General features: G+C 69.0%; 205 protein-coding genes (1 of these 205 only partly in view). 104 read left to right on the top strand and 101 right to left on the bottom strand.

The annotated features are described in order from the left end of the window. The 5 genes from FHR37_RS20810 to FHR37_RS20790 form a co-directional block, all read left to right on the top strand. Positions 1–569, top strand: partial view of a TOMM precursor leader peptide-binding protein gene (locus FHR37_RS20810; protein ID WP_092888235.1) — the 3' portion only. 553 nt of this gene lie to the left of the window's left edge; the window shows 569 of its 1,122 coding nt (coding positions 554–1,122); the start codon falls outside the window, past its left edge; its stop codon occupies positions 567–569. Further along, a complete protein-coding gene (locus tag FHR37_RS20805) occupies positions 566–1,894 on the top strand; it encodes a YcaO-like family protein (protein ID WP_092888237.1) in 1,329 nt (442 codons plus the stop codon). Before FHR37_RS20810 ends, FHR37_RS20805 begins: the two co-directional genes overlap by 4 nt. 25 nt (positions 1,895–1,919) lie before the next feature. Further along, positions 1,920–2,741, top strand: a complete 822-nt coding sequence (locus tag FHR37_RS20800) for a SagB/ThcOx family dehydrogenase (protein ID WP_092888240.1) — start codon at positions 1,920–1,922, stop codon at positions 2,739–2,741. Further along, the gene (locus FHR37_RS20795) at positions 2,738–2,992 is read left to right on the top strand and encodes a hypothetical protein (RefSeq protein ID WP_139239159.1); all 255 of its coding nucleotides are present in this window, start codon (positions 2,738–2,740) and stop codon (positions 2,990–2,992) included. Before FHR37_RS20800 ends, FHR37_RS20795 begins: the two co-directional genes overlap by 4 nt. Positions 2,993–3,055: 63 nt before the next feature. After that, entirely contained in the window at positions 3,056–3,610 is a 555-nt protein-coding gene (locus FHR37_RS20790; RefSeq protein ID WP_202818342.1) for a phosphotransferase, read from the top strand. Positions 3,611–3,712: 102 nt separating this feature from the next. On the opposite strand, the gene FHR37_RS20785 is transcribed toward FHR37_RS20790, so the two are convergent. From FHR37_RS20785 to FHR37_RS20755, 7 genes are all read right to left on the bottom strand, one after another. Continuing rightward, entirely contained in the window at positions 3,713–4,153 is a 441-nt protein-coding gene (locus FHR37_RS20785) for a type II toxin-antitoxin system VapC family toxin (RefSeq protein ID WP_092888246.1), read from the bottom strand. Further along, on the bottom strand, positions 4,150–4,320 hold the full coding sequence (locus FHR37_RS20780) for a hypothetical protein (protein ID WP_175542776.1): 171 nt from the start codon (positions 4,318–4,320) through the stop codon (positions 4,150–4,152). The genes FHR37_RS20785 and FHR37_RS20780 overlap by 4 nt, the downstream gene beginning before the upstream one ends. Before the next feature lie 398 nt (positions 4,321–4,718). Then, positions 4,719–5,285, bottom strand: a complete 567-nt coding sequence (locus tag FHR37_RS20775) for a hypothetical protein (protein WP_139239160.1) — start codon at positions 5,283–5,285, stop codon at positions 4,719–4,721. Between the two features lie 217 nt (positions 5,286–5,502). Then, positions 5,503–5,997 carry a hypothetical protein gene (locus FHR37_RS20770; protein WP_175542777.1) on the bottom strand — a complete coding sequence of 165 codons (495 nt, stop codon included), beginning with the start codon at positions 5,995–5,997 and terminating at the stop codon, positions 5,503–5,505. A 160-nt stretch (positions 5,998–6,157) separates the two neighbouring features. Then, on the bottom strand, positions 6,158–7,327 hold the full coding sequence (locus FHR37_RS20765; protein WP_139239162.1) for a neutral zinc metallopeptidase: 1,170 nt from the start codon (positions 7,325–7,327) through the stop codon (positions 6,158–6,160). Between the two features lie 280 nt (positions 7,328–7,607). Next, the gene (locus FHR37_RS20760) at positions 7,608–8,618 is read right to left on the bottom strand and encodes a lysylphosphatidylglycerol synthase transmembrane domain-containing protein (RefSeq protein ID WP_092888262.1); all 1,011 of its coding nucleotides are present in this window, start codon (positions 8,616–8,618) and stop codon (positions 7,608–7,610) included. Further along, positions 8,615–9,505: a hypothetical protein gene (locus tag FHR37_RS20755; RefSeq protein WP_202818343.1), complete on the bottom strand. Its 891-nt coding sequence runs from the start codon at positions 9,503–9,505 to the stop codon at positions 8,615–8,617. Before FHR37_RS20755 ends, FHR37_RS20760 begins: the two co-directional genes overlap by 4 nt. Positions 9,506–9,670: 165 nt before the next feature. Between FHR37_RS20755 and FHR37_RS20750 the strand changes: the two genes are divergently transcribed. The 4 genes from FHR37_RS20750 (at position 9,671) to FHR37_RS20735 (ending at position 14,154) form a co-directional block, all read left to right on the top strand. Beyond that, positions 9,671–10,447: a CDP-alcohol phosphatidyltransferase family protein gene (locus FHR37_RS20750; RefSeq protein ID WP_092888265.1), complete on the top strand. Its 777-nt coding sequence runs from the start codon at positions 9,671–9,673 to the stop codon at positions 10,445–10,447. Continuing rightward, the gene (locus FHR37_RS20745) at positions 10,420–12,138 is read left to right on the top strand and encodes an alkaline phosphatase family protein (protein ID WP_202818344.1); all 1,719 of its coding nucleotides are present in this window, start codon (positions 10,420–10,422) and stop codon (positions 12,136–12,138) included. The genes FHR37_RS20750 and FHR37_RS20745 overlap by 28 nt, the downstream gene beginning before the upstream one ends. Positions 12,139–12,225: 87 nt before the next feature. Next, positions 12,226–13,095: a phytanoyl-CoA dioxygenase family protein gene (locus tag FHR37_RS20740; RefSeq protein WP_092888268.1), complete on the top strand. Its 870-nt coding sequence runs from the start codon at positions 12,226–12,228 to the stop codon at positions 13,093–13,095. Between the two features lie 60 nt (positions 13,096–13,155). Continuing rightward, on the top strand, positions 13,156–14,154 hold the full coding sequence (locus FHR37_RS20735) for a hypothetical protein (RefSeq protein ID WP_092888271.1): 999 nt from the start codon (positions 13,156–13,158) through the stop codon (positions 14,152–14,154). 18 nt (positions 14,155–14,172) lie between these two features. On the opposite strand, the gene FHR37_RS20730 is transcribed toward FHR37_RS20735, so the two are convergent. Further along, a complete protein-coding gene (locus FHR37_RS20730; protein ID WP_092888274.1) occupies positions 14,173–14,736 on the bottom strand; it encodes a hypothetical protein in 564 nt (187 codons plus the stop codon). Positions 14,737–14,973: 237 nt separating this feature from the next. Between FHR37_RS20730 and FHR37_RS20725 the strand changes: the two genes are divergently transcribed. Beyond that, positions 14,974–16,728, top strand: a complete 1,755-nt coding sequence (locus tag FHR37_RS20725; protein ID WP_202818345.1) for a glycoside hydrolase family 3 protein — start codon at positions 14,974–14,976, stop codon at positions 16,726–16,728. Positions 16,729–16,794: 66 nt separating this feature from the next. After that, entirely contained in the window at positions 16,795–22,299 is a 5,505-nt protein-coding gene (locus tag FHR37_RS20720; RefSeq protein ID WP_092888277.1) for an AAA domain-containing protein, read from the top strand. A gap of 63 nt (positions 22,300–22,362) precedes the next feature. Here the strand turns inward: FHR37_RS20720 and FHR37_RS20715 are convergent, their stop codons facing one another. From FHR37_RS20715 to FHR37_RS20690, 6 genes are read right to left on the bottom strand one after another with little or no spacing between them, the layout of a single operon-like run. Beyond that, positions 22,363–23,049, bottom strand: coding sequence for a GntR family transcriptional regulator (locus FHR37_RS20715; RefSeq protein ID WP_175542778.1), 687 nt, complete (start codon positions 23,047–23,049; stop codon positions 22,363–22,365). 35 nt (positions 23,050–23,084) lie between these two features. Further along, positions 23,085–24,062 (bottom strand): Gfo/Idh/MocA family protein, encoded by a 978-nt coding sequence (locus FHR37_RS20710; RefSeq protein ID WP_092888282.1) that lies wholly within the window; start codon positions 24,060–24,062, stop codon positions 23,085–23,087. Then, positions 24,059–24,955, bottom strand: a complete 897-nt coding sequence (locus tag FHR37_RS20705) for a Gfo/Idh/MocA family protein (RefSeq protein WP_092888284.1) — start codon at positions 24,953–24,955, stop codon at positions 24,059–24,061. The genes FHR37_RS20710 and FHR37_RS20705 overlap by 4 nt, the downstream gene beginning before the upstream one ends. A 24-nt stretch (positions 24,956–24,979) precedes the next feature. Further along, positions 24,980–25,876 (bottom strand): carbohydrate ABC transporter permease, encoded by an 897-nt coding sequence (locus tag FHR37_RS20700; RefSeq protein ID WP_092888287.1) that lies wholly within the window; start codon positions 25,874–25,876, stop codon positions 24,980–24,982. Then, positions 25,863–26,789, bottom strand: coding sequence for a carbohydrate ABC transporter permease (locus tag FHR37_RS20695; protein ID WP_092888291.1), 927 nt, complete (start codon positions 26,787–26,789; stop codon positions 25,863–25,865). Before FHR37_RS20695 ends, FHR37_RS20700 begins: the two co-directional genes overlap by 14 nt. Beyond that, entirely contained in the window at positions 26,782–28,077 is a 1,296-nt protein-coding gene (locus tag FHR37_RS20690; RefSeq protein WP_092888294.1) for an ABC transporter substrate-binding protein, read from the bottom strand. Before FHR37_RS20690 ends, FHR37_RS20695 begins: the two co-directional genes overlap by 8 nt. 357 nt (positions 28,078–28,434) lie before the next feature. Between FHR37_RS20690 and FHR37_RS20685 the strand changes: the two genes are divergently transcribed. Beyond that, positions 28,435–29,421: a nucleoside hydrolase gene (locus FHR37_RS20685; RefSeq protein WP_092888297.1), complete on the top strand. Its 987-nt coding sequence runs from the start codon at positions 28,435–28,437 to the stop codon at positions 29,419–29,421. Positions 29,422–29,429: 8 nt separating this feature from the next. Here the strand turns inward: FHR37_RS20685 and FHR37_RS20680 are convergent, their stop codons facing one another. Further along, the gene (locus FHR37_RS20680; protein ID WP_092888300.1) at positions 29,430–30,107 is read right to left on the bottom strand and encodes a TetR/AcrR family transcriptional regulator; all 678 of its coding nucleotides are present in this window, start codon (positions 30,105–30,107) and stop codon (positions 29,430–29,432) included. A 93-nt stretch (positions 30,108–30,200) separates the two neighbouring features. Here FHR37_RS20680 and FHR37_RS20675 point away from each other — a divergent pair, with 93 nt between their 5' ends. The 4 genes from FHR37_RS20675 (at position 30,201) to FHR37_RS20660 (ending at position 34,423) form a co-directional block, all read left to right on the top strand. Next, complete coding sequence (locus FHR37_RS20675; protein WP_092888303.1) at positions 30,201–31,589, top strand: MFS transporter; 1,389 nt, start codon at positions 30,201–30,203, stop codon at positions 31,587–31,589. A 267-nt stretch (positions 31,590–31,856) separates the two neighbouring features. After that, positions 31,857–32,867, top strand: a complete 1,011-nt coding sequence (locus tag FHR37_RS20670) for an ATP-binding cassette domain-containing protein (protein ID WP_202818346.1) — start codon at positions 31,857–31,859, stop codon at positions 32,865–32,867. Beyond that, entirely contained in the window at positions 32,864–33,673 is an 810-nt protein-coding gene (locus FHR37_RS20665; protein WP_092888309.1) for an ABC transporter permease, read from the top strand. The genes FHR37_RS20670 and FHR37_RS20665 overlap by 4 nt, the downstream gene beginning before the upstream one ends. Positions 33,674–33,811: 138 nt before the next feature. Continuing rightward, positions 33,812–34,423, top strand: a complete 612-nt coding sequence (locus tag FHR37_RS20660; RefSeq protein WP_092888528.1) for a GOLPH3/VPS74 family protein — start codon at positions 33,812–33,814, stop codon at positions 34,421–34,423. Positions 34,424–34,490: 67 nt separating this feature from the next. On the opposite strand, the gene FHR37_RS20655 is transcribed toward FHR37_RS20660, so the two are convergent. From FHR37_RS20655 to FHR37_RS20645, 3 genes are all read right to left on the bottom strand, one after another. Further along, positions 34,491–34,874 carry a PPOX class F420-dependent oxidoreductase gene (locus FHR37_RS20655; protein ID WP_092888312.1) on the bottom strand — a complete coding sequence of 128 codons (384 nt, stop codon included), beginning with the start codon at positions 34,872–34,874 and terminating at the stop codon, positions 34,491–34,493. 320 nt (positions 34,875–35,194) lie between these two features. Beyond that, positions 35,195–35,818, bottom strand: coding sequence for an NAD-dependent epimerase/dehydratase family protein (locus FHR37_RS20650; RefSeq protein WP_237769058.1), 624 nt, complete (start codon positions 35,816–35,818; stop codon positions 35,195–35,197). Beyond that, the gene (locus tag FHR37_RS20645) at positions 35,815–36,408 is read right to left on the bottom strand and encodes a dihydrofolate reductase family protein (RefSeq protein WP_092888315.1); all 594 of its coding nucleotides are present in this window, start codon (positions 36,406–36,408) and stop codon (positions 35,815–35,817) included. Before FHR37_RS20645 ends, FHR37_RS20650 begins: the two co-directional genes overlap by 4 nt. A 91-nt stretch (positions 36,409–36,499) precedes the next feature. Between FHR37_RS20645 and FHR37_RS20640 the strand changes: the two genes are divergently transcribed. The 4 genes from FHR37_RS20640 to FHR37_RS20625 all read left to right on the top strand — a co-directional run bounded on the left by FHR37_RS20640 (position 36,500) and on the right by FHR37_RS20625 (position 40,837). Further along, entirely contained in the window at positions 36,500–36,952 is a 453-nt protein-coding gene (locus FHR37_RS20640) for a winged helix-turn-helix transcriptional regulator (protein ID WP_092888318.1), read from the top strand. Positions 36,953–37,080: 128 nt separating this feature from the next. Next, entirely contained in the window at positions 37,081–37,824 is a 744-nt protein-coding gene (locus FHR37_RS20635) for a helix-hairpin-helix domain-containing protein (RefSeq protein ID WP_092888321.1), read from the top strand. 145 nt (positions 37,825–37,969) lie between these two features. Beyond that, entirely contained in the window at positions 37,970–40,090 is a 2,121-nt protein-coding gene (locus FHR37_RS20630) for an ABC transporter substrate-binding protein (protein ID WP_092888324.1), read from the top strand. Positions 40,091–40,192: 102 nt separating this feature from the next. After that, on the top strand, positions 40,193–40,837 hold the full coding sequence (locus FHR37_RS20625) for a trimeric intracellular cation channel family protein (protein ID WP_092888327.1): 645 nt from the start codon (positions 40,193–40,195) through the stop codon (positions 40,835–40,837). A gap of 7 nt (positions 40,838–40,844) precedes the next feature. Here FHR37_RS20625 and FHR37_RS20620 read toward each other — a convergent pair whose 3' ends face one another. Beyond that, positions 40,845–41,414: an NADPH-dependent FMN reductase gene (locus tag FHR37_RS20620; protein ID WP_202818347.1), complete on the bottom strand. Its 570-nt coding sequence runs from the start codon at positions 41,412–41,414 to the stop codon at positions 40,845–40,847. A gap of 37 nt (positions 41,415–41,451) precedes the next feature. Then, complete coding sequence (locus FHR37_RS20615; protein WP_092888333.1) at positions 41,452–42,717, bottom strand: amidohydrolase; 1,266 nt, start codon at positions 42,715–42,717, stop codon at positions 41,452–41,454. A 109-nt stretch (positions 42,718–42,826) separates the two neighbouring features. Here FHR37_RS20615 and FHR37_RS20610 point away from each other — a divergent pair, with 109 nt between their 5' ends. The 3 genes from FHR37_RS20610 to FHR37_RS20600 all read left to right on the top strand — a co-directional run bounded on the left by FHR37_RS20610 (position 42,827) and on the right by FHR37_RS20600 (position 47,314). Then, positions 42,827–43,831, top strand: a complete 1,005-nt coding sequence (locus tag FHR37_RS20610) for an MASE1 domain-containing protein (protein WP_092888531.1) — start codon at positions 42,827–42,829, stop codon at positions 43,829–43,831. Positions 43,832–44,190: 359 nt separating this feature from the next. Then, positions 44,191–44,715 (top strand): DUF429 domain-containing protein, encoded by a 525-nt coding sequence (locus FHR37_RS32620; RefSeq protein ID WP_202818348.1) that lies wholly within the window; start codon positions 44,191–44,193, stop codon positions 44,713–44,715. Between the two features lie 145 nt (positions 44,716–44,860). Further along, positions 44,861–47,314 carry a protein kinase domain-containing protein gene (locus FHR37_RS20600; protein WP_175542779.1) on the top strand — a complete coding sequence of 818 codons (2,454 nt, stop codon included), beginning with the start codon at positions 44,861–44,863 and terminating at the stop codon, positions 47,312–47,314. Between the two features lie 18 nt (positions 47,315–47,332). On the opposite strand, the gene FHR37_RS20595 is transcribed toward FHR37_RS20600, so the two are convergent. The 4 genes from FHR37_RS20595 to FHR37_RS20580 all read right to left on the bottom strand — a co-directional run bounded on the left by FHR37_RS20595 (position 47,333) and on the right by FHR37_RS20580 (position 51,058). Continuing rightward, positions 47,333–48,454 carry a hypothetical protein gene (locus tag FHR37_RS20595; RefSeq protein ID WP_139239163.1) on the bottom strand — a complete coding sequence of 374 codons (1,122 nt, stop codon included), beginning with the start codon at positions 48,452–48,454 and terminating at the stop codon, positions 47,333–47,335. A gap of 74 nt (positions 48,455–48,528) precedes the next feature. Next, positions 48,529–49,398, bottom strand: a complete 870-nt coding sequence (locus FHR37_RS20590; RefSeq protein WP_175542780.1) for a sugar phosphate isomerase/epimerase family protein — start codon at positions 49,396–49,398, stop codon at positions 48,529–48,531. Between the two features lie 88 nt (positions 49,399–49,486). After that, positions 49,487–50,488, bottom strand: coding sequence for a phosphotransferase family protein (locus FHR37_RS20585; protein WP_092888345.1), 1,002 nt, complete (start codon positions 50,486–50,488; stop codon positions 49,487–49,489). Positions 50,489–50,542: 54 nt separating this feature from the next. Continuing rightward, complete coding sequence (locus tag FHR37_RS20580) at positions 50,543–51,058, bottom strand: nitroreductase family protein (RefSeq protein WP_092888348.1); 516 nt, start codon at positions 51,056–51,058, stop codon at positions 50,543–50,545. Positions 51,059–51,400: 342 nt separating this feature from the next. Between FHR37_RS20580 and FHR37_RS20575 the strand changes: the two genes are divergently transcribed. Continuing rightward, positions 51,401–53,563 carry an ABC transporter substrate-binding protein gene (locus FHR37_RS20575; protein ID WP_092888351.1) on the top strand — a complete coding sequence of 721 codons (2,163 nt, stop codon included), beginning with the start codon at positions 51,401–51,403 and terminating at the stop codon, positions 53,561–53,563. Between the two features lie 54 nt (positions 53,564–53,617). On the opposite strand, the gene FHR37_RS20570 is transcribed toward FHR37_RS20575, so the two are convergent. After that, positions 53,618–54,325 (bottom strand): GntR family transcriptional regulator, encoded by a 708-nt coding sequence (locus FHR37_RS20570; RefSeq protein ID WP_092888354.1) that lies wholly within the window; start codon positions 54,323–54,325, stop codon positions 53,618–53,620. A 287-nt stretch (positions 54,326–54,612) separates the two neighbouring features. Between FHR37_RS20570 and FHR37_RS20565 the strand changes: the two genes are divergently transcribed. From FHR37_RS20565 to FHR37_RS20530, 8 genes are all read left to right on the top strand, one after another. Further along, positions 54,613–56,337 (top strand): GH39 family glycosyl hydrolase, encoded by a 1,725-nt coding sequence (locus tag FHR37_RS20565; RefSeq protein ID WP_092888357.1) that lies wholly within the window; start codon positions 54,613–54,615, stop codon positions 56,335–56,337. A 25-nt stretch (positions 56,338–56,362) separates the two neighbouring features. Beyond that, complete coding sequence (locus FHR37_RS20560) at positions 56,363–57,283, top strand: carbohydrate ABC transporter permease (protein ID WP_092888360.1); 921 nt, start codon at positions 56,363–56,365, stop codon at positions 57,281–57,283. Further along, on the top strand, positions 57,280–58,188 hold the full coding sequence (locus FHR37_RS20555) for a carbohydrate ABC transporter permease (RefSeq protein WP_092888363.1): 909 nt from the start codon (positions 57,280–57,282) through the stop codon (positions 58,186–58,188). Before FHR37_RS20560 ends, FHR37_RS20555 begins: the two co-directional genes overlap by 4 nt. Before the next feature lie 43 nt (positions 58,189–58,231). Then, positions 58,232–59,677, top strand: a complete 1,446-nt coding sequence (locus tag FHR37_RS20550) for an ABC transporter substrate-binding protein (protein ID WP_092888367.1) — start codon at positions 58,232–58,234, stop codon at positions 59,675–59,677. 35 nt (positions 59,678–59,712) lie between these two features. Beyond that, positions 59,713–60,180, top strand: coding sequence for an SRPBCC family protein (locus FHR37_RS20545; RefSeq protein WP_092888370.1), 468 nt, complete (start codon positions 59,713–59,715; stop codon positions 60,178–60,180). Positions 60,181–60,201: 21 nt separating this feature from the next. Next, on the top strand, positions 60,202–60,996 hold the full coding sequence (locus FHR37_RS20540; RefSeq protein WP_092888373.1) for a metalloregulator ArsR/SmtB family transcription factor: 795 nt from the start codon (positions 60,202–60,204) through the stop codon (positions 60,994–60,996). Between the two features lie 204 nt (positions 60,997–61,200). Next, a complete protein-coding gene (locus tag FHR37_RS20535) occupies positions 61,201–63,798 on the top strand; it encodes a hypothetical protein (protein WP_092888376.1) in 2,598 nt (865 codons plus the stop codon). Positions 63,799–63,803: 5 nt separating this feature from the next. Beyond that, positions 63,804–64,877 carry a TolB-like translocation protein gene (locus tag FHR37_RS20530; protein ID WP_139239164.1) on the top strand — a complete coding sequence of 358 codons (1,074 nt, stop codon included), beginning with the start codon at positions 63,804–63,806 and terminating at the stop codon, positions 64,875–64,877. Here the strand turns inward: FHR37_RS20530 and FHR37_RS20525 are convergent. Next, positions 64,852–65,628, bottom strand: coding sequence for an IclR family transcriptional regulator (locus tag FHR37_RS20525; protein WP_092888382.1), 777 nt, complete (start codon positions 65,626–65,628; stop codon positions 64,852–64,854). The genes FHR37_RS20530 and FHR37_RS20525 overlap by 26 nt on opposite strands. Before the next feature lie 196 nt (positions 65,629–65,824). On the opposite strand from FHR37_RS20525, the gene FHR37_RS20520 reads away from it, so the two are divergent. Genes FHR37_RS20520 through FHR37_RS20500 form a run of 5 tightly spaced genes read left to right on the top strand, consistent with a single transcriptional unit; the run spans position 65,825 to position 72,029 of the window. Next, positions 65,825–67,792 carry an ABC transporter substrate-binding protein gene (locus tag FHR37_RS20520; protein ID WP_092888385.1) on the top strand — a complete coding sequence of 656 codons (1,968 nt, stop codon included), beginning with the start codon at positions 65,825–65,827 and terminating at the stop codon, positions 67,790–67,792. After that, positions 67,792–68,784 carry an ABC transporter permease gene (locus FHR37_RS20515; RefSeq protein ID WP_092888388.1) on the top strand — a complete coding sequence of 331 codons (993 nt, stop codon included), beginning with the start codon at positions 67,792–67,794 and terminating at the stop codon, positions 68,782–68,784. Before FHR37_RS20520 ends, FHR37_RS20515 begins: the two co-directional genes overlap by 1 nt. An 11-nt stretch (positions 68,785–68,795) precedes the next feature. Next, a complete protein-coding gene (locus tag FHR37_RS20510; protein ID WP_092888391.1) occupies positions 68,796–69,926 on the top strand; it encodes an ABC transporter permease in 1,131 nt (376 codons plus the stop codon). A gap of 10 nt (positions 69,927–69,936) precedes the next feature. Further along, complete coding sequence (locus FHR37_RS20505; protein WP_092888394.1) at positions 69,937–70,977, top strand: ABC transporter ATP-binding protein; 1,041 nt, start codon at positions 69,937–69,939, stop codon at positions 70,975–70,977. Further along, positions 70,974–72,029: an ABC transporter ATP-binding protein gene (locus FHR37_RS20500; RefSeq protein WP_092888397.1), complete on the top strand. Its 1,056-nt coding sequence runs from the start codon at positions 70,974–70,976 to the stop codon at positions 72,027–72,029. The genes FHR37_RS20505 and FHR37_RS20500 overlap by 4 nt, the downstream gene beginning before the upstream one ends. Positions 72,030–72,051: 22 nt before the next feature. Here the strand turns inward: FHR37_RS20500 and FHR37_RS20495 are convergent, their stop codons facing one another. Genes FHR37_RS20495 through FHR37_RS20485 form a run of 3 tightly spaced genes read right to left on the bottom strand, consistent with a single transcriptional unit; the run spans position 72,052 to position 74,700 of the window. Continuing rightward, complete coding sequence (locus FHR37_RS20495; RefSeq protein WP_092888400.1) at positions 72,052–72,513, bottom strand: Rieske (2Fe-2S) protein; 462 nt, start codon at positions 72,511–72,513, stop codon at positions 72,052–72,054. A 27-nt stretch (positions 72,514–72,540) separates the two neighbouring features. Then, positions 72,541–73,614: an amidohydrolase family protein gene (locus FHR37_RS20490; RefSeq protein ID WP_092888403.1), complete on the bottom strand. Its 1,074-nt coding sequence runs from the start codon at positions 73,612–73,614 to the stop codon at positions 72,541–72,543. A 30-nt stretch (positions 73,615–73,644) separates the two neighbouring features. Beyond that, complete coding sequence (locus tag FHR37_RS20485) at positions 73,645–74,700, bottom strand: amidohydrolase family protein (RefSeq protein ID WP_092888406.1); 1,056 nt, start codon at positions 74,698–74,700, stop codon at positions 73,645–73,647. A 224-nt stretch (positions 74,701–74,924) separates the two neighbouring features. On the opposite strand from FHR37_RS20485, the gene FHR37_RS20480 reads away from it, so the two are divergent. Continuing rightward, entirely contained in the window at positions 74,925–76,613 is a 1,689-nt protein-coding gene (locus FHR37_RS20480) for a penicillin-binding transpeptidase domain-containing protein (RefSeq protein ID WP_237769059.1), read from the top strand. A 26-nt stretch (positions 76,614–76,639) separates the two neighbouring features. On the opposite strand, the gene FHR37_RS20475 is transcribed toward FHR37_RS20480, so the two are convergent. Both FHR37_RS20475 and FHR37_RS20470 read right to left on the bottom strand, forming a co-directional pair. Further along, on the bottom strand, positions 76,640–77,470 hold the full coding sequence (locus tag FHR37_RS20475) for an alpha/beta fold hydrolase (RefSeq protein ID WP_092888412.1): 831 nt from the start codon (positions 77,468–77,470) through the stop codon (positions 76,640–76,642). A gap of 51 nt (positions 77,471–77,521) precedes the next feature. After that, complete coding sequence (locus tag FHR37_RS20470; RefSeq protein ID WP_092888415.1) at positions 77,522–79,135, bottom strand: FAD-dependent oxidoreductase; 1,614 nt, start codon at positions 79,133–79,135, stop codon at positions 77,522–77,524. Positions 79,136–79,332: 197 nt separating this feature from the next. Between FHR37_RS20470 and FHR37_RS20465 the strand changes: the two genes are divergently transcribed. Genes FHR37_RS20465 through vanX form a run of 3 tightly spaced genes read left to right on the top strand, consistent with a single transcriptional unit; the run spans position 79,333 to position 82,012 of the window. Then, complete coding sequence (locus FHR37_RS20465; protein WP_092888418.1) at positions 79,333–80,370, top strand: D-isomer specific 2-hydroxyacid dehydrogenase family protein; 1,038 nt, start codon at positions 79,333–79,335, stop codon at positions 80,368–80,370. After that, a complete protein-coding gene (gene vanA, locus FHR37_RS20460; protein WP_092888421.1) occupies positions 80,367–81,407 on the top strand; it encodes a D-alanine--(R)-lactate ligase in 1,041 nt (346 codons plus the stop codon). The genes FHR37_RS20465 and vanA overlap by 4 nt, the downstream gene beginning before the upstream one ends. Beyond that, positions 81,404–82,012: a D-Ala-D-Ala dipeptidase VanX gene (gene vanX / locus FHR37_RS20455; RefSeq protein WP_092888425.1), complete on the top strand. Its 609-nt coding sequence runs from the start codon at positions 81,404–81,406 to the stop codon at positions 82,010–82,012. Before vanA ends, vanX begins: the two co-directional genes overlap by 4 nt. A 31-nt stretch (positions 82,013–82,043) precedes the next feature. On the opposite strand, the gene FHR37_RS20450 is transcribed toward vanX, so the two are convergent. Together FHR37_RS20450 and FHR37_RS20445 are read right to left on the bottom strand one after the other, a co-directional pair. Next, the gene (locus tag FHR37_RS20450; protein WP_092888428.1) at positions 82,044–83,843 is read right to left on the bottom strand and encodes an ABC transporter ATP-binding protein; all 1,800 of its coding nucleotides are present in this window, start codon (positions 83,841–83,843) and stop codon (positions 82,044–82,046) included. Beyond that, complete coding sequence (locus FHR37_RS20445) at positions 83,843–85,750, bottom strand: ATP-binding cassette domain-containing protein (RefSeq protein ID WP_092888431.1); 1,908 nt, start codon at positions 85,748–85,750, stop codon at positions 83,843–83,845. Before FHR37_RS20445 ends, FHR37_RS20450 begins: the two co-directional genes overlap by 1 nt. 223 nt (positions 85,751–85,973) lie before the next feature. On the opposite strand from FHR37_RS20445, the gene FHR37_RS20440 reads away from it, so the two are divergent. The 4 genes from FHR37_RS20440 (at position 85,974) to FHR37_RS20425 (ending at position 89,209) form a co-directional block, all read left to right on the top strand. After that, on the top strand, positions 85,974–86,813 hold the full coding sequence (locus FHR37_RS20440; protein ID WP_092888434.1) for a helix-turn-helix domain-containing protein: 840 nt from the start codon (positions 85,974–85,976) through the stop codon (positions 86,811–86,813). A gap of 7 nt (positions 86,814–86,820) precedes the next feature. Then, positions 86,821–87,222 carry a VOC family protein gene (locus tag FHR37_RS20435; protein ID WP_092888437.1) on the top strand — a complete coding sequence of 134 codons (402 nt, stop codon included), beginning with the start codon at positions 86,821–86,823 and terminating at the stop codon, positions 87,220–87,222. A gap of 103 nt (positions 87,223–87,325) precedes the next feature. Continuing rightward, on the top strand, positions 87,326–88,702 hold the full coding sequence (locus FHR37_RS20430; protein ID WP_092888440.1) for a cytochrome P450: 1,377 nt from the start codon (positions 87,326–87,328) through the stop codon (positions 88,700–88,702). A 54-nt stretch (positions 88,703–88,756) separates the two neighbouring features. Beyond that, positions 88,757–89,209 carry a hypothetical protein gene (locus FHR37_RS20425; protein ID WP_092888443.1) on the top strand — a complete coding sequence of 151 codons (453 nt, stop codon included), beginning with the start codon at positions 88,757–88,759 and terminating at the stop codon, positions 89,207–89,209. A gap of 30 nt (positions 89,210–89,239) precedes the next feature. On the opposite strand, the gene FHR37_RS20420 is transcribed toward FHR37_RS20425, so the two are convergent. After that, on the bottom strand, positions 89,240–90,358 hold the full coding sequence (locus FHR37_RS20420; protein ID WP_139239165.1) for a nucleotidyltransferase domain-containing protein: 1,119 nt from the start codon (positions 90,356–90,358) through the stop codon (positions 89,240–89,242). A 141-nt stretch (positions 90,359–90,499) separates the two neighbouring features. Here FHR37_RS20420 and FHR37_RS20415 point away from each other — a divergent pair, with 141 nt between their 5' ends. The 3 genes from FHR37_RS20415 to FHR37_RS20405 are packed head-to-tail and all read left to right on the top strand — an operon-like array spanning position 90,500 to position 92,344. Further along, positions 90,500–91,000, top strand: coding sequence for a DUF2975 domain-containing protein (locus tag FHR37_RS20415; protein WP_092888449.1), 501 nt, complete (start codon positions 90,500–90,502; stop codon positions 90,998–91,000). Further along, positions 91,000–91,218 carry a helix-turn-helix domain-containing protein gene (locus tag FHR37_RS20410; protein ID WP_092888452.1) on the top strand — a complete coding sequence of 73 codons (219 nt, stop codon included), beginning with the start codon at positions 91,000–91,002 and terminating at the stop codon, positions 91,216–91,218. The genes FHR37_RS20415 and FHR37_RS20410 overlap by 1 nt, the downstream gene beginning before the upstream one ends. Before the next feature lies 1 nt (position 91,219). Beyond that, on the top strand, positions 91,220–92,344 hold the full coding sequence (locus FHR37_RS20405; protein WP_202818349.1) for an FAD-dependent oxidoreductase: 1,125 nt from the start codon (positions 91,220–91,222) through the stop codon (positions 92,342–92,344). Here the strand turns inward: FHR37_RS20405 and FHR37_RS20400 are convergent, their stop codons facing one another. Then, complete coding sequence (locus FHR37_RS20400) at positions 92,345–93,460, bottom strand: hypothetical protein (RefSeq protein ID WP_092888455.1); 1,116 nt, start codon at positions 93,458–93,460, stop codon at positions 92,345–92,347. A gap of 328 nt (positions 93,461–93,788) precedes the next feature. On the opposite strand from FHR37_RS20400, the gene FHR37_RS20395 reads away from it, so the two are divergent. The 3 genes from FHR37_RS20395 to FHR37_RS20385 all read left to right on the top strand — a co-directional run bounded on the left by FHR37_RS20395 (position 93,789) and on the right by FHR37_RS20385 (position 97,878). Then, positions 93,789–95,195: a serine hydrolase domain-containing protein gene (locus FHR37_RS20395; RefSeq protein ID WP_237769060.1), complete on the top strand. Its 1,407-nt coding sequence runs from the start codon at positions 93,789–93,791 to the stop codon at positions 95,193–95,195. Between the two features lie 98 nt (positions 95,196–95,293). Beyond that, a complete protein-coding gene (locus FHR37_RS20390; protein ID WP_092888458.1) occupies positions 95,294–96,610 on the top strand; it encodes a S1C family serine protease in 1,317 nt (438 codons plus the stop codon). Between the two features lie 197 nt (positions 96,611–96,807). Continuing rightward, positions 96,808–97,878, top strand: a complete 1,071-nt coding sequence (locus FHR37_RS20385; protein WP_092888461.1) for a sodium:calcium antiporter — start codon at positions 96,808–96,810, stop codon at positions 97,876–97,878. On the opposite strand, the gene FHR37_RS20380 is transcribed toward FHR37_RS20385, so the two are convergent. Then, entirely contained in the window at positions 97,879–98,664 is a 786-nt protein-coding gene (locus FHR37_RS20380) for a GNAT family N-acetyltransferase (protein WP_092888464.1), read from the bottom strand. 12 nt (positions 98,665–98,676) lie between these two features. After that, on the bottom strand, positions 98,677–99,606 hold the full coding sequence (locus tag FHR37_RS20375) for a phosphotransferase family protein (protein ID WP_237769062.1): 930 nt from the start codon (positions 99,604–99,606) through the stop codon (positions 98,677–98,679). Between the two features lie 149 nt (positions 99,607–99,755). Here FHR37_RS20375 and FHR37_RS20370 point away from each other — a divergent pair, with 149 nt between their 5' ends. The 4 genes from FHR37_RS20370 to helR all read left to right on the top strand — a co-directional run bounded on the left by FHR37_RS20370 (position 99,756) and on the right by helR (position 106,797). Next, positions 99,756–100,625, top strand: coding sequence for a phosphotransferase (locus FHR37_RS20370; protein WP_202884547.1), 870 nt, complete (start codon positions 99,756–99,758; stop codon positions 100,623–100,625). 219 nt (positions 100,626–100,844) lie between these two features. After that, complete coding sequence (locus FHR37_RS20365; protein WP_139239166.1) at positions 100,845–102,641, top strand: ABC transporter ATP-binding protein; 1,797 nt, start codon at positions 100,845–100,847, stop codon at positions 102,639–102,641. After that, positions 102,638–104,410 carry an ABC transporter ATP-binding protein gene (locus FHR37_RS20360; protein WP_092888476.1) on the top strand — a complete coding sequence of 591 codons (1,773 nt, stop codon included), beginning with the start codon at positions 102,638–102,640 and terminating at the stop codon, positions 104,408–104,410. The genes FHR37_RS20365 and FHR37_RS20360 overlap by 4 nt, the downstream gene beginning before the upstream one ends. Before the next feature lie 239 nt (positions 104,411–104,649). Then, the gene (gene helR, locus FHR37_RS20355) at positions 104,650–106,797 is read left to right on the top strand and encodes an RNA polymerase recycling motor ATPase HelR (protein ID WP_092888479.1); all 2,148 of its coding nucleotides are present in this window, start codon (positions 104,650–104,652) and stop codon (positions 106,795–106,797) included. On the opposite strand, the gene FHR37_RS20350 is transcribed toward helR, so the two are convergent. From FHR37_RS20350 to FHR37_RS20335, 4 genes are all read right to left on the bottom strand, one after another. Beyond that, positions 106,792–107,640 (bottom strand): phosphotransferase family protein, encoded by an 849-nt coding sequence (locus tag FHR37_RS20350; RefSeq protein ID WP_175542781.1) that lies wholly within the window; start codon positions 107,638–107,640, stop codon positions 106,792–106,794. The two genes, helR and FHR37_RS20350, sit on opposite strands and share 6 nt — an antisense overlap. 183 nt (positions 107,641–107,823) lie before the next feature. Beyond that, positions 107,824–108,093, bottom strand: a complete 270-nt coding sequence (locus FHR37_RS20345; RefSeq protein WP_092888540.1) for an ECF-type sigma factor — start codon at positions 108,091–108,093, stop codon at positions 107,824–107,826. 5 nt (positions 108,094–108,098) lie between these two features. Beyond that, positions 108,099–108,239: a hypothetical protein gene (locus FHR37_RS20340; protein ID WP_202818350.1), complete on the bottom strand. Its 141-nt coding sequence runs from the start codon at positions 108,237–108,239 to the stop codon at positions 108,099–108,101. Between the two features lie 227 nt (positions 108,240–108,466). Beyond that, positions 108,467–109,639, bottom strand: a complete 1,173-nt coding sequence (locus FHR37_RS20335; RefSeq protein WP_092888488.1) for a S41 family peptidase — start codon at positions 109,637–109,639, stop codon at positions 108,467–108,469. Positions 109,640–109,689: 50 nt separating this feature from the next. On the opposite strand from FHR37_RS20335, the gene FHR37_RS20330 reads away from it, so the two are divergent. The 4 genes from FHR37_RS20330 to FHR37_RS20315 all read left to right on the top strand — a co-directional run bounded on the left by FHR37_RS20330 (position 109,690) and on the right by FHR37_RS20315 (position 112,518). Next, complete coding sequence (locus tag FHR37_RS20330; RefSeq protein ID WP_139239167.1) at positions 109,690–109,956, top strand: hypothetical protein; 267 nt, start codon at positions 109,690–109,692, stop codon at positions 109,954–109,956. 19 nt (positions 109,957–109,975) lie between these two features. Continuing rightward, complete coding sequence (locus FHR37_RS20325) at positions 109,976–110,344, top strand: hypothetical protein (RefSeq protein WP_092888492.1); 369 nt, start codon at positions 109,976–109,978, stop codon at positions 110,342–110,344. A 903-nt stretch (positions 110,345–111,247) separates the two neighbouring features. Then, positions 111,248–111,544 carry a hypothetical protein gene (locus FHR37_RS20320; RefSeq protein ID WP_092888495.1) on the top strand — a complete coding sequence of 99 codons (297 nt, stop codon included), beginning with the start codon at positions 111,248–111,250 and terminating at the stop codon, positions 111,542–111,544. Between the two features lie 296 nt (positions 111,545–111,840). After that, on the top strand, positions 111,841–112,518 hold the full coding sequence (locus tag FHR37_RS20315) for a hypothetical protein (RefSeq protein WP_092888498.1): 678 nt from the start codon (positions 111,841–111,843) through the stop codon (positions 112,516–112,518). Between the two features lie 57 nt (positions 112,519–112,575). Here the strand turns inward: FHR37_RS20315 and FHR37_RS33495 are convergent, their stop codons facing one another. Together FHR37_RS33495 and FHR37_RS20305 are read right to left on the bottom strand one after the other, a co-directional pair. Continuing rightward, positions 112,576–112,647, bottom strand: coding sequence for a CPCC family cysteine-rich protein (locus tag FHR37_RS33495; RefSeq protein ID WP_378079818.1), 72 nt, complete (start codon positions 112,645–112,647; stop codon positions 112,576–112,578). 110 nt (positions 112,648–112,757) lie between these two features. After that, entirely contained in the window at positions 112,758–113,090 is a 333-nt protein-coding gene (locus FHR37_RS20305; RefSeq protein WP_139239169.1) for a hypothetical protein, read from the bottom strand. Positions 113,091–113,171: 81 nt separating this feature from the next. On the opposite strand from FHR37_RS20305, the gene FHR37_RS20300 reads away from it, so the two are divergent. Then, positions 113,172–113,453: a hypothetical protein gene (locus FHR37_RS20300; protein ID WP_092888504.1), complete on the top strand. Its 282-nt coding sequence runs from the start codon at positions 113,172–113,174 to the stop codon at positions 113,451–113,453. Between the two features lie 49 nt (positions 113,454–113,502). Here FHR37_RS20300 and FHR37_RS20295 read toward each other — a convergent pair whose 3' ends face one another. After that, the gene (locus tag FHR37_RS20295; protein ID WP_202884546.1) at positions 113,503–114,048 is read right to left on the bottom strand and encodes a leucine-rich repeat domain-containing protein; all 546 of its coding nucleotides are present in this window, start codon (positions 114,046–114,048) and stop codon (positions 113,503–113,505) included. Between the two features lie 149 nt (positions 114,049–114,197). On the opposite strand from FHR37_RS20295, the gene FHR37_RS20290 reads away from it, so the two are divergent. Then, positions 114,198–115,043: a hypothetical protein gene (locus FHR37_RS20290; protein ID WP_139239066.1), complete on the top strand. Its 846-nt coding sequence runs from the start codon at positions 114,198–114,200 to the stop codon at positions 115,041–115,043. An 11-nt stretch (positions 115,044–115,054) separates the two neighbouring features. On the opposite strand, the gene FHR37_RS20285 is transcribed toward FHR37_RS20290, so the two are convergent. From FHR37_RS20285 to FHR37_RS20275, 3 genes are all read right to left on the bottom strand, one after another. After that, positions 115,055–115,744 carry a hypothetical protein gene (locus tag FHR37_RS20285; RefSeq protein WP_092885469.1) on the bottom strand — a complete coding sequence of 230 codons (690 nt, stop codon included), beginning with the start codon at positions 115,742–115,744 and terminating at the stop codon, positions 115,055–115,057. Between the two features lie 72 nt (positions 115,745–115,816). Next, positions 115,817–116,698, bottom strand: coding sequence for a DMT family transporter (locus FHR37_RS20280; protein ID WP_139239065.1), 882 nt, complete (start codon positions 116,696–116,698; stop codon positions 115,817–115,819). 69 nt (positions 116,699–116,767) lie between these two features. Next, a complete protein-coding gene (locus tag FHR37_RS20275; RefSeq protein WP_092885465.1) occupies positions 116,768–117,316 on the bottom strand; it encodes an LOG family protein in 549 nt (182 codons plus the stop codon). Positions 117,317–117,379: 63 nt separating this feature from the next. Here FHR37_RS20275 and FHR37_RS20270 point away from each other — a divergent pair, with 63 nt between their 5' ends. After that, entirely contained in the window at positions 117,380–117,910 is a 531-nt protein-coding gene (locus FHR37_RS20270; protein WP_175542635.1) for a GNAT family N-acetyltransferase, read from the top strand. An 18-nt stretch (positions 117,911–117,928) separates the two neighbouring features. On the opposite strand, the gene FHR37_RS20265 is transcribed toward FHR37_RS20270, so the two are convergent. Then, a complete protein-coding gene (locus FHR37_RS20265; protein ID WP_092885461.1) occupies positions 117,929–119,425 on the bottom strand; it encodes an MFS transporter in 1,497 nt (498 codons plus the stop codon). Between the two features lie 102 nt (positions 119,426–119,527). On the opposite strand from FHR37_RS20265, the gene FHR37_RS20260 reads away from it, so the two are divergent. From FHR37_RS20260 to FHR37_RS20245, 4 genes are all read left to right on the top strand, one after another. Next, positions 119,528–120,403 carry a helix-turn-helix transcriptional regulator gene (locus FHR37_RS20260; RefSeq protein ID WP_092885521.1) on the top strand — a complete coding sequence of 292 codons (876 nt, stop codon included), beginning with the start codon at positions 119,528–119,530 and terminating at the stop codon, positions 120,401–120,403. A 98-nt stretch (positions 120,404–120,501) separates the two neighbouring features. Further along, positions 120,502–121,308, top strand: coding sequence for a class I SAM-dependent methyltransferase (locus FHR37_RS20255; protein ID WP_092885459.1), 807 nt, complete (start codon positions 120,502–120,504; stop codon positions 121,306–121,308). 41 nt (positions 121,309–121,349) lie between these two features. Further along, a complete protein-coding gene (locus FHR37_RS20250) occupies positions 121,350–121,586 on the top strand; it encodes a DUF6290 family protein (protein ID WP_139239064.1) in 237 nt (78 codons plus the stop codon). Positions 121,587–121,702: 116 nt separating this feature from the next. Continuing rightward, positions 121,703–123,556, top strand: a complete 1,854-nt coding sequence (locus tag FHR37_RS20245) for an HNH endonuclease signature motif containing protein (RefSeq protein ID WP_139239063.1) — start codon at positions 121,703–121,705, stop codon at positions 123,554–123,556. 1 nt (position 123,557) lies between these two features. Here FHR37_RS20245 and FHR37_RS20240 read toward each other — a convergent pair whose 3' ends face one another. From FHR37_RS20240 to FHR37_RS20230, 3 genes are read right to left on the bottom strand one after another with little or no spacing between them, the layout of a single operon-like run. Beyond that, a complete protein-coding gene (locus FHR37_RS20240) occupies positions 123,558–124,070 on the bottom strand; it encodes a DinB family protein (protein ID WP_092885455.1) in 513 nt (170 codons plus the stop codon). A 10-nt stretch (positions 124,071–124,080) separates the two neighbouring features. Next, positions 124,081–125,067: a homoserine kinase gene (locus tag FHR37_RS20235; RefSeq protein WP_092885453.1), complete on the bottom strand. Its 987-nt coding sequence runs from the start codon at positions 125,065–125,067 to the stop codon at positions 124,081–124,083. Continuing rightward, positions 125,000–125,482 (bottom strand): MmcQ/YjbR family DNA-binding protein, encoded by a 483-nt coding sequence (locus tag FHR37_RS20230; protein WP_092885451.1) that lies wholly within the window; start codon positions 125,480–125,482, stop codon positions 125,000–125,002. The genes FHR37_RS20235 and FHR37_RS20230 overlap by 68 nt, the downstream gene beginning before the upstream one ends. A gap of 163 nt (positions 125,483–125,645) precedes the next feature. Between FHR37_RS20230 and FHR37_RS20225 the strand changes: the two genes are divergently transcribed. Both FHR37_RS20225 and FHR37_RS20220 read left to right on the top strand, forming a co-directional pair. Continuing rightward, positions 125,646–126,485 (top strand): phytanoyl-CoA dioxygenase family protein, encoded by an 840-nt coding sequence (locus FHR37_RS20225; RefSeq protein WP_092885449.1) that lies wholly within the window; start codon positions 125,646–125,648, stop codon positions 126,483–126,485. 48 nt (positions 126,486–126,533) lie between these two features. After that, a complete protein-coding gene (locus FHR37_RS20220) occupies positions 126,534–127,394 on the top strand; it encodes a phytanoyl-CoA dioxygenase family protein (RefSeq protein ID WP_092885447.1) in 861 nt (286 codons plus the stop codon). Positions 127,395–127,407: 13 nt separating this feature from the next. Here the strand turns inward: FHR37_RS20220 and FHR37_RS20215 are convergent, their stop codons facing one another. From FHR37_RS20215 to FHR37_RS20195, 5 genes are read right to left on the bottom strand one after another with little or no spacing between them, the layout of a single operon-like run. Further along, positions 127,408–128,583, bottom strand: a complete 1,176-nt coding sequence (locus FHR37_RS20215; protein ID WP_092885445.1) for a mandelate racemase/muconate lactonizing enzyme family protein — start codon at positions 128,581–128,583, stop codon at positions 127,408–127,410. Beyond that, the gene (locus FHR37_RS20210; protein ID WP_092885443.1) at positions 128,580–129,317 is read right to left on the bottom strand and encodes a PIG-L deacetylase family protein; all 738 of its coding nucleotides are present in this window, start codon (positions 129,315–129,317) and stop codon (positions 128,580–128,582) included. The genes FHR37_RS20215 and FHR37_RS20210 overlap by 4 nt, the downstream gene beginning before the upstream one ends. After that, entirely contained in the window at positions 129,314–130,129 is an 816-nt protein-coding gene (locus FHR37_RS20205; protein WP_092885441.1) for an SDR family NAD(P)-dependent oxidoreductase, read from the bottom strand. The genes FHR37_RS20210 and FHR37_RS20205 overlap by 4 nt, the downstream gene beginning before the upstream one ends. Beyond that, positions 130,122–131,030 carry a dihydrodipicolinate synthase family protein gene (locus FHR37_RS20200; RefSeq protein ID WP_092885439.1) on the bottom strand — a complete coding sequence of 303 codons (909 nt, stop codon included), beginning with the start codon at positions 131,028–131,030 and terminating at the stop codon, positions 130,122–130,124. The genes FHR37_RS20205 and FHR37_RS20200 overlap by 8 nt, the downstream gene beginning before the upstream one ends. Next, on the bottom strand, positions 131,027–131,923 hold the full coding sequence (locus FHR37_RS20195; protein WP_175542634.1) for an amidohydrolase family protein: 897 nt from the start codon (positions 131,921–131,923) through the stop codon (positions 131,027–131,029). The genes FHR37_RS20200 and FHR37_RS20195 overlap by 4 nt, the downstream gene beginning before the upstream one ends. Before the next feature lie 531 nt (positions 131,924–132,454). Between FHR37_RS20195 and FHR37_RS20190 the strand changes: the two genes are divergently transcribed. Genes FHR37_RS20190 through FHR37_RS20170 form a run of 5 tightly spaced genes read left to right on the top strand, consistent with a single transcriptional unit; the run spans position 132,455 to position 138,359 of the window. Beyond that, positions 132,455–133,519 (top strand): ABC transporter permease, encoded by a 1,065-nt coding sequence (locus FHR37_RS20190; protein ID WP_092885436.1) that lies wholly within the window; start codon positions 132,455–132,457, stop codon positions 133,517–133,519. Continuing rightward, complete coding sequence (locus FHR37_RS20185) at positions 133,516–134,367, top strand: ABC transporter permease (protein ID WP_092885435.1); 852 nt, start codon at positions 133,516–133,518, stop codon at positions 134,365–134,367. Before FHR37_RS20190 ends, FHR37_RS20185 begins: the two co-directional genes overlap by 4 nt. 16 nt (positions 134,368–134,383) lie before the next feature. Continuing rightward, entirely contained in the window at positions 134,384–135,421 is a 1,038-nt protein-coding gene (locus FHR37_RS20180; RefSeq protein ID WP_092885433.1) for an ABC transporter ATP-binding protein, read from the top strand. Further along, positions 135,418–136,407, top strand: coding sequence for an ABC transporter ATP-binding protein (locus tag FHR37_RS20175; RefSeq protein ID WP_175542633.1), 990 nt, complete (start codon positions 135,418–135,420; stop codon positions 136,405–136,407). The genes FHR37_RS20180 and FHR37_RS20175 overlap by 4 nt, the downstream gene beginning before the upstream one ends. Before the next feature lie 8 nt (positions 136,408–136,415). Then, positions 136,416–138,359, top strand: a complete 1,944-nt coding sequence (locus FHR37_RS20170; RefSeq protein WP_092885429.1) for an ABC transporter substrate-binding protein — start codon at positions 136,416–136,418, stop codon at positions 138,357–138,359. Here the strand turns inward: FHR37_RS20170 and FHR37_RS20165 are convergent. The 3 genes from FHR37_RS20165 to FHR37_RS20155 all read right to left on the bottom strand — a co-directional run bounded on the left by FHR37_RS20165 (position 138,356) and on the right by FHR37_RS20155 (position 142,073). Then, positions 138,356–139,810, bottom strand: a complete 1,455-nt coding sequence (locus tag FHR37_RS20165; RefSeq protein ID WP_330831760.1) for an arylsulfotransferase family protein — start codon at positions 139,808–139,810, stop codon at positions 138,356–138,358. The genes FHR37_RS20170 and FHR37_RS20165 overlap by 4 nt on opposite strands. Before the next feature lie 416 nt (positions 139,811–140,226). Next, the gene (locus tag FHR37_RS20160) at positions 140,227–141,123 is read right to left on the bottom strand and encodes a serine hydrolase (protein WP_092885425.1); all 897 of its coding nucleotides are present in this window, start codon (positions 141,121–141,123) and stop codon (positions 140,227–140,229) included. Continuing rightward, positions 141,120–142,073: a LysR family transcriptional regulator gene (locus tag FHR37_RS20155; protein WP_175542632.1), complete on the bottom strand. Its 954-nt coding sequence runs from the start codon at positions 142,071–142,073 to the stop codon at positions 141,120–141,122. The genes FHR37_RS20160 and FHR37_RS20155 overlap by 4 nt, the downstream gene beginning before the upstream one ends. Positions 142,074–142,167: 94 nt before the next feature. On the opposite strand from FHR37_RS20155, the gene FHR37_RS20150 reads away from it, so the two are divergent. The 3 genes from FHR37_RS20150 to FHR37_RS20140 all read left to right on the top strand — a co-directional run bounded on the left by FHR37_RS20150 (position 142,168) and on the right by FHR37_RS20140 (position 145,490). Then, positions 142,168–143,880, top strand: coding sequence for a penicillin-binding transpeptidase domain-containing protein (locus FHR37_RS20150; RefSeq protein ID WP_175542631.1), 1,713 nt, complete (start codon positions 142,168–142,170; stop codon positions 143,878–143,880). 146 nt (positions 143,881–144,026) lie between these two features. Further along, positions 144,027–144,704 carry a VC0807 family protein gene (locus tag FHR37_RS20145; protein ID WP_175542630.1) on the top strand — a complete coding sequence of 226 codons (678 nt, stop codon included), beginning with the start codon at positions 144,027–144,029 and terminating at the stop codon, positions 144,702–144,704. A gap of 36 nt (positions 144,705–144,740) precedes the next feature. Next, the gene (locus FHR37_RS20140) at positions 144,741–145,490 is read left to right on the top strand and encodes a class I SAM-dependent methyltransferase (RefSeq protein ID WP_092885419.1); all 750 of its coding nucleotides are present in this window, start codon (positions 144,741–144,743) and stop codon (positions 145,488–145,490) included. A 51-nt stretch (positions 145,491–145,541) separates the two neighbouring features. Here FHR37_RS20140 and FHR37_RS20135 read toward each other — a convergent pair whose 3' ends face one another. From FHR37_RS20135 to FHR37_RS20125, 3 genes are all read right to left on the bottom strand, one after another. Next, positions 145,542–145,877 carry a hypothetical protein gene (locus tag FHR37_RS20135; protein ID WP_092885417.1) on the bottom strand — a complete coding sequence of 112 codons (336 nt, stop codon included), beginning with the start codon at positions 145,875–145,877 and terminating at the stop codon, positions 145,542–145,544. After that, positions 145,870–146,433 carry a GNAT family N-acetyltransferase gene (locus tag FHR37_RS20130; RefSeq protein WP_202818207.1) on the bottom strand — a complete coding sequence of 188 codons (564 nt, stop codon included), beginning with the start codon at positions 146,431–146,433 and terminating at the stop codon, positions 145,870–145,872. The genes FHR37_RS20135 and FHR37_RS20130 overlap by 8 nt, the downstream gene beginning before the upstream one ends. Before the next feature lie 67 nt (positions 146,434–146,500). Then, positions 146,501–147,619: an MGDG synthase family glycosyltransferase gene (locus tag FHR37_RS20125; RefSeq protein WP_092885413.1), complete on the bottom strand. Its 1,119-nt coding sequence runs from the start codon at positions 147,617–147,619 to the stop codon at positions 146,501–146,503. Positions 147,620–147,824: 205 nt separating this feature from the next. Between FHR37_RS20125 and FHR37_RS20120 the strand changes: the two genes are divergently transcribed. Continuing rightward, the gene (locus FHR37_RS20120; RefSeq protein ID WP_237768936.1) at positions 147,825–148,571 is read left to right on the top strand and encodes a polysaccharide deacetylase family protein; all 747 of its coding nucleotides are present in this window, start codon (positions 147,825–147,827) and stop codon (positions 148,569–148,571) included. Here the strand turns inward: FHR37_RS20120 and FHR37_RS20115 are convergent. From FHR37_RS20115 to FHR37_RS20070, 10 genes are all read right to left on the bottom strand, one after another. Then, complete coding sequence (locus FHR37_RS20115; RefSeq protein ID WP_202818206.1) at positions 148,568–149,563, bottom strand: acyltransferase domain-containing protein; 996 nt, start codon at positions 149,561–149,563, stop codon at positions 148,568–148,570. The two genes, FHR37_RS20120 and FHR37_RS20115, sit on opposite strands and share 4 nt — an antisense overlap. Before the next feature lie 55 nt (positions 149,564–149,618). Continuing rightward, positions 149,619–150,935: a VOC family protein gene (locus FHR37_RS20110; RefSeq protein WP_092885411.1), complete on the bottom strand. Its 1,317-nt coding sequence runs from the start codon at positions 150,933–150,935 to the stop codon at positions 149,619–149,621. Between the two features lie 31 nt (positions 150,936–150,966). Next, complete coding sequence (locus tag FHR37_RS20105; RefSeq protein WP_092885409.1) at positions 150,967–151,467, bottom strand: GNAT family N-acetyltransferase; 501 nt, start codon at positions 151,465–151,467, stop codon at positions 150,967–150,969. Between the two features lie 90 nt (positions 151,468–151,557). Further along, positions 151,558–154,062 (bottom strand): DUF4091 domain-containing protein, encoded by a 2,505-nt coding sequence (locus tag FHR37_RS20100; RefSeq protein WP_092885407.1) that lies wholly within the window; start codon positions 154,060–154,062, stop codon positions 151,558–151,560. A 198-nt stretch (positions 154,063–154,260) separates the two neighbouring features. Then, a complete protein-coding gene (locus FHR37_RS20095) occupies positions 154,261–157,008 on the bottom strand; it encodes a bifunctional YncE family protein/alkaline phosphatase family protein (protein WP_092885405.1) in 2,748 nt (915 codons plus the stop codon). 4 nt (positions 157,009–157,012) lie between these two features. Beyond that, positions 157,013–158,380: an ABC transporter permease gene (locus FHR37_RS20090; protein WP_092885403.1), complete on the bottom strand. Its 1,368-nt coding sequence runs from the start codon at positions 158,378–158,380 to the stop codon at positions 157,013–157,015. Then, complete coding sequence (locus FHR37_RS20085; RefSeq protein ID WP_092885401.1) at positions 158,377–159,393, bottom strand: ABC transporter ATP-binding protein; 1,017 nt, start codon at positions 159,391–159,393, stop codon at positions 158,377–158,379. The genes FHR37_RS20090 and FHR37_RS20085 overlap by 4 nt, the downstream gene beginning before the upstream one ends. A gap of 222 nt (positions 159,394–159,615) precedes the next feature. Continuing rightward, positions 159,616–162,366 (bottom strand): bifunctional YncE family protein/alkaline phosphatase family protein, encoded by a 2,751-nt coding sequence (locus FHR37_RS20080; protein WP_092885399.1) that lies wholly within the window; start codon positions 162,364–162,366, stop codon positions 159,616–159,618. A 4-nt stretch (positions 162,367–162,370) separates the two neighbouring features. After that, the gene (locus FHR37_RS20075; protein WP_092885397.1) at positions 162,371–163,729 is read right to left on the bottom strand and encodes an ABC transporter permease; all 1,359 of its coding nucleotides are present in this window, start codon (positions 163,727–163,729) and stop codon (positions 162,371–162,373) included. After that, the gene (locus FHR37_RS20070; protein WP_092885395.1) at positions 163,726–164,679 is read right to left on the bottom strand and encodes an ABC transporter ATP-binding protein; all 954 of its coding nucleotides are present in this window, start codon (positions 164,677–164,679) and stop codon (positions 163,726–163,728) included. Before FHR37_RS20070 ends, FHR37_RS20075 begins: the two co-directional genes overlap by 4 nt. 293 nt (positions 164,680–164,972) lie before the next feature. Between FHR37_RS20070 and FHR37_RS30995 the strand changes: the two genes are divergently transcribed. Further along, positions 164,973–165,191 carry a hypothetical protein gene (locus tag FHR37_RS30995; protein ID WP_202818204.1) on the top strand — a complete coding sequence of 73 codons (219 nt, stop codon included), beginning with the start codon at positions 164,973–164,975 and terminating at the stop codon, positions 165,189–165,191. Positions 165,192–165,200: 9 nt separating this feature from the next. Beyond that, complete coding sequence (locus FHR37_RS20065) at positions 165,201–166,157, top strand: glycoside hydrolase family 76 protein (protein ID WP_202818203.1); 957 nt, start codon at positions 165,201–165,203, stop codon at positions 166,155–166,157. Here FHR37_RS20065 and FHR37_RS20060 read toward each other — a convergent pair. Beyond that, a complete protein-coding gene (locus tag FHR37_RS20060) occupies positions 166,139–167,380 on the bottom strand; it encodes an MFS transporter (protein ID WP_237768935.1) in 1,242 nt (413 codons plus the stop codon). The two genes, FHR37_RS20065 and FHR37_RS20060, sit on opposite strands and share 19 nt — an antisense overlap. 182 nt (positions 167,381–167,562) lie before the next feature. On the opposite strand from FHR37_RS20060, the gene FHR37_RS20055 reads away from it, so the two are divergent. From FHR37_RS20055 to FHR37_RS20045, 3 genes are read left to right on the top strand one after another with little or no spacing between them, the layout of a single operon-like run. Next, positions 167,563–167,907: a cupin domain-containing protein gene (locus FHR37_RS20055; protein WP_092885393.1), complete on the top strand. Its 345-nt coding sequence runs from the start codon at positions 167,563–167,565 to the stop codon at positions 167,905–167,907. A 24-nt stretch (positions 167,908–167,931) separates the two neighbouring features. After that, positions 167,932–169,374 (top strand): DJ-1/PfpI family protein, encoded by a 1,443-nt coding sequence (locus FHR37_RS20050; protein ID WP_092885391.1) that lies wholly within the window; start codon positions 167,932–167,934, stop codon positions 169,372–169,374. Further along, entirely contained in the window at positions 169,329–169,901 is a 573-nt protein-coding gene (locus FHR37_RS20045) for a dihydrofolate reductase family protein (protein WP_092885389.1), read from the top strand. Before FHR37_RS20050 ends, FHR37_RS20045 begins: the two co-directional genes overlap by 46 nt. A 68-nt stretch (positions 169,902–169,969) precedes the next feature. On the opposite strand, the gene FHR37_RS20040 is transcribed toward FHR37_RS20045, so the two are convergent. Beyond that, complete coding sequence (locus tag FHR37_RS20040) at positions 169,970–170,938, bottom strand: GlxA family transcriptional regulator (protein ID WP_092885387.1); 969 nt, start codon at positions 170,936–170,938, stop codon at positions 169,970–169,972. A 29-nt stretch (positions 170,939–170,967) separates the two neighbouring features. After that, positions 170,968–172,044, bottom strand: coding sequence for a phospho-N-acetylmuramoyl-pentapeptide-transferase (mraY, locus tag FHR37_RS20035; RefSeq protein WP_092885385.1), 1,077 nt, complete (start codon positions 172,042–172,044; stop codon positions 170,968–170,970). Positions 172,045–172,287: 243 nt separating this feature from the next. On the opposite strand from mraY, the gene FHR37_RS20030 reads away from it, so the two are divergent. From FHR37_RS20030 to FHR37_RS19995, 8 genes are all read left to right on the top strand, one after another. Then, complete coding sequence (locus tag FHR37_RS20030) at positions 172,288–175,005, top strand: beta-N-acetylglucosaminidase domain-containing protein (RefSeq protein ID WP_237768934.1); 2,718 nt, start codon at positions 172,288–172,290, stop codon at positions 175,003–175,005. Between the two features lie 39 nt (positions 175,006–175,044). Next, a complete protein-coding gene (locus FHR37_RS20025; protein ID WP_092885383.1) occupies positions 175,045–175,629 on the top strand; it encodes a TetR/AcrR family transcriptional regulator in 585 nt (194 codons plus the stop codon). A 90-nt stretch (positions 175,630–175,719) separates the two neighbouring features. Next, a complete protein-coding gene (locus FHR37_RS20020; RefSeq protein ID WP_092885381.1) occupies positions 175,720–176,496 on the top strand; it encodes an SDR family NAD(P)-dependent oxidoreductase in 777 nt (258 codons plus the stop codon). A 35-nt stretch (positions 176,497–176,531) separates the two neighbouring features. Further along, positions 176,532–177,695, top strand: coding sequence for an MFS transporter (locus FHR37_RS20015; protein ID WP_092885379.1), 1,164 nt, complete (start codon positions 176,532–176,534; stop codon positions 177,693–177,695). A 61-nt stretch (positions 177,696–177,756) separates the two neighbouring features. After that, complete coding sequence (locus FHR37_RS20010) at positions 177,757–178,218, top strand: hypothetical protein (RefSeq protein WP_092885377.1); 462 nt, start codon at positions 177,757–177,759, stop codon at positions 178,216–178,218. Further along, positions 178,215–179,111, top strand: coding sequence for an aminoglycoside phosphotransferase family protein (locus FHR37_RS20005; protein WP_092885375.1), 897 nt, complete (start codon positions 178,215–178,217; stop codon positions 179,109–179,111). The genes FHR37_RS20010 and FHR37_RS20005 overlap by 4 nt, the downstream gene beginning before the upstream one ends. 213 nt (positions 179,112–179,324) lie before the next feature. Next, positions 179,325–180,092 (top strand): phytanoyl-CoA dioxygenase family protein, encoded by a 768-nt coding sequence (locus FHR37_RS20000; protein ID WP_092885373.1) that lies wholly within the window; start codon positions 179,325–179,327, stop codon positions 180,090–180,092. After that, on the top strand, positions 180,077–181,036 hold the full coding sequence (locus FHR37_RS19995) for an NAD-dependent epimerase/dehydratase family protein (protein WP_202884542.1): 960 nt from the start codon (positions 180,077–180,079) through the stop codon (positions 181,034–181,036). The genes FHR37_RS20000 and FHR37_RS19995 overlap by 16 nt, the downstream gene beginning before the upstream one ends. 58 nt (positions 181,037–181,094) lie before the next feature. Here FHR37_RS19995 and FHR37_RS19990 read toward each other — a convergent pair whose 3' ends face one another. The 9 genes from FHR37_RS19990 to FHR37_RS19950 all read right to left on the bottom strand — a co-directional run bounded on the left by FHR37_RS19990 (position 181,095) and on the right by FHR37_RS19950 (position 194,581). Then, positions 181,095–183,986, bottom strand: a complete 2,892-nt coding sequence (locus FHR37_RS19990) for an eCIS core domain-containing protein (RefSeq protein ID WP_179771012.1) — start codon at positions 183,984–183,986, stop codon at positions 181,095–181,097. Between the two features lie 123 nt (positions 183,987–184,109). Then, positions 184,110–184,952, bottom strand: a complete 843-nt coding sequence (locus FHR37_RS19985; protein ID WP_092885367.1) for an NlpC/P60 family protein — start codon at positions 184,950–184,952, stop codon at positions 184,110–184,112. Between the two features lie 293 nt (positions 184,953–185,245). After that, positions 185,246–186,292, bottom strand: coding sequence for a LacI family DNA-binding transcriptional regulator (locus tag FHR37_RS19980; RefSeq protein ID WP_092885365.1), 1,047 nt, complete (start codon positions 186,290–186,292; stop codon positions 185,246–185,248). Positions 186,293–186,337: 45 nt separating this feature from the next. After that, the gene (locus tag FHR37_RS19975) at positions 186,338–187,834 is read right to left on the bottom strand and encodes an ABC transporter substrate-binding protein (RefSeq protein ID WP_092885363.1); all 1,497 of its coding nucleotides are present in this window, start codon (positions 187,832–187,834) and stop codon (positions 186,338–186,340) included. Positions 187,835–187,892: 58 nt separating this feature from the next. Continuing rightward, complete coding sequence (locus FHR37_RS19970; protein WP_237768933.1) at positions 187,893–189,389, bottom strand: sulfatase family protein; 1,497 nt, start codon at positions 189,387–189,389, stop codon at positions 187,893–187,895. Further along, the gene (locus tag FHR37_RS19965) at positions 189,386–191,281 is read right to left on the bottom strand and encodes a glycoside hydrolase family 2 protein (protein ID WP_092885361.1); all 1,896 of its coding nucleotides are present in this window, start codon (positions 191,279–191,281) and stop codon (positions 189,386–189,388) included. The genes FHR37_RS19970 and FHR37_RS19965 overlap by 4 nt, the downstream gene beginning before the upstream one ends. A gap of 62 nt (positions 191,282–191,343) precedes the next feature. Beyond that, entirely contained in the window at positions 191,344–192,780 is a 1,437-nt protein-coding gene (locus FHR37_RS19960; protein ID WP_092885359.1) for a sulfatase-like hydrolase/transferase, read from the bottom strand. Next, a complete protein-coding gene (locus tag FHR37_RS19955) occupies positions 192,777–193,619 on the bottom strand; it encodes a carbohydrate ABC transporter permease (protein WP_092885357.1) in 843 nt (280 codons plus the stop codon). Before FHR37_RS19955 ends, FHR37_RS19960 begins: the two co-directional genes overlap by 4 nt. Continuing rightward, positions 193,616–194,581, bottom strand: a complete 966-nt coding sequence (locus tag FHR37_RS19950; protein WP_237768932.1) for a carbohydrate ABC transporter permease — start codon at positions 194,579–194,581, stop codon at positions 193,616–193,618. Before FHR37_RS19950 ends, FHR37_RS19955 begins: the two co-directional genes overlap by 4 nt. A 126-nt stretch (positions 194,582–194,707) precedes the next feature. Here FHR37_RS19950 and FHR37_RS19945 point away from each other — a divergent pair, with 126 nt between their 5' ends. The 3 genes from FHR37_RS19945 to FHR37_RS19935 all read left to right on the top strand — a co-directional run bounded on the left by FHR37_RS19945 (position 194,708) and on the right by FHR37_RS19935 (position 197,965). Then, positions 194,708–195,754, top strand: a complete 1,047-nt coding sequence (locus FHR37_RS19945) for a glycoside hydrolase family 43 protein (protein ID WP_092885355.1) — start codon at positions 194,708–194,710, stop codon at positions 195,752–195,754. Positions 195,755–195,781: 27 nt separating this feature from the next. Further along, positions 195,782–196,897, top strand: coding sequence for a zinc-binding dehydrogenase (locus FHR37_RS19940; RefSeq protein ID WP_092885353.1), 1,116 nt, complete (start codon positions 195,782–195,784; stop codon positions 196,895–196,897). Between the two features lie 126 nt (positions 196,898–197,023). Beyond that, entirely contained in the window at positions 197,024–197,965 is a 942-nt protein-coding gene (locus FHR37_RS19935; RefSeq protein WP_092885503.1) for an AEC family transporter, read from the top strand. 22 nt (positions 197,966–197,987) lie between these two features. On the opposite strand, the gene FHR37_RS19930 is transcribed toward FHR37_RS19935, so the two are convergent. The 6 genes from FHR37_RS19930 to FHR37_RS19905 all read right to left on the bottom strand — a co-directional run bounded on the left by FHR37_RS19930 (position 197,988) and on the right by FHR37_RS19905 (position 203,872). Beyond that, positions 197,988–198,869 (bottom strand): sulfotransferase family protein, encoded by an 882-nt coding sequence (locus FHR37_RS19930; RefSeq protein ID WP_175542626.1) that lies wholly within the window; start codon positions 198,867–198,869, stop codon positions 197,988–197,990. Positions 198,870–198,895: 26 nt separating this feature from the next. Beyond that, positions 198,896–199,567, bottom strand: a complete 672-nt coding sequence (locus tag FHR37_RS19925; RefSeq protein WP_175542625.1) for a hypothetical protein — start codon at positions 199,565–199,567, stop codon at positions 198,896–198,898. Positions 199,568–199,768: 201 nt separating this feature from the next. Then, positions 199,769–200,818, bottom strand: a complete 1,050-nt coding sequence (locus FHR37_RS19920; RefSeq protein WP_092885350.1) for a hemolysin family protein — start codon at positions 200,816–200,818, stop codon at positions 199,769–199,771. 11 nt (positions 200,819–200,829) lie between these two features. Further along, positions 200,830–202,218: a hemolysin family protein gene (locus FHR37_RS19915; RefSeq protein WP_092885348.1), complete on the bottom strand. Its 1,389-nt coding sequence runs from the start codon at positions 202,216–202,218 to the stop codon at positions 200,830–200,832. 137 nt (positions 202,219–202,355) lie between these two features. Further along, positions 202,356–203,318 carry a GNAT family N-acetyltransferase gene (locus FHR37_RS19910; RefSeq protein WP_237768931.1) on the bottom strand — a complete coding sequence of 321 codons (963 nt, stop codon included), beginning with the start codon at positions 203,316–203,318 and terminating at the stop codon, positions 202,356–202,358. Further along, positions 203,315–203,872: a TetR/AcrR family transcriptional regulator gene (locus tag FHR37_RS19905; RefSeq protein WP_092885346.1), complete on the bottom strand. Its 558-nt coding sequence runs from the start codon at positions 203,870–203,872 to the stop codon at positions 203,315–203,317. The genes FHR37_RS19910 and FHR37_RS19905 overlap by 4 nt, the downstream gene beginning before the upstream one ends. A 110-nt stretch (positions 203,873–203,982) precedes the next feature. Between FHR37_RS19905 and FHR37_RS19900 the strand changes: the two genes are divergently transcribed. Together FHR37_RS19900 and FHR37_RS19895 are read left to right on the top strand one after the other, a co-directional pair. Next, a complete protein-coding gene (locus FHR37_RS19900; RefSeq protein ID WP_092885344.1) occupies positions 203,983–204,891 on the top strand; it encodes an SDR family oxidoreductase in 909 nt (302 codons plus the stop codon). Between the two features lie 49 nt (positions 204,892–204,940). Further along, entirely contained in the window at positions 204,941–206,542 is a 1,602-nt protein-coding gene (locus tag FHR37_RS19895) for an N-acyl-D-amino-acid deacylase family protein (RefSeq protein ID WP_092885342.1), read from the top strand. Between the two features lie 23 nt (positions 206,543–206,565). On the opposite strand, the gene FHR37_RS19890 is transcribed toward FHR37_RS19895, so the two are convergent. Then, the gene (locus tag FHR37_RS19890; protein WP_092885340.1) at positions 206,566–207,201 is read right to left on the bottom strand and encodes an HhH-GDP family DNA glycosylase; all 636 of its coding nucleotides are present in this window, start codon (positions 207,199–207,201) and stop codon (positions 206,566–206,568) included. 85 nt (positions 207,202–207,286) lie between these two features. Between FHR37_RS19890 and FHR37_RS19885 the strand changes: the two genes are divergently transcribed. Both FHR37_RS19885 and FHR37_RS19880 read left to right on the top strand, forming a co-directional pair. After that, positions 207,287–208,426 (top strand): mandelate racemase/muconate lactonizing enzyme family protein, encoded by a 1,140-nt coding sequence (locus FHR37_RS19885; protein ID WP_092885338.1) that lies wholly within the window; start codon positions 207,287–207,289, stop codon positions 208,424–208,426. A gap of 140 nt (positions 208,427–208,566) precedes the next feature. Beyond that, positions 208,567–209,769 carry a mandelate racemase/muconate lactonizing enzyme family protein gene (locus tag FHR37_RS19880; RefSeq protein ID WP_092885336.1) on the top strand — a complete coding sequence of 401 codons (1,203 nt, stop codon included), beginning with the start codon at positions 208,567–208,569 and terminating at the stop codon, positions 209,767–209,769. Positions 209,770–209,795: 26 nt separating this feature from the next. Here the strand turns inward: FHR37_RS19880 and FHR37_RS19875 are convergent, their stop codons facing one another. Continuing rightward, positions 209,796–211,043, bottom strand: coding sequence for an enolase C-terminal domain-like protein (locus FHR37_RS19875; RefSeq protein WP_092885499.1), 1,248 nt, complete (start codon positions 211,041–211,043; stop codon positions 209,796–209,798). 132 nt (positions 211,044–211,175) lie between these two features. Here FHR37_RS19875 and FHR37_RS19870 point away from each other — a divergent pair, with 132 nt between their 5' ends. After that, a complete protein-coding gene (locus tag FHR37_RS19870; protein WP_139239062.1) occupies positions 211,176–212,225 on the top strand; it encodes a phosphotransferase family protein in 1,050 nt (349 codons plus the stop codon). 36 nt (positions 212,226–212,261) lie between these two features. Here the strand turns inward: FHR37_RS19870 and FHR37_RS19865 are convergent, their stop codons facing one another. Together FHR37_RS19865 and FHR37_RS19860 are read right to left on the bottom strand one after the other, a co-directional pair. Beyond that, positions 212,262–212,774, bottom strand: a complete 513-nt coding sequence (locus FHR37_RS19865; protein ID WP_092885332.1) for a GNAT family N-acetyltransferase — start codon at positions 212,772–212,774, stop codon at positions 212,262–212,264. Between the two features lie 10 nt (positions 212,775–212,784). Continuing rightward, positions 212,785–213,561: a DinB family protein gene (locus FHR37_RS19860; protein ID WP_092885330.1), complete on the bottom strand. Its 777-nt coding sequence runs from the start codon at positions 213,559–213,561 to the stop codon at positions 212,785–212,787. Positions 213,562–213,751: 190 nt separating this feature from the next. On the opposite strand from FHR37_RS19860, the gene FHR37_RS19855 reads away from it, so the two are divergent. Next, entirely contained in the window at positions 213,752–215,620 is a 1,869-nt protein-coding gene (locus FHR37_RS19855; protein WP_237768930.1) for an HNH endonuclease signature motif containing protein, read from the top strand. A gap of 22 nt (positions 215,621–215,642) precedes the next feature. Here FHR37_RS19855 and FHR37_RS19850 read toward each other — a convergent pair whose 3' ends face one another. Together FHR37_RS19850 and FHR37_RS19845 are read right to left on the bottom strand one after the other, a co-directional pair. Next, complete coding sequence (locus FHR37_RS19850) at positions 215,643–217,370, bottom strand: ABC transporter ATP-binding protein (protein WP_092885328.1); 1,728 nt, start codon at positions 217,368–217,370, stop codon at positions 215,643–215,645. After that, positions 217,371–220,010 (bottom strand): DEAD/DEAH box helicase, encoded by a 2,640-nt coding sequence (locus FHR37_RS19845; protein ID WP_139239061.1) that lies wholly within the window; start codon positions 220,008–220,010, stop codon positions 217,371–217,373. A gap of 434 nt (positions 220,011–220,444) precedes the next feature. On the opposite strand from FHR37_RS19845, the gene FHR37_RS19840 reads away from it, so the two are divergent. Further along, positions 220,445–221,773 carry a DUF2252 domain-containing protein gene (locus tag FHR37_RS19840; RefSeq protein WP_092885324.1) on the top strand — a complete coding sequence of 443 codons (1,329 nt, stop codon included), beginning with the start codon at positions 220,445–220,447 and terminating at the stop codon, positions 221,771–221,773. 30 nt (positions 221,774–221,803) lie between these two features. Here the strand turns inward: FHR37_RS19840 and FHR37_RS19835 are convergent, their stop codons facing one another. Together FHR37_RS19835 and FHR37_RS19830 are read right to left on the bottom strand one after the other, a co-directional pair. After that, entirely contained in the window at positions 221,804–224,128 is a 2,325-nt protein-coding gene (locus FHR37_RS19835; RefSeq protein WP_139239060.1) for a hypothetical protein, read from the bottom strand. A 150-nt stretch (positions 224,129–224,278) separates the two neighbouring features. Then, a complete protein-coding gene (locus FHR37_RS19830) occupies positions 224,279–224,680 on the bottom strand; it encodes a PPOX class F420-dependent oxidoreductase (protein ID WP_092885320.1) in 402 nt (133 codons plus the stop codon). Between the two features lie 201 nt (positions 224,681–224,881). Here FHR37_RS19830 and FHR37_RS19825 point away from each other — a divergent pair, with 201 nt between their 5' ends. Then, a complete protein-coding gene (locus tag FHR37_RS19825; protein ID WP_139239059.1) occupies positions 224,882–225,124 on the top strand; it encodes a DUF6458 family protein in 243 nt (80 codons plus the stop codon). A gap of 121 nt (positions 225,125–225,245) precedes the next feature. After that, positions 225,246–226,121, top strand: coding sequence for a phosphotransferase (locus FHR37_RS19820; RefSeq protein WP_139239058.1), 876 nt, complete (start codon positions 225,246–225,248; stop codon positions 226,119–226,121). A gap of 59 nt (positions 226,122–226,180) precedes the next feature. Here the strand turns inward: FHR37_RS19820 and FHR37_RS19815 are convergent, their stop codons facing one another. Beyond that, entirely contained in the window at positions 226,181–226,657 is a 477-nt protein-coding gene (locus FHR37_RS19815) for an AAA family ATPase (RefSeq protein WP_092885314.1), read from the bottom strand. A gap of 55 nt (positions 226,658–226,712) precedes the next feature. Between FHR37_RS19815 and FHR37_RS19810 the strand changes: the two genes are divergently transcribed. Next, a complete protein-coding gene (locus FHR37_RS19810; RefSeq protein WP_092885312.1) occupies positions 226,713–227,198 on the top strand; it encodes a 2'-5' RNA ligase family protein in 486 nt (161 codons plus the stop codon). A gap of 45 nt (positions 227,199–227,243) precedes the next feature. On the opposite strand, the gene FHR37_RS19805 is transcribed toward FHR37_RS19810, so the two are convergent. Then, positions 227,244–228,230 carry a carbon-nitrogen hydrolase family protein gene (locus FHR37_RS19805; RefSeq protein ID WP_092885310.1) on the bottom strand — a complete coding sequence of 329 codons (987 nt, stop codon included), beginning with the start codon at positions 228,228–228,230 and terminating at the stop codon, positions 227,244–227,246. A 122-nt stretch (positions 228,231–228,352) separates the two neighbouring features. Between FHR37_RS19805 and FHR37_RS33225 the strand changes: the two genes are divergently transcribed. Beyond that, positions 228,353–230,323 carry a heparinase II/III domain-containing protein gene (locus tag FHR37_RS33225; RefSeq protein ID WP_139239057.1) on the top strand — a complete coding sequence of 657 codons (1,971 nt, stop codon included), beginning with the start codon at positions 228,353–228,355 and terminating at the stop codon, positions 230,321–230,323. A gap of 41 nt (positions 230,324–230,364) precedes the next feature. Here the strand turns inward: FHR37_RS33225 and FHR37_RS19795 are convergent, their stop codons facing one another. After that, positions 230,365–230,655 (bottom strand): DUF1330 domain-containing protein, encoded by a 291-nt coding sequence (locus tag FHR37_RS19795; protein ID WP_092885306.1) that lies wholly within the window; start codon positions 230,653–230,655, stop codon positions 230,365–230,367. Positions 230,656–230,686: the final 31 nt, after the last annotated feature.

Here is a 230,686-nt window from a genome sequence, read left to right as displayed (position 1 = left end):
GGCCGGGTCCCGGAAAGGCCCTGCCCGCCGACTGGTTCGAGGGTGCCGCGGTCGTCGTCCAGTGCGCCGAGACCCGGACCGGTGAGCTCACGAGCATGCTGAACGACACCGCGATCTCGACCGGGACCCCGTTCCTTCAGGCGACCATCGGGGCCGACCACGCCACGGTCGGCCCGTTCGTGGTCCAGGGCCTGTCCGCCTGTCACGAGTGCTTCCGGCTGAGGCTCGCGAGCAACAGGTCCCTGCTCGACGACGCCGTGGGCACTCCGGTCGACCTGGGCCGGGAAGCCACCGGGACACGTTCGTCGGGCGTAGCGATCCCGGCCTTCTTCTCGGACCTGGTGGGCGCAACCGCGGCCGGTGAGGTGGTACGGCAGTTGAGCGGCGTACTCCGGCCCACGACGCTCGGCGGGTTCGTGAGCTTGAATCCGCACCAGGCCACCACTGTCCGCCACGAGGTGCTGAAGGTGCCTCGTTGCCCGGTGTGCGGGCCACGCAGGTACCGCCCACAGATGAAGATCTGGGATCTCGACCCGGCAGGTAGCGAAGCCGCGGACGGGCACAGATGACCGAAACGCCGCTCACCGAACCGTTCTCCGTCGCCGGCCTGCGTCCCGTTGGCTGGTCACAGCCACGAGACGCGATCGCCAAGGCACTGCGACTGGTGGACTCCGACAGCGGGGTCATCCGCACGTTGTTCGAGAGCCCGATGAACCCCGACACTCCCCAGGTCTTCGGCTACGGCAGCATCCTCGCCGACACCACCGCGTTCGGCGTGGAGGACTTCGGGACCCTCAACGGCTCGACGTCCACCTCGAGACAGCAGGCCGCAGCCGGCGCACTCGGCGAGGCCGTCGAACGATACGCGGCGCGGTTCGTGCCCTACGGCGACCTGGTGTGGGCCTCCCCAGCCGAGCTCGGTGAGAACGCGATCGACCCGGTCGACCTCGTGCTGTACGACGAGGAGCAGTACGCCCGCCCGGACTTCCCGTTCCGCGAGCCAGCGCGCGCCGACATTCTGCCGTGGGTGGAGGGACACTCCCTCACCCGGAACCGCACCGTTCTCGTTCCGGCCGAGGCTGTCTTCATGCACACCGTCCACGCGGGCTCGCGGGGATTCGTCCAGCAGACGACCAACGGGCTGGCATGTGGCAACACCAGGGAGGAGGCGGTCCTGTCCGGACTGTACGAGGTGGTCGAGCGAGACGCCTCGATGCTGACCTGGTTGCGTCGCTCGGAAAACCCCACGCTCGACCTCGGGACAGCGAAGGACCCCGGCCTGCTGGCCGCGCAGCGCCTGTTCGAGACCGCGCGCATGCGGGTGCGCCTGGTCGACATCACCACCACCGGGATTCCGGCGGTGCTCGCCATGACCTGGCTCCGAGGCCGGAACAACGGTGTGCCCGTGGTGTCCTCCGCTGCCAACCTCTCCCTGCAACGCGCCGCTCGCAGCGCGCTGGAGGAGCTGGCACAGTGCGTGCCGTGGGTCATCTCGATGCTCGACCGTCCTGGCGGCCGGCCGCGCAAGCCGCTGGACGCGCTGACAAGCACCGAGGACCACGTGCTGTGGATCGTGGAGCCGGAACGACGTCACCTGGCCGACTTCCTGCTGCGTTCGACGCAGACCGTCATGCTGGGCGACGAACCATTCTCCGCTGCCGACGTGCTGGGCGAGATCAGGGAATGTGTCTCCCGCCTGGCGGCTGAGGAACTCGAGGTCGTCGTCGTCGACGTGACCACGCCGGACGTCGCCGAAGTGGGTCTGTCGGTGGTGCGAACACTCGTTCTGGGATCGATCCCACTCTATTTCGGCAGTGGCCTGTGGCGGGCGGGCCCGCGCGCCCGGGCGGCGCTGGGCGCCGGCATCAACCACTGTCCGCACCCCTTCCCGTGAACCACGACCACCGAAGGAGCCGGCCATGATCGACCTGGAGTGGTCCACCGACGGCGGCCTGGACCACCACTTCGACTCACTCGCCGAGCTGTACCACGAGAACAGCAAGACGCGCCGCCGGCCGGGTGCGAGCGGCCCAACGGCCGAGGCGATCCAGGCGATGTCGCACGGGTTCAAGGTCTACGCGAACTCACCGTCGACACCGCTGCCGCCGCCCGCGCTCTTGCCGCCAGGTTCGGACTCCCTCGGGCACGCACTGCGCACGCGCCGGTCGGTTCGCCGCTACGAGCAGGGACCGCTGCCGATCCGGGTACTCGGCGACGTGTTGTTCTCCGCGTACGGAATGCGCGACCCGGAGCTGCCTTTCAGGACGGTGCCGTCGGCCGGTGGCCTCTACCCGCTCGAGCTCTACCTCGTGAACCTGGAGGCCGGCGAGCTGCCGGTCGGTGCCTACCACTACGACTTGCGCCGCCACAGCCTTGACCTGATTCCCGATCATGGACCGGTGGCACAGCTTCGCGACTGCATCTTCGTGCCTGAGGCAGGCGAGACGGCCGCAGCGATGATCGTTATAACCGGCGTCTTCGGTCGTAGCCGGATCAAGTACGGCGAACGCGCCTACCGCTTCGCGCATCTGGAGGCAGGACACGTCGGCCAGAACATCGCGTTGACCTGCACGTGCATGGGAATCGGGTTCTGCCCGTTCGGCGGATTCGTCGACGACGAGGTGAACAACCTGTTGAACCTCGACGGTGTGGACGAGGCCGCCATCTATCTCGGGACTCTCGGGCTGCTGTCACGTAGCAGGGACGCGGGTTCCACAACCGAAGAGGAGGTTCTTCGATGACGGACACGTCACCAGCGCGGCGCGTGGTCGGCGAACTCGACCTCACCGTCGAGCAGCGCCGGGCACTGGCCGAGGCCGCCGTATCCACCGTCGCGGTGGAGGTCTACCGGCAGCTGCAGATGCAGGGTCAGGGAACCGACGACATGGCGGGCAGCTGCGCGATCATCGGAAACTGTTCCGGGGGACCGGGCTGCGACATCATCGGGAACTGCTCGTCGTCGAAGCTGGTTTCCGTCGAGGAACTGATCTGACGGTCGGCGTGTGCGTCCGAGCGCGAGCGGCGAGCATAGCCGCACCTGGCAGGATCGTCCGGCATGAGCCGGACAGCGGGGGGTACGCATGCGGTCGATCTCGCCGGCGACCAGGTGACCAAACGGTTCCCGGCATCCGACGGCGGGTGTGCCGAACGTGAGTGGCGTGCCCTCACGCTGCTGCACGAACACGCGTCCGGCCTCGCACCAGAGCCGCTGCCCATGCAGACGGTCCATACGGCGGTGCCCGTCGACGCGCTTCGACAGGTCCCGGTCCGCCCCGGCCGGCAGGCCGGCCTCGTGACACAGGTTCGGCGGTGGACCGCCGAGTCGCCGGCGCTCGTCGACGGCCGAGTAGGACATGCACTGTCGGCCGGGCTCGCGTGGCTGGAACGGTCCGGACTCGAGGCGGACGGCCCGACCGGCGTTCGGCCGGTCTTCGGGCCCGGAGACGGCAACCTCGCCAACTATCTGTGGGACGGTCGCCGGGTACGGATCGTCGACTTCGAGGACTCCGGCCGCAGCGACCGGGCCTTCGAGCTCGCGGAGGTCACCGAGCACGTGCCCGCCCTTCACCGCGCAGGCCCCGGCCCTCACGCGACAGGCCCGGGGAGATGATCATGCCTGGCAACGCCCACCCGCGTAGTACGAACTGTCCAAGAAGCGAGACACGGCCAACCTGCGTGGTCCGCCGCTGTCGTTCACGGGGTGCGCCCGAAGTCAGTTTTCCTGGAGCACCCAACGCAGAGGTGACAGGCGACTGACCTGACTCGCCATACCCAGGAACTTGAAGTCGACGGTGGCTATGTCGACGATCTTCAGTCGTTCTGCCATCGCGAGAACTGTCGCGTCCACATAGCCGAGCGGCGCAGCTACCAGTTGACTGACGAGTTCGGCCGCACGTTCACGGTCGGCGGGCGTGGGGTCGAGGATCTCGAAGTTTCCAGGTCTGCTGGTCAGAACGTCCAGGAGACGGGCTTCCAGGGCGGGTCCGTTACGCACATGGTTGCGCAGGAAACCGCAGGTCTCACCCAGCACTGGTTCTGGCAACGCCAGAGTTCCTTGCCACGACCCGAGCAGGCGGATGCATGCGGCGTGATGCCGGTCCGCGACGTTGTAGCTCGCGATCAGACGTCCCGAGTCACAGATGAGAGTGTTCATGCGCTGCGGCGTGCAGCCTCGATCGCCTCGACGATCTCATGGTCGCGTCGCGAAGCGGCCATGAGTTCCCGGTATCGGGCAGAGAGGTCCTCGTCGAAGGTGGCAAGGCCGACCCACGGGAACCGCTCGCGTAGTGCGTCGATGTCGACCGATGGCTCCTCTGGCATGGCGTCAATGTAGCCGACCCGCCTCGCGTTGTCGCCGGACCTGACAGCGGAGAGCGGCGATTCGGGCCCTGTATGTTACACGCGGTAATCGAGGGCTGGGGGAGCTAAGACACGCAGAAGGCCCGCGGCCGCCCGGGTCGTAGCTCGTCCCGCGTCACACCAGCGGCGGGCGAAGAGCACGGAAGACGATCTCGTGTACGGCGCTGGCGCATCCCCAGGCGAGGCTGACGCCGGCGCCGCCGTGGCCGTAGTTGTGGATGAGGACGCCGCCACGTCGGCCTTCGACGTCGAGGCGAACCTTTGGCCGGGTGGGGCGGAGTCCGACACGGTGGCCGAGGATCTCGACATCGGCGAGGCGTGGTTCGAGTGCGTGTCAGCCTGAGCCGAGTGAGGGTCGGCTAGGTGAGTAGGTAGGTACGGAGGAAGGCCGACACGTCCCCGGGGTCGCCGTGGCTGTTCTCCGGCGCGTGCTCGTGGCCGAGGATTCCCGAGTACGCGTCGTACGCCTTCCACTTCAGCCGTTGAGGAGCCCGCTCTCCGTACGACGCGGGATACTCCACCCAGGTGACGGTCGACACCCGTGGGATCGGCCGAGCGGTCAGCATGTCGTTGAGTACGGCGGCGACACCCTGCTGGTACCACAACGGCCAGTTGTGGATGTAGAGCGGGGAACTACTCCAGTTCGGATCACAGAAGCCGACGATCTCCACCTGCAGAACGTAGTCGCGGTTGGTCCTGATGCCACCGGGGTCGTCGGCGAGGGCCGTGGCGCGATACGCGAACGACACGTGTTGCCAGCAGTGCACCTGGTCCACCTGGTTCGGGTCGGGCCCGACGGTGACGTGCGGAGAGAACCCGCCGTTGACGTACGCGGCACGTGCCACCTGGTATGTCGCTCCTTCGGTGGTGTGGAGCAGCAACTTCCAGGTGGGGTTCTTCTCCTCGTCATACGGTGCGTCGGTCACACCGGGGATCGGGTCTCGATCTGCGTAGCTCAGCCAGTCGGTCATGATGATCGCCACACTCTTCGAACAGGCGGCGTACTGCTGCCGGAAGTAACTTCATTCGAAGCATGATCACCACAGAAGTCAAACCCTCCCCCCGATCGGGGGGAGGGTTTGCGGTTTGCCTCTCGCGGGCCGGTGTACACCGGCCGCCGGCGTCCTCAACGGCTGCGCTGAGCTACGACTTTCCGCGGCCGGGCAGGTGATCCTTGGTGTAGGTCACCAGCTGGTTGACGCGCTCGACCGGCTTGATCCGGTCGTTGGCGGCCACGGCCGCGTCGCGCACGATCCAGACAAGCCTCAGGGCGGTGGCTCCTCCGGCTTTCGCGGCGGCCTGGCCGGTCTTCGCTGCTACCCCGCCGGCCTTCTTCGCGGCCTCGCCACCGGTTTTCGCGGCCGCACCACCGGTGTTCGCTGCAGCACCGCCGGCCTTCTTCGCAGCCGCTCCACCGGTTTTCGCTGCTGTCCCACCGGTCTTCTTCGCAGCAGTCCCGCTGGTCTTCTTCGCGGTCTTCCCGGTGGTTTTCGCAGCTGTCCCACCGGTTTTCGCGGCGGTGGCTCCTCCGGCTTTGGCGGCGGCCTGGCCGGCTTTCAGCGATTCGGGCGTGGCCGACTTCTTGGCCGTCTTCTTACGTGTGCGGGGTCGGGTCGGCTTGGCGTCGGGCTGTTCCATGTCACCGTCCTTCTGGATCAGCTGGTTACCCCGTGCGCTTCGTGGTGCGTGTGATGGTCCAACGTAGCCGGTGTCCAGGTTGATGTCAGAAACGCCGGATACACAGCGGCCCGGCCACCCCCGAGAGGGCGGCCGGGCCGACGCGCGTTTGTCGTACTTATCAGGAGGCGTCCGGGGCGACGATGACCGGGAGCTCCTTCTCGAACATGTCGGCGAACGTCAGCGACGGCAGGATCTTGCCCTGCGGGCGGGCTGCGTCGGCGACGCCGGCGGCCCAGGCGGAGGAACGCAGCCGCTGGTTGGGCGTGCCGTGGTGGCCGTCGTTGGTGAAGGCGCAGTCACCGACCTCGTAGAAGGTCTTCTCGGCCTGCAGTACCCGCTTGGTGTTGAGCGAGAGCCCACGGGCGTGGGTGGCGAAGTAGGTGCCGAACGCGTCCGCCATCAGCTCGGTACGCCGGGTCGCCTCGGGCCCGGTCAGCGGGGACTCGAACAGGTTGTCCTCGAACTGCACGTGGTGGCCGAACTCGTGGCCCATCACCGCGCGCGGCCCGACGTCGCCGATGCCCATGGCGTTGAGTGCGTCGACGATGCCGTCACCGAAGATCAGCTTGTCGGGGACACCCTTGACCAGCGGGTCGGGGTCGCCCTCGGCGGTGAACGCGAACGCGTTCAGCGTGAACAGCGGGTTGTTGCCGTGGTCGAACATCCCGCTGTCGACCGCGGCGGCGATCTCCTTGGCGTTCTGGTCCGCCTCGGCAGGGGACTGACCGAACGGTTCGCCGAGCGGCAGCTGCAGTACCCGGGACACAGCAGCCGGGTCACCCATGATGCTGCCGTGCATCGACATCAGCTGGATGTCGCCGGACTGGATGTCCCAGAACCGCTTGACGTCCCGGAACGTGTGGGTCAGCTGAGTCCGGTAGTCGCTCCGCAGGGCGTAGCGGGAGTCGGTGGGCGAGCCGTACAGCAGTGCGTCGTACGTCGGGATGTCGAGCATCTCGGTGTGGGCGACGAGGAACTTGAGCTCGTCCTTCGACAGGCCGTTGATCAGGCCGTCGATGTAGGTGTCGAAGTCGGTCGGTCCGCACTGGTAGTCGCCGGGGTCGATGGCCCGCAGTACGGCGGCGCGGGCGGGGGACCGGTCGATCCCGAACCGGTCGGCGGCCTGGTCACCTGTCGCCGGCGCGGTGCGGGTGGCGGTCTGCGCGACGGCAGCGGCCGGGGCGGCGGTGTGGACGGCGCCGGTGCCGGCGAACGCGGCCGTGGCCGATCCGACCGTGAGGACGATGCTCGCGCCGAAGGCGGCGAGGAAGCGGGGTGACTGCTTCAAGAGGAAGTCTCCTTCGTACTGGCGCGGCGACATGCGGCCGGAGAACGAAGGGACAGGGAGCGCTGGATCTCTCAACGCGAAGAACCCCCCGTGCAACCGGCCCTGAGGACCTGTTGGTCCTTCGGGTCGTGCGCGAGCAGATAGTGCATCGCATTCGAGGCGTTTGGCAAGAGTTCCGGTCGAACCGGACATCGCCAATTGAAGCCCGTCGAAGCCGGGCTGTCCGTTTAGGACCGAATTGCGTACGACGACCAGCCCGAAGCGTCAGACGTGGAGCTGCTCAGGTCCCAGCGTGAGGCCGGCGGGCGAAGAGCACGGCGATGCCGGGAAGACAGGCGATGAGGGTGAGGACGCCGTACGCGACGGAGATGGCCACACCCTGACGGGCGCCGAGGCCGACGGCCCCGAAAGCCAATGCCAGAAAGGCTTCCCGAGGACCCCAGCCACCGACGTTGAGCGGCAGGCCCATCACCATCAACGCCAGTACGGCGATCGGGACGAGACGGCCGAGCGGCACCGGCGACTCCGAGACCCGGGCGGCAACCACGAACATGCAGACGTGCCCGACGAGGGTCCCGACCGACAGGGCGACGACGGCCGGCGTGGTGTGCTTCGACAGCAGGCCGGCGCGTACGACCGCGGCGGTACGTACGGCACGGCGCCAAGCCGAGGTTGACGTTCCCCACCGCGCCCAGGCGGCGAGTGCCGGCAGGACCCCGAGCAGGCCGAGGCCGACGGCGGCGATCCACCAATCCGACAAGGGCAAGGTGCCCGTCGCGGCTGCGAGCATCCCCGACTGGGTGAGGAGAACGCCGATTCCGACGGCCGCGAGTACGACCTGACCGGCGGTGCGCTCGAGGACCACTGCCCGCACTCCCCGGCCGAGGTCACCGGACTGCCGGCCATGGCTGACCGCCCGGTGCACGTCGCCGAGGACGCCGGCAGGCAGCACCGAGTTGAGCAGGATCGCCCGGTAGCAGTCGGCGACGGCCTGCCGCAACGACAACGGCAGACCGAGACCGCGCGCGACGACGCACCATCGCCAGGCGCCGAGAACCGTTGTGCACATGCCGATTCCGAGGGCGGCGAGCACCGACCAGACGTCGACCCCACGTAGACCGGCGACGAACGGTCCGGTGCCGAATCGCCGGACGAGGACAGCCAGGATGCCGATGCCGACGAGCGGGCGGAGCCACGTCCACACCCGCCGTCCGATCGAAGTGACCGGCGGAGTCGGCGCGACCGACGGGCCCGGTGCGACCGGCGTGCTCTGCGCAAGCTGGGGCGTCATGGCGACGGCACCGCGAGCAGGTCGGCGTGGCCGACCGTGACGTACAGGTCGCCTCGGGCACAGGAGGCGAGCCGCGCGGCGACGTACGCCTCGGCATGTGGGGCGAGGTCCGGCCGCTGTGCGCAGGCCGCCTCGACCCAGCCGCGCAGCCATTCCTCGGCGAGCGGCGCCTGGTCCGGCCCGCGCCGCCACGGGCTCGGCTCCAGGCGTACGACGAATCCGCGGCGCTCGAACGCCTCGACGGTGAAGGCGACGGCGTCGGGTCCCAGCAGCCGGCGGCCGCCGACGTCGCGCCGTTGGTGGTCGTCGAAGGCGGCGGCGAGCTCGCTGTCGAGGGGATCGGCCGGGTCGAGGTGTACCGAGCCCGTCACGGAGATCGTGAACAGCACGGCGCACCCGGCACCCACACAGGCGGCGGCGAGCCGGTCGACCTCCTCGGCCGTGAGCAGGTCGAGCAGCGCCGACGCGGTCACCAGGGACGTACCCGCGAGGTCGGCAGGCTCCAGCGCGGTGAGATCTCCGACGGACGACCCGACGATCAGGGGAGTGCCGTCGGCATCGGTCCCGGTGACCTCCGCCGTCGCCCGGGCGAGCAGCTCCGAGTCGTGATCATGGAGGACCCAGTGCTGCGGCCCGGGCAGCCGGCCGGCCAGCCACCGCGGCAGCCCTCCGGTCCCGGAGCCGAGGTCACGAATCACGAGGTGGCCGACCCGACTCAGCCGCTCCCTGAGCGCGTCGACCAGGGCCGTGGCGCGGGCGTCGGCGTCGGCGCGCTCGCGCAGGGCGAGCCACTCCGGAGCGACCTTCGACTGCCCGGCCGTGCTCAGCCGGGCTCCCCAGCGAGCAGTTCCAGGACGTGGGCCATCCGCCGCGAGGTCGCCTGCCACGGCGACAGGATGCCACGGCGTGATGCCGAACCCGCAGAAGGCCTCCAGGCGCTCGACCTTTACTTTGAACCATCTCCCCGGTTACCTCGTGTCCCTTGTCGGGGCAGGCATGAAGGAGGCGGACCGGTCGGGTTCGCGAGTCGAGCAGGATGGTTCAAGATCGAGATGGGCGATATCGGTGTCACGCGGCGGTTCGCCGGCCCCCGTGCCGGTCGCCCGGTCACGCCGACCCGGGCGTTCCGCCGGGATCTCGCCGTCGCGGCCGTGGCCGAGGTCGCGGTGCTCGTCCTGCTGTGGCTCCACCCCGGCCTCGGCCTCGTGGGCCGGCTCGCGGGGCTCGGCTTCATCATCGGCGCCGCGGGGTTCCTGGTCGCCGGGTTCAGGAGTACGCCCAGCCGCACGTGGACGCCCGCCGACCGGGTGACCCTCACCCGGCTCGTCCTGATCGGCGCCGTGACGGCACTCGTGGCCGACCGGCTGGGCGGCAGCCTGACCGACAGGCTGTGGGTACCCGCGCCGGCCGTGATGATCGTCATCGCCTCGGTCGCCCTGGTGCTCGACTCCGTCGACGGCAGGGTCGCCCGCCGGACCGGCACCGTGACGGACTTCGGCGCGCGTTTCGACATGGAGTCGGACGCCTTCCTCATCCTGGTTCTCAGCGTCTTCGTCGCCAGGTCCCTCGGTGCGTGGGTGCTGGCGATCGGAGCCATGCGGTACGCCTACGTGGCGGCAGGCTGGGTGCTGCCCTGGCTGCGTTCGCCGATACCGCCGAAGTACGTCCGCAAGGTGATCGCCGCCATCCAGGGTGTCGCCCTCGTCGTGGTGAGCGCCCACCTCCTTCCCGGACCGGTCGAGGTGGGTGTGGTGGCCGGGGCGCTGGCCCTCCTCGTCTGGTCGTTCGGCGAGTCCGTCTGGTGGCAGTGGCAGCACGGGCGTTCGTGAGGAAGGGCACCGGATTGTCGATCTTCGTACGCACGCGGCGGGCCGCCGGCTGGACGACCAGCGCGCTCGCCGCCCTGCTGGTGCTCGGCTGCCTGTTGCTGCCGAGACACCTGTGGGAGCTGCGGCCGACCACCTTCGTACGCATCCCGTTGGAGGCGATCTTCGGTGCCGCCCTCCTGCTCGCGCTGCCGAGGAAGGGGAGGCGGGTCGCTGCGATGCTGGCGGGTGTCGGCCTCGGCCTGCTGACGTTGGTGAAGCTCCTGGACATGGGCTTCGACGCCGTTCTGCAACGATCCTTCAACCCGGTGCTCGACTGGGGCCTGTTCGCCGACGCTGTCGGCTTCGTGAGGGACACCGCCGGCGACGCCGCGGCGGTCGGTGCCGTGGTCGCCGCGGTCCTCCTCGCCCTGGGCATCCCCACCGTCCTGGCGCTGGCGATGGTGCGGCTCGTCGATCTCCCGGCCGGCCACCGGACGGCCGCGACCCGTACGGCCCTGGTCCTCGGCACCGCCTGGATGGTCTGCGTGATGGCAGGTGTCCAGGTCGCGGGCGCGCCGGTCGCGACCGTCAGCGCCGCAGAACTCGTCCACAGCCGCGCCCACCTGGTCGTGGCGACACTGCGGGACGAGCAGGCGTTCGCCAGGGAGGCGAGCGTCGACTCCTACGCCGCCCACACCCCGCCGGACCGGATGCTCACCGCGTTGCGGGGCAAGGACGTCATCTTCGCGTTCGTCGAGAGCTACGGCCGGGTCGCGGTCGAGGACCCGCAGATCTCACCGCGGGTGGACGCGACGCTCGCGGAGGGTACGAAGCGGTTGCGGGCAGCGGGCTTCTCCTCGCGGAGCGCCTTCCTCACCTCGTCGACGACCGGGGCCGACAGCTGGCTGGCCCACTCCACCTTCATGTCCGGACTCTGGATCAACAACCAGCAGCGCTATCGGACGGTCACCGCGTCCAGCGACCGCCTGACCCTCACCGGCGCCTTCCAGCGCACCGGAGCCTGGCGTGATGTCGGCGTCCTGCCGGGAACGACCCGCGCCTGGCCGGATGGGAAGTTCTACCACTTCGACAAGCTCTACGACGCGAAGTCGCTTGGCTACAAGGGTCCCGCGTTCAGCTGGTCGACCATGCCCGACCAGTACACCCTGTCCGCGTTCGAACGCCTCGAGCACGGCCGGAAGCACCGCGGGCCGTTGATGGCCGAGGTCGTCCTGACGTCCAGCCACAATCCGTGGGCACCTCTGCCGTCAATGGTCGGCTGGGACGAGGTGGGCGACGGCTCGGTCTACGACGCCATCCACAAGGTGGGCAGGAATCCCAAGCAGGTATGGAAGAACGCCGACCAGGTACGCACCGAGTACGCCCGCTCGATCGGCTACTCGCTGACCAGTCTCCTCACGTACGTGGAGAAGTACGGCGACAAGAACACCGTGCTCGTGTTCCTCGGCGACCACCAGCCCAACCCGACGGTCACCCGGCACTCTTCCAACCGGGACGTGCCGATCGCGATCGTCGCCCACGACCCGGCCGTCATGGCCCGAATCTCCCACTGGGGTTGGCAGAACGGACTCGACCCGAGCCCAACGGCTCCGGTCTGGCGGATGGACACCTTCCGCAGCAGGTTCCTGACCGCGTACGGATCCGGATCCGGACCCGGACTCGCTGCCGCGCCGGCTCGGCCTGCCCACTGACGCCGCGGGTGCCGGCCGGGAGCGCGGTGGGTGTGCGCCAGAATGAGCCCGCTGTCTTGAGATTCTCGCGTACTGGAGGTGCCGCCGATGACGACAACGCCGCAGAAGGCAACCGACGAGCAGCCCTCGGTCGGCGACGCGGCGGAGCGGCCTCGGCTGACTCCCGCGCAGCGGCTGCACCTCGACGTGTACGGCTTCGTACTGCTGGAGAACGTCCTTACCCAGCACGAGATCGCGCGCATCAAGGACGCCCTCTATCGGCTGAAGGCGGAGCCGGACCTGGCCGCCCGCGGCGTCTATGTGAACAGCCGCAGTGCGCACTTCCTCAGCATCGGTCACCTGGTCGAGTACGACCAGGCACTGCTGGACTACGCCGCGCACCCGGCGCTGGTGCCGCTCGTCGAGGAGCTTGTCGGCGGACGAGTGCGCCTGGAGGAGTCCGAGGCGATCATCAACCGCCGCGACCCCGAAGCGCCGGATGAGCCCGGGCCGGCCTCGGGCTCGAGGAACCGCGTGCAGCCGCTGGGATTTCACACCGGCGCCCGGCACGGGTGGGGGACGTACTCCGCCGACCACCACTTCCACTGCCTGTTCGTGAAGACCCTGGCGTACCTCACCGACGTCGGTCCCGACGACGGGGGTACGGCGGTGATTCCGGGCAGCCACCGACTCGGCTGGCCGGAGCAGGACATCATCGACGCGGCTCGCGAGGACGACCGGCTCATCCACCAGGTCGAGGCGAGCGCGGGGTCGGTGCTGCTCTTCGCCGAGTCGCTCGTCCACAGCAGCACCGCCGTTCGCGGCGACCGTGAGCGAGCGGTGATGATCTGTGGGTACACGCCGCCGATGATGCGGGTCTGGCCCGGCAACGAGCCCAGCCCCGAGTTCGTCGCCTCGCTCCCCGAACACCAGCGCCCCTTGCTGGGCGGCGGCGACAGCTGGCCATGGGGCCGGTGACGCGCCCGTCCTCTTTGCCCGGTTTGAGAGGTCGTCCGAGTACGGCTAATCTGCGGCCTCGTGCGTCTCCGGAAGAAGTCAGTCAGCATCACGGTCGGCGACCGCGCCCTGGAGGATCTCCACGTCCGGGCGGCGACCCAGCGTGGTCGCGCCGTCGCCGCGGAGTCGCGTGACTGGCTGTTGCTGAAGTCGGTGATGCGGCCGGGGGAGCGGCCGCGTGCGCGCGTTGCCGTGCGCTTCCCGCACGAGGGAAACGCCGCGGGCTTTGCCTTCGTCACCGACCAGCGCGTCGTGTTCGAGTCCCGTGAGCGCGTGACCGCGGTGGCCCTTCCGTACGTCGTCTTCGTCGGTAAACCGCCCGAGCCCAGCCTCGGTGATTTCGCCGTCACGGCGAGGACGCCCGGCGGGCCGTCGGGCGGTGAGCTCACCACGACCATGCGGATCCGTGACGCGGCGGCGTTCCACGACTTCTTCCCCACGCTGCTGGACGCGGCCCGGGCCATGGGCGCCCTGCCCACGGTCGACACGAGCTGGGAAGGCGACGCAACGCCGCCGGCCGCGCCGCACGAATCCGCACCGGGCGAAGGCGCGCCACGCGAAGCCGCGCCACACGAAGCCGGGCCGCGCGAAGCCGGGCCGGGCAGAGCCGCGCCCGCCGATCCGCTGCCGACCGAGGTGGTCGACCGTGCGCTCGCGACGTTCATGGAGGATGACGAGCGGATCGGGTTCGCCGCCGAACTGGTGTGTCATGCCGGTCGCCCGGTCACGGTGCTGGTCACCCAGCGCCGGCTCGTGGTCGTGGAGAGCCGGCTGATCTGGGCGGCGCCGATCGAGCGTACGAAGGTGGCCGAGGCCGGCGGGAGCGAACCCGAGGTGCGCCTGCTGGCCGAGACCGTCACCGACTCGCTGGTGCTCGGTGGAGGTCTCGCGTCCGCCGACTCCGGCAAGCGCTGGTTGACACTGCGGTCGGAGGCCGATCCGGCTGCCGGCGAGGGCCTGCTGGCACACCTGCGCGCGGGTGGCGCCGGCCGGCTGGACCCTCGACCGGCAGCCGGGTGACCGTCGTGGGTGAGGCGTTCAGTCCTGCGGGTTGAAGAAGAAGCCGATGGCCAGTGACCAGGCGAGGTGCCACACGTAGACGGCGAGAACGAGATTCCAGCCGAGATTGTGCGACATGAAGCCCGCGTGCAGCGCCGGGAACTGAGTGGGGATCCACCACAGGCAACTCAGTGTTGCCAGGGTCATACCCATGGCGACTCCGCGGGCGACGTTGCGCGCGGTCGTCAGGGTCTTGCCCATCAGCGGAAAGATCAGCAGGGCGTAGCCGAGCGCGAACACCAGGCCGTTCAGGGTGTGGAAGATGTGCCCCTCGAACCACTGCGGTGCGCCGGGCACCTTGGGCATGAGGAGGGAGCCGTTGAAGAAGGCGAAGTCCAGCTTCGGCAGGCCGACGCCGGGCAGCCAGTAGCCGATCATGTCGGCGATGTGGAGGGCCGCGAACCCCGCCACGAGTCCGCCGACGAGCCGGTGGTTGTTGACGTACTGCGGCCAGTGAACTCCGGCCGTCCGGTGCTGCACCACCGGCATGGCCGGGTCGGACTGCGGTATCTGCCGGGCCGCCAGGTCCTCGCGGGTCGCCATGTGGCCTGTGGTGTACGACTGGTGCGTAGAGATGATGATCTCCTTGGTCGCCCAGGGCCGGGACGTCCCCCGCTCGAACCTCGCCGATCCTGGGTGGAAAGGTCGTAATGTCCGGTATTGGATACTGCATCGCGGGCGACCACGCAAACCGCGGCGCTGTGCGTGTCCCAAGATCGCACCGGTGGGGCCGGGGTACGGAACACTGCCGTTCGTACTCCCCGTCGAGAGGAGAGCCTGGTGACCGAGACCTACCGTGACCCTGCCCGCACCGTCGATGACCGGGTGCAGGATCTGCTGGCCCGGATGACGTTGCCGGAGAAGGCCGGGCTGATGTTCCAGCCCATGGTGGCGATGGGGCCCGGCGGCCGGCTGGCGGTGGCCGGCGACCCGCCGGGGCTGCCCGGTACGCAGCAGCTCGTAGCCGACCAGTCCCTCAACCACTTCAACCTGCTGGGTTCGGTGGACGACCCGCGGCAGGTGGCTGAGTGGCACAACCGACTCCAGGATGCTGCCCGGCAAACCCGGCTCGGCATCCCGGTCTCGCTCTCCACCGATCCTCGCCACCACTTCACCGAGAATGTCGGTACGGCCTTCAGGGCAACGGCGTTCAGCCAGTGGCCCGAGACGCTCGGCTTCGCCGCACTTCGTTCAGCCGAGCTGGTGGAGGAGTTCGCCGACATCGCCCGCCAGGAGTACACCGCGGTCGGCTTCCGGGTCGCGCTGCACCCACAGGTCGACCTGGCCACCGAGCCCCGGTGGTCGCGGGTTTCCGGCACGTTCGGTGAGGACGCCGACCTGTCGGGTGAACTCGTCGCGGCGTACGTCAGGGGTTTCCAGGGCGGCGCGACGATCGGCCCCGGCAGCGTCTCGACGATGACCAAGCACTTCCCGGGCGGCGGGCCGCAGCTGGACGGGGAGGATCCGCACTTCGCCTACGGACGCGAGCAGGTCTACCCGGGCGGCAACTTCGACTACCACGTCAAGCCGTTCTTGGCAGCGCTGGCAGCCGGCACCTCCCAGGTGATGCCGTACTACGGCATGCCGGTCGGCACGGAGTACGAGGAGGTCGGATTCGCGTTCAACAAGGGCGTCGTCACCGGCATCCTGCGCGAGCGGCTCGGCTTCGACGGCATCGTGTGCACCGACTGGGGACTGGTCACCGATGCCGAGATCATGGGGCAGCCGATGCCCGCCCGCGCCTGGGGATGTGAGCACCTGAGCGAGCTCGAACGGGTCGTGAAGATCGTCGACGCGGGCTGCGACCAGTTCGGCGGCGAGAGCCGGCCGGAGCTCGTGGTCGAGGCGGTCGAGAAGGGGCTGGTGAGCGTCGACCGGATCGACGTGTCCGTACGCCGGTTGCTGCGGGAGAAGTTCCGGCTCGGCCTGTTCGACGACCCGTTCGTGGACGTCGACGCGGTGGCGGGCGTCGTCGGCAGGCCGGCCTTCGTCGCGCGCGGTGAGGACGTGCAGCGGCGTTCGGTCACCGTGCTGACCAACCAGGAGCAGATTCTCCCGCTGCGCAAGGGAATCCGGCTGTACGTCGAGGGGATCGACGCCGAGGTCGTGGCGCCGTTCGCGACGGTGGTCGACACGCCGGCTGAGGCGGACGTGGCGTTGCTCCGGTTGGGTACGCCGTTCGAGCCACGTCCGGGTGGGTTCGAGGCGATGTTCCACGCGGGGTCGCTGGAGTTCGACGAGGCCGAGAAGGCCCGCCAAGCGGCCGTCTACGCCTCAGTGCCGACCGTGGTGGACCTCCACCTCGAACGCGCCGCGGTGATCCCGGAGATCGCCGACCAGGCCGCGGCCGTCGTCGCCACCTACGGCACGAACGCGCGGGCGCTGCTCGACGTGCTCTTCGGCGACGTCAGGCCGGAGGGCCGGCTGCCGTTCGACCTGCCCTCGTCGACGCGGGCGGTGGAGGACAGCCGCAGCGACGTACCGTTCGACACCGCTGAGCCACTGTTCAGGTTCGGCCACGGACTGACCCTCTGACCCGCGTTGACGACGGGTTGATGGCGGGGGCTCTATCCTGACTGCCGGCAATCTGGGGGAGAGGCTATGACGGCGGACCAGTCGACGCACAGCGGTGGTGAAACGCCGGAGCTCGTGCGCGGTCGAGCGGTCTCGTTGGCGGAGTACCTCCTGGCAGTACGCGCGCAGATCGAGAAGCCCACCCGGGCGGTCCCGTCGGCGCACGCGTTCTGGCAGGCCGACCTTCCCACGCATCCTCTGGTCCAGCTCGGCCGTGGATCGGAGGATGCGGACTGGTTGCGGGTCGGGATGCCCGCACTCCCGGAGCCTCCGAAGGTTCCCCGTGATCTGCGGCCGTTCGTCGCGGATCAGCACGCGGACGTCGAGCCGGAACTCGACCGCGACGCCCTCACCGAGGACCACGACCTCGAGGTCATCAGATCCCGGTTCGGGTGGTGGCGGGACAACGAGTGGCGGCGTTGGGCCGACGAGGCGACCACGATCGAGCGTGTACGCGAGCTCCATCGCACCCTCTTCGACCTGCAGCACCTGCTGGACATGCAGACCGCGACCGAGGAGCTCGTCTGGGGCCACGGGATCCTGGAGCTGCGGGTCGGGGAACACCGCGTCCGTTATCCGCTGGTGGCGAGCCCGGTCACGATCGAGTACGACCCGGAGCAGCCCGCCGTCAGCGTCGTACCGTCCGGCCCGGCCCGGTTGCAGGTGGATCCGCTGAGCGGAATGCCGGAGCAGCATCTTCGCCATCTCCTCGACCTGGCGCAGCCTGGTGGGCTGGTCGAGGTCGACGTATGGGACGAGCTGGAACGCCGTGAGCTGTTCGAGCGCGCGATGAGCCGGATGGGCCTGGATCCTGTCATCCGTGAGGCGGGGGCACCCGACCCTGGCGTACCCCACATCCACGACACGGGTGTGTTGTTCGTACGTCCCCGTCAGCGGTTGCTGCGTCGCTTCCTCGAGGCGTTCAGGGACCGGCTGCTGGACGGGAGCACCGAGACGATCGGCTCGCTCGCGTCCGTCCTGGCACACGAGCCCAGCCGACTGCAGATGCCCGCGGACCGGCCGGAGGCATGGCGAGCGGTCGGTGAGCGGCTGCTGATGCCACTTCCGACGAACGAGGCGCAGGAGTCGATCGCGCGCCGACTCGCGATGCACCGGAGCGTCGCGGTGCAGGGCCCGCCGGGGACCGGCAAGACGCACACCATCCGTAACCTGATCTGCCATCTGATGGCGAACGGCAAGCGCGTGCTGGTGGTGGCGCAGAAGGAGGACCCGCTGCGGGTCCTTCGGGACGGGCTGCCGGAGGAGGTCCAGGCGCTGTGCCTGGCGGTCCTCGGCCGGTCCAGTGACCAGCTCACCCAGCTTCAGCTCGCCGCGCGGGAGCTGTCCGACCGTGCGTCCACGCTCGACCAGCATGCCGCCCAGCTCGAGCGGGACCGGCTGGTGAAGAGCCTGGAGCAGGCCGAACGCGACCTCGGCCAGGCGCTGAACGGCCTGCGGACGATCGCCGAGGGCGAGTCCGCGACCTTCGAGATAGACGGGGTGGAGCTGGGGGCGAGGGAGGTCGGAACCTGGCTGGCCGGAGACGCCGCGGCGTACGGAGACATCCCCGACGCGGTGTCGCCGGATACGCCCGCCCCGCTCACCGGCGAGGAGTTCACCACCCTGCTGGACTCGGCCGGGTCGCTGGCGAAGGAGGACCGTCGTCAGGCGCTCCGCGAGCTCCCCGTCGCGGCAGACCTGCCCTCGGCGGACGCGGCGAGACGCGACCGTGTCCGGCTGGCGGAGGCGGTCGAGGTGGTCCGCCGGCTGTCCGAGCAGCGAGTCGACATCGGTGCCGTCCGAGCTGCCGGCCAACCGTCGGTGGAAGAGTTGCGCGCCGACGTGGAGGAGGCCGCCCGGCTCCTCGCCGCCCGGGAAGGCAGCTGGACCGAGCGGCTTTCCAACCTCGTCTCCGAAGCGCACTGGGAACAGTCGTGGCAGGACCACCAGGCGGCGTGCCAGACGCTCCTCGACGACCTGATGGGGATCCGGCGGGTCATCGGTGTGCACGAGGTGGCCATCGCTGAGCGGCAGCACGCCGAGATCTGGCAGCTTCCGGACCGGCTGCGCGAGCTCCGCGGGCGCCTGGCGGACGGCAGGCCACCGAAGAAGCTGTTCCACTCCGCGCAGTACAAACTGGCCGAGGACTGCCGCGTCGACGGCCGGCCACTCCGAACGCCGGAGGAGGTCGATGTTGTACTGGCCCACCTCGATCGGGATCGGTTGCGGCAGGAGCTTCGTAGCCGGTGGACCGAGTGGATGCAGCGCCTGGACGGGCCCGTGCCGGACCCGTCGACGGAGCCGGAGATGTGGGCAGGAACGCTTGCCACGCAGGCGAGCGAGGCGACGAACTGGAACAGCCAGGCCTGGCCGGCGCTCCGGTCGAGGATCGTCCAGCTGAGTCGGTCGGTACCGACGACCGTGGACTCCGCCGCACTCGGGGCCATCGCGGCCTTCCTCGGGGACTGCCGGGAGGTCTTCGTCAACGACCGGTTGTCAGCCGAGGAACGCGGGGTGGCGAGCTACCTGCAGCGCGGAGCTGCCACGGACAACGCGAGCGACCTGTGGCGCGTACTCGATCTGGCCTGGAACGACCAGGACCTGCCGCGTTGGGACGCCGCGGTCGATGAGGTGCGCCGGCTCGCAGCGCTGCGGCCCGACGTGCAGCGCTACGAGCAGTTGCGTTCCCGGCTCGCGGCGGTCGCGCCGAGCTGGGCAGCCGAGATCGACTCCGGTACGGCCGCGGCACTGCGGGGATCCGGCGCGGACTGTCTGCGGCGATGGGGATGGCGGCAGACGCAGACCTGGTTCGACGCAGCCGTGGGAAGCGTCGATCCGGACAGCCTCGGCCGGCGGGTCGAGCAGGCCCGTGAACGCATTCGCCGGCTGACGCAGGACGTGGTCGTCGCGTCCGCGTGGCTGGAGGTGTCCCGGGCTCTGGACGACCGCCGCCGGGCGGCACTCGCCGACTGGGCGACCTCGCTGCGCAAGATCGGTAAGGGCACGGGCAAGAACGCCGCGATGTGGCAGGCACACGCGCAGTCGGCCATGTCCCAGGCGGTGGACGCGGTTCCCGTGTGGGTGATGACGGTCGACCGGGCCATCGAGCAGTTCGCGAACGGCGCGAAGTTCGACGTCGTCATCGTCGACGAGGCGTCGCAGGCCGACATGTTCGCGTTGCCGGTGCTCAGTCTCGGGTCGCGGGCCGTCGTCGTGGGTGACGACCAGCAGATCGGTCCCCAGCTGCCGTTCGTCGGCGGTGTGATGGGGCTGATCAACGCACACCTGCGGGACGTGCCGTCGGCAGAGCACTTCGACAACGAGTCGAGCCTCTACGACCACGCCGTACGCCGGTCACCGCAGCGGATTTTGCTGACCGAGCACTTCCGTTGCGTGCCGGCGATCATCGACTTCTCCAGCCGTACGTACTACGACGGCGCGATCGAGCCGCTGCGCAGTGACGTCCCCGCCGGCATCGGCGATCCGGTCAACGCGGTCCACGTACCGGAAGGGATCCGGCAGACGGTCGCGAAGTTCGGCGAGGTGAACGTTCCTGAGGCTGAGGCCCTGGTCGAACGACTCGCCGCGATCGTGGCGGACCCGGCGTACCGCGGCCAGACGATCGGTGTGATCAGTCTGCTGAGCACCAGCGGGCAGGCGCTCTACCTCCTGGACCGGATCCGGGAAGCCATCGGCGCCGAGGAGATGGCGCGACGTGACCTGCGGGTCGGTGACTCCTACACCTTCCAGGGAGACGAACGAGACGTCGTCCTGATCTCGACGGTGGTGTCGGTGCACAACGGCGCGGTGGCAGCGTTCACCAGGCGGGACTTCCACCGCAGGGTCAACGTCGCCGCCTCGCGGGCGAAGAACCAGCTGTGGGTGTTCCACTCCATCGAACCGTCCGACCTGCGAAGCGACGATGCCCGCGCGCTTCTGCTCGACTACTGCCGCAACGTCGACGTCGCCGAGGCCGCCTACGAGGATCTCGAGGCGCGATGCGAGAGCGACTTCGAGCGGGCGGTGCTCCGCCCCATGTTGTTGCGCGGCTACCGGCCACAACCGCAGTTCCGCATCGGGCGCAACCGGATCGACTTCGTTCTCCCGGCGCCGGGTGGCAGACGGCTGGCCATCGAGTGCGACGGCGACCCCTACCACGGGCCCGACCAGTGGGAAGCCGACATCAGGCGGCAGGCGGTCCTGGAACGCGTCGGCAACTGCGTCTTCGTCCGGATCAGAGGGAGCGTCTTCGCCCGCGATCCGAACGCGGCCCTGGAGCCTCTCTGGCAGCGGATCGAGGAACTGAGGATCAAGCCCACCGTGTCGGAGGACGAGCCCTCTGCCGGTGCGGGTGTCCTGCGCGGGGCGAGCATCATCCCGGCGGTTGCCGACGCGCCGACGGACGATCCGACCTACGGCGATGTGAGCGAGCCGGAGCCGACCGGCTCGGAGATCGCGGAGTCGGAGTCGGAGTCGGAGTCGGAGTCGGAGTGGGAGTCGGAGTCGGAGTCGGCCGGAGGTCGCCACCGCGGTGAGCCGGAGCCGGAGCCGGCGGCCGAATTGGCAGAAGAGTCGTCCGTTCAGCAGGTTGCGCCGGACTCGGCCGAGCCATCGCCTGAGGTCCTTTCCCCCGCTGTCGAGGATCAGCCGTCGACCGGGAGTCAACCTGCAGCGCCGTTCCACGACGTCCCTGCGGGGTTCAGGAATGTCGCCTGGTTGCGGCCGGAAGAAGCCGAGTCCGCCCTCCACGCGTACAGCGGTCGCGGTGACGTGCCGATCTGGAAGAACCACAAGGTGACCGGGTGGGCCAGGTACCACGCGCCTGATGCAGAGCTTGCGCGGAAGTACCGCGCCAATGTCCTTGTCGAGAGGTTGGGTGCAGCGGGGCCGCGCATCGTCTGCTGGGTTCGGGAGTACGAAGCCAAGGCGGTGGTCGAGGCGGTACACCTCAGGCGTGACGTTCCGTTCGATGGTGCTGTTGGCTGCCGCCCCGGTCTGGTGCAGTACTTCCCGCCCGACTCGGACTCGGCCACTCGCTTCCGCAGCGTAACCCGACTCCTGCGTGCCCGTGCTGGGGGATGGGACAGGCTCGAGGACGGCGGTCCGGGCGATCCCGATGACACGGCGCGACCTGCGGAGTCCGGTCGCACCAGCCCGCCGCTTCAACCCGGTTACGCCATCTCGCTGTACACGCGCGGTGAACTCCAGGCACTCATCCGGTGGGTGCTCGCAGATGGGCAGCATCGCTCGTACGAGGAACTCGTCGCCACCGCTGCAGATGTTCTGAACAGTCCAAGCCGACGCGAACAGGTCGAGGGCAGCCTGCATTCGGCGGTTCGCGCGGTCGACAGGGGCAACCAGAAACCCCTTGAGGAGAAAGACAACGGCAGTCAGTCTGTGGCTGCAACGACAAGCGAGGTGCGCACCTGGGCACGCCGCAACGGACTGGCCGTCAGCGACCGCGGCCGCCTGTCCGAACACGTCATCGCGGCCTACAACCGAAAGCATCCGGACCGGCCGTTCGCCGGCTGAGGCGGGAGCTCACGAACGTGTGGGACACCTCGCCGATGAGCTCCCCATTCGAGCCCGGTGTTCTCACTGGCTGCGGCGCAGGGTCTGTTCCAGGGTGTACCGGTCGCCGCGATACAGCGAGCAGGCCAGCTCGACCGCACGCCCCCGTACGTCATAGGTCACCCGCTCCACCAACAGCGCAGGGGTCAGCGCGGGGACCTCGAGCAGCGCCGCCTGCGCGTTGTCGACGACGGTCGCCCGCACCTGCTGCTGGGTGCGGTCGAGCGTGATCGAATACCGCGCGAGTAGCGTCTCGTACAGCGAATCCTCCAGCGGGGTTGCCAGCAGGCCGGGCACCAGCCTCGCCAGCAACCACACCTCCTCCAGGCACATCGGCACCGAGCCGGCCGACCGGAGTCGCAGCAGATGCACCAGCGGCTCACCCGGACTCACGCCGAGCAGCCAGCTCTCCCGCGCACCGGCCACCGTCTCCTCGGCCTTCAGCAGCTTCGCGCCAGGAGTGAGCCCGCGGGAACGCATGTCGTCGCTGAACGAAGTCAGCAACTCCCGCTTGCGGATCGCCGGCTCGGCGACATAGGTGCCGGATCCCTGAATCCGGTAGACCTCACCTTCGTCCACCAGTTGCTCGACCGCCCTGCGGACGGTCAGCCGGCTCACTCCCAGCTCGTCGGACAACCTCCGCTCCGTCGGCAACTTCTGGTGCGGCTCGAGGTTGTCCCGGATCAGTTCGAGCAGGTGTATGCGCACCACGGCGTGTTTCGGCGAAGCCGACACCGCAGGTGTCGTCATCCATGCGGACCGGCCGAGGCGGTCGCCTCCGCCAGTACGGCGATCGCGCGGGCACCGTCGGTCGGCGTGACGCGCGGCTGAGCTGTCCCGGCGACACAGCTCAGGAAGTGCCTGGCCTGCCGGGTGAACCGATCCTCGCCGGTGACCTCTACGACCGACTCGTTCCCGTCGACGTCGACCTCGGTCAACCTCATCGTGGCGTAGTCCAGGTGCAGCCGTCCGTGGGTGCCGGACACCGTGACGACTGCCTCCCCGGGTGCGGTACGCCAGCTGGCCTCGATCACCCCGAGCACGCCGTCCGTCGACTGCAACGACAGCACCGCGCTGTCCTCGACCTCCAGCGCCGGGCCGCGCGAGGTGGCGGTGGTCGCCGTCAGCGCGCGCACCTGGTCGATCTCTCCGAACAGGTAGCGGATCAGATCGATCGAGTGCACGCAGGTGTCCATCAGTACGCCGCCACCGGAGATCGCCGGCCGGGAGAACCAGGACGACTCCACTCCGTCGAGCGGCCCGGAGAACCGGTTCCGGAAGGTGAGTGCGGTGCCGATCCGCCCGTCTGCGATGGCGGCCTTCATTGCTTCGATCTCGGGCTGGAACCGGTGACAGAACCCGACCGTGAGCAAGGTCCGGTTGACATGGGCGGCCTCGACCATCAGCGCGCACTCGTCGACCGTACGAGCCATCGGCTTCTCGCACAGGACCGCGACCTTCGCCTCCAGTGCCTGCACCGCGAGGACCTGGTGGGTGGATGGTGGCGTGCACACGCTGATTGCATCCAGGTCGGCATCCGCGAGCATCGCGGCGATGTCGGTGTACGCGGTCGCGCCGAACTCCGCGGCAACTGCCTCGATCGCGGCCGCATCGACGTCGGCGACCGCGACGGGATCCACGCCGGCCCGGCGGTAGGCGTTCAGGTGGGCACGGCCGATGCTGCCGGTTCCGACCACACCGATCCGTGGCTGTTGGACGCTCATGCGGTCCCTCCAGGCATCACGTCGGACAGGCGGACCGCGTCGCCAGTGGTGGCCGAGCGTTGTCCGGCCGCCAGGATCGCGAGCACCTCCAGGGTCGCCTGCCGGTCGATCGGAGCTGTCCCGGTCCGGGCCATTCCCACCGCAGCCGACATGGTGTTGGCGTAGAACGACTGGTAGTCGGCCACTTCGGTCTGTACGACTCCCTGCGGTCCGTACCCGGTGAGGTGGAAACCGGTATTGGCGTCTCGCAGGGTGCCGATGACCACCCGTGGCCCGGAGTCGTCCTCGATCACGGTGATGTCGCGATCGCTGCCGGCGAACTGCCGCACCTGCTTCGCCCCGGGCCCGCGGACGGCGAGCGCGGCCTCGACCGCGTGGACGCCGTAGTTGAACCAGTCGCCGGGCCCGACGCTGACCAACGTGCTGAGCTCCTCGCCGCCGTCCTGGCGGAAGACATCGAGTTCGGGTGCGAAGCGGAGGGCCGAACAGCTCATCAGCGGAGTGTCGTTCCGCTCGGCCAGGTCGAACAGCCCGACAGCATCCTCCACGGTGAGCGCCATCGGCTTGTCGACGTACGTCGCCACACCGGCCTCGAGGAAGGGCCGCGCCAGCTCAGCATGCAGCGCCCCGCCGTCCAGATCGTCCAGGATCAGCGCCAGGTCGACGGCGCCGATCAGGTCGGCAACCTCCGTCGCCACCTGGTCGATCCGGTACGCCGCCGCGAGTTCGGCCGCCGAGGAGTGCATCCCCGACAACCCCTCCTTGCCGCTGCTCCACACGCCGACGACGCGCGCGCCCTCGACACGTGGCGGGCGACCGTCCACCCCGTTCAGCAGTCCGGCGAAGACACCGGCGTGGGAGGTGTTGGTGCCCACGATGCCGACACGAATCATCGATTGATTCCTTTCTGAGCAGAGTCACTTGATGCCGGTGACGCTGATCCCCTGGACGAAGTAGCGCTGCGCCACCATGAAGATCGCCAGCGCGGGAAGGGTGAAGACCAGGCAGGCCGCCATCAGCGGACCCCACGCGACACCGTGCTCACCGAAGAAGTTGTAGAGGCCGATGGAGAGCGTGTAGTTCTCCTGGCTGTTGAGATAGATCAACGGCAGCAGGAAGTCCGTCCACGTCGCGACGAACTGGAAGACGGCCACCGTCGCGATCGCGGCCTTCGCCTGCGGCAGGATCAACTGCAGATACACCCGGAACTCCGAGGCACCGTCGATGAGCCCGGCCTCCCGGAGCGAGTCGGGCACACCGGTGAAGAACTGCCGCAGCAGGAAGATGTAGAACGGCGAGCCGAAGAACGCCGGAATGATCAACGGCCACAGGGTTCCGACCGCGCCGAGGCGATCCCACAACAGGTACAGCGGGATGAAGGTCACCTGGGCGGGCAGCATCATCGTGGCGAGCACTGTGCCGAAGACCGTGCTGCGGCCCCGCCAGTGCAGTTTCGCCAGCCCGTACGCCACCAGCGGGCAGGAGATGAGCGTTCCGGCGACGTTGACAACGACCAGCAGAACGGTGTTGGCCAGGTACCGCAGGAACGGCATCGCCTGGACCGCTTCGGCGAAGTTGCCCAGCACCCAGTGGTCCGGCAGCAACCTCGGCGGCACCCGGAAGATGTCGCCACTGGTCTTGAACGCCGTCGTGATCATCACCAGGAACGGCGCCAGGAAGGCCAGGCTGATGAGGATCAGGATCAGGTGATGGGTCAGCCGCCGGCCCAGATACTGCCGACGCGGCCGGAGGACCGGCCCGGTGCCGGACGCCGTCGCCGGCCGGTCCGCTCGCAGCACGTCACTCGCTGCCATAGTGCACCCACCGCCTCGAGGTCAGCAGGATGAGCGACGTCAGCAGACCGATGACCAGGAAGAGGATCCAGGCCATCGCGGCGGCCTGGCCCATCTTGAGGAAGACGAACGCGTTGTGGAACAGGTGCATCGTGTACGTCAGCAAGGAGTCTCCCGGGCCACCGTTGGCCGCGTTGCCTCTGCTCTGGGTCAGGAGGTACGTCGGGGCGAAGATCTGCAGCGCGGCGATCACGCCCATGACGAGCTGGAACAGCGTCACGGGGGTGAGTGCGGGCCAGGTGACGTACCAGAACCGCTGCCAGCCATTCGCACCGTCGACGGCCGCGGCCTCGTACAACTGCTGTGGCACCTGTTTCAGGGCCGCCAGGTAGATCACGGCGGTGGCGCCGATGCCCCACCAGGTGATGAGGAGCACCGCTGGTTTGGTCCAGACCGGATCGGCCAGCCAGTTCGGCTGCGGCAGCCCGATCCGGCCGATGACCTGGTTGAGGTATCCGTACTGCGCGTTGAAGACCCAGCGCCACAGATAGCTGGCCGTCACCACCGGCACGATCGCCGGAAGGTAGACGATCGCGCGGTACAGCGGCTGCCCCCTGACGGGGAAGTTCAGCGCCAGGGCGACCAGCAGCGCGAACGCCAGTCCGAGGGGTACGCCGATGACGGCGAGATAGGCGGTGTTGAAGACCGACCCCAGGAACTTCGGGTCCTTCACCAGGGTCGCGTAGTTGTCCAACCCCACCCAGCGCGGTGACTGGAAGAGGTTGAACTCGGTGAAGCTGTAGTAGAGCGACACCAGGATCGGGCCGGCCATGAAGACGACGAGTCCGATGATCCACGGCGAGGAGAACGCGAACCCGGCCAGCGCGGGCCGCCGCCGGCCCGGCGTGCGCCGGGCGAGAGTGGCCTCAGCCATAGCTCTTGGCCGCCTTGGCGACATCCGCGTAGGCCTGCGCCGGGGTCTTGGTCAGCCTGGTGATCTTGTCGTCGGCGGTGGCCAGGTCGGCGGTGTACTGCGCCAGGCTCGGCTCGCTCGGGATCGAGGTCGCGTTCTTGCTGGCCAGCAGGTCGAGGAAGAGGTCGAAGTTCTCGATCGACGTGTACGCCGGGTCCTTCAGGAGCGACGTGCGCGCCGGCAGGTTCGACAGCGCCTTGGTGAAGGACAGCATCGCCTCCTTCGACACGAGGTACTTCATGAACTCCCAGGCCTCGTCCGGGTGCTGGCTGTTGCTCGGGATGAAGAACGTCCCCGGCGCGACCAGGTTGGTCTTGGCCAGCTCCGGCTTGTCGTCGGGATACGGCACCGGAACGACGCCCCACTCCAGGTCGGGCGCGAAGTTCTTGATGAACGACGGCTGCCACTCGCCGTCGACGACCATCGCCAACTTGCCCTGGTAGAAGGGGTTCTGCGGCGACTGGTAGTCACCGAAGCCGGACACGAACCGCTCGATCTCCTTGATGCCGTACTTCTTGATGACACTGTCGACGTAGAAGTTCGCGCCGGCGATGTTGCCCGGGTTCTCGGGCGTCGGCTTCCCCTTGTCGTACCACCTGCCCCCATGGGTGACGCCCAGCAGCCGGTAGTCGGCTCCCGCACCGCTGGCGCCGGCCAGCCCGAGCTGCGTCAACCGTCCCTTGCTGTCGGTCCTGGTCAGCTTGCCGATCGCCTCGGCCCACTCGCTGGTCGTGGTCGGCGGCTTCTGCACACCAGCCTCGGCGAACAGTTTCTTGTTGTAGAAAAGGGCGGAGTTGTTGACCGCGATCGGCAGTTGGTAGACCTGATCCTTGTACCGGCACTGCGCCATCGAGGAGTCGGTGAAGTCACCGAGGTCGAACGAGTCCTTCTTGATGTAGTCGTCGAGCGACTTGATGACGCCCTTCTCCGCCCAGGCGCCGGTGGCGCTCCCGAAGTTGTCGGAGATGTCGAAGGCGCCCTTGCTCCCGGTCATCGCGGCGAGCTGAGCCTGCGCGTCCGGGTTCGACACCCCTTTGACGGTGATCTTGGACTGGCTCTTGTTGAACTTGCCGATCACCTTCTCCAGCGCCTTCGCCTCCTGCCCGGTCCACAGGTAGGAGAACCGCAGCGTGACCTTCCCGCCGGAGGACGAGGAGCCCTTGGAGCACGCGGCCAGCCCGCCGAGACCTGCCGCGGCGATGCCCATCCCGACGAAGCGCCGCCGGGAGAGATGACCTGGTCCAGACATGGGGAAACCTTCCGAGAGTTCGGCTGTGATGACGTCGGTACGTGGACGGCCTGCCTCGCCGGCGTCAGAGTGTGGTCCGTACCAATAGAGCGTCGACGCCGGTGAGAACTCCCCGGCCGGTCCCGACCATTCGACCTCTTTGACGAACGGTGGTATCTACCAATTCGGCCGATTGTGGATGATCAGTCCATGGCTGGTCAAGGGCCCCGCCCGAGGTTGGCCCGGTCCTCGCCCCGTACGGGGCGAGTGCGCGCGAAACCTGCTCGACGTGCCAGGGCGGGTCGCCGATGATGGTCCGACCCGGATCACGCGGGCTGACAGCGGGAGCCGACAGCGGAGAAGCGAGGGAACCCCGGCATGACGACCAGAATCGTGCTCGACTGCGACACGGGCACCGACGACGCGGTTGCCATCATGCTCGCGGCACTGCACCCGGACCTCGACCTGCTGGCCGTGTCGACCGTGAACGGCAACGTCGCACTGCCCAACACGACGGAGAACACGCTGCGGGTGCTGGACCACATCGGCGCCGCGGTGCCTGTGCATGCCGGCGCGGCGCGGCCGTTCGTGCGGCCGGACTTCCCCATCCCACGCGACGTCCTGAACGCGGGCAACCCCGACTTCCAGGTCGCCCACCTCGACCTGCCGCCGTCGGTCACGCCGGTCCAGGACAGTTCGGCCGTACGCATGCTCGTCGACACGTTCTCGGATCCCGCCAACGCCGACGTGGTTCTGGTCGTGACCGGACCGTTGACCAACGTCGCGCTCGCGCTCATCGCCGAACCCCGGCTGGCATCCCGGATCCACAGCCTCGTGCTCATGGGCGGGGCCGCCCGGGTGAGCGGCAACGTCACCGCGACGGCGGAGTTCAACCTCTGGGTCGACCCCGAAGCGGCGCGCACCGTGTTCTCCGCCGGCCTCCGCGAGATCGTGGTCGTCCCGTTGGACGCGACCCACAGCGCATCCATGACACTGGCGGACTGCGACGCGTTCGACGCTCTGGGTACGACCGCGGGCTCCACGGCGGCGGCGATGCTCCGGCATCGCATCAGGCAGGATCAGACGCCGGACAGCCACAAGAGCCAAGCGTCGGCACCGTTGCACGACCCGCTGTGCATCGCCTATCTGCTCCGTCCCGAGGTCGTCACTTCGTCGGGCCGCCATCCGGTGTCGGTCGAGACGACCGGCGAGCAGACGCTGGGCCAGTTGGTCGTCGACACGCGCCCGTGGACACCGGAGCCGGCGAACGCAACCGTGGCCTTCGCCGCCTCAGCCCCGGTGTTTCGCGAGGTGCTCCTCGAGGCGTTCGCTCCGGGCCCGGCAAGAAGTACGAGCGCCCCCTAGCGCCGGAGCTACCGGCGCGCAGGAGGCTTCATGCCGGGGGCCGACGGCTCGAATGCCGACAGGAGAGTCGCGCTGATGTAGCGGGGAGCCGCCTCGGGGGTGAGCCGTCCGGCGGCGATCTCGTCGGCGGCGCCGTGGATGATGACGTGCGTGGTGGCGAGGAGCCAGCTCACCGGCAGGTCGGTGCGGAACGCGCCCTCTCGCTGCCCGCGTTCGAGCAGGTCTCGCACGCGCGTTTCGGCCTTGTGGTGGAGTTCGCGGATCCGGGCCGGCGGCAGTTCTTTCTGTGCCGCCGCGAGCAGTGCACGTGACTGGTCGACCAGTGTCCAACTGGAGTCGATCAGTGCGACGAAGGCGTCGTGCGGGTCACGGTCCAGGTCGACCTGGCCGAGGACCTCCTCGCCCCGCTTGAGCCTGTCGACGAGGGCTGCTTCCACGAGTTCGGCACGGGTCTTGAAGTGCCCGTAGAGCGTCATGCGCCCGACTCCGGCCGCGGCCGCGATGTCGGCCACCGAGGCGTCGGAGTCGTTCCGGAGTGATTCGACGGTCGCGTGGATGATCGCCGTGCGGTTGCGCTGCGCGTCCGCGCGTACGTTCTTCGCGCCGCGCCGCCGTTCGGGGGCCGAAGACGCGCCGCCCCTGGACGTACCGCGCTTCGGCGTGCCTGCCCGCTGTCTTGCCGGCATCTTCCTCACTCCGGAAATCGTACTTGCATGTTTGAGTTACTCTAGCGCCTGTAACTCGTACACACGTGCTTGACTTATGGAGAGGGAGGGGTCATGAGCAGCTACCCCAGGCGCTGGCAGGTGCTGGCGTTGCTCGGGATCGCGCAGTTCATGCTGATCCTGGACGTGACGGTGGTGGCGATCTCGCTGCCGCTGATGGGAGCCGAGCTGGGGCTGGATCGGCAGGCGCTGACCTGGGTGGTCAGCGCGTACACGCTGACCTTCGGCGGCCTGATGCTGCTGGGTGGGCGGATCGCCGACCTGATCGGGCCGCGGACGATGGTGCTGCTCGGCCTGGCCGTGTTCACGGTCGCGTCGTTCGCCACCGGCGCCGCGCAGACCGACGTGATGGTGCTGGCCGGCCGCGTCGGACAGGGCCTCGGTGCGGCGATGCTCTCGCCGTCCGCGTTGTCGGTGGTGGTGCGGATGTTCGACGGCGAGGAACGAAACCGCGCGCTGGGCATCTGGTCTGCTCTCGGCGGCGGTGGCGCCGCGGTGGGAGTGCTCGTCGGCGGACTGCTGGCCGCCGGTCCCGGCTGGTCGTGGGTGTTCTTCGTCAACGTCCCCATCGGCCTTGCGGTGTTCGTCGTCCTCGCGCGGGTGCTCCCCGCACTCCCGGCGGCGCAGGCCGGTCGGAGAAGGAGCGCCGACGTGCTCGGGGCGCTGCTGGTGACGGCCGCGACAGGATCGGTGATCTACGCGATGATCGGCGCCGGGGAGGCCGGGTGGCTGGCCCCGCGCACCTGGATCCTGTTCGCCGTGGGTGTCGGGCTCTACCTGTTGTTCGGCTGGCGGCAGCGGACGGCGGCAGCTCCGTTGATGGACCTCGGCCTGCTGTTCCGGCGTCCGGTCGTCGCGGGCACGTTCGTGATCGCGATCGGTACGGCGCTGATGGTGGCGGTGTTCTTCCTCGGCTCGTTCTACCTGCAAGGACATGCGCGGCTCGGGCCGCTCGTCACCGGGCTGCTGTTCCTGCCGGTCGCGGTGGCGACGATGGTCGGCGCGCAGGCCGGCGGACGGATCATCGGACAGGTCGGCGGCCGCACCCTCGCGATGGTCGGCCTGGCCGTCGCCGCGGTCGGCCTGGCGGTGCCGGCATTCACACCCACCACGATCGGTGTGGTGATCGGGGTCAGCGTCGGCGCTGCCGGAATCGGCAGCCTGTTCGTGGTCGCCTCGGCGACCGCGCTCGGGCAGGTCGCTCCGCACGAGGCCGGCGTGGCCTCGGGAATCGTGAGTACGTTCCATGAGTTCGGCGCGTCGATCGGAGCCGCGGTGACCTCCAGCGTCGCGGCAGCGAGCCTGGCCACCCAGGCCGTGGGCGGTTACACCACCGCGTTCGCCGTCGCGGCCGGCGCCGCGCTGGTGGGGGCGATCGTCTCCGGCGGGCTCATTCCGGGACGGCGGCCCGCGCCGGAGGCCGTGACGATGCCGGTGCACTGACCGAGCGACCCGCATGAATTACCGCAGCTCGATCGCCACATTTCGCCCTGGTCGGCCAGTGATTCATGCCGCACGGGTCGCTCGCGGGAGACATTAACCGGCAGCAATGTCGATGCCCCTGCGCCGACCACGCCTATAGAATCCTTCGACGCGAGTCGAATGCCAGACCTCTCGTCAAGCCCCACTTGACGAGAGGTCTGGCATGGGTGAGGACGCCGACGCCTACCGACCAACGGAGCTCGCGGGAAGGGCCGGACAGTGACAGAGATGATTCGTGCCGCCGGCTTGGTGAAGCGGTACAAGAACGTCGAGGCGCTGGCCGGCCTCGACCTGACCGTTCCCGAGGGGCGGGTGCTGGCGTTGCTGGGGCCGAACGGCGCCGGCAAGACGACCGCCGTCCGCATCCTGGCCACGCTGCTGGACGCGGACGAGGGGACCGCCGAGGTCGCCGGAGTCGACGTACGCAAGGACCCTGACGGCGTGCGCTCGCGGATCGGACTGTCCGGACAGTACGCCGCCGTCGACGAATACCTCACCGGCTACGAGAACCTCGAGATGGTCGGCCGGCTCTACGGACTCGGCAAGGCGAAGTCCGGCCGCCGGGCGAGGGAGTTGCTGGAGCAGTTCGACCTGGCCGACGCCGGAGACCGGCCGTCGAAGACCTACTCGGGCGGGATGCGGCGGCGCCTGGACCTGGCCGGCGCGCTGGTCGCGGAGCCGCCCGTACTCATCCTCGACGAACCCACCACCGGGCTGGACGTCCGCGCCCGGCAGCAGATGTGGGACGTCATCCGCAGCCTGGTCGACGCGGGCTCGACGCTGCTCCTCACCACGCAGTACCTCGAGGAGGCCGACCGCCTCGCCCACGACATCCTCGTCATCGACCACGGCCGGGCCATCGCGCACGGCAGCGCCGACGAGCTGAAGGCACAGGTCGGCGGCGAACGGATCGAACTCATGCTCGCCGACGCCTCCGACCGGTCCCGGGCCTGCGAGGCGCTGGCCGCGGTCGCCGTCGGTGAAGTGCAGATCGACGACAACGGCCGTGCCCTCACCGTCGCGGTGGCCGGCGGCGCGCCGGCGTTGCGGCGGGTGCTCGAGGACCTCGAGTCCGCCAACGTGGGAATCCTCGACGTCGGCCTGCGCCGGCCGACCCTCGACGACGTGTTCCTGAGCCTCACCGGGCACGCGGCCGAGGAGGAGGCGGCGGAGTCCGCGAGTTCCACCGGCTCCGACGGGCCCGATCGAAGCAAGCAACCACGAGAGGTGGCGCGATGAGCACCGGACCCGTCGGAGCGGTCGTGGACGGGTGGATCGTCGCCCGCCGCAACCTGATCAAGATCAAGCGCGTTCCCGACATTCTGGTGTTCGTACTGATCTCGCCGATCATGTTCGTGCTGCTGTTCGCCTTCGTCTTCGGCGGTGCCATCGATCCGGGCGGCGCGGTGCCCTACCGCGAGTTCCTGATCGGCGGCATCTTCGCCCAGACGGTCGTGTTCGGCGCCACCTTCACCGGTGCGGGCCTGGCCGAGGACATGCAGAAGGGCATCATCGACCGGTTCCGCTCGTTGCCGATGTCGCGGTCGGCGGTGCTCACCGGGCGTACGACCTCCGACGTCGCGTACAACGTGATGTCCCTGATCATCATGGGATCCACCGGTCTGCTGATCGGCTGGCGGATCCGTGAAGGGGTTCTGAACGCGCTGTTCGCCTTTGCCCTGCTGCTGTTGTTCGCGTACGCGATCAGCTGGGTGATGGCCTACGTCGGGCTGCTGGTGCCGAGCCCGGAGGTCATCAACAACGCGTCGTTCATCGTCATCTTCCCGTTGACGTTCGTGTCCAACGCGTTCGTACCCACCGAGTCCTTCGCGAGCGGCCTGCGGGTCTTCGTGGAGTGGAACCCCGTCTCCGCGGTCACCCAGGCGTCCCGGCAGTTGTTCGGCAACGTCGACCCGCGTGGCCCGGTCCCGGACTCGTGGGCACTGCAGCACCCGGTCGTCTACACGTTGTTGTGGGTCGTGCTGATCCTGCTCGTGTTCGTGCCCCTGTCGGTACGCCAGTTCCAGCGGGCAAGCCGCCGTTGACGCCGACGGCATGGCCCCGGGCAACTCGCAGTTGCCCAACCCCGCGTGGAAGATCGACTACCACTCGGCTCTCGTATTTCGGCGGTACGGCCTGTTGAATGGTCCAGAGCAAGCGTGTCCGTCGGCCTGGAGCCCTCGATGTCCACAGCGCGGGACCTGCTGATCGTCGTCATCGACGTGATGTCCGGTCACCCTGTGGAGCCGGGCAACCTGTCGCTTGCGCTCGCGGGCGCCGAGTTGATCGACCTCCTGCAGGCGCAGGCCGTCAGGCTGGACGGCGAGCAGATCGTGCCGACCGGCCGACCGGCGCCAGGTGATCGGCTGTTGGAGGGCGCTTCCTCGTCCCTTGTCCGACAAGCGCCGTACGAGTCGGTTGACGCCTGGTTGTGGCGCAGAGGTCGCGGCCTCGCCATGGTCTACGTGTCCGGCCTGCAGACCGAAGGTGAGCTGACCCGACAACCCAGTCGTCACCGGAATCCGTTCAGGACCGGCCTCCTGGTGCTGGCCGACTCACCTGCCCGCGACGAGGCGACGGCCCGCTGGGAGTCCGAAGAACCCGTCCTCGCCGAACTCGCCATCGCCCTCGGGATCCGCGACCGGCGGACGACGCTGCCCCCAGGAGCGGTCGACGACTCCGTGGCGGCGGTGCTCGCCGCCGTGGAGGATGCCGAACACCAGTTGGAGTTGGAACGACAGCGACGAGCCATCGAGGAAGCCGCCTACGACAACGTCTGGCGAGACCCCCAGTGACGTTCGTACGGAGGCGTTCGAGCTGACTGACCGGGTGGGACTTGGGCGCCGTCGCGTGGCGTGCCGGTCAGCCGATGCCGACGGTCTGTCGTTCGGGCTCGATCACGGCGACGATGCGTTCCTGCTCTCGTGGGTAGGGCGTGCCGGTGTACTTCATCGCCAGCTGGTCGATGATCTCCCACGCCGCGTCGCCGTCCATCCATTCCACGACCCGGCCGCGGATGGCGACCGGCTGGTACGGGTTGTCGACGGGCGTGATGGACAGCGCCACCCGAGGGTCGCGGCGCAGGTTGCGTTCCTTGCGTACGCCGGGGCCGGTGAAGAAGACGATGTGCTCACCGTGCGCGCCGACGTAGACCGGTGTGCTGTGCGGCGAGCCGTCGGGCAGGACGGTGGCGAGGTGAGCGAACGAGGGGCCGTCGAGTACGCGGCGAACGTCGGGATCGAGCATGGTGTGCTCCTTCAGCAGGGGTTGACGATTCAGCTGGTCGGTGGATTCAACAGATCGTGGGTTCAGCGGGGGTTGCCGGTGCGCCAGGCGACGTAGTCGCCGACGGCCGCGGCGAGGTCGAAGGCCGGTGTGAAGCCGGTGTCGGGTGAGCCTGGTGATGTCGAGGTAGGGGTTCTCACCCGGCCCGTTCTGCCTTCCTGGTAACAGCTTCAGGGGTGGACCAGAAGTGAATGCCTGCACGGCGTCGGCGAGTTCGCTATTGGTGAACGGCCGGCCGCTGGAGACGTTGTAGGTGTCGTACCGCAGCGTCTTCGCCGTCGTCAGGAGTCGCCGCCGTCGTCGGCGTACAACGGGTTCGGCTCCTCGCCGCGAAGCACGGCGCTGACGTACGGCGGGATGGGGTTGAACGGGGATTCGGGGTCCATGAGCGGTCCCCAGGTGCTGCCGATCCGGAGTACGACCGGCTGGACGCCGCTGCCCTGCAGGCTGTGCGTGGTGAGTGGCTCGACGGCCTTCTTGAACGCGATGATCGGGTGTGGCAACTCCACGGTGGGCAACGCGAGTTCCTCGTGCCAGCGGGCTTCCGTACGGCCGACGTACGCACCGAGGCTGCTGGCGACGGCGAACCTGCGGACGCCCCACGTGCGGGCGGCGTCCAGTGCGTTCAGCAAACCCGTCGTGTCGGTACGGAAGAAGCGGACCGGATCGTCGCCGGGGATCGTGCCGGCGAGGTGCACGATGTCGCTGATGTCGTGGCGGTTGCCGAGGTCCAGGAACGCGTCCCGGTCGGTGACGTCGAGGGATTCGACGGTGACCTTTCCGGCCAGGAACGACGGGACGTCGGTGCGGTGGTGCGCGGTGACAAGGACGTCTTGACGGAGGTCGACGAGTGCGCGGGCGGTGTGGGCGCCGATCATGCCCAGCCCTCCGGTGACGAGGATCACCGGAGCACCTTGTAGTGCAGGTGGGTGACGCCGGGCGCCGGAACGGCCTCGACGAGTTCGAGGCGTACGTGCTGGGGGAGCGACTGGAAGAAGGGCCGGCCACCGCCGAGCAGGATCGGGATCTGGTGCAGGATCACCTCGTCGACCAGGCCGGCCGCCAGGGCCGCGGTCGCGACGCCGCCGCCCATGAGGCCGACGTCCTTGCCGCCGGCCGCGTCCTTCGCGGCCGCGACCGCGTCCTCGATCCCGGTCGTGACCAGCGTCTGGCGCTCGGGCAGGTCGGCTATCGGCCGATGGCTGAGTACGACCAGCGGCGCGTCCGGGTGCGGCGTACCGCCGTTGATCCACCCGGAGTCGTCGTAGGTGTTGCGGCCGGCGAGGGTGGCGCCGACCCGTCCGGCGGCGGCGTCGAAGACGCGGGCACTGGCCTCGCTCAGCTTGAACCCGTCGAACACCTGGCTCGGGGTGTCACCGTTGAAGTACCAGTCGAACAACATCGTTGCGTCCCCGAGCCCGCGGCCGGCTCCGGGATCGCGACCGGTGATGTACCCGTCGACCGACACCGACAGCGCGACGATGACCTTGCTCATGGTGTTTCCTTCCTCGGTTCCTTCAGGAGACTCAGAGGACCATAGCAGCTCAGAGTTCCCTGAGGGAACCCCGAAGTGCTAGATTGTCGTCATGCAACGGACGGACTTCGGTGAGATGGCGTGCTCGATCGCGCGCACGCTCGACGTCATCGGCGAGCCCTGGTCGCCACTGGTGCTGCGGGACGTCTACGTCGGGTTCACCAGATTCGAGCAGATCCAGGCCGACCTCGGGATCTCGCGCAAGGTCCTGACCGAACGACTGAACCACCTCGTCGACCATGGCGTACTCGAGCGCCGGCCCTACGACGCGCGACCGCGGTACGAGTACGTCCTGACCGAGAAGGGCGCCGAACTCTTCGACCTGCTGATGGTGATGGTGGGCTGGGGCGACAAGTGGCTTGCCGGAAAGGCCGGACCGCCGGTGCTCTACCGCCACCACGCGTGCGGTGAGATCAGCCACGTCGACCTGCGCTGCGCACACTGCGGCGAGCCGATGCACGCAGACGACATCGACCTGCTTCCCGGACCCGGCGCGGCGAACTGACGCCCTCGGCCCCGGTTTCACGGCAGGTTGATGCGGATGCGCTGACCTGGCGTCGACGTCATACTGTGCCGAGATCGACCTCTGCCCGGCCGCAGCCGCTGGGCCACATCAACACGACAGGAAGTTCGGTGTACTCGACTGACTCACCGGCCCCCGGCCAGGAGCCGGCGCTGCCGGCCAGGACCGCGTGGTACGTGGTCGTGGGTAGCTGGCTGTGGGCACTGCTGCCGATCTACCTGTTCGGCCTCCTCAGCTGGGTACCAGTGCTGCATGCCTGGACAAACCTGCGGCGGAAGGCGTTGCTGTACTGGACGCTCGCCACCGGTGCCGCGACGACACTGGCGTTCCTCCTGATCATGCTCGCCCCGGCAGGGCCCGACTCGGACTCGACCGACTCGTACTTCTACGGACCGGCCTTCACGCTCCTGCTGGCCGCGATGATCGCGGGTTCCATCCAGTCGTTCCGGCTGCGGCGTGAGGTGTTCGGGGACACCGGCCGCCGCGGCCAGGTCGGCGCGTCCGACTGGCACTCCATGGCGGCCGTCGCGCAGGTGGAGCACGCGCGGGCTCGGCGGGCGGAGGCCCGCACGTTGGTGGAGAAGGATCCCGGGATGGCACGTGAGCTTCGGATCGGGCGCCCCGACCTGCCGAACCGTGCGTACGACGACGGCGGCCTGGTCGATGTCAACCACGCGAGCGCGCAAGCGATGGTTGACATGCTGGAGCTGCTTCCGGAGTACGCCGAGGAGATCGTCCGTGCCCGCGAAGCGGCGGGCGGGTTCGGTGGAGTGGCCGAGCTCGGCGCCTACACCAGCCTGCCGGCGCCGATCGTCGACGGCCTCCGCGAGCGCGCGGTCTTCCTCCGCTACTGACCAACTCCGTCCTGCGCTGTTCCACCATCCGCACCGAGACGGATCTGGGATCGCCGCGTCCAGGTGAGATGAGGCCGGGACCGGCCGCGACCGGTGCCCGACGTGAGGTGGCGGTGGTCGCGGCCGGTGTGCTTGTGTTCGCAGCATGTCTGCAAGGAGTACCGGCCCTGCCCGGCGCCGCTTCCTGTACGGATGCGCGGTGCTGGCCGGAAGCGTGAGCCTCGGAGCCTGTTCCACCACCGACCGCGGTGAGGCCGGCGCGCCGAGTCCGACGCCGAAGCGGGTGGCCAAGGGGTCGGTGCGGAAGCCGCTGAGTCCACCGAAGCAACTGCACGAGGCGCCGTCGCTTCGGGAGAAGATGCGTGCCGGTCAGCTGCCGCCGGTCGCGCAGCGGCTGCCGAAGCACCCGTACGTCATTCCGCACCGGTGGACCCAGACCGGTTCCTACGGTGGGAACATGCGGCTGATCACGACCGCCACCACCGACGGGTCCAGCTTCGAGTACATGTACGGACGTTCGCCGCTTCGATGGCTCAACGACGGCCTGGACATCGCGCCGGGCCTGGTGGAGAGCTGGTCGTCCAACGACGACGCCTCGGAGTGGACGCTGCACGTGCGCGAGGGCCTGCGGTGGTCCGACGGTCAGCCGGTCACCAGCGCCGACGCGGTGTACTGGTGGCACGACCTCGTGCAGAACAAGGACCATCCGTCCATGGTCCCGGACTCCGCGCGGTCGGGGAACGGGACACCCATGAGCCTCACGGCACCGGACGACCTGACGCTCGTACTCCGCTTCGACGCGCCGACTCCGCTGCTGCCGCTCTACCTCGCCAACCTGGTCAACGCGCCCGAGCAGGGCGTGGACTGGTTCCTGCCCAAGCACTACCTCAAGCGCTGGCATCCGGCGTACAACAAGAGCATCAAAGGCCAGACGTGGCCGACCGCGCACGACCAGAAGTCGAACTTCCTGACCAACCCCGACTGCCCCACGCTGACCGGGTGGAGGGTCCGCACCTACGACGAGGGTCAGGCGGTGCGGTGGGAACGCAACCCCTACTACTGGTGTGTGGACCGGGCGGGCAACCAGCTCCCCTACGTGGACACGCTGACGATGACCGCCGTACAGGATCCTCAGGTTGCGAAGCTGAAGTTGCAGCAGGGCGAGTGCGACTTCACCTACGGGTACTTCCTGGGCCTGACGATGGGAGACGCCGCCGGGCTGAAGCAGGCACAGTCCAGAAGCGGCACCAAACTTCATTTCTGGGACAGCGGTTCGGCGTCGGGTTCGGTGTTCTTCCTCAACTACGACTACCAGGATCCGCAGGTCCGCAAGCTGATCCGGGAGCCCAGGTTTCGACAGGCGTTGTCGCATGCCTTCGATCGTGCCGAGGCGCAGAAGTCGATCTATTTCAACACCGGCGAGAAGACCACCGGCACCTACAGTCCGATGGCGATCGAGTACCAGGTGAACAAGGAGGGGCAGAGCTTCTACGAGCGTTGGCGGGACAGCTACGTCGCTCATGACCCGGCCAAGGCCAAGAAGCTCCTCGACGAACTCGGGGTCGTGGACGCCGACGGCGACGGCTGGCGGGAACGCCCCGACGGCCGGCCGCTGAAGCTGAGCATCGACTTCCCCGCGGGCGCCTCCGAAGAACATCAGCGCAAGAACAACCTGCTCAAGCGGGACTGGGAGAAGATCGGCATCCACGTCGCCCTCAACCCGGTGCCGCCCACCAGTTTCCAGGACCAGTGGGCCACGGGGAAGCTGATGAGCCAGTCGGCGTGGGACGTCGGCGACGGCCCCGACCACCTCACCGGACCCTGGTGGTTCGTCCCCATCGAGACGAGTCGTTGGGCGCCCCTGCACGGGCAGTGGTGGCAGCTCCAGGGCACTCCGCAGGAACGCAAGCAGGCCGACCTCGATCCGTGGAAACGCACCCCGCCACGGGTGAAACCCGAATCCGGCGGACCGATCGACCGGCTGTGGAAGTTGTTCGCCACGGCGCGGACCGAGCCGGACACGATGAAGCGGTACCGGGCCGTGTGGGAGATGATCAAGATCCACCTGAGCGACGGGCTCTTCTACCAGGGCACGGTCGCCAACTATCCGATCATCGTCTACCAGAACGCCGACCTGGCCAACGTGCCCTTGCGAACCGAGCTCGCGCAGGGCGGCGGACCCTTCACCTGGGCCCACCCACTGCCCGCGGTCTACGACCCCGAGTCGTGGTACTGGTCCGACCCTGCCAAACGGAAGTCGTCCTGACGGTCTTCCCGGCGAGGGCAGACTCCCAGCATTGGCGGGTGCTCACCGTACGCGGCGACCGAGCGCGCGTGAGGCACCCCCGGGCCGGTGTAGAACTCTTCGGTGACCACCGAGAATCCGCTGCTGCTGGCCCTGGACCTGGCGGGAACGTTCGCGTTCGCGCTCAACGGGGCCCTGACCGCGGTACGGGTCGCCCGGCTGGACATTGTCGGGATCGTCACCCTCGGCATGATCACCGCACTCGGTGGCGGCATCATCCGCGACGTCCTCATCGACTACCTGCCGCCGGCCACCTTCAGCGACTGGCGTTACCTGGCCGTCGCCGCCGCGGGCAGCCTGATCGCCTTCGGGTTCGGCCATCGGATGCACCGGCTGTCCGGGCTGATCGTGGTCTTCGATGCGGCCGGGCTCAGCCTGTTCGCGGTCACCGGTGCCAGCAAGGCCCTCGACATGGGGTTGGGTCCTGCCCAGGCGGTCATCCTGGGCGCGATCACCGGGGTCGGGGGTGGGACGCTGCGCGACGTCCTGCTGCAGCGGATCCCGACGGTGCTTCGTAGTGAGCTGTACGCGATTCCGGCCCTGGTGGCGGCGACCATCACCGTTCTCACCATCCGCTTCGGCGTCTACGGCATACCCGCGGCCGTGGGCGCGGCCGTCGCCTGCTTCGCCATCCGCATGGTCGGTGTTCGGTACGGCCTGAACGCGCCCCGGCCACCAGGACAGACCGACGACGAACCGGAACGATGAGGTTCGTTCAGGGACGCGGGATCACGGTCAGCACACGCTCGATGTGGACCCGGAACTCGCGCATGTAGTCGGCGAGGAAGGTGGCTGTGGTCTCGTCGGAGACGTCACCGTCGGCGCTGAACATGTCGGGCTGGAAGGTGATGTAGGCCTCCGGGGCGGTCATCTGCCTGGCGTTGCAGAAACCCAGGACAGCGCGCAGGCCCTGTTGGGCCAGGGCTGTCCCGATCTTGCCGGGCGAGGCCCCGATGACGGCCGCGGGCAGGTGGTCGAACGAGTTGTTCCCACTGGGCCGCGAGGCCCAGTCGATCGCGTTCTTCAGCGGCCCCGGGATGGATCGGTTGTACTCCGGCGTCACGAACAAGATCGCGTCCGAGGCGGCGATCGCGCTCTTGAGGGCCCTCGGTTCGGGCGGGAAGTCACTGTCGAAGTCGGGGCTGTAGAGCGGCAGGTTGCCGATCGGGATCTCGTGGAACTCGAGGTCTCGCGGAGCCAGCCGGATCAGCGCCTTGCTGAGGATCCGGTTGATGGAGGCGGACGAGAGGCTGCCGACGAAGTACCCGACCCTGTACGTCCTCACGCTGATCTCCTTTCCGACGGCAGGTGAGCCGGTGGCCTCAGCCGGTCGCCAGCCAGGCCATGGCGGCCACGACCAGTGCCGACGTTCCGACATCGAGCGTGGGCTGGATGACGGGGGCGAACTTCGGCGAGTGGTTCACCGGGATGTCCTGGCTGACGCGCCCCGCGGCGGCCGCCCGCTGGTAGCTGTCCTCGTCGATCCCGCCGAGCCCCCAGTAGGTGTACGGAACTCCCATTGCAGAAGGGATGTCGCTGAAGTCCTCGCTCGCGGTCTGCGGCTTGATCGTCTGCACCTTCTCGCCGAAGACCTCCGTGAAGGCGCGCGTCACCCGGTCGGTCGCGGTGGGATCGTTGCTGGTCACCGGATAGCGGTCGAACAGTTCGAAGTCGGGCTCCCGCGGGCACCCGGACGCAACGCACTCGGCGGTGACGATGCGGCGTACGGCGTCCAGAATTCGCCGCCTGGTCTGCTCGCTGTAGGTGCGCACGTTGAGCAGCAGTTCGGCCGAGTCGGGGATGATGTTGCTCTTCGTCCCCGCCTGGATGCTGCCGACCGTCAGGACCGCTGTCTCGTCCGGCGGCGTCTCGCGAGAGACGACGGTCTGGAGCCGGACCACGATCATCGCGGCCAGCACCACCGGATCCACCGTCGCCTGCGGCATCGAACCGTGGCCGCCGTGGCCGTGCACGGTGACCCGGACGTTGTCGGCGGCCGACAGCACGGGCCCGGAGCGGGTGCCGATGACGCCGGCCGGCGCCGGCAACACGTGCTGGGCCAACGCCACGTCCGGTGTCGGGATCAGCTGTGTCAGACCGGCGTCGACCATGCCCTTGGCGCCGTCTCCGGCCTCCTCGGCAGGCTGGAACAGCGCGATCAGCGTCCCGTTCCACTGCCCGGCGCCGTCGGCCAGCAGTGTCGCGGCGCCGAGCAGGCAGGCCACGTGCAGGTCGTGTCCGCAGGCATGGGCGACCGGTACCTCGCCGCGTCCGTCGTCGGCGACCGTAGCGGTGCTGGCGTACGACAGCCCGGTGGTTTCGCGTACCGGCAGGGCGTCCATGTCCGCGCGCAACAGCACCGTCGGGCCGTCGCCGTTGCGCAGCACGCCCACGACACCGGTTCCTCCGACGCCTTCGTGTACGTCGAATCCTGCTCTGCCGAGCCGCTCGGCGACCTTCCCGGCAGTCCGCCTCTCCTGGTGGGACAGCTCGGGGTGTCGATGAAGATCCCGGTAGAGATCCTGCTGCCAGTCCCGGGTGTCACTCAGCCCGGCAAGGACGGACCGCACAGCCGACGTACCCGCCATAGTGCCCCTTTCATCGGGCGGTTGCGTTGCCATCCGACCTACCCATCCGGTGGCCCCGAACCGGTGGTCTGACGGGCCCGCCTTCACCGAGGAGTACCGTGAAACGGCGATGAAGTTCCGCAAGCCTCGACGAGACGTGCTCGTCGTTCTCCAGAACCTCGCCCTGGCGGCCGCCATCTGCCTCACATCGCAGCTCGGGTTGGTGATCGGGCTCGATCGGGGAGGAACCAGTCCTTTCTGGCCGCCCACCGGGGTCGCGGTGGTTGCGCTGCTCACCCTCGGGGTCGACATGTGGCCGGGGATCCTGCTGGGGTCCACGATCGTCAACGTGTTCACCGGACCGTTGATCGCGGCGATACCCACCGCTTTCGGTACGACACTGGCATGTCTGTGTGCGTTCTGGATGCTGCGAAGGGTCGGTTTCCGGAACGAGTTGGACCGGCTGAAGGACGCACTGGCGCTGGTGTTCCTCGGCGCGCTCTCCGCCATGCTGATCAGTTCCACGGTGGGGACCACGCTTCTGCTGTCCACCGGCGTGGTGTCACTCGGCACCTTCCTCCCCACCTGGCTGACCTGGTGGACCGGAGATGCCATGGGTGTTCTGGTCGTCGCGCCGCTGTTGCTGACCATGGTCAAGCTTTCGTGGCGCCGGTACCGCTATGTCGACGCTGCCCGGCTTGCGGAGTTCGTGATGTTGATGGTGGCCACGTTCGGGCTGATGCTGTTCACCGAGAAGTCACTGGGCGTCCTCTTCGTGGCATTCCCTCTGCTCGTGTGGGCCGCCTGGCGCTTCCAGCTACCCGGTGCGGCGCCGGTGGGACTCCTCGCTTCGGCGATGGCCATCCACGCCGCGGTGGTGGGATACGGCGCCTTCGACGGCAAGAACCAGTCCGAAACGATGACGATCCTGCAGTTGTTCAACGGGTCGATCGCCCTGACCGCTCTCCTGCTCTCGGTCGCCGTCACCGAACGCATGAGGATGCAGGCCGAACTCGAACGCGCCTGCGGGCAACTCGGTGACGTCATCGACCACATCGACCAGGCGATGCGTCCGGGTGAGCCCTCCCACCTGCGCCAGTGGGCCGAGGAGCGCACCACGAGCAAGCGGTCATGACCACGAGCTAAGGCGTCCAGGGGCGGACTGCACGACAGCGTGGTCTTCTTTCGCTGCCGGCCATCCGTAGCATGGGCGGGTGCTCACCGTAGGGATCGACCTGGCTGCGGAGCCGGCGAAGACGGCTGTGGCGTGGATCGACTGGTCACCGGAGGCAGCTTCGGTCCGCCGAGTCGAACTCGGCGCCGACGACGTCCTGGTCCTCGAAGGTCTTCGAGAGGCGGAGAAGGCCGGCATCGACTGCCCGTTCGGCTGGCCGGAGCCGTTCGTCGCGTTCGTCACCGCGCATCAGGCCGGCGACGTGGCCGACCCGCACGAGTTCGCCGGCCGGGACGGGCGCCGCCGGCTGGCGCGGCGACGTGGCCGACCCGCACGAGTTCGCCGGCCGGGACGGGCGCCGCCGGCTGGCGCTGCGTACGACAGACATCGTCACGCACGACACGACCGGCCTGTTGCCGCTGAGCGTCGCCGCGGATCGCATCGGGCACACCGCGATGCGATGCGCGGGGCTGCTCGCGCAACTGGCCCGGGACGGGCAGTCGGTGGATCGCTCCGGGGCGGGAGCTGTGGCCGAGGTCTATCCGGCGGCATCCCTGAAGAAGTGGGGCCTTCCCTCCCGCGGCTACAAGCGTGCGCAGAACGTCGACAACCTCCGCGCCTCGGTGGACGCGCTCCTGACCGCGGCACCGTGGCTGAGCCTCGGCAAGTGCGAGGACCTCTGCCGGCGTTCGGACGACGCCTTCGACGCGGTGATCGCAGCCATGACCGCGCGTGCCGTCGGCAAGGGTCTGGTCGAGCCGGTGCCCGAAGAGCACGCCTCCGTCGCCAGGACCGAGGGCTGGATCGCCCTTCCGTCCACCTCCATCGACGCACTGCACGGGTAGCTCGCACGGTCACCGGCTGTCGTCGCGTGCTTGCAGGCGCACCGCCAAGATCAGTAAGCTCCTGCAGCCACGACGCCACCTCATGGGGAGGTTCGACGGTGGGGGATGTCCGTACGGCGCCTCGGCTCACGGTGGCGGTCAGGTCATGACCGTCGGCACCACGGCCGAGGAGCGGTTCTCCACCGTTCTCCGGCTCGTTCACGCGGATCCGAGCGAAGGCCGTGCGGCGGAGGCCGAGTTGGGTTCGTGGAGCAGCCACGAGTGGAGACGGTTGCTCATGGACCTCCCGACCGACGCGTCCAGTTTCCTCGTTCGGTTCGAGCGTCCCTGGTCCGACGTCATCGAGGACCTCCAGCGGTGGTGGACGGCGGCTCGTGACCTGACGACCCGGCCGGAGGAGCACCTGGGCTCGGTGCTCGGCCACGTCGGCTTCACGTTGCTGACGCTGGTCTCACTGCGTCACTCCGACGAGGTTCGGCACGCGCGTACGCCGATCGACGCTGCCTCGGCGACGTCAACCCATGGTTGCGACGCACTCTGCAAGTCGCTGGTGGCCGAGCCTGTCGTGCGCGCGGCGATCCGCACGTTGTACGGCCCGCAAGGGGGGCGTGCCGGCGACTCTGGGGACTCAGGAGACTCTGGGGACTCGGGCTACAGCCGGACAGCGGCGAACGAGCGGCCGACCTGGAAGGAGTGGGAGAAGGCGAGGTTCGACGAGCTCGCGTTTCATCGGCACGGCACCACGTCGTTCATCCTCTCCGGGACCGCGGAGGAGGTGCACGGCCGGGCCAGCAAGTACGCGCTGAAGTGCCTGCTCCATCCCTTCCTGCGTTCGGCGAGCGTGGTCCGTTCGACCGACGACTACATGGCCCGGTACGGCCAGCCCACCGAGATGTTGAGGCACGTGGTGCGGGTGTGGGCCAGCAGCCCGAGCTGGATCCTGATGGACTTCGTGGAAGGGGAGACGCTCGCCGAACACCTGGCTCGCCGTGCGGAGGAAGCACCCACCCGGCGGTCGGGGCCGCTTCGCCTGGTGCCGAAGCGGTACAGGGACCGCGCGCTCGAACGGCGGAAGGCGTCGGAGGAGCGGGTGGTCCGCGTCGACCTGCTCGAGGAGGTCGGACGAGAACTCCTGGCAGCGTTGGCCGACCTGGAAAGAGTCGGCCTGCGGCACTGCGACCTGTCGCCGTCGAACATCATCGTGAACGCGGACAGCGGTCAGTACGTACTGATAGATCTCGGCGTCAACTACCTGTACGTGCACGCGGTCGCCGGACAGGGTGGGCCCGACGCGGGTTACGTCGCACCCGAGGTACGCCGCAGCGGCAACGGCACGCAGTCCTCGGATCTGTTCTCCCTCGGCCGGCTTCTCGTCACCGCCGCGGCGCCGAGACGCCACCAGGACGGCTACGTGCCGGACTCGTTGTACGCGGAAACCCCGATCCTGGCGAGGTTCGTCGAGGATCTCGTCGACGGTGACCCGGCGCATCGGCTGTCACTGTTCAGGCCCGATCCGGCCGAGCCGCTCTACCCGCAGCTGCGCACTCTGCTGGACGAGGAACTCGCCGGGGTACAGGCGGCGCGGAGCGATCGCTCGACGGCCCCGGGCCCGCTGGCGGATCTGCTCGGGTTGTTCCGGCCGCTGTCGGGCGCACCCGGCAGGCAGTGGCGGCTGTGGAAGGTCCGTAGGGGCCAGGGTCTCTACCGGGATCCGGCTCGAGGGATGCACGTACGCTGGCTTGTGTTCTGGGCCTGGCTGTCGGGTGCGGCGTGGTATCTCGCGGCCACGGTCGTCCTCTGGTGGTGGGCGCGGGATCTCGGCTGGGACTGGGGCAACCAGGCCGTCACCGCACTGAGCCGAGTCACCGGCGCGTCGCCGGACACCTTTCCGTACCTCGACGACCTGCGACATTCGGACTATCGCATCCCCGATCCGGTGACCAACCTGCCGGCTCGAATGGTGTGCCTGAGCTTCCTGTTGGTCTGCGCGCGCTACTACCAGAACCTGTTCGCCGGCCTCACTCCATTGGTCGCAGGGCTCGGGCAGGGCCGGTTGAGCAGGCTCGCCGTCCTCGCCGAAGTGCACATGCGCCTGTCGTCGGTCGTGGGGTTCGTGCTCGTCGTGCCGACCACCTTGATCCAGCAGGCATGGTGGCCGGTGTGTACGACGGTCGGGATGGTGGTCACGTCCTTGTGCAACTGGACCTGCCGGAAGTTCGCGCGGGCGGCCGTGACCGAGGCCAGAAGGTCGGGCCTGTCCACGGTGCCGGTCGGCCGGATCGCCGAGTTGGAGGAGTTCTGCCGGTGGGCGCCGTCGTCGACGTTCTACACGTTCACGGTCGCGGTCATCCTGGTGTGCATGCACGTCGGGGTCGCGACGGACCTCCCCGTCTACGCGGCAGCCGTGACGCTGACGAACGCGGTGCTCTTCTACGGCGTGAAGTGCAGTGGGAACAGCGCCGCCGACGTCCGGGCAGCGCTGGGCAGAGCATGCCTCGCGGCCGAACGTCTGCGGTACACCCGGCACCGTCCGAGCTCTGCCGACATCGACGATGTCCCGCCGGCTGAGCTCAGCGCGGCCGCCGAACGGTGGGGATAGTGCGACAGACCGCGTCCGTCACTTCAAGGCGACGTAGTCACCGGCGGCCGAGACGGATGCGACGGTGGAACTGCCCGGGTACGACCAACGCCAGTAGCCGGTGGCGCCTGCCGTCGTGGTGGTCTTCAGGTAGCCGTTCGCATCGGTGTAGGAAGTCTTGATCGTGCCGTAGGTGCTGCTGCCTGCCTTACGGAACTGCAGCTTGACCGGCTGGCTCGCGTAACCGACGAACGTCGTGGCCGCGTCAGTCGTGGCGCGGGTGAGCCGCCCGGTCACGGTCAGTTTGCCGCCCTTGGCGACCGGCTCGGGGGAGGCGTTCACGCTGAGCTTGGCGACCTTGTAGAGGGTGACGTTGTCGCCGGCGGAGACCGAGCCGGCGGTCGTGCTGCTTCCGCCGAACGACCACCGCCAGGCGCCCGACGTGGTGGCCGGGGTGGTCGTCCTGAGCGTGCCGTCCGACGCGGAGGTGATCGTCTTGACGGTGGCGTAGGACGTCGCGCCGGCCGGCCTGAACTGCAACCGCACCGACTGTCCGCCGTAACCGACGGACACCTTGTTGCCGTCGACGTCCCAGGAGTTCCAGTTGGGCTGGGTGAGCCGTCCGGTGACGGTGAGGGTGCCGTTCTTGCGGACAGGCTCGGGGGTGGCGTTCGCCGTCGCCAGCTTGGTCTCCTTGAGGAGGAGCACGCTGTCGGCGGGATCGCTGTAGAGGTTGTACTGGACGCCGTCGTAGGTGTAGCCACTCATCCGCAGCATGACCGGGCGGCCGGCGGAGCCGTTGTCCAGGCTGTACTGGGCGACGATCGCGGTGCCGGTGCAGGTCACGGTGGTGGACGTCCGTGGCACGCAGGTCATGTTCGCGCTGTCCGGCCCCTCCAGGTACTGGAAGAAGAGGCCGCCGAAGCTGCGGAGATGGGCGTCGACCGTGCCCAGCCCGCCAGAGTCCTCGGAGACCTCGACGGTGACCGGGACGGTGCGGGTGATCGAGCCGCTGGTGCCCATCACGATGGGCTTGGCGTTGTTGATGGTGGTGCTGGTGATCTTGGTGTCATAGGGCTCGGCGCCGGCCGGTGGCGCCAACAGCAGACAACCGACGACCGCCCCTGCCGCGAGCAGGGCGGCGTTGCGCACAGATCTCAAGGATCCCCCTGGAACAGAACCTCACCGCCACATGCGGTGGGCGAATCTTGCCATATTGCTAGGCAAGGATGCACTTACTCCCAGGAGATTCCGGTGTAGTGGTCGAACTCCTCGCGGCTGCGCCTCACCGAGTCGAGCTCGTACAGCTGGGTGTGGTCCTGTTCGAGGAGGAGGTACTCGAAGTTCGGGCATCTGCCGGCGGCGTCGATGATGGCCTGGATGGGCATCACGCCGGTCCCGATCTCGGTGAAGCAGACCGGGTCCTTCGTCTCCAGGAACGACTCGAGGGTGATCTCGGCGTCCCGGTCGACGGTCCCGTCGAACATCACCATCGGTTGCGGCGCGTCGCGGGGAAAGTCCTTCTGGTGAAGGAGGACCAGCCGGTCGCCGTACTTCTCGATCATCGCGACCGGGTCCTGCCCGCCCCGCATCATCCAGTACGTGTCCATCTCCACGAACACGAGCTCCGGGTCGGTGTTCGCCATGATCAGGTCGTAGACCGTACGGCCGTCGACGAGCTGAAACTCCTGGTAGTGGTTGTGGTAGTAGAACAGCATCCCACGCTCTCGGCACAGTTCCCCGACGTGGTTGAAGAACTCCGCGCGACGCAGCACGTAGTCCAGATCGTCGTACGGATAGAACTCGATGTCGCAGCCGATCCGGGCGTTGCCCAGCTCGCGGTGGTAGTCGAGGATCGCCGGTAGTCGCTGCGGGTCGAGAGGGTTGATGTGGCAGCCGACCACCTGCATGCCGAGCCGGTCCAGGGTGGTGCGGAGTTCCTTCGCCGGTACGCCGAATCCGATCCCGTCGTCGGTTCCGGCGTCGTGATTGGCTCCCTCGAAGTTTCGGTAGCCGAGCTCGGCCAGCCGTTCCAGGGTTCCGTACGTGTCCCGGGCCATGGACTGCCTGACGGAGTACAGCTGGATGCCCACTCTCACCGGCACGCTCGTCACCTCCGCGTAGGTCGCTTCGTTGGTGCGTGAGGTGGCAACGCTACAAGGGCCGGCGTAGGTAGGCGCAAAAGACGACGACCTACCAGGCGAGTCCATCGAGATGGTTGTGGCCGCAGAGCAGGCGAGCGATGCGGTCCTTCGCCGCTTCGCGTTCGTCGGGCTGGGGGTGGCGTGCGTACAGCACGAGCTGCCCGTACATGTCGTAGAAGTTCAACCGCTCGCGCAGCTGCTCGCGCTCGAACAGCTCCGGATACGCGCCGTGCAGCCATCCGGGAACCTCTGTGAGGGTGGTCTCGTCGAGCCCCTGTTCATCGGGTGTGGGTGGGAACTCTCGCGCCTTCGCGCACCAGCGCAGGATGGTGTCGAGCTCGACATCCGCCGGCTGAGCCAACGCCTCCGCGAAGTCGATGAGACCGGTGACACGTCCTTGGTCGACGACCACGTTGGATCCATGCAGATCGCCGTGGACAAGGACGGGTTCGTCGGTGGCGAACAACGCCAGCCGCTCCTGGATCCAATTGGCCACGTCCGCGACCAGGCACGCGTCATGACCGGGCAGCCGCCGGGCAGCCTCGACCTGCTCGAGCGCCGCACCCACCACGGGCGGATGGAACGCGGCCCACGACTTGCCGGCGAGCGCGTCGGCCAGCCAGGGCGGCAGCAGGCCCGCCGGGACAGGAACCCGGTGGAGGGCGCGCAACGCAAGCCCAAGGCTCTCGATGATTGCCTGGCGCGTGGGCGAGTCCGCCGTCGGCCATGCCTCATACAGGGTCTGGCCGGGTAGACGTTCGGAGACGTACCACGGCCCGTCCGGGCCATCGCCGTGGGCAAGGTGCCGAGCGTGTGGAACCTCGCTGCCGGCAATCAGGTCGATGACTCTTGCTTCGTGGCGATACGCGTCGCGGTGCCGTTCGTCGGTATTCAGTCGTACGACGTATTCGTCGCCGACCCACGCGCGGCTGACCCAGCCGGCCTTCTGGCGAAAGCGGCCGGTTGCCGGCAGACCCGCGGCTGCCAGCGTCCTCAGCAGCGCCGGATCGGTGGCCGGATCGTCGACGGACGGTCTTGCCTGCTCACACACCTACGAAGTGTCGCACCCATCGGTTCACTGGACCGTCCCGGCGACGCGGACGGACTACCAGGTGCCGCGGTGAACGACCTCGTCGAAGGGGCGGCGGTTCGGCTTGGCGATGGGGCGCAGCGGCCGGTCGGACGGATAGCCGACACCGAGCAGGTAGGCGACGAGGTGGTCGTCCGGCACGCCGAGAATGCCGCGCGCCTTGGCCTGCTCGCTGACCGAGGAGTGACCGGTGCCGATGCCCAGGTCGGCGGCGGCGAGCGCCATCGCGTAGGTCGCCTGGCCAAGGTCGTACTGGTCGATCTGGCTGTTCCGCTCGTCGGGCGGCTGGGGGACCACCATCGCGATCGCGGCAGGTGCGTCGGCGATGTGCCGGGCGCCCTGCCACACCGTCGAGAGCTCGGCGAACTGGTCCCGGGCGGTGACAATCACGAAGTCCCAGTGCTGGCGGTTGGACGCGGACGGCGCCCGCCGGGCGGCCTCCACGATGCGATCCAGGTCGGCGTCGCTGACCGGATCAGGACGATACGAACGGACGTTACGGCGAGCGCGAATCGCATCCCAGGTTTCCATGCTGTATGACCTCCGGTCGAACGGGGAGTCGAGTCGAGCCCGGTCGCATCCATGATGCCGGAGTTCAACCACAGAAGGCGGCATCCACGAGTACTCGACCGCGTCATCGGGGCCGTCGCGATGGTGGGGTGTGACAGTGAAACTCCGCCCGGCCGCGATCTTGAGCTTCTGGTGGAAGTCAAGGCGCGACGGCCGACTGTGGCCACGGCCAGTGCCAGACGTTGGGTGGCGTCTCCGCGGTCGGTGTGCTTGCGTCGTGATCAAAGTCGAAGCGCATCGAATGAGGTCGCCTGGCGCGGGTCGTCGGCGCGCAACTGCCGACGGGGGAGAGGGGAAGACGCGATGAACGAGGTCCAGGGACCGTCCCGCCGCTCGCTGCTGTACGGAGCCGCCGTCATGGCAGGCTCTGCGATGCTCGCCGGCTGTAGCAGCGGCGACTCGAAGTCGTCCGATGGCGGCAACGGCAAGTCCGGCGGAGCGTCCGACAAGAACGAGAGTCCGTCGAACGCGAAGGGGTCGGCCACCAGACCACTGACGCCGCCCGCGAAGCTGAGCGAGGCACCGAGCCTGGCCGCCCTGGTCAAGGCGGGCAAGCTTCCGGCGCTCAAGGACCGCCTGCCCGACCACCCCTACGTCCTGCCGCACAACTGGGTGACCTCCGGCAAGTACGGTGGCCAGCTCAACCTCGTCGACATGACCACCGCCGGTGGCACCTACGGCTCGGTCCGCGAACACATGTACGGCTTCTCACCGCTGCGCTGGCTCAACGACGGGCAGGACGTCGGCCCCGGCCTGGCGGAGAGCTTCGAGTCGAACGCCGAAGCCACCCAGTGGACCTTCCATTTCCGCAAGGGACTGAAATGGTCCGACGGCCAGCCGTGGACGACCGCCGACGTGCTGTTCTGGTGGCAGGACTGGACCCTCTACCCGGGCACCGGCCAGGTGCCGCCGGACGAGCTGCGGTCGGGCAGCGGCAAGGTCGCGAAGCTCGAGGCGCCGGACGCGCAGACGCTGGTCATCACCTTCGACAAGCCGGCCCCGCTGCTCGCCCAGCAGATGGCCGCCTACGTCAACGGCGGCGACGGTGGCAACGGCCGGATCTGGTCGATGCCCAAGCACTACCTCAAGCAGTTCCACCCCAAGTACACCCCGAGTGTCGGTGAGGACTGGGCCTCCGCGGGTGGCGCCTTCGTCAAGAACTATCTGTTCGCCACCAACCCCGACTGCCCGACGATGACCGGCTGGAAGCTGAAGAGCCTCAAAGAGGGCAGCTCCATGGTGTGGGAGCGCAACCCCTTCTACTACGAGGTCGACAAGGAAGGGCAGCAGCTTCCCTACGTCGACGAGGTCCGTGTCACCCTCACCTCCGACCAGCAGGTCGCGCTGCTCCAGATCCAGACGGGCAAGATCGACTTCGCCCACTGTTCGTTCATGGGCATCGGTCTTGGTGAGTACGCCGGCATCAAGGCCTCCTCGGCCAAGGCCAACACGAGCATCCAGCTGTGGAACAGCGGGTCGGGTACCGGGCAGATGTTCTTCCTCAACTACGACTTCCAGGACCCGAAGCTGCGCAAGCTGTTCCGCGAGCCGAAGTTCCGGCAGGCCCTGTCCCACGCCGTGGATCGGTCGAAGATCCAGAAGGCCATCTACTTCAACCAGGGCACGCCGACCACCGGAACGGCGAGCCCGATGTCGACGGAGTTCAACGCCGACCAGCAGGGCAAGCAGGACTACCAGCGCTGGCGCGACAGCTACCTGAAGTACGACCCGGCGAAGGCCAAGCAACTGCTGGACGAACTGAACGTCAAGGACACCGACGGCGACGGGTGGCGGGAGCTGCCCGACGGCTCCAAGCTGGCGCTGGAGATCGACTTTCCCGCCGACGAGGGGCCGGACGCGAAGAAGGTCGACGCGTACATGGAGAAGGACTGGCGGGCGGTCGGCCTGAACGCCAAGCGGGTCCCGATCCCGCCGAACTCCTTCGACGACCAGTGGACCTCCGGAAAGCTGATGGGCCACACGAACTGGGAGGTGTCCAACGTCGGCAGCAACCTCGTCCAGCCGTACTGGGTCGTGCCGATCGAGAGCTCTCGCTGGGCGCCGCTGGAAGGCCAGTACTACGCCGTGCGGGGCTCGGACATGGAGAGCAAGGAACGAGACGTCGACCCCTACAAGCGCCACCCTCCGCGGATGGAGCCGGAGAAGGGCGGCCCGATCGAGCGGATCTGGAAGTTCTACGACCAGGCGAAGGTCGAGCCGGATCCGGTCAAGCGGAGCAGCCTGATCTGGCAACTGCTCAAGATCCACATCAACGAGGGGCCGTTCTTCCAGGGCAGCGTCGGCAACTACCCGGTGATGGAGGTCCACAAGAAGGACCTGCACAACGTGCCGACGCACGACAACCTCGCGTTCGGGGGCCTGACCGGCCCGTGGGGACACCCGACTCCCGCGGTCTACGACCCGGAGTGCTTCTACTGGGAGGACCCCGGCAAGCACGACGTCTGATCGCCGGCCGACTCCGGGCCCGCCCTGCTCCGACCGGAGCAGGGCGGGCCCGTCTCAGCTCGTCCTGTCTTCTGCCGGGGAGGGGTCACGGTCCGGCAGGTTGAGGCGCTTCAGCCTCTCGTACGCCCCGCTGATGTGCTTGTCGATCGCGTCCTGCGCGGCCTGCGGGTCACCGAGTGCCAGCGCGTCACGTAGCTCGAGGTGTTCGACATGGCCCACCTCGAGGAAGTCGGGAAAGCTGGCGTTGCGGGCGCGGAGGAAGACCGTGACCTGTCCGCGGATGGACGCCCACACCCGCTGCACGCGGCTGTGCCCGCAGTACGCGTAGATGATGTCGTGGAACCGCAGGTCCAGTTGTGCGGCGTCCTCGGGATCCGGCCTGGTGTGCACGTTCCTCATCTGCTCGAGCACGGCGTCCATCTCCGCGAAGCCCTCGCCCTGCATCCGGGCGCAAGCCCGGCTTGCGGCCAGCCGCTCGATCGCGCCGCGGAGAGTGTGCACTTCCTCGATGTCCGCCTTGGTCAACGTGCTCACGAACGCACCCCTGTGCCGGCGGAGCTCCACGTGACCCTCTTCCTCCAGCCGCGCGAACGCCTGCCGAATGGGGCCGCGGCTCACCTGGAGTGCTTCGGCCAGGTGGGATTCCCGCAGATGCTCACCAGGCTGGAACTTTCCCTCGGTGATCATCTCGCGGAGCACGTCGGTCACGAGGTCGCCGAGCGCGCGCTGCGACGGCAGCGGCGAGACGATGCCCTCGGGCATCAGGAGGCCACCTCCTCGAGACCGGCCTTCCGGGCGCTCGCAGTGCGTCCCTCAGCCGGCATTCCAGCAGAACCACTCCGCAGGCACTGTCGCAGATCGGACATGGGTTGTAAACAATTTGTCATTGACACTTTTTGGATCACCGGGGGACACTCGTGCCCAATCCCGCGTCGTGGTCCGAGGGTCGTCCTCGTTCTTCTCTCTCGGAGGCGGTGCGCTGCGGCTCCTGAAGTCCCTGCCTGCCAAGGAAGTGCCTCCCCACCGAGAAGTGAGGCTGATCCAGGGTTATGAGCACCGACACCTCCGCCCACGTGAGCCGGGTCCGGCTCGGACCCTTCCCGCCCGCGGCACCTAGCGACCCCGACGCACCGCACGTGCTGCGAGCCCGCGTCGACGTGGACGCCGCCGCCGTCGAGGGGCCACTCACCCGGGTCTGGGAAAGCATCGGCTACGACGAGATCAACTGGACCTACACGCCGACCGGCAAACGCTTGCTCCGCACGTTCGCGGACTTCTCCGGCGGCGCGGCCTACCACGTCCGTCCGCACTACGTCTTCTGCTCCGGCAGCGGTTTCGGCATTCCGCACTGGGGTTCGGGCAACGTCTACCACGAGGACGACGACGGGAATCCGTACTACGACTTCACGATCGTCGACCAGGCCTACGACGCGATCGTCGGCGCCGGCCACCACGTGCTCGTCGAACTCGGCTTCACCCCGCGCGACCTGGTCCCGCCCGAGGCGGCCGAGTTGACCGTCACCCCGAGCCCGACCGTCTACACCTCCTACGAGGCCGGCACCTGGGGCTACCCGCCGCGGGACTACGACAGATGGGCCGGCCTGATCGAGGCGCTCGTACGCCACTGCGTGGAGCGGTACGGCGAGGCCGAGGTGCTCACCTGGCTGTGGGAACTGTGGAACGAGCCCGACATCTTCTACTGGCGCGGCACCCCGGAACAGTTCAACGAGCTCTACACCGTCACCGCGCGGGCCGTTCGCACCGTACTGCCGAACGCCAAGGTCGGCGGCCCGACGGTCACCAGCGGCGGGCTGCAGTTCCTCAAGGGCTTCCTGGACTACACCTCCAGCCGCGACGAGCCGCTGGACTTCATCTCCTACCACACCAAGGGATGTCGCTTCCCGACCCGGGAGTACCGCCCGGTCGACAGCCAGCCGACCGAACGACTGAACCCGTCGTCGACGAAGATGCTGTACGACCTGCGTGAGTTCAACCGGGCCATCGCCGCGTACGAGCCCTACCGCGACCTGCCGGCCATCGTGGACGAGTGCGACGCCGCGGTCCCGGCGCACTTCGGCCGCTACGACAACCGCAACTACGAGTTCCAGAACACCGAGTACTACCCGGTCTTCCAGGTCAAGCTGATGAAGAAGATCCTGGACCTCAACGCCAGTGAGGCCGTGCAGGTGCGGCAGGCCACCTCGTGGAGCTTCTACTTCGAGGGGGAGCGGTTCTTCGAGGGCACGCGATCGTTCCTCACCGCGGGTGGCATCGAGAAGCCGTTCCTGAACGCCTACCGCATGCTCTCCCTGCTCGGCGGCGAGCGGATCGCCGCGACCTCCGACGCGGCCTGGAACGTCCGTGCGCTGGACGACACCGACGGCAGCAGCATGCCCGAGGAGGTCGACGTCCTCGCCTCCCGTTCTGACAACGGGACGTTGACGGCGCTGGTGTGGCGGCACATCGACGACCAGTACCACACCAGCGAGCAGGAGACCGTCGTCAACCTGACCTTGCGCAACCTCGAGGGGCGGACGTTCCGGGTACGCCACTACCGGGTGGACGCCGAGCACAGCAACGCGCACACCGTGTGGAAGGCGCTCGGGTCGCCGCAGGACCCGACCGACAAGGAGCTTGCCGAGATCACCGCCAGGCAGGGGCTGGAGGAGTTCGAACCCGCCCGTACGGTCGAGGCCGACTCCGGGCAGGTCACGTTCGACATCTCCCTTCCGCTCCCGGCCGCCTCACTGCTGGTCCTGGAGCCCACCGACTGAGTTCGTCCTCACCGAGGAGTACGACATGAGCCAATCCGTCGTCCCCTCCGGCCGGGACTGGAAGCGGTCGGCCTGGATCTGGCTCTTCCTGCTCCCCACCGTGGTCCTCTACGGCGTCTACACCCTCTACCCGATCATCGCGAGCTACTGGTACTCGCTGGTGGAGTGGAACGGCTTCGACTCCCACCAGCGGTTCGTCGGGCTGGCCAACTACCAGCAGGTGCTAAAGGACCCGTTCTTCGCGAACTCCTTCAAGATCACGCTGCTGTTCATGGTGCTGGTGGTGCCGGCCCGGGTGCTGCTCAGCCTGCTGCTGGCCGTCGTCCTCAACTCGCCGAGGCTTCCGCTGGTCGGCGTGCTGCGGTCCGCGTTCTTCATCCCGGTGGTCACCACGACGGCGATCATCGGCGTGGTGATGCGGTTCGTGCTCGACCCGGCGACCGGCCCTGTCAACAGCGTGTTGCAGGCGTTCGGGATAGATGGCGTCGACTTCCTCGGCAGCCAGAGCACGGCGCTGCCCGTCGCCGCGGTGCTCTATATCTGGAAGTTCTTCGGCGTCACGATGATCTACTGGCTGGCCGCGCTGCAGACGATCCCGCACGAGATCTACGAGGCTGCCCGGATCGACGGAGCCAGTGTCCGGCAGATCTTCGTCCACATCACGCTGCCATTGCTGAAGCCGTTCCTGATCATCATCACGGTGCTGACCGTCGAGGAGACCTTCCACAACTTCGACCTGATGTACACGCTGACCGGTGGCGGGCCCTACTTCCACACCGAGATCATCGAGATCTACATCTATCGCTGGGCCTTCGCCGCCTCCATTCCCCAACTCGGGCACGCGTCCGCGGCAGCGGTGCTGTTCGGCCTGCTCGTGGCCGTCGTGGGCGCGGTCCAGCTCTGGGGCGTCTACGCCGCCCGCCGGATGAGGAGGTCGAACCCATGACCCAGCAGGCAGCGGCGGTGCCGCGAGCCGGCGTCCCGCACGGCAGCGAAACCCCGCACGACTCGCGCGGGCGGCGCGTCGTCCGCCGCCTGCCCTGGTGGATCGCCGCGGCCTTCCTGGTGGGCACGGCCCTGCTGTGGGTGTTCCCGTTCGTCTGGATGGTGTCGGCGTCGCTCAAGGACAACATGGAGATGTTCTCCGGTGGGCTCAACCTGTTCCCCAAGGACGTTGTCTGGAGCAACTACGCCCGTGCCTGGAACGACGCGCACTTCGGCCGCTACCTGATCAACACGGTGGTCATCACCGTCGTCACCGTCGCGATCGTCACGATCCGGTGTGCCACCTGTGGCTACGTGCTGGCCCGCTATCGGTTCGGGGGCTCACGAATCTTCATGGGCGTCCTGGTGGCGACGCTGTTCGTACCGACCGGCTACACGATCATCCCGGTCGTCAAGATCTCCATGCAGCTCGGCCTGATCGACTCGCTCACCGGGATGATTCTCGCTCTCAGCGGTGGGGCGTACGTGTCGGCGATCCTCATCTACTACGGCTACTTCCGGAAGATCCCGCGTGAACTCGAGGAGGCGGCGGTTGTCGACGGCGCGGGGTTCGTGCGGACCTTCTTCTCGGTGATGCTCCCGCTGGCGATGCCGGTCACCGCGACGGTCGCCGTGCTGACGTTCATCACGACGTGGAACTCCTTCTTCCTGCCGCTGGTGTTCTCGTTCAGCCGCCCGGAGCTTCGGACGGTCAGCGTGGGCATGCAGGCCTTCGTCGGCGAGACCGCGACGGACTGGTCCGGGATGGCCGCGGCCGGAGTGATCTCGATCCTGCCCGTGGTCGCCGTCTTCCTCTTTCTGCAGCGCTACTTCGTGGAGGGCATCTCAGGCGCCGTGAAGTCCTGATCCCGCACAATCAGCCGATGAACACAAAGGAGTGGCATCCACCATGACTCGACTTACGCGCCGTGGCTTCCTCGGCACTTCGGCACTGGCCGCGGCCGGGTTGGCCGCCGGCTGTGGGGGATCGGAGGAGACCAGCGGTTCGAGCGGGTCGTCGGGCGGCGGAGGGTCCGGGACGCTGGAGTGGGCGGACCACTTCAGCTCGTTCCAGAAGCTGAACGACGACTGGGCGGCGGAGCAGTCCTCGGCCCTGGGGGCGAGCGTCAAGCACACGTACTACGACGCGTCCAAGGCAGGACAGGCGTTCCAGCTGGCCCATCAGGCGAAGAAGATGCCGGACGTCTACTCCAACGTCGTCGGTCTGCCGCTGGCCGCGCTGGTCGGCGGCAAGTGGGTGCACGAGCTGAAGTTGTCCGCGGAGACGAAGGCGAAGATCCCGCAGAACGGCCTGACGGAGGGAATCACCACGCTCGACAAGAAGCTGTACGGCTTTCCGCTGTTCAGTTTCCGGCAGAGCTCGACCCTGGTCTGGATGAACAAGGACCACCTCGACAGGGCCGGGCTCGATCCGGACAGTCCGCCCACCGACTACGCGGGCTTCAAGGACGCCTGTCGCAAGCTGTCAGCAGCCGGGGTCAAGCCGTTGACGCTGGCGCTGGGGGCCGACGGCGGACGTGTCCGGGACCAGGTCGACGACCTGGCACAGGCGGCCGGCTTCCCGGGCTACCAGGGCCTGAAGTTCGCCACCGGCGAGTACGCCTACCACGACGACAGCTACGTCACGGTCGTGGAGTTTCTCAAGGAGCTGTACGACTCGAAGTACATGCTGCCGGGCACCAACAACCTCAGTGTGGTGGACGCGCGGACGCGGTACGCCGCCGGCGCGGTCGGCATCTTCGTCGACGGCATCTGGTGCGCGGGCGGGTCCAAGGCGCTCGTCCCGACGTTCGTCGACAAGATCGCCTTCGGTCCGATCCTCACGCCCACCTCCGGTGCCAAGCCGTGGACCTACCGTGGGCGGCCCGGCGCCACCTGGTTCGTCTCTCCCGACAGCCGCGACCCCGAGAAGGCGACCAGGCTGATCGAGTCGCTGATGACGGAGGAGTACCAGAAGGGCATGATCGCGGCGATGGACCAGCCGCCGCTGAACCTCGACCTGGTGGCCGGCTCCGACGCCATCGACGCGTACAAGAAGGCGGTGACCTTCTGCAAGGACAACGTCTTCTTGATGCCGCAGGCGATCGTGAAGAATCCCGAGGTCGCGAAGGTGGACGCCCAGCGCAAGCCGATCACTCCGCACGTCGGAAACATCGTCCAGGGCTACCTCGGCGGCTCGATCAAGAACCTGAGGAACGAGTTGAGGAAGCTCAGCGACGCCAGTGAGGCCGACCGCGAGCAGGCCATGACGAAGGCGAAGTCCTCAGGGGCGAAGGTGTCCGAGGACGACTACGTCTTCGCCGACTGGAAGCCGGGCGCCGACTACGGCGGTTGATTGACATATTCGTCGAGACGAATATGATGCCGTCTATGACAGAAACCATCGAACGCACCGTCCCCGCTTCTCCCTCCCGCGTCTGGGAGCTGTGGACCACCCCCGAAGGCATCTCCCGGTGGTGGGCGCCCAAGGGGTTCCGGACCGACGTTTCCCGGCTCGACCTGCGTGCTGGCGGCGAGCTCGTCTACACCATGACGGCTGTCGCTGCCGAGCAGGTCGCCTTCATGGAGCAGAACGGGATGCCGCTGGCCACCGAGTCGCGTAAGCGCTTCACCGAGGTGACCGAACCGAGCCGGCTGGGCTATCGGTCCGTGATCGACTTCGTGCCGGATCACGAGCCGTACGAGCAGCTCACGCAGGTCGAGCTGGAGGCGGTCGAGGGCGGCACCCGCGTGCAGATGGTGGTGGAGCCGCTGCACGACGAGGTGTGGACGCAGCGGCTGCTCGCCGGGCGTGCGAACGAGCTGGACAACCTGATCGTGCTCGTTGCGAGCGAGTAGGCGGTCGCGAATGCTGTGTCCATGAGCAGCAAGGAAGTCGACGTACAACAAGTACTCAACACGGTCGGTGAGCCGACGCGTTTCCGGATCATCGAGCTGCTCTCGTCGCGACCGCACGCGGTCGGTGAGGTGGCGACCGCGTTGGGCGCGCTCCAGCCGCAGATCACGAAGCATCTCCAAGCCCTGGAGGCCGCGGGAGTGATCAGGGTCCACAGGCTTGGTCGTCGCCGGGTCGCTCGGCTCGACCGCGAGACGCTGGCGCGGGTGGCGGCGTACCTTGGCGGTCTCGCACGTGCCGATGAGGACGACGCGGCGCTCGACGACTACCAGCGCGCGATCGCGCGGGAGGAGACGCGCCTCGCGGAGGGGGACAGCACCCGCGTGCTTCGGTTCGAGCGCGACCTTCCTGCCGACGCGCGCTCGGTGTGGGAGGCGTGGACGAATCCCGCTCGCGCGGCGCAGTGGTGGGCGCCGCGGCATTTCTCCGTGAGAGTTTTCGACTTCGAGCCGCGGGCCGGCGCGTCGATCCGGATCGTGCTGGCAGAGGGCGACGCCGAGTACGAATCTCGCGGCCACGTCGAGCGCGTCGGCGCCGGACGACTGGTGTTCTCTCTCGCACCGGTCGATCCGGCCGGCGAGCCACTCTTCGAAGCCCGGCACGACCTCGTCGTCACCGGGGAAGACCGCGCCCACGTGAGGTTGGACATCGAGATCTCGGCCGTACGTGAGGATGCCGCGCCGGCCGTCGCCGGTCTTCGCCCCGGGTGGGAACAGCTGCTGGACGCCCTGGACGCGTTCCTCCGAACGACCCCGTGAACCAACGACCATTCTCGTGTCCGGTGACCGCATGTGGTCCTGCGCTGGCCTGTCTGTAGTGGAATTCGCGTTCTACGATACGAAATCAATCCTCACCAGCATCTTGAGTCACCAAGGTCCGGCGTCTCCGCCGAGTACCGCGGAGCACCTGTCGGCCTCACCACGCGATGTGCACGCAGACGACCCAGGAACGAGGGACGACGGATGAGTGCTTCAGCCGATCCTGACCATGCCGCGACGGTCCTCGTCGTCGTGGATCCCACGAGTTCGGTGGTGAACGAGGCTCCGGTGCGGTGGTCGGTCGACCACCTGACCGAGGCCCTGGAAGCTTCCGGCCTCGCCGTGCGGCAGGCGTCGGCGCCGGACCCGCGGACGGCTCGAGCCGACGTCGTGATCCGGGTGGCCGACGGGAACGCCGACGGCCCCGCGGAGTCGTTCGAGCTGAGCCGTCCGGACGGAGCCGACGGGCAGGTGAGCGTGAGCGGTGCCGACGCCCGCGGTGTGGCGTACGGCGTGCTGGAGCTGGCCGACCGGGTGCGCTATGCCGACGACCCGGTGGCCGAGCTTCGCAGCACGACGCCGGAGAGCAAGCAACCGGCGACGCCGGTGCGCAGCATCCTGCGCACGTTCACCAGCGACGTCGAGGACAAGCCGTGGTTCGACGACCGGGAGTTCTGGTCCGCGTACCTCACCGAGCTCGCCGTCAACCGCGTCAACCGTTTCCAGCTGGCGTTCGGCATGCAGTACAACTACGGACATCATCCGGCGACGGAGAACTACTTCTGCTTCCCATATCCCTTCCTGCTCGACGTTCCCGGCTTCGACGTCAGCGTGGGGAACGTCCCTGCCGAGGAACGCGACGCGAACCTCGCCACGCTGCGGTTCATCAGCGACGAGGCGAAGCGGCGTGGCATCCACTTCCAGCTCGGGCTGTGGAACCACGCCGACGACCAGGGCGAGGGCTCGGAGCCGCGCTATCCGGTCGGCGGCATCACCCCGGACAACCACGCGGACTACTGCGCGGCCGCGCTTGCCCTGCTGCTGCGGGAGTGCCCGTCGATCGATGGCCTGACGATGCGGGTGCACTACGAGGGCGGCATCCCGGAGCCCGACCACGAGACGTTCTGGCAGACGGTGATGGGCGGGGTCGCCACGGTGGGCCGCCCGATCGAGATCGACATGCACGCCAAGGGTGTGGACGAGGCGCTGCTGGAGATCGCCCGCGGAACAGGTTGCCGGGTGGTGGTGTCGGCGAAGTACTGGGCGGAGCACCAGGGCCTGCCGTACCACCAGACGACGATCAGGGAACGCGAACGCGCCACGAAGGAACGCGGCACCGGGCTGATGGCGATCACCGCGCACCAGCGCCGGTTCACCCGCTACGGCTACGGCGACTTCCTGCGCGAGGGCAGTGACGTCGGGCTGGTGTTCCGCATCTGGCCGGGCACCCAGAAGGTGTTGCTGTGGGGAGATCCGGTGCTCGCGGCGGGGTACGGCCGGCTGGGCACCATCGGCGGCGCACTGGGCATCGAGTGGTGTGAACCCCTTAGTTTCAAGGGCCGCAAGAACACCGGAGAGCAGAACGGCAGGGATCCGTACGCCGATCCCGCGTTGCGGTTGGACGGCCAGGACTGGCGGAAGTACCGCTACACCTACCGGCTGTGGGGCCGGCTGCTGTACGACCCGGACGCCGATCCCGAGCAGTGGCGACGGTTCCTGCGGGCGGAGTTCGGCGACGCGGCCGAGGCGGTCGAGAACGCGCTGGCGCCGGCGAGCCGGGTCCTGCCGTTGGTGACCGTCGTGCACGGCATCGGCGCGTCGAACAACGGTTACTGGCCGGAGATGTACCTCAACATGCCGATCGCCGGCGGGCCCAACGCCGACCACTACCGTGGCGACACCGCGACCCCGCCGACCTTCGGCGGAGTGAGCTCGTTCGACCCGAGCCTGTTCTACCGGGTGGACGAGTACGCCGACGACGTGGTCGCCGGCCGCCGCGACGGCCGGTACTCACCGGTGGACGTGGCCGGCTGGCTGGAGCGGCTCGCCGAGGAGGCCGAACAGAACCTCGCGGCGGCGCGGGAGAAGTCGGCGCAGGGGGACGATCCGAACTTCCGCCGGGTGGCGATCGACGTGGCGGCACAGGCCGGGTTGGGCCGGTTCTTCGCCGGGAAGTTCCGGGCAGGTGTGGAGTACGCGCTGCACGAGCGGACCGGCGACGCCCGTCACCTGGGTGACGCGGTAACGGCCTACCGGTCGGCGCGGGACGCCTGGGCGGGCGTGGCGGAGGTGACCACCGGGGCCTACCGGCCCGACCTCACCTTCGGCGACCTGCGTTCCGAGCACGGTCACTGGGCCGACCGGCTGCCGGCGATCGAGGAGGACCTGGCCGACCTCGAACGCCGATTCGAACAGGCGAGGTCGGCGGAAGCCACCGCGGAGCGCGAGCTTCCGCAGGTGCCCTCGGCCGAACGAGTTCCGTTCGAGCACACGCCACCGCCGCCGTTCGCGCGGGGCGAGGAGGTACGGATCGAGCTCACCCCGAGCGAGGCGTTCGACGGGACGGTGGTCTGCCACTACCGGCATCTCAACCAGGGTGAGGACTTCCAGGCCGTCGACCTGAGCCGCGAGGACGACGGCGCCTTTCGCGCGAGCGTCGGCGGCGACTACACCGACTCCGACCACGCCCTCGTCTACTACTTCACCGTCCACCACCCGAGCGGGGACGCCTGGCTTCTCCCCGGGCTGGACCAGACGCTGGCGAACCAGCCGTACCACGTGATCCGCCAGCGACAGGAGTGATCCGGATGCCCAACGAGCGAGCGGACGTGCCGCACGTCCTGGACGACCCACCACCGTTTCACAGCAAGTTGTCGGACTACGGCGAGCGGCCGTACTGGTCCGCGGACGGGACCCGGATCGCGTTCGTCGAGACGAACTACGGCGACGTCTGCGAGCTGGACGTCGAGACGGGCAAGGTCCGCAACCTCACCCAGGGGCTGGGCGGGCATCACTCCTTCCTGCGGGTGCTGGTCCTGTCCAACGGCGACTATCTGCTGATCGGCCCACGTACGTTCAAGGATCGCGACACCAGCCGGCATGTGGAGTCGGAGCTGTGGGTGCTGGACAAGAACGCCCACCGGCCACCGAAGCCGCTCGGCCGGCGCATCTTCGAAGGGTGTGGTGTGTCGGCCGGGACCCCGCTGATCACCTACGCCGTCGGCGGCCGCAACGACCCGGACCGGCTGGCGGCCGACGCGTACGAGTGTCACGTCACCGAGATCGCCTACGGCGACGACGGTCCCGTGCTCGGCCGGGACACGGTCTTCTACCGCACCCGAGGCCGGCTCCGCCCGGAGCCCCAGGACTTCCGCCGCGACGACAGCGAAGTGGTGTTCGCGGAGTACGTCGCGGGTGCGGAGCCTCCCCATCCCCGCTGTGTGGTGAAGGGCGCCCGCGTGGACACCGGGGAGGTCACGACCTACATCGAGGAGGCCATGGTCCACAACGAGTGTGAAGGGATCTTCCCCGACCGCGACCACATCTGCCTGGAGTCCTCGTGCGACACCGAATGGCCGCTGTATCCGCCGCGAGACCTGTGGAAACTCAAGCTTGACGGTTCGCAGCAACGCGTCCGGATGACGTCGATGCCCGCGGACCACACCTGGAAGGCGACGAACTCCAACGTCAGCCCGGACGGTCGCTGGCTGGCCTACATGGTGGCGCTGCGCTCGGACGAGGCGGGTTACGGCCGTGGGCTCGGACTGCTGGACCTGCAGGCATGGGAACGTTCCCAGGAAGCGAGCCAGTGGGAGACCCCGGCAGACCGAGCCCGCGACAACGCGGGGAAGCTGCTCAGCTCTCCCGTTCCTGGTAGCTGAGCTCGGCCGCGAGCTCGGTCGCCGCCTGTCGCAGCATGGGTACGGCGTTGGCCACCACGTCGTCGGTGATGCGTGCCTCGGGCCCCGACACCGAAAGCGCTGTGGGTGTGGGGGTTCCGGGCACGGTCAGGGCGACGCAGCGCACCCCGACCTCCTGCTCGCCGTCGTCGATCGCGTACCCACGCGCGCGGATGGAGCCGAGCTCCTCGAAGAACCTCCGCCGCCGGGTGATGGTGCGCGGTGTCCGGGCAGGCATGCCGGTGCGGTCCAGGATGGCTCTGACCTCCTCGTCGCTCTTCAGTGCCAACAGCGCCTTGCCCACGCCGGTGGAGTGCAGCGAGACGTGCCGCCCCACCTCGGTGAAGATCCGCATCGCGTGCTGGGACTGCACCTGCGCGACGTACACCGCCTCGTCACCGTCGAGCAGTGCGAGGTTGGCGGTCTCGCCGAGGGCTTTCGTCAGACTCCGCAGGTGTGGTCCGGCCCAGGTTCCGAGCATCCGGTTGGCGGCCTCGCCGAGCCGGATCAGCCGTGGCCCGAGGGCGTACCGTCGGGACTCCTCCTGGCGTACGTACCCGCCGGAGGCGAGAGTCCGCAGCAGGCGGTGGATCGTCGGCGCCGGCAGTCCGGAGGAGCTGGCGAGCTGGCTCAGGGTGACGTCTCCTCCCGCGTCGGCGAGGAGTTCGAGCAACTCCAGCGACCGCTCGACCGACTGCACGCCACCGGTTCGCCGACCAGTTGCCCCTGTCATCAGTGGTACCTCCGCATGGTGGACAGGCCTCACCCCGTGGTGTCGGCCGATGTCACCGGTGCCCGTATCCGGTCACCGGAGGCCTCAGTATCTCGTTGACGCCCCGCGGCACGCCTCGTAACGTCTGCGCTACCAGTAGTTCCACCATGTGGATTCTGTATTCCACGCAACGCGACTCCCGAAGGGGGTCTGGTTGATGCCTGGGAACTTCGGTTCGAGACGCGACATCTCACGCAAGGACTTTCTCGCGCTGGGCGCGGCGCTGGCCGGCACCAGCCTGCTCCCCGCCTGCAGCGCGTTCTCCATGGATCCCGAAAGCGCCGACCGGTCCAGGTCCGGTGGCAGGGCGGGAGCGACCACCGCCAAGGGCAAGGAGGCGCCGATGCTGGCGGCGCGGGTGAAGGCGGGAAGCCTGCCCCCGGTGGCGAAACGACTGCCGGCCAACCCGCGAGTGATCCAGCCGCTGGAGCGCGCCGGGGTCTACGGCGGCACCTGGCGCACGGTCGAGGCCAGCACGGACCCGAGCTGGTTGTGGATGACCGTGTGCCACGACCATCTGATCTCGTGGGACCCGACCTGGAGAAAGATCATCCCGAACGTCGCCGAGTCGTACGAGATCAGGGGCGACGGACGGGAGTACGTCTTCAAGCTTCGTGCGGGCATGAAGTGGTCAGACGGCAAACTCTTCACCGCCGACGACCTGCTCTTCTGGTACGAGAAGATCTACCTGAACAAGGAGATCACGCCGGTCCTCCCGTCCACTCTGCAGATCAACGGCAAGCCGCTGGTGGTGGAGAAGCAGGACGACCACACGGTGACGTTCAGGTTTCCCGAGCCCAACGCGCTCTTCCTGCAGAACCTCGCCATTCACGGCCCGCCGTTCCGGCTGCTTCCACGGCACTACCTCGAGCAGTTCCACAAGGACTCCAATCCCAACCTGGGCAAGGACTGGGCGCAGACGTTCCTGGAGAAGATCGACGAGCTCAACAACGTCGACCTGCCGGTGCTCACCGGATGGGTGCCGAAGAACCCGCACGGAGACGGCGACCGCCAGGTGTGGGAGCGAAACCCCTACTACTTCAAGGTCGATCCCGACGGCAGCCAGCTTCCCTACATCGACAAGGTCGTGTTCACGTTCTTCCAGGAGCAGGGGCCGCTCATCCTCCAGGCGGCCAACGGCGACGTCGACCTGTACATGCGGGCGGAGGTGACCACGCCGAAGAACCGTCCCGTCCTGGCCCGGGGCCAGAAGAACGGCGGCTACAAGCTGGTCAAGGTGAAGGACCCCACCCACAACACCATCGGCATCTGCCTCAACCTCACCCACGAGGATCCGAACAAGCGAAGGATGTTCCAGAACAAGGACTTCCGCATCGGCCTGTCCCACGCCATCAACCGGCCGCAGATCATCGACCTGGTGTTCCTGGGGCAGGGCGTGCCGTGGCAGACCGCGCCCAGGCCCGAGGTGTCGTTCTACAAGTCCGACGACATGGGCACGCAGTACACCGTGTACGACCTGAAGCTGGCCCGGCAGCATCTGGAGAAGGCCGGTTACACCCGTACCGACGCGAGAGGCCGGCGGCTCGGCGCGGACGGCAAACCGATCGTCGTCAGCGTGCTGATCCAAAGCCGTTACCCGGTGATGATCGACGCGATGGAGTTCGTCAAGGGGACCTGGGCGAAGGTCGGCGTCGAGCTGCGCATCGACACCGCGAGCCCCGAGCTCGTGGGCACCCGCATGGACGCCAACAAGTACGACTGCACCCTCGACGTCGGCGAGATCGGTTACGTCGACATGCTCACCGACCCGCGCTGGCTGTTCGCCACCGGAGGTTCGTCGTACGCGCCCCTGTGGTCGAGGTGGTACGAGGGCGGAACCCCGAAGGAGGAGCCGCCCGAGGCGATGCGCCGGCAGGCCGCGCTCTACCGCCAGAAGGTGGTGGGCACCAGCGACGTCGACACGCAGTACGCCGGCATCAAGGAGATCATCGAGATCGCGCGGGACGAGTTCTGGACGATGGGGATCAGCCGCCCTGCCGAGTCCTACGCGATCGTCAGCGACCGCATCCACAACGTGCCCGGGGACAACAGGATGTGGCTCGCCTTCAAGTGCCCGTACCCGGCGGTGACGAACATCAGCCAGTACTACCTGGAAGGGGAGTGATGCTCACCTTCGTACTGCGCCGTGTGCTCTACATGGTCCCCACGGTGTTCCTGATCTCGGTGGTGACGTTCGCGATCATCTCCCTGCCGCCGGGTGACTACCTGACGACGCTGGTCGCGCAGATGCGGGCGCAGGGTGTGCAGGTCGACGCGGGTCAGCTCGCGACGCTCGAACACCGGTACGGGCTGGGACAGCCTCTCTACGTGCAGTACCTCAAGTGGATCTCCGCCATCGGCCTGCATCTGGACTTCGGCCAGTCGTTCCAGTACAACCGTCCGGTGGCGGACCTGCTCGCGCAGCGGCTGCCGCTCACCATCGTGATGGCGCTGACGACGCTGGTGTTCACCTGGGTGATCGCCTTCCCGGTCGGCCTCTACTCCGCCGTACGGCAGTACTCCCTCGGCGACTATCTCTTCACCACGATCGGCTTCCTCGGCCTGGCGGTGCCGAACTTCCTGATCGCCCTGGTCCTCATGTATCTCGGCTACCGCTACTTCGGCCTGAGCGTGGGCGGGTTGTTCTCCCCGACGTTCGCCGACGCGCGGTGGAACCTCGGCAAGGTGGTCGACCTGCTGGGGCACCTGTGGGTGCCGGTGGTGGTGCTGGGTACGGCCGGCACCGCGGGGCTGATCCGGATCCTGCGGAACAACCTGCTGGACGAGTTGCGCAAGCCCTACGTCGTGGCCGCCCGGGCTCGCGGCATCCGCGAACGCAAGATCGTGGTGAAGTATCCGTTGCGGATCGCGATGAACCCGTTCGTCTCGACCATCGGGTGGATCCTGCCGCTGCTGGTGTCCGGTGAGGTCATCGTCGCGCAGGTCCTGTCGCTGCCCACCACGGGGCCGTTGCTGCTGAGCGCGCTGCTCAGCCAGGACATGTACCTCGCCGGGTCGCTCATCCTCATCGTCAGCGTCCTCACCGTCATCGGCACGCTGCTGTCCGACATCGCCCTTGCCTGGCTGGATCCGCGCGTACGACTGGGCGATCGGTGAGGAGAGCGACCATGACCACACTGCCGGAGGACCCGCCGCGGGAACGGGCACAGCCGCGCGGTTCGGCGAGCCAGTCCCGGCTGGTGTGGCGGGCGTTCCGGAAGCACCGGCTGGCCATGATCGGGGCGGTGGTCACGCTCCTGCTCTACCTGGTGGCGGCCTTCGCGGAGTTCCTGGCGCCGTTCTCGGTGGCGAAGTTCGACCAGGGCCACCCCTACGCGCCGCCACAGCGCCTGCACGTCATCGACACCAGCCACGGTGGGTGGGAGTTCGGGCTGTACGTGAACGGCTATGTCGCGGGCAGGGATCCGGACACCCTCGCCCGCGTCTACCGGGTCGATCCGTCGAAGAAGGTCGAGGTGCGGTTGTTCGACCGCGGGGAGGAGTATCGGCTGTGGGGGCTGATCCCGAGCCGGACGCACCTCATCGGACCGGTGGACGACCGTGAGCCGATGTATCTCCTCGGCTCGGACCAGAGTGGGCGCGATCTGTTCTCCCGACTGGTCTACGGCACCCGGGTCTCGATGACGATCGGCCTGATCGGCGTCACCATGGCGTTCGTGCTGGGCGTGGTGCTCGGCGGGATCTCCGGCTACCTGGGCGGCCGGACGGACACCCTGATCCAGCGTGCGGTCGAGTTCTTCATGTCCGTACCCACCCTGCCCCTGTGGCTCGGGCTCGCCGCCGCGGTCCCGAGCGCCTGGGGACCACTGCGACGCTACTTCGCGATCACGGTGATCCTGGCGACCTTCGCCTGGACCGACCTCGCCCGGGTCACCCGGGGTCGCTTCGTCTCGCTGCGGATGGAGGACTTCATCAGCTCGGCCAGGCTGGACGGCAACCGCCCGGCGAGGATGATCCTGCGGCACATGCTCCCGTTGTTCACCAGCCACCTGATCGCCTCGCTCACCCTGTCGATCCCGGGCATGATCCTGGCCGAGACCGCGCTGTCCTTCCTGGGACTGGGTTTGCAGGCTCCGGTCGTCAGCTGGGGCGTGCTGCTGCAGGCCGCGCAGGACGTGCAGGTGGTTGCCACCGCGCCGTGGTTGATGGTGCCGGGCCTGGCCGTGGTCCTCGCCGTACTTTCACTCAACTTCGTCGGGGACGGCCTGCGTGACGCGGCAGATCCCTACCGACAGTAGGAGAAACCCGATGGCGCCCGACGCACTGCTGACCGTCGAGGGACTCAGGACGCACTTCTTCACCGACGAGGGTGTGGTACGAGCCGTCGATGGTGTCAACCTGAGCCTGCCGGCCGGACGAACGGTCTGCGTGGTCGGGGAGTCGGGCTGTGGGAAGAGCATCACCGCCCGCTCCATCCTGGGCCTGATCGACCCGCCGGGGCGGATCGTCGACGGCCACATCTGGTGGAAGGAGGGCACCGACCTCGCGGCCCTGGACTCCCACGGCGAACGCATGCGGCAGGTGCGGGGCGGCCAGATCGCGATGGTGTTCCAGGAACCGATGGCGTCGCTCTCACCGGCGTACACGATCGCGAACCAGCTGACCGAGGCGATCCTCGCGCATCGGACGATGACCCGGGACGAGGCGCGGAGGCGTGGGATCCAGTTGCTGGAGCGGGTCGGTATCCCGCGGCCGGCACAGACCATGAACAGCTTCGCGTTCCAGCTGTCCGGCGGCATGTGCCAGCGGGTGATGATCGCCATGGCCCTGTCCTGCGAGCCGAGTCTGCTGATCGCGGACGAACCCACCACCGCGCTCGACGTCACCACCCAGGCCCGGATCATCGACCTGCTGGTCGACATCCAGTCCGACACCGGAATGTCGATGATGTTCATCACCCACGACCTCGGGGTGGTCGCCGAGATCGCGGACGAGGTGGTCGTGATGTATCTCGGAACGGTCGTCGAGCAGGGCGGTGTCGACGACATCTTCCACGACCCGAAACACCCGTACACCAAGGCGCTTCTCGCCTCCATACCCACCATGGGCCGGGGTGCCCGCCAGCCGCTGAACTCCATCCGCGGACAGGTCCCACACCCACTCGACCGGCCGGGTGGCTGTCCCTTCCACCCGCGCTGCGACTACGCCGTGCCGGGACTGTGCGAGACGGTCGATCCTCCGGTGGTGGAGCTCGAAGGTGCCCGGCGGGTCCGATGCGTACGCCACGACCCGGACGTGATGGCCGGCCAGGCCCCCGGCGTTCAGGAGTTCGGAGAGGAGCCTCGATGACCTCTGCGCCACAGGAGCCGCTGCTGCGGGTGGAGAACCTCCGGATGCATTTCCCCATCCGGGGACGAGGGTTGTTCGCTCGTACGAGGGGTCACGTGCACGCCGTCAACGACGTCAACTTCACCATCCGCCCCGGCGAGGTGCTCGGACTGGTCGGTGAGTCCGGCTGTGGCAAGACGACCCTCGGCCGGTGCATCGTCCGCAGTGTGCAGCCCACCGCCGGGCAGCTGCACTACCGCACCGAGGGTGGCGGCACGGTTGACCTGGCCGCACTGGGCAACCGGGAGTTGCGCCCCTACCAGCAGCGGATCCGGGTCGTGTTCCAGGATCCGTTCTCCTCGCTGAACCCCCGGATGACGATCCTGCAGATCGTCGGTGACCCGCTGGTCGCCAACGGCCTGGCACGTGGTTCGGAGGTGGAGGACCGGGTCGCGGAGATCCTCGCCAAGGTGGGACTTTCACCGGGGCACATGCGCCGCTATCCGCACGCGTTCTCCGGGGGAGAGCGGCAGCGAGTCAACATCGCCCGCGCACTCATCCTGCAACCGGAGCTTGTCATCGCCGACGAGGCGGTCTCCGCCCTGGACGTCTCCGTCCAGGCGCAGATCCTCAACCTGCTCAGGGATCTGCAGGACGACCTCAACCTGACGTACCTGTTCATCTCCCACGACATGTCGGTGGTGGAGAGCATCTGCAACCGCGTCGCCGTGATGTATCTCGGCAGGATCGTCGAGCTCGCCGACACCGACCAGCTCTATCGCAGGCCCGAGCACCCCTACACCGAGGCGCTGCTGTCCGCGGTGCCCCGGCCCGATCCGCGGTTGCGCGGCACCGGACGACGGGTGCGGCTGGCGGACAACTTCCCGGACTCGGCGAACCCACCGGACGGGTGCTACTTCCACACCCGATGCCGGTACGCCGACCAGGAACGCTGCGTGGCCGAGGCGCCTGCCCTGCGTACGGTCGCCGGAGACCACCTGGCGGCCTGCCACCACTCCGAGGCGCTGCGCCTGGCCGGGGTCGCCTCCGAGCACGCGGGGGAGTCGCGCTGACCGTCGCGGACCGGGACGAGCTTCAGAGGTGCAGGACCACCAGCCGGTGGTCGACCTCGACGCGGTACGTCTCGGCCTCGTACGGTCCCTTCCGGTAGCCGGCCGCGTCCAGATCGGCGTCCCCCGCACTGGTGCTCCGCTCGGTATCGGTCGAGCTCTCGATCGTGGTCTCGTACGTCTGCACCCTGGTCCTCGCCGGGTCGAACCACGACCATCCGGACCTGAGGTCGAACTCCCACTGGTGCCAGGGACATCGCACGATCTCACCGCGCCGGACGTAGTCGTACTCTCCGGGGATCTTCGAGCTCACCAACCCGGACACGACACCCTCGCACAGCGGACCGCCCTCGTGCGGGCACTGGTTGCGGATCGCGAAGAACTCCCCGCCCACGTTGAAGACGCCGACCGACCGCCCGGCGACGGTGACGATCTTCCGCTGCCCCGGCGGTATGTCGTCCACCCGCGCGACCACGTGTTTCGGCATCGTGCCAGCCTTTCGAAGTCAACGGGGTCACCGGAGCCCGTACAGCTCCTTGGCGTTCTGGGAGAAGATCCGCTGCCGGTCCTGCTCCGGCAGCCGGACCCGGAAAGCGCGGTCGGGATCGTCGTAGTCCCAGTGCGGATAGTCGGTGGAGAACATCACCCGGTCCGGGCCGCCGAGGTGTTCCAGCACCGTACGGATGTCGCTCGGGTCGTGCGGCTCCTCGATCGGCTGGGTGGTGACCCAGACGTGTTCGCGGACGTACTCCGACGGCCGCCTGGTCAGGTGCGGCACCTCGTCCCGGAGCCGGCGCCAGTGCTTGTCCAGCCGCCACATCAGCGGCGGGAGCCAGGCGAAGCCGCCCTCGATGAGGACGACCCGCAGGCCGGGGAAGCGCTCGAAAACCCCTTCGCAGACAAGGCTCACGACGTGCGCCTGGAACGCCTGCGCCATGTCGGTGTGGTCCTCGATGTAGTACGACGGCCAGCCCGAGGCGGTGACGGGTACGCCGCGGGCGCCGCCGCCGAAGTGGATGCCGACCGGAAGGCCGTGGCGTTCGGCGGCCTCGTAGATCTTCCAGTACCTGCGCCGCCCGAGCGGCTCGGCCGTCCGCGCGATCAGCAGCACCTGGACGAATCCCGGGTGGTCGGCGAACCGGTCGATCTGCTCGACCGCGAGTTCGGCGTCCTCGTACGGCACCGCGATCCCGGCCCGCAGGCGGGGTTCCTTCTCCAGCCACTCCGCGATCTGCCACTCGTTGGTGGCCTGGCACAGCGCCGAGGCGTAGTCGGCGTTGAGCTGGGTGCCGGCGGCTCCGAGGCAGTTGAGGATGCCGTACTCGATGCCCTCCGGATCAAGGTGCTGCTCGCGCATGAACTCCAGGTCGCCGCCCGGTGGTCTGCCCGACGGCGGCCAGGCGTCGTGGCGGGCAGCGGCCGGACTTCCCTTGGGGTACAGCGATCCGGGATGGGTTCGCGAGCCGAAGAGCTCGCCGTGCCTGCGCCACCGTGCGGACAGGTACGGATCGAGGGCACCCGGCCAGGTCGAGTTGTGGATGTCGCAGTCGACCACCATGCCGCGGTTTCGTGTGGCGGTCGCGACCATGACGTGTCCTCTCCTCGTCGCCGTACTTGCTCAGAACCTGTAGGTGTCGTGGGCATTGCCCGCGAGGATCCTTTGCTCGACCTCGGGTGGCAGGCCGGACGGGAGCACGCCCTCGTCGGAGTCGAACTGCCGGTGCGGATAGTTGGTGGCGAACATCAGCATGTCGTCCGAACCGAGTTGCGCGATCGTCTCCACCAGGTGCTGAGGGTCCTCCGGCTCGTCGAGCGGTTGGGTGGTGAGCCGCAGGTGGTCGCGGATGACCTCCGACGGTGGCCGATCCACCCAGGGCACCTCGCGGCGTAGTCCCTTCCAGTTCTTGTCGAACCGCCACATCAGGCCGGGCAGCCAGGTGAAGCCGGCCTCCACGAGCACCACCTTGAGGGCGAGGTACTTCGTGAAGACGCCCTCGCTCACCAGGCTGACCACCTGGGCCTGGAACGCCTGTGCGTACGACACGTAGTCCTCGAGGTAGTACGACGGCCAGCCGACCGGAGTCGTCGGGTTGCCGCTCGTGCCGCCGGCGAAGATGCCGACCGGCAGACCGTGCCGCTCGGCCGCCTCGTAGATCGGCCAGTACCGTCGCTTGCCGAGCGGCGCCTCGGCGCGTACCGGCAGCAGGACCTGGACAAAGCCCGGGTGCTGCGCCAGACGGTCGATCTCCTCGGCGGCCGCGTCGGGACTCTGCGGTGGCACCACGATCGACCCGCGCAGCCGTGGGTCGTGGGCGAGCCGTTCGGCTGCCAACCAGTCGTTGACAGCGCGTGCCATGGCCAGAGCCCAGTCCTCGTTGTGGATCGAGGAGATCTCGATCCCGCAGTTCAGTACGGCGTAACGGGTCTGCCAGCGGTCGAGGAGACGGTCGCGGAGCGCCGTGAGGTCGCCCGAGGTGCCGGGGAGCCTGGGGTAGCGCTCCGAGCCGATCGTCCGCACACCGCTTTCGGCCAGGTAGTCCTGCCACCGTGGTGCGAGGAAGGGCTGGACGGCCTCGACGGAGGGGGCGGCCACGCGGACGTCACAGTCCACCACCTCGGCGTTCTCCCAGCGCGGGAGGCGGCCCGGAGTCGTGGCGTCGGACGGAGTCGTCATGTCGTCGTCCTCGTCGTGGCGCGTGTGCGGTTTGTGACAGCCTTGTCACGCTCTTTCACGGCGTCAAGGTCATGATGCGGCCGATGCCTGACCAGTACGCCTCGGAGGGTCGCTGGGGAGTCGCCCGAACCTTGTCCTGGCCTGGGAAGATATCCGGATCGGGCGGGTTGACCGAGCCATATTCATATTGGTGTGAGCCGCGCCCGATGCTGTTCAATCACCGAGTGGAACTTGTGACGGAGTGGGAACGGGACCAGCGCCGCAGGCGGCGGCGGTTCCGGGCCATCGTGGGGGTAGTCGCCGGGACACTGCTGGTCGTTGGAGGAGCGGGAGGCGCCCTGATGCTCTTCGGCGCCCCCGGCCGGGCCGCCGCGGACCAGGAATCGGCGGCGCGCGCCGAGCACCGGATGAACGCGTTGGCGACCGCCTGGGAGCACGGCCGGTGGACGGCGGCGGGGAAGCTCACCGACAGTCCCGCGGCCACGGCGTCGCTGCTCGCGTCCGTGCACCGAAGCCTGGCGCCGACAGGTTTCACGATCGAGGTCGGCCGGCCGAGCCCGAGCACGAGCGCGAGCGACCGGGACGCCGGAAAGGGTGTGACCGTGCCGTTCACCGTACGGATGAAGGTGCCGCGGATCGGTGCGTTCACGTACGGGTCGAAGGCACGGATCGTGGAGGCCCCGGATGGCCGGGAGGTCGTCCATTTCGAGTCGTCGACGGTCCACCCGCAGCTCAGGGCCGGTCAGACGCTGGCCGTCGCGAAGATGTCGACCCGGGGATCGGTGCTCGACCGCGACGGCGACGTACTCAGCGCGGCCTCACTCGTCGGCCGGGTGGACGAGAACGGGGCGGGGGTGTCCGGACTGCAGAAGCGTTACGACGAACGGCTCGGCGGGACCGGCCAGGCGTACGCAATCGCGATCACCGACCGACAGACCGGCCATGCGGTGAGGCCTCTCCAACGGACCGGCGCCACTCGGCACGGCGAGGACGTGCGCACCACGATCGACCCCGACGTGCAGCGCGCGGCGGCCAGGGCGCTCGAAGGGGCCACCACCTCAGCGGCGCTGGTCGCGCTCAAGCCGTCCACCGGCGACATCCTGGCCATCGCGAACCGGCCGGGCGGATACAACCGCGCACTGGTGGGGGAGTATCCCCCTGGCTCCACGTTCAAGGTGGTCACCTCCGCCGCCCTGCTCCGGACCGGCCTGAGCCCGTCGGATCCCCTCGACTGTCCCAGGTTCGAATGGGTGAACGGCTACCGCTTCACCAACCAGGACGAGTTCACACTGCCCGCGGGGTCGACGTTCCGGGACTCGTTCGCCCACTCCTGCAACACGGCGTTCGTGCGAGCCCGCGATCGGCTCGACGACGACGCGCTCGCGAAGACCGCTGCCGCGTTCGGCATCGGCGGCACCTGGGACACGGGTGTGAGCACCTACGACGGATCCGTACCGGCGAACAGCGACGTCAACGACAAGGCCGCCTCGATGATCGGCCAGGGGCGTGTCCTCACGTCACCACTGGTGATGGCATCGGTCGCGGCCACGGTGAAGAACGGACAGTTCGTCCAGCCCCGGCTGGTCCCCGAGGCGGTCCGCCATCCCTACCGGGCAACGGAATCGCTTGAGTCGAGCGTCGTCGCCGACCTCCGATCCATGATGCGTTCGGTCGTCACCGAGGGCGCCGGCAAGGCACTGCGTGGGCTACCCGGCCGGCCGCACGCCAAGACCGGGACCGCGGAGTACGGCGACGAGACACCGCCACGCACCCATGCCTGGATGATCGGCTACCAGCAGGACAGTGACATCGCGTGGGCTGTTCTCCTCGAGGGCGGTGGATCCGGAGGCACCGACGCCGGGCCGATCGCGCGGGCGTTCCTTTCGGACCTCACCGGTGGCGGGACCTCCTGACCGGCTGGTGGTGCCGGCGTCGCTGATCAGTCGGCGATGCGGGCCAGCACCGCCTCGGCGACCGCGTCCGGCGCCTCGTCCGGGATCCAGTGCGTCACCCCGTCCAGGGCGACGAACCGGTAGTCGCCGGTGACGTGGGCGGCGCACGCCTCGGCGGCCGTCCGGCCGACCGCGACGTCGCCGTCACTCCAGACGTACGTGGTCGGCACGGTGACCGGACCGGCCACCTCGTCGAGGGACATCGCGCGGTACCAGTTCAGTGCCGCGGTCAGCGCGCCCGGCTCGCGCATCGGCTCGACATAGGAGTTGATGCGCTCCGCGCCGAGACCGGCGAACACCCCGCGCAGCGCCGCCGCGTCGTCGGCGAGCAACATCTGCTCGGCCGTGCCCGGCTGCCGGAACAGCTGCATGTACGACGAACGTTCCCGCTGGTCCGCGTCGGTCGCGAGGGCCTGCGCGAACGCTGCCGGGTGCGGCACGGACACCGCGGTCAGGGTGCGTACCCGGTCGGGGTGCCCGGCGGCCAGGACCCAGGCGACCATCGCACCCCAGTCGTGGCCGACGACGTGCGCGACGTCGACGTTCACCGCGTCCAGCACCGCCAATGCGTCGGCGACGCACTCGGCCACCCGGTAGTCCTCGACCGCGGCCGGCCGGGCGCCGGGCGAGTAGCCGCGCTGGTTGAGCGCGTAGGTGCGCAGCCCGGCGGCGTGCAGCGACGGGACCACCTGATCCCACTCGCCGGCGTGCTGCGGGAAGCCGTGCAGCAGCAGGACCGCCGGACCGTCCTCCGGTCCGCCGGCCGCCACGTCGAGGGTGAGTCCACGGATGTCGATCGGCGTCAGGTTGAGGGCCATGCCTCAGCACCCTACCCGCGGCGGCCGGCACTGAGCGTGCGGTTGGTCAGGTCAGTACCCCCGCACGTCCGGCCAGTGGCGTTCGACTCCGGCCCGGTCGAGGACCCGAGCGAAGTCCGCGAAGCGGGACTCCTCACCCTGCACCTGGTGGGGTTCGGTCCCGGTGTCGAGGCAGTGCGCGGCCAGCCGCCCGGCCACCTCGCCGATGTTCCACTCCACCGGGTGTAGGCGGAACGAACCGTTGCTGATGTGGGTGGTGCCGAGGTTCTTCGCCGCCGGCAACAGGTTGCGCATCCTCCTCGGCACCATCGCCCCGAGTGGGATCTCGAACGGCACGCTCTCCAGGTCGATGTAGGTGTCCCCGCCGGTGCTCGGGTGCAGGTCGAGGTGGTAGCTGCCGATGCCCACCGAGTCCGCGTGGGAGACCCGGCCGTACGCGCCGAGCACGTCCAGCGACACGTCGTTCTCGGTGACGGTGGTGACGGCACGGATACGCCGGGACTCGCGGATGTACGGCGACTTCGCCAGCCCGTCGGCGGAGCCGGTGACGTCGCCGCGCAGCCGCAGGCCCGGCCAGCCGGTGCCGCCGTCGGGGCGCGGCGCCTCGGTCTGCAGCCAGTACAGCAACGAGAAACTGAGCTGGCGAGCCGCTGTCAGGCTGGCGTTGACAGTCTCCTCGTCCACATCCACCACGTTGCCCAGCCAGTAGTCGTTCATCGGCCAGTTGACCAAGGTGATGTCGGAGTCGAAGCTGCCCGGCTCGTGCATGCCGCGGGCGAGGATGCGCCGGAAGAGCCACAGGTCGAGGTCGCCGCCGTCCTTGCTCTGGTCGGCGGTGACGTCCAGCGGATCCTCGGCCGGGTTGGGCACGAAGGTGCGGGGGACGGGTTCGAGAGTCCGCGGGTGCGGGGCCAGCAGCCCGAGCAGTGGGCCGGGCCAGAAGGCGGGCCGATAGTCGCGCCAGAAGGAGTACGTCTCCGGCCGGTCGATGGTGTGGTCCTCACCGGCACGATGCTCGATCGCGAAGCAGAACGTGAAGCCCTGCTGGTTTCCGGGCGCCGCCTCGGCCGGTGCGTGTGGCTCGTCGTACTCCTCCCGCGACTCCGCGCCGGTGACGTACTCCGTTTTCGTCAACGCCAGCAGGTCTCCACACTCGGTGGCGTCGATGACGTACGGCGCCGAAGCGGTGAGGTGTCGGCCCGTACGCCGGTCCAGCAACTCGACCGCACGCACGTGGTCGCCGTCGGTCTCCGCTGCCACCGGCACCGTCTCCAGCAACACCGTGAGCCGGCCCGCGGCCCGGTGTGGCGCGAGCATCGCATCCAGGACCGCGAGCGCGACCCGGGGTTCGTGGCACAGCTTGCTGACCCGACCGGCACCGGGGTTCAGTCGGGGGTCTGCCGCGGCGCGGTGGCGGAGCGGATAGTGCCGTCGGTAGTAGGCGCGGATGCCCTCACGAAGTTCGCGGTACATCGCGGTGGCGCCGAACTGCTCGATCCAGGGGTTCTCGTCCGGCGGGACAGCCTGGCTGGTCAGCTGCCCGCCGATCCAGTCGGTCTCCTCGGTGAGCACGACCCGCCGACCGGCGCGACAGGCTGCGAGCGCGGCGGCCACCCCGCCCAGGCCGCCACCGACGACGAGCACGTCCGCGTTCAGTTCAGGCATCCTGACCTCTCCTGATGTCCGGTCTCGTTGGCAGTTGGCCGGCGGCTCCCGGGCCTGCCCAAGCTCACGACAGGGTACGACGAACGCTGTGACGCCCCGGTGTCCCCGTGCCCTCACCCGAACCCATCGCCGGCATATCGCCCGCGTATCGAGAACCGCATACGGGCCGGCAACGCCCGGCTGCCTTGACTTGGGTCATGACCTACAGGGGACCCGCACGAACGGCCGCCTACCGCACCCGGTCCGCGGCCGCCTCCACCTCACCGTCCCTTCCCGCAAGGGGGATCACGATCTATGGATGCGGCCAGGACGAGGCCGCGTTGTTCCGGGCGCTGGCGCCGCGTTTCGGCGTACTGCCGATCATCACCGAGGCGGCGGTGTCCGACGTCAACATCGAGTTGGCAGCCGGAAACCGTTCCATCAGCATCGGCCACCGGGCGCAGGTCACGAACTCCGCCCTGCTCGCACTCAGCCAGGTCGGCGTGGAGTACATCTCCACGAGAAGCATCGGCTACAACCATCTCGACGTGGACTACGCGCGCAGGATCGGCATCACCGTCGAGAACGTCGTCTACTCACCGGACAGCGTGGCCGACTACACGTTGATGCTCATGCTGATGGCCGTGCGCCACGCGAAGTCCACCATCCGCCGGGTGGACACCCATGACTACCGGCTCGGCGACGTACGCGGAAGAGAGCTGCGCGACCTGACCGTCGGAGTGGTCGGAACGGGGCGCATCGGCAGGGCTGTCATGGACAGGTTGCGCGGTTTCGGTTGCCGGATCCTCGCCCATGACAGTCAGCCCGTGGCCGCCGCCGACTACGTACCCCTCGACGACCTGTTACAGAGCAGCGACATCGTCACGCTGCACACCCCACTCACCCCGGACACGCACCACCTCCTGGACGCCGAACGCATCGCGAGGATGAAACCCGGCGCGGTCGTCGTCAACACCGGACGTGGATCGCTTCTGCACACCGAGGCCCTGCTCTCCGCGCTGGAGAAGGGCGCGCTGGGCGGCGCGGCACTGGACGTCGTCGAAGGTGAGGAAGGGATCTTCTACGCCGACTGCCGGGGCAGACCCGTCGAGAGCCTGCCCCTGTCACGCCTGCAGCAACTGCCGAACGTGTTCGTCAGTCCGCACATCGCCTACTACACCGACCACGCCCTGAGCGACACGGTGGAGAACAGTCTCGTCAACTGCCTGAACTTCGAACGTGGGGGAGCGTCATGAACCGGCTCAGGATCGGGATCATCTTCGGCGGAGCTTCGGAGGAACACCCCGTCTCGGTCAAGTCCGCGCGGGAGGTCGCGAAGAACCTCGACCCCCGGAAGTACGAACCGTTCTGGATCGGCATCACGACCGGGGGCGCCTGGAAGCTGTGCGACGGCCCCGACGACGGCTGGGAGAACGACCGTTCGCGCCCGGCGATGTTGTCACCGGACAGAAGCATCCACGGACTGCTCGTCCTGAAGCAGGGGCGGTGCGAGGCGATCCGGCTGGATGTCGTCCTGCCCGTTCTGCACGGCAGGCAGGGCGAGGACGGTGCGATGCAGGGTTTGCTGGAGCTGTCCGGCATCCCCTACGTCGGCTGTGACGTCCAGAGCTCCGCCGTGTGCATGGACAAGTCACTTGCCTACATCGTCGCCGCGAGCGCGGGGGTCGCGACGCCGAACTTCTGGACCGTGACGCCGAACGAGAAGCCCGATCCCGGTCAGTTCACCTACCCCGTGTTCGTGAAGCCGGCCCGTTCGGGATCGTCGTTCGGCGTCGGCAAGGTCTCCTGTGAAGAGGAGTTGTCGGCCGCGGTGGAGACCGCCAGGCAGTACGACTCGAAGGTGCTGATCGAGGAGGCGGTCGCCGGCAGCGAGGTCGGGTGCGCCGTGCTGGGGGACGACCTGGAGTTGGTGACAGGTGAGCCGGACCGGATCGCGCTGTCCCACGGCTTCTTCCGGATCCATCAGGAGAGCCGGCCCGAGAGTGGTTCGGAGAACTCCACGCCGGTCGTGCCCGCGGACATCTCGGCGGAGTCGCGCCGCGCTGTGCAGGAGACGGCCAAGGTCATCTACCGTGCGCTGGGATGCAGAGGTCTGGCGCGGGTGGACATGTTCCTGAAAGACGACGGAACGGTGGTCCTCAACGAGGTCAACACGTTCCCCGGCATGACCTCGTACAGCCGGTATCCACGCATGATGGCCGCCGCGGGGCTGCCGCTTGCCGAGGTGATCGACCGGATCGTGTCGCTGGCGCTGCCCGGGAGGATCCGGTGAGAGAGGACTTCGTCTTCGTCGACGAGTTCGTACCCGGCATCCGCTGGGACGCCAAGTACGCCACCTGGGACAACTTCGTCGGCAAACCGGTGGACGGGTACGTGGCGAACCGAGTGGTCGGTACGACGGCCTTGTGCGCCGCGCTGCGCAGAGCACAGGGCAGGGCCGCGTCCCTCGGCTTCGGCCTGCTTCTCTGGGACGGCTACCGCCCGCAGCGCGCGGTGAGCTCCTTTGCACAGTGGGCAAAGTCACCCGAGGACGGCCGGACGAAGCTACGACACTATCCGAACATCGACAGGGCCGAGATGTTCGCGAAGGGCTATGTCGCCGCGAAGTCCGGTCACAGCCGGGGCAGCACCGTCGACCTGACGCTCTTTCACCTGGCCACCGGTGAGCTCGCAGCCATGGGCGGTGACCACGATCTGATGGACCCGATCTCACACCTCGGCGCACGAGGGATCACACCGGCCGAAGCGAAGAACCGGCAGCACCTCTGCTCGATCATGGAGGACTGCGGATTCGTCCGGTACGACGTCGAGTGGTGGCACTACACCCTGAAGGAGGAGCCCTACCCGGACACGTACTTCGACTTCCCCGTCGCGTGAACGGTCGCATGAACCGTCGCATGATGAATCCTCACCGATAGCCGCGGGCCTGCAGTTCGTAGAGATCGCTGTAGTGCCCGCCGCGGCTGATCAGCTCCGCGTGGGTTCCGTGTTCGACGACGCGTCCGTGGTCGAGCACGACCACCTGGTCAGCCGCGGCGACAGTGGAGAATCGATGGGTCACCAGGATGGTGATGGTGCCGGCCTGCCGTCCGCCGGAAGCGGCCCGGGCGTACTGGTCGAACAGTTGGTGTTCGGTGGCCGCGTCCAGGGCCGCGGTGGGCTCGTCGAGTACGCGCACCAACGGCTGCCGGCGCATCATGCCGCGGGCGATGGCCAGACGCTGCCACTGACCGCCGGACAGATCGACCCCGTCCGGCCAGCTCACGCCGAGCTGGGTGTGCAGGCCGCGCGGTACGGAGGTGAGCACGGCCTCGGCCGCGCCTTCGTGGAGCGCGCGCCGGATCGCCTCCTCGTCGTCCCGCTTCGGCAGGTCGCCGATCCCGACGGACTGCCCGAGGGTGAGCTCCCACCGCTGATGGTCCTGGAACGCTCCGGCCAGCCGTGATCGCCAGGATCCCGGGTCGAGACCGGTCAGGTCGCGACCGTCGACCCGGACGGCGCCGCTGGTTGGCCGGAGCATGCCGGTGATCAGGTTGACCAGGGTGGACTTTCCGGCGCCGTTCTCGCCCACGAGTGCGACGACGCTGCCCGCCGGGAGGACGAGGGAAACGCCGTCCAGCGCGGGCCGGTCGTGCCCCGGATAGCGGTAGCCGACCTGTTCCAGCACGAGCCCCTGCGAAAGCCGATCCGGAGGTGTGCCGACGCCGTGATGCGCTGCCCGGATGCGCGCGGTCTCGTCGACGAGCCAGAGGTACCGTCCGGCCGTACGGCTCATCGCGGCAACGTTGTGGATGATGTCGCGCAGGGTGCCGCTGACGCCCTGAAGCCGGCCGACCAGCAGGAGCGCCAGGGTGACCGAGGCGACGCTGACCGCTCCGGAGACCGCGTCGTGAACCAGCCAGGCCAGCATCGCACCGGCGACGCCGAAGAAGATCACCTGGACCACCACGTTGACCACGGACTCACGTACCGCCAGGCCTACCTTCGGTTTCCACCAGGCGTGGGTGGCGTCGGCGAGCCGTCCGCGGAGCGGGTCGGCCAGGCCGAAGACGCGGACCTCGCCACCGCCGGCAGGCGACGTCCCCACCTGCAGCAGGTGTGCCGCGAGCCGGCCGGGTTCCGCGGCGGCGGCTTCGGCCCGTCCCTGCCAGCGGGCGAGGATGGGCCCTGCCAGGACACCAGGGATGCCGGCGACAGCGGCCAGCAGCATCCGTGGGTCGGCAGTGGCGGCAAGCGCGACGACGCCGACCACTCCCGCCAGGCCGTTGAGGTTGTTCAGCAGGGTGTTGAGGGCCAGGCCGAGCGATCCGCGTTCCTCACGCATGATCTGCAGCTGGTCGAGAAAGTGTGGGTCGTCGAGGTGGTCGATCGTGGGAACGGACGCGGTGAGCGCGGCGATCCGCGCGTCGAACTCGTAACCCACCCGCTCCAGTTGCCCGAAGCGCGCGTTCATCCCCAGCCACACAAGGGCCCGGCCGACACCGATCTGCGCGACGAACGCACCGGCGGCCAGGGCCATCTGCCGGGTGTCATGGCCGACCGCGCCGGCGACGAACCATGCCAGATACAAGGGCTGCAGCAGCCCGAGGATCACTCCGCCGGTCTCGCCCAGGCACAGCAACGCCTGCCACGGCGCCACCCGAACCGAGGTGCCGACCAGCAACCGCAACGTACGCGAGAGATTCCGCACACCGGTGAGTACGCCCATCACGCGACACCTCCCGCGGCTGCGAACCGGGACGCCTGCAACCTGAACATCCGGGCGTACTCGCCTCCGGCGGCGAGGAGCTCGGTGTGGGTGCCGTCCTCGATCACCCGCGCGCCGGCGACACCGCCGCCGACACCGCCGGCGACACCGCCGCCGACTGCGCCGAGCACCACGATCCGGTCGGCGTGCCGGACACTGGACAGCCGATGGCTGATCAGGATGGTCGTCAGCCCCTCCCGCAGCCGCAGCAGAGACTCGAACAGTGCCACCTCCGCCCGCACGTCCAGGGCGGCGGTCGGCTCGTCCAGGACGAGTACGCCCGCACCGGCCCGCACCGCTGCGAGTGCCCGGGCCAGCGCGATCCGCTGCCACTGCCCGCCCGACAGATCCGTGCCGCCGGTGAACTCCGCCGACAGGATGGTTTCCCAGCCGTACTCCAGGCCGGCAACGATGTGGTCAGTACCCGCATCGGTGGCGATCCGGTCGAGATCTCCGATCCGGCACCAGCCCGCGCCCGCCTCGACGTTCGCCCGCGCCGGCAACCCGAAACGCAGGAACTCCTGGAAGATCACCGACACCCGGTGCCGGGCGGCGGCATCGACCGCCGGGTCCAGCCCGTCGATGCGTACCTCACCGGCCTGTGGGGGCCACAAACCGCACAACAGCTTGACGATCGTGGACTTCCCGACACCGTTGACACCTACCACGGCCACCGACTGGCCGGCCGGGATCGTCAGCCGCAGACGCTCCACCACCGGCCGATCTCCACCGGGATAGCCGAACGTGACATCACGCAACTCCACCTTGCTCGCGGTGGGTGTTCCCGCTGCAGCAGGGGCAAGCGTGGCTTGCGGTGGGCCGGGCAGGAACGGCAGACCCAGCGCCGTCCGGAACGAGGCGAGCGCGGCCACACAGGAGACGGTCCGCCCGAGTGAGGTTTCGCCGTCGTCCTGGCGCCCGAACGCCGACAGCCCGAGAATTCCCTGAACCACCGTGACCAGCATTCCCGTGGACACTCGCCCGGCGGCGGTGTCGGCGGTCAGCACGGCGAACGCCGCCGCGTTCAGCACCAGCAGCACCGCGAGCGGCGGCAGCGTGCTCCCCACTCCGCGTAGCCGCCGTCGGGACACGACGGCCATGGTTTCCTGCCAGGCGTTCACGAAGCCGTCCAGCAGCCATCCGCCGAGCCCGTACAGCCGGACCTCCTTCGCCGCGGCTCGCCCGACCAGAAGCCCTTGCAGGTAGGACGCGCGACGGCGGCCGAGGCCGGTCTCGGTGATCATGTCGTCGAAGACGACGCTCCGCCAGTGCGCCACCGCACGTGACAGCAGCAGCCAGCCGACCAGCAGGACCGGCCCGGCCCACCATCGCCACGTGGCCACGACGACGAGCGCGCCGACGCCGTTCAGCTTGTTCGACAGCGCATCCCAGGTGCCACCGATCCCTCGCAGGAACAGCCAGTCCCGGGAGGCTTCCACGGCCGAGCCGAGCTGCTGTGCGCCGGCCGGGTCCTCCAGGTGGGTCACCGAGTGCGGACGTACCCCTGTGTCGACAACGAGGTCGTAGTACGCCGCCAGATACCGCGCCGAGGCCACCTCCTCAACACCGCGCGACACCGCGCCCGCGACCGGTGCCGCCACGAACGCCGCGACCGTGAGCATCAACCATCGCCACGACCCCAGCGCCGCGGCCGAATCCACCCCGGCACGAACCGCCTCATCGATCGACGCGACCAGGTGGCCGGACGCGACCATCGCCACGGTGATCGCACCCGCCCGGACCACCGCGAGCGCAACGCAGACGATGGCCAGGCCGGGAGCCGCGTGCCACCACAACCGCAGGTGCAGCAGGTACCGGTTCCGTGCCGCACACCGAACAGAACGCCAAGCAGAGAAGGGCACAGGCATACCGCGGACACTCCTCAAGAAGCCTTCGACAGAGCCAGGAACGAACAGCGAAACCCGTGCGCGCGCAACGGCCTCCGATTGCAGCACAGCTACTGGCCGCTTCGCCCGACTTTTGTGATGCACGTCACACTGATTACTTGTGGTCGCTCGACCTACCTCGACCTCGGCGAGTCCGAACTCATCCGATCCCGCCGCCAGGCCGGCCCGGGGTAGCGTCGTCGGCATGGAGACGGTCGCGGAGTCGGCAGTGGGTACGCCCCACCTGTCGCTGACCCCGTACGTCGACGGCTACACCGGCTACCGCTATCTCGGCTTCGCGCCCGGGATCCATCGCGGTCTGCCGTCGAGTTCACTCACGTTCATCGTGTCGGTCGGCCCGGCGATCGACGTCGCCGTCCACACCGATCCCACCCACCCGCCAAGGTCGTACCGCGCCGTGCTCTCGGGTCTCCAGGCCACCCCGGCACTGATCTCGCACAGTGGCGACCAGGAGGGCGTGGCGATCCACCTCACCGCCGACGGATGCCGCGCGCTGTTCGGGCTCCCGGCCGGTGGGCTGTGGGACATGTCGCTGGAGCTGAACGAGGTGGTGGGGCGCACCGGCGACGAGTTGTGGGAACGATTGCAGTACGCCACCACCTGGGACCAGCGGTTCGCGGCCTGCGACGCGGTGCTCCGGCGGCTGGTGATCGACAACCCGCTCTCCGCGGAGCTTCGCCGGGCGTGGCAGCTGATCGTCGCCTCCGGCGGCACGGTGGGGGTGGCCGAGCTTGCGGGCGACGTCGGCTGGAGCCGGCAGCACCTGGCCCGCAGGTTCGGGAGCGAGTTCGGTTGCTCGCCGAAGCTGGCGGCCCGGGTGGTCCGCTTCGACCGTGCCCGGCACATGATCCAGAACCTGCCGCGCCACGCCACGATCGCGGAGGTCGCGGCGGCGTGCGGATACTACGACCAGGCCCATCTCACGAACGACTTCAGCGAGCTTGCGGGGTGTACTCCCCGGCGGTGGATGGCCGAGGAAGGGCTTCCATTCTTCCAAGACGGCGACGGCTCGGCGGCCCGATGATGGCCGCATGAGCGAGCACCGTACCCACGTCTGGCCAATCCTCAGCTACCGCGACGCCCGCGCCGCCATCAAGTTTCTGTCCGACGCTTTCGGCTTCGAGGAGCGGGCCGCCTACGCTCGCGACGGCGACCCGTCGATCATCGAGCACGCGGAGATGCGCTGGCCGCTCGGCGGCGGCGTGATGTTCGGCACGGCCGGAAAGGACGACGGGCCGTTCGGCAGCCGCGCCCCCGGAAACGACGTGGTGTACGTCGTGTGCGAGGACCCGGACGCGCTGTTCAAGCGCGCCACCGCCGCCGGCGCCGAGGTGGTGGCGGGCGTCAACGACGAGGGCTACGGCAGCCGCGGCTTCACCGTTCGCGATCTCGAGGGCAACCTCTGGAGCTTCGGCACCTACGCCGGCGAGTAGCGCGTGGCCGCACCTGGCGGTGTTGTCGACTCCGTACACCGGCCGGATACTGGACGACAGTGAGGTCTCCCGGTATCTGTCCGGATCACATCACGGAGGACGCATGACTGCCGTGCTCGCACCGTCCGCAGCTGGGCTACCTGTGATCGGATCGCTGCTCGACCTGCAACGAGATTCACTGAACGCCTTCCTGCGTGCCCAGCGAGACCACGGCGACGTCGTACGTTTCGTGGCCGGACCACCCGGTCTGCGGGTCGAGTTCTACGGCGTGTTCTCCGCCGAGGGCACCCAGCAGGTCCTGGCCACCGACTCGGTCAACTTCCGCAAGGACAACAAGTTCTACCTCGAGGTCCAAGAGTCGGTCGGCGACGGCCTGCTCACCAGTCAGGACGACGACTACGTCCGGCAGCGGCGGCTCGTGCAGCCGCTGTTCACCCGCCGCCGGGTCGACACGTACGCCGCGACCATGTGCGAAGAGGCGTCCGCCGCGGTCGAGCGGTGGCGCACCGCGCCCGGCCAGGTCGTCGACCTGCTCGCGGAGGCGACCGGCCTGACCCTGCGGACCGTTTCCCGCATCCTGTTCGGCGCCGACGTGGAGGCAGCCGTCGACGTGGTACGACGATCCTTCCCGGTGGTCGCCGACTACACCCGGCAGCGTGGATTCGCTCCGGCGAACCTCCCACGGCACTGGCCGACACCCGGCAACCGCCGGGCCGCGGCGGCCCAACGCGAGCTGAACGACCTGTGCGACGAGATCATCGCGCGGCGCCGCGACCAGCCGGGCGGCGGTACTGCCGTCAGGGGTGACGACGGGATTGCCGATCTCCTTGGCCTGTTGGCCGATGCGACCGACGGCGACGGCGACCGGCTCTCCGCCGGGGAGGTCCGCGACCAGGTGCTCCTCTTCCTCCTTGCGGGCCACGAGACCACCGCCACGTCGGTGGCCTTCGCGCTTCACCTCCTCGCGCGCCATCCGGACGCACAGGCCGCCGCCCGAGAGGAAGTGGACCGCGTGCTGGGGACCCGGCGACCGGGCGCGGACGACCTCGACGCGCTTCCGTACGTCACGAAGGTCCTCAAGGAAGCCATGCGGCTCTACCCGGCCGCGCCGGCGATCGGCCGGCGCGCTGTCGCCGACACCGAGGTCGACGGCTACCGCGTTCCCGCGGGCGCGAACGTGTTCGTCAGCCCCTGGGTCACCCACCGGAACCCTGCCTACTGGGACGATCCCGAGCGCTTCGATCCCGAGCGCTTCTCGCCGGAGGCGGAGGCGGCCCGGCCGAGGTACGCCTGGTTCCCGTTCGGTGGTGGACCGCGCGCCTGCATCGGGCAGCGGTTCTCGATGCTCGAGTCCGTCCTGGCCGTGGCCATCGTCTTGCAGGCATACGAACTCGCCGCCATCGACACTGACGTATCGCTGTCCCTGGGCATCACGCTCCGGGCGGCCGGTCCGCTGCGCTGTCGCCTCACCGCCAGGTAGGACACGCCACTGTCGCTGAGGTTTTCGCTCGGAGGCATGGGGTAGCGGCTCGTCATGACTTCGCTGCCCGAACGCCACGGGTCCGCCAAGCGTCCCGACCGCTCGGTCGTTCATCGCCGTCCGGACGGGGTGAGCGACGCGACCGTCGCCGCGCTCGGAAAACTGTCCGAGGCGCTCGAGATTGTCGAGCACGCGCGCGGCGCGCTGTTCGAGTTCCATCGGCTGTGCGGCTCGGCCGACCTCACCCTGCAGGACGCGGTTGCCGAGCTACGCACGGCAGGACACGGGGAGCTCGCCGAGGAGATCGAGGACTGCCTGGTGGGGCGCGATGTCGTCGACGGTATGTGGAGCTTCCAGCTCGTCGAGGCGTACGACCAGCACTACTGGAGCGTGTTCCGCGATGTCGAACGGATCGCGCGGGACCGCGCCGGCAACCTGCCGCGGCACCTGTTCGAGGCCGAGCTGAAACACCGCGAGCAAGGAGGTACGGGTGACGACGTTTCGTGAGGGCGACCGGACTGGCGTCACCTGAACGTCTCAGGGGAGCGCGATGCCATCGCGGAGTTGGGCGGCCACCTCCAACGCGGCTGTGACATCTGCGCGGGTGGCCGGCAGCCGCAGCCCGCGGCACCACGATTCGAACAGCGCGGGCTCGCTGCGAAGGGCCTGATGGAACTCCGCGACTCCCAGCACGTCGAGTGAACCGTGCAACCGGAGGTTGACGACCTTGCTCAGGTTCATCCGGATCGGCACCTTCAACAGGCCGTCGAGGTAGGACGCCAGGTCGGCGGCCCGGCCGGTGGCACGCATGGCCGCCACCTTGTGCGCGATCTCCTCGTACGTCTGGTCGGCGTAGCTGAACGCGGCCCACGCCACGTGCTCCGGTCCCATCTCGCGTACGAGTTCCGCGTCGGTCATCCATCCACGTAGGGCCTCGGCGAGCACGCCGAAGGACTCCGCTCCGTACCCCGCGACCACGATGTCGACGTCGAGGCCAAGCCCGCGCTGCAGCGGCTCGTGAAGGTGCCCCTTTCCGGTCGTTTCCAACGCACGACGTGCGCTGGCCAGGAAGTGGGTGGCGGAGGTACGCAGCCCGCAGGTCTCGATGAGCGCTACGGCGACGTTCTCCAAGGCCAGGCGGGCATGCAACGTCGCCAGGGCGAGGTCGTCCTCGGCAAGCGCGTGGCGGGCACCGTCGGAGTGGGTGAGGCTCGCGTCGTGCCAGGGCCGGGCTCGCCGTGCGCACGTGTCCGGGTCGTGGAAGGTGCCGGTGACGCGGGCCCGCAGGCCGGCGAACCAGCCGTCGGTGTCGGCGAGGACCAGCGAGTGGGCGACCCGTGCGTGCCAGTTGCCTTCGGCGACGGCGTTCTCGAAGCGCGCGGCCGAGATCCGATCGATGTCGGCGAACACCGGTGACCTCGGCAGTTCCGGAGCGGTGCGGCCCAGGACGTCGGCCACCCGAACCCGGGTCACCTCGCGGTAGTCCCCGGGACGGTTCAGACACAGCATGAGGTCGATGTCGCTGGCCTCGTCGGCGTCACCCCACGCCACCGAGCCGAACACGAACGCGGCCCGTACGTCGTCGTCGGGAAGCTTCGCCAACACCTCGCGGGCGACCTCGGCCATGCGTCGGCTGATGGACGTCTCGTTGCTCACCGGTGCCAGCTCCCCTCCCGTCGGGACCGAAGATCAACACGTCACCTTAGGTCGTGTTTCAGGCGCGAGCCACTCGGATCCAGTTGCCGCACCTATCGAAAAACGATAGATTCCCATCGACGTTCGATTGGGGGAGGGGTAATGGGAAAGCTGACGGTTCTTGCGCTGAGGGCGGTACTCGTGGCGCTGTTCGCCGGCTCGGTGTTCGTGCAGGCGGTGATGATCCCGCTGCTGGCCGGTGACCTGGGGGAGGCGGACGCCGAGCTCGCTGCGTACCAGCGCACCTCCGTCGTGGTGATCCTCGTCCTGGGTCTCGTCGCGGTCGAGGTGGTGCTGGCCTGTGTCTGGCACCTGGTGACGATGGTGGGACGCGGGACAGTGTTCTCCCATGGCGCCTCCCGGTACGTCTACATCGTGACGGGTGCGGTCGTGGCGGCGGCGGTTCTGCTGTTCGCGCTCGCGGTCGTCCTTGCCCCGGGGGAGGCCGTCCCACCGGGCATGGTCCTGCTGATCTGTGGAGCCGCGGTGGCGGTCCTGGGGGTCGCGCTCGTCGTGGTCGTACTCCGGATGCTGCTCGCCCAGGCCGTCGCCCGCGACGTCGAGGCGGCGCAGCTGCGGTCGGAGCTGGACGAGGTGATCTGATGCCGATCGTTGTCGACATCGACGTGATGCTGGCCAAGCGGAAACTGTCCGTGGGCGAACTCGCGGATCGCGTCGGAATCACTCCCGCCAACCTGGCCGTCCTCAAGAACGGCCGCGCGAAGGCGGTCCGCTTCACCACTCTCGAGGCCCTCTGCGAGGTGCTCGAGTGCCAGCCGGGAGACCTGCTGCGCTGGGAGAACGACGGCGAGGCGGGCTGACGTGGACACCGTCGACGTGCTGGTCGTCGGCGCGGGGCTGGCGGGCCTGCGGACCGCCACTCTGCTTGCCCAGCAGGGACATGACGTGCTTCTCGCGGAGCGGCGTCCCGGTCTTGCGGGTGCGATTCGTACCACCGGCATCTTCGTACGCCGAACCCTCGACGATTTCCCCTTGCCCGCCGAGTGTCTTGGCCCGCCGATCAGACGGGTGGTGCTCTATCCGCCCGGTCTGGGCGGGCCGGTGACGCTGGTCAGTGAACGGGACGAGTACCGGGTCGGAGACATGGCGCCCATCTACGTGAAGGCGGCCGCTGCGGCAGCCGATGTCGGCGTACGCATCATGCTTGGTACGCGTTATAACGGCCGGCAGGGCCAGATCCACACCCTGGTTGGAAGAACGGGGACGAGCCGGGTGCGGGCGCGGTTCGTCGTCGGTGCGGACGGAGCGAGGTCACGGGTCGCCCGCGACCTCGGCCTGGACCGCAACCGGCACCTGCTGATCGGTGCTGAGGAGGTGTACGAGATCCCGGGTGGTGAGGAGCCACCGACCTTCCACTGTGTGCTGGATCCCTCGCTCGCTCCCGGCTACCTGGCCTGGGTCGTGAACGACGGCCGGCACGCCCACGTCGGCACGGCCGGCTACGCCAACCGCTTTCCCGATGGTCTTCGCCGGGCCCTCGAACGGTTCGCCTCCGCAGCACCCGGGCTGGAGGGTGTGCAGCGTCCCGATGGCTCCGATGCGATCGAGCGGCGCGGAGGGCCGATCCCGGTCGGTGGGCTGCTGCGCCGGATCAGCTGTGCGGACGGGGTGCTCGTCGGAGACGCCGCGGGTGCGGTCTCCCCGCTCACTGCCGGCGGCCTCGACCCGTGCCTGCGCCTGTCGGAGCTCGCGGCCGACGTCCTCGACGAAGCACTGCGTTCCGGTCGCAAGGACGCGTTGACACACTTCGACGGGGCCGCGCTGCGTTCCAGGTTTCGCGGCAGGCTCGCGATGCGGTGGGGTCTGGACAGGGTCCGTACGCCTGCCGTCGCGGCGGCGGCCCTCGCCTTGCTGCGGACGACTCTCGGCCAGGCAGCCGCCCGCCGGGTCCTCTTCGGGGACAGGTCGTTTCCTACTACGCCCTGATCAGTTGTCGAGTACGACGCGGATCCGTTCCCCGGCTTCGTGCGGGTCCCTCGGCCGCCAGTCGATCGCGACCAGCGTCCGTCCGTCGGCATCGATGTCGAGGGCCTCGTCGGCAGCGGCGCGTGCGATGCGCGGGCGCACTTCTTCCGTACGCCAGTTTCGGCTTCCGGCTTCACTGACCGCGAACAGCATGCGTGCGGACAAGGCGTCGCCGTACGGGGACGGTACGTCGACCCACTCACCGTGCCAGGGTTCGCCGAGTCCCGGCACCGGGCCGGGAGCCGTCTGGAGGTACTGCCGTTCGACCTCGCCGGTGAAGCGTTCCAGCAGGATTCCTCGCAGACCTGCTTCGCCCGCCCGTACGGCAACCTCCTGCGACAGGCTCGGCGACCCTTCGAACAGTTCGGCGGGATGGGCGGTCAGCGCCCGTCGCAGTTCGGCCAGCCGGCGGGGAGACGACGGTGCCGGACCCGGCGACGGGAAGCTGAACAGGTCGACCGTCGTGCCCGCGGACTGGACCCACGTCCAGGCCATGCAGAGCTGGTCCGTTCGCTGCGCACGGGACCAGGTGAGGAGCTCGCCCAGCCGTTTGCGCTCGAGCGCCGCGACGAGGGCTCTCTGAGGCTCGCGGGCGTCCCGTCCGTGGCACTCGCCCGCCACCACCCGTGCCGGGAGAGCGAACCGGAACTCCGGGCGGATCCGCCGCCCGCCGCCGGCGTAGAGGGACTGGAGATCCGCGGGGAGCGCGTCGAGGTGGGCGATGCCGCGGGTCGCCCCGTGCACCTTGTCGACGGCTGCCGCCAGGGCGCCGAGCGCCACCACCTCCGTCGTGAACCGGCGGATGTGGGACGAGCTGTCGGCGAAGGCCGCATGCCTGGTGAGCGGCTCGCCCACGCGGTCGCGCTCGAAGAGGCTGAGTACGAGCGCGAGCTCACGGGTCACCAGGCGCATCAGCTTGTGGCCGCCGTAGGGCACGGCAAGCGCGTTGTTCCGGATGGTCGCCGCGAGCGACACCTCCAGCAGGTCCTCGGACCGGAGAGTGATGTCGTCGGCACGAATCGAACGCGCCTTGGGCCGCGGGACGACGTCGAACCGCCGGAAGCGAACCTGTCCCATCGCACCCCCAGGTCCTGGGCCCGCGCGAGCACGCCGGCCCCTCCCTCCACGATGCGCGCGCGGACAGCTTTGATCAACACCAGCGTCGAACAAATTTTCGATGACCGAGAGTGGATGGCCGGGACTGGTAGCGGCGTACCGCGCTTCTGGACACTCGGGCGGAGGTCGGTAAGGATGACAAAGCCTTCACCGTTTGCACCTGGCACCGTGCATGCAGACCGTGCACCCGGACGCGAGCACAGCTCGCCGAGACCCTGAGGATGTTCCGCTGAGCACTCACCTGTTGCCCGAAGGACCTCCCGCTTCGCAAGGGGTCGACGCGCGTGGTGTGCACGCGTTCCTGGATGCCGTGGAGCAGGCGCCGCAGATCGAGCCGCACAGCCTGATGATCATCCGGCACGGCGAGCTCGTCGCTTCGGGCTGGTGGGCTCCGTACTCACCCGACCGGCTTCACCTGCTCTACTCGCTGAGCAAGAGCTTCACGTCGACGGCGGCCGGCTTCGCGGTTGCCGAGGGGCTCGTACGCCTCGACGATCCGGTGATCTCCTACTTCCCGGAGTTCGAGGCCGACATCACCTCGCCCCGAAGCCGTTCGATGCTCGTCCGCCACATCGCGGCCATGGCCTCCGGCCACGTCGAGGAGACTCTGCAGCGGGCGATCGAGGCCGACCCGGACGACATCGTTCGTGGCTTCCTGTTGGTCCCGCCGGATCGCGATCCGGGCACGGTCTTCGCGTACAACCAGCCCTGCACGTACACGCTCGGCGCCATCGTGCAGAAGGTGACCGGACAGTCGCTGACCGACTACCTTCGCCCGCGGCTGTTCGAGCCGCTCGGTATCGGTGAGGTCGCATGGCAACAACGTCCGGCCGGCCGCGACCTCGGCTTCTCGGGGCTGCACGCGACCACCGACGCGATCGCCCGGCTCGGCCTGCTCTACCTGCAGGAGGGGAGCTGGGAGGGCAAGCAGTTGCTGCCCGCGGCCTGGGTCGCGGAAGCGACGCGGTCGCACGTTTCGAACGCGGACGGCACACCGGATGGCGTGAACTCCGACTGGCAACAGGGGTACGGCTTCCAGTTCTGGATGTCCCGCAACGGCTACCGCGGTGACGGGGCGTACGGCCAGTTCTGTGTGGTGCTTCCGGAGTACGACGCGGTGATCGCGATGACCGCGGCGACCGTGGAGATGCAGGCCTTGCTGGACGCCATGTGGGACCACCTGCTGCCGGCGTTCGGGTCGGCCCCGCTCGACGGCCGGGAGGACGACGACGCCGCGCTGGCGGAACGCCTGTCCCGGCTGGCGCTTCCGACGGTCCCCGGTGACGCGGCCCCGCCCGCCGACGCCGGGGCGTGGTCCGGCGCGGAGTTCGCTCCGGCCGGTGGCGCGTGCGCCGATCAGCCGAGCCTGACCGGGATCGCGGTCGAGTCTGCCGAGGACGGCGGCTGGGCCATCTCCCTGACCGACGGCGGCGAACGCCTCGAACTCCGGCTGGGCGGGAAGAGTTCGTCGGGCTGGACGGTCGATTCGGACGTGGCCGCGGCTTCGGCCGTGCCCACGGCTGTCAGTGGCGGATGGACTGGCAAGGACACGTTGACGTTCGACGTGGTGTTCCTGGAGACGCCGCACCGGCTGGCGGTGAGGTGCTCGCTCGCGGATCGTACGTTCACCGCGACCTGGCCGACCGTCCCGCTGCACAACGGCCCGCTGAGCTCAATGGGCGCTCCTCGTCGCTGAGGGGTGACGAGGGGGCGTCCGGCGGGCGCGATCGACTTCTCCGGAATCTCTGCGCCTGCTCTCAGTCTGGTTTCAGCCGCCGGGCGGAATCTTCAGGCATGACTGAGACCACTCCTTCACCCGCCGCGCCGGATCGCTCCGGTGGCCAGGCCTTCCCGCCACCATCCGACTACGCCTACGGCCAGGCGCCGCCCTCGCGGCCTTCGTCGCCATACGCGGACCAGCCGCCCAGGCCGCATCGCCCCCGTCGGCGCGGCGTGCCGGCCGTCGCCGCCCTCGCGCTCGTCGCCGGCCTGGTCGGCGGAGGGGCCGGCAGCGCGGCAACCTACTTCACCACCAGGGACCAGGCCGCTTCCGGCGCCGGCGCCACCGCGCTCGACCAGTCGACGGCGACCATCAAGGCGGCATCCAACGCGCCGGCGGGCAGCGTCCAGCAGGTCGCGAACAAGGTGCTTCCGAGCGTCGTACTGATCACGATCTCGACCGCACAGGAATCGGGTAACGGCAGCGGGATCGTGCTCAGCAAGGACGGCCTGATCCTCACCAACAACCACGTCGCCGAGGCAGCTCAGGGCGAGGGCCTGAGCGTGACCTTCAGCAACGGCAAGACTGCCAAGGCGACCGTCGTGGGTGCGGACCTGGTGACCGACCTCGCGGTCATCAAGGCCGGCGGAGTCTCCGGGCTGACCCCCGCGACGTTGGGCAGCTCCGCCGATCTGAGCGTCGGGCAGGCCGTCGTTGCCATCGGGTCGCCGCTCGGGCTGTCCGGCACCGTGACCTCGGGCATCGTCAGCGCGCTCGACCGTCCCGTGCCTTCCAGCGACTCGGGCCAGAGCCAGAGCACCGTCACCGACGCGATCCAGACCGACGCCGCCATCAACCCCGGCAACTCCGGTGGTGCGCTCGTCAACATGGCCGGTCAGGTCGTCGGAATCAACAGCTCCGCGATTCTGAGCGGATCGGGCCAGCAGGAAGGTGGATCGATCGGCCTGGGGTTCGCGATCCCGATCGACGAGGCCAAGCCGATCGCGGAGCAGCTGATCGCCAAGGGGCACGCCGAGCACGCCCAACTCGGTGTAGCGGCGGGCACGTCCACCGGCAGCGATGGCGTGTCCGGCGGAGCGACCCTCGGGACCGTCACCGCTGGAGGCGCTGCTGCCAAGGCCGGCTTGCAGCAGGGTGATGTCGTCACGAAGGTGGACGAGCGGCCGGTCGCGGACGCGGACGCGCTGGTCGCGGCGATCCGGTCGTACCGGCCCGGTGACAAGGTGACGTTGACGTACGTCCGCAACGGCGCCACCCACACCGCGACAGTGACCCTGGGCACCGACGGCGGCAACGTCCAGCAGGCCGGGGACCCCTCCGGCCAGGACGAGCAGGGCCAGAGCCGGCAGCCCTCACCCTGGTCGAGCTGACGAGCTCGGCGGCGAAGGCACGGCACAGCTCACGGGCACGGGAGACGAGCTGCTACGGATCGTGCATCAACGGATACACGGCAATGACCCGGCGTCCTGATCCGGCCACTCCCAGGATTCCGCGCTACATAAGGGGTACGACCGGCGCGGCGTTGCAGCAGAGCTGTCCCTGAGAACGACCGACCTGAGGAGCTGATGTGTCAGGACTTGCCCTGCCGTGGCTGGCGTTGATCTTCGCCGGTGCCGCGGCCGCGATCTGGCTGGCGGGAATCCAGCTGTCCAACCAGACCGACGTACTGTCGACCCGCCTGCATCTCGGCTCGGCACTCGGCGGCCTGATCCTGCTCGCCGTCGCGACCAACCTGCCCGAGATCGCGATCGTCGCCAGCGCGGCACTCGCGGACAACATCGGTGTCGCCGTGGGCAACATCCTTGGTGGCATCGCCATCCAGACCGTCGTACTGGTTGTGCTGGACGCTTTCGGAGTACGCGGTGGCAAGTCGCTGACCTACCGGGCGGCGTCCCTGGTGCTGGTGCTGGAAGCCGGGTTGGTCGTCGCCGTGCTGAGCGTCGTCGTCGCCGGCTCCCAGCTGCCCGACAACCTGATCGTGCTACGCCTCACGCCCGCTCCGGTGCTGATCCTGATTCTCTGGGTCGTCGGGCTGCTGCTGTTGCGGCGCGCCGGCCGGTCATTGCCCTGGCACGAGTCCGGTGAAGCGCCCGACAACCAGGAGCCGGCGCGCGGGCACAGCAGGCACAAGCGTGAACAGCAGGCCACCAAGCGAGGTATCAGCACGGGCAGATCGGCCGCCATCTTCGGTGCAGCCGCACTGGTCACCCTTGTGGCCGGCGTCTTCCTCGAACGCAGCGGGGACGCCATCGCCGGCCACATCGGCCTATCCGGCGTACTCTTCGGCGCGACCGTACTGGCGGCAGCCACCTCGCTCCCGGAGGTGTCGACCGGCCTGACCTCGGTTCGCAACGGGGACTACCAGTTGGCGATGAGCGACATCTTCGGCGGCAACGCGTTCCTGCCCGTGCTGTTCGTCGTGGCGACCCTCCTGTCCGGCAAGGCGGTCCTGCCGCAGGCGCAGTCCACTGACATCTACCTGACGGCGGTCGCGATCCTGCTCACCATGGTTTACGCAGCGGGCCTGTTGTTCCGTCCGCAACGACGGATCGCCCGGATGGGTCTGGACTCGTTGACCGTGCTGATTCTCTACGTCGTCGCTGTGGCCGGACTGTTCGCGGTCGCCGGCGCCGGCTGATCAGAGCTCCGGCGGCCCGTGGCGCAGCACGGTGTAGGTCTCGCGTTCTTCCACGAGCTCGAATCCGAACGCGTCGTACAGGGAACGAGGGCCGCGCCAGTTGTCCTGGTCGACGTCCGTCTGGTCGTTGAACGGGTAGGCCTCCACCCACGCGATCCCTCTGCCCGGGGCGTCGGCGATCACGCGACGGAGCAGGGTGCTCACGAGCCCGTGGCCGCGGTAGGGCGGCGCGATCCCGAAGCAGGAAACGGAGATCACGTCACCATCGGCCGGACCCGCCCCGTCGCCGATCCGGTACATCGAGCACTCGGCCCGCTTCGAGGCGTTGACCCAACCGGCGGGCCTGCCGTCGACATAGGCAAGGTAACCGAACGCCCGCCCACTCGTGAGCAGGTCGACCATCAGCTCCCGGTTCTTCCTCCAGGAGCGGAGCTCGCCTCCGGTCTGACTACGCCCCAGCACATGAGGGCCGGTGCAGTAGCAGACCGCGTCGACGGGGTTGCCGGCGAACACGTCGTGGTCGAAGAACGAGAGCCAGTCGGGGATCCGGGCAGCCGAGACCGGATGAACGGTCACCGCGCCGATGGTGTCGAGGCGCTCGGTTGAACCCGTGAGACGTTGCGTCGCCTCGGCGACGTTGCGGACAGCCAGGTCGGGGAACGGCCAGTCGGGGTGCCGGGATCGCACGTGTGCGAGGTACGCATCGCTGAAGGCGTTTAGGTCCGGACCCTCCACGAGGACCGAGCAGCCCTCGCAGCGAAGGCTGTTGCCGACCGTCATGCTCATCGACTCCGTCCCTTATCCACCAAGCTCGTCCATCAGATGCTGTGCCCACGCGACGTGGCCCGCCGTCCAGCCGGCGAGGTCAGCGCCCCACGCTGCCTCGACGACACAGATGTGGAACCGGTAGAACGCCAGCATCCGCTGGACATGCTCGGTGTCGTAGGAGTTCCGCGCGAAGTAGCGCGCGTGCATGGTCGGGTGCAGCTGCGCCGGCCGCTCGTCGTCGGCAGGGCCGCCACCCACGAACCGTACGAGGTCATACAGCGGATCGCCGACCAGCGCGCCGCCCCAGTCGACGATCGCGGTGACCGCGCCGGTCGACGGATCGACGTAGATCTCTCCGTCACCCAGGTCGGCGTGCAGGAGGACACCCGGCGCGGCGTCGAGCTCGGCGGCGAAGGCACGGCACAGCTCACGGGCACGGGAGACGAACTTCGGCGGGGCGGCTTCCATCCGGGTCAGTGAGCCGAGAGCCTCGTCAACCGTTCCTTGCTGCCATCGCGACCACGAGGAGAGCCTGCCGCCACGAGCGTCGTCGGTGAGGGCTCCGAAGCCGGGCAGCGCGATCTGGTGGAGGAGTGTGTAGTACTCCGCCAGTTCGTCGAGGCTCCGCCCGATCGTCGGTGCCGTACGTCCGACATCCTGCAACGTCCGGCCCGCCGCGGCGCGCGTGATCATCCAGCGCCCGCCGGGGAGCAGGTCGTCGTTCCCTACGCCCCAGACGTCGACAGCGGGGACGCCCGCGGCGCGAACGCGCTCCATCACCGCGGCCTCGGTGTGGACGTTCTGGTTGGCGCCCGCCTTGACGAACACCGTCAGCCCGTCGTCCACGCGCGCCTCGACGACGACCGTCGGTCCGAACGTCAGCAGCGCCCGCGTGGACGTGGGTTTCGTACCGAGGAACTCGGTGACGACCTCGACGGCCCGATGATGTTCCGGCGTCATCTCCACGCGATCACGGTAGGACGACGGTCAACCTCTTATCGAACTGTCCCACGGCGCAGACTGAATACCTGCAAAGAGCGAGGTGGGCGTAGGTTGGCGACATGGTTGGGTGGTCGGTCCGAGAGCTGCCGGCCGAGATCCTGGACGACGTGGCCAGGGTGGTCGGGGCAGAGGTCACCCTTCTCGGTCGCCTGCCCGGAGGCCTCGATCTGGGTGCCATGCGCGTCCAGTTGGCCGGAAGGGCAGATGCAGTGCTCAAAGCAGTGCCCCGGGCGCAAAGGCACCCCCATCAGCTGGACGAGTGGTTGCGTGCGCAGAGGGTGGTCGCGCACATGCGCAGGCGCGGTTACCCAACCCCGGTCTGGCTCGGAGTGGGGGCCACGGCCACCCATGTGTGGCATCTGATGGACTTCGTCGACGCGGCTCCCGTGCCCCAGCTGACCCCATCCCTCGTCGAGCAGCTGATGGAGATCATCGAACTCCAGGCCGGCCAGGCCTCCGAGCCCTACGACCACTGGTCGTACGCCTGGCGGCTCGCCACCGGTCAGGAATTCGGTGAGGACCTGGCTCCGAGTTTGTCGAGGGCGGTCGCCGGGCTTTCGGGGTATTCCTCGGTGGTGTCGGCCTTGGTCGAGCGCCTGCGGCTCTCGTGTGCCGACGTCCCACCACCACGAGAGTCACCCGACATGGTCCACAGCGATCTCAATCCCAGCAACGTTCTGGTCCGTGACGGCGCGGTGGTGGCGGTCGTGGATGTCGGGAACGCGGGTAGCGGCACACGGGCGACTGATCTCATCGACCTCGTGTGGCAAACCTTCCAGGATCCGCTGGACGGTGTCCGAAGGCAGCTGTGGAGGAGGATCCTCGACCTCGTCGGCTGGGAGGGGGCGGCAGTGCTCGCAGCGACCAAGATCCTCGTGAGCCTCGAGTTCCCCATCCGTCATGGGTGGCACGATGTCGTTACAGGGTTGGTCAAGCGCGGCCATCGCGCCCTCGACGAGCTGAACGCGTTTCGCTGACTGTCGCTGGTTCGCCCAACCCTCTCCCAGTTCTTCGGGTGTCCCAAAGCGGCAGCCCGCTTGCCGAACACCGTCGCGCTCGCCATGATGAACGGTTCCCACCGAAGGGATGCGCTCTTGCCCGCGCCCGTTCTCCGCCGGTCACGTAGTGGCTATCGAAGGTTCGCTCACGTTGCGTGGCGGGCAGGTCCGGGGCTGACTGTTGTCACCGCGTTCACTGTGCTGCTGGGTGCCGCGGCACCGCTGGGACTCGCCGGCGTGGTCGGTGCCGTGGTGGGCCGGGCGGGCGACGTCGCGGCCGAGGGGCTGTCCTCGCCGGCAAGCCGGTCCGCGCTGTGGTGGGCCGCCGCCGCGGCCGGCCTTCTCATGGTGGTGTGGGTGGCGGGTTCGGTGCGATCGGCCACCGCGACCGCGTTGGGCGAACGGATCGACGCCTCGCTTCAACGAGAGCTCATGCGCGTGGTCGGTGAGCCGGTCGGCATCGGCCACCTGGAGGATCCCCGTCCCGCCGAACTCATCACCGTAGGCCGGGAGACCTTTCGTGGATCGTGGGGCCGTCCCGGCCGGTTGGCGTCCACCGTCGCCGGTCTGGTGACCGGCCGGATCGTGCTGGTCGGCGCCTGCGTGCTGGTCGCGGGCTTCCGCCCGGTGCTCGGGCTCGCCCTGCTGGTGGCGGGAACGTGGACGGCGTACGAGGAGAAGGTGGCGTCGCGCGCAGAGGCCGGCCACCACTACGGAGCCAGCGAGGTCGCGCGGCGGTTGGACTACCTCTATGACCTGGGCTCGACTCCCGAAGTCGCCAAGGAGGTAAGGATCTTCGGGCTCGCAGGATTCCTGCGCGACCGGTACACGACACTGTGGCAGCGGTCGATGGCCGACGTGATCAGCCCGCTGCCGCGACGTGCGGTCGCCGCCAACGTCGTCACCGCCGCCGTCGTCGTGTGCGGGCTGGCGTGGATCGCCGTACGCGCGGCTGGGGGAGAGGTCACCGCGGGCCAGGCGGCAGTGTGGGCGCAGGCGCTGATGACCGGGCTCCTCGGCGTCAAGCAGTCCGCGTGGACGGGACTGCAGACCGAGTTGGCGCTCGCGACGCTTCGCCGTTTCGACGAGGCGATCGAGGCAGTCGAGGCAGTCGCCGCGGTCCCGGTCGGGGACGCGAAGGTGGATCGGCCTCGCCGCGAGATCCGATTCGAACGCGTCTCGTTCTCCTACCCCGGCGCGCCGTCCACCCTCGTACTCGACGAACTCGACCTGGCGATACCCGCCGGTCGTTCCCTCGCGATCGTGGGTCGCAACGGCGCGGGCAAGACCACGATCATCAAGCTGCTGTGCCGGATGTACGAGCCGAGCTCCGGGCGTCTCACCGTCGACGGGACCGACCTGGCCACGGTCGACGTCCACGGATGGCGCCGTCAGGTGGCGGCGGTGTTCCAGGACGCCACGCGGTTCCCGTTGACCGCCCGCGAGAGCGTCGCCATGGGGTGGCCGGACGTCCCCGTCGACCAGGCCGGCGTCGAGTCCGCCGCCGAACGCGCGGGTATCGCCGACGAGATCGAGGCGTTGCCCTCCTCCTGGGACACGCCGCTGTCGTCCCACTATCCCGGCGGCGCCGACCTGTCCGGTGGTCAGTGGCAGAAGCTGTCGCTGGCGAGGGCGCTGTACGCGGTCGACCACGGCGCCGGTGTTCTGATCCTGGACGAGCCGGCCGCGCACTTCGACGCCCGGGCGGAAGCCCGCCTCTATGAGCGGTTCCTGGAGCTCACGGCGGGGCTCACCACGATCGTCATCTCGCACCGCTTCTCCACGGTCCGGCGCGCCGATTCGATCGTCGTCCTGGACGGCGGCCGGGTCGCCGAACGCGGCAGTCACGACGACCTGATGGCGCTCGGCGGGAGCTACGCGGAGATGTTCCGGCTCCAGGCCGAGCGCTTTTCCGACCGTACGAACGACTCTACGAATGCCTCAGCGCACGACTCAGCGCACGACTCCGAAGGAACGGCGGAGGTCACCGCATGACGTCCTGGCGTCACACCTGGCGGCTGCTGTTCGGCATCGGGAGGGAGATCGGCGTCGTCGTGTGCGTACTCCACGTTCTGGTGGTGGCTACGTCGTTCCTCGGCCCGCTGCTGCTCGCTCTCGGCCTGCGCCCGCTGGTCGACGGCGCGGCCTCCGGCGACTCTCGCCGGATCGCTGTCGGTGGCGTGCTCTCCGGCCTCGCGCTGCTGCTGTCCGCGCTGGCGCCGGTCGGCTACCGGTGGGCGGTGATCCGGATGCGGGAACGTTCCCAGATGGTTGTCCAGCGGCGCCTGCTCACGCTGTCGGCGTCCGCACCGGGGCTCGCCCACATCGAGCTTCCTGCATACCGTGACCGGCTGGAACTGCTCAAGCAACGGTCCGACGATCTCGCGGACGGCCTTACCCTGTTCGCGATCGGGCCGATCACCGTCGTCCAACTGGCCGTCACGGCGCTGCTGCTGGGCCGGTTGCAACCGCTCCTGCTGGTGATTCCGCTGCTCGCGATTCCGGCCGTACGACTGGCCAGGAAGGCGGAACGGCTGCGTAACTCCGCGGAGCTGCGGACGGCGGCTGACCGCAGGTCCGCCCAGGACCTGTTCGCCCTGGCAACGAACCCGGCATCGGGTGCCGAGGTCCGGGTCCACGGGGTCGGCGCGGACCTGGTGGACCGGCATGGCGCCGCGTCGCGGACCCGGCACCGGGTGGTGGAGGCGGCCCTGTTCCGTTCGGTGTGCGCCACCGTGGCGGTGTGGCTGTGCTACGCGGCGGCGTTCTTCGGCGCGGTGGTGCTGGTCCTGCGCCAGGTCGCGGCGGGGGAGGCCAGTGCCGGCGACGTTGCCATGGTGCTCGCGCTGGCGGCTGCCGTGATCAGTGCCGCAGGCCAACTGTCCAGCCAGGCAGGGGCTGCGATGCGGGTACACACCGCCGCGGGTCACTATCACTGGCTGGAACGCGAGGCGCTGCGGGAGGCCGGCCGGACGGCCGCGGCACCTGAACGCCTGGCCGGCGGCATCACGTTGGACGGCGTGCACTTTGCCTATCCCGGCACCGACCGGCCGGTCCTGACCGACCTCTCGCTGCACCTGCCTGCCGGCGCGGTGGTCGCGCTGGTCGGCGAGAACGGCGCCGGTAAGACGACCCTGGTCAAGCTCCTCACCGGCATGTACGAACCCACTGCGGGGCGGATCTCCGTCGACGGGGTGGATCTGACCAGGCTCGACCCCGGCGCCTACCGCGAGCGCATCACCGCCGGTTTCCAGGACTACGCCCGCTTCGAACTCGCCGTACGGGAGAGCGTCGGCGTCGGTGACCTGACCCGGATGGCCGACGATCGGGCCGTCCGCGCGGCGCTGGACGCTGCAGGTGCGGACTTCGTGGAACGGCTGCCCGCGGGACTGGACACCCCACTGGGAGCAGGGTGGGACGGAGGCGCCGAACTCTCCGGCGGTCAGTGGCAACGGCTCGCCCTTGCCCGGGCCGCGATGCGGCGGCGGCCGCTGCTGGTGGTGCTGGACGAACCGACCGCCGCGCTCGACCCGCACGCCGAGCATGCGTTGTTCGAGCGCGTCGCCGCCGATGCCAGGCAAGGACGGGTTGACGGAAGGATCACCCTGCTCGTCTCACACCGGTTCTCCACCGTGCGGATGGCCGACCTGATCGTCGTACTGTCCGACGGTCGCGTCTCCGAGTCCGGTACGCATTCCGAACTGCTCGCCCAGGATGGCCTCTACGCGGACCTCTACAACCTCCAGGCCGAGTCGTACCGCTGAGAGACGGGGGCGATGCACCAAGTGACAAAGTTCGCTTGATGCAGGAGGTCAACGCTGGACTCGGTCATCTTCGGCATTGCGGATCATGAAAAGGTCGTCAGGTCCAGGTGGACGACGAAGGGCAAGGAAACGTTCTCCTTGCCCTTCTAAACGTATAGCGCACTGGGGGGCTTGCCGCAAGACCCCGGTCGTGCCGCAGAATCACAGGCCGAACCAGCAGACGTACCGAACGGGGTGCAATGAACCCACTGACCACCGGCGTGTTCGACCTACCCGGCCACCTGGTCCACAAGGCCGACCCGAAGTTGATCTCCCGCGACGAACACCACTTCGCCGCAATCGAGGAGACCCTCGAGCAGTCGATCGCAGAGCTGTCCGACCGCCTCGCTGCCGCTCGCCGGGCACCCGGCGGCAAGGGCCAGCAGGCGCTGGATCGGGACCTGGAGGTCCACCGCCTGACCGCTCGGCTGCGTACTTTGCGCCGGTTCGGCCTGGACCTGTGTCTCGGGCACATCGTCACCGCGGACCAGACCGATCCCATCTACATCGGCCGGCTCGGCCTCACCGACAGCGAGGGACGCCGGCTGCTGATCGACTGGCGTTCACCCGCGGCCGAACCGTTCTTCGGGGCGACCCACGGCAATCCGATGGAGCTGACGAGCCGCCGGCGCTACCGCTGGAAACGCGGCCGGATCAGCGACTACTGGGACGAGGTGTTCACCCCGGACGGGCTCGAAGGCCGCGCGGCGCTCGACGACCAGTCGGCGTTCATCGCCAGCCTGGGCAGCAGCCGTTCGCCGCGGATGCGGGACGTGCTCGGCACCATCCAGGCCGACCAGGACGCGATCATCCGCGCCGGGTCCAAGGGGACTCTCGTCGTCGACGGCGGTCCGGGTACGGGCAAGACGGTCGTCGCGCTCCACCGCTCGGCCTACCTGCTCTACTCCGACCCGCGCCTGAGTGAGCGCCGGGGCGGCGTGCTCTTCGTCGGCCCGCACCAGCCCTATCTTGCGTACGTCGCCGATGTGCTCCCCAGCCTCGGGGAGGACGGCGTACAGACGTGCACTCTGCGGGACCTCGTTCCCGAAGGCGCGACGGTACCGCCCGAGGCCGATCCGAACGTCGCCCGGCTGAAGTCGTCCGCGGACATGGTGAAGGCGATCGAACCGGCCGTCAGGCTGTACGAACAACCGCCCGGCAAGGGGATGATGGTCCAGACGCACTGGTCCGACATCTGGCTGAGTCCCGCCGACTGGGCTGAGGCGTTCGAGGCGGCCGAGCCCGGCACACCGCACAACGACGCACGCGACCAGGTGTGGGAGGAACTGCTCACGATCCTGGTCGACAAGCACGACAGTGACGAGGAGGTCCCGCACGATCTGCTGCGCAGGTCCCTGTTGCGGAACAGGGTCCTGGTCACGACGTTCAACCGAGCATGGCCGCTGCTCGAACCGACCGACATCGTGGGGGATCTGTGGGAGGTTCCCGCCTACCTGCTCATGTGTGCTCCTATGCTCACGCAGGAGGACGTACGACTGCTGCAGCGTAAGGACCCTCGCGCCTGGACGGTTTCCGACCTGCCGCTCCTGGACGCGGCACGGCAGCGGATCGGTGACCCGGAGGCGGCACGACGAAAGCGACAGCACACGGCGGCCGTCGCGGCCGAACGTGAACGCATGGACCGGGTTGTCGACGAACTCATCGAGTCCGACGACGAGGGCATGTTCGCGCAGTTGCGTCAGCACGGCATCCGCGAGGCCCTCGTCGACCAGGATGCCTTGCCCAGCAAGGATCCGGACGTCCTCGCCGGCCCGTTCGCACACATCGTGGTGGACGAGGCTCAGGAGCTGACCGACGCGGAGTGGCAGATGCTGTTGCTGCGTTGCCCTTCCCGAAGTTTCACGATCGTCGGCGACCGGGCCCAGGCCAGGCACGGCTTCACCGAGTCCTGGCAGCAACGACTCGAGCGGATCGGGCTCGACCGGATCAACCTCGCTTCGCTGAGCATCAACTACCGGACCCCGGAAGAGGTCATGGTCGAAGCCGAGCCGGTGATCCGGGCCGTGATCCCGGACGCCAACGTGCCGACGTCCATCCGCAGGAGCGACGTCCCTGTCCTGCACGGTGCGGCTTCGGACCTGACGTCGATCCTCGACGCCTGGCTCGCCGAACACGTCGAGGGAACCGCCTGTGTCATTGGTGATTCGACGTTCCAGGCAACGGCTCGCGTCCGGTCGCTGACTCCGGAGCTGGCGAAGGGGCTGGAGTTCGACCTGGTCGTACTCGTCGATCCGGACTCGTTCGGCGAGGGCATCGAAGGGGCAGTCGACCGCTATGTCGCGATGACCCGAGCGACCCAGCGCCTCGTCATCCTCACCAGCTCATGACCTCGGGGCCGTAAGGAGTTGCCCGAAGCGTTCCAGTGCGGCCTCGCCCTGGTCGAGCATCAGCTCGGCCTGGGTGGGGCCGAAGCGCAGCGCGACCGCACCGGCGAACATCGCGTTGCTGAAGGCCATCGCCCAGGCATACCCCGCTTCTGCCTGCCATGTGTCGAGTGGGTCGCCGGTGACGGCTTCCCATGCACGAAGGTACGCAGGGAGTCCTGCGGCAGGAGGCCAGTCGTCGTACATCACGACGTCGAGCATGATCGGCCCGATTCGGGCGCTCCCCCAGTCGATCAGGCGAGGTGGACCGGACCCGTCATCGGCCACGACCACATTGAGCCCGTACACGTCGCCATGAAGCAGTGTGGCCGGCAACAGCCGCGGTCCGGCATGGATCCGCTCGTCGTCGGACCAGCGTCGAAGCAGGTCCAAAGCGCGATCGTGCACACGGTGCGGCTCTGTGCGCTGAGCATCGCGGATCCACGACGAGGAGAAGTCCATGAGGGCGCTGTGACAGAAGGACTCGTCGACCCGGGGAAGATCCGGTGGCAGTGCCTCGGTACGCCCGAGATAGTGATGATGCATTCGGGCCAGACTTGCCAGCACCGTGCCCGGGACTGCAGCGTCCCACGGCATCGTCGACCCTGGGTAGAAAGGCGTCACCAGCCACGGACCCGACTCGTCGGCGCCTGCGTCGATCAGTTCCGGGAAGGCGTCCGTGTCGGGTATGGCGGCGACCTCGGACAGGGCGATCACCTCGGCCGGTGAAGCCCGCTTCGCCACGACTCGGTACAGGTCTCGGCGTCTGTCCGACCGCACGGCAGCGACATCCACCTGCTCGACCAACGGTGAGGCGACTCCTCCCGCCAGAGCGTGCCGCGGACCAACTTCCACGGCAACGAGATCGGGATGGAGCGGCCGGAGCCACTCCGCGATGGCGGACTCGCGAACCGGAACGCTGAGATCGACAGGCGCCGTCACCGACTGGACTCCTCTCGCGGTTGGGTCCCTACCAGTGCCGGCATTGGGCTACGCGACCTTGTTGGCGTACTTCTGGCGAGCGGCTTGGCGGGACACTCCCAGGGCGACAGCGATCTCGTTCCAGGACCGTCCCCGTGCGCGGGCGACCCCGACGGCCTCCCGGACCCGAGCCTCGTCGTCGTGCAGCGTCGAGGATGCGTCGGCGATGGCGCGGAGGTCTTCTGTGTTGTCGACTTCGGCAGTTTCGGGGTCGAGTTCGTCGGTGACCCTCTCGTATCGACGTGCTGCCTCGTCAACATCCTTGTCTGTATGGCGCATGGTCATCACCTGAGTAGTCGATGAAATTTGGGCCGCAGCGGCATGGCGTGGATGACGACTGGGTCATCGCCTTCCATGTCAAGCACGCCAATCTCGAGCATCGTGCCGTCTCCTGCCGGCCCGATGTTCATCGTCAGGTCGTCCATGATGACCCGTCGAATCGTGTGGCGGAGGGCGTGCCGGACATCTATCTCGCTAGCGCCGTGCTTCTGAGCGACTTACCGATCCGCAACGTAGACAACCTACCTTGTCTGAGAGGTGAGCGCCATCGAACCGAGACGGAGCGTAGCAGCCTATTTACTCATTCGTCGCAATTCGGGCGTGCGCGTGCGCCCTGTGGCGCCAGACATGACGCTGGTGTTGGTTATCGCGCCTACCAGGTGGAGGTCGGGGACGCGGCCGTGTGCAGGTCGTCGAAGTTGGTGATGATGTCGGCCAGCGGAGTACGCGGGTCGATGGTGAGGTCGACGGGCAGACCGACCATCTCCACGCCACGCCAGTCGAACCAATGGGTTGCCAGCCAGAGGACCAGTCGGCTTCGCGGCAGGAGGTACGGCGTGATGTCGCCGTACGTGAGTAGGCCTCCACTCGGCCCGCCCACGATCTTCGCGTCGAACGCCTCACGCAGCATCCAGGCGATGCTCTCTCCGGCAGACGCGGTGAGGCGGTCGGTGAGGACGAGCATCTGCCCGTGCCATGGCGATGCACCGACGCCGAGCACCTCGTCGTCGGCCTCGAGGGTCAGCGTGCCGTTCGGACGGAGAGCGGGCGTGTTGTCCCGGCGCAGTTCGGAGATCGAGTCCTCGCCGGCGATCGCGATCTGCTCGACCATCAGGTTCCACGCGGCAAGCCGTCGCCCGCCGTAACGCCACGCCTTGTCGGGCACGTAGCGCACCTCGTGCGGCACGTGGTCGGCGATCCACTTCCAGACGAACTCGTCGCTGCCGCCCGGGTTGCTCCGGACGTCGACGATGATCTTGTCGTGAGCGAAGTGGCGGGCATGGTCATCCTGGAAGTGGAGCATGGCCTGTTCGACCTCGGGGCTCCGGCCGCCACATTGTCGTAGTCGCAGGCACAGCACGCCATCGACCACCCGCTCCTCCAGCCATGGTCCTTCTTCTCGCCCGTGAACGGGTTCGCCACCACGGCGATCGGACGCACGCAGCAGGTCGGTGTCCTCTCCGGGAACCCTGAGGTGGTTATCGCCCACGAGCCAGCGAAGGTCGTGAAAGGCGGTGCCCAGGGCCGCACCCCAGGTGTCTGGACGTTCGTTCTCAAGACGTGCCACCCACGTCGCTGCCCAGTCGTCGAGGCCACGCGGGTTGGCTGCCCCGGTCACCAGACCGATGTGGCGCTCCCTCAAGAGGACAAGGGTGTCTGGCACATCGACGATGAGCGCGTCCACGTCGCACCGGCTGTCGGCCGATAGCCGGTCGGAGGCTGTGACACCGTCCAGCACCCGCGACGAGTCGGGATCGAGCAGCCACGAGATCCCGGCAGTTGAAGGGTCCAGATACAGCGCCCGAAGGTCTGCGGTTCCCAGCATGCTCCGAATGGTGGCATGGTCATCGCTTGAGTGTAGGAAGGGAGCGGTTGGTGAAACTGCCTTCGCGGGATGAGGTACGCCAGGCGCTGGAAGACCTAGTGGCGGGCCGGCGAAGCAGGGATGAGGTCGAAGACTGGGCGATGCCCTGGGTCGTGGGGGAGGCCGACGTCACTGACATGGCCGTGTGGCGCACGCTGAACAAGCTGTGCCAGGCCGACGCACGGGACACGCCAGGCGTCTACCTCTACCACGCGGTCGACTTCCAGTTCTGGCTCGAGGAATACGAGCGAGACGTCACCCGGTGGGCCGAGGAGTAGTGGCAGGAGCGTGGGTGGTGTGGCGGAGGAGTGGGGTACGAAGGTCTGGCTGAGCGATGCGCGGGAGTGGGTGGCCGGCGTACTGATCGAGGCCGGCGTCACCGTGGTCGGCGAATTGGAGCCGCACTCGGTGCAGCCGTGGTCGGCGGTGTGGAGAGTTGTGATCCGACAGCTGATCTGCGACACATCTCCGCCACCTGATGTGCGACACCTAGAACGCGCGGTCAGCGGCAGAATCGGGCAGTTCGATTCGCGCGGTGCCGTCGGGCCTGATGCAAGACTGGAACGCATGGCGCTGACTCCACGCGAAACGACGTTCGTGGTGCCGTTCTACCTGAATCTGATGAGGTTGAACGCCACCTCGGTCCGGCAGGAGGTGTGGGACTGATCTGGTCCAGGCTGGCCGCACCGCCGAGCTTGAGGACGTCGTTTGGCTGCTGAGGGTCGGCGCGTGGCGACCGGTCGTGATGGGCGCGTGGGTCAGTCTTCGCTTCGACCCCGGACAGGTTGGAACCGACGTCCTCGCCGCCCTGAGCGCTTCAGCGGGCTCACTTACAGCGCCGCCGCTCGCCGCGTCAGCAGTCACGCTCACCGAGCTATCGGCAGCTCCAGCACTTCGAGACTCCCGAGCGCGGGCGGACGGGGCCTCTTGCGTCGTCCTGGATGCAGCCCTTGAGAGCCTGGGCGAAGAACCGAGACGCGAAGTCACGCCCGAGGACCTCGAGGCATTCGCCCAGTTGCTTGCGTTCGCGAGCCGACTCCGAGATGCATTGGTCGCGACCTGAGCCGTGGCGAAACGTCAGCGAGTACTGGCACAGCTCCGTCAAGCATCTACTGCGTCAAAGACAGGGGCCGACTCGTCTGGGTGGCCGACACCCGACGGTCGTACGCCGGGTGATGTGCGACAGAGTGAGAGCGCGGATAGCGGCATGAGCGGACGCTTCCGTGCGAGAATCTCCAGCCATGTTCGAGTGCCCGGTGTGTGGCTCAGAGGAGTTGACGGCCAAGCCGTACGAGACCTGGCCACCACCTGACGGGGCGACCCTCACCCCTCCGTACGAGGACTACTTGGGCAGACCGTCCTACGAGGTATGCCCGAACTGCGGCTTCGAGTTCGGGAACGACGACAACCCCGGCGGCAATGCGTCCCCGGCGTCCTTTGCGGAGTACCGAGCCGAATGGAGCGCGGAAGGGTCCCCGCGCTGCTGGAATCGCTGATGCCTGGCATCGGCAGGTTCGCGCTTTCACTACCGGCGGCATGTGCGTGCGTACGACATGCCATCCTCATGTCGTGGATGAGGCCGTTGAGAACGCGGCCCGTGCTGCCCTGCTCGGATTGTGGCGCGACGGCTCTCCGGTAGTCAGACCGAAGGCAATAGAGAAGACGATCGCACTGGGTTGGCGGCGGTGGCGCACGTTCGGACGACGCCATGCCAAGCGTTCTGGAGACTTTGAGGCCCAAGTCGAGGATCTGGCCAAGGGTCTCCGCGACGCGTTCGAGGCGGATCGCCAGCTCGTCGGCCCCCTCATGGAGCACTACCGCTTCCTGGCCCGCACGCTCGGCGCGGAGTTCGCCCAGGCTCACTGAACCTGTGACGTCGCTGCCCTGCCCACCGCGCGCCTCGCTCATCAGCATGGTCGCGCGCTTCACTCTCGGCGGCATGAGCGGACGCGCGTCGCTTGATGGTTCGGACTCATAAGCGAGGTCACTTCTGCAGTCCGTCGCGTCGAGCCGACTCGCGTCAGCCCTCCCCCTCGCTGGCTCGCCAAGCGATCCGCGAGACCGGCACCCAGTCCTACCGCCTGCCGTCCAGCAAGACGACCGGCCCCGCTCGGACGCGAAAACGGCCTGACCGCGCCGCCAAGCCCGGCAGAATGACGCTCATGCCCGACCCGACCTGGCAAGCCAGCCTCGACTTCCTGCGCGACCTGCACGGCATCTCAGCCGCGCAGGTCAACGCGATCACCCTCGCTCAAGCACGAGACCGCTGGCAGCACGCCGTGATCGCACGAACCTCGATGCACGACCTGCTGTTCACCTTGCCAGGCGACGGCTACCCATTCACTTCGTCGGTCCGAGTCCAATCAGCGAACGGTCGTTACGTCCTACTGCGCTGGGAGAACGACCGCCTCGTCGAGGAGAAAACCGCCGAGGTCGAGACCATCGACGCGTTGCTCGACACCTTCCTTGAGCGCCTCACCAGTCCCACCTTGACCTGTCGACACTGCGGGCGGCCAGTCGTGGTCTCAGCCGAGCAGTTCGAAGTGTTCGAGCGCATGCACTACAACTGCTTCCACCACCTCTTCGAGCACGACCCTTTCGATCCCGACGAGGAGTGCATCGCCGGAGGGTGCCCCTCGGCCAGTATCGGGCCCGCCATACGCCGCGAGGAACCCCGCGACTCCATCGTCGAGGAACTCATCGACGACCTCGCCGTCAGCAAGCTCGGCGCACAGTCAGCCGCCGTCCGAATTGAACGCCGCGGTCCTGGCATGCTCGCCGTCACCTTCGGTGCCAGTACCTACCTGATCAGCGTCCGGGCCGAGCCTCGCCAACGCTGACTGGAGCCAAGATTCGCGACGACAGCCGGGGCCGAACATCTTGACGAAACCCAGTCGTCAGTAGCAGACGGAGCAAGGGTCGTACGATCCTCGGGCTTCGCGGAGCGTGCGGTACCCGCAACAGGGCATGTGTAGCGCGCTGCCATGAGGAAGTATCGACCATGCGCGCTGCTGGCCGGACATCCTCAATTCGGCACGTCCGGGCTTCACTATCGGCGGCAGATCCGCGCGTCCTCGCGCTAGGTCCCGCGGCTCCGCTTGAAGTCATTTCGCGCTGCGTCGCGTCGACGCTGGTCCTCGGCGCGACGTTCGGCGCGATCAGGCATCGTGACGTGATCTATGTCGGCATCGAGGTCGAAATAGGGATAGGCGGAGTGGAACGCGAAACGGATCTGTCCGACCTGGGCGCCGCGCGAGAGGAGCCACCAGAGGACTTCCTCGGGATCGACATAGCCGTCCTCGTCGGCGATGTAGGTGTGAGTTGACCAAACCTCGTCTTCGCGCCAGGAGATCAGCACCCGGGCTTCGGTCTCGGGTGCAATGGCTAGCTCGTCGACAGCCGACAGGTCCATGGCGCGCACGCTACTGCTCGAATCACCGCCCGCGCAGCAGCATGAGCGGACATCGAATCATGGGTAGCGGATACTTCGACCATGCCGTTCTACCGTCGCCGATGGGACGAGCGCCGTGGAGATCATTACGACGACTGGGGTGCTGCCGTCTACTACTTCTGGGTGCGCGGGGAAGTCGTCGAACAGCAAGTCGAGATCTACGACGCCGGCGTGATGCTCGCCTATGACCGCTGTCATCTAGAGGACGACTTCGGCATGTTGAGTCAAGGGGGCCTCGACCCTGACGAGTGGGCGTCGTACGAGATCGACATTGACACATATCAGCGCGAGGTTGACGGACAGCCGTACAACCGGCGGCCGTAAAGCACGCTCATCGGCACGATCGGGCGCGGATCGCGGCACAGAGTGGGTATCAGCTCCAGTCAGCAACGCCAGGGGACGGGGCAAAGGCATCGGTCACGCCGGTTGCCATGTAGAAGCGCCGGGGCTCCTCTGCGGGGTACTTCGAGGCCCGCAGGCTGACCAGCTCGGGTGCGCTCTCCAGTTCCTGCAAGGACCTGCTCGCAGGTTGGACCCCAAACAGTTCCAGGTGCTTCAACCCGGGCAGGTTCGCCAGTGGTTGCAGGGAATCGACGACGGTCACCTTCCCCGATGAGTCCCAGCCGGGTGACGTAGCCAGCCGGACGGTGCGCAGATGCCTCAGCCCCTCCAGCGGCGCCAGGTCCCGCACGTGTGGCATATGCAGGAGCGAGAGGTACTCCAACCCTGCGAGCGCCGCTAGGGCTTGGACGTCTGAGTCCGGGTAGCTGGCGACCACGAGGGTGCGCAGGTTGGGGTACTGCTCCAGGGGAGCGAGTGACCAGTAGTTGCAGTGCCACACTCGCAGGGCGGTCACGTGGGCTGCATTTGCATCGGTGGGCAAGGCCTTGGCCTTGTCGCGCACCAGATCCCGGATCACGCGGCGAGCGTAGTGCCGATTACCGCTCATCGGCAGATCCGTGCATGCCAGGTGTCGCACATCAGCTGGCGGATATGTGTCGCACATCAGCCGACGGAGCACAGGCGGTGTGGAGAGTGGACTGTCGCGAGTCGCGGTACTGGTTCAAGGTGAACGGCCGCGCACGCTGGGAGGGTGCGGTCCAGACCGTGGTGGCCGCCCTGGCGCCCGAGTACGTCCATGGCCCCGTGGCCGAGGAACGCTCGCGCGGCTGGACCCTGACCCGTGATAGCGGCCCACTTCTGCGGACAGCGCTGGAGAGCTCGGCGAGGGTGGAGGTCGAAGCGCTTGCGCCCATGCTTGCCGACTACGCGCGCCTGCAGCGCCGCACTCTCGGGTATCGCGACCTGTTCGCGTCGGCGGGGATTCCGAAGGCCCTCGCCGCAGTGCCGGACGCGGCGGCCGAGGCGCAGGCGTTCCACCTGGCCGGGCTTTCGGCAAACGATCCCAGGCGGATCACGGAGGCTCAGTACGACCACGTGCTGTCCGCGCTGCCGGCGCTACGAGAGGCCGCGAAGGTCCTGGTGGAAGGCCCGGTCCCGATGGCGCTGGACCAGGGTGACCTGTGGCCGGGGAACATCGGCTGCCCCGTCGACGGTGGCAGCTTCCGGTTCTTCGACTTCGCCGACGCGAGTTGGAGCCACCCGTTCGGATCCCTGGCGATGATGGTTGTCGAATGCGTGTACCGATGGGAGGTTCCGCAACCCGCCGATGCCGTGAACCTACGGGAGGAGCGTACGCGCGAGGTGATCGACACCTACCTTCGCGAGTGGACGGACTTCGCCCCGATCGAGGACCTGCGTGAGCTGGCCGGCTACGCGCTGCGGGTCGCGCCGCTCAACCGCGCGGCCGCGTGGATCCGCAACCTCGAGGACGCCGGGCCTGATGACCTCGACCGATACGGACGCATGCCGTGGGCGTGGCTCGAGGACGTCACCAAGCCCGTCTTCATCTGACCCCGGCGTGATCAGCCGGCCGAGGCCAGGATGTCGATCCGTACGGCGTATCCGAGGGAAAGGTCCTTGGCGAGGTGCAGGCCGAGGTCGGTGATCCTGCCGTCGCGAGGGTGCCAGTTCCTGCCCGGGGTGGTCCGGCCGAGCAGGGGTTCCAGGGCGTCGATCGTCGGCTTCCACAGGTTGAGCCAGTTCCGCCGGCCGACCGTGAACGCCAACTCCAGCGCCACCGGTCCGTCCGGCAGGGCGACGGCGTGGCGGGCGACCTGCTCATGGATCTGCTGCTTGTACGCACTACTGCTCGCCGAGGCGGTGGTGTGGACGCTGATCGTCGAGGCGCCGTCGAGGTCTGGCCGGGCGACGGCCGGCCCCACGCGGATGAACGAGGAGGCGCGGTGGCTCTTCGTGCACCAGACCGAGACGAGGCCCGACGTCGTCTCCCGGCTGAGGTGCTGGGCCAGTGGGTACGCGAAGTTGTCGAGGTCGTGCTGGTCGAGGACGGGGACGGTCTCGGGGAGGCCCACGTCCAGCCACAGACTCCACGACCCGGTCATCGCACCCAGGGTCGGCGCCACCAGGCCCGCAGCGTGCTGGAGATAGTGCCGGAGTCTCAACTGGCTCGGATGGCTCGCGGCGTCCCAGCTCGCGAGCCGCGGCTGCGTCTCGAGTTCGAGCGCGGGTCCCTCCGGCCGGGCGTACCTCATGATCGCATCATGCTGCGCCGAGGCGGCATTTACCAGAGCGGCGGCGCATGCTCGCAGGTTCTTCGAGCAACCTCAGCGAGCGCCATCGGCCGGGTACTCGTGCATCCGGCTCAGCTGTGGGGACCGCGCCAGCGTCAGGGCACCGGCGACGATCGCCGCGCTTGCCGCGACGGCCAGGATGAGGAAGGGGCCGCCCTCGGTCTTCTCATGAAAGACGAGCAGTCCCCACAGGATCGCGACGGCCGGATCCAGCAGGGTGACGGCCGGCTGGGACGCGGCGAGTTGTCCGGCGGCGTAGGCGTTCTGCAGCAGCCAGAACGCCAGCGTCGCGACCGCGATCGACCCGTACAGCTGCCAACTGGTGAGCACTCCGGTCATCCCGGCCACGTCGAACACCTCGGTCATGCTCTTCATGTAGACCGCGGACAGTCCGAACGCGAGTCCACACCCCGCACCGAGGTAGGCGGCCCGCCCGGACGGCTGCGTCGTCCGTCTCCCGAGCACATAGACCACGACGACCAGCCCGACGTTGAGGCCCGAGCCCAGCAGCCAGGTCGAGGTGGGAATGCCGGTGACCTGGCCGCCCTCCGGCACGAGTACGACGAGCAGTCCGATCAGCCCCACGGTCATCATCGAGATGCCGAGCCAGTCTCTCCGGGAGAGGCGCGAGTCGTACAACCACGAGGCGCCGATCAGTGACAGCGGCAGCTCCAGTACCAGAATCGGCTGTACGACAGAAAGCTTGCCGAAGCCCAGTGCCGCCGCGCCCAGGGGAAACGTCGCCAGGCTCAACGCGAGGCCCGCCATCCACGTCGGGCTGCGAACCAGCCGCAGCAGCAGGCTCAGGTGGAACTGCGCGGCGGTGGGCACGACCCGCGCGGCCTTGCGCATCAGGACGTTCGACGCCGCGTTGGTCACCGCCACGAGGAGAGCCAGCACGATACTCAGGGCCACGACGAGCTTGTTCCCGCCCGGCACCCGAAATCAACGGCCGGGCCTGCCCCGCGGCGGATGGTATGCCGGTCAGGCGCCCAGCTTCTGCGAGAGTCCCTTGAGTACGTCGGGCAGGTTGCCGTCGACAACCACGTCCTCCAGGGTCGCCGCGGACAGGAAGCCGGCGGACACGATCCCGTTCAGGGTGTCAAGGAGCGGTTGCCAGAACCCCTCGGCGTTCAGGAATCCCACCGGCTTGCGGTGGAAGCCGAGCTGCCGCCACGTCCACACCTCGAAGATCTCCTCCAACGTGCCGAGGCCCCCGGGCAGGGCGAGGAAAGCGTCCGCGTGTTCGGACATGATCGCCTTGCGCTCGTGCATGGTGGCGCAGACCCGCAGATCGGTGAGGTCCGTTCGGGCCCACTCACGCTCGACCATCGCCTGCGGGATCACCCCGATCACCTCACCGCCGGCGTCCAGCGCGCCCTGGGACAGGGCGCCCATCAGTCCCGAGCGGCCGCCGCCGTAGACCAGGCCGATACCGCGCCGAGCCAGCTCCTCACCGACCGTGTAGGCCAACGTCGCGAAGGTGGGGGAGTTGCCGTTGGTCGAACCGGTGAACACCGCGATCCGTCGCACTGCCGCTTCCTTCCGATCGGCCCTGACTTCACTACGCACGGGTGGCAGCCTAGGGTCTTGGCTGTGAAGCGCGGAGAGGTAGTGCGGGACGCCACCGTGGGCGACGCGGAGGCGTGCGCGGCGATCTACGCGCCGTACGTCGAGAACACGGCGATCACCTTCGAGACCGACCCGCCCACGCCGATCGTGATGGCGGAGCGGATCGAGTCGGCGCTGCGCAGTCATGCCTGGTTCGTCCTCGAGGAGCAAGGCCGGGTTGCGGGCTATGCCTACGGTGGGCCCTTCAAGACCCGTGCCGCCTACCGCTGGTCCTGCGAGGTCAGCGTCTACCTCGAACTCGGCCGCCGCCGCTCCGGCGGTGGACGGGTGTTGTACGAGGCACTGCTCGCCCGGCTGGCCGACCGCGGTTTCCGTACGGTGGCAGCAGGAATGACCTTGCCGAACGACGCGAGCGTCGGCTTCCATCGCGCCATGGGCTTCGAACCCGTCGGGACCTACCGGAGAATCGGCTGGAAGAACGGCGCCTGGCACGACGTGGCGTGGGCCCAGAGGGTCATCGCCGGCGGCGACGACCCTCCTGCAGAACCGCACTGACAACCGGAGCTTGACGGCTCACGCGTGGGCCTGCTTCCTCGTACGGGGAAGAACGAGGGCGAACAGCCCGGCGGCAACGACACAGACGACGGCGTTGACGGTCAGCGCGGTGGCCACACCGTGCTGCACGTGGCCGACCACCCCGGCTCCCGCGGCCGTGGCGATGGCCGACATCACCGGCGTACCCAGGGTGATTCCCACCTGCTGGCTCATGGTGGCTAGCCCGGTGGCAAGTCCCTGCTCGGCATCGGGAAGGCCGGCGGTCGCGGTCACCATGAACCCCACGATCGCCACCAGGTTGGCGACGCCACCGGCGAACGTCGCGACGAGCAGGACGGCCAGCCATCCCGCAAGCTGGCCTAGGAAGACCAGCGGGAGGGTGGCCGCTGCCTGTACGGCGAAGGCGGTGACGATGGCTCGCTTGTCGCCGATCCGGCCGATGACGCGTGGCGCGACCAGCCCACCGACGATCGTCCCGACGCCCAGGACGGCGAACGCGAGCCCGGCCCGCAGGGGGGTGTAGCCACGTACCTTCTGCAGGTACAACGTCAGCAGGAACACCACCGAGGTCTCGGTCGCGAACGCGAGGACGCCGGCCAGATTGCCCCAGCCGATCGTGCGCCGGGCGAGAATCCGCAGGGGCACCAGCGGCTGGGCGACGACCCGCTCGATGATCACGAACGCGACGAGGAGCAACGCGGCCACCGCCAGCGACGCCCAGCACCGCGGATCCGCCCAGGAACGCTCGCCGGCCTGGGTCAGTCCGTACACCCCGGCGACCAGCGCGAGCGTCACCGTCACCGCTCCCGGGGCGTCGAGGCGGGGACGGTCGTCCGCACGGCTCTCCCGCAGCACGGCCGGTCCGGTGGCGAGCACCAGGACGGCGACGATCACGTTGATGAAGAACGCCCAACGCCAGTTGATCAGGTCGGTCAGCAGGCCGCCGAGGATCGCGCCGGTGGTGAAGCCGGCCGCCATCAGGGCGCCGTTGAGGCCCAGCGCCCGTTCGCGCAACGGCCCCTCCGGAAACGAGGTGGTCAGCAACGACAACGCGGCCGGGATCACCGCCGCCGTGGCCAGCCCCTGGGCGACCCGGGCGAGCAGGAGCAGCCACGGCGCGTCGGCCAGGCCACCCACCAGTGAGGCCACACCCAGCAGGGCGATGCCGGCCAGGAACTGCCGTCGGCGGCCGAACAGGTCGGCGCATCGCCCGAAGAACAACGTGAACCCGGCGGCGCACACGGCGAAGGCGGTCGAGATCCACTGCAGGTCGGACAGGTCGAAACCCACGTCGGTGCCGATGCGGGGGAGGGCGACGTTCAGGATCGAGAAGTCCACGGCGAGCGTGAAACTCGCGGTGAGCAGGACGAACAACGTGATCCGGTCCCGTGGGCGGGCGGCCGGGCGATCGCCGGGGCTGCCGGGGCTGCCGGGGTCGCGCTGCCCGGCGTGTCCGGGGTGGCCGGGGTGTCCGGGGTGGCCGGGGACCGTGGTGGTCGATGAGTCGAAGGTCATGGTGCGACCTTCGGGGCGGCGGCGCGTCCCAGCCAGCCCCCGCCGCTTGGTACCACTGACAGGGGCACCCACGGCGTGCGGAGCCGGGGCACAATGGAGCCCATGCCAGCCGACCTGCAGCGCGTACGGAAGCCCAACGAGCTCGGCGACTTCCTGCGCACCCGACGGGCCTCGCTGACCCCTGAGGACGCCGGGATCACCACGTGGGGCCCGCGCCGCGTCCCCGGGCTGCGCCGGGAGGAGCTGGCCCAGCTCGCCGGCATCTCCGTCAACTACTACACCCGGCTCGAGCAGGGACAGTCCACCAACGCCAGCGACGCGATCATCGAGGCCCTCGCCCGGGCTCTGAATCTCGACGATGCGGAACGTGCTCACCTGCTCACGTTGGCCCATCCGGTCGCCACGAAGCGGCGCAGGGGAGCTCGTACGGAAATGCCGACGGCGGGAGCCACCGCGCTGGTCGCGTCCATGTCGAGCGTGCCCGTACTCCTGCTCGGCCGGCGCAACGACGTCCTGGCCTGGAATCCTCTCGGCCACGCACTGCTCGCGGGTCATCTCGACCTGTCTGCACCCGAGCGGCCCGAGACGCGCCCGAACCAGATGCGCCTGCTGTTTCTGGATCCGCACATCCGCGAGCTGTATCGCAACTGGGACGAGGAGGCGGCCCTGGCCGTGGCGTCCCTGCGATACACCGCCGCCCAGTATCCCGACGACCGGCTCCTCGCCGAGCTCATCGGCGACCTGTCCATCAACAGCCCGGAGTTCGCGCGGCTGTGGGCCAAGCACGACGTACGCCTGTGCTCCAGCGGCACGAAGCGTCTCCACCATCCGGAGGTCGGCGATCTGGACCTCCACTACGAGGTCCTGCACCTCCCGGACAGCCACGGCCAACGGTTGCTCACCCACACTCCGGCTGTGGGGACGGGGTCGGGGGACGCGCTCAGCCTGCTGCACCGAAGGCTTCCGTCTTCGACCTGAGGGACGGGCAACCTGTCGACCTGTCAACCTGATCCTGACAGCCTGGTCGCGCATCGCGTTTCGCGGATTCGCCAACTACTGAAGGGGTTGTTGAGGTGATGGGTGACGACGCCTGGGCCGGTCTCGCCGACCTGTTCGCCGACGAGGCCTATGCCTCGGTGAAGGGGTACGTCCGCACCTACGTGATGCACCAGCAGTTGCTGGAGCATCTGCCGGCTCCTCCGGCGACAGTGCTCGACGTGGGCGGCGGTGCGGGCCATCAGTCGTTCCCGCTCGCCCAGGCCGGCTACGACGTGACGCTGCTCGACCCGTCACCGGCCATGCTGGACAAGGCCCGGCAGCGACTCCGACGGCTGCCCGAGGAGGCCCGGCAGCGGGTGACGTTGGTGGAGGCGTCCGGTGAAGACGCCGAAGCTGCGGTGGCCGGCCGCCGTTTTGGGGCGGTGTTGTGCCACGGCGTACTGGGATATCTCGACCAGCCGGAGCCGATGGTCGACCAGTTGTGCCGATGCGCCGTGGACGACGGAGTCGTGTCGATCATGACCTCCAATGCCCACGCGATGGCGGTACGCCCTGCCCTGGAACGCCGATGGGACGACGCGCTGGCGGCGTTCGACTCCCGGCGTGAGATCGGGGTGCTCGGAGTGCCGGGACGCGCCGACACGGTGGAGGAGCTGAGCGAGCTCATCCGGCGACGTGGGGTGGAACCGGTGCGGTGGTACGGCGTGTGGCTGTTCGTCGACTGGCTCGAGTTCGGTGGAACGGAGCTGGACGCGAGTGACTCGAAGGAGGTGGCGGCGACGGCCGCGGTCGAACTCGAGGCCGGCCGCCGTGACCCGTACCGCCGCCTCAGCCGCGTCTTCCATCTCGTGGGCCGCAAGGTCGGAGCCGAAACCACAGACTGACCGGTGTGCATTCGGCGATTCGTGGGAAAGCTCTCATCGCCATGAGTGAACTCGATGATGTGCTTCGTTGCGAAGCCGAGCATGCGGAGCAGAACAAGGACGCGCCGTCCGTGCCGGGGACCAAGGTCACCAGGGGCCATGACCGCGTGCGTGTGCTGCAGGTGAGGCTCAACGAAGACGAGTTGGCCGCGGTCGCTGGGCTCGCGGAGGCGGCCAAACTTCCGGTGTCCACGTTGGTGCGCTCGTGGATCCTGGAGCGGATTCAGGAGCCGGAGTAGTGCCTTCCGATGCCCTGTCGATGTCGGCAGGCAAGGTGCGGTTGACTTCAGTTTTTGCTTATAGGTAAGGGGTTTCCCGCGAGCGGAAGCCGATCTTGTCCGGTAGACTCGAACACATGAGCGACGACGGCAAGTGCTTCGGCGAGGGCCTGGGCGGCGAGCCCGGTCCTCGCGGGGTGCTGCCTGCGGGGTTTGAGGATCTGCCGGGTGGGCCGGAGTTGGCGGCGGCGATCGCCTCGGTCGACCTGGCCGCGTGTGACGGGTGGGAGTTGGAGGAGTACGTCAAGGGGGCACGGCGGCTGAGCTGCTGGGTGGAGTCCCGCTGTTTGACGGGGGTGAGCGAGCTTGCCCACGCTGATCCGGGTATGCGTACCGGTCCGGGCGGGCGCAGGTTCACCGCGGACTCGATGACTCCTGTGCTCCTGGAGCCGTTGCTGGGGTGGACCGCCTACCGCGCGTCCCAGTACGTGTCGATAGCGACCACGCTGCCCAGGCTGCCGCGGGTGGATGAGGCTCTGGCAGGCGGACTTCTGGAGTTCGATGAGGTCCGCGTCATCGTCGACCGGATCACCGACGCCAAACCTGACCTGTGGGATGCGATCGAGGCCGCCCTGTTTCCGAAGGTGCTCCAACTGCGGGGTGGGTTGTTGCGGGCGAAGGTGGAGGCGGAGGTCCTCAGGGCAGACCCCGACGCAGCCGCGAAACGGCACAAGGCCAAGCGTTCGGACCGTGACGTCGCGATCTGGCCCTCGGTCGACGGTGTCGCCGACCTCGGCATCCGAGGACTGTCCGCGGATCAGGCCGCAGAGGCATACGGCAACATCGACGCGATCGCCCGTGCGGTGAAGTCCGGCGGCGATCCCCGCAAACTCGGCCAACTCCGGGCCGACGTCGCCGCGAGCCTGCTCACCGGCATGGCTGACATCATCGACTGCTCCGCCCCTACGCAAGCCGATCAGACGCACGGCGAGACCGAGCAGGCTCAGAGCATGCAGAACCAAGGAGAGCAAGACCAGTCTGAGCAGGACGAGGCGTCGCAGGAAGAGTCTCGGCAGGAGCAGAGCGAGCAGGGGCACTGTGCCGTTCACCGGTACCCCGACCACGACCTGCACAACGCCCACTGCGGCTGCGGTGACTGCGCTCCCGCCGGGACCGCGAACGCCACAGCCGACTACACCCCTTGCAACTGCTCGACCGTTCACGACACCGCCGCACATGAAGCCGGAAAGGAAGCAGCCACCGAGGAGACGACCATCCCTGACGGTGCCGCTGCGGCCACCGGTCATCCCGCGGCGGGGCAGATTCCCCAGCAGAACCGCCGACCCGACGAGTCGGCCGATCCGCCCGATCCGCCCGTGGACGATCTGACACCACCACGGCCACCCTGGTCCTCCTCGCAGCCGAGCTGGGGGCCGATAAAAGCGCGCGCCAAGATCCAGCTGAACATCCCGTTGACCACGCTCATGGGACTGTCCACCCGGCCTGGGGAACTCGGCGGGTTCGGACCGGTCATCACCGAGGTCGCCGAACGCATCGTGGCGAACAACCTCACCAATCCCGAAGCCAGGTTCAGTGTCGGGGTCACGCATCCGGTGACCGGGCGGTTACTGCACCTGCATCCGATTCCTGCGAGGTTCTTGCGCGGGCTGCAGGCAGAGCTGGTGCATGCGCGCGACCAGCGGTGCGTGTGGACCACCTGCCGACGTCCTGCGGCGACGTGTCACCTGGACCACAACACCGAGTACGCCGACGGCGGAGAAACCTCCGTGGACAACATCGCCCCGTTGTGCCCGCGCCACCACAAGGCCAAGACCGAACGGGACTGGAAACTGAAGCAGACCGGTCCCGGCGAACACGTCCTCACCGACCCCTTCAGCCGGCAGTACCTCAGCCGAGCGCCCTCACTCACCGACCCGGAACCCGCCACAGCGGGTGCGAGGAAGGCTGAGGACGACCTTCCGCCGTTCTGAGTCAGTCGGGATTGTGCGCTCCCGTACGACCGTCGATGAGTTCCCGGAGGATGTCCAGGTGTCCGGCGTGCCGCGCGGTGTCCTCCAGCACGTGGATGAGCAGCCAGCGCAGCGTCACCAGCTGGCCGGAGCCGAGCCCCTGCGGGGTCGGTCGCACATCCTCGATGTCCATATCCCCGATCACGGCGTCCGCCGCGGCGCGAGCGCGGGCGTAGTAGGCGAGGACGCCGGCAGTCGTTTCGTACGGCTCGATTCGGGCGTCGGCGTCCCAGTCCTCCGGATCCCACGGGATCCACTCCGACGGGCGACCGAAGGTTTCGCAGAACCATCCGAACTCGATCGACGCGAGGTGCTTGACCAGGCCGAGCATGGTGCTTCCGGAGGGAACCATCGGTGTCCGCAGCTGCTCGTCACCGAGTCCGTCCAGCTTCCACAGCACAGCGTCGCGATGCCGGTCCAGGCTTGCGTGCAGGCTCTCCTTCTCGACACCGGTGAACGGCACTTCGCGGCTCATGTCGCAGTCCTCACAGGGAGCCCGCGTAGTACGGATCACGCATCAGCTGCGCCAGCCGTGCGACCGGTCGTCCGTCGTGCGCGATCCAGGCGAGCCGGCCGAACGTCGTGAGCATGGAGCGTTCGGCGTCGCTGAGCGTCCGGACACTCTGGTAGCCGTCGAGCATCGCCGAGCGTTGCGGCTCGCCCGTACGCGTGTAGCAGTAGGCGAGGTCGTATGCCCGCCATCCGTATCCGCACAGGTCGAAGTCGAAGACGGTGATGTCGCCGCCTCTCCCGCCGGCGTCGAAGTGGTAGTTGTGTGGCTGGATGTCGGCGTGGATGATGCCCCAGCCGGTCGGCCCAGGATCGAACGACGCAAGGTTCGCGCGGATCTCGGCAGCGTGGTGGCGGATCGTCTCCTCGTCCTCGGGGCTCGCACCGCGGATCGCCTCGTCCAGTTCGGCGAGCGGTCGGTCGAGCTTGGCGGCCTCGTCGAGGTGGTAGCGAGGATGCCGCGGGGTGTGCAGGTCGGCGGTGACGTGGATGGCCGCGAGCGTTCGCCCGATGACGTACGCCTGGTCGACGGTCGGCTTCCCGGGTGGGGCGCCGGGCGCCCAGGAGAACAGCGAGTAGAAGCGCTCGCCCTCAGGAGCTGGGATCGTTCCGAGAAGGTCGCCGTTACGCCGGGGCATCGGGTACGACACCGGAACCCCGTGGCTGTGCAGGTGGGTCAGCAGGTCGAGTTCGAACCTGGCGTCGCCCTCGCCGCGGAGCCACCACTTTCCCCGGGTGTGCAGGCGAAACGCATAACGCCTGTCACCGACGGAAACCTCGTACGTGTCGTTGTGGCCGGCGAACAACAGGCGGCAGTCGTCCGGGACACCGACGTCGTACTCGTCCGCCACAAGTCGTGCCACCCACTTCGGGTCGACCATCGAGTAGAGAACGTCAACGCTGTGGGCGGAGTCCGGCGTCGCGGTGGCGCCGGTCGCCGACGTTCGCTTCTCGATGGCCATGACGGATCTCCCGGGTCGTGGTTGTGGCGTTGGCGTGGTCGAGCTCGGCGAGTAACGACTTCGGCGCCACGATGCGGTAGCTCTCGTCGATCCAGTCGCGCACCAGGTCGAGGTCCGCGCGCAGGAGGGGGACGGTCAGCCAGCCCCAGTGGCCGAGGCCGCTCATCGTCGTCGGGCTCGCTCCACCGACCGTGACCGCCTGGTCGTAGGAGGCCCTGAGCTTCACCGACACCGCCGGCGCCGGCACGTCCGGCCGGCCGAGCCACAAGAACATCGGGCCGTACGCGAGCCCGTTGGCCCTTCGGCGGGGCGGGTGATCGATCTTGATCACCGCTTCTCCCCAGGGAGTGTCCTCGATCGCACGTGGCATGGCGAGCGCGAACGCCCGTACCTCGTCCCATGCCCGAGAGACCATCGGCACACTCTAGGCTCTGGCCGGACCTGGCGGGCGGCACGTCTCGACCCGCGGCGGGCCCGGTCGGTTGCCGGAGCTGGACACCGCAGGAGTGGTGCCCGACCCGGTGCCCTGCGACGCTGGAACCGGCTACACGCACATCACGACACGAGGAGTAGGTGGCATGACTGCTACGACGGCAGCGCTGGGGTCCGAGCTGGACGTTCCCTACGAGGGGTTGCCGCCGACGGCCACCGCCGACTTCGCGCGGAACGGCTACGCCCACCTGTCGGGCGTTCTCTCACCGCGGACCATCGCGGAGTACGAGCCGGTGGTGACCGGCGAGGTGATCCGGCTGAACACCCAGCACCTGCCGCTCGCGGAGCGGGACACCTACGGCAAGGCGTTCCTGCAGGTGACGAACCTCTGGGAACACAACGCGAAGGTCAAGGAGCTGGCCCACTCCAGCCGCCTGGCCGGGATCGCCGCGAAGCTCCTCGGCGTCCACGCGGTGCGGCTCTACCACGACCAGGCGCTCTACAAGGAGGCCGGTGGCGGCATCACCCCGTGGCACGCCGACCAGTACTACTGGCCACTGTCGAGTGACCGGGTGTGCACGATCTGGCTGCCACTGCAGGAGACGCCGTACGAGATGGGCCCGCTGGCGTTCGCCCGCGGCAGCCACAACTTCTCCATCGGCCGCGACCTGGCGATCAGCGACGAGTCGGAGGCGAGGATCAACCAGCTGGTCGACGAGCAGAACTTCGAGAACGTCGTGGAGCCGTTCGCCCTCGGCGACGCGAGCTTCCACCGCGGCTGGACGTTCCACCACGCCGGGCCGAACCACAGCAGCATCCCGCGCCGGGTGATGACCGTGATCTACATGGACGCCGACATCCGGGTCACCGAGCCGGCGAACGACAACCAGGTAGCCGACCGCAACTGGATGCCGGGCACGGAGATCGGCCAGGTGCCCGACACCGCGCGGAACCCGGTGCTGTACGACGGCCTACTTTCTGGCTGAGGCCTTATCGGGCCACGTCCCGGGACGACACGAGGACAGGTGGGTGGAATGAGCGGGGGAAGGACGAGCGGGGGAAGGACGACGTTCGACCGGGACGGCGCGGCCTATCCGAGCGGCCTGTACGCCACCCCGCAGGTGGCCGAGCCGGTCCGGTCGCTCGCGGACGTGGGCGAGTCCGAACTCAAGCGCTATCGGCGGGACGGTTTCCTCCCGGTGAGCGGCGCGCTGTCGCCGGAGACGGTGCGTGATGCCGTTGCCGGCCTGGAAGATCTCGCCCGCCCGAACTCGCCGGCCGACGTGCAGTACGAGGCCTGGGCCGAAGCTGTCCTGGACACGTTGACCCCGCCCCAGCGGCTCGACGTGACGCGGAAGTTCATGTCGTTCGCGGCGCACGAGACCCGCCTCGCCGCGATCGCGAACGATCCGGGCATCCTCGACGTGGTGACTCGCCTGCTCGGCGGCGCACCGCGGATGTTCCAGGACATGGCGCTGCTCAAGCCACCCGGTGGTGGACGGGAGAAGCCGTGGCACCAGGACAACGCCTTCTTCCACCTGGTTCCCGGCACCCCGATCGTCGGCGTGTGGATCGCGCTGGACGCGGCCACCGAGGACAACGGCTGCATGCGGATCATCCGCGGATCGCATCGCGACGGCCCCGTACGCCACGTCCACCTGCGTGACCTGCAGATCTGCGACGGGAACGTGCCGGTCGACCGAGGCGTGGCCGTGCCCCTCCCACCGGGCGGGCTGATGTTCTTCGACGGCCTGCTGCAGCACGGGACGCCGAGCAACGACACGACGACGCGGCGGCGAGCGTTGCAGTTTCACTACACGGTGGACGAGGTGACCGCGACGTCCGCGGAGGAACACGCCGCGGTGTTCGGGATGGCCGACGGCGACGAGTGCTGACCAGACCCGGTAGCTACGGCGCGACGGCGTGCGCCTCGACGAAAGCGAGGTCTACGTCCACGCCCAGGCCGATGCCGTCGGGCACCGCGACCGTGCCGTCGGTCGCCAGTGTCAATGATTTGTTGACGACACCTGCGCTGAGCTCGCTCTGCGCGACGTTGAACTCCACCCAGCGGGCTTCCGGCAACGTGGACAGGAAGTGCAGGCTGTAGGCGTGCAGCAGGTCGGTCAGCCAGGAGTGGGTGACGATCTCCACTCCGGCCGTCTCGGCGTCGGACGCCAGCGCGCTCGCCACCGTGAGCCCACCGCACCGGGACAGGTCCGGTTGTACGACGGCGATCCCGTGGTCGCAGACCAGCCGCCGTAGCTCCCAGATCGTCGCCTGCTGCTCACCCGCCGCGAAGCGCAGGTGCGGAAAGCGGGCCGCCAGTACGGCGTACTGCTCGGTGCACTCCGGATGGACGATGTCCTCCACCCAGTACGGCTCGGCGTCGCCCAAGGTCTCCAGCATCGTCGTCGTCTCCGCCATCGTCCGCACCCGCGGCCGCCCGGCGTCCTCGACGTACCAGCCGGGGTCGATCATCAACGCCCGCTCCGGTCCGAGCGTCTCCCGCAGCGCGACGAGGTTGTCCCGGTCCGCACCAGGGGCGAGCCCGAAGCCGCCCCAGCCGAACTTCACTCCGGTAAAACCGAGGTCGACGTAGCGTTGCGCCGCCGCGGCGTTCTCCTCCGGCGTCGGCCGGAAGAGCGTGGACGCGTACGCAGGCAACCGGTCGCGCCGCCGGCCACTGAGCGCCTGGGCAAGCGGCACCCCGGCCGCCTGCGCACGGATCGACCAGAGGCAGTTGTCCACCGCCGACATGCAGTGCATCGCGACGCCGCGCCGCCCGTAGTAGGCGGTGGCGACGTACAACTCGTCCCAGATCGCCTCCACGTCGTTGGCGTCCCGGCCGACAAGCTGTTCGTGGATGGTACGGAAGCCGAGTGCGCTCATCCCGTTGCCCTGCAGGACGCGGGCGGCGACCGGTCCCATGGTCTCCACGTCGGACCAGCCCTCCAGACCTTCGTCCGTACGAACCCGCACCAGCAGCAGCCAGTCGCCCTGGTCGGTCGCCTCCGCCTCACCCGCGTGGGCGCCGTAGGTCTGGTTGCCGCGCAGCAGGAACGGAGTGACGTCGGTGATCCTCATGTGGTGCTCGCGTGCGGCACCTGACCGGGCAGGTCGGACGGCCACGGAATCCGGCGTTCGGCCAGGCAGGGGCGGAAGCCCTCGGCGTGGGCGACCATCAGCCGGGCGCCGGTGACCCGGTCGGAGTCGGCCATCTCGTCGGCGTAGTCGTGGCCGCGCAGCCGGCGCATCACGTCCATCTGGCTCGCGTGCGCCCGGATCAGTTCGGCCTTGCGGGCCACGTGGTCCGCGGTGAGCTCGACGAAGTGGGTGGCCTCGAACCCGTACCCTGCGCCGGTGTCGACGTGGAAGATCCGCGGCACGTGGTCGCCCGCCGGGACGTGTGGTTCGAACGAGCCGAGGTTGGTCCACAACGCGGTGTCAACCACGGCTTTCGCGGTCACCACGTGGTCGGCGTTGTAGTCGTTCGTCCAGTGGGTGAAGACCACATCGGGATCGACGGTACGCAGGGCCGCGATCAGGTCGTGCCGCAGCGGCTCGTCGTCGTAGAGGAACCCGTCCTCCCGGCCCAGGCACAGATAGTCCGCGTCGAACGCCTTCGCCACCGTACGGATCTCCACCTCCCGCACCGCGACCGCCCGCTCGTGGGAGTCCGGCCCGGAGAACGGCAGCCCCTTGTCGCCACCGGTGAGGGTGACGACCGCGATCTCGTGGCCGTCCTCGTGCAGCCGCAACAGCGTTCCCAGGCAGCGCATCTCGTCGTCGGGATGCGCGAACACGCAGGCGTACTTCATGTCTGGTCTCCCTCCGGCAGCCTGGCGAGGGACACGGACAGCGCGCCGTCCACTGTCAGGAACGACCCGGAGATGTAGTCGGCGGCGGGGGAGGACAGGAACGCGACGGCCGCGGCGACCTGGCCGACCTCGCCCATCGCGCCGAACGGCAACGACCTGCCCGCGCGGGCGAGATGGTCCTCGCCGTACAGGACGACCTCGCCCGGGGTGGCGATCCAGCCGGGGACGACGGCGTTCACCCGGATCCGCCGGCCGGCCCACTCGTGCGCGAGCGTCCGCACCACCTGGCCGAGTGCGCCGTGTGCGGCGTTGTAGCCGAGGCAGCGCGCGAACGCGTGCTTCTCGTGCAGGGAACCGATCACGGTGAACGCCGCACCCGGAGGAGGCGGGACGGGTGCGACCGCGAGGGCGCGGAACAACGCGAACGCCGCGAGCGGGCCGATGGTGAAGCTGCGCCGTACCGAGTCCAGGCTGAGTTCGAGGGCGGGAACGTGTTCCTCGTGGGCGAGGGCGTGCACGGCGGAGCGGGTCTTCCCGGCCGCGGTGCACGCCGCGGCGACCTTCTCTCCGAACGCCGGGTCCGCGGCGTCGGTTTCGAACGGCACCGCCGAGCCGCCGGCCTGCTCGATCGCGGCGACGGTCTCCCGCGCCCGGTCGAGATCCCGGTCGACGCAGACCACCGTGTCGTGGGACCCGGCGAGGGCGAGAGCGCAGGCGCCACCGATGCCGCCGCCCGCGCCGGTGACCACCGCGACGGTGGGTGCGCCAAGTGACGACGGCGGTTCAGCCGTGGTCGACGGCGGCTCAGCCATGGTCGACGGCCGTGCGCAGGAGGTCCACCAGCCGGTCGACCTCGGCGTACATGCGGCCGTCGACGCCACCACCGACCGGCCCGCGGACCGCCGCGCTGGTGAAGACTCCCTGGCGTACCAGCAGGTGTTTCTCGATGGCGACGAAGCTGTCCAGGCTGGTCTGCAGGGACACCAGCTGGGTCAGCGGCCCGGCGATCCGGTAGGCCCGGTCGTAGTCCCCGGTGGTGAGTGCCCGCCACAACGGGACCAGCGCCCACACCAGGTCACCGGCCGGCATGGTGCCGACCGCTCCGCGCCGGAAGCTGTCGACGAGATACATGCCGCCGTTTCCCTCGAGGATCCGTGCCTTCCCGCCGGTCGCGTCCAGCAGTTGGGTCAGCTTGGGCCCGATCGGATGGGCCTCCGGCTTGAACAGCACGCGGTCGGTGAGTTCAGCCTGCAACCTGGCCTGCAGGTCGATCGACAGCGCCGAACCGACGTACCCGCTGGCGTCCTGAACGATCATCGGCAGCTGCGCGGCGTCGGCGATCGCGAGGAAGTAGTCGAACAGTTCCGCGTCACCGGTCCGGCTCAACGCGGGTGGTGTGGCCATCACCGCGTCCGCGCCGGCCGCGGCGGCGTGCAGTGCATGGCGTACGGCGGTGTGGGTGGACTCCGCGCCCACGCTCACCACCGACGCACCCCGCCCGGTCGCCGCCCCGCACAGCAACGTCGCGAGCTCGTCCCGCTCGGTCGTGGACAGCCGGAGCACCTCCGACACCATCCCGATCGCCACGCCGTCCGCGCCGTTGTCGAACAGCCACTCCACCTGGCGCACGAAGGTGGCGGCGTCAACCTCGCCTTGCGCGTCGAACGGCGTCTGCACCACGCACACGACCCCGCCTATCGCGATCCCGCTCATGACGCGACCGTCCTCTCCGGCGCCGTGGCGCCGTCCTTGGGAACGCCCAACCCGAGCAGGGCAAGGGAGTCCCGCTGACAGATCCGGTCCACGTCGTCGTCGGTGACGTCGGCCAGGCCGAGCGTGCGGCACAGCCCGGCCGCCTTGTGAAGCCCGGCCACGGTGCGCTCGACAGTCGAGAACGGGTAGTCGGTGCCGAACAGGATCCGGTCGAACACGCGGTACTCCTTCGCCGCCGTCAGCGCCTGCGCCAGCTGCCACGGCCGCGTGTCCAGCGCGGACACGTCGATGTGGAAGTGCTCGTGCCGGCGGATCACACTCAACGCCTCCTCCGCCCACGGGTGCCCGAAATGCGCGATCCACATCCGCAGGTCCGGGAAGCGGCGCGCCACCCGGTCCAGCTGCAAGGGCCGCGCGTAGTCGACGATCGCCGCCGGGGTGAACGTCGTTCCCTGGTGCCAGATCACCGGAATCTCGTGGTGGGCGGCGACCTCCAGCAGGTCGAAGCAGGACGGGTCGTGCGGGTGGAAATGCTGGTAGCACGGGCCGAGCTTGAGCCCCCGCAGCCCCAGCGTCGTGATCGCGTCGTCGAGCAGGGCGGGCGCGCCGGGCCGGTTGGGGTTGACGCTGGCGAACCCGATCAGGTTGTCGTGTCCGGTGACCGTGTCCGCGACGTAGTCGTTGGGTACGACGACGCCGACCGGCTCGGCGTCGAACGCCAGCACGATCGAGGTGCCGGCCGCCTCCGCGGAGAGCCGGTGCTCCTCCGGAGTCACGTTCCAGCTGACCTCGCCCCAGGCCCGGAGCTCGTCGCGTGCCAGCGGATCACACACGTGCGTGCCGTGCTGCCCGAGGTGGGTGTGCACGTCGACGGCGACTTGCACCTGCGTCATCATCGAATCCCGTCTCGTTCGGACAGCGTGGCAAAACCCCAGCGTGGTGTCCCGCGCCGGCACAGGCAACAGGCTCGCACCGCCGGTGCGAGAGACGCTGCCGCGATTCTGCTGGAACCGGAGGCTCTGGCCAAGGAGATGGCGTTGGGCGGTCACGGCGTGCGGGACGGGGCAGGACGGGCGACGCGACCCGCTCAGCAGGCGCCTGTCGGCAGCCCGCTGCCGTTCGACGATTCGGTGAGAGCTGTGGGCCAGTTCTTTGCCGCAATTTTGGCCGCACTTTATCGACTTGATTCATGTCCTCGTTTACGCGCGAACCAGCAGCGGAATTCGGGGCCGTGCCGCTATTTCTTGTACGTAAGACGACGTGGCGGAACGGCGTTACTGAAATTTCGGTGACGCCGGAATCGGACCGGTCTGGCCGCCGCTGGTCAGCCGCAGATCTTGACGGGGTCCGCGCCGATACCAAATGGTAGGGGGTAACGATATGGCTGAATCGTTTCACCCCTCGAGCGGACTGGAATCCGTGCCATGCGTCAGTACGTCGTCAAACGGTTGGTGATGGCATTCGCCATTGTCTACTTCGTGGTGTCGCTGTCGTTTTTCATGATCCGGCTGATGCCGGGCAATCCGATGTCCGCGCTCGAAGCACAGCTGCAGAAGCAGGGCGGCATGTCGCCGGCGGAGATTCAGCAACGGGTACAGGCGATCTACGGTCTGACGCCGAATGAACCACTGTGGCGTCAGTACGTCAGCTACATCTGGAACGCACTCCACGGAGACCTCGGGAAGTCGATCAGCGACCCGAGTCAGAGTGTCGTCCACGTCATCGCGAACGCCGCGCCGTGGACGATTTTCATCGTGGGTTCGGCACTTGTCCTCAGTTTCGTCACCGGACTCGCCGTCGGTGCGTTGCTGGCCGCGTTCCAGAACAGCGCTTTCTCCAAGTCGATGACATTCGTGGTGTCGTTTCTCAGTGCTGTGCCGAACTACCTGGTCGCCATCGTGCTGCTCTACCTGTTGACCGATGTTCATCACTACTTCCCGATCTCGGGTGCCTACTCGGTCAATATCCGGCCCGGATTCACTTTCGGTTTCATCGGCAGCGCCATCTACCACGCGGTTCTTCCCGTCGCGGCATTCGTCATCACGTCCTTCGGGGCGTGGGCTTTGTCGATGAAGGGAACCGCCGTGTCGGTACTCGGTTCGGAGTACGTCCGGGCGGCGGAGTCGCGCGGTCTCAGCCCCAGGCGGGTCGCACAGTCCTATGTCGGCCGCAACTCGTTACTGCCGCAGGTCACCGGACTGGCCCTGAGTGTCGGTTTCCTCTTCGGCGGCTCGGTGTTCATCGAGTTCTACTTCAGCTACCCGGGTCTTGGGTACTACCTGATCAACTCCATCAACTCCCGCGACTACTCGGTGATGATGGGCTGCTTCCTGCTGATCACCACGTCGGTGGTGCTGGCGAACTTCTTCGTCGACCTGGTGTATCCCGCGATCGATCCGAGGATCGCGAAGCCCGGCCTGGCCCGCCGGGCCGAGGAGGACAAGGAGGCCGCCGAGGAGACGGTGGCGGTCCCGGGGGTGGGAGTATGAGTTTCCTCAGTGACTTCTGGCGCATCGCCCGGGCCGACCGCACCGGCCTGGCCGGGGCCGTGGTGGTGGGGTTCTACGTGCTGATGGCCGTCTTCGGCCCGCTCGTCGCGCACGTCTCCACCGTGCAGGATCCGATGAAGGCATACCTGCCGCCGTCATGGCACCACCTGCTCGGCACGGACTCGTTCGGCCAGGACGTCATGGCACAGGTGATCGTGGGCACCCGCCCGATCATGGAGGTCGGCGTACTCGCCGCGTCCATCACGGTGTTCGTCGGTGTCGTGGTGGGTCTGGTCAGTGGTTACCTCGCCGGCACGGCCGACACGGTCATCATGCGGGTCACCGACGTGGTGCTGACGGTCCCCGGCCTGCCGCTGATCCTGGTCATCTCCAGCGTGGTGCGCACGTCGAGCCCGGTCGTCCTCGCCCTGATCCTCTCGGTCACCGCCTGGGCGGGCCTGGCTCGGGCAGTGCGCTCGCAGGCACTCAGCCTTCGCACGAGCGACTTCATCGAGGCCGCGCGGCTGCAGGGTGCGTCGCTCACCAACATCGTCGGCCGGCAACTGCTGCCCAACGTCGGTCCGTACGTGGCGATCAACTTCCTGCTGGCCATCACGGGGGCGATGTACGCCGAGGTGGGGCTCTTCCTGCTCGGCATCGCCCCGGTGAGCGGGACCAACTGGGGCGTCATGATCAACACCGCGATGAACCAGGGCGCGCTCTACACCAGCAAGAGCATGCTCTACCTGTTCTCCCCGATGGCCGCGATCGTCATCCTGCAGGTCGCGTTCGTGTACCTCACCAGGGTCCTGGACAGCCTTTTCAACCCCCGGCTACGGGTCCAATGACCAGGGAGGCGCAGACATGACCGACGTGGCCGACGACAGGTCCACCGCGCGACACCCCGACGACGGCGCGCCGATCGTTGAGGTCGACAACCTCACCGTCGCCTTCGGCAGCGGGCCGGGGGCGGTCCGGGCCGTGGAGAACGTGAGCCTGACAGTCCGGCCGGGCGACATCTACGCCCTGGTCGGTGAGTCCGGATGCGGCAAGTCCACCCTCGCCTACGCATTGCTCGACATCGTTCCGCCGCCGGGACGCGTGACCGAGGGCGAGGTGAGGTTCAAAGGTGCCGCTCTGGAACGCCTGCGCCGCAGGGACCTTCGCAGGCTGCTCGGCCTGGAGATCGCCATGGTGTTCCAGGCGGCCATGAACGCGTTCAACCCCGTGATCACCATCGGCGACCACGTGGAGCACGTCCTCCAGGCGCACCCGGAGGTGTTCCCCGATTCCCGTGCGGGTCGGGCCTACTTCGAGCACCTGCTGGAACTCGTCCGGCTCCCACCGGCGGTCGTCTGGGACGCGTTCGAGAGCCAGCTGTCCGGTGGCATGAAGCAGCGGGTGGCCATCGCGCTGGCGCTGTTGCTGAAGCCGTCGGTCGTGGTGCTGGACGAGCCCACCACCGCACTGGACGTACTCAACCAGCGGTTGGTGATCGACATCCTGCGGCGACTGCACCGAGAGCTCGGAATCACCATCATCTTCGTGACCCACGACCTGGCCGTGGTGGCCGAGATGGCCACCCGGGTCGCGGTGATGTATGCGGGCCGGCTGGTCGAGGCGGGCACCGTCAGGGAGATCTTCGGGTCGCGGCGACGCCATCCGTACGTCCGTGCGCTCGTCGACGCCATTCCGAGCGTTCTGGACAAGGGACTCCTCGTCCAGCCGATCGCCGGGGAGGTGCCCAACCTCGCCGACCTGCCGCCGGGGTGCAGGTTCGCACCACGCTGCCGGCTGGCACAGGACATCTGCGTCCGGGTCGAGCCGCCGCTGCTCGCGGACGGACGCCACCTCGTCGCATGTCATGTGGTCAACGAGGAGCTGGAGGTCACGGCCCGATGAGCCTGCTCGAAGTCGACCACCTGACCCACAGGTACGCCACCACGAAGGACCGTCCGGTGCTGCACGACGTGAACCTCGCCGTCGAGCCGGACGAGGTGGTCGCGCTGGTCGGGGAGTCCGGTTGCGGCAAGACCACGCTCGGCAAGATCATCGCCGGCCTGACCCAGCCGAGCGATGGGGTGGTCCGGTACGAGGACCAGGACATCGGGTCGCTGCGGGGCAAGGCCAGGAGTGCGTGGCGGCGCGACGTACAGATGGTCCACCAGGATCCCTACAGCTCGCTCAACCCCGGCCTCTCGATCGGCACCACCCTCGGCTACGGCCTGCGCCGCCACGGACTCGCCACGCACCGGACCGTGGAGAAGCGGTTGCTGGAGACCCTGCAGCAGGTCGGGCTGGACGCCACGCCCGCCTTCCTGCACCGCTATCCGCACCAGTTGTCGGGTGGGCAGCGGCAGCGGGTCGCCATCGCCCGCGCCATCAGCCTCGAACCACGCCTGGTCGTCGCGGACGAGGTGACCAGCATGCTGGACGTCTCGATGCGGGTGGCGATTCTCAATCTCCTGCTGAAGTTCCGCGCGGAACGCCAGATCAGCTTCGTATTCATCAGCCACGACTTCGGAGTGGTGCGGTACTTCACCAGGGGCGGCCGCATTCTGGTGATGTTCTACGGCGTGGTGGTCGAGGAGGGCCCCACCGAACAGGTCATCACCCAGCCGCGGCATCCCTACACCTACCACCTTCTTCGGGCCATTCCGGTGCCCGATCCCGACGTCGCCGAGGTACGCCGCGACGAGGAGGTGGCCCACCGGCTCGAAGGTGAGCCCGCGCGCACCGGTTGTGTCTTCGCCAACCGCTGTCCCTTCGCCGAGGACCGCTGCCGTGAGGCGCCTCCGTTGGCGGAGGTGGCTCCCGGGCACCGGGCCGCGTGCTTCTTCCCCGACCGCGTTCCCCCGATCACCGAACTGACGAGCACCGAACGGTAGGAGGAGACATGAGGACATCGAGGTCTCGCAGGGCGGCGGCACTGGGCGCGGTGGCCGCCGCGCTCACGCTGGTCGTGGGTGCCTGCTCGGGTGAGGATGCAGGCGGAGGTGGGGGAGGAGCACACGACGTCGGCAAGGCCACGGGCAGCGCGGTGGTCGATCCGGCGAAGTACCCCGCGACCCAGACGGCGTTCCGGATCGCCAACCCGCAGTGGAGCAGCGGCGTCTCCTACAACCCGTACAGCCCGAACCCGGAGCCGTTCCTCAACCTGTCCCTGATCAACCTGGCCGCCTACTCCAACACCCTCCGTCCCGGGTCCAACCCGTACCTCCCCGAGATGGCGTCCAGCTGGAAGGTCGACGGCCACCAGATCACGTTCGATCTGCGGCAGGGTGCGAAGTGGCAGGACGGCAAGCCCTTCACGACGAAGGACGTGATCGACAGCTTCCTGCTGGCAGGTGCGAACGGTAGTTCGGTGTGGGCCGACATCGAGGACCTCTCGGCCCCCAACGACCACCAGGTGACGGTCAAGCTGCACGACTGGGTCGTCACCGACAACGTCATGTCCTCGATCATGTCCATCTGGATGTTGCCCTCCACCCAGTACGGCAGCCTCCTCCCCGCAGGGTTCGACAAGGCGCTGCTCAGCTACTGGCACACGTACAACTTCCTCGACCCCACCCAGGCAAGCATCAAGGCAGCCTCGGACTCCCCGGCAGGCAAGGCCGTCTTGACGACGGGAACCAACCTGGCGAAGTTCAAGCCGGACAAGCTCATCGGGAACGGCCCGTACACGATCCAGAACTCCGGCGTGAGCGGAATCCTGTTCAGGAAGTGGATGGGCTGGTGGGACCAGAAGAACATCCGCGTCCCGTGGGTGCAGATCGTCCCGGCGAGCGTGACCGCGGCGTTCGGCGGCCTGTCCGGCGGCACCATGGACTTCGAGGAGTTCTCGCAGTTCACCGACCCGCAGGTGGACAAGCTGAAGGCCTCGGGCACCGGGCACTACGTGTTCATCCCGTCGCCGGTGCAGCAGGAGAGCCTGGTGTTCCACCTGGCCACCTACCCCTACAACCTGCGTGAGGTCCGGCAGGCGTTCGCGTACATCATCAAGCGCAAGCAGCTCACGCAGCTGGACATGGGCGGCAAGCTGATCCAGGACCCGCCCGCGATCGCGCCCGACGGCATCAACGACGCGATGGCGGTGCCGAAGTACATCACCAGGGCTCAGATGGCGAAGATGAATCCCTACAACTACAACCCGGCCAAGGCGAAGCAGCTTCTGGAGAGCGTGGGATTCACGAAGAAGAACGGCAAGTGGTACACGCCGAAGGGTGACCTGTGGAAGGTGACGATCACCGAGGAGGCGGGCAACTCGCAGTTCGACCAGGACGGGCTGGCCATCGCCAACATGCTGATGCACTTCGGGATCAAGGCCGAGGAGGTGAACGTCAACTCCGGGACGTACTACAACCAGATGCTCGACGGCCAGTTCGCGGTCACCGAGTGGTTCATGGACTGGGGTGGCACGCCCAACCCGCTGGCGGACTTCGCCGCGACGTTCGCGCAAGGTTCCCTGCCGGCGTGGAACTACCCGATCTGGTACGACGGCAAGGGAGAGTTCCACGGCCACGTCGCGATCGGTGTCGGGCCGTACGCCGACGTCCCCGGGCTGGGCAAGGTGCACATCGCCGCGACCCTGAACCGCCAGGTGAACCAGGCCCCGAAGAGCAAGTGGGCGGAGTACACCTACGACTGGGCCCGGTGGATCAACCGCGACCTGCCGATCCTCCCGCTGTACAACAACGCTTTCCACGAGGCGTACGGCACCAGCCGGTACACGAAGTTCCCGCCCGACTCCGAGAAGTGGCTGTGGACCGGACTCGGCGGGGCGGCCCAGCCGGTGATGTGGATGCAGTCCGGCTACCTCCAGATGAAGAGCGGGAGCTAGGGAAGGAAGTCGGCCCGCCGCAGTTTCACGACCTTCGAAGTGCCCAGGACCTTTCCTCTCCCGTCGAGTGCCCTCACCTGGAAGTACGGTCCCCGGCTGTTGGTCGGTATCCCCGTCTCGAATCCCACGCGGGCGTACCGTCTGACGACAACCGACAGTTCGTCGGCGTGCCTGCCCGCCAGCACCTGCCACGCTCTGGTCTGCGTCGACCCGTTCCAGGACGCATAGACGACGCGCTGACCGGCGCTCGACCGCGCCGCGGCGCGCGGCGGGTAGTGCGGCGTGCCGATCCAGGTGTTGCGGAGGATGCGGTAGGAGAAGTTGAAACCGGCCAGCCTCGCGTCATAGACGAGGTTGACGGTGCCGTGGCCCTGCGAGTTTCCCGCGCCGGTGTACTCCGAGTAGTACGGATTCTGTCCCCACCCGACGAACTCGTTGCCGTTCGGCAGCGCCTGCATGTTCCCCTCCGACGGCGAGTACAGGCCCCGTTTGTGGTAGTAGGTCCGTACGGCGTCTGCCCGATGCCTGCGTAGGTCGAGACTGAGAATCAGGCCGTGCGACTGCTGTTCGGGCCTTCCGCCGGTGAGATTGCAGCAGCCGTCGTCGAACATGCTGATCCTGTTGCCGGCTCGGAAACGCGCGTCGTGCTGCCAGAAGAACTCCGCGTTCGTCCCGAAGGTGAAGTCACTCCGCTTTCCGCCGAGTTGCCAGAGGATCCGGCCGCTCGACTTCGAGATCTTGTAGACCGCCCACATGTTCCGGGCCGAGACCAGCAGTTCGCCGCCGCGTTCGTCGATCGAGTTCATGTGGAAGGCATCCCACACGCCACCGGACTTCGTGGCGTCCGAAGCCGGCGTCTCGGAGTCGGCGGGATCCACGTGGTCGAGCATGTCCCACGAGAAGACGAGCCTGCCCGTCCGGAGATCGACCTCCTGCACCTCGGCGTCGAGTATGGCCCCGTCCTTGGGACCCCCGTACGGTGTCAGGTCCATGGGCACCGCCTTGGAGGCGACGAACAGCACCGTCCCCGCGCGGGTAAGCGTGAATTCGTGCTCGTCCGGGTTGAATCCGTGCCGCGCGAAAACTGTCCGTATCAGCCGATAGTGGCTGTCGACGATGTAATAACATCCGCCGGGCTCGGCCCCACCGATGGGGAGGTTCGTGTAGGTGGGCGGAATGGCTATGGATCCCTGCCACCACGTCAGCACCCGTTGTGCCTTTCCGGTGTGTGGATCGTGGTAGGTCTGGACCCTGAAGTCGGCGTTCTGCAGCTTCGCCGACGCCAGTGGTCGGAACCACACCGGGTCGCCGGCGTTGTCGACGATCAGTGATCCGGTCTGGCCTACCATCCTCCCCGCGGCGTACGGTGCGACGAAGATGTCGCCGGGGGCCGTGTGCGGAGTCCGGGTGATGACGGTGACCCGCATGGGATGCAGGCGTGGCTCGGTCACGAAACTCCACACCCCGCTGCCGGCCGTGACGGGTGGTGGCGTGGGCACCGTGTTCGAGGGCGGCGCGGGCCTCGTCGCGCACGGCCGAGCCCGGTGCCGGGAGGAGACCGCATCTGCCCCGGCGTGGTCGTGCCGTGCGACATGTAAGCCGAGCGGCGAGGGAGACGGGGCGGCGCGTGCGACCGATGGCGTCGCACCGGTCACCACGGCCAGCAGTAGCGCCGAGGCCATACCTGCCCGGCGGGTGAATACCCGTGACCGGTGTTTCACAAGTGAAAGCGCTGAGACCTTGAATCGAATGGTCATGCATATCCCCCTCGTGAAGAGCCAGTGCAAGCCTAGTCATGCAGCCAATGAAATCCGCCGGAGAAACAAAGCACCGAATTCCGCAATGACAAATCCTGGCGAGCGGCGGGTCAGCGCAGTGAGGCGACCGCGATCTTGGCGGCCTGGGCGATGGCGGCGTCGGCAGCGGGGAGGATCAGGCGGGTACGCGGCGACCTGGTGAACACCGCGACGGCGTAGGTCTCGCCGTTCGGATACTCGACCACGCCGACCTCGTGCCGCAGGGCGATGAAGGTGCCGGTCTTGCCGGCCACCACCACGTCGTCGAACGGGAACGCCGCCGCGAGCCGCTGGGTCCAGATCTGCTGGGTGAGCACCGTCCGCATGTAGACGCACTGGTCCGGCGACGCCGCGCGGTCGCGCCAGATCGCCATGAGCAGCCGGGTCATGTCCCGGCAGGTGCCGACGCTGCTGTGCGGGTTCTCCGGATCGAGTACGGCGGTCTGGTCCATCGTTCCCGAGTCGCGCAGCCACGCGATGCCCTCGGCCAGCGTCGGCTGGCCGCTCTCCCGCAGCACCGCGTCGAACAGGTCCCGGGAGCCCCCGGTGATCCGGGTCCGCCGCAGGCCGAGGTCGTCCAGCAGTGCGCGGACCCGGTCCAGCCCCACGGCGTCGAGCAGTTCGTCCGCCGCCGCGTTGTCGCTGACGGTGATCATCGACCGTGCGAGGTCGCGCCAGGACACTGTGATCGGGTCGGCCATCGCCGCGAACCCGGTGCTCCCGGGGGTACGCCGCGAGGGGTCGAGGGTGACGGTCGCCACCGGGTCGATCTCGCCGGCGTCGACCATCCGGGCGTACGCCGCGAGCAGTGGCAGTTTGAACACGGAGGCGAGCGCGACCTGCTCGTCCGGGAAGAAGCCGACCTCGCGGTCCTCGTCGTGCAGGTCGACGGCGTGCAGCCAGCCCCAGACGCCCGCGTCCTCGAAGCACTGCTGGATCGCCCGGCTTCCCTCCTCGATCACGGTCATGGTGCGGGCACCTCGGAGACCGGTCGCGGTGCCGGGCCGACCCCGGCCGGCCGGCGCGGTGGGCCGAGGACCTCCTGGAGTACGCCGGGAAGCTCCCGGGCCGGTACCGGCAGGGCTCCCGCCCACGCCACCCGGAGGGACAGGGCGAGCGGATCGCCGTGCAGGCGGACGATCCGGATTCCCTCACCAGAGTCGGCGTCCGTGGCGGGGTCGGTCGCGGGGTCGGTGGTGAACGCGACCACCCCGCCCGCCGCGATCAGCCCGCGGGCGACCCGCTCGTCGGCCATCTCCCGGACCGCCCGCGGCAGGAACCCGTGCCGCTCGCACATCGCCAGCAGGTCGTCGTACGCCGCGGGCGCGTGGTCGCGGGCGGGCAGCAGGAGCTCGTGGCCGGCCAGGTCGCGGAGCCGCGGGGTGTCACGAACGGATCCGTCGTCGGGTACGAGACAGCGCAACGGCACCTCGAGCGCGGGGCCGAGGGTGAGCCCGCGGGCGACGACGGGTTCGCGGAGGACGCCGAGCTCGGCCCGGCCGTCGAGCAGGTCCCGGGTCAGGTCGCGGCCGGTCTGTTCGCTCACCTCGATGTCGGCCTCCGGGACGGCGCGCCGGCAGGTGGCGACCACCCGGGAGTAGTGGGCCCGCCCCAGGCCGGGAGCGATCCGGATGCGGACCAGGGCCCGTGCCGGGTCACGCTGCCGTCTCGCCAGCAGATGCAGCTGCTGGACCTCGTCGAGTACCCGCTGCGCGGCCGGCAGCAGGGCACGGCCCGCGTCGGTCAGCCGTACACCCTGACTGTCCCGGTCGAACAACCGAGTGCCGAGCTGGGCCTCCAGGCGCCGCAGGCCCTGGGACAGCGGCGGCTGCCGCATCCGGAGCTGCTCCGCGGCGCGGCCGAAGTGCCCTTCGGCGGCGATCGCCGTGAAGTACTCCAAATGCCGCACCAGGTCCATGACCGGCGATGGTATCCGGAGCCGATCGAGCGCCCGCCGATATCCACATTGGCGACGGGCCGATGAATTTGCTTTCATCTTCAGCGTGGAAGACGTGACGGAGTGGCACTCGGAGCGAGACCGCGTACGGCGGTTCCGGGTCATCGTGGGGGTCGTCGCAGTATCGCTGGTGATCTTCGGGGGAGTGGCCGGCGCCCTGATGCTGGTCGGCACCCCGGGCAGGACCGCGGAGAGGGCCGAGGAGGCCAGGCATCAGGCGGCGAAGGAGTCGGTGGCGCGCGCCGAACGCCGGATGGACACCTTCGTCAGCGCGTGGAGACGCGGCAAATGGGACGCGGCGGGGCAGTACACCGACAGCCCGGCCAGTGCGGCGTCACTCCTCGCCTCCCTGCACCGCAACCTCGCGCCGAAGCCGTTCTCGATCGACGTCGGCCGCGCGAGTGCGAGCACAGTCACCAAGAGTGAGCGCAAGGCCGGGGCCAGGGCCGCCTACGTGATGCCGTTCACCGTGAAGATGAAGGTGCCGCGAGTCGGCGCGTACACCTACGAGTCGAAGGCACGGATCGTGCAGACCGCGGCCCGGGACGTGGTCCACTTCGAACCGTCGATGGTCCACCCCGCGCTGAAGGTGGGACAGACGCTCGCGGTGGCGAGGATGTCCACCCGCGGATCGATCCTGGACAGCAAGGGTGACGTGCTCGCCGCCGCCACCCTCGTCGGCGACGTCGACTCGAACGGCAAGGGGACCACCGGCCTGCAGAAGCGCTACAACAAGCAGCTCGCCGGGCCCGGGTCCGGGTCGGCGTACCTGATCTCGATCACCGACCGGGAGACCGGCCGTGCGGTGCGGCCCCTGCGTACCCCCGACGCGAAGCTGGGCGCGGACGTGCACACCACGATCGACCCGGACGTGCAGCGCGCGGCGGCCAAGGCGCTCGATCTGGTCAGCAAGCCGGCGGCGATCGTCGCGGTCAAGCCGTCCACCGGGGACATCCTGGCCGCCGCGAACTCCCCGGCCGGGTACAACCGTGCGTTCATCGGGCAGTACCCACCGGGATCCACGTTCAAGGTCATCACCTCCGCCGCTCTGCTCAAGTCCGGCCTGCGCCCCTCCGATGCCCTGGAATGCCCCAGGTACGAATGGGTGTACGGCTACCGCTTCACCAACCAGAACGAGTTCGTGCTGCCGGACGGGTCGACCTTCCGGGACGCGTTCGCCCACTCCTGCAACACCGCGTTCATCGGAGCCCACAAGCGACTCGACGACAGCTCGCTGGCGAAGACCGCCTCGGCGTTCGGGATCGGCGGCGTCTGGGACACCGGCACGTCGACGTACGACGGTTCGGTGCCGGTGAACACCGACGTTCTCGACCGGTCGGCCGCGATGATCGGGCAGGGGCGCGACCTCGCGTCGCCGCTGGTGATGGCGTCGGTCGCGGGCACGGTGAAGAACGGGAAGTTCGTCCAGCCCAGGCTCGTCCCCGGGGCCGTCCGTCACCCCTACCAGGCACCGGAGTCGCTCGACCCGGGCGTCGTCACCGACCTCCGGTCGATGATGCGGTCGGTGGTCACCGACGGAGCCGGCGACGCGCTGCGCGGCCTGCCCGGGCGGCCGCACGCCAAGACCGGAACGGCGGAGTACGGCAACGCCTCCCCGCGCCGCACCCACGCCTGGATGATCGGCTACCAGGAGGACAGCGACATCGCGTGGGCGGTCCTGATCGAGGACGGCGGATCCGGAGGCTCCGACGCCGGGCCGGTCGCGGCGGCGTTCCTGAAGAACCTCACCGTGAAGCGACCGTCCTGACACGTTCCGTCACGCCGTCCGCCGCGACCTCGGTCACACTCGGCCTTCCGGTGCCCGGCCGGGTGTGACCGCTTGACCGCCGGCGTCCCGATCGCCCGCTTCGGCCGGAGTTGACGACCCGGTGGTCTGTCCGGACCATGAGTCCCGTGCACCACCCAGCGATCGCGACGCGCACCGTCGTCATGCCTCCCCGGCTACGGCTGGCCGCGCAGATCGCCCAGCACCTGGCCGAGTCGGTGCTCGTACCGCTCGGACTCTTCTACGGCGTCGTCGTCGTCGCGGGTTTCCACGTCGCGCTGCTGGCCGCCGTGGGATGGGCCCTGCTCGCCGTGGCCGTCCGGGTCGTGCGGGGCGTACGCCCGCCGGCCGTACTCCTCGGCGCGACCGGGCTGTCCGTCGTCCAGGTGGGCGTTTCCTACGCCGCCGGGTCGGCGATGGTCTACTTCCTCCAACCCACGCTGATGACCTACCTCGTCGCCGCGGCCTTCCTGCTGACCGCGCTGCTGGAGCGTCCACTCATCCAGCGGCTCGCCCACGACTTCTGCCCGCTGCCCCTCGACGTGGTGCGCTCGGCCCCGCTGCGCCGGCTCTTCCAGCGACTGTCCCTGCTCTGGGGTGCGGTGTTGCTGGTGAACGCCAGCGTGACGTTGAGCCTGCTGCTGACCATGGGCACCACCTGGTCGGTGCCGGTGGCCACGGCGGCCTCGGTCCCGCTGTTCATCGCGGGGCTCGCCCTTTCCGTGCTGTGGTTCCGCCGGTCGCTGCACGCCGGCGGATACCAGCTCTCCTGGTGCGACCCCGCGCAGGAGCCGAGCACCCCGTAGGCTGCGTCCTCCCGTCGGCCGGCCGAGGGAGAAGCAGTGGACCCAGCGCGAGCGCGATCCGACAGAGCCACGATCTTCGGACTGAACGCCGAGAGCTATGACCGCTGGCGGCCTGCGTGCCCTGACGAAGCGGTCGACTGGCTGGTGCCTCCGGGAGCGAGCGTGGTCGCCGACGTCGGCGCCGGGACCGGGAAACTGACCGGCGCGCTGCTGGAGCGGGGGCTTCGGGTCGAGGCGGTCGAGCCGGACGTGCGCATGCTCGACGTCCTCAGGCGGGTCCATCCGCGGGCGAGGACTCACAACGCGGGGGCGGAGGAGATCCCGTTGGGCGACACGAGTGTCGACGCGGTCCTCGCGGCGGACGCCTGGCACTGGTTCCCCTTCGAGCAGGCGGTCGCGCAGACGCGCCGGGTTCTGCGGCCGGGCGGCTGGCTGGGCCTGGTGTGGAGCATGGCCGCGCCGATCGAGCCCTGGGAGAAGGAGTTGGCCGCCGTCGATCCGTCGTACGCACCGCCCCCGGAGGAGGGTGCCGACGACGAAGGACCTTTCCCTGCAGAGGAAACCGAGACCGCGACCTTCCGCTGGGTGTGGCGTACGACTCCCGGCGACTGGTGTTCGTACCTGGAAACCCTGTCGGTGTTCGTCCTCATGCCGGCGCGGGAACGCGGCGAACGTCTGAGAAGGGCGCACGCGCTCGTGTCCGGAGCGTGCCGGGCGGCCGGCTCTGCCACGGCCCCGGTCCATCACCAGGCGGTCTGCGTCCGGTGGCGACCTGGGTGCCCGTAATCAGTGGGTGAGCGTGGTGGCGATCCACTCGTGCACGCCGCCACACCCGGCTCAGGGCGTACTGTCGAATCTCCTGGCGAGGTCGCGGTGGTGCTGTGCCCACCGGCCCCCGGTGCGCAGCGCGCCGTCCTCGAGATGTACGCGATGCTCGAGCGTCTCCGCGAACGCAAGGTGGCGTTGACGGCCGTACTCGCGGCAGGGAAGACAGGTGACGCTCTCCGGCCTCTCGGAGGTCATGGCGTACGGCACCTGCCGTCCGCATCCGGTGGTGACGACCCGCGGCGCGTCGGCGGCCAGCCCGAACGTGCCGGCCAGCATGTTGCGGACGTTCGCCCTCGACTGGATGGCCTTGGAATCGAGGTGAACGTGCGGGTCGTGCTCACTCACTGGCGGCGCGCCACTCGCGAGCGAGCAGAGCGTAGGTGCTGCCGTTGACCCAGCCGAGCTCGGCGTGCCAGGAGTCCTCGATGCCGTGCTGTTCGCGGCGCATACCGGCCTTCTCGAGTACGCGCGCCGAGGCGAGGTTGTCGGCGTAGCAGCCGGCGGTGACCCGGCGAAGTCCGAGATGGTCGAACGCTGCTGTCAACAGGCCCTTGGCAAGGTGGGTGGCGTAGCCCCGTCCGGCGTACCGCGGATCGACGATGTACCCGATCAGGCCGTCGGTGCCGGTAGGCACGCCGGGCTGACCCATCGCGTCGACGACCTCGAGGAATCCGATCGCCACCACCTGGCCGTCGGCCTCGGCGACGCAGGAGAAGTCCGTTGCGCTGGAGGCTTTCGCGAGCCAGTTGTCGCGGAACTTCTCCGGGTCCACCGTGGTGGCGATCAGGAAGCGCTGGACGGCCGGATCGTTCCGGAACGCCAACAGCGGTTCGATGTCCGGCTCGGTCGCGTCGCGCAGCGTGAGGGGGCCGACGTGCAGCGGCCATGGTCTGGTCGTCACACCCCACACCATGGCACAACCGATCACGGTGCTGTCCAGGGGATTGACGTGACCATCGCGGTCTGGATCACCCAGCCCGGGTCAGCTTCTCCAGCAGGTCGGTGCTGTCCGGGCGGAACAGCGCGAGGGCGCGTTCGATTTGACGCGACCTGGCCGGCGTTCCCGGGGCCAGTGAGTCCAGGGCCGCCGGCAGGTCGCGCGGGTCGTCGGTCCTGGAGACGGCGCCGGCCCGGGCGAGGTGGATGGCCGCGGCGAGGCCGTGGCCCGACAGCGGCTGGTGGATGACGACCGGCGTACTCACACCGAACGCCTCCATGCAGGTCTGACCTCCGGAGTTCTCCACCAGCGCGTAGGCATGTGCCAGCAGGTCGGCGACGTCGTCCCGCCAGCCGACGGCGTGCCCGGGCCCGGTCGTGCGGTCGAGGTGGGCCACCAGGCGTTCGTTTCTGCCGCACAGCACCAACGGGGAGTAGCGGCCGGACTCGACCAGGGTGCGGACGGTTGCGGCGAGGTTCGTGGCGACTCCCCACGAACCGGTCGACACGACGACCAGCTGCTGCCGGTCCGCGCCGTCGGCGCCGCCGTCCGCGGTGGTGTTCGGGAGTACGGCTGGAGACTGTGGTGCCAACGGGCCGAGCCAGTACGCCCGCCCGTCGACCTGCCTGGCGGCGAGTTCACGTCCTTCCGGTGACAGGCACAGGTAGGCGTCGTTCCCGGGCGAAAGCCACAAGGCGTGCGGAGCGAACTCGGTGAGGACCACGAGCGCGGGCTTCCTCAGCACCCCGTCCATCCGAAGACGGCCGGCCACCGTCGCGGCGAGATGGAACGTCGAGATGACCGTGTCCGGGTCGGCCGCGCGGACGGCCTGGCGAGCGGCCGGCGCCAGTAACCGGATCATTGGCTCCACGAGTTGGTGGGCACCTTCGGGGTCCGCGAACCTGTCGTACACACGTTGGTATCGGCCCGGCGCGTGCCGCAGGGTCATCCCGTAGCCGTTGCGGATGGCGCTGCCGATCCCCGCCGGCAGCAACCGCAACAGGTCGAGCAGTTGCACCTGATGACCGCGTTCACGCAGGCGCCGGGCGATCTCCGCCGCCGCCTGGTCGTGGCCGCTGCCCATGCTCGCCGACACGATCAGGTGGCGCCGGCCATCGCGTGCGACGGGTCGGACACTCGGGTCTGACATTGCCGTTGCCGTCCTCTGGTGGTCGCGCCGGCGGCCGCCTGCGTCACGGGCGGAGCGTACGGGTAGGAGCCGGGGGCGAAGCACGTCGTCAACTGGGTCTTGCGAGGTGGGACGACCTTGCGGGGTTTGGACGGGACGCGGTGTCAGGCTGTCACAGCATCGGCAGGATGGCAGCAGTTTCGCCTGGGTGGACGGGGGTTCGGGGGTGCCCACGGAGTCGCGCAAGCGCGGGTTGACAGTGACATCGGCGACGGGGGCCGGTGTCGCGCTCGTCGCCGCCGGAGTGGTCGCCGAGTTTCTTCCGACCGTGACCGCGGTCTCGCCGGTGCGCAGGTTGTGTCCGACGCTCGCCGGTCGCGGAGACCCGGGCCACGTCGCCCTCACCTTCGACGACGGTCCGCACCCGGTGGCCACGCCGACTGTGCTTCGACGGCTGGACGAGCTGGCGGTGCGGGCGACGTTCTTCCTCCTCGCCGAACAGGTCCGCGAACATCCACGAGTGGCGTACGAGACCCACGAGCGTGGCCACGAGATCGCCGTGCACGGTCTGCGCCACGACCCGCCGACCAGGCCGTGGCGCGCGGGTGCCGACCTGGCGGAGGCGTACCGGACCATCGCCGACGTCACCGGTGCCAGTCCCGGTTGGTATCGCCCGCCGTACGGCGTTCTCACGACGTCCCGCGCTGCCGCGGCCCGCAGGCTTGGACTCCGGCCCGTTCTGTGGACCGCCGACGGGCGCGACTGGGTGCGCGACGCGGACGGTGACACGGTTGCCCGTCGTGTCCTCAGCCGTGTGGACGGCGGCGGCACGATCCTGCTGCACGACTCCGACGTCGCGGCCGTCCCCGGCTCCTGGCGATCGGCTCTGGACGCGCTGGACGCCGTCGTCGGTCACTGCCGAACGCAAGGCCGGCTTGTCGGCCCGCTTCGCGACCACGGACTGCGGAACTAGAGCAGGCACCAGCCCGCGCCGCCGTGCCAGTGGCGGCCGGCCTGAAGGTGGTCGAGGATCGCACGTTGCAGAGTCGTACGGCGGGGAAGGTCGGCCGGGTCGGTTCCTACCTTGCCGAACACGAACCGGAGAGTCGTCGCATCGTCCTCGTTGGCTTCGTACGCCGGCTGGAAGCGCTGTTGGAACCGGACGATGTTGCTCTCCGCCGGAAGGTACTCCGCGAGCTGGTCGTCCAGCAGCCACGAGTAGCACACCGCGATGTCGTACTGCTCCTCCGGGAAGTGCCGGCCGAAGAAGTCCCGCGCCATCGCGAACGACCTGTCGCACGCGGCCGGCGTCATCGGCCCGTAGGTCGCCGGGACGTGAACCGCGAGTGCGGGGTCGCCCGGGCCGTACGGCTGACCGGCGGCGATGATCGCCTTCCCGGTCCGGTTCCCGAGTGTCACCCGCTGGAACTGCAGCCGCCCGAGTTGGTAGAGCATCCCGCGGAAGTGACCCGTGAGCCAGGACGCCAGCTCCGTGTCGAGGCCGCCGGTGCCGTACCAGAAGCGGTGGTCGGCGAGGACTCTGCCGAGGTCGGCGACGGTCCGGCGGGAGATGTCGTCGGGGATCCCGTGCTCCCGGTGAAAGGCCCGGACCTGCGGCAGCGCGGCCAGGTAGACGTAGACGTAGAAGTACCGCCGCACGGCACCCATGGCGGGGGAGAGTTCGGGGAACGGTACCTCCGGCGTGACGGCGCCCATCCGGCTGACGACCAGACGGGTGCAGTACTCCAGGAACCGCCACACCCGTGGGTCCCGCTCGCGGCTCGGCACCAGGGCGGTGAGCTCGTCGATGTCCTCGTGCGGCACCGCGAGATCGAGCAACAGGGGAGGCAGGTCCTCGGCCGGAGGCAACACGACGTCGAACGGCTGCTCGCCGGCCTCCTCGACGAGTTTGGTCAGCTCCTGGGCCGCGGCACGGTCGGGTACGAACTCGTCGATGACGTCCACGCCTCGCATCCTCCCGGTTTCCGGTTCACGGTGTCCAGGAAGGTGGCCGGGCAGGTCAGTCAGCTGCTGCCTGGGCGGCCCAGAGCTCCTCGCGGCCCGGCACGACGGCGATGTCCACCTCGTTGCCCTCCGGGTCCGCGAGCGTCCACCACTCCGGCGCCTCGTCGTCGTACACCACGCGTCCTCCGGCGGCGAGTGCTGCGTCGATGCGGGCCTGGGCCTGGTCGTCGGGAACATACAGGTCGACGTGGATCCGGTTGCGTTGCTCGCGGCGGGCCTCCTCCGACGCGGGCATCTGCTGGAAGAAGACCGGAGGGTTGAGCCGGTGCGGGTCGTAGATGTCGGTGATCCCGGTCCGCGGGTCGTACTCGTACCCCAGAACGCTTTTCCAGAAGGCACGGACAGGCGGGATGTCGACGGCGTCGATGCCGAACTGTACGAACCGCAGCCGGTCGGTGTCCGCCGTCAAGCCCAGGTTGCGCGCGGCTGCCTGGACCCGTCGGGCCAGGTCGGGGAACCGTTCGTCCTCGCACTGGTCTTTGCCGGTGTCGATCGTGACGCCGTCCGGACGCAGGTCGATCAGCAGAGGCAGACCGGATTCGTCGGCGAGTTCGGCCACGACGGAGGCCAGGTCGGCCGCCCGCCCACGCGAGTCGACAGCGTAGAACGTCATCCCGCCGAACAACTCCCGCCAGTCGGCGATGTCCGGGTCGTCGCCGAAGGTGTCCTGTGGCGCGAGTGGGATGACGTCCACCTCGTTCCCCTCGGCGTCGGCGAGCCTGCCGTGGTGCTCACTCACATAGGCCTGCACGCCACCCGCGGCCATGGCCGCCTGCATCGCCCGCAGGGTCAGCAGATGGGGGTGCGCGACGTCGACGTGGATCCGGTTGCGCAACGGACGTGGCGTGTCCTGCTGCTGGAACCAGAACGGCGGGTCCCGGTGCATCGGGTCCACGAGAACCTCGTCTCCCTGCGGTTCGTACCTGAGCACGGACTGCCAGAACGCCATCACCGAAGGTCTGTCGAGGGTGTCAATGGAGAGTTGCAACGCCTGGAGCGTGGACGGGTCGGCAGTCAGGCCGAGGTCACGGGCGGCCGCAGAGATCGTGCGCGCCGCGGCCACGTCGGCGCGGGTGAGGTCGCGCGAGCCGGGCCTACCGATCCGCACGTGCACACCATCAGCACGCAGATCGACGTCCGGTGACCGGCTCGGGTCGAAGGAGAGTTCGGCGACCCGGCGGGCAAGTGCTGCGCCCGCCGCCTGTGACGCCGCCCCGAACCACGCGCTCGCGCCGAACCTGAGCACCCGCCAGTCCTCGACCCCGCCCGCCTGCTGGAACCGCTGCGCTGTCAGCCGCTCGTTGTCACCCATGACCGAAGGATGCCACCGATGGCGGTCGGCGTCAGAGGTCCTTGCGCAGGAGAGTGCAGGTGGTTTCATATCGGCCCAGGGTTCCGTCGGGCTTCTCCTCGTCCCAGGACGCGGGTTCGCAGCCGTACACCACGTAGCCGAGCCGTTCGTACAGCGCGCGTGCCCGCGGGTTGTTCTCCTCCGCGCCGATCTCCGAACGGGACAGGCCGCGTGCCCGCATCCGTTCCTCCGACGCCTGGATCAGCACCGTCCCGATTCCGATCGAGCGCAGCTCGGCTCGCACGGACAGGGTCGAGATCACCCCGGCCCCGGGTATCTCGTCCCAGTTGACCGCACCCTTGGCGACCGGCACTCCCGCCGGCGTGCACACGACCAGATGGTCGACGACGCCGGTGCGCGCCCGCTCGAGCTCCGCGGGCATCGTCGCCATGACGTGTCCCGGGTAGAAGCAGGCGAGCTCCGGCAGGTCGGCCTCGGTCATGTCCCGCACCGTCAGCGGCAGCTTGACGACACCGGTGTGGATGGTCCCCATGCGTGTCACCCTTTCGACGCGTACGCGATTCCGGCGACCCATCCTGCGCCGACGGTCAGGTGAGGCGAAACTGCTTTTCCGTCGTGCCCGTCAGGCTTCCAACTGTGTGATGACGCCGGCCACCTGCAGACGCCAGTCCCGGTACTTCTCGGGGTCCTCGGTGAACTTCCGGGCGCTGGTCACCACGTCGCGGGCGGTGAGCAGTTCCTCGGCCCGTTGGCGAAGACCGTCCGGGGCGTCCGGGTGCTCGGTCAACTCCTGCCGCAGCGTCCACAGCAGGTTGTAGTCCTCCATCCCGTCGCGGAAGTTCTCGATCCGGATCGAGGCCATCGGCCCGTGCGGGCCGGGGTAGAACAGTGAGCCGTCGCCGGCGGTGGTCCCGAAGGTGACCGGGTTGAACCGCGAGAAGATGCCGTCGTCAACCAGCGGTTGCGCGGCGTGCTGGTCCGGGAGCCAGCGGTTGGTGGCGTAGTAGAGCACGCCCTCGACTCCTGCCTGGTAGGACATCGGCCCCATCAGCATCCGGGCGTCGATCGGCGGAAAACCGTTGAACCAGTTCGGCAGCGGATGCCCGGTGGCGATGTCGGGGTACCACCACGCCTGGTCGCCGCGAGCCCGGGTGCGCTCGGCGACAGCCTGGTTGTAAAGGTCCTGTTGCGGTACCCAGATGTCGACCAGCCCGGCGAGACCTGTGTCCACACCCATGGAGTTGTCCCGGAGCGTGGTCATGATCGGCAGGTCGGGGAAGCGCGCCTTGATCGCGGCGAACGTCTGTTTCGCGGCCTGGAGCATCGGTCCGGTCGCCTCGTCGAACCCGTACACGTAGGCATTCTGGTCGACTCCGGCCGCACGGTAGGAGGCCATCGCCGTGTCGAGTTGGTCCAGCCAGGTGTCGATCTGGGCCTGCCAGGTCTCCGGCTTGTTCCGGTCGAGCAGGCCGGAGTTGAGATAGAGGGCGTTGAAGTGCCGAAGCCCGTAGTGGTCCCTGATGTACACCACGTCCTCGACCGGAGTGGGCCGGATCCTGAAGTCGCCCGGGATCGCGGGATTCCCGTCCACCGTGTAGATCTGGTCCGGTTTGATCTTGTAGTCGTTCAGGAACGACCAGTACTCGTTCCTGAGCTGTTCCTGCTGGGCGGGGTCGGTCACGCCGTACGCCTCGTTGGTGATTCTCGGGGTGTACTGGAACGACGTGAGCAGCTTCGGCTGGTCCGGGATCGCGAACGCCCACACCTTGGCGGTGACGGTCATCGTGCGTGCGGCCCTGCCATCAGCGGAGAACCGCAGCGTGATCGAGTACGTCCCGGTGGGAGCGGCGTCGCTCGCGTGCACCCTGATCCAGTACGGCTGGACGTCGGTGGCGGCGACGTCGACGGTGGTGAGGTCGTCGCGGATCGGGTCCGGCGTCCAGCCCTTGTAGACCGGACGTCGGTACGCGCTGCTCGGTGTCGTGTCGAGCGACCCGACCGGGGCGATGGTGGCCTGCAGGTCGGAATCGCTCGCGGGCTTGCCGTCCGGCCCGCGTACCGACGACACCTGGGCCTGTACGCCGTGGAGTTCCTCGGCGTACGGGAGCACGACCGCCTGTGCACTCTCGTACTCGCCCTTGGCCAGCCGGACGACCGGAGCCGAACCGGTGGACGTGAACGCGAGGTCCTTCGGGTAGACCAGCGCCATCGAGTCCGCCGACGCCAGCCCGAAGTCCGACTGCGGCGCGGCTGCCCGGGCGTCGATCGTGTTGGTGAGCCTGGGCACCGCTCGCTGTGCGGCGGTGACCGCCGCGTTGAAGGCGGCGTAGGCGTCGCCGTCCATCCGGCCCGCACGCAGGGTGTCCCGCAGCCCGGCGACGTCGGCCTGCTGGTTGTTCACCAGGGCGCGAAGGCGCAGGTCGATGGCGTTGGACCGGCCGACCTGGCGTTCCAGCCCGTCCAGCCGGCCGGCGAGGTCGGTGAGGATCCTGCTGAAACCGCACACCTCCAGCAGGGCCGACGCGGCGCGGTTGCTGTACGAGCTCTGGTCGTACGGGTACTCGTCGGCGAGCCGGAACGCGTCGTAGAACCCGGTGACCGGCGCGTCCGCGCGGGGGATCGAGATGCCGATGTAGGAGATGGAACGCACGTCCACCCCGGCGGCGGTGAGGCTGGACAGCCGCGCGTTGAAGGGCGTCCAGCCGCGGGCGTGGATGGTGTAGTCCGCGCCCCACGCCTTTCCCTTGGTGTCGCGGACGGTGACCCGGCCGACCGTGTCGTAGGGCAGGTTGGTGAAGAAGTCGAAGCCGACCGCCACGTGCCCGGACCAGTCGGTGACCGGCAGGCTCGGCGTACCCGTGTGCAACGTGACCCCCGACGACGCGGTCGCGCCCGGGGTGTCCGCCGGGCCGACGGTGAACCGCAGGCCGGACTCGCCATGGGTTCCGTAGGGCACACGGACGGCGGAGTCCACCTCGGGAAGCGACACCGAGATGCCGTTCAGGTCCGCGTTGGTCTCGAAGTCCTGGAAGACCGTGGTGCTCGCGGACGCGTTCTGCGGAAGGGCGACACCCGTCAGAGTCAGCGATCCCGCGACCATCAGACCGGTCACCAAGCGTCGAAGCATGATCGTCCTGTCCCGCTACCGTCGGAGTTACGGACGTGACCATTTCTCGCCGCATGCTACGTACACCCGTGATCTTTCGTCAACGCTCGACGGGCAACTGGTTCGGCAGCCTGACAGCGACGGACGGCCCGCCGGGATCCGGCGGGCCGTCCTGATGCGAGAACTGCTGTGGTGCGAGACCTGCTGTGATGCGGAAGGTCAGTCGTTGTCGGCCGACGGGATGGCTCCGCCCGGCACCTGGTCCGGGGTGAGGATCTTCGCGTCACCCGGGTAGGGCTTGGCCCAGTCGTGCGCCTCGTACCACGAGAAGCGGTTCATCTGCTCCGGCGGTGCGGAGTCGGCCTTGGCGAGGTGGCTGCTGTTGAAGTGCTGCTTCGCCTTCCACGACTGCCACTTCGCCGCGGTGTCCTTCTGGGCCGCCGGCACCTTGCCGGACGGCGGTGGGGTGTAGTTGTCGTTCGTCGGCGCCGGAACGTCCTCGCCACAGGCCGGCGGAGTCTTCAGGCCCAGGGTCAGCGAGGTGCGGTTCGGCACCGCGTTGAACGGCGTGTTGTCGGGTGTGTCGTTGAACGCCGCCCTCATCGGGGTCGCAGCGCTGTCCTTCTGGTTCATCGGGCTGATCCCGAGGATCTGCTCGATGGTCCGGATCGCCATGATCTGGGTGTAGTAGTGGCTGTCCACGGTTCCGTGCTTGGCCCAGGGGCTGATGATCTGGACCGGGGCGCGGTGCCCGTCGATGTGGTCGAGGCCGTTCTGGGAGTCGTCCTCGAGCACGAAGATCGCGGATTCCTTCCAGTACTTGCTGTGGCTGATCTCGTCGACGATCCGGCCGGTCGCGAGGTCGTTGTCGGCGACGCCGGCGGCGCCGTTCGGCGGGCCGCCGGTGTGGTCGTTGGACAGCCAGAACATGTTCAGGTTGGCCGGACCGTTCTTCTCGAAGTCACGCTTCCAGATCTCGGTCTTGTAGATGTCGGGGACGTTCAGGTCGAACATCGGGAAGCCCTGTACCGACACCTTGTTCAGCGACGGGATCGCCGAGCCCACCTGGATGGGGAACTGCGTGTCCTGTCCGGTCGCGGCCATGTTCTTGTAGTCGCAGTAGTAGTCCTGCCAGGTCGCCCCGGCCGGCTTCTGCTCGAACGACTGGAACTCGCCGTAGTCCTTCACCGAATGACCGACCGCCTGTGCGCCGGACCAGATGAACCCGGTCCGCTGGTGGCCGAGAGAGTCGTTCTCGGTGTCGTAGGTGCGGATGTACTCGCCGGCCATGGACTCGGAGTACTCCGGGTTGTCGGCCTGCATGAGCCAGTTGTGGCCCTCGGCGGAGTTCGTGCCGACGTCGTAGGTGTTGTCGTACAACCCGAACTGTCGTGCCAGGGCGTGTTGGTTCGGCGTTACGTTCAGGCCGTACTGCGCCAGCGACGCGTCGCCGTTGCCACGCGTGTCGTCGCCGAACACCTGGTCGTAGGTGCGGTTCTCCTTGACGATCAGGAAGACGTGCTTGATCGTCGAGGGGTCACCGAGCCGGTTCGGCACCGCCACCGGTTGCACGCCCGGGTTCGTGCTCTTCAGCACCGAGTCGGGGGTCCAGCCGTTCTGTGTGAAGACCTTCTGCGTCTGGGCCTTGACGACCGTGTCGCTCGGCAGCTTGAACCGCGTCAGGCTCGACGTCGTGTCGTGGGTGCCGTGCCCGGCCGGGTTGTTCGGCCGGCGGGCGTCGATGCCGCGGGTGTTCGACACCAGTACGTCGTTGCCCACCGTGGTGATCTCGGCGGGGAAGTAGTCCGTCGGCAGCAGGCCGACGTAGCTGACGGGCTCCAGTGCGCTGGTGTAGCGGTAGACCGCGACCGCGTTCGCGCGGCCCAGGGTCACCAGCAGGTGTCCGTCGTCGGTGAGGGTCACCGCGTCCGGCTCGTAACCCACCTTGGCCTCCGGCCAGGGCTGGGTCGCGATCGTCTGAACGACCTGGTCCTTGGCGGTGTCGATGACCGACACGTCGTTGGTCGCGGTGTTGGTGACGAACAACGCGCCGTTCTTGACGTACAGCGCGGTCGGGTGCAGGCCGACGTCGATGCTGGTCGGTTCGGCACTCGTGTCGGCCAGGTTGATGACGCTGACCGTGCCGGTGGTGGAGGAGCCGGTCTCGGGGTCGGCCGGCACGTCGGTGTTGTAGGAGTTGATCGTGGTCTCGCCCGCCTTCGCCGGCCGGCCACCCTCGTTGCTGACGTAGAGCTTGTTCCCGACCATGGCCAGGTCCCGCGGTGCGATGCCCACCGCCCAGCTCTGCTGGATGGCCCCGGACGCGGCGTCGATGGCCACCACGCGGTTCTGGCCGTTGACGGCCGCGTAGACGGTCTTGCCGTCGGCGGAGAACACCGCGCCGCTCGCCAGCGCGCGCTTGGGTCCGTCCGCGGGAATCGAGACGAACGTCGGGTTCGCGAGCGAGCCGTCGGCGTTCACGGTGAACCTGCGGTAGCCGTCGGCCTGGCCAAGCCACAACTGCTTGCCGTCGGGAGAGTACGTCGGACCTTCCTGGCCGACGTCGTTGCCGCTGATCTGAAGGTTCGCCTTCGCGTTCTTGCCGACGAGTTGCTGGATCGTCGACGTCTTCAGGTCCACGATGCCCAGCGCCATCCCGCCGTCGGCGAGGGAGGCCGCGAGGTGAGTGCCGTCCGGGCTGACCGAGGACGACATGATCTTGCCGTTGTTGATGACGAGCCGGGTGCCGATCGGCTTGATGTACTGGTCGTCGGAGACCACCAGTCCCTTGTCGGTGGTCTGGCCGACCTGATAGCTGCCGAACGCCACGGTCGAGGCGTAGGCCATGCCCCCGCTGGCGATCGCGAGGGCTGCGGCGCCGGCCGCGATGACACGGATCCGGTTGCCGGCGCGTCGGCCCGGTGGTCTGGCCACCGTGCCGTTCCGGCGTTGACGCCTTACCTGCATGGAATTATCCCTCCGGAGTGGTGGCGAGCAGGTCGACGTTTCCGTCGAACTGCCACAGGGGATTGGGTGCGTCCCCGTTCGGGGTGCGCACCTGGAAGAACCCGTTGACCTCCTTGGGTCCGTCCCCGTCCGCGACGTACCGCCCATCGGCGGTGACGTCGAGCTGGTAGATGGCGGTGCCCACCGCGGTCGCGCCCGGAAGATGCCAGGACACGACGCATCGCCAGTCGTTGCCGGGCCCCTCGTCGGCCACGCGGTCGCCGCCCTTGTCGCAGGACGCGGTGGCGCGCAGCTGTGCCTCGGTGACGCCGGGACGGTGCAGCTGCGCGGTCTGCAGCCGGTAGAGATGGGCGTACGCGGTGGCGAGGGAGTCCTGCACCTTCGTACGTACGATTCCCGTCCCGGCCGCGGGGGTCGTGGCCGCGAGGACGGCGACCGTCAGGGCGACGAGCCCGGCCAGTGGCACGACGCCGCCGGTGAGGACTCGGCGGCCGGATCCGTCGTACGCCAGGTCGGTGAAGTCCCGGCGCAGGAACAGCCGGTACGCCAGCACGGTCGCGGCGACCGCCCACGCGAGACAGACCACGAGGCCGATGAGGAGCGGGCCGGTCTGTACGGGACTGGTGAACAACCCCCGCCAGGCCAGGAACGCCTGACTGGGCAGCGCCAGCCGAACCGGCTCCGGCAGTGGGAGCATCTGTGCGAGCTGCAGGCCGAACGCGAGCAGCGCGGGCATCAGCAGCCCCATCGGCGAGCGGCCCAGTGCGACCGAGCCGAGCAGCCCGACCGCCGCTAACGCGAGCATCGGCACGAGCACGCAGACCCACGCCAGGAGCACGGTGCCGGCGGTGTTCGCGGGGCTCAGGATGTGGCCGTCGAGGCCGACGAGGGGATGGTTGCCGACGGCCAGCAGTCCACCGGTGATCCCGGACGCCGCGAGTCCGGCGGCCAGCAGCAGCAGGACCGTCAGGCTGGCAAGCGCTTTCGTCACAAATATTCGACCCGGTGAGCGGACCGCGACGAGCAGGTGCCGCCAGGTGCCGAGCCGGTCCTCCGCGGCGAACACGTCACCGGCGACCAGCGCGGTCAGCAGCGGAAGCGCCCACGTACAGGAGAACGCGAGCACCACCAGCGAACCCGCCCAGCCGGTGGCGTGCATCCAGCGACCGAACACGGTGTCCGCGGGCAGGGCACTCTGCTGACTCACCACGGCGACGAAGATTGCCGGCGCGATCCAGCAGGCGAGCAGGAGTACGCGAATCCGCCACTGGGACAGCAGTTTCGTCAGCTCGAACCGATAGCCACGCATCATCGGAGCCGGCCGGGCGGCCGCGGTCCGGGGCGGCGCGGTGGTCGCCGTGGTCGCGGTCATCGCCGGGTCTCCTTGCTCGGCTGGGGCTCTTCGCTCGGCTGGGGCTCCGGTGTCGTGTCGTCGCCGGTCAGCGCGAGGAAGGCGGCCTCCAACGGTGGGACGACGGGTCCCAGCTCGCGTACCGCGATACCGGCGCCCACCAGTCGGACGACCAGGTCGTCGAGGGCGGGTACCGGGCCACGGACCACGAGGGTCTCGGCCGCGTCCGGTCGTTCGGCGGCGTTGTCGCCGGACGGAACGCCGAGGCCCGGCGTGTGCAGCGCCACCCGCCGGGCGGCGCGAGGGTCGGAGGTGACCAGGCGGTAGTCGAGTTCGCCGGTCTCGGCGGCCAGCTTGGCCACCGGGCCGGAGAAGACGACGCGGCCGGTGGCGAGGATGGTGACTTCCGAGCACAGCACGGCGAGGTCGTCCATGCGGTGGCTGGAGATGACGACCGCGGTGCCGTGGGCGGCGAGCTCGCTGATGACGCGGTGGACCTGGTGCTTGCCGGCCGGGTCGAGTCCGTTGGCCGGCTCGTCCAGCACCAGCAACCGTGGGGTGGTGAGCAACGCGGCGGCCAGGCCGAGCCGCTGGCGCATGCCGAGGGAGAAGCCGCCCACGCGGTCGTCGGCGACGTCGGTGAGCCCGACCTGCTCCAGTGCGCCGGTGACGCCGGCGGCGTTCTTGGTGTCGTACCCGCGGAGTGAGGCAAGGGCGGCGAGGTTCTGCCGTGCGGTGAGGGAGGGGTACAGCCCAGGTCCGTCGACGAAGCCCGCGACGCCTTCGGGCACGGCGAGGGTTCGTCCGACGGGCGTGCCCAGGATCTCCAGGCGGCCGCTGTCGGCCACCGCCAGCCCCAGCAGCAGGCCGAGCAGGGTGGTCTTCCCGGCGCCGTTCGGCCCGACCAGACCGTGCACCTGACCGGCCGGCACGTCGAGGTCCACACCGTCGAGGGCGACCACCTCGCCGAAGGACTTCGTGACCCCGCGGGCCCTGACCGCGAGGGGTGCGGGGGCTGCGGGGGTGCTGTCCATGTCGGTTTCCCCCCTCGATCGTGAGCTAGGAGAAGGATGTTAACGATCTTGATCGTGCGAAATGGAGCGATAAGTCCAATCTGGCCAAACACCGGATGACTGACCGGTCACACCGCGTGTCTGTCAGGCCCTCGCCGGCGACATCGGAAGTCCGTGAACAGCAGGACGGCCCGCCGGGAATCCCGGCGGGCCGCCTTGGCTGCGACGTTGGGTCGCGAAGGGTCAGTCGTTGTCAGCGGACGGGATGAAGCCTCCCGGCACCTGGTCCGGGGTGTAGAGCTTCTTGTCTCCCGGGTACGGCTTGGTCCAGTCGTGCGCCTCGTACCACGAGAAGCGGTTCATCAGCTCCGGCGGAGCGGAGTCGGCCCGCGCCTGGCTTCCGGTGAAGCGCTGCTTGGTCTTCCAGGCCTCCCACTTCGACGCGAGGTCCTTCTGGGCTGCCGGCACCTTCGCCGTCGGCGGGGCCGCGAAGCTCTGGTTCGCCGTCGCGGGAGTGTCCTGTCCGCAGGCCGGCGGGGTCTTCAGGCCCAGGGTCAGCGAGGTGCGGTTCGGCACCGCGTTGAACGGGGTGTTGTCGGGGGTGTCGTTGAACGCCGCCGCCATCGGGGTGGCCGCGCTGTCCTTCTGGTTCATCGGGCTGATCCCGAGGATCTGCTCGATGGTGCGGATCATCGTGATCTGGGTGTAGTAGTGGCTGTCGACGGTGCCGTGCTTGGCCCACGGGCTGATGATCTGGATCGGGGCACGGTGGCCGTCCACATGGTCGATGCCGGCCTGGGAGTCGTCCTCGACCACGAAGATCGCGGAGTCCTTCCAGTACTTGCTGTGGCTGATCTCGTCGACGATCCGGCCGGTCGCGAGGTCGTTGTCCGCGACCTGCGCGGCGCCGTTCGGCGGGCCACCGGTGTGGTCGTTGGACAGCCAGAACATGTTCAGGTTGGCCGGACCGTTCTTCTCGAAGTCACGCTTCCAGATCTCGGTCTTGTAGATGTCCGGGACACTGGTGTCGAACATCGGGAAGCCCTGCACGGACACCTTGTTCAGCGACGGGATCGCCGAGCCCACCTTGATGGGGTACTGCGTGTCCTGCCCGGTCGCGGCCATGTTCTTGTAGTCGCAGTAGTAGTCCTGCCAGGTCGCCCCGGCCGGCTTCTCCTCCAGCGACTGGAACTCACCGAAGTCCTTCACCGAGTGACCGGCCGCCTGTGCGCCGGACCAGATGAAGCCGGTCCGCTGGTGGCCGAGCACGTCGTTCTCGGTGTCGTAGCTGCGCGTGTACTCACCGGCCGAGGACTCGGTGTATTCGGGGTTGTCGGCCTGCATCAGCCAGTTGTGGCCCTCGGCGGAGTTGGTGCCGACGTCGTAGGTGTTGTCGTACAGGCCGAACTGCTTGGCCATCGCGTGCTGGTTGGGCGTCACGTTGAGGCCGTACTGCGCCAGCGTGGCGTCGCCGTTGCCGCGAGGGTCGTCGCCGAACACCTGGTCGTAGGTCCGGTTCTCCTTGACGATCAGGAAGACGTGTTTGATCGTCGAGGGGTCACCGAGCCGGTTCGGCACCGCCACCGGTCGTACGTTCGGGCTCGTGCTCTTCAGCACCGAGTTAGGTGTCCAGCCGTTCTGTGTGAAGACCTTCTGCGTCTGGGCCTTGATGACCGTGTCGCTCGGCAGCGTGAACTTCTGCAGGCTCGACGTGGTGTCGTGGGTGCCGTGCCCGGCCGGGTTGTTCGGCCGGCGGGCGTCGATCCCCCGGGTGTTGGAGACGAGCACGTCGTTGCCGACCGTGGTGACCTCGGACGGGAAGTAGTCCGTGGGCAGCAGGCCGACGTAGCTCACCGGCTCCAGCGGCTTGGTGTAGCGGTAGACCGCGACAGCGTTGGCCCGGCCGAGTGTGACCAGCAGGTGGCCGTCGTCGGTGAGGGTCACCGCGTCCGGCTCGTAACCCACCTTGGCCTCCGGCCAGGGCTGGGTGGCGATGGTCTGGACGACCTTGTCCTTGGCCGTGTCGATCACCGACACGTCGTTGGTGGCGGTGTTCGTGACGAACAGCGCGCCGCCCTTCGCGTACAACGCGGTCGGGTGAAGGCCGACGTCGATGCTCTGTGCGTCCGAGGCCGGGCTGGCCAGGTCGATGACGCTGACCGTACCCGTGGTGGAGGACCCGGTCTCGGGGTCGGCCGGCACGTCGGTGTTGTAGGAGTTGATCGTGGTCTCGCCCGCCTTCGCGGGACGGCCGCCCTCGTTGCTGACGTAGAGCTTGCCGCCGACGATGGCGAGGTCGCGCGGGGCGATGCCCACGGTCCAGCTGTGGGTGATCTCACCGGTCGCGGCGTCAATCGCCACCACGCGGTTCTGGCCGTTGACGGCGGAGTAGACGGTCTTGCCGTCGCCGGAGAATGCCGCCTCACCCACCAGGGCCTTCTTGGGCCCGTCCGCCGGGATCGTGACGAAGGTCGGGTCCGACAGCGAGCCGTCGGCGCCGACGGTGAACTTCCGGTAGCCGTTCGCCTGGCCCAGCCACAGCTGCTTGCCGTCAGGGGAGTACGTCGGACCTTCCTGGCCGATGTCGTTCCCACTGATCTGAAGGTTTGCCGCCGCGTTCTTGCCGATGAGCTGCTGGACCTTGTAGTCCTTCAGGTCGACGATGGCCAGCGCCATCCCGCCGTCGGTGATCGAGGCCGCCATGTGCGTGCCGTCCGGGCTGACCGAGGACGACATGATCTTGCCGTTGTTGATGACGAGCCGGGTGCCGATCGGCTTGATGTACTGGTCGGCGGAGACCACCAGACCCTTGTCGGTGTTCTGTCCCACCTGCTGGGTGCCGAACGCCTCGGTCGAGGCGTAGGCCATGCCCCCGCCTGCGACGGCGAGTGTTGCGGCGCCGGCCGCGATGACGCGGATCCGGTTGCCGGCGCGTCGGGCCGAGGATCCGGAACGGACCCCCTTGCCCTGCCGGCGTTGACGCCTTACCTGCATGGAATTATCCCTCCGGAGAGTTGACGAGCAGGTCGACGTTCCCGTCGAACTGCCACAGGGGATTGGGTGCATCCCCGTTCGGGGTGCGTACCTGGAAGAAGCCGTTGACTTCCTTCGGTCCGTCCCCGTCCGCGACGTACCGCCCATCGGCGGCGACGTCGAGCTGGTAGATGGCGGTGCCCGTGGCCTGCGCGCCGGGCAGGTGCCAGGTGACGACGCATCGCCAGTCGTTGCCCGGTCCCTCGTCGGCGACGCGGTCGCCGCCCTTGTCACAGGACGCGGTGGCGCGCAGTTGCTTCTCGGCGATGTCGGGCCGGTGCAACTGCGTGGTCTGCAGCCGGTAGAGATGGGCGTACGAGGTGGCGAGGGAGTCCTGCAGCTTGGTGCGTTCGATGCCCGTTCCGCCGGCGGGTGTGGCCGCGGCGACCACCGCGACGGTGAGGACGGCCAGCCCCGCCAACGGGAGCACGCCACCGGTGAGGACTCTGCGGCCGGATCCGTCGTACGCCAGGTCGGTGAAGTCCCGGCGCAGGAACAGCCGGTACGCCAGTGCGGTCGCGGCGACCGCCCACGCGAGACAGACCACGAGGCCGATGAGCAACGGGCCGGTCTGCACGGGGGTGGTGAACAGTCCGCGCCAGGCCAGGAACGCCTGGCTGGGCAGGGCCAGTCGTACGGCCTCCGGCAGTGGGAGCAGCTGGGCGAGCTGGAGTCCGAACGCGAGCAGGGCGGGCATCAGCAGCCCCATCGGCGAGCGGCCCAGTGCGACCGAGCCGAGCAGGCCGACCGCCGCGAACGCAAGCATGGGCACGAGTACGCAGCCCCACGCCAGCAGGACGGTCGCGGCGGCGTCGGCCGGGGTGAGGGTGTGGCCGTCGAGGCCGACGAGCGGGTGGTTGCCCACCGCCAGCAGGCCACCGGCGATGCCGGACGCCGCGAGCCCGGCGGCCAGCAGCAGGAGAACCGTCAGACAGGCAAGGGCTTTGGTGGCGAAGATCCGGCCAGGTGAGCGGACCGCGACCAGCAGATGGCGCCAGGTGCCGAGCCGGTCCTCCGCGGCGAACACGTCACCGGCGACCAGCGCGGTCAGCAGCGGAAGCGCCCACGTACAGGAGAACGCGAGCACCACCAGCGAGCCGGCCCACCCGGTGGTGTGCATCCACCGGCCGAAGACCGTGTCGGCGGGCAGGGCACTCTGCTGACTCACCACGGCGACGAAGATCGCCGGGGCGATCCAGCAGGCGAGCAGGAGTACGCGAATCCGCCACTGGGACAGCAGTTTCGTCAGCTCGAACCGATAGCCGCGCGCCAGCGGAGCCGGCCGGGCCTCGGTGGTTCGGGGCGGCGCGATCGTCGCGGTCATCGGCTCGTCTCCTCGGCGCCGGTCAGCGCCAGGAAGGCGGCTTCGAGTGGAGGCATGACGGGGCCGAGCTCCCGTACGGCCACGCCGGCGCCCACCAGCCGGACGACCAGGTCGTCCAGGGACGGCACGGGTCCGCGGACGACGAGTGCGTCGGCGGCGCCCGGTCGTTCGGCGTCGTCGTGACCGGGCGGCAGGCTGAGCCCAGGAGTGTGCAGTGCGACTCGGCGCGCGGCGCGGGGGTCGGAGGTGACCAGGCGGTAGTCGAGTTCGCCGGTCTCGGCGGCGAGTTTGCCCACCGGTCCGGAGAACACGACCCGGCCGGTGGCGAGGAGGGTGACTTCCGAGCACAGCACGGCGAGGTCGTCCATGCGGTGGCTGGAGATGACGACCGCGGTGCCGTGGGCGGCGAGCTCGCTGAGGACGCGGTGCACCTGGTGCTTGCCGGCCGGGTCGAGTCCGTTGGCCGGTTCGTCGAGCACGAGTAGTTGTGGGTGGGTGAGGAGTGCGGCGGCCAGGCCGAGCCGTTGGCGCATGCCGAGGGAGAAGCCGCCCACGCGGTCGTCGGCGACGTCGGTAAGGCCGACCTGGTCCAGCGCGTCGCCGACCCCGGCGAACTTCGGTACGTCGTACCCGCGAAGGGATGCGAGGGCGGCGAGGTTCTGCCGCGCCGTCAGGGAGGGATACAGGCCCGGTCCGTCGACGAAGCCGGCCACGCCCTCCGGCACGGCGAGGGTTCGGCCGACGGGCGTACCCAGGATCTCCAGGCGGCCGCTGTCGGCCACCGCCAGCCCCAGCAGCAGGCCGAGCAGGGTCGTCTTCCCGGCGCCGTTCGGCCCGACCAGACCGTGCACCTGACCGGCCGGCACGTCGACGTCCACACCGTCGAGGGCGACGACGTCGCCGAAGGACTTGGTGAGTCCGCGCGTTCTGACCGCGGGAATGTCGTCCACGCCGGTTCCCCTCCGCTTGGTTGGCAAGGGGAACGTAATGATCTTGGATTGCCTCGGCGGGGCGCGCAGCCGAACGTTCGGCAAACGCGGGCGGTACGTCGGTGACCCAGCTTCGGCATTCCCTGCCCGGTGGGCCGAGTACGGCCACTCGTGTCGACGCGGGCCGCCGGAGCCTGCAGGCTGAGCCGAGCACTCGCGTCTCGTCAGATGTTCTGCCAGATGTCTCGCAGTCTTCAGCGAAGGGCCGGCGACGAATGCTCTGCCATCTCAGTAAAGGGATTCGCCGGGTCGGTGTGGTCGTCCTCGCCGGCCTGCTGCTGGCCGGTGTGCTCTGCCCGCCCGCTTCGGCCGCTCAGTCGCCCGCGCGGGAGGGCGCCGATCGCGCGACCTGGGCCGAGCGTGCGTTCACCTCGTACGCCGCTCTGCAGCGCCATCTCTACCTCGGCGCCGACCAGCACCACCTGTACCTGGAGAGGTATCCGCGCGAGCCGGCCGACAACGCGTACTCCTAACTGTGGCCGATGCGCGAGGCGACGGCGGCGACCATCGACCTGTCGATCGTGCCCGGTTCCGGCAGGCGCCTGCGGTCCGACATCCGCGACCGCTTCGCCGGCCTGTCCGCCTACCTGGATCCGGACCACAGCCCGCCCGGCTACGCGTCCTACGTGGTGCCTCCGCTGGGCGGTGGTGGCGACCTGTTCTACGACGACAACGCGATCGTCGGCCTGGAGTTCGTACGCCGGTATCTGCTCGAGCGCCGGGTCGCGGACCGGCGCAGTGGCGAGCGGATCTTCGACGTGCTCACCACGGGTTGGGACACCGACACCTCACACGCCTGTCCCGGTGGGATGTTCTGGGTGGACGCGACCTGGACGTCGATCCGGGCCGCGAACGTCACCGGGCTCACCGCCGAACTCGCCGCGCACCTGTACGAGCTGACCCGCGACAGGTCCTACCTGGACTGGGCGAAACGCCTCTACGACTGGAACCGCAACTGCCTGCGGTCCGCAGAAGGCCTGTACCAGAACGACATCAGCTTCGACGGCACGGTCAACCCGACGCTGTGGATCTACAACTCCGGGGCGATGATCGGTGCGGGCGTTCTGCTTCATCGTGCCACCGGTGATTCGCGCTATCTCGCCCAGGCCCGCGCCGACGCGGACGCAGCGCTGGACTACTGGACCGAGGGCAACCGCTACTTCGACCAGCCCGCGGTGTTCAACGCGATCTTCTTCAAGAACCTCTTGCTGCTCGACTCGGTCCGGCACGACGCGCGCTACCGTTCCGTCGTCGAGGCGTACGCCGAACACACCTGGCAGCACAACCGCGACCCCGACCTGGGGCTCTTCCGCTTCCCGCCGTCCGGTGGTGGCCCGTACGACCCGTCGTACCGGCCGGAGACGCTCGAGCAGGCGGCGATGGTCCAGACGTTCGCGTTGCTCGCCTGGGATCGGGGCCACTACCGGTTCGCCGCCTGAGGCGTGCGCGGGGCCGACCACAGCCGCACGCTGAGCACCGCCGCGACGGCGATCGCGGCGGCCGCCGTCGCGGCGACTCCCGGCCAGCCGACCGTGTTCACCAGGCCACCTCCGACGGCCGTTCCCAGACTGCCGCCGACGAAGTAGACCACCATGTAGGTGCTGTTGAACTTCGCCGGGCGGCGTGGATCGATGCTCAGGACCCTGCTCTGGTTGGCGACCTGGGCAGCGAACAGCCCGGCGTCGAACAGCGCCAGCGTGACCAGCAGGACGGGTGCGACGTCGAGGGTGAACACCATCGTGACGGTGCACACGAAGGACAGGGCAAGGCCGCCGAGGATGACTCTCGGCGACCCGTGGCGGTCCGCGAGCGCGCCGGCGACGCGGGTGGCCACGATACCGAGCAGGCCGGCCAGCGAGTACGACCCGATGGCCGTGGGGGAGAGCCGAAGGGGCGGGAGTGCGAGCGCCAGCGACAGACCCACCCAGACGAGGCTGAACGAGAAGAACCACAGGGCTCCGGAGACCGCGGAGACCCGCAGCACCCGGTGAGTGGCGACCCGGGTCGGCAACGACCGGATCACGTCGAGGTACTTCTCGGCCGCGGCCACCCGCGCGCGGGGAAGAACGACGCCGGCAGCGGCCGCGACCGCGACGCACGCCACGGCGAAGATCAGCAGCGTCCACCGCCACCCGACCCTGTCGGCCAGCGCTCCGCCGGCGATCCTGCCCGCCAGGATGCCCGCGGAGATCCCCGCGGTCACGCTTCCCACGGCCCGGCCGCGGTGCTGGGGAGGTGAGTGCTTGCCGGCAAGGGTGCTCAGCTGAGCTCCGGTGCTGGAGCACATACCCGAGACCAGCAACCCGGCGCCGAGGGCGAGCGGGCTCCGCGCCGCCGCCGCGAGCACCAGGCCGGCGGCCAGGCAGGTGAGCTGACCGGCGACGAGCCGGTTCGGCGGCAGGTGATCGACCAGGGGAACGAGGGTGGCGAGCCCGAGCAGGTATCCGACGATCGCCGATCCCGCGACCACACTGACGACCGGCACCGTCGAGCCCAGGTCGCCGGCGACGGTGGTGAGTTCGGGTTGGATGGCGTAGCTCGTCGACGTGGCCAGGGCGGCTGCGAGGGCCAGGAAGGCAACCGCGGTTCCGCCGAGCCGGGCGGGGTTGTGGTGTGGCTCCTGGTTCAGGGCGGGCGAGAGGGCGTTCGCTGATCTGCTCACCCGCTGACCCTAGGAACGTGGCCGGCCGCGGTGCTGGCGCGTTTCGGACCTCACCGACCGTGCGACAGCTTTCCCAGAATTCCTGCCAGTCCGGTAAGGAGGCGGGTATCCGGCCCGCTTCCGGCCCTAGCGTGGCCGACCTAGGTAGAGATCCGAGCCACGCCCCAGGAGGAACCCGACTCATGAAGCCCATCGTCATCGAACGACCGGACGGCCGCGACGACGGCGAGGACTGGACCGAGAACTACGAGTTGCTGCCCGGCGCGGGCAACGTCTCGATCATCCTGGAGTCCACCAGCCAGGCGGGTGTCGGTCCCCGTCTGCACCAGCATCCCTACGCGGAGACGTTCGTCATCCGCCGGGGATCCGCCACCTTCACCGTGGGCGACGACAAGGTCGAGGCACACGCCGGCCAGGTGCTCGTGGTGCCGGCGTACACACCACATAAGTTCTCCACCGGCGCCGGTGGCTACGAGGCCGTCCACATCCACGCCAACGCCCGCTTCGTCACCGAGTGGCTCGAGTAGCGTGACCGGACCATCTAGGGAAGCATGCTGCGCGCGCTGAGGGTGCTGGTGTACGCGGCCGCGTTCGTGGCGCCACCGGTGCTGGTGAGTGTCTTCGGGGTGCAGGCGGCCCTGGCCGATCGCTACGACCCGCCGCCGGCCTCGGCGCGGACCACCGCGGGCAGCGCTCGACCGGTGCCGCCGGAACACGATCCGGACAAGCCGACGGTCGTCGTGCTGCTGAGCAACCGGGGCCTGGAGATCACCGACGCACTCGCGCCCTACGAGGTGTTCGCCGAGTCCGGTGCGTTCAACGTCTACACCGCCGCCCCGGAGCCGGCCCCCGCGATCCTCAGTGGTGGGCTGGACGTGATTCCCCACCTCTCGTTGGCCGAACTCGACCGGCGGCTGTCCGGGAAGGATCCGGAGGTGGTCGTGGTCCCGGCCATGTGGGCCGTCGGCTCCGTCGAGCAGCGTCCGGTCGCCGACTGGCTGCGGCGCCACGCCGCCGGGGTGCGGACCGTGATGTCGGTGTGCGACGGCGCCGAGGTGCTCGCCGACGCCGGCCTGCTCAGGGGACGCCGGGCCACGGCCAACTGGGCGAACCTGGCGAAGTGGTCGCGTCGCTATCCCGGCACCGACTGGGTGCGAGGGAAGCGGTACGTCGAGGACGGCAACGTGCTGAGCGCCGCCGGTGTCACCTCCGGCACCAGTGCCGCGCTGCACGTGGTCGGCCGCTATGTCGGCGTACGGAACGCCCACCGGCTGGCGGCCACGATCGGGTATCCGGACTCCCGGTTGGGTTCGGAGCCGTCGATCCGCGCCGACTCCCTGACCCGGTCCGACCGGGCCCTGTACGTACTCGGCGGGGCCTACGACTGGAACCGGCCGAGGGTCGGGATGGTCCTGACGCCGGGAGTCTCCGAGATCGAGCTCGCCTCCGCCTTCGACACCTATCCCGGTCCTGCCTTCGCGTCCAGGACCACGTCGCTGGCCGCCGGGGGACGGCGGACGCCGGTCACGACCGAGCACGGCCTGCGACTGGTCCCGCGGCACGATCTCGCCGACGCCCCGCTGCTGGACCTGGACCGGCTGATGGTGCCCGGCCGCGACGCGGCCGCCCACCTCGACCCGAAGCTGCGGTCCTGGGCTGGTCGACAGGGCCTGCCGCTGGAGTTCGTACACGCCGCACCTGCCGGGGGTTTCGCGTTCGACGCGACACTGGCCGACCTGGCCCGGCACGAGAACGCACCACTCGCGCGGTTCACCGCCCGGCTGCTGGAGTACCCCTCCGGTCACCTCACCCTGGCCGGCGCGGGGTGGCCGATCAGCCTGTGGGTGCGGCCCCTCGCGCTGGGCCTGCTGGGCGTAGGCGCCGTCGCTACCCTGGACCGGATCGGCCGCCGGCTGATCCGCCGGGCAAGAGGAAGGACCGGACCACGATGGGCACGATCAAGGTCGTCAACTTCGTCACGCTCGACGGTGTGATCCAGTCGCCGTTGTTCGCCGACGAGGATCGCGACGGTGGCTTCGTGGCGGGTGGTTGGGTGTCGGACCGGATGGACGATGCGGTCGCCGCTGTCATGAGCGCCGAGACGACTTCCGCCGCGGCCATGTTGCTCGGCCGCCGCACCTACGACGGTTTCGCCGCCGCCTGGTCCGGAGCCGAGCCTTCCGATCCCGTCGACGCCATGAACCGGATGCCGAAGTACGTCCTCTCGCGGGAGGGCACTTCCGGTTCGTGGCAGCACACGGTCGCCCTGTCCGAGGTCGCCGACGTCGAGCGGGTGAAGCTCGACACGGACGGCACCATCGTCGTCTTCGGCAGCAGTGGCCTGCTGCCGGCGCTGTTCGCCGCCCGCCTCGTCGACGAGCTGTGCCTGCTGGTGTTCCCGGTGGTGCTCGGGGCCGGCAAACGGATGTTCTCCGACGGCACTCCACCACTGGAGTTCCGGCTGCTCGACAGCGACAGCACGCCGACCGGGGTCGCTGTGCTTCGTTACGCGCTCGGTTGACGACCGGACCGGTTCGGGTCGGCCCGCACTGCCCGGCGCGCCCGGCACTGCCCTGCGCGCACGGCCGATCAGGGCGAGGTATGAGCCTGGGTGTGGCGGAAGGTCCGAGGGCTGGTCCCGAACTTCGACACGAAGGCCTGCCGCAGGCTCTCCGCCGACGCGAAGCCCGACCGGCGGGCGACCTGGGACAGGGGGAGGTCGGTGGTCGCCGCGAGCCGGGCCGCCACCTCCAGCCGAGTCCGCCGTACGACGTTGGCCGGGGTCTCGCCGAGCTCGGCCCGGAAGAGCCGGTGAAGCTGGCGCGGACTCACGCCGACCATCGCCGCCAGCGTCTCGGTCCGAAGGTCGTCGTCCGGGTGCGCCGCGGCGTGGTCGACCACCCGGCGTACCGTCGCGTCCCCCGGCCGCGGTGTGCGGGTGAACACGCTCATCTGCGCCTGGTTGCCGGGCCGCTTCAGGTAGGCGACCATGCCCATGGCCACCCAGCGGGCCAACTCGGGTCCATGGTCTTCCTCGACGAAAGCGAGGGTGAGGTCGAGTGAGGCGGTGACGCCGCCGGAGGTGGCGACGTTGCCGTCCCGTACGAAGATCGGCGCCGGGTCGATCGAGACCTTCGGGTAGCGGGCGATCAGGTCGTCGGCGTAGAACCAGTGGGTCGTCGCGCGCCGTCCGTCCAGCAGCCCCGCCTCGGCGAGGATGGCGGTGCCGGTGCACACCGAGGCCACCCGGCGGACCCGGGACGCCAGCTGCCGTACGCCGTGGACGAGCCGCAGGTCCGCGGCCGCGGCGAGGTGCCCGTCCCCTCCGGACACGATCAACGTGTCCACCGTCTCCCGGACGTCGGACAGGTCCAGCTGTGCGCGCAGGACCAGGCCCGACTCGCACACGATGTCGCGCCCGTCCACCGTCGCCAGCCGGACGTCGTACGCCGGCCGCGCGCCGAGCCGGGTGGCCAGCATCAACGCGGAGGTGACGCACGCGATGTCGACCAGCTCGGCGCGTTCGTATCCCACCACCACAACCGACCGCTCGGACATCCGGCCAGACTAGGACACGGCGAAGCGGGTCAGGAGTGGGTGAGCCACTCTGCGTAGAACATGCCGACGCCGGTGGCGACGAGGATGCCGCCGATGATCCAGAAGCGGATCACGATGGTGATCTCGGGCCAGCCCTTGAGCGCGAAGTGGAACTGGATGGGGGAGTTCAGGAAGATCCGGCGCGGGGTGCCGGTGAGCCGCCGGGTCAGTTTGAAGTAGCCGCGCTGCAGGATCACCGAGGCGTTCGCCGCGACGTACAACCCGCCGATGACGACGAGGAGCAGCTCGGTCCGGGTCGTGATGGCCAGCCCGGCGATGGCGCCGCCGAGCCCGAGGGCGCCTGTGTCACCGATGAAGATCCGGGCCGGGTTGGCGTTCCACCACAGGAATCCGGCGCAGGCGGCGGCCAGGGAGAACGCGAGAATGGCGAGGTCGTACGGGTCGCGTACCTGATAGCAGCCGGGCAGGACGCCCGCGCTGCAGGACTGCTTGAACTGCCAGACACCGATGACCGTGTAACCGGCGAAGACGAGGGTGCAGGTGCCCGCGGACAGTCCGTCCATGCCGTCGATCAGGTTCACGCCGTTCGAGGTGGCCGATACCATGAACAGCGCCCACAGCACGAACACCACCGCTCCCAGTTGCAGGCCGGGCAGGTCGCGCATGAACGAGACGAACGTCGACGCGGGGGTGAGCCCGTCCGCGTCGGGTAGCCGGACGGCGAGGACGGCGAACACGACGGCGACGAGGGTCTGGCCGATCAGCTTGGTGCGGCCGCGCAGACCGAGGTTTCGTTCCCGGGTGATCTTCAGGTAGTCGTCGAGGAAGCCCACCACGCCGAGGCCGACCAGCAGAAGCAGGACGAGCACGCCGGACGCCGAGGGCCCGGAGCCGGCGACGAGGTGCGCGGCCAGATAGCCGACGGCAGCGGCGGCGATGACGGCCGAACCGCCCATCGTGGGCGTGCCCTGCTTGACCTGGTGCATCGGCATGTCGTCGTGGATCGGCTGGCCGAGCCCCTTTCGCAGGAAGAACCGGGCCACCATGGGCGTCAGCGCCAGGGACAGAACCAGCGAGAGCGCGCCGCCGAACATGATCGCCTTCATGACACCACCGTGGGGGAGGGGAAACGGTACGGGAACGGTAACGGGGCCGGTCCCGCCGGCCACGGTCGCGGTCGGCTGAGGTCGGCGCCGTGGTCGGCCGTGGTCGGCCGTGGATCACGGCTGCCCTTGACGACGCGGTGTCCCTGCCCGGAGGATGCCCGGGACCGGCGCGATCTCTGTGCGTTCGCGTTCGTTCATCCACAGTCACGACGCACGCGGCGACGTGACAGGTGAGGAGGCACGGTGGCCGCCCGACTCACAGCAGCCCTGACCATCGCGGCGGCGGCAGTGCTCGTGCCGATGTCGGTGCCGATGCCGGGAGCGGTCGCCGCTCCGGCGAACGCTCCGGCGGAGACTCCGGCGGACCTGCCGAAGGTGTGGCCGACTCCTCAGCAGGAGAGCGCCCGCGACGACGGGTTCACGCTGACCACCACCGTGGGCCTCGTCCGCGGGAGCACGACGGACCCCTCGGCGGAGAAAGTGGTCAGGGACACGCTCACCCGCGCGGGGGTCACCGACATCGTGGCCACCGACGGGGACGACCCGGGTACGCCGGTGACGGTGTGGCTCGGTGGCGGCAAGGACGTCCTGACCGGGCTGGGAGTCGACGGACCGTCGGGACTGCCCGCCGAGGGCTACGTGCTCGCGGCCGGTCGTACGCCCGACGACCGTGCGCAGGTCGTGCTCGACGGCGCCGACGCGGACGGCACCTACTACGCCGCCCAGAGTTTCCGCCAGCTCGTACGGCAGCAGGCCGGTCCGGACGCGCTGCCCGGTGTCGCGATCCGGGACTGGCCGAGCATGCGCTACCGCGGCTCGATCGAGGGCTTCTACGGAACGCCGTACACCCAGGCGGACCGGCTCGACCACGTGGACTACCTCGGCGCGCACAAGCTGAACACGTACGAGTACGCGCCGAAGGACGACCCGTTCCACCGCGAACGCTGGCGCGACCCCTATCCGGCGGACAAGCTCGCCGAGCTCGGCACGCTGGTGGACCGAGCGCGCCAGAACCACGTCGACTTCACCTTCGCGCTGTCGCCGGGGCTGTCGATCTGCTACTCGTCCCAGGCCGATCTCGACGCGCTGCTGGCGAAGTTCGACGCGATCTACGCCCTGGGCGGCCGGGCGTTCAACGTGCCGCTGGACGACATCGACTACAACACCTGGCACTGTGACGCGGACCCGGCGAAGTTCGGGACCGGCGCCGCCGGTGCGGGCAAGGCGCAGGCGTACCTCCTCAACCGTGTGCAAGCCTGGGTTGACAGCAAGGGTGACGTGGCTCCGTTGCAGATGGTGCCGACGGAGTACTACAACACCACCGAGTCGCCGTACAAGAGGGCCATCCGCGACAACCTCGATCCGCACGTCGTCGTGCACTGGACGGGTGTGGGGGTGGTGCCGACCACGATCACCAACGCCCAGGCCGCCGCGGCGAAGGCCGTCTTCGGGCACCAGATCCTGGTCTGGGACAACTACCCGGTCAACGACTACATCGCCGGCCGGCTGCCCCTCGGCCCCTACACCGGGCGTGAGCGCGGGTTGTCCGAGCACGTGGTCGGGGTCATCTCCAACCCCTCGAACCAGGCCGCGACGAGCAAGCTCGCGTTGTTCTCCTTCGCCGACTTCTCCTGGCACGACGCGACGTTCGACGACCGGGCGGCGTGGGAGGCGGCGCTGAACGAGCTCGCCGGAGGGGACGCCGCCACGGCGGCCGCGCTGGCGATGTTCGCGGACGTGTCGACCTACGACGGAACGCTGCACAAGACCCAGGCACCCGAGCTGCGCCGGCGGATCGACACCTTCTGGTCCACCTGGGAGGCCGGCGACCGCGGTGCGGCGATCGCGGCTCTTCGAGCGTACGTCCAGGCGCTCGGCAAGGCACCGAGTGTGATCCGCGCGGGGGTGACCGACCCACGGTTCGTGCCCGAGGCGACCGCCTGGCTGGACGCGACACAGCTGTGGGCGCAGGCAGGGCTCGCCGCACTCGACATGCTGGACGCCCAGGTCGCCGACGACGGCGCGCGGGCGTGGCGGGACCGGCAGCGGATCGCGCCGCTGATCGAACGGGCCAAGGCGATCCGGGACACGCGCGCCCCGCACAACAGCACCTACCCGCGGATCGCCGACGGTGTGCTGGACAGGTTCATCGCCGACGCCGAGGAGGCCAACGACAAGTGGCTGGGGCTGACCAAGACCCGGCCCGTGCCGACGACGACGCTCGGGACGTACGCCGACAACGCGCCGGACCGTATGGTCGACGGTGACCTCGGCACCTTCTACTGGACCGACAGTCCGCCCTCGCCGGGCGACTCGGTGGGTGTCGACCTGGGCGCGGTGCACGAGATCGGTGACGTCGCCGTCCTGATGTCCAAGGCGGGCAGCGCGAACGACTACATCCACGCCGGCACGCTGGAGTACTCCGCCGACGGGCAGTCGTGGACGGCGCTCACGACCGGGACCACCGCGGAGGTGCGGGCGAGCGCACCGGCCGGGACGACCGCGCGGTACGTCCGTTACCGGGCCACCGGCGGCAACGACGGCTACTGGCTGGTGGTACGCGAGTTCTCCGTGGAGGTACGCGATTCCCACGACGTCACGTACTCGGTGTCGGGAGGCCCCTCCGCCGGCGACGGATCGTCGCTGCGGGCCGCGGCGGACGGGACCGTCGACACGTGGTACCGCGCCGCGTCGACTCCGGCCGACGGTGACGCGCTCGTCGTGACGGCATCGCGGAGCAGGCCGCTGGCAAGTGTCGTCGTGCTGACGTCGCCGGACGCGCGGGCGAAGGTGCAGGTGCGCGACGGCTCACGGCGCTGGCGCACGCTGGGCGCGCTGGCTCCCGACTTCACCGAGCTGTCCGCGGGTGGACGGGAGACCAACGCCGTCCGGCTGGTGTGGGCTACCGGCTCCCCGCCGCCCGCGGTGGCCGAGGTCGTCTTTCGGTACGCCCGGGGATAGTGCTTGACCGATCGTTCCAGAAAATCTAGGCTGACGCTCGTGGCGAGGACCAAGGAGTTCGACCCGGACGCGGCGGTGCAGTCGGCGCTGGAGCTGTTCTGGCGGCGTGGCTACGAGGCGACGTCGATGGCGGACCTGGTCGAGCACCTCGGCATCGGGCGGGCCAGTCTGTACGCCACCTTCGGCAGCAAGCACGACCTGTACCTGACCGCTATGGACCGGTACTGCGAGAGCCGGGATTCACGCAACCTGCGCGAGCTGTCCGCGCCCGGGCCGGCGCTGCCCGCCGTACGAGCGCTCGTACGCCGGTTCGCCGCCGACGCCGCGGACGAGAAGGCCGGCCCTGTTGGGTGTTTCGTCACCAACACGGCCGCCGAGCTCGCGCCGCACGACCCGGCGGCGGCCCGGCGCGTCGAGCACAGCTGGGACCAGTCGGAGACGATGCTGCACTCCGCGCTCGTCCGGGCCCAGGCGCAGGGCGAGCTCCCCGGCGACCGCGATCCGCGTGCCCTCGCCCGCATGCTGCTGGTGTTCCTGCAGGGCCTGCGGGTCGTCGGCAAGGCGACGTCGGATCCGGCCCGCATCCGCGACGCCGCCGACCAGGTGCTGGCCCTGCTCGACTGACCTCCCCGACTCGCGTTCCCCGACGGTGCCGAACGCTATGTCGCTTCGTCTACCCCGATAATGGATCGATCGTTCTGAAATGGAGTCGCCATGACCAGTCGTTTCACCGGCCGGACCGCCCTCGTCACCGGCGCGGGTTCGGGTATCGGCCGAGCCGTCGCGCTCGCGTTCGCCGCCGAGGGGGCGAACGTCGTCGTCGCCGGACGCCGGCCCGAGCCGCTCGAGGAGACGGTGGCGCTGATCGAACACGCGGGTGGCGACCACGGCAAGGCGATGACGTTCCCGGCGGACGTGAGCAGCGCGGTCGACGCGACGGTACTCGTGCAAGCCGCGGTTGACACCTTCGGTTCCCTCGACGTCGCGGTGAACAACGCCGGCGTCCTGCGCGGTGGCGGAACCTCCCTGGCCGACCTGCCGGAGGCGGACTGGCAGGCCCAGCTCGACATCAATGTCACCGGCGTGTTCCACGCCCTGCAGGCGCAGATCCGGCAGATGCGCACCCAGCCCGGCGGTGGGTCGATCGTGAACATCGCCTCCCAGTTGGGCATGCATGCCCGTCGGCCGGGCACCGCGGCCTACGCCACCACCAAGGCCGCCGTCACCGCGCTGAGCCGGGCCGCGGCGCTGGACCATGCCGGCGAGGGCGTCCGCATCAACGTGGTCAGCCCCGGGCCGACCGCGACGTCGATGTCCCTGCGCGGGGGCGAGACCGAGGCGGAGCGGGCGGAACGCGTCCGGCACGACCTACCGCTGGGCCGGGTGTCCGCGACGGAGGAGATCGCCGCCGCCGTGCTGTATCTCGCCTCCGAGGACGCCGCGTCCGTGGTGGGTGCCGACCTGGTGGTCGACAGCGGCGCCGCCCTCTGAACTGTCAACCGGACCTGGACGATCGGATCCCCGCGATGCTGCTGCCCGTCCTCTCCCTGATGCTGGTGGTGTTCAGCTTCACCACCGGTGAGTTCGTGATCTCCGGCATCCTGCCGGAGGTGGCCGACGGCCTGTCGGTCTCGGTCGCCGCGGCCGGGCTGCTGGCCTCGGCGTACGCCGTCGGAATGATCGTCGGCGGCCCGGTCGTCACCGTCATGACGGCCAGGCTGGCCCGCAAGCCCCTCGTCGTCGGCCTGGTCGCCGTGTCACTGCTGGCCAACGCGGCGTCCGCCCTGGCGCCGAACTACCCGGCCCTGCTGGCTTCCCGGTTGGCGGCCGGTCTGGTGGTGGCCACGTTCTTCGCGGTCGCGATCGCCACGGCGGTGTCGATGGCACCGCCCACGAAGCAGGCGTCGACGGTGGCGAAGGTGACCCTCGGCATGAACCTCGGGATCATCCTCGGCGCGCCGATCGGGACGTTCGTCGGCCAGCACTTCGGCTGGCGGGCGACCTTCGCGGCCATTGCCGTGCTCACCCTTGGCGCGCTGGCGATGGTGCTGCGATTCGTCCCGGCCGAGCGCCGGCCGGACAGTGGTTCGGTGGTGGCGGAGCTACGGGTGTTCGCCGACCGGAACGTTCAGCTCGCCTTGGCGCTGACGGCCGTCGGCAACGTCGGGATCGTCACAGTCTTCATCTACCTCGCTCCCTTGCTGACCGACGCCGGAGGATTTGCCGCCACCTCGGTGCCGGTGCTCCTGCTGGTCTACGGCGCCGGCGCGGTCGTGGGGAACTTCGCCGGTGGCCGGCTGTCGGACCGCGCCGGAGTGCTGTCGCTGGTGGGACTGCTCGCGGCCCTGGCCGCCGTCCTCCTGCTGGCTTGGCTGTCCAGCGGGATCCGGCCGGTCATGGTGGTGCTCGTGTTCGGGATGGGCCTGCTGGGGTTCGCGATCATCCCCGGAATGCAGACCCGGGTCGTGACCGCGGCGGCCACGGCACCCACTCTGGCCGTGGCGGTCAACGCGTCCGGCTTCCAGCTCGCGGCGGCGTTCGCCGGCTGGCTGGGCGGGCGGCTGGTCGACAGCGCTCCGGGGACGTGCTCCATCTATCTGGCCGGCGCGCTCCTCACGCTGGCCGGCCTGGCCGTCGCGCTGCACGCGCTGCGACGAGACAGGCAGGCAGTCCGCGTCCCGGCGACCTAAGCTCTCCTGTACGGCAGGTCGCTTCGGCGGAAGGAGCCGGGACGTGAACCGCTCATGGACTTTGCACACCATCCGCGGACGGACCGCCGGGACGGCCGCAGTCGTCGCGTTCCTCGCTGGCGGCTGTGGGGCCGCCGACGCCGGTGAAGGCGAGCCGGCCCCGTGGGACGAGATCTCCGACTACTCGTTCACGCTCGAGTACTTCGACGGCAAGTGCGGTGGGACGTCCCGCGGCGCCTGGTCGCTCACCGTCCACGACGACGAGACCACCGACGTGAGGCCGCTGAACGCCCCGGCCAGAACGAGTACCTGGCCAGAAGGTGCTCCCACCCTCAAAGAGCTGTATATGGAAGCACTCGACCTCACGAGGGGGAGCTCTTATGACGTCGTGCGCATCAAGTACGAGGACCGCCAGTACGACCGGCGCCCGACCAGTTTCTACTACCTGGACCGAGGGTCTGGCGGGTCGGAGGGTTGCGAGACCTTCACCGACTTCCGGCCACTGGGGGCAATCTCGAATTGACGGTAAACAGGTTCGAGATCGACGAACCGCTGGTGCGCTCGCTGGTGCGGGCACAGCATCCGGACCTCGCGGACTTGGAGCTTCGCCCGGTGGCCGGGGGATGGGACAACCAGCTGTGGCGGCTGGGGGACCACCTGGCCGTTCGATTACCACGCTCTCAGCGCGCACCGTCGCTTCTTCACAAGGAGCAACGCTGGTTGCCCGTACTCGCATCGCGGCTCCCGCTGCCCGTGCCGGTTCCGGTGCGAGACGGTGAACCCTCCGCGCTCTTTCCGATGCCGTGGGCCGTCACGACGTGGGTGCCGGGCGAACCCGCGGACCGCATCCCGATCAGCCGCGGTCCACACGCGGCGGAAACCCTGGCCGGGTTCCTGCGGGCTCTGCACGTACGCGCACCCGCGGGGGCGCCGGCGAACCCGAAACGCGGTGTGCCCCTCGGTGCTGTCGCGACCGAGTTCGAGCAGAAGCTCGAGGCGGTCGACGCAGGCGTCGAGGTCGCGGACGTCCGCAGCGTCTGGAACGACGGCGTCACGGCTCCCGGCTGGAACGGTCCGCCGGTGTGGATCCACGGTGATCTTCACCCGGCGAACGTCGTCACCTCGGCCGGCACGCTGTCCGGCGTACTCGACTTCGGTGAGCTCTGTGCCGGCGATCCGGCGACCGACCTCGCGGCCGCGTGGCTGTTGCTGCCGGCAGGCACGGCATCGCACTTCTTCGCGTCGTACGCGATCGCCGACGACGCGACGGTCCGGCGGGCACGTGCGTGGGCAGTCCTGCGCGGTGTCTCCCTCATCGGGATCGGCCAGGCGGCAGAACGCGGTCTGCCCGGCGGGCAGCCGACCTGGGGATCCGCGGGCCGGGCTACCCTCGACCGCGTCCTGGCCGCCGGCTGAGGTCACCCACGGCGCACGGTCGTACTCAGTGAACGGTCCTCCGATGCGGCCGGTACCGGCCGCCGGGCGGGGCGCGTTGACACCCAAATCGGGGCGCGGCTAGCGTCGAGAGTTGACCTTGCGTGCTGTCCGCCCACTGCCGTGCCGATGTGCGACGCAGAGCTCCCGCCATGTCGGTCGACGTAGCCGTTCGGGCTGCCGAAGGGGTAAGTGATGCTGGATACGTTCCAGGAGCAGGGGTACGCCGTCTTCCCGGACTTCCTCGGCAAGGAGGAGATCGAGACGCTGAAGGTGGCCGTCGACGAACACGCGTCGACCAGGCCGCAGCGGAACGCGTACGAGAGCAACGAGATCGGGGCGCTCACCTGGCATCCGCGGGCACTCGAGCAGGTGGACAAGGTGATGGGCGGGCAGCGGTACGTCTTCCACCACATCCACGCCGCGCGGCACGACGCCGGCACCAGGGGCGTCGCCTGGCACCAGGACTACGAGCAGTACCCGCAGACCAACCGTTCGCACCTGATGGTGCACGTGTTCTTCTACCTCAACGGACTCAACGGCACGATCGGCGACCTGCTCCTGGTGCCCGGCTCGCAGGACCACGCCGTGGAGAGCAACGCACTGACGTTCCTCGGCGACTCCGACCTGCCGGGGTCGATCACGGTCGACGACGTCTCGCCCGGCTCGATGCTGATCGTGCACTCGGGCATGTGGCACGCGCGCCGGGCCAAGCCGGGCGGTGAGGGCAGCCCGCGCTTCTTCATCGACATGTCGTTCTGCCAGTCGGGGGTGAAGTGGCCGTCGTACGGGCGAGGGGACGGCATGCTCGCCGACCTGCGGGCGCGGCACGAGGCCGACGGCGGCACCCGGCCCTGGCTCTTCGACGAGGGGCAGTTCTTCGACTCCACCGGCGCGCGTAAGCAGGCCCAGAAGCTGCAGGGCAGCGTCCTGCTCGACCTCCCGCAGTGGCAGAACTCGTGAGGCTCCTCGTCACCGGTGCGACCGGCAAGGTGGGCCGGGCCCTCGTCGAACGCCTGCGGGGGACTTGCGAGATCCGCGCGCTCTGCCACAACCGGAGTCTGGACGTGGACGGCGTCGAGTCGGTGTTCGGCTCGATCGCCGACCGGGACGCCGTACGCCGGGCGATGGACGGCGTGACCCACGTCGTGCCTCTGGCCACGTGCAAGGAGACGCCGGACGAGATCATGGACGTCGCCGTCAAGGGGCTGTTCTGGCTGCTGGAGGAGGCGCGGGAGAGCCCGACGTTCGAGCGCTTCGTCCTCATCGGCGGTGACGCCGCCGTCGGCCACTTCGTCTACAAGCACCCGGTGCCGGTGACCGAGACGCAGCGGCACACCGCCTACGAAGGGTGCTACGCGCTGTCGAAGGTGCTCGAGGAGGTCATGCTCGAGCAGTACCAGATCGCGTACGGCCTGAAGTCCACGTGCCTGCGGGCGCCGTGGATCATGGACCGGGACGACTTCCGGTACTCCCTGTCGTTCGGCGACGACCTGTTCGGCGGGCCGCCGTGGCGGGAACTGGTGGACGGTGACGTTCCGGACGGTGCGGTTCCGCTGGCGCTGGACGCCGACGGGAACCCGTTGAAGCGCAACTTCGTGCACGTCACCGACCTGGTGGAGGCGATCGCCATCGCGCTGGACCACCCGGCCGCGCTGGGCCAGACCTTCAACGTCTGCATGGACGAGCCGGTCGACTACCAGCACGTGACGGACCATCTCGCGAAGACGCGCGGCCTGCCCGTGGTCAAGGTGCCGACGTCGTTCCACTCGACCTGGCTGGACAACGCCAAGGCGAAGTTCCTGCTCGGCTGGAAGCCGAAGTACGACACCGAGCGCCTGATCGACGACGCCTGGGACTACCGGCGAAGCCCGGACGACCCGCGAATCGTCTGGTATCCGGGATAGCCCCCCGCGGGGCGCGTCCCTCGCGGATTGTCAAGATCACCTTGACAGCGCTCGGACCTCAGTTGTTGACGAGCACCTGGTACGCGTGACCGTGCATGCCCACGTGCAGGAATCTGCCCGACGCCGCGATGGTGGTAGCGAAGTCGCCGAGGCTGACCGGGTGCCGCAACGGCAGGCTGTTGCGCACCCGGCCGGTCGCCGGGTCCAGGTGGTGCAGGTGACCTCGCGAGCCCACAAACAGGTGTGGGCCCTGCAGGGACACGCTGACCGGTCCGCGCTCCACGTCGTCGTCGCCGTCGAGGTCGACCGACCAGCGGGCACCGGACCAGTCGGCCGGGTCGACCGCGTACACCCGGTTGTCTACCGCCGCGACCACCGTCCCGCCCTCGGCGGACAGTGACATCGGGTGCTCGCCGGCGTGGTCGGTGAGGGTGAGCAGGTGGGCCACCGCACCGGTTGTGGGATCGATGTCACAGAGCTGACCGGCGGTGCCCGCGAGCAGCCGCCCGTCGTTCCACAGCACCGAGACGGGACGGGACGGCCGCCCCCCGACCTTCGTGAGGTCGACCCGCCATCGGGGCCGGCGATCGGCGGAGGTCATGCCGTACACGTGGCCGGGTGTCCCGGCGAACGCCATCGTCCCGTCACTCGCCAGCGTCGTCTCGTGGCCGCCGAAGCCGAGGGTGGGCTCGAGCCGGTGTTTGCGCAGCAGAGTCACCGACACCGGATCGATCTCGCACACCTGGCCGGAAGATCCCGCGAGCAGCCGGTGCCCGTCCCACAGCACGTTGACCCGCCCGCGGTCGAACGGGTTCGGGCCGTGCACCGACAACGCCCACCGCGGGGTCAGGTCGGGCAACGACAAACCGTGCAGCCGGCCGTGGACGCCGACGAACAACGTCGTCCCGTCGGTGGCCAGCCGGGTGTCGCGGCTGCCGATGACTCCCAGGTCCGCGACGCGGCGGGTGACCCGCACACTTCCCTTGGTGGGTTCGATCTCGTACGCGTGGCCGTTCGCGCCGGCGAACAGCCGACCGCCGGACTCGACAACGTGCACCGGGCGGTCGTCGGCACCGTCGAGTTCCTGCCCCCACACCTCCGCGAGGTCCTGGTCCTGGGACACCACGCCCAGCCGGGGCGAGAACACCCGCACCAGGATGTTCTGCAGCGCCGGCAGGAACGCCGAGAAGATGTTGGCCTCGAAGAACTCCCGCCGGCCGGTGTTCCACGCGGCCACCGGCTCCAGGTCGCCCGCCTCGGTGCGCACCATCGAGGGGAAGTGCCGGCGGATGTCCGCCGCGCTGCCCGACATCTCGCCGGTACGGATGATCTGCTCCACCGCGGCCTGGGCCAGCTGGGCGGCGCCGCTGGTCTGGCGGATGCCCTCGGCTCCGTCCCGACCGGTCAGCAACGTGGCGTCGCCCCACACCTCGTACGGCTCCTGGTGCGCCTTCGACGCGACCCACAGGGAGTGGCTGTTGTAGTAGTCGTGCGCCATCGCACACGACAGCTGTGCCGCGTCGTTGGCCAGGAACCGGAGGTACTTCTGGTACACCGCGTGCGGGTCCTGCGACGGGTCGAGGACGAGACCGCTGCCCCGCAGCCGCTCCTGCGCGGTCGGCCGCTCCTGCGAGGTCTGCGGATCGTGGGACGGTCCGGCGTAGCCGTCGTCGTACAGCTGGAAGCCCGCAAGGCCGGGTTGACGGTCCGCGGTCATGGCCGTGATGACGTCCAGGTCCGCCACCGGCACGAGATCCTGGCCCGCGGCCCACTCCACGAACCACTGCATGATCAAGGTCTTGTTGACAAGGTGGCCGGCGGCGAAGGAGTCCTGCAGGAAGTGGTCGGCGTAGCCGGCGAAGGTCCAGGCCCGCCGCGCGAGCTCCGGGTCACCGGTGGCGTGCGCCTGCCCGGCCAGGTCGCGGGCGATGAGGTGGGAGGTCTCCCAGCGATACCAGGAGAACGGCGCGAAGTGGCAGGCGTTGCGGGCCAGCAGCCCACGGAAGTGGTCCTCGCGCAGCACGCCCAGGTCGCGGGTGAGCTCGTCCAGCTCGTCCCACTTCACCAGCCTGGTGACCATCTCGAAGTCGTACGGCGGGGACGCCGACCGGGCGAAGAACGCCCGCGGGTCCGCACCACTGCGCAACCGGCTGAGGTTGTTGTAGCCCTCCTGGCGGATCGTCTGCAGGATCGGCAGCAGGTGCCCCTCGTCCAGCGACTCCAGCGCGGGGGCGTTGGCCAGATAGTCGGGGAGGGCGTTCACCTCGCCGTACGTCGCGAGCACCCGGTCCGGCCCGAGCCGCAGCGTCCGGATCCACGGGCACACCTTCCGGACCTGCTCCTCGGTGACCACCGCCGGATCGTCCCGCCACAGTTCACACAGCCGGATCTGCCGGTCGAGGATCTCCTGCCTGCGTCCACCGGAGGCCGCGGCGCCGGCGCCGAGCGGCGAGATCGCCACCAGGTCGTCGGTGGCCAGGTCGCCGAGGACCCGGTGCTCGAAGGAGACGTGCCGCTGGAGGACCGGGGACAGGCCCGGGCGTACGACGGTCGTCCCGGTCGTCCCGGTCGTCCCGGCGCACGGATCGGTGGACGGATCCGCGGCCCGCCGACCGGCCACCAGCAGGTCCGCGCACCGGTCGGCGTCCCGCTCCGACGAAGCGGCCAACGCCACACCGGACTCCGCGGCACGCGCCTGCTGCACGACGTGGGCGGCCTCGTGCGCCAGCAGCCGGAAGCCGGCCGTGGTGTCGGGCCGGTAGGCGCCCGTACGGAAGAAGACGTGGCTGCCGCAGGCGAACGCGTCCGCCCGCAGCGACCTGGCCGCGCGGTCGGCCGCCGCGTCGGTGTGGATCCGTACCGCGGACAGGTCGGCGCGCAGCCCCTGTCCAAGACGTTCCAGCAGGGCGGCCGGCAGACGCCGGCCGCCCTGCTGGACAAGCAGCGACAAGGATTCGGCGGGAGATCCCATCGGTGGCCCCAGGCTGTGTTCGCGACGCATCGTCTCTCACGGTAGCGGCGCGGCAGCCTTCACGCGCGGAATCGATCACACGCGTATGTCCGACGGATGGGGTCAGTTCACGATCTTGTCGTAGCGGTACGGGAGGTAGGTGCCGCGCGAGTCCTGGATCGGCCAGTCGTACACGCTCTTGTGCGGGCGGTCCGGGTTGCCGCTGTGCTCGTACACCGTGAAGCTCGAGTGCGAGGTGTCGTTCCACTTCACGAAGATCATCACGTGGCCGCCGGCGCCGCCGGTGTCCGAACCCATGATCCCGAGCAGGTCACCCGGCTTCAGGTCGTCCTTGCTGCCGAGCACGCGGGTGACGTCGGGCAGGTCGATGGTGCTGCGGCCCGGGGGGTCGAGGTGCAGGGCCATCGAGGCGTAGCCGGAGCAGTCGGTCCGGTATTCGGTGCCGCCGGGTCCGGGCGCGCTGCCGTTCATGTCGTAGCTGATCGACGGAGTCAGCCAGGTGCGTGCCCGGGCAAGAACCTCGGCGCGGCTGATGGGGCCGTCGACGACCGACTTCGGCGCCGGCTTGGCCTTGTGCGTGACGGCCTTGCGCTTCGCGACCGTGACCGACTTCTTCTTCGCGACCTTCCTGACCTCGGCCTTCCTCGTCTTGACGGGCTTGGCCTTGGGCTTGGACCTGTGCTTGGTCGCCTTGGGAGTGGCCTTCGGGGTGGCGGTCTTCGTCGCCGTCTTCGCCGGCGTGGGCCGGGCGGTAGGTCGGGCGGTGGGCCGGGCGGTCGGAGTCTTGGCGGGCGCGGCCGCGGCCAGATCGGCCGAGGCGTTCTTCGGTGGCGTGCCGTCGGACCTCACCGCGCCGACGACGGCGGTGCCGCCGACCGCGACCAGAGCGACGGCCAGCCCGGTCAGAAGATATCGAACGGTGCCGAGCCGCTGAAAGAAATTCAAGGAACTACCCCTTCTCTTGCCGCAGAAGGGGTAGACGTTCGCATACGGACGTAACGGCTCATTGTGTTCGGGTGAATACGACCCGGCAAGGGTGGTACTCTCCCGCGCCGTCATGATCAAAAATTGACGAAATGGTTGACAAAGAGCTGGTTGGGCCTGTTTTGTCAGCTACATTTCGGACGCGAATTCGGGCCTGTCAATGTGGCCTATCGCACATTAGTCGGCCGGAACCGGGCACCAACGTCGCAGTGCCGATAAATATACAACTCGGCCAATTGGTTATCACTCGGGGGTTATGCCGGTTGTCGCCGTACGTCAATGCCCCGGTCGCCGAGTGTGCTCTCGCGCGGCACCAGCTCGAACTCCGCGACCACCCGGCGTGCCGGGCGGTCGAGGCCGTCGATGCGCTCGACCAGCATGTCCACTGCCGTACGCGCGATCAGCTGCTTGTCCGGGGAGATCGTCGACAGCGACGGGGTGCTCAGCCGGGCGGCCTCGATGTCGTCGATCCCCACCACCGCGACGTCCTCGGGAACGCGCCGGCCGCGCGAGTGCAGGGTCCGGATCGCCCCGAGAGCCACGCGGTCGTTGAAGCAGAAGAGTGCGTCGAAGTGCCCGGCCGAGGCGAGCAGTTCGTCGACGGCGGCGGCGACGCCCTCGGGGGAGTGCTCGAGTTGGTGGACGACGAGCGCCGGGTCGAACGGCAGGCCCGCCCGGGTGAGGGCGTCGGTGTAGCCAAGCTGTCGCCGGCCCGACTCCTGCGGGCGCTTGGCGCCCTGGGTCTGCGGCGGCGCCCCGATGACGGCGATCCGGCGGCGGCCGAGTCCGATCAGGTGCTCGGTGGCCGCCGCTGCCGCCGCCCGGCTGTCGATCGCCACGCTGTCGGCGGACCGCTGCAGCCGCTCGCCCAGCAGGACCAGCGGTGTCCGGTCGGGCCGGTTGCGCAGGTAGGAAGCCGTCAGTGACCAGGGCTGCAGGATCATCCCGTCGATGAGGTGGCTGCGGAACCCCTCGGCCACCAGTTGCTCGCGTTCACGCGCTCCCTCGGTGCAGTCGATGAGGACGGTGAGGTCGCGGGTCTCGGCCTCCTTGACGATGAGATGGGCGATCTCGGCGAAGTACGGGCTGCGCATCGACGGAAGCGCCAGCGCGATCAGGCCGGTGCGCCCGCGACGGAGGTTCCGTGCCGAGATGTTGGGCCGGTAGTCGAGTTCGGCCAGTGCGCGTTCGACCTTCCCCTTCGTCTCGGGCGTCAGGTAGGGGTAGTCGTTCAGGACGTTGGAGACCGTCTTGATCGACACTCCGGCCAGCTTCGCCACGTCCCTGATCGTCGCGCGCATTCGACCCACTCTCCTCGGCCACCCACGGGCCCGCCCGAAGAGTACCTACGAGCCGTACTTGTCGGTGCCGTAGTCCTCTCCCGGCTTCCAGTCGTCGAACTTCCAGTCGTCCTCGCTGACCTTCGCGCCCTTGCCCGCGACCACCTTGATCGCCCGCGCCCGCTCGGCGGTGAGCTTGTCCGCGTACTCCGTCAGGGCCTTCCGGATGTCCTTGACCTGCCCGCCGAGCGCACCCTGGACGAGTGTCCCGAGGTTGGGGTCGATCGGCTTCATCTCCGCCACGACGTCGGACACGGCAGCGTTACGGGCGACGGGACTGGGTGCGAGTTTGACCTGCTGCCGGTAGAACTCGGCGGCCCGCTTGAAGGTCGGGTGGACGTTCGCCCTGTCCACCAGGGAGAGGTCCACCGGCATGGCGTCCATCTGCTCGGCCTCGCGCAGCATGACGTCCTCGGTGGCGAAGCGTCCGAGCAGTTGCGAGGCCTTGTCCTTCAGCTGCGAACTCGCCGACAGCCAGAAGTCGCCGCCCTTGGGCGCGCTGTAGATCACCGGTGTGCGGCCGGGCTCGGCGACCGGGACCGCGGCCACGTCCAGCTTGTCCAGGAACTGCTTGAAGCCGTCGTTGACCACGCCGACGTTCCACGGGCCGTCGAAGAAGACGCCGGCGATCCCGGTGGTCCACCGTGCCCTGGCCGTCCGGGCGTCGAGGGAGGAGGAGGCGGGGAACAGAACGCCGTCCCGCTTCATCGACGCCAGGAACTCCACGGCATGTACGTACGCGTCGCTTCCGTAGGTGTACTCACCGGTGCGCGGGTCGACGCCACCGACACCGCCGGCGGCCTGGGCGAGGTCCTCGACGTGTTCACCCATCCGGGGCGCGAACTGCAGCGGCGCGATCCATCCGTACGCCCCACCGCCGGTCTTCCTGATCGCGCGGGCGGTTTTGCGGACGCCGTCCCAGGTGGCGAGGTCGCGTGCCGGGTCCGCGCCGGCCTTCTTCACCAGGTCGGTGTTGAACCACGTCAACGTCGTGTACTGGCGGAAGGAGACCAGCGGCAGGGAGTACAGCTTGCCGCCGAAGTGGGTGAACCCCTCCAGGAACGCCGACTTCGGGATCGCCGCCAGCGCCTTCTCGTCCAGGTCGATCCGCGCGAACCAGCCCTGCTTGCGCAGCCTGGCCGCCGGCACTCCCAGCCCGGCGGTGGTGAAGACGTCCGGCATCTGTTTGCTGCTGAACGCGAGTTGCAGCGCCTGACCCTGCTTGTTGGGGTTGTAGACCGTGTAGTCGACGTGCACGCCGGTCGACTTCTCGAACTCCGCGAAGATCTTCTCGTGCAGGTCGGCCCGCGGCTGGAACTGGTCCCACCAGCGCAGCGTGCCACCGCGCCCGCCACCGCCACCGCCGCCGCCACCACCACCGGACCCGCCGGCGCGGTCGGTCGTACTCGGAGCCGTGTTGCAGGCGCCGAGTCCGGCGGCGCCGAGCAGGGCGCCACCCGAGGCGGCCAGGAACCTTCGCCGGTTGAACATTCGGTTGACCATGCGTGCTTTCCTCCTGCTCGGCGCCGGACGCTCAGTGGCGCCGGCGCTGCCGCCGCGGTCAGGCTTCGGCTTCGCGGCGGCGGACGGTGAACGGTGCGAGATGGTTGTGCGGTGCGCGTCGTGGCTCGTACGCCGCGCGGGGCAGGTCGTCCACGACCCGGGTCGACCACCACAGCAGGTGCTCGGTCAACGCGGCCCGGACCCCGGCCACGTCCGGGTCGCCCCACCGGTCGGACAGCTCCATCGGGTCCTCGGCCAGGTCGTAGAGCTCACCGCGACCGGTCACGTCGTAGACGAGCTTCCACCGGCCCTGCCGGACCATGCGGGACGTGCCGCTCTGGGTGACGCTGTTGAGCTCGTCGTACTTCGTTCCCTCGTAGGGGAAGTGCAGCGGCGGGCGCTGGTCCTCGTCGTACGGGACACCGCCGTAGCCGCGTTCTGCGTAGACGCTCGCGAACTCCTGCGCCGGGTAGTCGCCTCCGGTCAGCACCGGCCACAGGCTGCGGCCCTGCACGCCGTACGGGATGTCCGCACCGACCGCCTCGCACAGGGTGGGGAAGAGGTCGGCCAGGGACACGTGCTCGGCGGCGTCGTCCGTGGCGACCACGCCCGGACCGGCCAGGACGAACGGGATCCGCATCAGCGCCTCCGGCATCCCCGCGCCCTTGCGCTGCAGGCCGTAGTCGCCGACGTAGTCCCCGTGGTCGGCGACGAAGACGACGAGCGTGTCGTCAAGCACGCCTTGCGCTTCGAGATGTCCGAGCAGCCGGCGGATCTGGTCGTCGATCAGCCGCAGCATGCCGCAGTAGGTGGCGCGGTAGCGTCGCCACAGCCGGTCGTAGCCCGGCCTCTTCTCCTCCAGCAGATCGGCGAGCCACTTCCACGCACCGCCCTTGGCCTGTGCGGCTTCCGGGCCGCAGGCGCGGTCGGGAACCTCGTCCTCGGGGAACATCGAGAAGTACGGCTCCGGCGCCTGGTAGGGGTTGTGCGGCTCCGGGAAGGAAACCCAGCCGAAGAAGGGCCGGTCACGATCGCGCCGGTCCAGCGCCTCGATCGCGTCGGAGACGATGCGGTACGGATACTGGCACTCCAGCGGGAACGCCGTCGGCTCCAGGGCCGGGCCGTGGTCGATCGACCGCAACCAGGCGGAGAAGTCCCGCTGCTCGTCGGTGGAGTCCGGCCCCCGCTCGTGCCAGTACGGACCGGCGAAGGAGTCGAAGTCGTCCGCGCCGCGATACATGTGCGTCTTCCCGGCGAAGTGCGTCGAGTAGCCCGCCGCCGCGAGGACGTCCAGCAGGTCCTCACCGCGAAGCACCTCCCCGGCCGCGGAGTTCTGGCGTACGCGGTGGGCCGACGGGAAGCGCCCGGTGAGCAGGCTGGTCCGCGCCGGCACACACGCCGGTGCCGTCGTGTAGGCGTTGCGGAAGCGGGTCCCGGACGCGGCCACCGAGTCCAGGAACGGCATCGTGTCCAGCCCGAACCCCTCGCCGGCGGTGAAGCCGGCCCGGTGCTGGTCGGTCATCACCAGCAGGATGTTCGGCCGTGACGTGCTCACCGTGCCGCCCCCTTCGCGGGCCCATCCGGCTGCTGCTGTTGCGCCTGGTGGGCGGCCCGGCGGTAGGCGTCGATCTCCTCCGCGGGGATCGCCCGGCTCGGCCCGGCCACGATGTCGTGGATCTGCTCGACGGGCAGCTTCGGCGTACGGTCCTCGGTGAGCAGGCCGTTGCGCTCCTGCTGGGTGTCGGTCAGCTGGGTGTAGCAGAACCCCGCGAGCTCGGGGCTGTCGAGAATGGCGCCGACGAGTTCGCCGAACCGCGCGCGCAGGGTCTCGGGGGTGTCGACCGTGCTGTAGCCGAACCAGTTGGCCTCGGCCGTGGGCAGGTAGGACAGGCCCCCGAACTCGGTGAGCACCACCGGCTGGCCCTCGCGCACGGGTTCGGTGAGCAGCACCTTGCGGCGTCCCGGCCCGGGTCCGTAGAGGGTCCGGCCGACCGCCTCGGGGCTGCCGTACCGCTCCTCGATGCTGGCGCCGCGCGGGGTGTAGTCGTGCACGCCCCAGATGTCGCTGACGGTGTGTTCCCAGCCGTCGTTGGAGATCACCGGACGGGTCGGGTCGATCGCCCTGGTCAGGTGGTAGAGCGCGGTGGCGAAGCTGCGCTGCTGCTCTGAGGTGGCGATGTGGGGTACGCCCCAGCTCTCGTTGAGCGGCACCCAGCACACGACGCAGGGGTGGCTCCGGTCCCGGCGTACGGCCTCGGTCCACTCCCGGGTCAGCCGGTCGACCGCCCGGGTGGAGAACTCGAAGGCGTTGGCCATCTCGCCCCACACCAGCAGGCCGAGACGGTCGCACCAGTAGAGGAACCGCGGGTCCTCGACCTTCTGGTGGATGCGGGCGCCGGTGAAGCCGAGCTCCTTGATGAGCTCGACCTCACGGCGCAGCGCGTCCGCGTCCGGAGCGGCGAGGTGCGACTGCGGCCAGAACCCCTGTTCGAGCACCATCCGCAGGTAGTACGGCCGGCCGTTGAGCAGGAACAGCCCGTCCCGGAAGCCGACGCTGCGCAGGCCGACGTAGCTGGCCACCTCGTCGCCTGGCCGGTCGCCGTCACGAAGCGTCAAGGTGGCGTTGACGAGGATCGGTGACTCCGGCGACCACAGCAGCCGGCCGGCCCGACCGCCGAGCAGGTCCGGGATGGCGAGGACGGTCCGGGACGTCTCCTCGCCGACCCGGACCGTCTGCCGGGCGAGGAGTTCGCCGTCGAGATCCAGCCGGACGTCGAGGTCGACCGGCGAGGCCGGTGCCCGGTTGAGTGTCAACTCCAGCTGGACGGTGCCGGCCTCCAGGTCGCAACTCCACGCCAGGTCGGCGATGTGCACGTCCGGAACGGTCTCGAGCCAGACGGGCTGCCAGATCCCGGTCGTACGGTCGTAGAAGATTCCCTCCGGCTCCAGGGACCGGCACTGTTTGCCGCGCGGCTGGCTCGCGTCGGTGGGCAGGTCCTCGGCCCGGACGACGACGACCTGCTCACCGCCGTCGTGCAGTGCCCCGGTGATGTCGAACGAGAACGGCGTGTGCCCGCCCTCGTGGCCGCCGACCCTGTTGCCGTTGACCCACACGGTGGCGGAGTAGTCGACCGCGCCGAAGTGCAGCAGGACGCGTTCTGCTCCCGCCAGTGGGGCGACCGGGAATGTCCGCTCGTACCACACCACCGGGTGGAAGCCCGGGTCGTGCACCTCCGACAGCTTCGACTCCGGCGGGTACGGAACCCGGATGGTGCGGCCGAACACTTCCGCCGACGCCGCGTCGAACCACCGCTCGCGCAGGCCGGCGTCGCCGTCGTCGAAGGCGAAGCGCCAGACGCCGCAGAGATCGGTCCACGTCTCGCGGCGGAACTGCGGGCGGGGATGCGCGGACGGGTCGGTGGACGGCTCGGTCGTCGGGTCGGTCACGGAGGTCCTCTCGGGAGTCGAGGGCAGTGGATGGTCTGTCGTCGGCGTCGCGGTCGCCGGGCCTACCAGAAGGCGTCCCGGGGCTGGGTGCGGTCCTCGGTGGCGACCAGGACGTCGAGCAGCTTCTCCTGCAGCACAAGCCGATCGGCGGCGTGTGCCGCGTCGTCCCAGAGGTTGGTGAGCTCCCGCGGGTCGGCGACGAGGTCGTAGAGCTCGCCGGTGCGAGCTCTCAGGCCGGCGGAGTCACCGTGGTGGACGACCAGCTTCCAGCGGTCGTGGCGCAGCATCGTGGTGTGCACCGGCGGCTCGTACGGATGGCCGCTGTTGCGGTACTGCGACAGCGCCCAGTCGCGGGTCCACGCGTCGGAGTCTCCGCGGGCCAGCGGCAGTAGGCTGGCGCCCTGGCCACGGGCCAGCGGCGGCAGACCGGCGAGTTCCAGCAACGTCGGGGCGAGGTCGATCCACTGCACGAGTTCGGTTCGCCGTTCGCCGGCCGGGAGCACACCGGGCAGCCGCATCAGCAACGGAACCCGGACCGAGCAGTCGTACATCATCGGGCCCTTGAGCATCAGCTGGTGGTCGCCGAGCATCTCACCGTGGTCGCTGGTGAAGACCACGAGCGTGTTGTCGGCCAGGCCCTCCTCGTCCAGGGTGGCGAGGATGCGGCCCACCTCGTCGTCGACCAGGGTGACCATGGCGTAGTAGGAGGCCTTCACCTGCTGGAGTTCTGCCTCGGTGTACTCCACGAAGCCCTTGGCGTGCCCGGCGTAGGACTCCTTCGACGCCTCGGTGTAGATGGCCGGCTTGGTCGCCAGCTCGTCCGGTGTGGTTACCGGCCGGGACAGCGCCTCCGGGTCGTAGCGGTCGACGTAGTCCTGCGGCGCGCCGAAGCCGTGGTGGGGGTCGAAGAAGTTCGCCACGAAGCAGAAGGGCCTGTCGCGCTCGCGCCCGGTGCGCAGGAACTCCTGCGTCTCCAGGCCGATCCACCGGCTGTAGTGCGCCTGCGTCGGCATCGTGTCGAACGTCACCGGTGACGCCGGGTCGAGCGCCGCGGCGTGCAGGTCGGGATGGGCGGCGCGCAGCCAACGGTGGTAGGCGTTCTCCGACGAGCCGGGGTAGGGGTCGTGCGCCCACCGGAACACCCGGAAGCCGTCGTCGAGGCGCCGCTCCGTGCGGCCGGCGAAACATGCTGACAAGTGCAGCTTGCCGACCAGCCCGCAGTCGTAGCCGGCGTCGGCCAGGTCCCTGGTGAACAGGCGTTCGTGGTCGGGCAGGCCGACGCCGTTGGCCCACAGGCCGTGGTTGGCGACGTAGCGGCCGGTCATCAGGCTGGCCCGTGACGGTCCGCACACGGGGTTCTGCACGTAGCAGTTCTCGAACAGCACGCCCTGCCGGGCAAGGCGGTCCAGGTGGGGCGTCTCGATCTCGTCGTTGCCGTACGCACCGAGCGCGTCGAAGCGCTGCTGGTCGGTGCAGATGAACAGGATGTTCGGTGTCATGACTTGACCGCTCCCGCGATTCCCTCGACGAAGTAGCGCTGCAACAACACGAAGATCACCACGACCGGCAGCAGCGAGATGGTCGCCGCAGCCGCCATGCCCGACCAGTCGGTGGAGTTCTCGCCGACGAACGCCAGCATGCCGACGCTCAGCGTGCGCAGGTCCGGCCGGGAGAACGTGAACACCAGTGGCAGGAAGAACGCGTTCCAGGTGGCGAGGAACGTCAGCAACGTGACGGTGGCGGTCACCGGCATCGCCAACGGCAGCATCACCCGGAAGAAGATCGACCAGAAGCCGGCGCCGTCGACGATCGCGGCCTCCTCGAGTTCTGCCGGAATCTGGCGGAAGTAGCCGAGGTAGAGCAGGATCGCCGCGACGTGGGCACCGCCGCTGAGGGCGACGATGATCCCGCCCAGGGAGTTCAGCAGGCCCAGCCGCTGGGAGATGTCCACCACCGGGATGATCGTGTAGCCGGTCGGCACGAACAACGTCGCCACCAGCACGACCATGATCGCCTTGCGGCCCGCGAACCGGTGGCGGGCCAGCACGTAGCCGGCCATCGCGCAGCGTACGACGACCACGACGACGGTCACCATGGTGACGACCACGGTGTTCAGCAGGTAGCGGCCGAAGTGCGCGTCGTTCCAGGCCCGTGCGTAGTTGGCCCACACCGGCGACTTCGGGACCAGCGACAGCCCGGAGGCGAAGACCTCCATCTGGTCCTTCAGGGACGCGGCGACCATCCACACGAACGGGTAGACCCACAGGGCGCAGCCGATGGCCAGGAAGGCCGCGGCGATCCACCACGGCAGCCGGCGCGCGATCCGGGCCGTGCTCATGCCGTACCCCCCGACCGGCGCACGGCCCTGATGCCGAGCAACTGGAACAGGCCGACCAGGCACACGAACAACCCGAAGACCACGGCGGCCGCGGAGGCGTAGCCGAGTTGCGGGACGGTCGCCGCGAACGCCCAGCGGTAGATGTAGATCTCGACGACCTCGGTGGCGTAGAACGGCCCGCCGCCGGTCATGGTGAGCATCAGGTCGAACACCTTCAGCGTGGCCTCCAGCGACAGCAGGCCGATGATGACGAGGAACGGTCGCAGCAGCGGCATGGTGATGTGCCGCATCAGTTTCCACGGGCCCGCGCCGTCGATCCTGGCCGCCTCGTACACCTCGTTCGGAATGGTCTGCAGTGCGGCCAGCCAGTAGACGAGGGTGATCCCGAACCACTTCCAGACGTAGACGCCGGCCACGGTCCACAACGCGGTGGAGGAGTCGCCGAGGAAGTTGACCCCTTCGGAGAGCAGGCCGAGCCTAGTCAGCGCCAGGTTGATCGGGCCACTCGCGGGGTCGAGGACGAACTGCATCACGACGCCGACGATGGCGGTGGTGGTCACCACCGGAAGGAACAACGCGGTCCGGAACACCGTCGAGAACGGCATCTTCGGCGAGTTGAGCACGATCGCGACGAGCAGCGTGCCGACGACCTGCAGCGGGACCGTCACCAGCATGAACAGCGCGGTGATCCTGAACGAGTTCCAGAACAGCGGATCGGCGAGCACGTCACGGTAGTTCTGCAGGCCGATCCAGGTCCGGTCCGACCCGAAGCCGTCCCACCTGAGGAAGGAGTACCAGTAGCTCGCGACGATCGGGTAGACGGTGTAGACGCCGTACAGCACGACGGTCGGTGTCAGGAACAACCAGATCCACAGCCTGGATCGGCCGGTGTCACGCGGCCCGCCGCCGGAACGGCGCGATGTCCGATCACGGACGTCGTTCTCCAGTGTCGCGACACTCAACCGGACGCACCCCTGTGTTCGTAGTACTACGTTGTACGAAGTCTTCTACAAATCCACCGCAAAGATCAACACCCGCAACGTCCGCACCCCACGTCGCACCCCTCTGGTCGGGAAAGGTGTCGAGTCATGCGAAGTCAGCGATCCTTCCGCGTAACGGCGTACCTGAGTGTGCTGGTCGTCCTGGTGGTCTCGGCCGTGGCCGGTCAGTCGGCCGCGCAGGCCTCGGAACGCGAGCCGCGGCCGGTCTACGCCGCACCCACCGGTGAGGCGGCCGACCCCGGCGTCGTCCGCGACGGCCGGGACTACTACGCCTTCATGACCGGCGGCCTGGCCCGGGTCGCGACGGCGAGCAGTCCGCGAGGACCGTGGCGGCCGATGCCGGACGCCCTGTCCCGCTGGGGTGAGTGGGCGTCGGGGAAGGGTGCGGTCTGGGCTCCCGACGCCGTGCGCACCTCGGCCGGATGGGTGCTGTACTACGCGGCGCAGGCGAAGGGATTCGCCGGCCAGCGCTGCATCGGCACCGCGGTCGCCGACCGGCCGGCCGGACCGTACGAGCCGGCGGCCACGCCGTTGGTCTGCCCGATCCTGAACGGTGAGGACCCCGCCGCCGACCGGCCCGACCAGACGTCGGGCGTGATCGACCCGTCGCCGTTCCAGGACGAGGACGGCACCCGCTACCTGCTGTACAAGACGCAGAAGACGCCGGGCACCATCCGGATGTTCCCGCTGTCGTCGGACGGGCTGCACGGACGGGGCGAGCTCAGCCACGAACTCGTCCGGCACTCCGACAGCATCGAGAACCCCGTGCTGGTGAAGCGCGACGGCTACTACTTCCTGTTCGCCGCCGCCAACTGGTACGACCAGTGCCGCTACTCCACGGTGTGGCGGCGTTCGGCGGACCTGTGGTCGTTCGCCGACAAGGACGAGCACGTGCTGCTGGACCAGGCCGGTACCGGACTGTGCGGGCCCGGTGGTGCCGACGTGGTCACGGGCGGAGGCGGTCCCGACCGGATCTTCCTGCACGGGTGGGTGTGCTCGGCCGACAACCAGCCGTGCGAGTTCACCGGCGTCGTGACCGACCCGAACAAGCGGCGGGTGGTCTACGCGGCCGTCCTGTCCTGGGGCACGGACGGCATCACTCCGCAGGTGCCCGCCTTCCTCCCGCCCGCGTGAGGCAGGTTTCCGTCTAGCCTGACCCGCATGGAGGAGATCTCTGTACGAGCGGCGGTCCTGGACGCGCCCGGTACGCCGCTGCGGGTCGAGGAGTTGTCGCTGCAACCGCCCCGGGCGGGGGAGGTGCTCGTCCGGGTCACCGCGGCGGGCCTGTGCCACACCGACCTGCACTACCTGTCGGGCGACCTCGCGTGCACGACCCCGATCGTGCCCGGCCACGAGGGTGCCGGCGTCGTGGAGCAGGTCGGCGCCGGGGTCACCTCGGTGCGGCCCGGCGACTCGGTCGTGCTCATGTGGCGTCCGCGCTGTGGCCGGTGTGCGTACTGCTCGTCCGGTCGGCCGGCGCTGTGCGACAACGCACGCGTGCAGATCACCACCAACGGCCTGCTGGACGGCACCACCCGGCTTCGCCGCGGCGACCAGGAGGTCCGGCACCTGCTCGGCGTCTCCTGCTTCGCCGACCGCTGCGTGGTCGCCGAACAGTCGGTGATCAAGATCCCGGACGACATCCCGCCGCGGATCGCCTCCCTCGTCGGGTGCGCCGTGATCACCGGCGTCGGGTCGGTGCTCAACGTCGTCACCGACGCCGCGCGCAGCGGCATCCTCGTGATCGGGGCGGGCGGGGTCGGGCTGTCCTGCGTGCTCGGCGGCAAGCTCGCCGGCGCGTACCCGCTGATCGTCGCCGACGTGGTGCCGCAGCGACTGGAGCTCGCGGCCAGGCTCGGCGCGACCCACACCATCGACTCCGGCCGGACCGACCTCGAGCAGGCCGTACGGGAGATCTGCCCCGACGGGGTGGACTGGGCGCTGGAGGCGGTCGGCCGGGCGCCGACCCTCGAACAGGGGCTGGCGTGCCTGCGCAAGGGCGGCACTCTGGTCGCGATCGGGCTCGGCGCGGTGGGCGCGACGTTCGAGGTCCCGATCAACCAGCTGGTGCAGCAGGAGAAGCGGCTGGTCGGCAGCCTGTACGGGAGTGCCAACACCGTGACGGACGTGCCGAAGCTGCTGGAGCTGTACAAGGCGGGCCGGCTTCCGCTGGACGAGCTGCTCGGCCCGACGTACCCGCTGAGCCGGGTGAACGACGCCTGTCAGGCTCTGGTTGACGGCGCCGTCGGGCGGATCGTGCTCGACCCCGACCGCTAGGACGTGCCCCGGCCCACCCGATAATGGCCCGGTCACGTCGAGCGCTGCTCGACGTGTCTGGCTCGATCTCCGTGCAGCGCCGCACGGTGAGTTGGTGTGGCGATCGGAAATCGAGGGAGCTTCGACGTGTCTGGCGTGCTGGCCGGGTTCGCCACCATCGGCATGATCATCGGGGTGGGCTTCCTCCTTGCCCACCTGAACGTGCTGGACGCGACCGCACAACGGGTCCTGACCCGGACGGCGTTCTTCGTCGCCAGCCCGGCACTGATGGTGACCGTTCTCGGCCGCAGCGACGTGCACCAGCTGCTGTCTGCCAACCTGATCGCGTCGCTCGGCAGCGTCTTCGTGGTGGCCACCACCTACATCCTGCTGGCCCGGCTGGTGTGGAGGCGAAGCCCCGCCGACACCGTGATCGGAACCTTCTCCGCCGCCTACGTGAACGCGGGCAACCTGGGCTTGCCGATCGCCGCGTACGCCCTGGGGGACGCGGCCCTGATCGCGCCGATGTTGCTTGCCCAGTTGCTGGTGCTCCAGCCGAGCGGGCTCACCGTGCTCGACGCCGTCACGCACGTTCCGCACCCCGGCATGTCCCGCGGCCGTCGGCTGATGCTGCGGGTGACCAGGCCTTTGCGCAACCCGCTGGCGATCGGCTCGCTGGTCGGCCTGATGCTGGCGATCACCGGGGTGAAACTGCCGGTGTTCCTCAGCGGACCGCTCGGCCTGCTGGGCGGGATGGCGGTGCCGTCGATGCTGCTGGCGTACGGCATCTCGCTGCGGCTGGGTCCCCGGCCCGGCGCCGGCGAACCCCCGGTCCAGGTCGCCACCATCCTGGCGCTGAAGCTGCTCGTCCAGCCGCTGGTCGCCTACCTGATCGGGGCGTACGTCGTCGGGATCAGCGGGCACGCCCTCCTCGCCGTGACGGTGATCGCCGCCCTGCCCACCGCCCAGAACGTCTTCACGTTCGCGATGCGCTACGGACGTGGGATCGTTCTCACCCGGGACGCGATCTTCTTCTCCACCGTGCTGTCCCTGCCGGTGATCATCGGGATCACCTGGCTGCTCTCCTGAGTTCGCTCACGGCTTCGGCCTCTCACTTGTAACCGAAGGCGTCGATCGCGAAGCCCAGCCGCTTTCTGGCGTACGTCTCGTCGGCGGGTGCGATCGGCGCCCAGTGCGCGAGCCGGTCGGCGGAGACCTCGAGTTCGGTCACGGCGTCCGGTAGGCCGAGCCGGCCGAAGAGTTCCGCGCGCCGGGACGGCCAGTCCTCGGCCACGTCCTCGAGCTGGAGCTGGACGCACCGGGGATCGGCCGTGACGTCGGTGCGCAGCCACGACAGGTACATCGGCTCCAGCCAGTTGCACACGCCCTCGATGTCGTCCGGGGCCCAGTCCATCGACAGGTGCGACGCGGCCACCTGGACCGGATGCCGGACGATGTGCACGATCCTGGCCTCCGGGAACAGGTCCCACAGCAACGCCGTCGCGAGCAGGTTGTTCGGTGTCTTCTCACACCACGTCTCCTTGCCGTGGTCGGCAGCACCGGCCGTGAAGAGCTCGTCGACGTAGGTCCGGCACAGGGTCAGCAGGTCCGCGCGCTCGGCGAAGTAGCGCCCGACGACCCGTGGTGTGGAACGTTCGTCGTAGTCGTACCAGCTGAGCGCCCCGAGGAACCGCTCACACCAGTCCGTATACCGGTCGGTTCCGAAGACGGCGGGCAGATCCGCGTGCGAGAACGCCTCGGGAGGCCAGTGGCCCGCGACGTCGCGAGTGAGCATGGTCCGGAAACGGTCGAGCGCGTCGATGGCGTGGAACGGCGTGTGGCCTGTGGACAGCGACTGCACCAGATCCTGCAGCCCACCGGGGTCGACCAGGAACCGCGTCTCCGGCGGAATATGCCACACCTGCGGATGGCAGCCGATGATCTGAGCGAGCTGCGTGGTCCCGGAACGACCGGTTCCGCCGACGAATATCAAGGTTCTCCACCTTACGGGTGTGTGGTCTACACGGGTGCGCGGAACTCGGGGGCGATCCACGGCCGGGTTCCCTGCGACCCGAGGTGATGGATGCTCGCGATCAGGAGCGGATGGGTGAGCTCCGCCGAGGTCAGGTGCTCGGCGGTGGCGGACTTCGCCCTCAGTACGCGCGCGGCCAGATCCACCAGTGGGTCGTTCAGCTCCCAACCGGTGAGCACTTCCAGTACACCGCGAGCGAGGGACCACCACGGCCTTTCGGGTACGTCAGGTGTGAGTACGTGAACCTCGTCGCCGGACACACACCTGATCGTGTGGGCATCGCTGCTCGATCCTCGTTCGAATCGAAGGTCCCACTCCTTCGGCGCGTGCAGGTAGTGCTCCGCCATCGGGCTGGACGGCGCGACCGTCACCACGTCGCCCAGCCACAGGTTCTGGAACTGGTCGGCGGTGGCGTCGACGATCGTCCCGTCGGGAAGGAGGTTCCAGCAGTGCACCCAGCTCACCGTGTCGTCGAGCAGTCTGAGGTAGCCCCGTCGGCCCTGCCAGCCGAACTCCTCCGTCAGTGCTGTGGTGACGTTCCCACATCGTCCGTCGTTCGGGCGCGCGTCCCGGCGACGGACCTCACCGCGGAGTTCGTGGATGCGCCGGAGTACGGCTGGATCACTCGGGCCTGCGAAGGAGGCGGCTGAGACGTCCACGGGGGTGAGGGTTTCAGCCAGGACAGTTGGGCGGCAAGCGAGTTTGGGTCCCGCGGGGTCACAAGCTCTTGGTAGCCACAGCGAAGTAGGTGACGACGGGCGCGTGGTCCTGGTTGCTGACGCGGAAGCCGGCGGGGCCGCGGGCGTCGATCGTGATCTGCAGGCTCAGCGATCTGCCTTCCGCCTGTCGGTGATCCGATGCTAAACCGTCGTGGTCGCAGGCTCCGGAGGTGCGGGGTCCTGGTGGGTGGTGAGGAGTTCGTCGACCAGATCCTGCAGGGTCACCAGCCCGAGCAGGGTCCCGTCCGTGCCCTCCACGAGGGCCAGGTGACTGCGGGTCACCCGCATGGTGGTGAGGGCCTTGTAGATGGGCGTGTTCGCGGGCATGCGGGTCACCGGTGCCGACATGAGGTCCCGTGCCGGGTGGTGCGGGCGGGTCAGTGCGTCTCGTACGTGCACCACTCCGACGACCTCGCCGGCCCGACGTACGAGGAGCCGCAGGTGACCGGTCTCCCGGGCGGTGTCGCGGATCGCGGCGCCGGAAGTCTCCGGGCCGACCTCGACGAGATCGCCGACCGGGGTGACGACTTCGCTGATCGGCCGGGTGTTGACCGCCAGCGCGGTGGCCAGCTGATGGCGTCGTTCCCCGTCGAGCGCACCGGCGGCGGCGGAGTGGTCGACGAGCTGGCGTAGCTCCTCCGGACCGTGACCGCCGGGCACCTCGTCGACCGGCTCGACACCGATCCGGCGCAGGCACCAGTTGGCCAGGCCGTTCAGGGTGAGCAGCGCCGGCCGGGTCAGCCACATGAACGCCCGCATCGGCAGCGCCAGCATGATCGCGGACTTCTCCGGATGGGAGATCGCCCACGACTTCGGTGCCATCTCCCCGACCACCAGGTGGAGGAAGGTGACCACGACCAGCGCGAGTATGAACCCGGCGACGTCGGCGGCGACCTCGGGCGCTCCGAGAGTCTCCAGTGCGGGAGTCAGCAGGTGGTGTACGGCGGGCTTGGTGACCGCGCCCAACGCCACCAGGCAGACCGTGATCCCCAGTTGGGATCCGGCCAGCAGCAGCGACAGATCCCGCGAACTCCGCAAGGCGGCGCGGGCCGCCACACTTGTGCGCGCCGCCTCCTCCAGCCGGTGCCGCCGGGCGGCGATCAGCGCGAACTCGATTGCCACGAAGAACGCGCTCGCGACGATGATGAGGGCCGACAGGACCAGCGCGAGAAGGGGATCCAGCTCGCTCATCGCACGGCCTCCTATTCCGCGGCGGCAACGGCCCCGTCGGCCGGACGCAAGGTGAGCTTGACACTGCGGGGCACCCGCCGGTCGACGTCCACCACCTGGAGGACGAGCGACCCGGGCGCCGGGCCCTTCTCGTCCACGTGGGACGAACCGAAGAGGTCGAGTGCGTACTCGTCGCCGGGTTCGGGCAGCCGGCCGAGGGCCTGGATCAGCAGCCCGCCGATCGACTCGTAGTGGCCCTGGGGCAGGTCGTGACCCACCAGGCGTTCCACCTCGTCCACCCCGTAGGTGCCCGGAACCAGCCAGGTCCGTTCGGCGATGACCTGGTGCTCGCCGGTGTCGTCGCGGTCGTGCTCGTCGGCGATCTCACCGACGAGTTCCTCGGCGATGTCCTCCACGGTGAGTACTCCGGCCAGCCCGCCGTACTCGTCGACCACGCAGGCGAACTCCTCGCCCGCCTCACGCAACCGGGCCAGCACCTGGGGTAGGCGCAGGAAGGTCGGCACGATGACGGGGGAGCGGGCGAATCCCCGCACCGGGAGCCGGCCGGCCTCGCTGTCGTGGCGATCGCCGTCGACGGTCAGCAGGTCACGCAGTTGGACGACGCCGACGACATCGTCGACGTCCGCCCCGTACACCGGCAGTCTGGAGTGTCCGGTAGCCATCATGGCAAGGGCGCCGGCGACGGTCTCGTCCGCGGCGATGCCGACGACCCGGGGCCTCGGCACCATCGCGTGCCCCGCGGTCGCGTCGGTGAAGTCGAGACTGCGGTCCAGGAGTACGGACAGGTCCTCGGCCAGCTCCCCGGTGTCGCGGGATCGCTCGACGATCCGGTGCAGGTCGCGGGCGGTCGCCGCGTGCTCCACGTCGTCCACCGGCGTGATGCGCACCGCCCTCAGCAGGACGACAGCTGCGCGGTCGAAGACGTGCACCACTGGCCCGAACACCTTCAGATACAGGGATGTCGACCGGGCCAGCGCCCGGGCCAGCTGCTCGGCCCGGGCGATCGCCCAGTTCTTGGCCAGCAGCTCACCGAACACCATCTGCACGACGGTGACGAACAGGAGCGCGACCAGGGCCCCGGTGGCCGTCCCGACCCCGGTCGGAACCCGGAGCCCGCCCAGCAGCTGGGACAGGCCCGAGCCGATCATCGGCTCGGCGACGTAACCGGCGAGCAGGCCGGTGACGGTGATCCCCAGCTGGGCGCCGGACAACATGAACGAGGTGCGGCCGGTGATGTCGAGCGCTCGCCGGGCACCGGCGTCGCCCTCGGCGGCGCGGGCCTTCAGGCGGTTGCGGTCGACCGCCATGTAGGCGAACTCCTGGGCTACGAAGTAGCCCGTCGCGGCGGTGACGACCAGCACCACCACGACTCCGGTGAGGATGCTCAGCGCGACGGTCATCGTCGTTGCTCGGTCAGCGCGACACCCCGCGGGGCGCCGCGCGGACTACTTGGTGGGTACGAGTCCATCGCTCTCTCACTCGACTGCGGGTACTGAACCAGACGATCGGGAGCGCCGGAATTGTTCCCTGGGCGCTCTCAGGCCGTCGCGAGCGGCACCTGGATCCAGCCGCCGACGTCGACCCGGCCGGCGCGTTCGGCCGCCTCGCGGGCACCCCGGTTGCCGGAGTGGACGGTGCCGACCAGGACGCGGCGGCCGTCGTCGGGGAGGGCGCGGGCGAGCAGCGTGGTGAGGTGTGGTCCGAAGCCTCGCCCGCGGAACCTCCTGGCCAGGACGAGTTCCTGGACGACGTACGCCGGCATGCCGAGAGTGTCGCCGGTCGCGGTCGTCGTCACCGCCACGTAGCCCGCCCAGTCGGCGCCGACCCTGACGTCGAACAGCATCCCCGCGGCCAGGGTTTCCGCCAGCGCCTCGCGGTCGGCAATCGTGGCCTGCGTGGGATGCAAGGGATGGTTGACATCCACGTCGGCGTAGGCCCGCTCGGCATCCTCGTAGTGCTCCAGCGTGGTCGCCGGAGTCAGCGTGAGCTCGGTGGGCGGCGTACGTTCGAAACCGGCGCGGAGCGCAGCCACCGGTCCGGCGAGGAACCGCCGGTCGGAGCCCGTGCCGGCGAACCAGCCGACCGGACGCGCGCTCCACAGCCGCAGGTAGCGCGGACGCAGCGCGGGGTAGGCCTCGGCGCCGGCCTTCGCCAGTGCGGGCAGGTCCCTTGCGGTGAAGGGCCGGCTCGTCACGGTGGCGTCGACGAACGGCAGCCGCGGATCGCCGCCCTCGTACCTCATGCTCATCATCGCGGCGAGGTCGCCCTCGACCTCGGTCCACCGGTTGAGGAACGTCTCGGCAGGCAGGTGGGGTGCGAACCGCCGCGCGCGCAGGGCGGCGAGTTCCAGGTCCGTCGCGAGCGTGACGTCCTCGGCGCGGTTGGCGGTGAGCAGGTCCAGTCGAACGGCGTCGTCGACCCACTGCCGGGTCACCGGGTGCTGGGCGGCCAGGAAGCAACGAGCCAGCTCCCGCGCTGCCGGAAGCCGCCGGTGCGTCACGTCAGCTCGCGCAACGCGGCCGCAGCGTCGGCCACGCAGTCGGCGAAGGTGGGCGGCTCGTCCGTCGAGACCCACCGTGCGAACGCGACGTGGAAGACGGTCACCGCGCTGTGTGCGGCCAGGCCGGCGGTCGGCTCGGTGACGCCACGTCCGTGCAGTGCGCTGACCGTCGCCTCGGTCAGCGCGGCGAGCTTGAGCAGCTCGCGTTCGTGCAAGCTCGGGTTGACAGCGACGATCCGGGCTCGGCGTACCGCGTGGTCGTGCCGGTCCGCCAGCAGTCCGCCGGCCGCGACCATCCCGGCCAGTGCGGCATCGAGCGGGGTGAGGTCGGCCGGTGCGGCCTCGATCGCGTCGTACGCCGTGCGTTCCATGACGTCGGAACCGGCGAACAGCACCTCGCGCTTGTCGGTGAAGTGCCGGAAGAAGGTGCGCTCGGTGACTCCGGCCCGCTCGGCGATGTCGCCGGCGGTCGTCTTGTCGAATCCGCGCTCGTCGAAGAGTTCGATCGCGGCCCGCATCATCCGGCCCCGCGCGTCCGGCTCCCAGCGCCCCATGGCGAGGAGTGTAGTGATGGCAGTCGCTGACATGCGGTGCTACTGTCCATGTCAGTCACTGACGTCAGTGACTGACATGATCCGCTGCCCGCGATGAAGGGAAGTCCGCAATGCACGTTTTCGTCACCGGCGCCACCGGCTGGATCGGCTCGGCGGTCACCGACGAGCTCCTCGCCCACGGCCACAAGGTGGTCGGTCTCGCCCGTTCCGACCGGGCGGCCGCCGCCGTCGAAGCCCGGGGCGCCGCCGCGCACCGGGGGAGCCTCGACGACCTCGACAGCCTCGCCGCCGGCGCGGCGGCGGCCGACGCCGTGATCCACCTCGCCTTCAACCATGACTTCTCCGACTACGCCGGGGCCGGTCGCACCGAGCACGCCGCGGTCACGCGGATGCTGGACACGATCGAGGGTGGTGACCGGCCGTTCCTGCTCGCCTCGGGACTGGCGTCGGGGGCCACCGGCCGGCTGCTGACCGAGGACGACGCGTCGCCGTTCCGGGGTGCGGACTCGATGCGGGGAGGCAGCGAGAACCTCGCGCTCGACCATGCCGGTCGCGGCGTACGGGCGGTGGCACTGCGGTTCGCGGCGAGCGTGCACGGCACGGGCGACCACGGCTTCGTCGCACAGCTCACCAAGGTCGCGAAGCAGCACGGAGCGTCCGGCTACGTCGGGGACGGCTCGTCCCGCTGGGCGGCCGTGCACCGTACCGACGCCGCCCGGCTGGTCCGGCTCGCGCTGGAGAAGGCGCCCGCGGGCTCGCGGGTGCACGCGGTGGCGGAGGAGGGTCTTCGTTCCCGCGACATCGCCGCCGCGATCGGTGACCACCTCGGCCTGCCCACGGTGCCGGTCGCACCTGAGGACGCCGAGGCGCACTTCGGCTGGATCGGCCGGTTCTTCGGCATGGACGCCATCGCGTCCAACGCCCGTACCCGCGAAGTCCTCGGCTGGGAACCGACCGGACCCACGCTGTTCGAGGACATCGCCGCCGGGGCGTACGACCTGGCGGGCGTGCCGGAATAGGCCTCGCGACGCCCGGCCGGGAGGTGAGGGGCCGGACTACGGTCAGGAGATGCTCGATCTCCTCGTCTCCGGCGGGACCGTGGTGGAGGGCGACGGTGGTCCGCCCTACCCCGCGGACGTCGCGATCGAGGGGGAACGGATCGTCGCGGTCGAGCCGCTGCCCGGCGCGACGGCTCGTCGGCACCTCGACGCCCGTGGCCACTTCGTCCTTCCCGGGCTGATCGACCCGCACAGCCACAGCGACTGGTCGATCCTCGGCAACCCGGAGGCACAGAGCACGATCCGGCAGGGCGTCACCACCGAGGTGGTCGGCAACTGCGGTGTCACGTACGCGCCACTCGGGCCGGAGTCGGCGCGCCAGGCAGCGGCGACGCTCGCGGCATTCGGGTACGACGGCCCGGTGGACTGGCGCGGGTTCGGTGAGCTGCTGCAGCGCGTCGAGTCGATCGGCACGTCGCAGAACCTCGCGTGGTTCGTCGGCCACAGCGCGCTGCGCGAGGCCGCCGGAGTGGGCACGGGCTCTCCCGGCGACGACGAGCTCGCCACGATGCGGGCGCTGTTGGCCGAGGCGCTGGACGCGGGGGCGCTCGGCATGTCGAGCGGGCTGGAGTACGGCGCGGGCCGGGCGGCCGGCACCGGGGAGCTGACCGATCTGGCCGGGGTGCTCCGCCTACACGGCGCGAGGTATGCCAGCCACATCCGCAACCGGGACGCAGCACTCGACGAGGCTGTCGAGGAGTTCTTCACGGTGACGCGCGCCGCCGGCGGGCGTGCCCAGCTGTCCCACCTCAACGTACGAGAGGACACCGGAGCGGCGCCGGACGCGTGGCAGCGTGCGGTCGAACGCCTCGCGGCCGAACGCGCCGCCGGCACCGACGTGCTGGCCGACATGACGCCCTACGACGGGGGGATCGGAATGGCGACCGGGCTGCTGCCGCCGTGGCTGCTGGCCGACGGCCCGGAGGAGGCGGCCCGGCAGCTGGCCGATCCGGCCGTACGGAACCGGCTGCGCGGCGACTGCGACCGCTACTGGCGGTTCGTGCACCGGGGTGGCTGGGACCGGGTGCGACTGCAGGCCGGTCCGGCGACACCGGAGCTGGAGGGGCTGGCCTTTCCCGAGATCGCCGAGCGGTTGGGTGGGGACGAGTGGGACGCCTTCTTCGACGTACTCGCCGCCGCGGGACCCGACCTGGCGGCGGTGCAACTGCTGGGGAGGCTGTTCACCGACGAGCACGTCGCCGAGACGGTGTCGCATCCGCTGTTCTGCCTGGGCGTGGACGCCTTCACCAGCAGGGTGGACGGGCCGCTGGCGGCGCGGTCGCGGCACCCGTTGTTCTTCGCGGGGCACGTGCACTACCTGGCGCACCACGTCCGTGACAAGGGCATCTTGACGCTGGAAACCGCCGTGCACAAGATGACCGCCATGGTCGCCGACCACTTCGGGCTGGCCGGCCGAGGCCGGTTGCGGCGGGGCGCCTTCGCCGACGTCGCGGTGGTCGACCTGGCCGGGCTGCGCGAGCGGTCCACGGTCGCAGAGCCGCATGCGTACGCACACGGCGTCCCGTACGTGATCGTCAACGGCGCCGTGGTCGTCGACGGCCACGACCACACCGGCGTACGAACCGGCTGCTACCTTCCCCGCGGCCGGTGACGGGCGCCTGCTCACAGATGGGATCAGCCGCGTACGTCCTCGGCGACGTCCTTCGAAAGGGACGCGCGCACGCAGCCCGCGACCAGCCGGGGCAGGTCACCGTCGCCGGCGAGCCTGCTCAGCTCATCCGGCGAGGACGGCAGACCGATCGCCTCGGCACCCTTCGCGGTGCGGTTGTCGACGTACGGCGCGAGGTCGTTCCAAACGCCCTGCACCTCGCGGCAGAAGATCGACGCACCTGTGGGACCGATACCAGGTACGAGCTGGAGCAGCTTCGCCACCTCGTCGACACCGTGCGCCTCGGCGTGCAGCCGGCGCAGATCGCCCTTCCAGCGTTCGAGGACGAGCTCGGCGCCCTGACCGAGCATCGTCGACGTGCGTTCGTCGTAGCGCCGGTAGTGCCCGCGGCCGAGGGCGTCAACCCGGTCCTGCCAGCTCGCGTCCCGCATGGCCGCGGGCGTTCGGTAGCCCGCCCTGAAAAGCTCCCGGGCCGCGGCGACCGCGATGTCCGCGCCGATGCGTGCCGACAGCAGGGTCGAGAGGACGAGCAGCTGGTACAGCGGCGAGGGCGCGTCGCGCAGCCTGATGCCGGCCTCCTCGGCGTACGTCGTGCCGTGCCGGTCGATCAGCGCCCGGGCGATCTGGTTTCGGTTGGCCATGAGGATGCTCCTACCCTCGTTCGGGACAGGGATACGCGCGACATTCGCTGGGACAGACCGTGAGACCGTCACTGGAGGGAACCCGATGAGGATTCGTGAGATCCGCGTTGCCGGCCTGCGGGGCGCGACGCCACCAGGAGGCTGGAGCGCGGAGCTGCAACCGGACGACGTCGTGCACACCCTGGTGGCCGTGCACACCGACGACGGCCCGGTCGGCGTCGGCAGCGTGTTCACCAGCGAGTCCCTGGTCCGGGGCGCGGTGGAGGTGCTCGAACCGCTGCTGCTGGGCGAGAGCGCACTGGAGCCCGAACGCGTCACCGAGAAGCTGCACCAGAACACGTTCTGGCTGGGGCGGGGCGGCTCGGTCACGCACGCCATCAGCGGGATCGACATCGCGTTGTGGGACATCCTGGGACAGGTGACGGGTCAACCGGTCGGCCGGCTCCTCGGTGGCCGCCACCGCGACCGCGTTCTGCCGTACGCGTCGCTGCTGATGGACGAGCCGGCACCGCTTGCCGAGGAGCTGGAAAGCCTGGCCGCACAGGGTTTCCGGGCGTACAAGATCGGCTGGGGTCCGTTCGGGCGCGGTGGTGCGACGACCGCACAGGACGAACGCATCGTTGCCGCCGCGAGGGAGGCGATCGGCCCGGACGCCCTGCTCGCGGTCGACGCGGGCGGCAGTGACGCGCACTGGCAGGGTGACTACAAGTGGGCGCTGCGCACTTCGCACATGCTCGCGAACTACGACGTGGCGTGGTTCGAGGAGGCGCTGCGACCGGACGCGCTGGAGGACTTCGTCTCGCTGCGCCGCAACGCCCCGGTGCCGATCTCCGGTGGCGAGGTGCTCACCCGGCGCCAGGCGTTCACGCCGTTCCTGCGTGCGGGTGCGTTCGACATCGTCCAGCCCGACGTGACCAAGGTGGGCGGGCTGTCGGAGTCCCGCCGCATCGGCTGGTCGGCGCAGGAGCACGGATCCCGGCTCGTTCCGCACGGCTGGAACACCGCGGTCGGGCTGGCCGCCGACCTGCAGCTGGTGTCCGCGCTGCCGGACACCGACCTGGTGGAGTACAAGACCGGATCGCCCTACATCGACGACCTCGCGGCGGGAGGCTGGAGCCTGGACGCCGACGGGATGCTCGCCATCCCGGCCGTGCCGGGCCTCGGGCTCACCCTGGATCCCGACGCGGTGGCCCGCTTCACCGAAGGCGCGGACCTGCTCGGCTGAGCGAGCCTGCTCGTTCGACCACTCGTCGGCCGGGACCGGACGCTCGCCACCGGCGTGGTTGCCGTTACCGGCGGAGGCGTTCGCGCTCGGTGGCCGAACGACGAGCATGGAAGGCGTCGACGAGAGGTGGTGTCGCACCGGTGAAGATCACCGCGGTGAAGTGCGCTGTACTCGGAACGAACCCGGTCGTCCGCATCGTGACCGACGAGGGGATCGACGGGTACGGCGTCGTCGAGTCCAGGAAGAACTACCTCAAGCCGGTGGTCGGATTCTACGAGCAGTACCTCCTCGGCCAGGATCCGACCGAGGTGGAGCGGGTCATGCTGCGGATCCGCCGGATGGGCGGCACGAAGCCGTGGGGGAGTGCGGTGAGCGCGATCGAGATCGCGCTGTGGGACCTTGCCGGCAAGGCCGCGGGACTGCCCGTGCACCGGCTGCTCGGCGGGAAGGTGCGCGACCGGATCCGCGTCTACAACGGCGGCGTGCGGTTTCCGCGGAAGGGCCACCGGCCCGAGGACTTCGCCGACGTGATGCGGCAGATGAAGGCGGCGCCGCAGGGCTTCAGCATCATCAAGCAGTCAATCGGTTTCCACGATCCGATGGTCGCGGAGATGGAGGGCCTTCTCTACGGCGAGGTGCGCACCGGCCCGCCGCACCCTTCACGTGGGCCGATGACAGAGCGTGGGCTCAACCACGTGGTCGAGTGCGTGCACGCGATGAAGGACGTGCTGGGGGACGAGATCGGCCTCGCCCTGGACTGCGGCCCGGGCTGGACCGTGCCGGACGCGATCAGGTTCGCCCAGCGGCTGGAGCCGCTGAACCTGTTGTGGCTGGAGGACCTGCTCGCCGGTGACTACGTGCCGTACGCCGACGCCGGCGCCTACCGCGAGGTGACCCGAGCCACGTCGACGCCGATCCACACCGGCGAGCAGCTCTACCTCCGGCAGTCGTTCCTCGAACTCGTCGGCAACCGCGCGGTGCGGGTGATCGGGCCCGACCCGTGCGACGTCGGCGGGCTGGCCGAGCTGAAGTGGATCGCGGAGTACGCCGACATGCACGGCGTCCTGATGGCGCCGCACGGTGTCGGCGACGGCGTACTCGGCGTGGCCGCGCTGGTGCAGGTGTCGGCGACCCTGCCGGACAACTACGTCGCGTTCGAATACCCGATCGCCTCCCACGACTGGTGGTACGACATCGTGGAGGGCCTGCCCGACCCGATCGTGCGCGACGGTCACATCGAGGTGTGGGACCGCCCGGGTCTCGGGGTCACGTTGGTGCCGGAGGCGGCGAAGAAGTACCTCGCCGAGGAGGACCGGGACTTCTTCGACTGGAACACGGCCTAGCGTCAAGGCGCGCTTGACGGCATCGGCTACCAGCGTGGCAGGGTCGGGTCGTAGTCCGGCCGCACCCGGCGCAGGTAGCCGGTGTCGTCGCGCACCCGGCGCCCGGAGCGCACGTAGTCCTCGTGGCGGCGTTCGAGGGCGTCCAGGTCGAGCTCGACGCCCAGCCCCGGCCCGGTGGGGACCTCGAGCGCACCGTCGACGAAGTTCAGCACCCCCGGCCGCACCACGTCGTACGCGCCGTTCCACGGATAGTGCGTGTCGCAGGCGTAGGTGAGCTCCGGCGTGGCCGCGGCGGCGTGGGTCATCGCGGCCAGGCTGATGCCGAGGTGGGAGTTGGAGTGCATCGACAGCCCGATGCCGAACGTGTCGCACAACGTGCCGAGCGCGACCGTTTGGCGCAGTCCGCCCCAGTAGTGGTGGTCGGACAGGATCACCTGCACGGCGTCGAGTCGGACGGCCCGCGGCACCTGGTCGAAGGCGACCACACACATGTTCGTCGCCAGCGGCAGGTCGGTGCCGGCGGCGACCTCGGCCATGCCGTCGACCCCGGGGACCGGATCCTCCAGGTACTCAAGGACCCCCTCGAGTTCGGCGGCGACGCGCTTCGCGGTCGGCACGGTCCAGGCGCCGTTCGGATCGAGTCTCACCGGATGGTCGGGAAACGCCGCCCGCAACGCCCTGGCGGTGGCGATCTCGACGTCGGGCGGGAAGACTCCGCCCTTCAGCTTGAGTGAGCCGAAGCCGTACTCGTCGATCATCCGCCGCGCCTGCGTCACCATGCCGTCCGCGTCGAGGGCCTCACCCCAGGGGTCGGGCGTGCCGTCGTACGCGCCGTCGGGATGGTCCGCCCACTTGTAGAAGAGATAGGCGGAGTAGGGAATCGTCGTACGGACCGCTCCGCCGAGCAGGTCGTACACCGGCCGGCCGGTGAGCCTGCCCTGGGCGTCCAGGCAGGCGACCTCGATGGCGGAGTGGACGGCAGTCCGCTCGCGCGCGGTCGGCGCGGGCAAGGCGTCGTTGACAGCGGCGTCGACGACCGTCCGGAGCGCCGTCGTGGCGAAGACGTCGTGGCCCACGAGCCTCGGGGCGACCAGCCGAAGGAGGTCCAGGTGGCGGACGTCGCCGGAGGACTCACCGAGGCCGACGATGGCGTCGTCGTCGAGGACCAGCCGCAGAACGGTGCGCAGCGCCAGTGGCTCGTGGACGCCACTGGAGTTCAGCAGCGGCGGGTCCGGGAACGCGACCGGGGTGATGATCAGCTCGCGGATTCTCACCGGGTCGAGCCTACGGACGTGGGACCGCCGGCCGAAGCGGTGCGGGCGTACGACGTCCAGATCGGCCAACCCGGTAGGTCGAATCGGGGCAGGTCCTGTCGGGGTCGGCGCGGTGGGGATAGGTTCGGCCGGGTGAACGAGCAGAGCATGTCCGCGCAGGCCGAAGCCGTCCTCCGGCGCCACGGCTACGGCCCCTCGGGGTTGGAGTTCGTGGGGGCCGGCGCCCAGAGCGTGTGCTACGGCACGGGCGAGGTCGCTGTGCTGCTCAGCCGCTCCGCCGACGCGGACCGGGTCGACGACCTCACCGGCCACGTCGTTCCCGGCAGCGAGCCACACCCGACGTGCAACAACTACGCCGTGCTCCGGTGGCTCACGACCCGGGCCACCGACGCGGGAGTACGGACACCGCGGTTCCTCGCCGTCGGCGACGAACCCCGTCCGTACGCGGTGGTCGAACGCGCCAACGGAACGCTCGCCGCAGACCATCCGGCGGTGGCGGAACACGCGGACCGCTGGTTCGGCCAACTCGGCGAGGAACTCGCGAAGACCCACCGGGTACGCACGACAGGCTTCGGGATGTTCGTCCCGGACGGTTCCGGCGGGTATCGCGGGCGGTTCGCGACCTGGGCCGAGTATCTCGACAACTGGCTCCGCGTCCACCTGTGCGTGGGCGGGTCCCGGCCGGAGGACCAGAAGGTGCTGGACCTGTTCCTCGCCCAGGGCATCGTCACCGAGGGCGATCTGGCGCAGGTGACGGCCAAGGCGCGGGAGGCCCAGGAGTGGCCGGTGGCGTCGGTCCTCACCCACTACGACAACCGGCTGGACAACCTCGTCGTGGACGCCGGTGACACGGGTGACTCGGACGACCCTGACCACGCTGACGACGCCGGCCGGATCACGGTCCTGGACTGGGGGCTGTCACTCGCCGGGATCGGGATCCGGCAGGAGCTGATCAAGCTCTTCCAGACCGAGCCGACGTCGGTCGAGAGCCCCCGGGTGGCGGCGTTCCTGAGCGGGTACGGGCTGTCGCATGGCGAGGCGGTGGAAGCTGTCGAGGACGGGAAGCTGATGCTCGTCATGGACGGGTTGGGGATGTCGTACGGCTGGGCCGGCGACCCGGACCGGCTGGACGGCATCCGGGCGTGGCTGCGTACGGTCGCCCGCCTCTGCCGCGACTGGTGAGGCGTGAGGCGCTCGGAAGCAACGGAGCGCCGAAGGTCAGCCCTGCGCGGCAGCCGGGGCGTTGAACGTGATCCAGGTATCGGGCGGCAGTTCTGGGCGACCCGGTACCGGCCTGCGTTCCTCAGTCCATGCGTCACCCGCGATCTCGGAAGCAACGCGACGCCAGAATCCGACTGCGATGACGTTGCTTTCCTGGAAGGCGACTTCCCATGGCCCCGGGTGTTTCGTCACGACCTCTTGAACGGCTCGCAGCCCGATCCCCGTCCTGCGCGCCCCACGGACCACGAAGAAGCTGCTCAGCACGCGCGTCGGAGCAGTCAGGCTGCGGACGAATGCGAGGCCGACAGGGGATGCGCCACTGGTCACGAGGTAGGGAGCCCAGTCGGCCTGGGTGAAGGCGGCGTGGAGTCGATCGCTCCGGAAGGTTCCGTCCGAGTTGGGCAGAGCACCGCTGAACTCCGACATGTCGTGTCGGAACAGCAACCAGAGGCGCTCCAGTGTCGGGTGGTCGGTCGCGTCGGCGAGGCGCGCGGATACGTCGGTGGTCATAGGGCGTGTCCTAACCGGGACGTGTTTCCAGGATGGCCAGGTCGCGCTCGGCGTAGAGCCGATGCTGCCATTCCTCGTTCAGCACGCACAACAGGACGTCGCGCACGGGAAAACTGATCGGCGGCGGCCAGCCGGCACCCTCGAGGGGGTTGGTGTGTCCGGCCAGTGACTCCACGGTCAGGCCGTCGACGACCTCGCGTACGGTGGCCATCCGGTCCCGTCGCAGTGCGAGCACGGTGTCAAGCGACGGTTGCGCAGTACGGTCCCACGGCACGCCAGGCGTCTCGGGCATCTCGTCCCAGGGCAGGTCCAGCGGATCCCACGGAGAAGGGTCACCGAGAATCGCGCGCCGGATCCACGCGTCGGTGGCGAAGACCAGATGCCGCAGCGTCTGGACGAACGACCACTCGCCGCCGACCGACTCGTGCAACAGTGGCGGGTCCAGCCGCCGGGCCCGCACCACGGTCCCGTCCCACAGACGTTCCAGGATGTTCCAGGCCTCGCGGAAACCATCCGGGTCGGCCGGCCGCATCTTCACCCGGTCGGGATGGCGGCGGTCCAGCTCGGCCTCGACCAGTGGTGCGACGTCGACACCGTTGATCGTGAGGTTTCCGACCTCGCCGTGGATCTCGACATCCACCAGCTCCACGCCCCGCATCACGACGCCGGTCAACCACGCACCTCGGAACACCGCTCCGGTCAGGTCGCTGTTGCGAAACTGCGCTCCCCGCAGGTCGACCCGTTCGAACCGGGTTTCGCGCAGGTCCTTGTCGACGTACTCGGCCACGGCCAGACCGTACCCCCGCCTGCCGACGTCCCGCCAGCGTTCAGTGCTCTCATCGCCGACCGTACGACTCGCACACGGTCAGCCGGCCGCGCAGTTTCTGGAGACGCAAGACGCGATTGACGTCGATTCTTTCTTGTGGGTAAGGGGTTTCCTACGAACAAAGGCGATCTTGTTCGGTAGACTCGAACGCATGAGCGACGGCGGTGAGTGCTTCGGCGAGGACCTGGGCGGCGAGCCCGGTCCTCGCGGGGTGCTGCCCGCCGGGTTTGAGGATCTGCCGGGTGGGCCGGAGTTGGCGGCGGCGGTCGCCTCGGTCGACCTGGATGCGTGTGACGGGTGGGAGTTGGAGGAGTACGTCAAGGGGACACGGCGGCTGGTCTGCTGGGCGGAGTCCCGCTGTTTGACGGGGGTGAACGAACTCGCCCACGCCGATCCCGATATGCGTACCGATTCTGCCGGGCGCAGGTTCACCGCGGACTCGATGACCCCCGTGCTCCTGGAGCCGTTGCTGGGGTGGACCGCCTACCGCGCCTCCCAGTACGTGGCAATAGCGACCGTGCTGCCTAGGCTGCCGCGGGTGCGTGACGCGTTGGCCGGCGGACTTCTGGAGTTCGACGAGGTCCGCGTCATCGTGGACCGGGTCGCCGACGCCAAGCCCGGCCTGTGGGATGCGATCGAGGCCGCCCTGTTTCCGAAGGTGCTCCAACTGCGGGGTGGGTTGTTGCGCGCGAAGGTGGAGGCGGAGGTCCTCAAGGCCGACCCCGACGCCGCGGCGAAGCGCCACCGGGAGGCGCGGACCGGGCGGAACGTCGCGATCTGGCCGGCTGTCGATGGTGTCGCCGACCTGGCCGTGCGTGGTCTGTCGGCCGATCAGGCTGCTGAGGCGTACGGCTACATCGACGCCATCGCCCGCGCGGTGAAGTCCAGCGGCGACCCGCGCAAGCTCAGCCAGCTGCGTGCGGACGTCGCCGCGTCCCTGCTGACCGGCATGGCCGACATCGTCGACTGCTCCGCCCCCATAGACACCGACAATCACGCCGATCAAGGCCAGGCGCAAGACGAGGCCGGACAGGACGAGGCCGAGCCGGACGAGATGCCGCGGGATACTGAGCCGTGCAACGCGGAGGGTGACGCCTCAGGGGAGCGTGGCGAGCAGGGTTCGTGTGCCATTCACAGGTTCCCCGACCACGACCAGCACGAAGCCCACTGTGACTGCGGGGACTGCGCTCCGGCCGGGACTGCGAACGTCACGGCGCACTACACCCCCTGCAACTGCTCGACCGTCCACGACACCGCCGCACATGAAGCCGGAAAGGAAGCAGCCACCGAGGAGACGACTACCGCCGACGGTGCCGCTCCGGCCGCCGGTCATCCTGCTGCGGGGCAGATCCCGCAGCAGAACCGCCGGCCCGACGAGCCGACCGACCCGCTTGTGGACGATCCGACACCACCGCGGCCGCCCTGGTCGTCCTCGCAGCCGAGCTGGGGGCCTATACGAACGCGCGCCAAGATCCAGCTGAACATCCCGTTGACCACGCTCATGGGACTCTCGACCCGGCCAGGTGAGCTGGGCGGGTTCGGACCGGTCATCACCGAGGTCGCCGAACGCGTCGTGGCGAACAACCTCACCAACCCCGAAGCCAGGTTCAGTGTCGGGGTCACGCATCCGGTCACCGGGCGGCTGCTCCACCTGCATCCGATACCGGCGAGGTTCCTGCGCGGACTGCAGGCAGAGCTGGTCCATGCTCGCGACCAGCGGTGCGTGTGGACCACCTGCAGACGCCCCGCCGCGACCTGTCACCTCGACCACAACACCGAACATCAAGACGGCGGGGAAACCTCCGTGGACAACATCGCGCCGCTGTGTCCTCGCCACCACAAGGCGAAAACCGAGCGGGACTGGAAGCTCCAGCAGACCGGTCCCGGTGAGCACATCCTCACCGACCCCTTCAGCCGGCACTACCTCAGCCGAGCACCCTCCCTCACCGACCCGGTCGTCGACGAACCGGTGGCCGCCACGGCAGCGAGGTCGGCCGACGACGACCTTCCGCCGTTCTGAAGCCAGGTCTTTGCGACCGCGACTACGACCCGGCGACGGCGGACTCGATCCCGGCGACGCGGCCGCGGTCGAGCCGGACGGTCTGGTCGGCGTTCTCGATGGTGCTCGTCCGGTGGGCGATGACCAGCATGGTGCGACCGGCCAGATGATGCGTCATCGCCTCGTGGAGAGCGGCCTCTGTCAGCGTGTCCAGGTGGGCGGTGGCTTCGTCCAGGATGACGATGTCGGGATCGGCCAGGAACAGCCGGGCGAGACTGAGCCGCTGGCGTTCCCCGCCGGACAGCCGGAAGCCGCGGTCCCCGACCGTGGTGTCGAGTCCCTGCGGCAGGGTGTCGATCAGGGCGGCGAGCTGGGCGCGGCGCAGAGCCTCGGTGATCTGCTCGTCGGTCGCCTCCGGCCGCGCCACGGTGAGGTTGGCGCGCAGACTGGCGTGCAGGACGAACACGTCCTGGGTCACCATGCCGACCGCCCGGTGCCGCGCAGCAGGGGACAGGTCGGCGAGGTCGACGTCGTTGATCCGGATCCGGCCGCGGCTCGGCTGGTGAACACCGACGGCGAGCAGCGCCGTGGTGGACTTCCCGGCGCCGCTGGCACCGACGAGCGCCGTCGTGCCGCCGGGCACCAGGGAGAACGAGAGGCCGGCCACCGCCCAGTCCTGCTCGCGCGCGGCCGCGGACTCCGCGGCGAGATCGGGCAGGGTCGCCGTTCCGGGTGCCGGATGCCGGAACCACACCTGCCCGAACGTCATCCGCCTCGCCGGTGCGTCCAACGTCTGCTCGCCCGCCCGGCGGGGCACCGGCAGGTCCAGTACCGCGAACATCCGTTCCAGTTCGATGATGCCGTCACTCAGGCTCAGCCCCTGGATGCCGAACTGCACGAGCGGGTCATAGACCAGCTTCACCAGGGCGGCCATGGCGACGATCTGCCCGACCGTCGCGCCCTGCAGGGCACCGGCGGCGTAGGCACCGGCCACCCCGAGCGCGGCCAGCGCCGAGGTGAAGAACTGCGCGCCGTAGAAGCCGGCGTTGCGGGCGACCATGGCCGCCCGGATCCTGGCCGCCAGGGCGACGTAGGCCGCGGACTCGGCCGGGTGGGAGTGGAGCAGGTGACGGCTCACCGCGCCTTCCACATTGAGGCGTTCGGTGAGGAAGTGTTCGGCCTCGCCGGCAGCGACAGTGCCCTCGTGGCCCGCCGCGAACAGGCGCCGGTTGAACATCCGGAAGGGGAGCAGGAACATCGGCGCCACGGCGAGCACCACGAGGGTCGCGGCCAGGCTGAGCCTGGCCAGTGCGCCCAAGGCCAGCACCAACAGCACTCCCTGGCCGACGAGGGTGCCGAAGATCGCCTGGATGAGGTTCTGGGCGGCTCTGGGGCTGCGCGTCAACCGGGAGACCACGGCGCCGGCCTTGGACTGTGCATGGAAGGCGTACGGCTGGGCGATGATCTGCTCGAACAGCTTCACCCGCAGAGCCTCGACGATCCTGCCACCGACTTCGGCCCCGCTGGCGTTCGCGACCGCGCCGGCCCCGGCCGCCACCAGGCCGAGTGCCAGCGCGACCCCGGTCCACGCCAACGCGACCCCGGTGGCACCCGCCGCCAGCCCGTCGTCGACGACGCGCTGGAAGGTCAGCGGGACCACCACCGCCAGCAGAGCCGACGTCAGCAACAAGGTGAGGTAGAGCGCGAGCCTGGACCGCTGACCGGCGAGGAAGGGCAGAAGCCGCAGGAGTACGGAGAACCGAACGAACACTCAGTTCTCCTTCACGGCTTGAGCATCGTCGGCGACGATCGCGCCACGACGTAACGCGACAACCGCCTGCGCCGCGGCCCGCTGGTGGCCGCCGGGCACGGTGGTCAGCTGGTCGAGGAGTTCGGCCACCTGGCGGATCTCGCGGACGACATCGCCGACCAGTACACCGGTGCCGCCGACCGCGACGTCCAGCGGTGAACCGGATGCCCATCGATGAACCGGCACGCCGAGCGCGGGTTCGGGATGCGGCGTCGGGGTCAGTCCCTCGGCGACCTCATCGGCCTGGACGTCCCGGGTGAGGGCCCGGACGGTCTCCCACCGCCGGGTCAGCTCCGCCGATGCGAGGCCGGTCGACGCCGGGCCGCCGAGACGAGTGCGGGCGGTGAACCACGACGCGGCGGAGGCGAGCGAGGCGGGGTCGAGGTCGTCCAGCAGACCGGCCACCAGACACTCGCCGAGCAGCAGTCCGGACGGGTGGAACAGCCGGCGGATCGCCTGGCCGGACGGTGTCAAGGTCAGGTTGACAAGGTGGCGGCGACGGCGAAGCAGGGCGAGCACCTGGTCGAGCTCGGTGCGGACACCGGTTCTCGCCGCCATGAGCGAGGTCTGCAGGTCGTCGACGGTGGCGGTCAGCTGGTCACGTCGTACGGCAAGGCGTCGCCGGGTCTGTTCCTGTTTCGGCTTGGGGCGCGGTCCGTGGGTGGTGGCCGGCCGGAGGTCGTCGAGCGGGAGGTCGAGGAGAGCCAGTGCGTCCACTGCCCGTTTCGCGTGTCCGCGCTGGGTGGGCTCCCAGTCCGGCAGGTCGAGGTGGTGGAGGACGGCAGGGCCGCCGCGCAGGGTCGACGGCGTGAGCTGGAGACGCCGTCCCGTGCTGTGGATCGCCTCCACGCAGACGGTCCCGCGTTTGGTGCCGACGGCCAGCACGACCGCCGGACCGTACTCCGGACGTCCGGTGTCGACGACGACATCCCCGGGTCGAAGTCCGGCGAGATCCCGGCCGGAATCGGTGCGCTCGGTCGCGCCGTGAGGATCGGCGACCGGATCGGGATCGCCGTTCTCGGGAAGCTCGGCGAACTCCGCGAGGTCTTCGACGACCTCGGCAAGCTCGGATTGACGTACGTCGAGATCGCCGTCGAGGATCGCCGCCTGGTCGAGGGCGCAGCGGTGCCGCAGCGACGACTCCACCGTGGCCCGCGCCTCGTCCAAGGTGCCCGTACGCACGAGGTTCAGCGCCATCGCGGGCGTCACCCGGAACGCCGACCGGATCGCCGCGAGGTGACCACCGGCGAGCGCTCCCACCCGCTGGAACGGGACGTACGGCGACCACGGCACCACCACGTGCCCCACCTCGTCGATGCCGCGCCTCCCTGCCCGGCCGGCGAGCTGGGCGAACTCGCCCGCGTCGAGCACCTCGCCACTCGCCCGCACGACGCGGTCGATCACCACTGTGCGGGCCGGGAGGTTCACGCCCAGGGCGAGGGTCTCCGTTGCAAAGGCGACCTTGACAAGCCCCTCGCCGAACGCCGCCTCGACGACGTCGCGCTGCACCGGTGCCAGGCCGCCGTGGTGGGCCGCGACACCGGCCTCCAGCGCGTTCTGCCAGCCGGCGGCGTCGATCGCGCGGAGTTCCCCACCGGACAGGGGCGCGAGCGCCTGGCTGACGAGGCTCCGGATGCGTACCCGCTCGGCTTCCGTGGTGAGCTGGAGATCCCCTGCCAGGCAGTCAGCGACGGCCTCGTCGCAACCTGCCCTTGACAGCACGAACCAGATCGCCGGCAGCAGGTTGTTCGCCCGCAGGTGGGCGATCAGGTCGTGCCGAGTGGGTGGTACGGGACGGTCCCGGTCGCGGACACGCAGCCCCTCGCCCCGGGTGTCCCGCCGCGCGCCGTCGAGGAGTTCGGCGGTCGTGTTGAGCTGCCCGTCGACGAAGATCGGCAGCAGCATCGGCGCGGTCCGGCGCAGGTTGTCGACGGCGTAAAGATGGTTGAGCCGCACCGGACGCTGGTCCGCGACGACGAGTTCGGTGGGGCCGTGGACCCGGGTCAGCCAGTCGTGCACGAGTTCCACGTCCGGGATGGTCGCGGACAGGCACACCAGCGCCACGTCGGCCGGGGTGTTGATCACCACCTCCTCCCAGACCGCGCCGCGATCGGTGTCCTGGAGGTAGTGGAACTCGTCGAGTACGACGGCGCCGAGCCGGTCCAGTGCCGCCGCCCCCGGCCCGGGACGGCCCCCGCGTACCTCGTACAGCATGGCCCGCAGCACCTCGGTGGTGACCACGAGCACAGGCGCACCGGGGTTGACCGTCCGGTCCCCGGTGATCAGCCCGACGCGTTCAGGGCCGAGGCGGGCGGACAGGTCGCGGTACTTCTGGTTGCTGAGGGCCTTCAGCGGGGTGGTGTAGACGGCGGTGGTGCCGGCGTCGAGACTGCGCGCCACCGCGTAGTCGGCGACGAACGTCTTGCCCGCACCGGTCGGCGCCATCACGAGAACGGACCGGCCGGCGTCCAGGCCGTCCATTGCCTGAAGCTGGAACGGGTCGGGTCGTACGCCGAGGTCGTCGAGGAACGCGCGACGAACGCGAGGGATGGCGGCAGGCTCGGGAGTGTGCGGGGGAGTCGAGATCGACCGGTCGGACAAGGTGGGCTCCGCGGGAGTCGTGGGCCACCGTCGTGCGTCCGCGCGGTCAGCGAACCGGTCGGGGCGGTGGCGCGGGCATGATCGGCAGGCTCAACGCGCCCACCCCCTTCCGCTGCCACTCCGTCACTGGCGACCGGCCGACGGAGCCCGCGCGGTGTACGGCGCGGGGCTTTCGGACCAGGTCGAGGTCCCGGCCAGCCTGCCGCGGCGGTCCGGGCCCGTCAACCGGATTGTTCGCCGCCGCCGGTGCCGAGCGTCTCGAGGTATCCGTACAGCGTGCTCGTCGCCCGCACCGCACGGCCTTCGCCATCTTTCGTATCGCGCAAGCTACGTTGCGTGTCATGCAAAGACCAGGCCCCTGCTCCTACCGACCAGCCGGGAGCCGACCAGAGCAGTTCTGCGCGGCGCGGCCTTTGCGGGTAGGTTGACCGGCCATGTCCCCAGGCTCAGAAGACCGCCGCACCGCCCACATCGTCGACGTTCTGAACACCGCCTTCTCCGACCTGATGGAGGCCGATCCGGAGGCGTTCCGCAGACGCTTCCGGCGGATGGCGTCCGACCCGTTCGCGTTCTATCGCGGGACGGCCTGCCTCTTCTACGCCGACGTCGCCGAACAGGACGACCCGTGGGCCACCGGCGAGGCCGGGCGGGTGTGGATCCAGGGTGACCTGCACGCGGAGAACTTCGGCACCTACATGGACGGGCGCGGAAGCCTGGTCTTCGACGTCAACGACTTCGACGAAGCCTACATCGGTCCCTTCACCTGGGATCTGCGCAGGCTCGCCGCGAGCATCGCCGTCCTCGGCTGGACCAAGGCGCTGTCCGACGCCGACATCGAGGAAGGCATCCGCGGCTACCTGCGGGCCTACCTCGACCAGGTGGACTACTTCGTGCGCTCCGACCGTGACCACGAGTGGTCCATCCGGCTGGACACCGCGGAGGGCGCCATCCGGGCAGCGCTTCTGGACGCGCAGCTCGCCACCCGCATCGAACTGCTCGACGACATCACGGTGGTCGAGGACTACGACCGGCGCTTCCGGAAGGGTCCCGGCGTACGGACTCTCGACACCGAGGAACGCACGAAGGTCGAGGAGGCCTACGCGGCCTATCGGGAGACGATCCCGGGTTCGAAGAGGTTCGGGAGCATCAGCTACGAGCTCAAGGACGCCGTCGGGAAGACCGGCTTCGGGATCGGCAGCGCCGGGCTTCCGGCGTACAACCTCCTGGTGGAGGGAAGCTCCCAGGCGCTGGAGAACGACGTGGTCCTCACGATGAAGCAGGGCAACGTCGCCGCCCCGAGCAGAGTGGTCCACGACGCCCGTGCACGCGAGCACTTCCAGCACCACGGACACCGTACGGCGGTGTCGCAGCGAGCTCTGCAGGCACAGTCGGATCCGTGGCTGGGCTGGACCGCGATCGACGGGACGGGCTTCGTCGTGCAGGAGGTCTCGCCGTACGAGCGCGACCTGGACTGGGACTCCCTCGTCGAACCGCACGAGGTCAAGGAGGTCCTCGTGCACCTCGGCCGGGCGACAGCCAAGGTGCACTGCGTCGCCGACGTCGATGCGGGCGACATTCCGTTGGTGGAGGGCCAGACCGAGGACGCGATCGTGGCGGCCGTCGGTGACCGGGCGGAGGAGTTCGTCGACGACATCGTGAGGTTCGGCCTGGAGTACGGCGCCCGTGCCCGCGCCGACCACGCCCTCTTCGTGGACGCGTTCCGCGGCGGCCACATCGAGGGGGTCGGCCCGTCGGCCGACTGAGTCCGGCGAGGACTGGCGGTCGCGCGGGGGTCAGCGGCCGTCGTTCCTGACCGCGGCCCACAGCAGGTCGCGCTCGGTCGTGCCGAGTTGCCCGGTCGCGATGAGACGGTCCAACCAGGGCTTGACCGTCGGGACGTCCGCGTCCCTGCCGGTTCGCCGCAGGAGGAGGTCCTGCAGGGTGCATCCCGTTTCCAGGAAGCGGTTCCGCACCGTGGTGGTCGAGCCGTTCAGCGTCACGTACCCGCGGGTGTCCGGCGTGGGACACCTCGTCGCCGTCGGGGTGTAGCGGCCGAGGTGAAGGAAGTTCGTGAAGCCGTCGGGTCGCAGGAGCGTCCACATCGTCTGGTCCGGGGAGAGTTCCAGGCGGAGCTGGGCAGCTGTGACCGATGTCTTCTGGACGAACGCCAGCGGGTCGACGACCACCATCGAGCTGCCCGCACTCACGTAGAGGTAGCCGTTGGGGTGGAACACCAGCTCGCCACCACTCGCGCCGAAGCCGCCACTCACGTTCAGGTGAAGGGATCTGGTCACCGCGAGGGTCCCGGGGTTCGCCTCGAACAGCGTGCCGTCCGCCAGCCCGTACAGGTGCCCGTTGTGGACGGTCAGCGCGTTCACCGACCCGGCACCGGCGACGGGGGAGACGGAGCGGACCACCGCCTTCGTCGCGGGATCCCAGCGGACGAGCCTGGCGTCACCAGGAGCGGGTACGGTGCCGGTGCCGCCCTGCGTGGACGTTCCCGCGTAGACGGAATCGTCGAGGAACGCCAGCGACGCGATCGTGTGGTCGGGTACGACGTTGCGGGTGACGTCCACGGCCTTCGTCGCGGGGTCGAGGACGGCGATCGCCCCTCCGCGCAGGCCGTAGTCCGGCTCGGTCCCGAACCAGATCTTCCCGTCGTGTTCCTTCGCCTCGATCGGCCTGATCTGGCTGTCGGTGTCCTGCAGTCTCGTGTAGGTCGTCAGGGGTGTGCCGGTGTCCTCGGGGAGGCCGACGAGTGAACCGTTGGGGTAGGTGCCGGCGAACACCGTCCCGTCGTGCAACGTCCAGTCCTCGACCTGACCGACGCGGGCGATCGGTGCGGAGGTCCCGGTGGCCACGTCGTACACACTGGTGTTGCCGTTGAGGAACGCGTCCACGAACACTTTGGAACCATCGTGGTTGGGCAGGACGTGCTGCAGAGGCGACGGTGACGCGGTGATCTGGTACTGCAGCGAGCCGGACTCGCCGGAGTCGATGTCGTAGCGGAAACCGCCACCGGAGTAGTTGCCCGCGAACGCGTAGAGCACGTCGTGGCCGTTCTCGGAGTTCCAGCCGTAGCCGACGAGGGCTCCGCGCCGTGAGGTGATCCCGGTCCGTTTGACGGTGTGGGTGGCCAGGTCGTAGCGGACGACGTGCACCGCGCCGTTGTAGACGGAGCTCGTGTAAACCCCGCCTTGCCTGACGGGGGAGACCCCACGCGCCGACATCGGGTACGAGGTGGTCACCTGGCCGGTGTCCCCGTCCACGACCGGCACCTCGGTGTTGGTGTTCGTGTCGATGGCACGCAGCATTCCGTCGAGGTTCACCAGAATCTGGCCGTCGGCGTAGTCCAGGTCGGCGACGGCAGAAGCTGGTTTCGCGTTGGGGGCAAGCGGGATCTCGCTGGTCTGCCCGGTCGCGAGGTCGAGCCGGAAGACCTTGCCGACCGGTGCGGTGCCGACGTAGAGCGCGTTGTGGACCGGGTCGTACGTAGTGGACCGTGCGTACTTCACGTCCTGGTCGTCGGTGACGCGGCCGAGGTCGGCGAAACCGTTGCCTGGCTTGAAGGACCACGCGTGCGCGTCGGGGTAGGAGCCGCCGTAGACCGTCCCGTCGTCCGCGACCGACAGGCCGTACAGATAGGTCGCCTCCGACGTCGCCCGGCCGAGGTTCGTCATCGCGCCGGTGGCGGGATCCCACTGGAACAGGCGCCCCTCGTAGAAGGTGCCGACGTAGACCTTGCCGTCCGGAGCGACCGCGATCGTCGCGTCACCGGAGGCGCCGGGCATCGGGTGCCGGCCGAGTTGGGTGGTCGGCTCGGGGAAGGTGGTGGTGGAGACGTTCAGCTGTGCGTTCTCGCCCATCGGAGCGGCGTACGCGACCAGCCGGCCGTCCGGGAGGTGCCCGAAGGCACCCTCGACCACGGTGAGCGAACTCATCGGCGACCCGAGGTCGTCGAGCCGGCCGCCGGGCGCCGCGGGCGAAACGTAGGTGGACGGCAGCGGGTTGTCCAGCGCGCCGTCGGCGGCTGCCGGGACCGCGGCCAGTGGTGCGGCGAGCGTGCAGACGGCGGCGGCGGTCACGAGCACGCGGGTCCAGGTATGCCGGGCGGGCATGGCTCCTCCAAGGCGAGGTGGTTTCGGCTAGGACCGTAATAGGTGGGCCGGAGCCGTCAAGGAAACCGCGGGGAAGTTGGCCATCCCGGCCATGCGGATGGTTCGCTCCGTCGGTGAACGAGCTCTGTCGACCGGCTGTGGAGGCGGCCGTCAGACGTCCCGGAAGTGGGGGCCGGGCCCGTCGAGGTTCCACGCCAGGATCCTGCGCGGATGGAGCCGGACGAGAACGTTGCCGAACCCTTCGCGCAGAGGACGACCGGCCGACACGATCTCCGCGCGCGCCCGGATCTCCAGCCCGCGGCCCGTCTGCCCGCCTGGACCGACGGGTTCAGCCGCCATGTCGTCGACGACGAACGAGACCCGTGGATCGGCGTGGATGTTACGGACCTTCCGACTCGTGCCGAAGTTCGGGCCGCTGATCTCGATGCGATGGGTCGAGGTGTCGACCCAGAAGGCGACCGGTGTGATCTGTGGGCCGCCGGGTCCGAGCGTTGCCAGTCGTCCCAGTGGTTGGTCGAGGAGATAGCGGAGTTCGGTCTGGGTGAACGTCATGACGCGATGCTCGGACGTCAACCCTGGTCGGGGTCAAGCCGGGCGACGGAGACGGGGCTGTGGACAAGTGTTCGCGTTCCAAGAACGGCTTGTCCTATTGTGTCCAGGTGCCGAGGAGGCCGGGGAGTCCTGGCTGCGGAGCGTGCTCGGCCACGGGGGGACCGTCAAGGTCAGTAAAGCTATGCACGCAAGGGGTTTTCGATGGGTATCGGTGTCAGCCTTCTTCTCGCTACTGTGGGCGCGATCCTCGCCTTCGCGGTCGACTACAGGCTCGCCGGAGTCGACGTCACTCTGATCGGATGGATCCTCATGACGGCGGGAGCTCTGGGAGTCGTCGCCACCCTGGCGATCTGGATGCCGGGCCGGGCCAGGAACGTCCCCGTCACCCGGGGTTCCTCGGCTCGCCGCGGTCACGTCACCGGGACGTATCACTCGGGACGGTAGGAGGGCGACCGCTGCCCGCCCGCCTCAGTTGTCCGCGGTGTCGGCGAGCGGTACGCGTCTTCGCAGCCCGGCACCGATATGGCGTGGCGGTCCCGGGCGTGTGCAACCTAGGGTGTGGGCTGTGTCTGTCGCCGCGGAACCCGTACTGCCCGAGATCAACCGTACGCATGGCCTGCGATACCACCTGCGCGGCCGGTGTGCGGGCGGGATGCAAGGCGGGGCGTGGCTGCTGGCGGACCCCGAGGGGCGACCGGCGATCCTGAAGTTGCAGGAGGACAAGCCGGGCTCGCGAAGGCCGTGGACGTTACTCGAGGCAGTCAATCGGATGAACGCGGCAGGCTATCCCACGCCGCGCTGGATCGCCGCCGGCGTCACCGAGGCCGGGATCCGTTACCACGTTCAGGAATTCGTCGAGGGTGAACCGTCGTCGCCGCTGACGGCGGACAAGGTCGCGCTGCTGATCGAGGTGATCGAACTCCACGCCGGCCTGGACCCGGATCCGGGCAACGACTGGAACGTCTACGTCGGCTCCGTTCTCGGCGGTGAGCGCCGCGAGGACAGCCGGGCACTTCTGCGTGGGTTCGGACCGCCGGGGAACGATGTCCTCGCCGCGTTCGATCGGGTCCTCGCGGAGTGCGGGCCGGTGCGCCTCCCGGCAGGCGACCTGGTGCACGGCGATCTCAACTCCTGCAACGTGCTGCTGCGCGACGGCAGGGTCAGCGGGGTCATCGACATCGACGCGTTCGGCAGTGGAACCCGGGTGATCGACTACGCCTGGTTGCTGCGTGAGGCGTACGCGATGGACGCGGAACCCGAAGCCGTACGACGAGTCCGGCGCGCCGGTGAGGCGGTCGCCGGGCCGGGAGTACTCGCGTACTGCGTGGCGGCGACGTCGTTCGACATCGTGCGCTTCCACGTGCGGCACGCGCCGGAGCGGCTGCCCGGGCTCCTGGACCGCCTCCAACTGATGGCCGCCGATCTGAGCAGACCCCTTTGACGTACGCCGAACTGCCGCGGTCCACGCGGCCGATCACCTCGCCGGGGCGACAGGCACTGTCAGGAGGAGGTTGACGGAGCGTCCGTAGGCGGTGCCTGTGAAACGAGCGGTTCCAGAGTGTCGGCGAGCTGCGTCACCGGGAGCCGACCGTCCAGTTCGAGGGTCGCGCTGTTGCGGAGGAGCGGTTCGACCTCCTCGACGTACTGCCGGATCTCCTCCTGCTGCTGGACCGTCCTGCCGTACGGGTTGTTCGAACGTCGCCTTACCCGATCGAGCAGCACGTCGAGCGGTGCGGTGAGCAACACGACGTGATCGAACCGGTCGTAGAAGCGCCCCTGGTTGGCGACAGTGCCGGAGACAACCAGGTCCTGGTGCGCGGCGAGCAGCCCGCCGATCCGCGACTCGTCCCAGGTGCCGTCGGGAAGGACCCAACCGTCGTAGTCGGTGTCGACAGTCGGCACGCCACGGCGCCTCAGTTCCTCGAGGAGCGTGGACTTGCCGGCGCCGGACATGCCGGTGACGAGTACGCGTCCCATGGGGAGACACCGTAACGGGCCGGTCTGATGTGCGGGCAGCGACTAGCATCCGACCATGCCGCATCGGTATACCCTCGCCAGCTTCCTGAACGCTCGTCCTGATGGTGACGAGTTCCTGGGATCGAACTGGCCTCCTCACGTGACACTTGTGCTCAACTTCTCGATCGAGCAATCCATGTCCGCATTGACGGCGGCCATCGAAGGCGCTCTGAGCGGAGTCACGGTCCTTGCCGCACCCGCCGAGGGCGAAGAGCTGTTCGGCCCGCACAAGGACATTCCTGTCAGCGTCCTGGCGCCGACGCCGGGGCTCCTGGCGTTGCACAGCAGGCTTCTCGGCGTCCTGACCGAAGCCGGCGCGTGCTTCGAAAAGGCCGAGTACGTCGGTTCCGGCTACCGGCCGCACGTCACGATCACACCCCAGCGCCGGCTGCAACGCGGCGAGGTCGTGGTCGTGGGCTCGGTGTCGCTGGTCGACCTCGAGCCCGGTGAGGACACTCACCAGCGAGGGGTGCTGGCAACGATCCCACTGGATCGCGCATGACGAAGGGCAGGTCCCGCAGGTTCGGCAGGTGCGGCGGGTCAATCTCTACGCGGGGTGCGCGCGGGAACGTTGGGCGAGGTTGCGCGCGATCTGCGCGTCGATCGGCTCCAGGTCGAACGACCCGATCATCTCGTCGATGCTGACGTCGGGATCGTTCGACCAGAACAGGCCGATGTCCTCGCGGGTGCTGTAGTGGAAGCCCACCCGATCGCCATAGGTCTCCCGCAGCGCCGCACCCTCTCGCAGCGCGGGCGACCAGCCGAGCAGGACGTGGCTGAGGTCGACCTGATGAACCAGAACGGAGTCGGCCTCGGTGATCCGGCTCGCCACCATCCCCGTGGGTTCGTAAATGGTGGCGTTGTCGCGCGGCGTACTCGACACGATGTGGTAGCGATGCCGGGCGGCGTGCGCGGCGGTGAGGACGGTCGCCGGAGACGCGCTCGGCCAGGCGACGATCTCGGCGCCGTGGCGGGCAAGCTCCGCCCAGCCGTCGTCGTAGACCACATCCCAGCAGATCTGGATCCCGAGCCGGCCGAAGTCACATTCGAACACCGGGACCTCCCGGCCCGGTTCCACACCGCCCTCGAGGGTCTCTGCGGGACGGACGCCGACCGGATGCATCTTCCGATAGGTGCCCGCCACCTCGCCCTGCCGGTCCAGCAGCACAGCGGCGTTGGAGTACGCCGGAGCCGCGGGTGAGGGCTCAGGCTCGCGCAGGTCAAGGGGAACGATCAGGTACGTGCGGTGCCGCCGGGCGGTCTCACGGAGGACGTCGAGCACCTCGTCGTCCATCCCGATGGAACGATCCGCGGGAAGCTCGGCGTCCGGGGTGAGCACGGCCTCGGGAAGGACGGCGAGATCAAGTCCGTGTCCGTCCCAGGACTCCTTCGCCCGGACGGCCATCCGGTCCACGAGCGCGCTGAGCTCCCGCGCCCGCTCGGCCAGTCCGGGGTATCCCCGGCCGCCGCCGAAGATCGTCGTGCCGACCACGACCTTGCGGGGGAGCCTCGTGATCACGCGCTCGGCGGTCATGAGTCGGCCTCGATTTCCTTCCGGAACCTGTCACGGACACGGCCACCGTACTCATCGTCGGGTTGGGTGGGTACTGGACGAATCGCCGCTTCGTCGGCATCGTCGACCGGGCGGATGGAATCGTGCCCACATCAGCGAGCCAGGAGGTCCTCGTGCAGCAGTCGCCGTCCTCTCGACCGGGCCGTCCAGGCGGATCGGCGCCGAACTCCCTGGCGGGCTTCAACGAAACGAGCTTCCTGGCCAGGGTGCTGCCCGCTCCCGGGCAGTGGCGCTCTGTCCCAGACGTCTCCGACCGGGGCTTCTGGGGCGCGGTGGACACGCCCACCCGGCAGGCGATCCTGCAGCGGGCGGAGGACTTCCGTACGCGGGAATGGCCCGTACTGACGGCCCGCGGATGGCGGGACTTCGTCGAGACGGGTAACCGGACGATGTACGAGGACCGTTACTTCGGCCGGCGTCGACGCACGGTCGCCTCCGCCCTCGCGGCCTGCCTCACCGACGATCCGAGCTGGCACGACGACGTGCTCGACGGCGTGTGGCTGATGCTGGAGGAGACCACGTGGTGCGTGCCGGCGCACGACTACTCCGCGCGTGAGGATGGGCCGCGGCTGCCCGATCCGGATCGTCCGTTTCTGGACCTGTTCGCGGCCGAGACCGGCGCCCTGCTGGCCTGGACGCTGCACGTCCTCGGCTCGCGGCTGGACGAGCGGTCGCCACTGGCGCGGGCGCGGATCGTCGAGGAGGTACGTCGGCGGATCCTGGTTCCGCAGCGTACGGACGACACCTGGTCGTGGTTCGGGCGTTCGGGCCCGGTGAACAACTGGAATCCGTGGATCAACTCCAACGTGCTCACGTGTTCGCTGCTCCTCGACCAGGACCGCGACGACATTGTGACGACTGTGAGCCGGGTACTGGAGGGTCTCGACACCTTCGTGTCCGGCTATCCCGACGACGGCGGGTGCGACGAGGGGCAGATGTACTGGTGGCGCGCGGGAGCATCGCTGTCGGAGTGCCTGGAGCAGCTGTACGACGCCACCGGTGGAGCGCTCGACGGGTACGCCCTGCCCAAGGTGCGCGAGATCGCGCGCTACCCGCACCGCGTCCACATCGCCGACGACTGGTACGTCAACGTCGGTGACGGGCCCGCGCGCACCGAGGCCGCGGACACCGTTGAGCCACACGTGCTCCACCGGTTCGGGCGTCGTACCGGCGACGAGGAGGTGGTCGCCCATGCGCGCTACATGCGAGGCGACGGCGCGGCCACCCTGCCCCGGCTGAGTCTTGGTCGTTCGCTGTTCGCGCTGGCCGACCGCGACTGGGCGAAGGCACCGGCGTCGGCGTCGCCCGCGCCGCTGCCGTTGCAGGCCTGGTGGCCGCAGACCCAGCTGCTGACCGCGCGCGAGACCGAGGGGCAGGTCGACGGGCTCTTCGTGTCGGTGAAGGGCGGCCACAATGGCGAGAGCCACAACCACAACGATGTCGGCACCGTCCTGGTCGCGGTCGACGGGCATCCCGCCCTGGTCGACGCCGGCGTTGCGCAGTACACCCGCCAGCATTTCGGTCCACGGCGGTACGAGATCTGGACGATGCGCAGCGACTACCACAACGTCCCGAACGTCGACGGCCACGAACAGCAGCCTGGCAAGGAGTTCCGCGCGCGTGAGGTGACGGCCGACCTCGGTGCCGAACGGGTCGACGTACGGCTCGACCTCGCCGGTGCCTACCCGAAGGAGGCCGGGCTGGTCCGGTTCTCGCGGCAGGTGACGTTCTCACGTGGGGAGCCTGCGCACGTGAGCTGGCACGACGAGTGGGAGCTCGACCACGACCCGGAATCGATGACCCTGCACCTGATCACGTCGGCCGAGCCAGTGCTGGGCGGCGGAGGCATCCGGGTGCTGACGCCGGGACGCGCCTTGCGGATCACTTACGACGCCAGCGGTTTCCGTACGCCGTCCGTGGAGCGGATCGACCTCGACGACCGGCGGTTGAGTGGCGTCTGGGGACCCGCGCTGTGGCGGATCGCTCTGAGTCCCCTCCGGCCCGGCAGGCGCGGTGAGTGGAGCCTCGACCTGCGTGCCGAGCCGGTCGGCTGACCTGGTCCAGCCGAGCCCGGCTCAGCTGGACCGTGCTCGGCTCACTCGACCCCGGGGACCAAGCGGATCTCGCGGACCACTCCGCCGTCCAGCGCCGCGAGCGCCTTCTGGTACTCCGGGCTGTCGTGTGCTGCCTCGGCGGCCTCGATCGAGTCGAACCTGATCACCACGGTGCGGGTCTCCTCGCCGGCCTCGTAGACCTTCTCCGGGAGGCCGCGGGCGACGAACGTGCCACCGTTGGAGGTGAGCGCCGGCCCGGCCAGCTCGGCGTAGGCAGCGAGCTTGTCCTCGTCGAGGATCTCGCGGTAGATGCTGATCCAGTACGCAGTCATGCGGGCCATTGTGTCGCGGCGCCCCTGCCGG

Origin of the sequence: Actinopolymorpha cephalotaxi (genome assembly GCF_013408535.1) — a bacterium.
Taxonomy (GTDB): domain Bacteria; phylum Actinomycetota; class Actinomycetes; order Propionibacteriales; family Actinopolymorphaceae; genus Actinopolymorpha; species Actinopolymorpha cephalotaxi.
This window is presented reverse-complemented; position numbering and strand designations above follow the sequence as displayed.

Excerpts from the sequence above, each read along its gene's own strand:
- FHR37_RS20805 (WP_092888237.1), top strand. The coding sequence starts at position 566 with ATGACCGAAACGCCGCTCACCGAACCGTTCTCCGTCGCCGGCCTGCGT.
- FHR37_RS20800 (WP_092888240.1), top strand. The coding sequence starts at position 1,920 with ATGATCGACCTGGAGTGGTCCACCGACGGCGGCCTGGACCACCACTTC.
- FHR37_RS20795 (WP_139239159.1), top strand. The coding sequence starts at position 2,738 with ATGACGGACACGTCACCAGCGCGGCGCGTGGTCGGCGAACTCGACCTC.
- FHR37_RS20790 (WP_202818342.1), top strand. The coding sequence starts at position 3,056 with ATGAGCCGGACAGCGGGGGGTACGCATGCGGTCGATCTCGCCGGCGAC.
- FHR37_RS20785 (WP_092888246.1), bottom strand. The coding sequence starts at position 4,153 with ATGAACACTCTCATCTGTGACTCGGGACGTCTGATCGCGAGCTACAAC.
- FHR37_RS20780 (WP_175542776.1), bottom strand. The coding sequence starts at position 4,320 with ATGCCAGAGGAGCCATCGGTCGACATCGACGCACTACGCGAGCGGTTC.
- FHR37_RS20770 (WP_175542777.1), bottom strand. The coding sequence starts at position 5,997 with ATGGAACAGCCCGACGCCAAGCCGACCCGACCCCGCACACGTAAGAAG.
- FHR37_RS20760 (WP_092888262.1), bottom strand. The coding sequence starts at position 8,618 with ATGACGCCCCAGCTTGCGCAGAGCACGCCGGTCGCACCGGGCCCGTCG.
- FHR37_RS20750 (WP_092888265.1), top strand. The coding sequence starts at position 9,671 with ATGGGCGATATCGGTGTCACGCGGCGGTTCGCCGGCCCCCGTGCCGGT.
- FHR37_RS20740 (WP_092888268.1), top strand. The coding sequence starts at position 12,226 with ATGACGACAACGCCGCAGAAGGCAACCGACGAGCAGCCCTCGGTCGGC.
- FHR37_RS20730 (WP_092888274.1), bottom strand. The coding sequence starts at position 14,736 with ATGGCGACCCGCGAGGACCTGGCGGCCCGGCAGATACCGCAGTCCGAC.
- FHR37_RS20720 (WP_092888277.1), top strand. The coding sequence starts at position 16,795 with ATGACGGCGGACCAGTCGACGCACAGCGGTGGTGAAACGCCGGAGCTC.
- FHR37_RS20710 (WP_092888282.1), bottom strand. The coding sequence starts at position 24,062 with ATGAGCGTCCAACAGCCACGGATCGGTGTGGTCGGAACCGGCAGCATC.
- FHR37_RS20705 (WP_092888284.1), bottom strand. The coding sequence starts at position 24,955 with ATGATTCGTGTCGGCATCGTGGGCACCAACACCTCCCACGCCGGTGTC.
- FHR37_RS20700 (WP_092888287.1), bottom strand. The coding sequence starts at position 25,876 with ATGGCAGCGAGTGACGTGCTGCGAGCGGACCGGCCGGCGACGGCGTCC.
- FHR37_RS20695 (WP_092888291.1), bottom strand. The coding sequence starts at position 26,789 with ATGGCTGAGGCCACTCTCGCCCGGCGCACGCCGGGCCGGCGGCGGCCC.
- FHR37_RS20690 (WP_092888294.1), bottom strand. The coding sequence starts at position 28,077 with ATGTCTGGACCAGGTCATCTCTCCCGGCGGCGCTTCGTCGGGATGGGC.
- FHR37_RS20685 (WP_092888297.1), top strand. The coding sequence starts at position 28,435 with ATGACGACCAGAATCGTGCTCGACTGCGACACGGGCACCGACGACGCG.
- FHR37_RS20680 (WP_092888300.1), bottom strand. The coding sequence starts at position 30,107 with ATGCCGGCAAGACAGCGGGCAGGCACGCCGAAGCGCGGTACGTCCAGG.
- FHR37_RS20675 (WP_092888303.1), top strand. The coding sequence starts at position 30,201 with ATGAGCAGCTACCCCAGGCGCTGGCAGGTGCTGGCGTTGCTCGGGATC.
- FHR37_RS20670 (WP_202818346.1), top strand. The coding sequence starts at position 31,857 with ATGATTCGTGCCGCCGGCTTGGTGAAGCGGTACAAGAACGTCGAGGCG.
- FHR37_RS20665 (WP_092888309.1), top strand. The coding sequence starts at position 32,864 with ATGAGCACCGGACCCGTCGGAGCGGTCGTGGACGGGTGGATCGTCGCC.
- FHR37_RS20660 (WP_092888528.1), top strand. The coding sequence starts at position 33,812 with ATGTCCACAGCGCGGGACCTGCTGATCGTCGTCATCGACGTGATGTCC.
- FHR37_RS20655 (WP_092888312.1), bottom strand. The coding sequence starts at position 34,874 with ATGCTCGATCCCGACGTTCGCCGCGTACTCGACGGCCCCTCGTTCGCT.
- FHR37_RS20645 (WP_092888315.1), bottom strand. The coding sequence starts at position 36,408 with ATGAGCAAGGTCATCGTCGCGCTGTCGGTGTCGGTCGACGGGTACATC.
- FHR37_RS20640 (WP_092888318.1), top strand. The coding sequence starts at position 36,500 with ATGCAACGGACGGACTTCGGTGAGATGGCGTGCTCGATCGCGCGCACG.
- FHR37_RS20630 (WP_092888324.1), top strand. The coding sequence starts at position 37,970 with ATGTCTGCAAGGAGTACCGGCCCTGCCCGGCGCCGCTTCCTGTACGGA.
- FHR37_RS20615 (WP_092888333.1), bottom strand. The coding sequence starts at position 42,717 with ATGGCGGGTACGTCGGCTGTGCGGTCCGTCCTTGCCGGGCTGAGTGAC.
- FHR37_RS20610 (WP_092888531.1), top strand. The coding sequence starts at position 42,827 with ATGAAGTTCCGCAAGCCTCGACGAGACGTGCTCGTCGTTCTCCAGAAC.
- FHR37_RS20600 (WP_175542779.1), top strand. The coding sequence starts at position 44,861 with ATGACCGTCGGCACCACGGCCGAGGAGCGGTTCTCCACCGTTCTCCGG.
- FHR37_RS20580 (WP_092888348.1), bottom strand. The coding sequence starts at position 51,058 with ATGGAAACCTGGGATGCGATTCGCGCTCGCCGTAACGTCCGTTCGTAT.
- FHR37_RS20575 (WP_092888351.1), top strand. The coding sequence starts at position 51,401 with ATGAACGAGGTCCAGGGACCGTCCCGCCGCTCGCTGCTGTACGGAGCC.
- FHR37_RS20570 (WP_092888354.1), bottom strand. The coding sequence starts at position 54,325 with ATGCCCGAGGGCATCGTCTCGCCGCTGCCGTCGCAGCGCGCGCTCGGC.
- FHR37_RS20565 (WP_092888357.1), top strand. The coding sequence starts at position 54,613 with ATGAGCACCGACACCTCCGCCCACGTGAGCCGGGTCCGGCTCGGACCC.
- FHR37_RS20560 (WP_092888360.1), top strand. The coding sequence starts at position 56,363 with ATGAGCCAATCCGTCGTCCCCTCCGGCCGGGACTGGAAGCGGTCGGCC.
- FHR37_RS20555 (WP_092888363.1), top strand. The coding sequence starts at position 57,280 with ATGACCCAGCAGGCAGCGGCGGTGCCGCGAGCCGGCGTCCCGCACGGC.
- FHR37_RS20550 (WP_092888367.1), top strand. The coding sequence starts at position 58,232 with ATGACTCGACTTACGCGCCGTGGCTTCCTCGGCACTTCGGCACTGGCC.
- FHR37_RS20545 (WP_092888370.1), top strand. The coding sequence starts at position 59,713 with ATGACAGAAACCATCGAACGCACCGTCCCCGCTTCTCCCTCCCGCGTC.
- FHR37_RS20540 (WP_092888373.1), top strand. The coding sequence starts at position 60,202 with ATGAGCAGCAAGGAAGTCGACGTACAACAAGTACTCAACACGGTCGGT.
- FHR37_RS20535 (WP_092888376.1), top strand. The coding sequence starts at position 61,201 with ATGAGTGCTTCAGCCGATCCTGACCATGCCGCGACGGTCCTCGTCGTC.
- FHR37_RS20530 (WP_139239164.1), top strand. The coding sequence starts at position 63,804 with ATGCCCAACGAGCGAGCGGACGTGCCGCACGTCCTGGACGACCCACCA.
- FHR37_RS20525 (WP_092888382.1), bottom strand. The coding sequence starts at position 65,628 with ATGACAGGGGCAACTGGTCGGCGAACCGGTGGCGTGCAGTCGGTCGAG.
- FHR37_RS20520 (WP_092888385.1), top strand. The coding sequence starts at position 65,825 with ATGCCTGGGAACTTCGGTTCGAGACGCGACATCTCACGCAAGGACTTT.
- FHR37_RS20515 (WP_092888388.1), top strand. The coding sequence starts at position 67,792 with ATGCTCACCTTCGTACTGCGCCGTGTGCTCTACATGGTCCCCACGGTG.
- FHR37_RS20510 (WP_092888391.1), top strand. The coding sequence starts at position 68,796 with ATGACCACACTGCCGGAGGACCCGCCGCGGGAACGGGCACAGCCGCGC.
- FHR37_RS20505 (WP_092888394.1), top strand. The coding sequence starts at position 69,937 with ATGGCGCCCGACGCACTGCTGACCGTCGAGGGACTCAGGACGCACTTC.
- FHR37_RS20500 (WP_092888397.1), top strand. The coding sequence starts at position 70,974 with ATGACCTCTGCGCCACAGGAGCCGCTGCTGCGGGTGGAGAACCTCCGG.
- FHR37_RS20495 (WP_092888400.1), bottom strand. The coding sequence starts at position 72,513 with ATGCCGAAACACGTGGTCGCGCGGGTGGACGACATACCGCCGGGGCAG.
- FHR37_RS20490 (WP_092888403.1), bottom strand. The coding sequence starts at position 73,614 with ATGGTCGCGACCGCCACACGAAACCGCGGCATGGTGGTCGACTGCGAC.
- FHR37_RS20485 (WP_092888406.1), bottom strand. The coding sequence starts at position 74,700 with ATGACGACTCCGTCCGACGCCACGACTCCGGGCCGCCTCCCGCGCTGG.
- FHR37_RS20475 (WP_092888412.1), bottom strand. The coding sequence starts at position 77,470 with ATGGCCCTCAACCTGACGCCGATCGACATCCGTGGACTCACCCTCGAC.
- FHR37_RS20470 (WP_092888415.1), bottom strand. The coding sequence starts at position 79,135 with ATGCCTGAACTGAACGCGGACGTGCTCGTCGTCGGTGGCGGCCTGGGC.
- FHR37_RS20465 (WP_092888418.1), top strand. The coding sequence starts at position 79,333 with ATGACCTACAGGGGACCCGCACGAACGGCCGCCTACCGCACCCGGTCC.
- vanA (WP_092888421.1), top strand. The coding sequence starts at position 80,367 with ATGAACCGGCTCAGGATCGGGATCATCTTCGGCGGAGCTTCGGAGGAA.
- FHR37_RS20450 (WP_092888428.1), bottom strand. The coding sequence starts at position 83,843 with ATGGGCGTACTCACCGGTGTGCGGAATCTCTCGCGTACGTTGCGGTTG.
- FHR37_RS20445 (WP_092888431.1), bottom strand. The coding sequence starts at position 85,750 with ATGCCTGTGCCCTTCTCTGCTTGGCGTTCTGTTCGGTGTGCGGCACGG.
- FHR37_RS20440 (WP_092888434.1), top strand. The coding sequence starts at position 85,974 with ATGGAGACGGTCGCGGAGTCGGCAGTGGGTACGCCCCACCTGTCGCTG.
- FHR37_RS20435 (WP_092888437.1), top strand. The coding sequence starts at position 86,821 with ATGAGCGAGCACCGTACCCACGTCTGGCCAATCCTCAGCTACCGCGAC.
- FHR37_RS20430 (WP_092888440.1), top strand. The coding sequence starts at position 87,326 with ATGACTGCCGTGCTCGCACCGTCCGCAGCTGGGCTACCTGTGATCGGA.
- FHR37_RS20425 (WP_092888443.1), top strand. The coding sequence starts at position 88,757 with ATGACTTCGCTGCCCGAACGCCACGGGTCCGCCAAGCGTCCCGACCGC.
- FHR37_RS20415 (WP_092888449.1), top strand. The coding sequence starts at position 90,500 with ATGGGAAAGCTGACGGTTCTTGCGCTGAGGGCGGTACTCGTGGCGCTG.
- FHR37_RS20410 (WP_092888452.1), top strand. The coding sequence starts at position 91,000 with ATGCCGATCGTTGTCGACATCGACGTGATGCTGGCCAAGCGGAAACTG.
- FHR37_RS20400 (WP_092888455.1), bottom strand. The coding sequence starts at position 93,460 with ATGGGACAGGTTCGCTTCCGGCGGTTCGACGTCGTCCCGCGGCCCAAG.
- FHR37_RS20390 (WP_092888458.1), top strand. The coding sequence starts at position 95,294 with ATGACTGAGACCACTCCTTCACCCGCCGCGCCGGATCGCTCCGGTGGC.
- FHR37_RS20380 (WP_092888464.1), bottom strand. The coding sequence starts at position 98,664 with ATGAGCATGACGGTCGGCAACAGCCTTCGCTGCGAGGGCTGCTCGGTC.
- FHR37_RS20375 (WP_237769062.1), bottom strand. The coding sequence starts at position 99,606 with ATGACGCCGGAACATCATCGGGCCGTCGAGGTCGTCACCGAGTTCCTC.
- FHR37_RS20360 (WP_092888476.1), top strand. The coding sequence starts at position 102,638 with ATGACGTCCTGGCGTCACACCTGGCGGCTGCTGTTCGGCATCGGGAGG.
- helR (WP_092888479.1), top strand. The coding sequence starts at position 104,650 with ATGAACCCACTGACCACCGGCGTGTTCGACCTACCCGGCCACCTGGTC.
- FHR37_RS20345 (WP_092888540.1), bottom strand. The coding sequence starts at position 108,093 with ATGCGCCATACAGACAAGGATGTTGACGAGGCAGCACGTCGATACGAG.
- FHR37_RS20340 (WP_202818350.1), bottom strand. The coding sequence starts at position 108,239 with ATGGACGACCTGACGATGAACATCGGGCCGGCAGGAGACGGCACGATG.
- FHR37_RS20335 (WP_092888488.1), bottom strand. The coding sequence starts at position 109,639 with ATGCTGGGAACCGCAGACCTTCGGGCGCTGTATCTGGACCCTTCAACT.
- FHR37_RS20315 (WP_092888498.1), top strand. The coding sequence starts at position 111,841 with ATGCCCGACCCGACCTGGCAAGCCAGCCTCGACTTCCTGCGCGACCTG.
- FHR37_RS20305 (WP_139239169.1), bottom strand. The coding sequence starts at position 113,090 with ATGGACCTGTCGGCTGTCGACGAGCTAGCCATTGCACCCGAGACCGAA.
- FHR37_RS20300 (WP_092888504.1), top strand. The coding sequence starts at position 113,172 with ATGCCGTTCTACCGTCGCCGATGGGACGAGCGCCGTGGAGATCATTAC.
- FHR37_RS20285 (WP_092885469.1), bottom strand. The coding sequence starts at position 115,744 with ATGAGGTACGCCCGGCCGGAGGGACCCGCGCTCGAACTCGAGACGCAG.
- FHR37_RS20265 (WP_092885461.1), bottom strand. The coding sequence starts at position 119,425 with ATGACCTTCGACTCATCGACCACCACGGTCCCCGGCCACCCCGGACAC.
- FHR37_RS20260 (WP_092885521.1), top strand. The coding sequence starts at position 119,528 with ATGCCAGCCGACCTGCAGCGCGTACGGAAGCCCAACGAGCTCGGCGAC.
- FHR37_RS20255 (WP_092885459.1), top strand. The coding sequence starts at position 120,502 with ATGGGTGACGACGCCTGGGCCGGTCTCGCCGACCTGTTCGCCGACGAG.
- FHR37_RS20250 (WP_139239064.1), top strand. The coding sequence starts at position 121,350 with ATGAGTGAACTCGATGATGTGCTTCGTTGCGAAGCCGAGCATGCGGAG.
- FHR37_RS20245 (WP_139239063.1), top strand. The coding sequence starts at position 121,703 with ATGAGCGACGACGGCAAGTGCTTCGGCGAGGGCCTGGGCGGCGAGCCC.
- FHR37_RS20240 (WP_092885455.1), bottom strand. The coding sequence starts at position 124,070 with ATGAGCCGCGAAGTGCCGTTCACCGGTGTCGAGAAGGAGAGCCTGCAC.
- FHR37_RS20235 (WP_092885453.1), bottom strand. The coding sequence starts at position 125,067 with ATGGCCATCGAGAAGCGAACGTCGGCGACCGGCGCCACCGCGACGCCG.
- FHR37_RS20230 (WP_092885451.1), bottom strand. The coding sequence starts at position 125,482 with ATGGTCTCTCGGGCATGGGACGAGGTACGGGCGTTCGCGCTCGCCATG.
- FHR37_RS20225 (WP_092885449.1), top strand. The coding sequence starts at position 125,646 with ATGACTGCTACGACGGCAGCGCTGGGGTCCGAGCTGGACGTTCCCTAC.
- FHR37_RS20220 (WP_092885447.1), top strand. The coding sequence starts at position 126,534 with ATGAGCGGGGGAAGGACGAGCGGGGGAAGGACGACGTTCGACCGGGAC.
- FHR37_RS20215 (WP_092885445.1), bottom strand. The coding sequence starts at position 128,583 with ATGAGGATCACCGACGTCACTCCGTTCCTGCTGCGCGGCAACCAGACC.
- FHR37_RS20210 (WP_092885443.1), bottom strand. The coding sequence starts at position 129,317 with ATGAAGTACGCCTGCGTGTTCGCGCATCCCGACGACGAGATGCGCTGC.
- FHR37_RS20205 (WP_092885441.1), bottom strand. The coding sequence starts at position 130,129 with ATGGCTGAGCCGCCGTCGACCACGGCTGAACCGCCGTCGTCACTTGGC.
- FHR37_RS20200 (WP_092885439.1), bottom strand. The coding sequence starts at position 131,030 with ATGAGCGGGATCGCGATAGGCGGGGTCGTGTGCGTGGTGCAGACGCCG.
- FHR37_RS20195 (WP_175542634.1), bottom strand. The coding sequence starts at position 131,923 with ATGACGCAGGTGCAAGTCGCCGTCGACGTGCACACCCACCTCGGGCAG.
- FHR37_RS20190 (WP_092885436.1), top strand. The coding sequence starts at position 132,455 with ATGCGTCAGTACGTCGTCAAACGGTTGGTGATGGCATTCGCCATTGTC.
- FHR37_RS20185 (WP_092885435.1), top strand. The coding sequence starts at position 133,516 with ATGAGTTTCCTCAGTGACTTCTGGCGCATCGCCCGGGCCGACCGCACC.
- FHR37_RS20180 (WP_092885433.1), top strand. The coding sequence starts at position 134,384 with ATGACCGACGTGGCCGACGACAGGTCCACCGCGCGACACCCCGACGAC.
- FHR37_RS20175 (WP_175542633.1), top strand. The coding sequence starts at position 135,418 with ATGAGCCTGCTCGAAGTCGACCACCTGACCCACAGGTACGCCACCACG.
- FHR37_RS20170 (WP_092885429.1), top strand. The coding sequence starts at position 136,416 with ATGAGGACATCGAGGTCTCGCAGGGCGGCGGCACTGGGCGCGGTGGCC.
- FHR37_RS20160 (WP_092885425.1), bottom strand. The coding sequence starts at position 141,123 with ATGACCGTGATCGAGGAGGGAAGCCGGGCGATCCAGCAGTGCTTCGAG.
- FHR37_RS20155 (WP_175542632.1), bottom strand. The coding sequence starts at position 142,073 with ATGGACCTGGTGCGGCATTTGGAGTACTTCACGGCGATCGCCGCCGAA.
- FHR37_RS20125 (WP_092885413.1), bottom strand. The coding sequence starts at position 147,619 with ATGTCAGACCCGAGTGTCCGACCCGTCGCACGCGATGGCCGGCGCCAC.
- FHR37_RS20110 (WP_092885411.1), bottom strand. The coding sequence starts at position 150,935 with ATGGGTGACAACGAGCGGCTGACAGCGCAGCGGTTCCAGCAGGCGGGC.
- FHR37_RS20105 (WP_092885409.1), bottom strand. The coding sequence starts at position 151,467 with ATGGGGACCATCCACACCGGTGTCGTCAAGCTGCCGCTGACGGTGCGG.
- FHR37_RS20100 (WP_092885407.1), bottom strand. The coding sequence starts at position 154,062 with ATGCTTCGACGCTTGGTGACCGGTCTGATGGTCGCGGGATCGCTGACT.
- FHR37_RS20095 (WP_092885405.1), bottom strand. The coding sequence starts at position 157,008 with ATGCAGGTAAGGCGTCAACGCCGGAACGGCACGGTGGCCAGACCACCG.
- FHR37_RS20090 (WP_092885403.1), bottom strand. The coding sequence starts at position 158,380 with ATGACCGCGACCACGGCGACCACCGCGCCGCCCCGGACCGCGGCCGCC.
- FHR37_RS20085 (WP_092885401.1), bottom strand. The coding sequence starts at position 159,393 with ATGGACAGCACCCCCGCAGCCCCCGCACCCCTCGCGGTCAGGGCCCGC.
- FHR37_RS20080 (WP_092885399.1), bottom strand. The coding sequence starts at position 162,366 with ATGCAGGTAAGGCGTCAACGCCGGCAGGGCAAGGGGGTCCGTTCCGGA.
- FHR37_RS20075 (WP_092885397.1), bottom strand. The coding sequence starts at position 163,729 with ATGACCGCGACGATCGCGCCGCCCCGAACCACCGAGGCCCGGCCGGCT.
- FHR37_RS20065 (WP_202818203.1), top strand. The coding sequence starts at position 165,201 with ATGCGCGAGGCGACGGCGGCGACCATCGACCTGTCGATCGTGCCCGGT.
- FHR37_RS20055 (WP_092885393.1), top strand. The coding sequence starts at position 167,563 with ATGAAGCCCATCGTCATCGAACGACCGGACGGCCGCGACGACGGCGAG.
- FHR37_RS20050 (WP_092885391.1), top strand. The coding sequence starts at position 167,932 with ATGCTGCGCGCGCTGAGGGTGCTGGTGTACGCGGCCGCGTTCGTGGCG.
- FHR37_RS20045 (WP_092885389.1), top strand. The coding sequence starts at position 169,329 with ATGGGCACGATCAAGGTCGTCAACTTCGTCACGCTCGACGGTGTGATC.
- FHR37_RS20040 (WP_092885387.1), bottom strand. The coding sequence starts at position 170,938 with ATGTCCGAGCGGTCGGTTGTGGTGGTGGGATACGAACGCGCCGAGCTG.
- mraY (WP_092885385.1), bottom strand. The coding sequence starts at position 172,044 with ATGAAGGCGATCATGTTCGGCGGCGCGCTCTCGCTGGTTCTGTCCCTG.
- FHR37_RS20020 (WP_092885381.1), top strand. The coding sequence starts at position 175,720 with ATGACCAGTCGTTTCACCGGCCGGACCGCCCTCGTCACCGGCGCGGGT.
- FHR37_RS20015 (WP_092885379.1), top strand. The coding sequence starts at position 176,532 with ATGCTGCTGCCCGTCCTCTCCCTGATGCTGGTGGTGTTCAGCTTCACC.
- FHR37_RS20000 (WP_092885373.1), top strand. The coding sequence starts at position 179,325 with ATGCTGGATACGTTCCAGGAGCAGGGGTACGCCGTCTTCCCGGACTTC.
- FHR37_RS19980 (WP_092885365.1), bottom strand. The coding sequence starts at position 186,292 with ATGCGCGCGACGATCAGGGACGTGGCGAAGCTGGCCGGAGTGTCGATC.
- FHR37_RS19975 (WP_092885363.1), bottom strand. The coding sequence starts at position 187,834 with ATGGTCAACCGAATGTTCAACCGGCGAAGGTTCCTGGCCGCCTCGGGT.
- FHR37_RS19960 (WP_092885359.1), bottom strand. The coding sequence starts at position 192,780 with ATGACACCGAACATCCTGTTCATCTGCACCGACCAGCAGCGCTTCGAC.
- FHR37_RS19955 (WP_092885357.1), bottom strand. The coding sequence starts at position 193,619 with ATGAGCACGGCCCGGATCGCGCGCCGGCTGCCGTGGTGGATCGCCGCG.
- FHR37_RS19945 (WP_092885355.1), top strand. The coding sequence starts at position 194,708 with ATGCGAAGTCAGCGATCCTTCCGCGTAACGGCGTACCTGAGTGTGCTG.
- FHR37_RS19940 (WP_092885353.1), top strand. The coding sequence starts at position 195,782 with ATGGAGGAGATCTCTGTACGAGCGGCGGTCCTGGACGCGCCCGGTACG.
- FHR37_RS19920 (WP_092885350.1), bottom strand. The coding sequence starts at position 200,818 with ATGAGCGAGCTGGATCCCCTTCTCGCGCTGGTCCTGTCGGCCCTCATC.
- FHR37_RS19915 (WP_092885348.1), bottom strand. The coding sequence starts at position 202,218 with ATGACCGTCGCGCTGAGCATCCTCACCGGAGTCGTGGTGGTGCTGGTC.
- FHR37_RS19905 (WP_092885346.1), bottom strand. The coding sequence starts at position 203,872 with ATGGGGCGCTGGGAGCCGGACGCGCGGGGCCGGATGATGCGGGCCGCG.
- FHR37_RS19900 (WP_092885344.1), top strand. The coding sequence starts at position 203,983 with ATGCACGTTTTCGTCACCGGCGCCACCGGCTGGATCGGCTCGGCGGTC.
- FHR37_RS19895 (WP_092885342.1), top strand. The coding sequence starts at position 204,941 with ATGCTCGATCTCCTCGTCTCCGGCGGGACCGTGGTGGAGGGCGACGGT.
- FHR37_RS19890 (WP_092885340.1), bottom strand. The coding sequence starts at position 207,201 with ATGGCCAACCGAAACCAGATCGCCCGGGCGCTGATCGACCGGCACGGC.
- FHR37_RS19885 (WP_092885338.1), top strand. The coding sequence starts at position 207,287 with ATGAGGATTCGTGAGATCCGCGTTGCCGGCCTGCGGGGCGCGACGCCA.
- FHR37_RS19865 (WP_092885332.1), bottom strand. The coding sequence starts at position 212,774 with ATGACCACCGACGTATCCGCGCGCCTCGCCGACGCGACCGACCACCCG.
- FHR37_RS19855 (WP_237768930.1), top strand. The coding sequence starts at position 213,752 with ATGAGCGACGGCGGTGAGTGCTTCGGCGAGGACCTGGGCGGCGAGCCC.
- FHR37_RS19840 (WP_092885324.1), top strand. The coding sequence starts at position 220,445 with ATGTCCCCAGGCTCAGAAGACCGCCGCACCGCCCACATCGTCGACGTT.
- FHR37_RS19835 (WP_139239060.1), bottom strand. The coding sequence starts at position 224,128 with ATGCCCGCCCGGCATACCTGGACCCGCGTGCTCGTGACCGCCGCCGCC.
- FHR37_RS19830 (WP_092885320.1), bottom strand. The coding sequence starts at position 224,680 with ATGACGTTCACCCAGACCGAACTCCGCTATCTCCTCGACCAACCACTG.
- FHR37_RS19825 (WP_139239059.1), top strand. The coding sequence starts at position 224,882 with ATGGGTATCGGTGTCAGCCTTCTTCTCGCTACTGTGGGCGCGATCCTC.
- FHR37_RS19815 (WP_092885314.1), bottom strand. The coding sequence starts at position 226,657 with ATGGGACGCGTACTCGTCACCGGCATGTCCGGCGCCGGCAAGTCCACG.
- FHR37_RS19810 (WP_092885312.1), top strand. The coding sequence starts at position 226,713 with ATGCCGCATCGGTATACCCTCGCCAGCTTCCTGAACGCTCGTCCTGAT.
- FHR37_RS19805 (WP_092885310.1), bottom strand. The coding sequence starts at position 228,230 with ATGACCGCCGAGCGCGTGATCACGAGGCTCCCCCGCAAGGTCGTGGTC.
- FHR37_RS19795 (WP_092885306.1), bottom strand. The coding sequence starts at position 230,655 with ATGACTGCGTACTGGATCAGCATCTACCGCGAGATCCTCGACGAGGAC.